The sequence below is a fragment of the Microbacterium ureisolvens genome (assembly GCF_015278315.1).
Classification (GTDB): Bacteria; Actinomycetota; Actinomycetes; order Actinomycetales; family Microbacteriaceae; genus Microbacterium; species Microbacterium ureisolvens.
Map to the genome: position 1 here is coordinate 1 of NZ_JADIJE010000004.1, position 227,582 is coordinate 227,582.

222 protein-coding genes, 1 tRNA gene, 1 rRNA gene and 2 pseudogenes (1 of these 226 running past the window's edge) are annotated in these 227,582 nt (G+C 70.4%); 152 read left to right on the forward strand and 74 right to left on the reverse strand.

The annotated features are described in order from the left end of the window. From rrf to der, 17 genes are all read left to right on the forward strand, one after another. Positions 1-70: ribosomal RNA gene (gene rrf / locus IM767_RS21230) — 5S ribosomal RNA — on the forward strand; the annotation flags it as partial. A gap of 94 nt (positions 71-164) precedes the next feature. Further along, complete coding sequence (locus IM767_RS20755; protein WP_242061457.1) at positions 165-1,985, forward strand: primosomal protein; 1,821 nt, start codon at positions 165-167, stop codon at positions 1,983-1,985. After that, positions 1,985-3,022, forward strand: coding sequence for an HAD-IIA family hydrolase (locus IM767_RS07295; protein ID WP_109209187.1), 1,038 nt, complete (start codon positions 1,985-1,987; stop codon positions 3,020-3,022). Before IM767_RS20755 ends, IM767_RS07295 begins: the two co-directional genes overlap by 1 nt. Before the next feature lie 55 nt (positions 3,023-3,077). Beyond that, on the forward strand, positions 3,078-3,236 hold the full coding sequence (locus tag IM767_RS07300; RefSeq protein WP_194398834.1) for a hypothetical protein: 159 nt from the start codon (positions 3,078-3,080) through the stop codon (positions 3,234-3,236). Then, a complete protein-coding gene (locus tag IM767_RS07305) occupies positions 3,233-4,033 on the forward strand; it encodes a TlyA family RNA methyltransferase (RefSeq protein WP_109209188.1) in 801 nt (266 codons plus the stop codon). Before IM767_RS07300 ends, IM767_RS07305 begins: the two co-directional genes overlap by 4 nt. Continuing rightward, the gene (locus tag IM767_RS07310; protein ID WP_109209189.1) at positions 4,030-5,088 is read left to right on the forward strand and encodes an NAD kinase; all 1,059 of its coding nucleotides are present in this window, start codon (positions 4,030-4,032) and stop codon (positions 5,086-5,088) included. Before IM767_RS07305 ends, IM767_RS07310 begins: the two co-directional genes overlap by 4 nt. Beyond that, positions 5,085-6,776: a DNA repair protein RecN gene (gene recN / locus IM767_RS07315; protein WP_109209190.1), complete on the forward strand. Its 1,692-nt coding sequence runs from the start codon at positions 5,085-5,087 to the stop codon at positions 6,774-6,776. Before IM767_RS07310 ends, recN begins: the two co-directional genes overlap by 4 nt. 17 nt (positions 6,777-6,793) lie before the next feature. Beyond that, a complete protein-coding gene (locus IM767_RS07320; protein ID WP_109209191.1) occupies positions 6,794-8,506 on the forward strand; it encodes a CTP synthase in 1,713 nt (570 codons plus the stop codon). Position 8,507: 1 nt separating this feature from the next. Continuing rightward, positions 8,508-9,140, forward strand: a complete 633-nt coding sequence (locus tag IM767_RS07325) for an NUDIX domain-containing protein (protein ID WP_239453183.1) — start codon at positions 8,508-8,510, stop codon at positions 9,138-9,140. Between the two features lie 55 nt (positions 9,141-9,195). Then, on the forward strand, positions 9,196-10,146 hold the full coding sequence (xerD, locus tag IM767_RS07330; protein ID WP_109209192.1) for a site-specific tyrosine recombinase XerD: 951 nt from the start codon (positions 9,196-9,198) through the stop codon (positions 10,144-10,146). 250 nt (positions 10,147-10,396) lie between these two features. Further along, positions 10,397-11,281 (forward strand): ParA family protein, encoded by an 885-nt coding sequence (locus tag IM767_RS07335; RefSeq protein ID WP_109209193.1) that lies wholly within the window; start codon positions 10,397-10,399, stop codon positions 11,279-11,281. An 88-nt stretch (positions 11,282-11,369) separates the two neighbouring features. Continuing rightward, on the forward strand, positions 11,370-12,173 hold the full coding sequence (locus IM767_RS07340) for a segregation and condensation protein A (protein ID WP_109209493.1): 804 nt from the start codon (positions 11,370-11,372) through the stop codon (positions 12,171-12,173). A gap of 127 nt (positions 12,174-12,300) precedes the next feature. After that, on the forward strand, positions 12,301-12,909 hold the full coding sequence (scpB, locus tag IM767_RS07345; protein WP_109209194.1) for an SMC-Scp complex subunit ScpB: 609 nt from the start codon (positions 12,301-12,303) through the stop codon (positions 12,907-12,909). Then, the gene (locus IM767_RS07350) at positions 12,906-13,757 is read left to right on the forward strand and encodes a pseudouridine synthase (protein ID WP_109209195.1); all 852 of its coding nucleotides are present in this window, start codon (positions 12,906-12,908) and stop codon (positions 13,755-13,757) included. Before scpB ends, IM767_RS07350 begins: the two co-directional genes overlap by 4 nt. Positions 13,758-13,790: 33 nt before the next feature. Next, positions 13,791-14,933, forward strand: a complete 1,143-nt coding sequence (locus IM767_RS07355; protein WP_378768443.1) for a prephenate dehydrogenase — start codon at positions 13,791-13,793, stop codon at positions 14,931-14,933. Further along, a complete protein-coding gene (gene cmk, locus IM767_RS07360) occupies positions 14,926-15,684 on the forward strand; it encodes a (d)CMP kinase (RefSeq protein WP_239453184.1) in 759 nt (252 codons plus the stop codon). The genes IM767_RS07355 and cmk overlap by 8 nt, the downstream gene beginning before the upstream one ends. Continuing rightward, on the forward strand, positions 15,674-17,215 hold the full coding sequence (gene der, locus IM767_RS07365) for a ribosome biogenesis GTPase Der (RefSeq protein ID WP_109209196.1): 1,542 nt from the start codon (positions 15,674-15,676) through the stop codon (positions 17,213-17,215). The genes cmk and der overlap by 11 nt, the downstream gene beginning before the upstream one ends. Positions 17,216-17,255: 40 nt before the next feature. On the opposite strand, the gene IM767_RS07370 is transcribed toward der, so the two are convergent. Next, positions 17,256-17,693: a GNAT family N-acetyltransferase gene (locus tag IM767_RS07370; RefSeq protein ID WP_198425743.1), complete on the reverse strand. Its 438-nt coding sequence runs from the start codon at positions 17,691-17,693 to the stop codon at positions 17,256-17,258. 107 nt (positions 17,694-17,800) lie between these two features. On the opposite strand from IM767_RS07370, the gene IM767_RS07375 reads away from it, so the two are divergent. Then, positions 17,801-18,703, forward strand: coding sequence for an NUDIX domain-containing protein (locus IM767_RS07375; protein WP_109209197.1), 903 nt, complete (start codon positions 17,801-17,803; stop codon positions 18,701-18,703). 3 nt (positions 18,704-18,706) lie between these two features. On the opposite strand, the gene IM767_RS07380 is transcribed toward IM767_RS07375, so the two are convergent. The 3 genes from IM767_RS07380 to IM767_RS07390 form a co-directional block, all read right to left on the reverse strand. Further along, positions 18,707-19,090, reverse strand: a complete 384-nt coding sequence (locus IM767_RS07380) for an RNA-binding S4 domain-containing protein (RefSeq protein ID WP_109209198.1) — start codon at positions 19,088-19,090, stop codon at positions 18,707-18,709. Then, the gene (locus IM767_RS07385; RefSeq protein ID WP_109209199.1) at positions 19,087-19,767 is read right to left on the reverse strand and encodes a lysoplasmalogenase; all 681 of its coding nucleotides are present in this window, start codon (positions 19,765-19,767) and stop codon (positions 19,087-19,089) included. The genes IM767_RS07380 and IM767_RS07385 overlap by 4 nt, the downstream gene beginning before the upstream one ends. A gap of 72 nt (positions 19,768-19,839) precedes the next feature. Further along, the gene (locus tag IM767_RS07390; protein WP_109209200.1) at positions 19,840-20,427 is read right to left on the reverse strand and encodes a GNAT family N-acetyltransferase; all 588 of its coding nucleotides are present in this window, start codon (positions 20,425-20,427) and stop codon (positions 19,840-19,842) included. Between the two features lie 129 nt (positions 20,428-20,556). On the opposite strand from IM767_RS07390, the gene IM767_RS07395 reads away from it, so the two are divergent. From IM767_RS07395 to IM767_RS07410, 4 genes are all read left to right on the forward strand, one after another. Continuing rightward, positions 20,557-20,630, forward strand: a tRNA-Pro gene (locus tag IM767_RS07395). A gap of 111 nt (positions 20,631-20,741) precedes the next feature. Then, the gene (locus IM767_RS07400) at positions 20,742-22,214 is read left to right on the forward strand and encodes a DUF3375 domain-containing protein (protein ID WP_109209201.1); all 1,473 of its coding nucleotides are present in this window, start codon (positions 20,742-20,744) and stop codon (positions 22,212-22,214) included. Continuing rightward, on the forward strand, positions 22,207-22,980 hold the full coding sequence (locus IM767_RS07405) for a DUF4194 domain-containing protein (RefSeq protein ID WP_109209202.1): 774 nt from the start codon (positions 22,207-22,209) through the stop codon (positions 22,978-22,980). The genes IM767_RS07400 and IM767_RS07405 overlap by 8 nt, the downstream gene beginning before the upstream one ends. Then, a complete protein-coding gene (locus IM767_RS07410; RefSeq protein ID WP_109209203.1) occupies positions 22,977-26,330 on the forward strand; it encodes an ATP-binding protein in 3,354 nt (1,117 codons plus the stop codon). Before IM767_RS07405 ends, IM767_RS07410 begins: the two co-directional genes overlap by 4 nt. A gap of 39 nt (positions 26,331-26,369) precedes the next feature. Here the strand turns inward: IM767_RS07410 and IM767_RS07415 are convergent, their stop codons facing one another. Continuing rightward, positions 26,370-27,695 carry a flavin monoamine oxidase family protein gene (locus tag IM767_RS07415; RefSeq protein WP_109209204.1) on the reverse strand — a complete coding sequence of 442 codons (1,326 nt, stop codon included), beginning with the start codon at positions 27,693-27,695 and terminating at the stop codon, positions 26,370-26,372. Between the two features lie 43 nt (positions 27,696-27,738). Continuing rightward, positions 27,739-28,353 carry a helix-turn-helix domain-containing protein gene (locus tag IM767_RS07420; protein WP_162564213.1) on the reverse strand — a complete coding sequence of 205 codons (615 nt, stop codon included), beginning with the start codon at positions 28,351-28,353 and terminating at the stop codon, positions 27,739-27,741. Positions 28,354-28,483: 130 nt separating this feature from the next. Here IM767_RS07420 and IM767_RS07425 point away from each other — a divergent pair, with 130 nt between their 5' ends. After that, entirely contained in the window at positions 28,484-29,704 is a 1,221-nt protein-coding gene (locus IM767_RS07425; protein ID WP_109209205.1) for a globin domain-containing protein, read from the forward strand. 62 nt (positions 29,705-29,766) lie between these two features. Continuing rightward, on the forward strand, positions 29,767-30,471 hold the full coding sequence (locus IM767_RS07430) for a lipoate--protein ligase family protein (RefSeq protein ID WP_109209206.1): 705 nt from the start codon (positions 29,767-29,769) through the stop codon (positions 30,469-30,471). A 181-nt stretch (positions 30,472-30,652) separates the two neighbouring features. On the opposite strand, the gene IM767_RS07435 is transcribed toward IM767_RS07430, so the two are convergent. Next, positions 30,653-30,946, reverse strand: coding sequence for an Lrp/AsnC ligand binding domain-containing protein (locus IM767_RS07435; protein WP_239453186.1), 294 nt, complete (start codon positions 30,944-30,946; stop codon positions 30,653-30,655). A 14-nt stretch (positions 30,947-30,960) separates the two neighbouring features. Here IM767_RS07435 and IM767_RS07440 point away from each other — a divergent pair. From IM767_RS07440 to IM767_RS07455, 4 genes and pseudogenes are all read left to right on the forward strand, one after another. Next, a pseudogene (locus IM767_RS07440) lies at positions 30,961-31,276 on the forward strand (arginase family protein); the annotation flags it as partial. 100 nt (positions 31,277-31,376) lie between these two features. After that, positions 31,377-31,841, forward strand: coding sequence for a hypothetical protein (locus IM767_RS20560; RefSeq protein ID WP_198425744.1), 465 nt, complete (start codon positions 31,377-31,379; stop codon positions 31,839-31,841). 48 nt (positions 31,842-31,889) lie between these two features. Beyond that, positions 31,890-32,459 (forward strand): mismatch-specific DNA-glycosylase, encoded by a 570-nt coding sequence (locus IM767_RS07450; protein WP_109209208.1) that lies wholly within the window; start codon positions 31,890-31,892, stop codon positions 32,457-32,459. Continuing rightward, entirely contained in the window at positions 32,456-32,896 is a 441-nt protein-coding gene (locus IM767_RS07455) for a ribosomal maturation YjgA family protein (RefSeq protein WP_239453188.1), read from the forward strand. The genes IM767_RS07450 and IM767_RS07455 overlap by 4 nt, the downstream gene beginning before the upstream one ends. On the opposite strand, the gene IM767_RS07460 is transcribed toward IM767_RS07455, so the two are convergent. Continuing rightward, the gene (locus IM767_RS07460; protein ID WP_109209209.1) at positions 32,871-33,617 is read right to left on the reverse strand and encodes an NADPH-dependent F420 reductase; all 747 of its coding nucleotides are present in this window, start codon (positions 33,615-33,617) and stop codon (positions 32,871-32,873) included. The two genes, IM767_RS07455 and IM767_RS07460, sit on opposite strands and share 26 nt — an antisense overlap. Positions 33,618-33,679: 62 nt before the next feature. On the opposite strand from IM767_RS07460, the gene IM767_RS07465 reads away from it, so the two are divergent. Further along, the gene (locus tag IM767_RS07465) at positions 33,680-34,636 is read left to right on the forward strand and encodes a L,D-transpeptidase (RefSeq protein ID WP_109209210.1); all 957 of its coding nucleotides are present in this window, start codon (positions 33,680-33,682) and stop codon (positions 34,634-34,636) included. Positions 34,637-34,647: 11 nt separating this feature from the next. On the opposite strand, the gene IM767_RS07470 is transcribed toward IM767_RS07465, so the two are convergent. Next, a complete protein-coding gene (locus IM767_RS07470) occupies positions 34,648-35,763 on the reverse strand; it encodes an FUSC family protein (protein ID WP_239453190.1) in 1,116 nt (371 codons plus the stop codon). A gap of 141 nt (positions 35,764-35,904) precedes the next feature. Here IM767_RS07470 and IM767_RS07475 point away from each other — a divergent pair. Continuing rightward, positions 35,905-36,914: pseudogene (locus tag IM767_RS07475) on the forward strand (aldo/keto reductase). Between the two features lie 61 nt (positions 36,915-36,975). Here the strand turns inward: IM767_RS07475 and IM767_RS07480 are convergent. After that, positions 36,976-38,889 carry an adenylyl cyclase gene (locus IM767_RS07480; RefSeq protein ID WP_198425745.1) on the reverse strand — a complete coding sequence of 638 codons (1,914 nt, stop codon included), beginning with the start codon at positions 38,887-38,889 and terminating at the stop codon, positions 36,976-36,978. Between the two features lie 115 nt (positions 38,890-39,004). Further along, positions 39,005-39,592 carry a GNAT family N-acetyltransferase gene (locus IM767_RS07485; RefSeq protein ID WP_109209211.1) on the reverse strand — a complete coding sequence of 196 codons (588 nt, stop codon included), beginning with the start codon at positions 39,590-39,592 and terminating at the stop codon, positions 39,005-39,007. Between the two features lie 50 nt (positions 39,593-39,642). Between IM767_RS07485 and IM767_RS07490 the strand changes: the two genes are divergently transcribed. Then, a complete protein-coding gene (locus IM767_RS07490; RefSeq protein ID WP_109209212.1) occupies positions 39,643-40,443 on the forward strand; it encodes a glycosyltransferase family 2 protein in 801 nt (266 codons plus the stop codon). A gap of 46 nt (positions 40,444-40,489) precedes the next feature. Here the strand turns inward: IM767_RS07490 and IM767_RS07495 are convergent, their stop codons facing one another. After that, on the reverse strand, positions 40,490-40,921 hold the full coding sequence (locus IM767_RS07495; protein ID WP_239453191.1) for a DUF1294 domain-containing protein: 432 nt from the start codon (positions 40,919-40,921) through the stop codon (positions 40,490-40,492). Positions 40,922-40,962: 41 nt separating this feature from the next. Between IM767_RS07495 and IM767_RS07500 the strand changes: the two genes are divergently transcribed. Together IM767_RS07500 and IM767_RS07505 are read left to right on the forward strand one after the other, a co-directional pair. Further along, positions 40,963-41,391: an SRPBCC family protein gene (locus IM767_RS07500; RefSeq protein WP_109209213.1), complete on the forward strand. Its 429-nt coding sequence runs from the start codon at positions 40,963-40,965 to the stop codon at positions 41,389-41,391. A gap of 44 nt (positions 41,392-41,435) precedes the next feature. Continuing rightward, on the forward strand, positions 41,436-41,735 hold the full coding sequence (locus IM767_RS07505; protein ID WP_109209214.1) for a DUF1905 domain-containing protein: 300 nt from the start codon (positions 41,436-41,438) through the stop codon (positions 41,733-41,735). 173 nt (positions 41,736-41,908) lie between these two features. Here the strand turns inward: IM767_RS07505 and IM767_RS07510 are convergent, their stop codons facing one another. Both IM767_RS07510 and IM767_RS07515 read right to left on the reverse strand, forming a co-directional pair. Continuing rightward, positions 41,909-43,132, reverse strand: a complete 1,224-nt coding sequence (locus IM767_RS07510) for a Fic family protein (protein ID WP_109209215.1) — start codon at positions 43,130-43,132, stop codon at positions 41,909-41,911. A 136-nt stretch (positions 43,133-43,268) separates the two neighbouring features. Further along, positions 43,269-44,651 carry an HNH endonuclease signature motif containing protein gene (locus IM767_RS07515; protein ID WP_109209216.1) on the reverse strand — a complete coding sequence of 461 codons (1,383 nt, stop codon included), beginning with the start codon at positions 44,649-44,651 and terminating at the stop codon, positions 43,269-43,271. Positions 44,652-45,349: 698 nt separating this feature from the next. Here IM767_RS07515 and IM767_RS07520 point away from each other — a divergent pair. From IM767_RS07520 to IM767_RS07565, 10 genes are all read left to right on the forward strand, one after another. Continuing rightward, a complete protein-coding gene (locus IM767_RS07520) occupies positions 45,350-45,793 on the forward strand; it encodes a type II secretion system protein (RefSeq protein WP_109209217.1) in 444 nt (147 codons plus the stop codon). Between the two features lie 90 nt (positions 45,794-45,883). After that, the gene (locus IM767_RS07525; protein WP_109209218.1) at positions 45,884-46,282 is read left to right on the forward strand and encodes a type IV pilus modification PilV family protein; all 399 of its coding nucleotides are present in this window, start codon (positions 45,884-45,886) and stop codon (positions 46,280-46,282) included. A gap of 3 nt (positions 46,283-46,285) precedes the next feature. Beyond that, complete coding sequence (locus IM767_RS07530; RefSeq protein ID WP_109209219.1) at positions 46,286-46,864, forward strand: PilW family protein; 579 nt, start codon at positions 46,286-46,288, stop codon at positions 46,862-46,864. Continuing rightward, positions 46,855-48,483 (forward strand): hypothetical protein, encoded by a 1,629-nt coding sequence (locus IM767_RS07535; RefSeq protein ID WP_109209220.1) that lies wholly within the window; start codon positions 46,855-46,857, stop codon positions 48,481-48,483. Before IM767_RS07530 ends, IM767_RS07535 begins: the two co-directional genes overlap by 10 nt. 3 nt (positions 48,484-48,486) lie before the next feature. Beyond that, positions 48,487-49,371, forward strand: a complete 885-nt coding sequence (locus tag IM767_RS07540) for a prepilin peptidase (protein ID WP_109209221.1) — start codon at positions 48,487-48,489, stop codon at positions 49,369-49,371. Between the two features lie 27 nt (positions 49,372-49,398). Beyond that, positions 49,399-50,439 (forward strand): type IV pilus biogenesis protein PilM, encoded by a 1,041-nt coding sequence (pilM, locus tag IM767_RS07545; RefSeq protein ID WP_109209222.1) that lies wholly within the window; start codon positions 49,399-49,401, stop codon positions 50,437-50,439. After that, positions 50,436-51,083: a hypothetical protein gene (locus tag IM767_RS07550; RefSeq protein ID WP_109209223.1), complete on the forward strand. Its 648-nt coding sequence runs from the start codon at positions 50,436-50,438 to the stop codon at positions 51,081-51,083. Before pilM ends, IM767_RS07550 begins: the two co-directional genes overlap by 4 nt. Further along, positions 51,083-51,769, forward strand: a complete 687-nt coding sequence (locus IM767_RS07555; protein WP_162564216.1) for a hypothetical protein — start codon at positions 51,083-51,085, stop codon at positions 51,767-51,769. The genes IM767_RS07550 and IM767_RS07555 overlap by 1 nt, the downstream gene beginning before the upstream one ends. A gap of 5 nt (positions 51,770-51,774) precedes the next feature. Then, positions 51,775-53,115, forward strand: a complete 1,341-nt coding sequence (locus tag IM767_RS07560; protein ID WP_275426014.1) for a type IV pilus twitching motility protein PilT — start codon at positions 51,775-51,777, stop codon at positions 53,113-53,115. Between the two features lie 3 nt (positions 53,116-53,118). Next, on the forward strand, positions 53,119-54,357 hold the full coding sequence (locus IM767_RS07565) for a type II secretion system F family protein (protein WP_109209225.1): 1,239 nt from the start codon (positions 53,119-53,121) through the stop codon (positions 54,355-54,357). Positions 54,358-54,548: 191 nt separating this feature from the next. Here the strand turns inward: IM767_RS07565 and IM767_RS07570 are convergent, their stop codons facing one another. Continuing rightward, a complete protein-coding gene (locus IM767_RS07570; protein WP_109209226.1) occupies positions 54,549-56,216 on the reverse strand; it encodes a GspE/PulE family protein in 1,668 nt (555 codons plus the stop codon). 85 nt (positions 56,217-56,301) lie between these two features. On the opposite strand from IM767_RS07570, the gene IM767_RS07575 reads away from it, so the two are divergent. Both IM767_RS07575 and IM767_RS07580 read left to right on the forward strand, forming a co-directional pair. Continuing rightward, a complete protein-coding gene (locus tag IM767_RS07575) occupies positions 56,302-57,426 on the forward strand; it encodes a YihY/virulence factor BrkB family protein (RefSeq protein WP_109209227.1) in 1,125 nt (374 codons plus the stop codon). Continuing rightward, positions 57,423-58,190 (forward strand): NAD(P)H-hydrate epimerase, encoded by a 768-nt coding sequence (locus IM767_RS07580; protein ID WP_109209228.1) that lies wholly within the window; start codon positions 57,423-57,425, stop codon positions 58,188-58,190. Before IM767_RS07575 ends, IM767_RS07580 begins: the two co-directional genes overlap by 4 nt. 21 nt (positions 58,191-58,211) lie before the next feature. Here the strand turns inward: IM767_RS07580 and IM767_RS07585 are convergent, their stop codons facing one another. The 4 genes from IM767_RS07585 to glgP all read right to left on the reverse strand — a co-directional run bounded on the left by IM767_RS07585 (position 58,212) and on the right by glgP (position 64,812). After that, positions 58,212-58,571: a hypothetical protein gene (locus tag IM767_RS07585; RefSeq protein ID WP_109209229.1), complete on the reverse strand. Its 360-nt coding sequence runs from the start codon at positions 58,569-58,571 to the stop codon at positions 58,212-58,214. An 82-nt stretch (positions 58,572-58,653) separates the two neighbouring features. Further along, a complete protein-coding gene (locus IM767_RS07590; protein WP_109209230.1) occupies positions 58,654-59,385 on the reverse strand; it encodes a glutamine amidotransferase in 732 nt (243 codons plus the stop codon). A 74-nt stretch (positions 59,386-59,459) separates the two neighbouring features. Then, entirely contained in the window at positions 59,460-62,003 is a 2,544-nt protein-coding gene (locus tag IM767_RS07595) for a rhamnogalacturonan lyase (protein ID WP_109209231.1), read from the reverse strand. Positions 62,004-62,250: 247 nt separating this feature from the next. Then, positions 62,251-64,812, reverse strand: coding sequence for an alpha-glucan family phosphorylase (gene glgP / locus IM767_RS07600; RefSeq protein WP_109209232.1), 2,562 nt, complete (start codon positions 64,810-64,812; stop codon positions 62,251-62,253). Between the two features lie 66 nt (positions 64,813-64,878). Between glgP and IM767_RS07605 the strand changes: the two genes are divergently transcribed. Next, positions 64,879-65,112, forward strand: coding sequence for a response regulator (locus IM767_RS07605; protein WP_109209233.1), 234 nt, complete (start codon positions 64,879-64,881; stop codon positions 65,110-65,112). Further along, the gene (locus IM767_RS07610; RefSeq protein ID WP_109209234.1) at positions 65,099-65,773 is read left to right on the forward strand and encodes a CYTH domain-containing protein; all 675 of its coding nucleotides are present in this window, start codon (positions 65,099-65,101) and stop codon (positions 65,771-65,773) included. The genes IM767_RS07605 and IM767_RS07610 overlap by 14 nt, the downstream gene beginning before the upstream one ends. Positions 65,774-65,830: 57 nt before the next feature. Here the strand turns inward: IM767_RS07610 and lpdA are convergent, their stop codons facing one another. Further along, positions 65,831-67,228: a dihydrolipoyl dehydrogenase gene (lpdA, locus tag IM767_RS07615; RefSeq protein ID WP_109209235.1), complete on the reverse strand. Its 1,398-nt coding sequence runs from the start codon at positions 67,226-67,228 to the stop codon at positions 65,831-65,833. Between the two features lie 9 nt (positions 67,229-67,237). Next, positions 67,238-67,933 (reverse strand): copper resistance CopC family protein, encoded by a 696-nt coding sequence (locus IM767_RS07620; protein WP_109209236.1) that lies wholly within the window; start codon positions 67,931-67,933, stop codon positions 67,238-67,240. Between the two features lie 105 nt (positions 67,934-68,038). On the opposite strand from IM767_RS07620, the gene IM767_RS07625 reads away from it, so the two are divergent. Beyond that, positions 68,039-68,443: a four-helix bundle copper-binding protein gene (locus tag IM767_RS07625; RefSeq protein WP_109209237.1), complete on the forward strand. Its 405-nt coding sequence runs from the start codon at positions 68,039-68,041 to the stop codon at positions 68,441-68,443. Between the two features lie 61 nt (positions 68,444-68,504). Here the strand turns inward: IM767_RS07625 and IM767_RS07630 are convergent, their stop codons facing one another. Continuing rightward, positions 68,505-68,855: a hypothetical protein gene (locus IM767_RS07630; RefSeq protein WP_109209238.1), complete on the reverse strand. Its 351-nt coding sequence runs from the start codon at positions 68,853-68,855 to the stop codon at positions 68,505-68,507. Positions 68,856-69,019: 164 nt separating this feature from the next. On the opposite strand from IM767_RS07630, the gene IM767_RS07635 reads away from it, so the two are divergent. The 4 genes from IM767_RS07635 to IM767_RS07650 all read left to right on the forward strand — a co-directional run bounded on the left by IM767_RS07635 (position 69,020) and on the right by IM767_RS07650 (position 71,553). After that, a complete protein-coding gene (locus IM767_RS07635; protein ID WP_109209239.1) occupies positions 69,020-69,523 on the forward strand; it encodes an FHA domain-containing protein in 504 nt (167 codons plus the stop codon). Next, the gene (gene ftsR, locus IM767_RS07640; protein WP_109209240.1) at positions 69,523-70,215 is read left to right on the forward strand and encodes a transcriptional regulator FtsR; all 693 of its coding nucleotides are present in this window, start codon (positions 69,523-69,525) and stop codon (positions 70,213-70,215) included. The genes IM767_RS07635 and ftsR overlap by 1 nt, the downstream gene beginning before the upstream one ends. 122 nt (positions 70,216-70,337) lie before the next feature. Beyond that, positions 70,338-70,880, forward strand: a complete 543-nt coding sequence (locus IM767_RS07645; RefSeq protein WP_109209241.1) for a MerR family transcriptional regulator — start codon at positions 70,338-70,340, stop codon at positions 70,878-70,880. Positions 70,881-70,980: 100 nt separating this feature from the next. After that, a complete protein-coding gene (locus IM767_RS07650; protein WP_109209242.1) occupies positions 70,981-71,553 on the forward strand; it encodes a hypothetical protein in 573 nt (190 codons plus the stop codon). A 6-nt stretch (positions 71,554-71,559) separates the two neighbouring features. Here the strand turns inward: IM767_RS07650 and IM767_RS07655 are convergent, their stop codons facing one another. Together IM767_RS07655 and IM767_RS07660 are read right to left on the reverse strand one after the other, a co-directional pair. Beyond that, positions 71,560-72,774 (reverse strand): trans-sulfuration enzyme family protein, encoded by a 1,215-nt coding sequence (locus tag IM767_RS07655; protein WP_109209243.1) that lies wholly within the window; start codon positions 72,772-72,774, stop codon positions 71,560-71,562. A gap of 134 nt (positions 72,775-72,908) precedes the next feature. Beyond that, entirely contained in the window at positions 72,909-73,718 is an 810-nt protein-coding gene (locus IM767_RS07660) for a ParA family protein (RefSeq protein ID WP_106813684.1), read from the reverse strand. 72 nt (positions 73,719-73,790) lie between these two features. Here IM767_RS07660 and IM767_RS07665 point away from each other — a divergent pair, with 72 nt between their 5' ends. From IM767_RS07665 to def, 3 genes are read left to right on the forward strand one after another with little or no spacing between them, the layout of a single operon-like run. Beyond that, entirely contained in the window at positions 73,791-77,198 is a 3,408-nt protein-coding gene (locus tag IM767_RS07665; RefSeq protein ID WP_109209244.1) for a pyruvate carboxylase, read from the forward strand. Between the two features lie 55 nt (positions 77,199-77,253). Further along, complete coding sequence (locus IM767_RS20760; protein WP_194398835.1) at positions 77,254-79,404, forward strand: nucleotide-binding protein; 2,151 nt, start codon at positions 77,254-77,256, stop codon at positions 79,402-79,404. A gap of 1 nt (position 79,405) precedes the next feature. Continuing rightward, on the forward strand, positions 79,406-79,897 hold the full coding sequence (def, locus tag IM767_RS07675) for a peptide deformylase (RefSeq protein WP_109209245.1): 492 nt from the start codon (positions 79,406-79,408) through the stop codon (positions 79,895-79,897). Between the two features lie 94 nt (positions 79,898-79,991). Here the strand turns inward: def and IM767_RS07680 are convergent, their stop codons facing one another. Continuing rightward, the gene (locus IM767_RS07680) at positions 79,992-81,818 is read right to left on the reverse strand and encodes an AMP-dependent synthetase/ligase (protein ID WP_109209246.1); all 1,827 of its coding nucleotides are present in this window, start codon (positions 81,816-81,818) and stop codon (positions 79,992-79,994) included. A gap of 152 nt (positions 81,819-81,970) precedes the next feature. Here IM767_RS07680 and IM767_RS07685 point away from each other — a divergent pair, with 152 nt between their 5' ends. From IM767_RS07685 to IM767_RS07700, 4 genes are all read left to right on the forward strand, one after another. Next, on the forward strand, positions 81,971-82,906 hold the full coding sequence (locus tag IM767_RS07685; protein WP_109209502.1) for an ROK family glucokinase: 936 nt from the start codon (positions 81,971-81,973) through the stop codon (positions 82,904-82,906). 4 nt (positions 82,907-82,910) lie between these two features. Beyond that, entirely contained in the window at positions 82,911-83,600 is a 690-nt protein-coding gene (locus IM767_RS07690) for a lysophospholipid acyltransferase family protein (RefSeq protein WP_109209247.1), read from the forward strand. A 66-nt stretch (positions 83,601-83,666) separates the two neighbouring features. Further along, on the forward strand, positions 83,667-85,004 hold the full coding sequence (locus IM767_RS07695; protein WP_109209248.1) for a class II 3-deoxy-7-phosphoheptulonate synthase: 1,338 nt from the start codon (positions 83,667-83,669) through the stop codon (positions 85,002-85,004). Positions 85,005-85,638: 634 nt separating this feature from the next. Next, positions 85,639-86,310 carry a hypothetical protein gene (locus IM767_RS07700; RefSeq protein ID WP_162564217.1) on the forward strand — a complete coding sequence of 224 codons (672 nt, stop codon included), beginning with the start codon at positions 85,639-85,641 and terminating at the stop codon, positions 86,308-86,310. 214 nt (positions 86,311-86,524) lie between these two features. Here the strand turns inward: IM767_RS07700 and pknB are convergent, their stop codons facing one another. After that, the gene (pknB, locus tag IM767_RS07705) at positions 86,525-88,480 is read right to left on the reverse strand and encodes a Stk1 family PASTA domain-containing Ser/Thr kinase (RefSeq protein ID WP_109209250.1); all 1,956 of its coding nucleotides are present in this window, start codon (positions 88,478-88,480) and stop codon (positions 86,525-86,527) included. 96 nt (positions 88,481-88,576) lie between these two features. Next, positions 88,577-89,776: a LysM peptidoglycan-binding domain-containing protein gene (locus IM767_RS07710; protein ID WP_239453194.1), complete on the reverse strand. Its 1,200-nt coding sequence runs from the start codon at positions 89,774-89,776 to the stop codon at positions 88,577-88,579. 215 nt (positions 89,777-89,991) lie between these two features. Between IM767_RS07710 and IM767_RS07715 the strand changes: the two genes are divergently transcribed. After that, on the forward strand, positions 89,992-90,342 hold the full coding sequence (locus IM767_RS07715; RefSeq protein ID WP_109209251.1) for an Rv2175c family DNA-binding protein: 351 nt from the start codon (positions 89,992-89,994) through the stop codon (positions 90,340-90,342). 83 nt (positions 90,343-90,425) lie between these two features. Here IM767_RS07715 and IM767_RS07720 read toward each other — a convergent pair whose 3' ends face one another. Next, positions 90,426-91,520 carry a polyprenyl synthetase family protein gene (locus tag IM767_RS07720; RefSeq protein WP_194398836.1) on the reverse strand — a complete coding sequence of 365 codons (1,095 nt, stop codon included), beginning with the start codon at positions 91,518-91,520 and terminating at the stop codon, positions 90,426-90,428. 63 nt (positions 91,521-91,583) lie between these two features. Between IM767_RS07720 and IM767_RS07725 the strand changes: the two genes are divergently transcribed. From IM767_RS07725 to IM767_RS07770, 10 genes are all read left to right on the forward strand, one after another. Beyond that, positions 91,584-91,949 carry a DUF3040 domain-containing protein gene (locus tag IM767_RS07725; protein WP_109209253.1) on the forward strand — a complete coding sequence of 122 codons (366 nt, stop codon included), beginning with the start codon at positions 91,584-91,586 and terminating at the stop codon, positions 91,947-91,949. 197 nt (positions 91,950-92,146) lie between these two features. Then, positions 92,147-92,578 (forward strand): division/cell wall cluster transcriptional repressor MraZ, encoded by a 432-nt coding sequence (gene mraZ, locus IM767_RS07730; RefSeq protein ID WP_109209254.1) that lies wholly within the window; start codon positions 92,147-92,149, stop codon positions 92,576-92,578. Positions 92,579-92,698: 120 nt separating this feature from the next. Next, positions 92,699-93,652, forward strand: coding sequence for a 16S rRNA (cytosine(1402)-N(4))-methyltransferase RsmH (gene rsmH / locus IM767_RS07735; protein WP_109209255.1), 954 nt, complete (start codon positions 92,699-92,701; stop codon positions 93,650-93,652). Beyond that, positions 93,649-94,251 carry a cell division protein FtsL gene (gene ftsL, locus IM767_RS07740; protein WP_109209256.1) on the forward strand — a complete coding sequence of 201 codons (603 nt, stop codon included), beginning with the start codon at positions 93,649-93,651 and terminating at the stop codon, positions 94,249-94,251. Before rsmH ends, ftsL begins: the two co-directional genes overlap by 4 nt. Positions 94,252-94,297: 46 nt before the next feature. Beyond that, a complete protein-coding gene (locus IM767_RS07745) occupies positions 94,298-96,085 on the forward strand; it encodes a peptidoglycan D,D-transpeptidase FtsI family protein (RefSeq protein ID WP_109209257.1) in 1,788 nt (595 codons plus the stop codon). 26 nt (positions 96,086-96,111) lie between these two features. Continuing rightward, on the forward strand, positions 96,112-97,542 hold the full coding sequence (locus tag IM767_RS07750; protein ID WP_109209258.1) for a UDP-N-acetylmuramoyl-tripeptide--D-alanyl-D-alanine ligase: 1,431 nt from the start codon (positions 96,112-96,114) through the stop codon (positions 97,540-97,542). Next, positions 97,539-98,651: a phospho-N-acetylmuramoyl-pentapeptide-transferase gene (mraY, locus tag IM767_RS07755; RefSeq protein ID WP_109209259.1), complete on the forward strand. Its 1,113-nt coding sequence runs from the start codon at positions 97,539-97,541 to the stop codon at positions 98,649-98,651. Before IM767_RS07750 ends, mraY begins: the two co-directional genes overlap by 4 nt. Next, positions 98,648-100,219, forward strand: a complete 1,572-nt coding sequence (gene murD, locus IM767_RS07760; protein ID WP_109209260.1) for a UDP-N-acetylmuramoyl-L-alanine--D-glutamate ligase — start codon at positions 98,648-98,650, stop codon at positions 100,217-100,219. The genes mraY and murD overlap by 4 nt, the downstream gene beginning before the upstream one ends. Beyond that, complete coding sequence (gene ftsW / locus IM767_RS07765) at positions 100,152-101,441, forward strand: putative lipid II flippase FtsW (RefSeq protein WP_109209261.1); 1,290 nt, start codon at positions 100,152-100,154, stop codon at positions 101,439-101,441. The genes murD and ftsW overlap by 68 nt, the downstream gene beginning before the upstream one ends. A gap of 178 nt (positions 101,442-101,619) precedes the next feature. Next, positions 101,620-102,705, forward strand: a complete 1,086-nt coding sequence (locus IM767_RS07770; RefSeq protein WP_109209262.1) for a UDP-N-acetylglucosamine--N-acetylmuramyl-(pentapeptide) pyrophosphoryl-undecaprenol N-acetylglucosamine transferase — start codon at positions 101,620-101,622, stop codon at positions 102,703-102,705. Positions 102,706-102,800: 95 nt separating this feature from the next. On the opposite strand, the gene IM767_RS07775 is transcribed toward IM767_RS07770, so the two are convergent. Next, positions 102,801-103,181, reverse strand: a complete 381-nt coding sequence (locus IM767_RS07775) for a GntR family transcriptional regulator (RefSeq protein ID WP_109209263.1) — start codon at positions 103,179-103,181, stop codon at positions 102,801-102,803. Continuing rightward, positions 103,178-104,098 (reverse strand): hypothetical protein, encoded by a 921-nt coding sequence (locus tag IM767_RS07780; protein WP_109209264.1) that lies wholly within the window; start codon positions 104,096-104,098, stop codon positions 103,178-103,180. Before IM767_RS07780 ends, IM767_RS07775 begins: the two co-directional genes overlap by 4 nt. 117 nt (positions 104,099-104,215) lie before the next feature. On the opposite strand from IM767_RS07780, the gene murC reads away from it, so the two are divergent. The 9 genes from murC to IM767_RS07825 all read left to right on the forward strand — a co-directional run bounded on the left by murC (position 104,216) and on the right by IM767_RS07825 (position 112,078). Further along, positions 104,216-105,640 (forward strand): UDP-N-acetylmuramate--L-alanine ligase, encoded by a 1,425-nt coding sequence (murC, locus tag IM767_RS07785; RefSeq protein WP_109209265.1) that lies wholly within the window; start codon positions 104,216-104,218, stop codon positions 105,638-105,640. 5 nt (positions 105,641-105,645) lie between these two features. Further along, entirely contained in the window at positions 105,646-106,773 is a 1,128-nt protein-coding gene (locus IM767_RS07790; protein WP_109209266.1) for an FtsQ-type POTRA domain-containing protein, read from the forward strand. A gap of 221 nt (positions 106,774-106,994) precedes the next feature. Further along, positions 106,995-108,146: a cell division protein FtsZ gene (gene ftsZ / locus IM767_RS07795; protein ID WP_109209267.1), complete on the forward strand. Its 1,152-nt coding sequence runs from the start codon at positions 106,995-106,997 to the stop codon at positions 108,144-108,146. Beyond that, complete coding sequence (locus IM767_RS07800; RefSeq protein WP_109209268.1) at positions 108,147-108,827, forward strand: YggS family pyridoxal phosphate-dependent enzyme; 681 nt, start codon at positions 108,147-108,149, stop codon at positions 108,825-108,827. 32 nt (positions 108,828-108,859) lie between these two features. Then, positions 108,860-109,324, forward strand: coding sequence for a cell division protein SepF (locus IM767_RS07805; RefSeq protein ID WP_109209269.1), 465 nt, complete (start codon positions 108,860-108,862; stop codon positions 109,322-109,324). A 9-nt stretch (positions 109,325-109,333) separates the two neighbouring features. Further along, on the forward strand, positions 109,334-109,633 hold the full coding sequence (locus tag IM767_RS07810) for a YggT family protein (RefSeq protein WP_109209270.1): 300 nt from the start codon (positions 109,334-109,336) through the stop codon (positions 109,631-109,633). Positions 109,634-109,770: 137 nt separating this feature from the next. Next, on the forward strand, positions 109,771-110,343 hold the full coding sequence (locus IM767_RS07815) for a DivIVA domain-containing protein (protein ID WP_109209271.1): 573 nt from the start codon (positions 109,771-109,773) through the stop codon (positions 110,341-110,343). A 3-nt stretch (positions 110,344-110,346) separates the two neighbouring features. Beyond that, positions 110,347-111,156, forward strand: coding sequence for a signal peptidase II (gene lspA / locus IM767_RS07820; RefSeq protein ID WP_378767691.1), 810 nt, complete (start codon positions 110,347-110,349; stop codon positions 111,154-111,156). A 1-nt stretch (position 111,157) separates the two neighbouring features. Beyond that, positions 111,158-112,078, forward strand: coding sequence for an RluA family pseudouridine synthase (locus tag IM767_RS07825; RefSeq protein WP_109209272.1), 921 nt, complete (start codon positions 111,158-111,160; stop codon positions 112,076-112,078). 10 nt (positions 112,079-112,088) lie between these two features. Here IM767_RS07825 and IM767_RS07830 read toward each other — a convergent pair whose 3' ends face one another. After that, positions 112,089-112,565 carry an NUDIX hydrolase gene (locus IM767_RS07830; protein WP_109209273.1) on the reverse strand — a complete coding sequence of 159 codons (477 nt, stop codon included), beginning with the start codon at positions 112,563-112,565 and terminating at the stop codon, positions 112,089-112,091. A 142-nt stretch (positions 112,566-112,707) separates the two neighbouring features. Between IM767_RS07830 and IM767_RS07835 the strand changes: the two genes are divergently transcribed. The 7 genes from IM767_RS07835 to IM767_RS07865 all read left to right on the forward strand — a co-directional run bounded on the left by IM767_RS07835 (position 112,708) and on the right by IM767_RS07865 (position 121,564). Continuing rightward, positions 112,708-113,277, forward strand: coding sequence for a GNAT family N-acetyltransferase (locus IM767_RS07835; protein ID WP_109209274.1), 570 nt, complete (start codon positions 112,708-112,710; stop codon positions 113,275-113,277). A gap of 10 nt (positions 113,278-113,287) precedes the next feature. Beyond that, entirely contained in the window at positions 113,288-113,737 is a 450-nt protein-coding gene (locus IM767_RS07840) for a DinB family protein (RefSeq protein ID WP_162564218.1), read from the forward strand. Between the two features lie 203 nt (positions 113,738-113,940). Next, positions 113,941-117,411: a DNA polymerase III subunit alpha gene (gene dnaE, locus IM767_RS07845; RefSeq protein ID WP_239453215.1), complete on the forward strand. Its 3,471-nt coding sequence runs from the start codon at positions 113,941-113,943 to the stop codon at positions 117,409-117,411. 121 nt (positions 117,412-117,532) lie between these two features. Next, a complete protein-coding gene (locus tag IM767_RS20765) occupies positions 117,533-118,648 on the forward strand; it encodes a hypothetical protein (RefSeq protein ID WP_239453196.1) in 1,116 nt (371 codons plus the stop codon). A 30-nt stretch (positions 118,649-118,678) separates the two neighbouring features. Further along, the gene (hisD, locus tag IM767_RS07855; RefSeq protein WP_109209278.1) at positions 118,679-120,016 is read left to right on the forward strand and encodes a histidinol dehydrogenase; all 1,338 of its coding nucleotides are present in this window, start codon (positions 118,679-118,681) and stop codon (positions 120,014-120,016) included. A gap of 12 nt (positions 120,017-120,028) precedes the next feature. Further along, a complete protein-coding gene (gene nrdR, locus IM767_RS07860; protein ID WP_109209279.1) occupies positions 120,029-120,520 on the forward strand; it encodes a transcriptional regulator NrdR in 492 nt (163 codons plus the stop codon). 18 nt (positions 120,521-120,538) lie between these two features. Further along, complete coding sequence (locus tag IM767_RS07865; protein ID WP_109209280.1) at positions 120,539-121,564, forward strand: quinone-dependent dihydroorotate dehydrogenase; 1,026 nt, start codon at positions 120,539-120,541, stop codon at positions 121,562-121,564. A gap of 37 nt (positions 121,565-121,601) precedes the next feature. On the opposite strand, the gene IM767_RS07870 is transcribed toward IM767_RS07865, so the two are convergent. Further along, on the reverse strand, positions 121,602-122,183 hold the full coding sequence (locus tag IM767_RS07870; protein WP_239453198.1) for a DUF3043 domain-containing protein: 582 nt from the start codon (positions 122,181-122,183) through the stop codon (positions 121,602-121,604). A 47-nt stretch (positions 122,184-122,230) separates the two neighbouring features. Between IM767_RS07870 and IM767_RS07875 the strand changes: the two genes are divergently transcribed. From IM767_RS07875 to IM767_RS07900, 6 genes are all read left to right on the forward strand, one after another. After that, a complete protein-coding gene (locus tag IM767_RS07875) occupies positions 122,231-123,631 on the forward strand; it encodes a dipeptidase (protein ID WP_109209281.1) in 1,401 nt (466 codons plus the stop codon). Positions 123,632-123,772: 141 nt separating this feature from the next. Further along, entirely contained in the window at positions 123,773-124,138 is a 366-nt protein-coding gene (erpA, locus tag IM767_RS07880) for an iron-sulfur cluster insertion protein ErpA (RefSeq protein WP_109209282.1), read from the forward strand. 189 nt (positions 124,139-124,327) lie between these two features. Further along, positions 124,328-125,230, forward strand: a complete 903-nt coding sequence (ctaC, locus tag IM767_RS07885) for an aa3-type cytochrome oxidase subunit II (protein WP_109209283.1) — start codon at positions 124,328-124,330, stop codon at positions 125,228-125,230. Further along, the gene (gene ctaD, locus IM767_RS07890) at positions 125,230-126,993 is read left to right on the forward strand and encodes an aa3-type cytochrome oxidase subunit I (protein ID WP_109209284.1); all 1,764 of its coding nucleotides are present in this window, start codon (positions 125,230-125,232) and stop codon (positions 126,991-126,993) included. Before ctaC ends, ctaD begins: the two co-directional genes overlap by 1 nt. Beyond that, a complete protein-coding gene (locus IM767_RS07895) occupies positions 126,994-127,428 on the forward strand; it encodes a cytochrome c oxidase subunit 4 (RefSeq protein WP_109209285.1) in 435 nt (144 codons plus the stop codon). It abuts the gene before it with no gap. A 55-nt stretch (positions 127,429-127,483) separates the two neighbouring features. Continuing rightward, on the forward strand, positions 127,484-128,293 hold the full coding sequence (locus tag IM767_RS07900; protein ID WP_109209286.1) for a PP2C family protein-serine/threonine phosphatase: 810 nt from the start codon (positions 127,484-127,486) through the stop codon (positions 128,291-128,293). Between the two features lie 89 nt (positions 128,294-128,382). Here the strand turns inward: IM767_RS07900 and IM767_RS07905 are convergent, their stop codons facing one another. The 5 genes from IM767_RS07905 to ctaE all read right to left on the reverse strand — a co-directional run bounded on the left by IM767_RS07905 (position 128,383) and on the right by ctaE (position 133,415). Beyond that, positions 128,383-128,802, reverse strand: coding sequence for a rhodanese-like domain-containing protein (locus IM767_RS07905; RefSeq protein ID WP_109209287.1), 420 nt, complete (start codon positions 128,800-128,802; stop codon positions 128,383-128,385). A gap of 176 nt (positions 128,803-128,978) precedes the next feature. Then, positions 128,979-130,832 carry a cytochrome bc1 complex cytochrome b subunit gene (qcrB, locus tag IM767_RS07910; RefSeq protein ID WP_378767707.1) on the reverse strand — a complete coding sequence of 618 codons (1,854 nt, stop codon included), beginning with the start codon at positions 130,830-130,832 and terminating at the stop codon, positions 128,979-128,981. Beyond that, on the reverse strand, positions 130,829-131,908 hold the full coding sequence (qcrA, locus tag IM767_RS07915) for a cytochrome bc1 complex Rieske iron-sulfur subunit (RefSeq protein ID WP_109209288.1): 1,080 nt from the start codon (positions 131,906-131,908) through the stop codon (positions 130,829-130,831). Before qcrA ends, qcrB begins: the two co-directional genes overlap by 4 nt. A 38-nt stretch (positions 131,909-131,946) precedes the next feature. Next, positions 131,947-132,750 (reverse strand): cytochrome bc1 complex diheme cytochrome c subunit, encoded by an 804-nt coding sequence (gene qcrC, locus IM767_RS07920; RefSeq protein WP_109209289.1) that lies wholly within the window; start codon positions 132,748-132,750, stop codon positions 131,947-131,949. A gap of 20 nt (positions 132,751-132,770) precedes the next feature. Continuing rightward, on the reverse strand, positions 132,771-133,415 hold the full coding sequence (gene ctaE / locus IM767_RS07925) for an aa3-type cytochrome oxidase subunit III (RefSeq protein ID WP_109209290.1): 645 nt from the start codon (positions 133,413-133,415) through the stop codon (positions 132,771-132,773). 187 nt (positions 133,416-133,602) lie between these two features. On the opposite strand from ctaE, the gene trpD reads away from it, so the two are divergent. The 3 genes from trpD to IM767_RS07940 all read left to right on the forward strand — a co-directional run bounded on the left by trpD (position 133,603) and on the right by IM767_RS07940 (position 136,269). After that, positions 133,603-134,664 (forward strand): anthranilate phosphoribosyltransferase, encoded by a 1,062-nt coding sequence (trpD, locus tag IM767_RS07930; RefSeq protein WP_109209291.1) that lies wholly within the window; start codon positions 133,603-133,605, stop codon positions 134,662-134,664. A 95-nt stretch (positions 134,665-134,759) separates the two neighbouring features. Next, on the forward strand, positions 134,760-135,248 hold the full coding sequence (locus IM767_RS07935; RefSeq protein WP_109209292.1) for an aromatic ring-opening dioxygenase LigA: 489 nt from the start codon (positions 134,760-134,762) through the stop codon (positions 135,246-135,248). 19 nt (positions 135,249-135,267) lie between these two features. Next, a complete protein-coding gene (locus tag IM767_RS07940) occupies positions 135,268-136,269 on the forward strand; it encodes a PHP domain-containing protein (protein WP_109209293.1) in 1,002 nt (333 codons plus the stop codon). 49 nt (positions 136,270-136,318) lie between these two features. Here the strand turns inward: IM767_RS07940 and IM767_RS07945 are convergent, their stop codons facing one another. Then, positions 136,319-137,242: a 5'-3' exonuclease gene (locus IM767_RS07945; RefSeq protein WP_109209294.1), complete on the reverse strand. Its 924-nt coding sequence runs from the start codon at positions 137,240-137,242 to the stop codon at positions 136,319-136,321. A 180-nt stretch (positions 137,243-137,422) separates the two neighbouring features. Here IM767_RS07945 and IM767_RS07950 point away from each other — a divergent pair, with 180 nt between their 5' ends. Genes IM767_RS07950 through IM767_RS07965 form a run of 4 tightly spaced genes read left to right on the forward strand, consistent with a single transcriptional unit; the run spans position 137,423 to position 141,820 of the window. After that, on the forward strand, positions 137,423-138,334 hold the full coding sequence (locus IM767_RS07950; protein ID WP_109209295.1) for a hypothetical protein: 912 nt from the start codon (positions 137,423-137,425) through the stop codon (positions 138,332-138,334). Next, positions 138,331-139,590: an acylneuraminate cytidylyltransferase gene (locus IM767_RS07955; protein ID WP_109209296.1), complete on the forward strand. Its 1,260-nt coding sequence runs from the start codon at positions 138,331-138,333 to the stop codon at positions 139,588-139,590. The genes IM767_RS07950 and IM767_RS07955 overlap by 4 nt, the downstream gene beginning before the upstream one ends. Continuing rightward, a complete protein-coding gene (locus IM767_RS07960; protein ID WP_109209297.1) occupies positions 139,587-140,459 on the forward strand; it encodes an N-acetylneuraminate synthase family protein in 873 nt (290 codons plus the stop codon). The genes IM767_RS07955 and IM767_RS07960 overlap by 4 nt, the downstream gene beginning before the upstream one ends. Beyond that, positions 140,456-141,820, forward strand: coding sequence for a DUF6716 putative glycosyltransferase (locus IM767_RS07965; protein ID WP_109209298.1), 1,365 nt, complete (start codon positions 140,456-140,458; stop codon positions 141,818-141,820). Before IM767_RS07960 ends, IM767_RS07965 begins: the two co-directional genes overlap by 4 nt. Here the strand turns inward: IM767_RS07965 and IM767_RS07970 are convergent. Both IM767_RS07970 and IM767_RS07975 read right to left on the reverse strand, forming a co-directional pair. Next, positions 141,739-142,422, reverse strand: coding sequence for a hypothetical protein (locus IM767_RS07970; RefSeq protein ID WP_109209299.1), 684 nt, complete (start codon positions 142,420-142,422; stop codon positions 141,739-141,741). The genes IM767_RS07965 and IM767_RS07970 overlap by 82 nt on opposite strands. A gap of 74 nt (positions 142,423-142,496) precedes the next feature. Continuing rightward, complete coding sequence (locus IM767_RS07975; RefSeq protein ID WP_109209300.1) at positions 142,497-143,009, reverse strand: hypothetical protein; 513 nt, start codon at positions 143,007-143,009, stop codon at positions 142,497-142,499. Between the two features lie 333 nt (positions 143,010-143,342). Between IM767_RS07975 and IM767_RS07980 the strand changes: the two genes are divergently transcribed. The 5 genes from IM767_RS07980 to IM767_RS08000 all read left to right on the forward strand — a co-directional run bounded on the left by IM767_RS07980 (position 143,343) and on the right by IM767_RS08000 (position 146,539). Further along, a complete protein-coding gene (locus IM767_RS07980) occupies positions 143,343-143,708 on the forward strand; it encodes a hypothetical protein (protein WP_109209301.1) in 366 nt (121 codons plus the stop codon). Positions 143,709-143,757: 49 nt separating this feature from the next. After that, entirely contained in the window at positions 143,758-144,123 is a 366-nt protein-coding gene (locus tag IM767_RS07985; RefSeq protein WP_109209302.1) for a TraR/DksA family transcriptional regulator, read from the forward strand. Between the two features lie 154 nt (positions 144,124-144,277). After that, complete coding sequence (locus tag IM767_RS07990; protein WP_162564219.1) at positions 144,278-144,565, forward strand: YchJ family protein; 288 nt, start codon at positions 144,278-144,280, stop codon at positions 144,563-144,565. A gap of 39 nt (positions 144,566-144,604) precedes the next feature. Next, on the forward strand, positions 144,605-145,381 hold the full coding sequence (locus IM767_RS07995; RefSeq protein WP_109209304.1) for an isocitrate lyase/PEP mutase family protein: 777 nt from the start codon (positions 144,605-144,607) through the stop codon (positions 145,379-145,381). Between the two features lie 60 nt (positions 145,382-145,441). Continuing rightward, the gene (locus IM767_RS08000) at positions 145,442-146,539 is read left to right on the forward strand and encodes an NAD(P)-binding domain-containing protein (RefSeq protein WP_109209506.1); all 1,098 of its coding nucleotides are present in this window, start codon (positions 145,442-145,444) and stop codon (positions 146,537-146,539) included. A 5-nt stretch (positions 146,540-146,544) separates the two neighbouring features. Here the strand turns inward: IM767_RS08000 and IM767_RS08005 are convergent, their stop codons facing one another. Continuing rightward, positions 146,545-147,126 carry a TetR/AcrR family transcriptional regulator gene (locus IM767_RS08005; protein ID WP_109209305.1) on the reverse strand — a complete coding sequence of 194 codons (582 nt, stop codon included), beginning with the start codon at positions 147,124-147,126 and terminating at the stop codon, positions 146,545-146,547. Between the two features lie 69 nt (positions 147,127-147,195). Here IM767_RS08005 and IM767_RS08010 point away from each other — a divergent pair, with 69 nt between their 5' ends. The 4 genes from IM767_RS08010 to IM767_RS08025 all read left to right on the forward strand — a co-directional run bounded on the left by IM767_RS08010 (position 147,196) and on the right by IM767_RS08025 (position 150,065). Then, the gene (locus IM767_RS08010; RefSeq protein ID WP_109209306.1) at positions 147,196-147,600 is read left to right on the forward strand and encodes a VOC family protein; all 405 of its coding nucleotides are present in this window, start codon (positions 147,196-147,198) and stop codon (positions 147,598-147,600) included. Between the two features lie 69 nt (positions 147,601-147,669). After that, on the forward strand, positions 147,670-149,142 hold the full coding sequence (locus IM767_RS08015) for an APC family permease (protein ID WP_109209307.1): 1,473 nt from the start codon (positions 147,670-147,672) through the stop codon (positions 149,140-149,142). Between the two features lie 10 nt (positions 149,143-149,152). Next, positions 149,153-149,368: an SCO4848 family membrane protein gene (locus tag IM767_RS08020; protein WP_109209308.1), complete on the forward strand. Its 216-nt coding sequence runs from the start codon at positions 149,153-149,155 to the stop codon at positions 149,366-149,368. A 52-nt stretch (positions 149,369-149,420) separates the two neighbouring features. After that, positions 149,421-150,065 carry an NAD(P)H-binding protein gene (locus IM767_RS08025; protein WP_109209309.1) on the forward strand — a complete coding sequence of 215 codons (645 nt, stop codon included), beginning with the start codon at positions 149,421-149,423 and terminating at the stop codon, positions 150,063-150,065. Between the two features lie 73 nt (positions 150,066-150,138). On the opposite strand, the gene IM767_RS08030 is transcribed toward IM767_RS08025, so the two are convergent. Next, positions 150,139-150,432: a DUF503 domain-containing protein gene (locus IM767_RS08030; protein WP_109209310.1), complete on the reverse strand. Its 294-nt coding sequence runs from the start codon at positions 150,430-150,432 to the stop codon at positions 150,139-150,141. A gap of 54 nt (positions 150,433-150,486) precedes the next feature. On the opposite strand from IM767_RS08030, the gene IM767_RS08035 reads away from it, so the two are divergent. From IM767_RS08035 to IM767_RS08070, 8 genes are all read left to right on the forward strand, one after another. Further along, the gene (locus tag IM767_RS08035; protein WP_109209311.1) at positions 150,487-151,545 is read left to right on the forward strand and encodes a zinc-dependent alcohol dehydrogenase family protein; all 1,059 of its coding nucleotides are present in this window, start codon (positions 150,487-150,489) and stop codon (positions 151,543-151,545) included. Positions 151,546-151,640: 95 nt separating this feature from the next. After that, entirely contained in the window at positions 151,641-151,808 is a 168-nt protein-coding gene (locus IM767_RS08040) for a hypothetical protein (protein ID WP_162564212.1), read from the forward strand. Between the two features lie 2 nt (positions 151,809-151,810). Beyond that, positions 151,811-152,614, forward strand: a complete 804-nt coding sequence (locus IM767_RS08045) for a PH domain-containing protein (protein ID WP_109209312.1) — start codon at positions 151,811-151,813, stop codon at positions 152,612-152,614. A 267-nt stretch (positions 152,615-152,881) separates the two neighbouring features. Then, positions 152,882-154,330 (forward strand): 30S ribosomal protein S1, encoded by a 1,449-nt coding sequence (gene rpsA, locus IM767_RS08050; protein ID WP_109209313.1) that lies wholly within the window; start codon positions 152,882-152,884, stop codon positions 154,328-154,330. A gap of 200 nt (positions 154,331-154,530) precedes the next feature. Next, on the forward strand, positions 154,531-155,022 hold the full coding sequence (locus IM767_RS08055; RefSeq protein WP_239453216.1) for a GIY-YIG nuclease family protein: 492 nt from the start codon (positions 154,531-154,533) through the stop codon (positions 155,020-155,022). 99 nt (positions 155,023-155,121) lie between these two features. Next, positions 155,122-155,841, forward strand: coding sequence for a hypothetical protein (locus tag IM767_RS08060; RefSeq protein WP_109209314.1), 720 nt, complete (start codon positions 155,122-155,124; stop codon positions 155,839-155,841). Positions 155,842-155,930: 89 nt separating this feature from the next. Continuing rightward, positions 155,931-157,604: a sensor histidine kinase gene (locus IM767_RS08065; RefSeq protein WP_109209315.1), complete on the forward strand. Its 1,674-nt coding sequence runs from the start codon at positions 155,931-155,933 to the stop codon at positions 157,602-157,604. After that, a complete protein-coding gene (locus IM767_RS08070; RefSeq protein ID WP_109209316.1) occupies positions 157,601-158,764 on the forward strand; it encodes a hypothetical protein in 1,164 nt (387 codons plus the stop codon). Before IM767_RS08065 ends, IM767_RS08070 begins: the two co-directional genes overlap by 4 nt. A gap of 30 nt (positions 158,765-158,794) precedes the next feature. On the opposite strand, the gene IM767_RS08075 is transcribed toward IM767_RS08070, so the two are convergent. Continuing rightward, positions 158,795-159,538: a response regulator transcription factor gene (locus IM767_RS08075; RefSeq protein WP_239453202.1), complete on the reverse strand. Its 744-nt coding sequence runs from the start codon at positions 159,536-159,538 to the stop codon at positions 158,795-158,797. A gap of 544 nt (positions 159,539-160,082) precedes the next feature. On the opposite strand from IM767_RS08075, the gene coaE reads away from it, so the two are divergent. The 3 genes from coaE to uvrB all read left to right on the forward strand — a co-directional run bounded on the left by coaE (position 160,083) and on the right by uvrB (position 163,646). Further along, on the forward strand, positions 160,083-160,727 hold the full coding sequence (gene coaE, locus IM767_RS08080) for a dephospho-CoA kinase (RefSeq protein WP_109209317.1): 645 nt from the start codon (positions 160,083-160,085) through the stop codon (positions 160,725-160,727). A 70-nt stretch (positions 160,728-160,797) separates the two neighbouring features. Next, positions 160,798-161,484, forward strand: a complete 687-nt coding sequence (locus tag IM767_RS08085; protein ID WP_194398838.1) for a hypothetical protein — start codon at positions 160,798-160,800, stop codon at positions 161,482-161,484. 80 nt (positions 161,485-161,564) lie between these two features. Then, on the forward strand, positions 161,565-163,646 hold the full coding sequence (uvrB, locus tag IM767_RS08090; protein WP_109209318.1) for an excinuclease ABC subunit UvrB: 2,082 nt from the start codon (positions 161,565-161,567) through the stop codon (positions 163,644-163,646). 187 nt (positions 163,647-163,833) lie between these two features. On the opposite strand, the gene IM767_RS08095 is transcribed toward uvrB, so the two are convergent. Both IM767_RS08095 and IM767_RS08100 read right to left on the reverse strand, forming a co-directional pair. Then, the gene (locus IM767_RS08095) at positions 163,834-164,079 is read right to left on the reverse strand and encodes a hypothetical protein (RefSeq protein ID WP_109209319.1); all 246 of its coding nucleotides are present in this window, start codon (positions 164,077-164,079) and stop codon (positions 163,834-163,836) included. Between the two features lie 226 nt (positions 164,080-164,305). Continuing rightward, the gene (locus IM767_RS08100) at positions 164,306-164,560 is read right to left on the reverse strand and encodes a hypothetical protein (RefSeq protein WP_109209320.1); all 255 of its coding nucleotides are present in this window, start codon (positions 164,558-164,560) and stop codon (positions 164,306-164,308) included. A 42-nt stretch (positions 164,561-164,602) separates the two neighbouring features. On the opposite strand from IM767_RS08100, the gene IM767_RS08105 reads away from it, so the two are divergent. The 11 genes from IM767_RS08105 to IM767_RS08155 all read left to right on the forward strand — a co-directional run bounded on the left by IM767_RS08105 (position 164,603) and on the right by IM767_RS08155 (position 176,654). Then, positions 164,603-165,046, forward strand: a complete 444-nt coding sequence (locus IM767_RS08105) for a MarR family winged helix-turn-helix transcriptional regulator (RefSeq protein ID WP_109209321.1) — start codon at positions 164,603-164,605, stop codon at positions 165,044-165,046. Between the two features lie 82 nt (positions 165,047-165,128). After that, positions 165,129-168,137: an excinuclease ABC subunit UvrA gene (gene uvrA, locus IM767_RS08110; protein ID WP_422613769.1), complete on the forward strand. Its 3,009-nt coding sequence runs from the start codon at positions 165,129-165,131 to the stop codon at positions 168,135-168,137. Positions 168,138-168,142: 5 nt separating this feature from the next. Then, positions 168,143-170,071: an excinuclease ABC subunit UvrC gene (uvrC, locus tag IM767_RS08115; protein ID WP_109209322.1), complete on the forward strand. Its 1,929-nt coding sequence runs from the start codon at positions 168,143-168,145 to the stop codon at positions 170,069-170,071. A 22-nt stretch (positions 170,072-170,093) separates the two neighbouring features. Beyond that, entirely contained in the window at positions 170,094-170,975 is an 882-nt protein-coding gene (rapZ, locus tag IM767_RS08120; protein ID WP_109209323.1) for an RNase adapter RapZ, read from the forward strand. A 68-nt stretch (positions 170,976-171,043) separates the two neighbouring features. After that, positions 171,044-172,021, forward strand: coding sequence for a DNA-binding protein WhiA (whiA, locus tag IM767_RS08125; protein ID WP_109209324.1), 978 nt, complete (start codon positions 171,044-171,046; stop codon positions 172,019-172,021). A 153-nt stretch (positions 172,022-172,174) separates the two neighbouring features. Beyond that, positions 172,175-172,801 carry a superoxide dismutase gene (locus IM767_RS08130; RefSeq protein WP_109209325.1) on the forward strand — a complete coding sequence of 209 codons (627 nt, stop codon included), beginning with the start codon at positions 172,175-172,177 and terminating at the stop codon, positions 172,799-172,801. A gap of 103 nt (positions 172,802-172,904) precedes the next feature. After that, positions 172,905-173,909, forward strand: coding sequence for a type I glyceraldehyde-3-phosphate dehydrogenase (gene gap, locus IM767_RS08135; RefSeq protein WP_109209326.1), 1,005 nt, complete (start codon positions 172,905-172,907; stop codon positions 173,907-173,909). A 5-nt stretch (positions 173,910-173,914) separates the two neighbouring features. Continuing rightward, positions 173,915-175,129, forward strand: coding sequence for a phosphoglycerate kinase (locus IM767_RS08140; RefSeq protein ID WP_109209327.1), 1,215 nt, complete (start codon positions 173,915-173,917; stop codon positions 175,127-175,129). Continuing rightward, on the forward strand, positions 175,120-175,911 hold the full coding sequence (gene tpiA / locus IM767_RS08145) for a triose-phosphate isomerase (RefSeq protein WP_109209328.1): 792 nt from the start codon (positions 175,120-175,122) through the stop codon (positions 175,909-175,911). Before IM767_RS08140 ends, tpiA begins: the two co-directional genes overlap by 10 nt. Positions 175,912-176,049: 138 nt before the next feature. Continuing rightward, positions 176,050-176,298, forward strand: coding sequence for a preprotein translocase subunit SecG (gene secG, locus IM767_RS08150; protein ID WP_045298839.1), 249 nt, complete (start codon positions 176,050-176,052; stop codon positions 176,296-176,298). Next, positions 176,298-176,654, forward strand: a complete 357-nt coding sequence (locus tag IM767_RS08155; RefSeq protein ID WP_109209329.1) for an RNA polymerase-binding protein RbpA — start codon at positions 176,298-176,300, stop codon at positions 176,652-176,654. Before secG ends, IM767_RS08155 begins: the two co-directional genes overlap by 1 nt. 64 nt (positions 176,655-176,718) lie before the next feature. Here the strand turns inward: IM767_RS08155 and pgl are convergent, their stop codons facing one another. Genes pgl through tkt form a run of 6 tightly spaced genes read right to left on the reverse strand, consistent with a single transcriptional unit; the run spans position 176,719 to position 184,934 of the window. Beyond that, on the reverse strand, positions 176,719-177,498 hold the full coding sequence (pgl, locus tag IM767_RS08160) for a 6-phosphogluconolactonase (protein ID WP_109209330.1): 780 nt from the start codon (positions 177,496-177,498) through the stop codon (positions 176,719-176,721). A gap of 33 nt (positions 177,499-177,531) precedes the next feature. Beyond that, the gene (locus IM767_RS08165) at positions 177,532-178,491 is read right to left on the reverse strand and encodes a glucose-6-phosphate dehydrogenase assembly protein OpcA (protein WP_109209331.1); all 960 of its coding nucleotides are present in this window, start codon (positions 178,489-178,491) and stop codon (positions 177,532-177,534) included. Beyond that, on the reverse strand, positions 178,488-180,038 hold the full coding sequence (gene zwf / locus IM767_RS08170; protein WP_109209332.1) for a glucose-6-phosphate dehydrogenase: 1,551 nt from the start codon (positions 180,036-180,038) through the stop codon (positions 178,488-178,490). The genes IM767_RS08165 and zwf overlap by 4 nt, the downstream gene beginning before the upstream one ends. Positions 180,039-180,054: 16 nt before the next feature. Next, positions 180,055-181,677, reverse strand: a complete 1,623-nt coding sequence (locus IM767_RS08175) for a glucose-6-phosphate isomerase (RefSeq protein ID WP_109209333.1) — start codon at positions 181,675-181,677, stop codon at positions 180,055-180,057. Next, on the reverse strand, positions 181,674-182,795 hold the full coding sequence (gene tal, locus IM767_RS08180) for a transaldolase (protein WP_109209334.1): 1,122 nt from the start codon (positions 182,793-182,795) through the stop codon (positions 181,674-181,676). Before tal ends, IM767_RS08175 begins: the two co-directional genes overlap by 4 nt. 18 nt (positions 182,796-182,813) lie before the next feature. Further along, entirely contained in the window at positions 182,814-184,934 is a 2,121-nt protein-coding gene (tkt, locus tag IM767_RS08185; protein ID WP_109209335.1) for a transketolase, read from the reverse strand. 344 nt (positions 184,935-185,278) lie between these two features. On the opposite strand from tkt, the gene IM767_RS08190 reads away from it, so the two are divergent. The 3 genes from IM767_RS08190 (at position 185,279) to IM767_RS08200 (ending at position 187,950) form a co-directional block, all read left to right on the forward strand. Continuing rightward, entirely contained in the window at positions 185,279-186,220 is a 942-nt protein-coding gene (locus IM767_RS08190; RefSeq protein WP_109209337.1) for a heme o synthase, read from the forward strand. An 83-nt stretch (positions 186,221-186,303) separates the two neighbouring features. Continuing rightward, a complete protein-coding gene (locus IM767_RS08195) occupies positions 186,304-186,657 on the forward strand; it encodes a YciI family protein (RefSeq protein WP_109209338.1) in 354 nt (117 codons plus the stop codon). Positions 186,658-186,660: 3 nt separating this feature from the next. Continuing rightward, on the forward strand, positions 186,661-187,950 hold the full coding sequence (locus tag IM767_RS08200) for an RNA polymerase sigma factor (protein ID WP_109209339.1): 1,290 nt from the start codon (positions 186,661-186,663) through the stop codon (positions 187,948-187,950). Between the two features lie 46 nt (positions 187,951-187,996). On the opposite strand, the gene IM767_RS08205 is transcribed toward IM767_RS08200, so the two are convergent. Both IM767_RS08205 and IM767_RS08210 read right to left on the reverse strand, forming a co-directional pair. Beyond that, the gene (locus IM767_RS08205) at positions 187,997-188,473 is read right to left on the reverse strand and encodes a dinucleotide-utilizing enzyme (RefSeq protein WP_239453204.1); all 477 of its coding nucleotides are present in this window, start codon (positions 188,471-188,473) and stop codon (positions 187,997-187,999) included. Between the two features lie 86 nt (positions 188,474-188,559). Continuing rightward, positions 188,560-189,543, reverse strand: coding sequence for a COX15/CtaA family protein (locus IM767_RS08210; protein ID WP_109209509.1), 984 nt, complete (start codon positions 189,541-189,543; stop codon positions 188,560-188,562). Between the two features lie 294 nt (positions 189,544-189,837). On the opposite strand from IM767_RS08210, the gene sufB reads away from it, so the two are divergent. The 8 genes from sufB (at position 189,838) to IM767_RS08250 (ending at position 198,147) form a co-directional block, all read left to right on the forward strand. Further along, positions 189,838-191,256, forward strand: a complete 1,419-nt coding sequence (gene sufB / locus IM767_RS08215; RefSeq protein WP_109209340.1) for a Fe-S cluster assembly protein SufB — start codon at positions 189,838-189,840, stop codon at positions 191,254-191,256. After that, on the forward strand, positions 191,257-192,444 hold the full coding sequence (sufD, locus tag IM767_RS08220) for a Fe-S cluster assembly protein SufD (RefSeq protein ID WP_109209341.1): 1,188 nt from the start codon (positions 191,257-191,259) through the stop codon (positions 192,442-192,444). It abuts the gene before it with no gap. Next, positions 192,441-192,770 carry a non-heme iron oxygenase ferredoxin subunit gene (locus IM767_RS08225; protein ID WP_109209342.1) on the forward strand — a complete coding sequence of 110 codons (330 nt, stop codon included), beginning with the start codon at positions 192,441-192,443 and terminating at the stop codon, positions 192,768-192,770. Before sufD ends, IM767_RS08225 begins: the two co-directional genes overlap by 4 nt. 15 nt (positions 192,771-192,785) lie before the next feature. Then, positions 192,786-193,580: a Fe-S cluster assembly ATPase SufC gene (gene sufC / locus IM767_RS08230; protein ID WP_109209343.1), complete on the forward strand. Its 795-nt coding sequence runs from the start codon at positions 192,786-192,788 to the stop codon at positions 193,578-193,580. A gap of 9 nt (positions 193,581-193,589) precedes the next feature. After that, entirely contained in the window at positions 193,590-193,919 is a 330-nt protein-coding gene (locus IM767_RS08235; RefSeq protein WP_045298811.1) for a metal-sulfur cluster assembly factor, read from the forward strand. A 61-nt stretch (positions 193,920-193,980) separates the two neighbouring features. Then, the gene (locus IM767_RS08240; RefSeq protein ID WP_198425751.1) at positions 193,981-195,576 is read left to right on the forward strand and encodes a serine hydrolase; all 1,596 of its coding nucleotides are present in this window, start codon (positions 193,981-193,983) and stop codon (positions 195,574-195,576) included. 43 nt (positions 195,577-195,619) lie between these two features. Next, a complete protein-coding gene (locus tag IM767_RS08245) occupies positions 195,620-196,780 on the forward strand; it encodes a MalY/PatB family protein (RefSeq protein ID WP_109209344.1) in 1,161 nt (386 codons plus the stop codon). Then, on the forward strand, positions 196,777-198,147 hold the full coding sequence (locus IM767_RS08250) for an MFS transporter (protein ID WP_109209345.1): 1,371 nt from the start codon (positions 196,777-196,779) through the stop codon (positions 198,145-198,147). The genes IM767_RS08245 and IM767_RS08250 overlap by 4 nt, the downstream gene beginning before the upstream one ends. 19 nt (positions 198,148-198,166) lie before the next feature. On the opposite strand, the gene IM767_RS08255 is transcribed toward IM767_RS08250, so the two are convergent. The 10 genes from IM767_RS08255 to IM767_RS08300 form a co-directional block, all read right to left on the reverse strand. Next, complete coding sequence (locus IM767_RS08255) at positions 198,167-199,075, reverse strand: siderophore-interacting protein (RefSeq protein ID WP_109209346.1); 909 nt, start codon at positions 199,073-199,075, stop codon at positions 198,167-198,169. Next, entirely contained in the window at positions 199,068-199,943 is an 876-nt protein-coding gene (locus IM767_RS08260; protein WP_109209347.1) for an ABC transporter ATP-binding protein, read from the reverse strand. Before IM767_RS08260 ends, IM767_RS08255 begins: the two co-directional genes overlap by 8 nt. Then, positions 199,940-200,989, reverse strand: coding sequence for a FecCD family ABC transporter permease (locus IM767_RS08265; RefSeq protein ID WP_109209348.1), 1,050 nt, complete (start codon positions 200,987-200,989; stop codon positions 199,940-199,942). The genes IM767_RS08260 and IM767_RS08265 overlap by 4 nt, the downstream gene beginning before the upstream one ends. After that, the gene (locus IM767_RS08270; RefSeq protein WP_109209349.1) at positions 200,986-202,032 is read right to left on the reverse strand and encodes a FecCD family ABC transporter permease; all 1,047 of its coding nucleotides are present in this window, start codon (positions 202,030-202,032) and stop codon (positions 200,986-200,988) included. Before IM767_RS08270 ends, IM767_RS08265 begins: the two co-directional genes overlap by 4 nt. Before the next feature lie 34 nt (positions 202,033-202,066). Continuing rightward, positions 202,067-203,095 carry an iron-siderophore ABC transporter substrate-binding protein gene (locus IM767_RS08275; RefSeq protein ID WP_109209350.1) on the reverse strand — a complete coding sequence of 343 codons (1,029 nt, stop codon included), beginning with the start codon at positions 203,093-203,095 and terminating at the stop codon, positions 202,067-202,069. Positions 203,096-203,269: 174 nt separating this feature from the next. Next, positions 203,270-203,917 (reverse strand): biotin transporter BioY, encoded by a 648-nt coding sequence (locus tag IM767_RS08280; RefSeq protein WP_109209351.1) that lies wholly within the window; start codon positions 203,915-203,917, stop codon positions 203,270-203,272. Positions 203,918-204,040: 123 nt separating this feature from the next. Next, the gene (locus IM767_RS08285; protein WP_109209352.1) at positions 204,041-205,342 is read right to left on the reverse strand and encodes an acyltransferase family protein; all 1,302 of its coding nucleotides are present in this window, start codon (positions 205,340-205,342) and stop codon (positions 204,041-204,043) included. 96 nt (positions 205,343-205,438) lie between these two features. Further along, complete coding sequence (locus IM767_RS08290; RefSeq protein WP_109209353.1) at positions 205,439-206,110, reverse strand: response regulator; 672 nt, start codon at positions 206,108-206,110, stop codon at positions 205,439-205,441. After that, positions 206,107-207,372, reverse strand: coding sequence for a sensor histidine kinase (locus IM767_RS21000; RefSeq protein ID WP_109209354.1), 1,266 nt, complete (start codon positions 207,370-207,372; stop codon positions 206,107-206,109). Before IM767_RS21000 ends, IM767_RS08290 begins: the two co-directional genes overlap by 4 nt. Before the next feature lie 4 nt (positions 207,373-207,376). Further along, a complete protein-coding gene (locus IM767_RS08300; protein WP_109209355.1) occupies positions 207,377-208,012 on the reverse strand; it encodes a DedA family protein in 636 nt (211 codons plus the stop codon). Positions 208,013-208,177: 165 nt separating this feature from the next. Here IM767_RS08300 and IM767_RS08305 point away from each other — a divergent pair, with 165 nt between their 5' ends. Next, on the forward strand, positions 208,178-209,776 hold the full coding sequence (locus tag IM767_RS08305; protein ID WP_109209356.1) for an ABC-F family ATP-binding cassette domain-containing protein: 1,599 nt from the start codon (positions 208,178-208,180) through the stop codon (positions 209,774-209,776). Between the two features lie 76 nt (positions 209,777-209,852). Here IM767_RS08305 and IM767_RS08310 read toward each other — a convergent pair whose 3' ends face one another. The 4 genes from IM767_RS08310 to IM767_RS08325 all read right to left on the reverse strand — a co-directional run bounded on the left by IM767_RS08310 (position 209,853) and on the right by IM767_RS08325 (position 211,987). Continuing rightward, positions 209,853-210,755 carry an SURF1 family cytochrome oxidase biogenesis protein gene (locus tag IM767_RS08310; RefSeq protein ID WP_109209357.1) on the reverse strand — a complete coding sequence of 301 codons (903 nt, stop codon included), beginning with the start codon at positions 210,753-210,755 and terminating at the stop codon, positions 209,853-209,855. Further along, positions 210,752-210,982: a hypothetical protein gene (locus IM767_RS08315; protein ID WP_109209358.1), complete on the reverse strand. Its 231-nt coding sequence runs from the start codon at positions 210,980-210,982 to the stop codon at positions 210,752-210,754. The genes IM767_RS08310 and IM767_RS08315 overlap by 4 nt, the downstream gene beginning before the upstream one ends. Beyond that, on the reverse strand, positions 210,979-211,395 hold the full coding sequence (locus tag IM767_RS08320) for a DUF3099 domain-containing protein (RefSeq protein WP_109209359.1): 417 nt from the start codon (positions 211,393-211,395) through the stop codon (positions 210,979-210,981). The genes IM767_RS08315 and IM767_RS08320 overlap by 4 nt, the downstream gene beginning before the upstream one ends. 67 nt (positions 211,396-211,462) lie before the next feature. Then, a complete protein-coding gene (locus IM767_RS08325) occupies positions 211,463-211,987 on the reverse strand; it encodes a DUF4190 domain-containing protein (RefSeq protein ID WP_109209360.1) in 525 nt (174 codons plus the stop codon). A gap of 131 nt (positions 211,988-212,118) precedes the next feature. Here IM767_RS08325 and fabG point away from each other — a divergent pair, with 131 nt between their 5' ends. Continuing rightward, positions 212,119-212,829, forward strand: coding sequence for a 3-oxoacyl-ACP reductase FabG (gene fabG, locus IM767_RS08330; RefSeq protein WP_109209361.1), 711 nt, complete (start codon positions 212,119-212,121; stop codon positions 212,827-212,829). A 15-nt stretch (positions 212,830-212,844) separates the two neighbouring features. On the opposite strand, the gene IM767_RS08335 is transcribed toward fabG, so the two are convergent. The 3 genes from IM767_RS08335 to IM767_RS08345 are packed head-to-tail and all read right to left on the reverse strand — an operon-like array spanning position 212,845 to position 215,526. Continuing rightward, entirely contained in the window at positions 212,845-213,552 is a 708-nt protein-coding gene (locus IM767_RS08335; RefSeq protein ID WP_109209362.1) for an alpha/beta fold hydrolase, read from the reverse strand. Between the two features lie 37 nt (positions 213,553-213,589). Further along, positions 213,590-214,237: a phosphoserine phosphatase SerB gene (gene serB / locus IM767_RS08340; protein WP_109209511.1), complete on the reverse strand. Its 648-nt coding sequence runs from the start codon at positions 214,235-214,237 to the stop codon at positions 213,590-213,592. A 44-nt stretch (positions 214,238-214,281) separates the two neighbouring features. Next, positions 214,282-215,526, reverse strand: a complete 1,245-nt coding sequence (locus tag IM767_RS08345) for a glucose-1-phosphate adenylyltransferase (RefSeq protein WP_109209363.1) — start codon at positions 215,524-215,526, stop codon at positions 214,282-214,284. 76 nt (positions 215,527-215,602) lie between these two features. Between IM767_RS08345 and glgA the strand changes: the two genes are divergently transcribed. From glgA to IM767_RS08360, 3 genes are all read left to right on the forward strand, one after another. Then, positions 215,603-216,796 (forward strand): glycogen synthase, encoded by a 1,194-nt coding sequence (glgA, locus tag IM767_RS08350; RefSeq protein WP_109209364.1) that lies wholly within the window; start codon positions 215,603-215,605, stop codon positions 216,794-216,796. Between the two features lie 9 nt (positions 216,797-216,805). Beyond that, positions 216,806-217,591: an ABC transporter ATP-binding protein gene (locus IM767_RS08355; RefSeq protein WP_109209365.1), complete on the forward strand. Its 786-nt coding sequence runs from the start codon at positions 216,806-216,808 to the stop codon at positions 217,589-217,591. A 137-nt stretch (positions 217,592-217,728) separates the two neighbouring features. Next, on the forward strand, positions 217,729-217,983 hold the full coding sequence (locus IM767_RS08360; RefSeq protein WP_109209366.1) for a type B 50S ribosomal protein L31: 255 nt from the start codon (positions 217,729-217,731) through the stop codon (positions 217,981-217,983). Between the two features lie 58 nt (positions 217,984-218,041). Here IM767_RS08360 and IM767_RS08365 read toward each other — a convergent pair whose 3' ends face one another. Further along, positions 218,042-218,773, reverse strand: a complete 732-nt coding sequence (locus IM767_RS08365) for an exonuclease domain-containing protein (protein WP_239453205.1) — start codon at positions 218,771-218,773, stop codon at positions 218,042-218,044. Between the two features lie 88 nt (positions 218,774-218,861). Between IM767_RS08365 and IM767_RS08370 the strand changes: the two genes are divergently transcribed. Further along, a complete protein-coding gene (locus IM767_RS08370) occupies positions 218,862-219,761 on the forward strand; it encodes an alpha/beta fold hydrolase (protein WP_109209367.1) in 900 nt (299 codons plus the stop codon). Here the strand turns inward: IM767_RS08370 and IM767_RS08375 are convergent. Next, positions 219,721-220,275 (reverse strand): CGNR zinc finger domain-containing protein, encoded by a 555-nt coding sequence (locus IM767_RS08375; protein ID WP_109209368.1) that lies wholly within the window; start codon positions 220,273-220,275, stop codon positions 219,721-219,723. The two genes, IM767_RS08370 and IM767_RS08375, sit on opposite strands and share 41 nt — an antisense overlap. Positions 220,276-220,350: 75 nt before the next feature. Here IM767_RS08375 and IM767_RS08380 point away from each other — a divergent pair, with 75 nt between their 5' ends. Beyond that, on the forward strand, positions 220,351-221,349 hold the full coding sequence (locus IM767_RS08380; RefSeq protein WP_109209369.1) for an EamA family transporter: 999 nt from the start codon (positions 220,351-220,353) through the stop codon (positions 221,347-221,349). Between the two features lie 38 nt (positions 221,350-221,387). On the opposite strand, the gene IM767_RS08385 is transcribed toward IM767_RS08380, so the two are convergent. Further along, positions 221,388-221,858, reverse strand: coding sequence for an Lrp/AsnC family transcriptional regulator (locus IM767_RS08385; RefSeq protein WP_109209370.1), 471 nt, complete (start codon positions 221,856-221,858; stop codon positions 221,388-221,390). Between the two features lie 165 nt (positions 221,859-222,023). Here IM767_RS08385 and pdhA point away from each other — a divergent pair, with 165 nt between their 5' ends. The 3 genes from pdhA to IM767_RS08400 are packed head-to-tail and all read left to right on the forward strand — an operon-like array spanning position 222,024 to position 225,653. After that, positions 222,024-223,154, forward strand: a complete 1,131-nt coding sequence (gene pdhA / locus IM767_RS08390; protein ID WP_109209371.1) for a pyruvate dehydrogenase (acetyl-transferring) E1 component subunit alpha — start codon at positions 222,024-222,026, stop codon at positions 223,152-223,154. Positions 223,155-223,156: 2 nt separating this feature from the next. After that, complete coding sequence (locus IM767_RS08395) at positions 223,157-224,170, forward strand: alpha-ketoacid dehydrogenase subunit beta (RefSeq protein ID WP_109209372.1); 1,014 nt, start codon at positions 223,157-223,159, stop codon at positions 224,168-224,170. Between the two features lie 49 nt (positions 224,171-224,219). After that, positions 224,220-225,653, forward strand: coding sequence for a dihydrolipoamide acetyltransferase family protein (locus IM767_RS08400; protein WP_109209373.1), 1,434 nt, complete (start codon positions 224,220-224,222; stop codon positions 225,651-225,653). 97 nt (positions 225,654-225,750) lie between these two features. On the opposite strand, the gene IM767_RS08405 is transcribed toward IM767_RS08400, so the two are convergent. Next, positions 225,751-226,347, reverse strand: coding sequence for an SACE_7040 family transcriptional regulator (locus IM767_RS08405; protein WP_275426015.1), 597 nt, complete (start codon positions 226,345-226,347; stop codon positions 225,751-225,753). A gap of 134 nt (positions 226,348-226,481) precedes the next feature. On the opposite strand from IM767_RS08405, the gene IM767_RS08410 reads away from it, so the two are divergent. Then, positions 226,482-227,582: the 5' portion of a carboxyl transferase domain-containing protein gene (locus tag IM767_RS08410; RefSeq protein ID WP_109209375.1), read on the forward strand. The gene runs 504 nt beyond the window's last position; 1,101 of the gene's 1,605 nt are visible here — the first part of the coding sequence; its start codon is at positions 226,482-226,484; its stop codon lies beyond the right edge, outside the window.

Below are 227,582 nucleotides of genomic sequence, written 5' to 3' on the forward strand. Positions count from 1 at the left end.
GGAAGCTAAGCCTCTCAGCGCCGATGGTACTGCAGGGGGGACCCTGTGGGAGAGTAGGACACCGCCGGACACCCATTCACGGAATGGCCACCCACACCCTGGGTGGCCATTCCGCGTTAACACGGTGGATTGCCGACGTAGACCGCATCCAGGAGGATCGAACAATGGCAGAGCAGGAGCCGCGCGACGAACGACGCGCGCCGCGCGAGCGATCCAGCAGCCGGAAGCCCTCGTCGGCAGGCGCCGACCGAAAGCCGTACGTCAAGCGCGACGGCGACAAGAAGCCGTATGCCAAGCGTGACGGGGACCGTCCTTACGCGAAGCGTGACGACGACCGTAAGCCGTACGCGAAGCGTGACGACGACCGTAAGCCGTACGCGAAGCGTGACGACGACCGTAAGCCGTACGCCAAGCGCGACGACGACCGTAAGCCGTACCCGAAGCGCGATAGTGACCGCCCGTACGCGAAGCGCGACGGCGACCGCCCGTACGCGAAGCGCGACGATGATCGCAAGCCGTACGCGAAGCGCGATGACGGTCGTAAGCCGTACGCGAAGCGTGACGGCGACCGCCCGTATGCCAAGCGTGATGGCGACCGCCCTTACGCGAAGCGCGACGATGACCGTAAGCCGTACGCCAAGCGCGACGGCGACCGCCCCTACGCCAAGCGCGACGATGACCGTAAGCCGTACGCCAAGCGCGACGGCGACCGCCCCTACGCGAAGCGCGATGACGACCGTAAGCCGTACGCCAAGCGCGACGGCGACCGCCCGTATGCCAAGCGCGACGGCGACCGCCCGTACGCGAAGCGCGATGACGACCGTAAGCCGTACGCGAAGCGCGACGGCGACCGCCCGTACGCGAAGCGTGATGAGCGTGCCCCGCGTCCGACGCGCGGTGGTGCCGACCGGCCCGACCGGGCCGTGCGCGAGGGCGAGATCCGTCCTGTCCGTGCTCGCCACGACGACCCGGTCATCCCCGAGGACATCACCGCACGCGATCTGCCGCCGGCGGCGCGCAACGAGCTCAAGACGCTCAGTAAGGAGAACGCCGACCAGGTCGCGCGTCACCTCGCGATGGCCTCGCAGCTGATCGACGAGGAGCCGGAGCTGGCGCACCAGCACGCCCTCTCGGCCTCCCGCCGCGCCGGTCGCATCGCCGTCGTGCGCGAGACCCTGGCGATCACGGCGTACGCGACGGGCGACTTCGCGCTCGCTCTCCGTGAGCTGCGCACGTACCGGCGAATCTCGGGGCGTGACGACCAGATCGCCCTGATGGTCGACAGCGAACGCGGCGTGGGGCGCGCTGACCGCGCGCTCGAGCTCGGCCGCTCGGTCGACCGCTCCACTCTCGACACTCCCGTGCGGGTCGAACTCGCGATCGCGATGTCGGGCGCGCGCCTCGACCTCGGAGAGCCCGAGCGCGCACTGCAGGAGCTCGACATCCCCGAGCTCGACCCCGACCGCGCCTTCGAGTGGAGCCCCGGGCTCTTCGCCGCGCGTGCCGCGGTGCTCGAGGAGCTCGGCCGCGACGACGAGGCGGCGCAGTGGCGCCGTCGCGCCGTGGTCGCCGGCGAAGCGATCGACGCGGCATCCGGTATCGGTGATCTCGAGACGGTCTTCGTCGAAGAGATCGTCGAGGAGAGCGACGACGAGGACGAGATCGGCGCGGACCTCGACGAGGACGTACTCGAAAACGACCTCGAGGTCGAGACGGAGCCCGAGCTCGAAGCCGGCGTCGAGGCCGAAGCCGGCGTCGAGGCCGAAGCCGGCGTCGAGGCCGAAGCCGGCGTCGAGGCCGAAGCCGGCGTCGAGGCCGAAGCCGGCGTCGAGGCCGAAGCCGGCGTCGAGCCCGTAGGCGAAGTCCAGCCCGACGCCACCGACGACGAGCCGTATTCCGTGGAGGACGAGGTCGCCGACATCCTCATCGAGGCCGGCGTCGACGAGTCGCCGGCAGACGAGTCGACCGACGAGGCCCAGCGCTGATGGCGTTGTTCGGACGGCGGGCGGTGACGCCTGCGCCGCTCGAGGGCGTCGATGTGGTGCTCGCCGACCTCGACGGAGTGGTCTATGCCGGGGCGGGTGCGCTGCCGCACGCCGTCGAGAGCCTCAACCGCGCGCGTGACGGGCGCTCGCTCGCGTACATCACCAACAATGCTTCGCGCACGGATGTCTCGGTCGCGGCGCACCTGGCCGAGCTCGGCCTGCACACGACCGCTCGTGACGTCGTCACCAGTCCGCAGGCCGCGATGCGCCTGCTCGCTCAGAAGATCGCGCCCGGCGCCACGGTGCTCGTGGTGGGCGGCGAGGGACTGGTCGTCGAGGTCGAGAAGGCCGGTTTCGTCGTCACGCGCAGCGCGGACGACGCTCCGGCCGCCGTGGTGCAGGGCTTCGCACCCGAGGTGGGCTGGACGCAACTGGCCGAGGCCGCCTTCGCGCTGAAGACGCCCGAAGAGGACGGCGGCATCCCATGGATCGCCACCAACACCGACTGGACCATCCCGCAGTCACGTGGCATCGCACCCGGCAACGGCACGCTCGTGTCGGCGGTGCACACCGCCGTCGGGCGGCTCGCCACCGTGGCCGGCAAGCCCGAGACGCCGATCTTCGAGGAGGCGGTCGCGCGGTTCGAGGCGCGGCATCCGCTCTTCCTCGGTGACCGGCTCGACACCGACATCCTGGGCGCGAACCGAGCCGGGATCGAATCGGCGCTCGTGCTGACCGGCATCGACCGGCCCAAGCACGTCCTCGCCGCGCCGGAGGGGTCGCGACCGACGTACATCCTCGGCGATCTGCGCGAGCTTCACGAGCCGTACCCCGAGGTGCACGTCAAGGACGAGGTGGCGACGGTCCGCGGGGCGAAGGTGGCCGTCGACGGCGCCGACATCCGCATCCTCAGCGAGGGCGACCGGCCGATCGACCTGGTGCGCGCAGGTGCCGCCGCCATCTGGTCGAGCGGCCGTGCGATCTTCGGCTTCCGCGTGCCGGAGCGGCTGTACGCCGACCCGTTCCACCGGCCCTGACCCGCTGCGCCGCGGCGCAGCGAGGTCTGTCGCATCGCCCCCGTATCCTGGGGGCATGGATCAGGCCAACGAGCAAGAGGACCGGACCGGCGATCTGCTGTCGACCCTCGAGGTGATCGAGGCGCAGCCGTTGGCCACGCGCGCCGCGGCGTACGACACGCTCCACGACGCGCTCGCCCGTCGCCTCGAGGCGACGCCCGGCGCCCCGTCATGACGAGCCGCCTCGACGCCGCTCTCGCAGCACGGGGTCTCGCGCGCTCCCGCACGCACGCGGCGACGCTGATCGCCGAAGGGCTCGTGACCGTCGACGGCCGACCGGTCGTCAAGGCCTCGGCCCCCGTTGGCGATGAGGCGGTGATCGAGGTCGCCCAGAGCGATCACTACGTCAGCCGCGCGGCGCACAAGCTGATCACGGGGCTGGACTCCTTCGGCGTCGACGTCCGCGGCCGGGTCGCCCTCGACATGGGCGCATCGACCGGCGGATTCACGCAGGTGCTGCGTGAACGCGGCGCCGAGCCGGTGATCGCGGTGGATGTCGGCCACGGCCAGCTCGCGGCATCCGTCGCCGGCGACCCCGCCGTCGTCTCGATCGAGGGCTTCAACGTCCGCTACATGACACCCGAATCGCTGGCCGAGGCGAGCGGCATCGCGCAGGCGCCCTCGGTCATCACCGGCGACCTCTCGTTCATCTCGCTCACCCACGTGCTGCCCGCCGCGCGAGCCGTCGCAGCGCCTGACGCAGACCTCGTGCTGCTCGTGAAGCCGCAGTTCGAGGTGGGCCGCACGGCGGTCAAGGGCGGGCTCGTCACCAACCCGGCGCTGCGCGCCGACGCGGTCGCCGGCGTGCTGTGGGCCGCGTGGGACGCCGGCCTCGGAACCTGCGGCATCGTCTCCTCCCCGATCGCGGGCACACACGGCAATTCGGAGTACATCGCACACCTCGCGCCGGGGCGGGGGAGCAATCCGACAGAATGGTTGAGCACCGTGAACCGACTGGCGGGGAGCCGATGAACGACGCCGACACCCGGGCCGACGCAGCGCACCATCCGCACGCCGCAGCGCAGGCCGACCGCAGCATCCTCGTGGTGGCCCACGCGCATCGCTCCGACACGGTCGCGGCGGCCGAGCGGGTCGTCGAGGCCCTGCGCACCGCCGGAGCCCGTCCCGTGCTCGCCCCCGACGACCGCGAAGAGCTGGTCGAGGCGGGGTCGTCGCTCGGCGATGTCGCGCTGCTCGGTGTCGACGTACCGGTGGCGCACATCGAACTCGCGATCGTGCTCGGCGGCGACGGCACGATCCTGCGGGCGGCGGAGCTGGTCCGCGACGGCAGCGCCCCCGTCCTGGGCATCAACATGGGGCACGTCGGCTTCCTCGCCGAGACCGAGCGCGACGACATGGACGAGGCGGTCCGCCGCGTCATCGCCCGCGAGTACGAGGTCGAGGAGCGCATGGCGCTCCAGGTGCGCGTGAAAGACACCGGCGATTCCGTGATCTACGAGACCTGGGCGCTCAACGAGGCGACGGTCGAGAAGGCCAGTCGCGAGCGCATGCTCGAGGTCGTCGTCGAGATCGACGGCCGCCCGTTGTCGACGTTCGGCTGCGACGGCATGGTCGTCTCCACCCCGACCGGATCGACCGCCTACAACTTCTCCGCCGGCGGCCCGGTGATCTGGCCCACCGTCGAGGCGATCGCCGTGGTGCCCCTGTCGGCGCACGCACTGTTCGCGAAGCCGCTCGTCGTCGGCCCCGAGCACGCCGTCGCCATCGAGGTTCTCGAGCGCACCAACGGCACCGGCATCCTGTGGTGCGACGGCCGGCGCTCGCACGACCTCCCTCCCGGCGCGCGCGTCGTCATGCGCCGCTCCGACCGGCCGGTGCGTCTCGCCCGCCTGCACCCGGCCCAGTTCACCGATCGCCTGGTGCGCAAGTTCCGCCTGCCCGTCGAGGGCTGGCGCGGTCCTGCCGCGATCACCGGCGTCCTGCCGGTGCGGCGGACGGAAGGTACGGATGCCGCACCCGCCGCGTCCGCCGACACGCCGGAGGTCGGGACCGAGGTGGCGCCGTGATCGAGGAGATGCGCCTGCGGGATCTGGGCGTGATCGCCGAGGCGACCCTGCCCATCGGGCCCGGGTTCACGGCGATCACCGGCGAGACCGGCGCCGGCAAGACGATGGTCGTGACCGGACTCGGACTGCTGCTCGGTCAGCGCGCGGACTCCGGCGCCGTCCGCGCCGGAGCGCCGCAGGCGACCGTCGACGGCGTCTGGATCGTCCCCGAGGACGGACCGGTGGCGGCGCGCGTGCGCGAGGCAGGCGGCGACGTCGAGCCGATCGGCGGCGGCCGGGCGGAGCTGTACATCGGGCGCTCGATCTCGAGCGAGGGGCGCGGGCGGGCGTCGGTCGGCGGCCGCGCCGCACCCGCCGGAGTACTAGCCGATCTCGCCGACGAACTGGTCGTCGTCCACGGGCAGTCCGACCAGTTGCGCCTGCGGTCGGCGGCGGCACAGCGGGACGCCCTCGACCGGTTCGGCGGCGAGGCCGTCCACACCGCCCGCGACGCCTACCGCCGCGCCTACGAGCACTGGCGCGCCATCGACCGCGAGCTGTCGCAGCTCACCACCGATCGCGACGCGCGCGCCCGCGAGGCCGAGGACCTGCGCGCACAGCTCGCCGAGATCGAGCAGGCCGCGCCGCAGTCCGGCGAGGACGCCGAACTCACCGCCCGCGCCGAGCGGCTCGCCAATGCCGAGGAGCTGCGGCTCGCCGCGGCCACCGCCCACGACGGCCTGTCGGGCGAGGGCGACGTGCCGGACGCCGGTTCGCTGCTCGCCGAAGCCCGTCGCGCCCTCGAGCGCGTGCACGACCCGGTGCTCGAGGAGCTGGCCGGGCAGCTGGCCGACCTCGGCTACCGCGTCGCCGACGTCGCCGCCGCTCTCGCCGGCTACCTCGCCGACCTCGACGAGTCCGGGCCGCACGAGCTCGCCGCGGTCGAGGAGCGGCGCGCGGTGCTGGCGGGCCTCGTGCGTGCTCACGGCACGCTCGACGCCGCGATCGAGCTGCTCGACACCGGCTCGTCGCGCCTGGCCGAACTCGACGACGACTCCGACCGCATCGAGCGGCTGACCGAGGAGCGCGATGCCGCGGCATCCGTCCTCGACGACACCGCCGCCGCGCTGACCGCGGCTCGCGTCGAGGCCGCCGGGCGGCTCGGAGCCGCGGTGACAACCGAGCTGCGTGCGCTGGCGATGCCGGACGCACGCCTGGAGGTCGCCGTCAGCGAGGGCACGGAGTCCGCGTACGGCCGGGACGACGTCGCGATCCTGCTGGCGCCTCATCCCGGTGCCGAGCCCCGCGCCGTTTCACGCGGCGCGAGCGGGGGAGAGCTCAGCCGGGTGATGCTCGCCATCGAGGTCGTCATCGCGGGGGTCGACCCCGTCCCGACCTTCGTCTTCGACGAGGTGGATGCCGGCATCGGCGGCGCCGCGGCGATCGAGGTCGGCCGGCGTCTGGCGCGCCTCTCGGAGTCGTCGCAGGTGATCGCGGTCACCCACCTCGCACAGGTCGCGGCGTTCGCCGCGAACCACCTGACGGTCGTGAAGGCGAACGACGGCTCGGTGACGGCATCCGATGTCCGTCGCCTGGAGGGCGGCGACCGCGAAGCAGAGATGGCGCGCCTGCTCTCGGGCATGCCCGATTCCGACGCCGCGCTCACGCACGCACGTGAGTTGCTCAGCCTTCGCACCGAAGTCGACTGATAGGATAAAAGCCCGTGATGCAGACTTCTGATTCTTCCCGCGGCGACACTTCGAACGACACCACCAAGCACATCTTCGTGACCGGTGGTGTCGTTTCCTCGTTGGGCAAGGGTCTCACCGCTGCGAGCCTCGGAAACCTCCTCACCGCGCGCGGTCTGCGCGTCGTGATGCAGAAGCTCGACCCGTACCTGAACGTCGACCCGGGCACGATGAACCCGTTCCAGCACGGCGAGGTCTTCGTCACCGACGACGGGGCCGAGACCGACCTCGACATCGGCCACTACGAGCGCTTCCTCGACATCGAGCTGAGCCAGGCCGCGAACGTCACGACGGGCCAGATCTACTCGCAGGTGATCGCCAAGGAGCGCCGTGGCGAGTACCTCGGCGACACGGTGCAGGTGATCCCGCACATCACCGACGAGATCAAGCGCCGCATGCGCCTGCAGGCGACCGAGGAGCCGCGTCCCGACGTGATCATCACCGAGATCGGCGGCACCGTCGGCGACATCGAGTCGCAGCCGTTCATCGAGTCGGCCCGCCAGATCCGCCACGAGCTCGGCCGCAGCAACGTCTTCTTCGTGCACGTCTCGCTCGTGCCGTTCATGGGGGCGTCGGGGGAGCAGAAGACCAAGCCCACGCAGCACTCGGTGCAGGCGCTGCGCCAGATCGGCATCCAGCCCGACGCGCTCGTGCTGCGCAGCGACCGCCCCGTCACCGAGTCGAACAAGCGCAAGATCGCGCTCATGTGCGACGTCGACGAGGGCGCCGTCGTGAACGCGGTCGACGTGCCGAGCATCTACGACATCCCCTCGATGCTCAACGAGCAGGGCCTCGACGAGTACATCGTCCGTGCGCTCGGTCTCTCGAAGGCCGCCGACGTCGACTGGTCGCGCTGGCAGCGCGTGCTGAACGCGGTGCACAACCCCAAGCACGAGGTCACGATCGGCCTGGTCGGCAAGTACATCGACCTTCCCGACGCCTACCTGTCGGTGACCGAGGCGCTCAAGGCCGGCGGGTTCGCGCAGGAGACCCACGTCAACATCCGCTGGATCCCCTCCGACGAGTGCGAGACGCCCGAAGGCGCGGCCAAGGCGCTCGGCGCGCTCGACGGCATCGTGATCCCCGGCGGCTTCGGCATCCGCGGCATCGAGGGCAAGATCGGCGCGCTGAAGTTCGCGCGAGAGCAGGGCATCCCCACCCTCGGCATCTGCCTCGGCCTCCAGTGCATCGTGATCGAGTACGCACGCCACGTCGCGGGCATCGCCGACGCCTCGTCGAGCGAGTTCGACCCCGACACCGAGCACCCCGTCATCGCGACCATGGAGGAGCAGGTCGACATCCTCGACCACGGCGACCTGGGCGGCACGATGCGCCTGGGCCTGTACCCGGCCGAGCTCGCCGAGGGCTCGATCGCGGCCGAGGTGTACGGATCCAACCGCGCGTCGGAGCGTCACCGTCACCGCTACGAGGTGAACAACCGCTACCGCAACCAGATCGCCGACGCGGGCCTGCTCTTCTCGGGCATCAACCCCGACCTCGACCTCGTCGAGTACGTGGAGCTGCCGCGCGACGTGCACCCGTACTACATCGCGACGCAGGCGCACCCCGAGCTGCGCTCACGGCCGACGAACGCCAACCCGCTCTTCCGCGGCCTGGTGGGCGCGGCGCTCGAGCGTCACCGCTCGAGCGAGCTGTTCGAGGTCGAGGCCGACGAGCTCACGGTCGCCTGACGTGACGGACGGACGGATGCCGCAGCCCGGCGCGCCCGAGACCGCCGGCGCGGCCGTCCTCCAGGACGAGGTCGTCGACGCCGAGATCCTCGAGAGCGAGCTGGTGTACGAGGGGCGCGTGTGGGACGTCCGCAGCGACACCGTCGCCTACGGCGGCGGGAAGATCGTGCGCCAGTACGTCGACCACCCGGGCGCGGCCGCGGTCGTCGCGGTGGACGAGGAGGAGCGGGTGCTGCTGATCCAGCAGTACCGGCATCCGATCCGCCGCCGCGACTGGGAGATCCCGGCCGGACTGCTCGACATCGCCGGCGAGTCGCCGCTCGAGACGGCGCGCCGGGAGCTCGCGGAGGAGGTCGACCTCGTCGCGTCTTCCTTGGAGCCCCTGGTGAGCATCTTCACGACTCCCGGCGGCAACGACGAGATCGTCCACCTGTTCCTCGCACGCGGGCTCAGCCCGGCCGGCGAGGTGCACGCCCGGGAGGACGAGGAGGCCGACATCCGCGTCGAGTGGGTGCCGATTGCCGACGCTGTCGCGGGGATCTTCGCGGGACGACTGCGCAACGGCATCCTCACGACCGGCGTCCTCGCGGCCGCCGAGCGACTGCGAGCCGCCCGGCGATCCGCCCCGGTCTGAAGCGCACGCGGCGCGATTTCACCCCGCATCGGCCCGGACGTGAGACGCTCCTGAGGTGAGAGTCGATCGCGCGGTGGACGCCTACCTGCGTCACGTGGCGATCGAGCGCGGGCTGTCGGAGAACACCGTCTCGGCGTACCGGCGCGACCTCGCCGGCTACGCCGAGTGGCTCCGCGAGCAGGGGATCGAAGAGACCTCGGCCGTCACCGCGGTGACTCTCGCCAGCTTCGTGGCGGACCGCGCGGCGGCCAAGCCGCCGATGGCGGCGGCGTCGCTCGCGCGGCTGCAGTCGTCGGTTCGGGGTCTGCACCGCTTCCTGGCGCGCGAGGGCATCGAGGCGGCCGATCCGTCGTCGCAGCTGCGTCCGCCCAAGCAGGCACGGCGGCTGCCCAAGGCGCTCACGGTCGAGCAGGTGGAGCAGCTGCTGGACGCCGCCGGGCCGGCGCCGGCGACCGGCGCCGATACCTCGGTCGCTTCCGGGGCGGCACCGGGCGATCTGCTGGGCCTGCGCGATCGGGCGCTCCTCGAGCTGCTGTACGCGACCGGCGCGCGCGTCTCGGAGATCGTGCAGCTCGACGTCGACGACGCGTCGCACGGCGATGTGCTGCGCGTTCGGGGCAAGGGATCGAAGGAGCGCATCGTTCCGGTCGGCTCGTATGCGCGCGCCGCCGTGGACGCGTACGTCACTCGCGCGCGACCCGCACTGTCGCTGCGCGGACGTGCGACGCCCAAGCTCTTCCTCGGCGCGCGCGGAGCACCGCTGTCGCGGCAGAGCGCGTGGCTGATCATCCAGTCGGCGGCCGAGCGCGCGCACCTCACCGCCCACGTCTCACCGCACACACTGCGGCACTCGTTCGCCACCCACCTGCTGCAGGGCGGTGCCGACGTGCGCGTCGTGCAGGAGCTGCTCGGCCACGCCTCCGTCGCGACGACGCAGATCTACACCTACGTGTCCGTCGACGCACTCCGCGATGTGTACGCCACTTCGCACCCGCGGGCCCGGTGACGCGGTTGGGATTTCCGGCCGAACAGTGATTCTGCACGGTCGAGCTGCTGACCTGGGCACCGCTGATCACGGTGCTGGACTACGCGCTCATCGCGATCACCGCGCAGGTGCGGCTCGACGTGCTCGGTTCGCTGTGAACCACTGCTCGCGGCTCCGCGCCGTTCCGGGTGCTGGACGGCCGCGCCGCAGGCGTTCCGGCGCGGGGCGTGACTAGAATCGGGGGACACGAAGCACGTAGGCGGGAGCATTGGTGGCGGGCAAGGCACAGGCGGCGACGAAGGCCGCCACGGGGGACACTCCGATCGGACCCACCGGTCGTCCCTATCAGGGCTTTCCCACCCCGCCCAAGCTCGACGGCCACGGCCCCGCCCGCATCATCGCGCTGTGCAACCAGAAGGGCGGCGTCGGCAAGACGACCACCACCATCAACCTCGCCGCGGCGCTCGCCGGCTACGGCCGCAAGGTGCTGGCGGTCGACTTCGATCCTCAGGGCGCACTGTCGGCGGGTCTCGGAATCCAGACCCACGACATCCCGACGATCTACGACCTGCTGCTGGACGGCAAGCGCGATCCTCGCGAGGTCATCGTCGCGACGAAGGTGCCGAACCTCGACGTGATCCCGGCCAACATCGACCTCTCCGCTGCGGAGGTGCACCTCGTCAACGAGGTCGCTCGCGAGCAGACCCTCTCGCGCACGCTGCGCAAGGTGACCGGCGACTACGACGTGATCCTCATCGACTGCCAGCCGTCGCTGGGCCTGCTGACGGTGAACGCGCTGACGGCGAGCCACGGCGTCGTCATCCCGCTCGAGTGCGAGTTCTTCGCGCTGCGCGGTGTCGCGATGCTCATCGAGACGATCGACAAGGTGCGCGATCGCCTGAACCCGACCATCACGCTCGACGGCGTGCTCGCGACCATGTACGACGCCCGCACCCTCCACTCGCGCGAGGTGCTGGAGCGCGTGGTCGACGCGTTCGGCGACGACGTGCTCGAGACCGTGATCGGCCGCACCGTCAAGTTCCCGGATGCCTCGGTCTCGGGCATGCCGATCACCGAGTTCGCGCCCGAGCACGCCGCCGCACAGGCATACCTGCGACTGGCGCGGGAGCTGGTCGCCCGTGGCGCTGTCGCCTGACGCTTCGACAGGCTCAGCGACCGGGGCGGACTCGGCGACCGCGACAGGCTCAGCGACCTCGGCAGACGCGCCGACCGCGGGGGAGGACCTGACCTCTGCGGAGGCTCCCGCTCCCGGGTTCCGGGTCGCCCTCTCGAACTTCGACGGACCGTTCGACCTGCTCCTGACGCTCATCTCGAAGCACGAGCTCGACATCACCGAGGTGTCGCTCTCGCTCGTGACCAACGAGTTCATCGCGTACCTTCGCGACCTGGGTCCGGACGAAGAGCTCGACGAGGCATCCGAGTTCCTCGTCGTCGCCGCCACTCTGCTCGACATGAAGGTCGCCGGGCTGCTCCCGCAGGGCGAGCTCGTCGACGCCGAGGCGGTCGCGCTGCTCGAGGCGCGCGATCTGCTCTTCGCGCGGCTGCTGCAGTACCGGGCGTTCAAAGAGGTCTCGGCATGGTTCGAGCGGTGCCTGCGTCGCGAGGGTGTGCGGCACACCCGGTCGGTGCGCCTGGACGAGAAGTACCGCAACGCCGTTCCCGAGCTCGTCTGGTCGCTGAGCGCCGACGACTTCGCCGCCCTGGCGATCCTGGCGATGACGCCCAAGGAGATCCCGCGGGTGGGCCTGGACCACCTGCACGCGCCCCTGATCAGCATCCGCGAGCAGGCGGCGATCGTCGTGACGCTCCTGCGAGATGCCGGGTCGCTCAGCTTCCGCGAGCTCATCGCGGGGGTGTCGCAGCCGGGCGTCGTGGTGGCACGCTTCCTCTCGGTGCTCGAGTTGTACCGTCACGCCGCCCTGTCCTTCGAACAGCTCGAGCCGCTCGGCGAGCTGACCCTCCGCTGGAGCGCGCAGCGCTGGAGCGACGAGAATCTCGCCACCCTGGGAGCCGACTATGACCGATGACGCTTCGACAAGCTCAGCGACCGAGCAGGGGAGCTCAGCGACCGGGCAGGGGGGCTCAGCAACCGTGGGCGCGGGCTCCGCAGGCGGGGGTGCGAGCTCCGGAGCCGCGGGCGCGAGCTCAGCGGCAATGGAAGCCACACCTGCCGTCGACACGACCGACGTCGCACGACGGCTGGAGGCGATCCTGCTGATCGTCGAGGAGCCGCAGAGCCTCGTCAGCCTCGCGGCGGCCGTCGGCGCGCCGGTGCCGGCGGTGCGCCAGGCCGTCGAGGCTCTCGTCGACGACTACGACGGACGTGCGGGCGGGCCGGTGCGCGGTTTCGAGCTGCGCGAGGTCGGCGGCGGCTGGCGGCTGTACGTGCGGGAGGAGCTCGACGACCTCGTGAGCGAGTTCGTGGGCGGGCAGGCGCCGGCACGGCTCTCGCAGGCCGCGCTCGAGACGCTCGCGGTGATCGCCTACAAGCAGCCCGTCACCCGGAGCCAGGTGGCGTCGATCCGCGCGGTCAACGTGGACTCGGTCGTGCGCACGCTCCTCGCGCGCGGACTCATCACGGAGCTGTTCGCCGACGCCGAGACCGGAGCCATCAACTACGGGACCACCGACGCGCTGCTCGTGCACCTGGGGATCAACTCGCTTGACGAGCTCCCGCACATCTCGCCGCTGCTGGACGGCGCCGATGAGGTGTCGGGTGCGAACGGGGTCGGAGACGGCCTGGACGAAGGAGTGCGACGATGACCGGCGGATCCGAATCCACCGAGGGCGTACGGCTGCAGAAGGTGCTCGCGAACGCCGGAGTCGCGTCGCGGCGCGTGGCCGAGAACCTCATCGTCGAAGGCCGCGTGCGTGTGAACGGCCAGGTCGTGACCGAGCTGGGATCCCGCATCGACCCCGAGAAGGACCTCGTCGACGTGGACGGCACGGCGGTCCAGCTCGACCAGTCCAAGCGCTACGTCATGCTCAACAAGCCGACCGGAGTCGTGAGCTCCATGAAGGACGACCGGGGTCGCCCCGACCTGCGCCGGTTCACGAAGGAGTGGCCGGAGCGGCTGTACAACGTCGGCCGGCTGGATGCCGAGACCAGCGGCCTGCTCGTGCTCACGAACGACGGCGAGCTCGCCCACGTCCTCGCGCACCCCTCGTTCGGCGTGACGAAGGTGTACATCGCCAAGGTCGAGGGTCGTGTCACTCCGCAGACCATCCAGCGGCTGACGCGCGGAGTCGAGCTCGAGGACGGACCCATCGCCGCCGACAAGGCGCGGCTGCTCTCCACGTCCACGGGCTCGGCGACCGAGGTCCGTTCGACGAGCTCAGGCACCGGCGGCGAGTCGCTCGTCGAGCTCACCCTGCACTCCGGCCGCAACCGCATCGTGCGGCGCATGCTGGCAGAGGTGGGGCATCCCGTCGTCGAACTGGTCCGTCGTCAGTTCGGTCCCCTCCACCTGGGAACACTGCCAGCGGGGCGTGCCCGCGAGTTGACTAAAGTGGAGCGGGGCGCTCTGCTGACTCTCTCGCGCCAGGCGACCTCTTCCACGCCGGAGGAGGGCGCACCCGACACCCGCGACGGCGATACGCCCGCGGACTGAGATTTCCGCCGTGCAGGCGAACAGGAGACGCAAGTGACCGACACGAGGCCGCCCTCTGCGCGCGACCGTGCCGCCGAGCCGGCGCTGGCGCCGCGCGTGCGGGGCACCGTGCGCATCGTCGGCGCCGGACTCCTCGGTGCGAGCATCGGTCACGCGCTGACCGCGCGCGGCATCGACGTCGCCCTCGATGACACGTCGCCGTCGCAGCTGCGGCTCGCGGTTGACTACGGCGCCGGGCGCCATGCCGCGGCGGGAGACGAGCCGTCGCTGGTCGTCGTCGCCGTCCCGCCGGACGTGACCGCCGACGTGATCGAGCGTGAGCTCGCCGCTCACCCGGGTGCGGTCGTGACCGATGTCGCGAGCGTCAAGCTCGAGCCGCTCCGCGTGCTCCGCGAGCGCGGCGTCGACCTCACGCACTACATCGGCTCGCACCCGCTCGCCGGGCGCGAGCGCGGCGGGGCCATCTCGGCCCGCGCCGACATCTTCGTCGGCCGGCCGTGGGTCGTGTGCCGCGACGAGGAGACGCCGTCGGCCGATCTCGCGATCGTGGAGGCGCTCGCCCTCGATCTCGGTGCGACGCCGATCGAGATGACCCCCGAAGACCACGACCGCGGCGTCGCGCTCGTCTCGCACGTGCCCCAGCTCGTCGCGAGCCTGCTGGCCGGCCGCTTCGTGGACGCCCCCGACGGCTCGCTGCGGCTCGCCGGGCAGGGGGTGCGCGACACGACGCGGATCGCGGCATCCGCCCCCGAGCTGTGGGTTCAGATCCTCGGCGCCAACTCCGCCCCTGTGGTCGACGTGCTCGATCTGATCGCCGCCGACCTCACCGCCGTCGCCGATGCACTGCGGGATCCCGACGCGCCCGGTGCCCGTCGCGCCGTGGCCGACACCATCCGCCGCGGCAACGACGGCGTCGAGCGCCTGCCGGGCAAGCACGGTCAGAACCGCCGCTTCGAGCAGGTCGTCGTGATGGTCGACGACACCCCCGGTCAGCTCGGGCGCCTGTTCGGCGAGCTCGGCGATCTGGATGTGAACGTGGAAGACCTGCGCCTGGAGCACTCGCCCGGCGCCCAGTTCGGCCTCGCCGAGATCAGCGTCGTCCCCAGCGCAGTGCGCCGGGCGATCGACGGCCTCGAATCGCGCGGCTGGAAGATTGCGAGCACCACCAATGACTGATCGGGCGATCACCAAGCCCGGCCCCGACCCCGTCGTGGTCGCGATCGACGGCCCCGCCGGCAGCGGCAAGTCCAGCGTCTCGAAGCAGGTCGCGCGCCGGCTCGGCTACGGCTACCTCGATACGGGTGCGGCATACCGCGCGCTGGCGTGGCACGCGCTGGAGCGCGGCATCGACACGTCGGACGCGGCATCCGTCCTCGACGTCTCGGGCGATTTCGTCTACGCGATCTCGCTCGACCCCGACGCCTACTGGGTGCGCGTGGCGCAGACCGACGTCACCGACGCCATCCGCGAGCCCCGCGTGTCGGAGGCGGTCAGCGGTGTGGCCCGCGTGCCCGCCGTGCGCGAGTCGGTCAACGCGCTGTTCCGCGCGCTGGTGGCGGGCTCGGGCCGGCCCGGAGTCGTCGTCGAAGGTCGTGACATCACGACGGTCGTCGCGCCCGACGCGCCGGTGCGCATCCTGCTGACCGCCGCGCCCGAGGTGCGCGCCGCGCGTCGCAGCGCGGAAGTGACGACGCAGGATGCCGCGGCCGTCGCGGCCGCCCTCCACCAGCGCGACGCCTCAGACTCGGCCGTCGTCGACTTCCTCACCGCCGCGCCCGGCGTCGAGGTCGTCGACTCGACCCACCTCGATTTCGACCAGACCGTGGACGCCGTGCTCGGCGTGATCCAGGCCGTGCAGCACCCTTCTGCTGCCCAGGGGGAGCCCGCGGTCGACTCTCTGCAGACAGGAGCCCGAAATGGCCACTGACACCTCCGCGGACTTCGACGAGTTCGAAGACACCGGCGACGACCACCTGGCCGAGAACCTCGCAGCCCTCGACGACGACCTCGCCGAGCAGCGGGCTGCCGCTCTGCGCGTCGGCCTCGAGGACTACGACCTCGACGACGAGGACGCCGCGCTCCTTGAGGGCATCGTCCGCGGCGAGGACGGCATCGAGTTCCTCCCCGCGCTGCCCGTCGTGGCGATCGTCGGGCGCCCGAACGTCGGCAAGTCAGCTCTCGTCAACCGCATCCTCGGTCGCCGTGAGGCCGTCGTGGAGGACACCCCGGGTGTCACCCGCGACCGCGTGACGTACAAGGCCGAGTGGATGGACCGTCGCTTCACCGTCGTCGACACCGGCGGCTGGGAGCCCGACGCTCGTGGCATCGACCGCTCGGTCGCCGCGCAGGCCGAGGTCGCGATCGACCTGTCGGACGTGGTGCTGTTCGTCGTCGACGCCATGGTCGGCGCCACCTCCACCGACGAGCACGTCGTGCGGCTGCTGCGCAAGGCGAAGAAGCCGGTCTTCCTCGTCGCCAACAAGGTCGACGACGCGCGCCAGGAGCCCGAGGCCGCGGCGCTGTGGAACCTCGGCCTCGGCGAGCCGCACCCCGTCTCGGCCATCCACGGACGCGGTGTCGCCGACCTCCTGGACGAGGTCGTCAAGGTGATGCCCGACGTGTCGGCGGTCGCCAAGCACGAGATCGGCGGCCCGCGCCGCGTCGCGATCCTCGGCAGGCCCAACGTCGGCAAGTCGTCGCTGCTCAACAAGGCCGCCGGAGAGGAGCGCGTGGTCGTCAACGAGCTCGCCGGCACCACCCGCGACCCGGTCGACGAGATCGTCGAGGTCGGCGGAAAGATGTGGCGTTTCGTCGACACCGCCGGCATCCGTCGCCGCGTGCACCTGCAGCAGGGCGCCGACTTCTACGCGTCGCTTCGCACCTCGGCCGCGCTCGAGAAGGCGGAGGTCGCCGTCGTCGTGCTCGACGTGACGCAGCCGCTCAGCGAGCAGGATGTGCGCATCATCGACCTCGTGCTCGAGTCGGGCCGCGCTCTGGTGCTGGCGTTCAACAAGTGGGATCGCCTCAACGACGACGACATGGACGGCCAGGACCGCCGCCGCTACCTCGAGCGCGAGATCGAGCAAGACCTCGCGCACGTGGCGTGGGCGCCCCGCGTGAACATCTCGGCGCGCACCGGACGCCACCTCGACAAGCTCGTGCCGGCGCTCGAGACCGCCCTCGAGTCGTGGGATCAGCGCATCCCGACCGGCAAGTTCAACGCCTTCCTCACCGAGCTCATCGCCGAGCACCCGCACCCGGTGCGGGGCGGCAAGCAGCCGCGCATCCTGTTCGGCACGCAGGCGTCGACGCGTCCGCCGACCTTCGTGCTGTTCACGACCGGCTTCCTCGACCCGGGCTACCGCCGGTTCATCCAGCGGCGCCTCCGCGAGCTGTACGGCTTCGAGGGCACGCCCATCGTGATCAACATGCGCGTGCGGGAGCGCCGCCAGCGCTGACGCGCTCGAGGATGACGGATGCCTCGGGCCGAGGCATCCGTCATTCCTCCGCGCTGCCGCGGTAGAGCGCCGGCCGCACCATGGCTGTCGCATCGGGCTCGGTGAAGCCGAAGTGCCGGTACAGGCCGTGCGCGTCGCCGGTGAAGAGCACCCAGCGCATATCGGCGCCCGGACCTTCGTCGATCATCCGGCGGACCAGGCGCTTGCCGAGTCCGTGCCCGCGATGGGCGTCGAGCAGGAAGACGTCGGCGAGGTAGGCGAACCCGACGCCGTCCGACACCGCGCGGGCGAACCCGACCTGCTCGCCCGTGTCGCGCCGATAGGCGCCGACGACGCGCCACGCGCGGTCGAGCTGCGTGTCGACGTCTTCGCGGGTGCGCCACCGGCCCCAGTAGGCCTCGGTCGACAGCCAGCCCCACACGACGTCGCGCTGGATGCGGGCGGGGTCGTCGTCGAGGTCGTAGTGCATGTGGTCCATTGTGGCGAGTCCTCCGGTGACGGCGGCCGGTCCGCCCGGCCGCGGGTGGACCGCCGGTGTGCGAGGCTGGCGGTGGGCGAAACCGGCCCCGAGTGAAAGGCGGCCCCGTGACGATCGAGCCTCCCGTCCCCGGTGAGCCGCGGCGTCCGCACGGACCGCGTGATCCCGGCGACGCATGGGTGGTCGCGCCGACGGGGGAGCGGTACTGGGGCAGGTTCGGTGCGGCAGGCCTCCTCGCCGTCGATCCGCGACGGGGCGTGCTGCTCCAGCACCGCGTCTCGTGGAGCCACTTCGGCGACACCTGGGCGCTGCCCGGCGGGGCCCGTCACGAAGGGGAGTCGGCGTGCGACGGGGCGCTGCGCGAGGCCGCGGAGGAGGCGGGCGTACCGGAGGCGTCGGTCCGTCCGCGTGTGCTGAGTGTGCTCGACCTCGGCTACTGGAGCTACACGACGGTCGTCGGCGACGTCGTCGTGCCGTTCGAGCCGACCATCAGCGACCCCGAGAGCCGGGAGCTCGCCTGGGTGCCCGGAGAGGATGTGGCGGAGTACCCGCTTCATCCCGGCTTCGCCGACTCGTGGGAGCGCCTGCGCGCGCTGCTCGGGGTGCGCCCGGCGGTGATCGTCGACATCGCGAACGTGATGGGTGCGGTGCCCGACGGGTGGTGGCGCGACCGGCCGGCGGCGGCCACGCGGCTGATCTCGCGGCTGTCGGACCTCGGTGCGGACGGCCTGCCGGCGTCGGCGCTCGATCTGCCCGAGCGCACCTGGTACCCGGAGTGGACCGCGGTGGTCGAAGGGCAGGCGCGCACGGTCGACGACGCTGCGGGCGTCGAAGTGGTGCGGGCTGAGGCATCCGGCGACGATGCGATCGTCGAGGCCGCGGACCGCGCGGTGGCGGGCGGCAGACGTGTCACGGTCGTGACGAGCGATCGCGGACTCGCCGAGAGGGTGACGGATGCCGGAGCCGCCGTCCGCGGCGCGCGCTGGCTGCTCGACCTGCTCGAGGGCTGAGCTTCAGTCGTCGACACGGCCGCGCAAGCGGTCGATCTCGCGCCGCTCGCGCTTGGTCGGGCGTCCGGCGCCGCGATCACGCTGTGCGATGACCGGGGTGGGGTCGCGCGGGGGCGTGCGGTCCTCCATCGCGGCGGCCACCAGCGGCGCGCCGACGCGCTTGGAAATCGTGTCGCGGACCGTCAGCATGCGGTCGAACCCGTCGATGCGCACCCGCACCTCGTCACCCGCCCTGATCGGCTGCGCCGCCTTCGCCCGCTCGCCGTTGACACGCACGTGGCCCGCGCGGCACGCGGTCGTCGCCGCGGACCGGGTCTTGTAGATCCGCACGGCCCAGAGCCAGGCGTCGACGCGCACCGACTTGCCCCGGGCCGACGCATCCGTCATGCCGGCACCTCCGCCCGCACCGCAGCGACTTGCCTCGCTCGCACGCTGACGAGGACGCCGGCCGCGATGAGGCCCTGACCGAGGCAGTAGGTGAGCATGACGAGCGGGCTCGTCCAGTCCGGCATCGCGTCGGGGAGGAACAGCCGGAACGCGAGGATCGAGTCGGAGGCGAGGAAGAAGACGCCTCCCCACACGATGAGCGGATGGCAGCGGGACGCCGCGACCGCCGTGCCGCCGAGGACCAGACCGTACGCGGCGACCGCCACGGCGAGGCCACCGAGGTGGGGCCAGAGCACGGCGAGGAGCACGACCCACCAGACGGCGTATACGGCCGCCCACAGTGGGACGCGTCGCAGCGCGACCCTGCGCCAGAACAGCCAGATGTAGCAGAGGTGGGCGAGCCCGAAGAAGAGCAGCATCATCGGCACGGTCGGCAGCCACGGCACGAACGTGCCGGCGCCGTCGCCGAGCCACGACAGCCCGATCGCGACGACGAGCAGCGTGTGGTCGCGCGTCCAGCCTGCGCCCCGGGCGCCCCAGACGACCGCGAGGGCCAGCAGCGGCATGAGCGTCAGCTTGGTCGGGGCCGCGACGGCATCGGCACCGACTGCGAGCGCCCACACGTGAACGGCCGACGCCGCGATGTACGGCACGAACCCGATCCAGAGCCGATGCATGATCCTCCTCGACGCGCAGGGCTCCACCATCGTCGCACGGCCGAGGCACGGGTCTGTGCTCGCGCTCGCCCGTCAGCTCGCCAGGTCGAGCGAGACGATCGCGAGGTGCGGCTTGGGCCTTGCGACCTCTCGGAAACCCGCTTCTCGGAAGGTCGACAGCACGCCGTGGAACAGCTCGTTGGAAGCCATCTTGCGCCCCGCGTCGGGGTCGAGGGGGTAGGCCTCGATCACCCGCGCTCTGCCGCGGCGGGCGAAGTCGATCGCTGCGTCGAGCAACCGGGCGTTGAGCCCCTCGTTGCGATGCTCTTTGCGGACGACGAAGCAGCTCACCGCCCAGACCGAGTCGTCGTCCCACGGCTCTTGCGAGTTCGCCGTGAAGTTCTTCGTGCGCCCGATGCGCACCTGACGGATGCGCGGCCCCACGCGCACCCAGCCGGCGGCCTCGTCGTCGACGTATGCGATCAGTGCCGGCGGCGGACCCGCGGTGATCTCGTCGCGGAGCATGCCCTCGCGCTCTTGCAGGCTGGTCTTCTGCCACTCGGAGTTCGGCATCATCCACCACTGGCATTGGCAGCCGTAGCCGTCGCCTCCACCGCTCAGGGCGTGCTGGGCGTCGTCGAAGCGGTCGGCGGTGGCCGGTTCGATGGTGATATTCGGCATGCCGCGACGCTAATGCGCCCCACCGACATGGGCAAGGACGACGGATGCCACGCCCGGGCGCGGCCCGGTTCGCGACGCCTCCGCGGACCGGGTAGGATGGGGGAGTTGTCCGCGCGCAAGCGGGGGCATCGGGATGTGGCGCAGCTTGGTAGCGCACTTGACTGGGGGTCAAGGGGTCGCAGGTTCAAATCCTGTCATCCCGACAGACAGGCCCGGAACTTCGGAAGAGGTTCCGGGCCTTCTTCGTGCTTCGGCGGCACGCCCGAGGGCAGGCGCGCACGGCGGGGCCGCTCCCGCCGACTACGCTGGATCTGATGGGGAACACTCGTGCCGAGGCGGCATATCTGCGCTCGCTGGCGGCATTCCGAACCCCCACCCTCGACCTGCTGCACGGGCGCTATGCGCCCTTCGTGGTCGCGACGCTCTCGATCGTGTTCACGGTCGATCGCCCGTCGGTCGAGATCTCCGATGCGCACGCCGAGGTCGCTGAGATCCTCGATGAGCTGCGCGCGGCGGGGTACGACGAGGGCGACCGCACGCTGCCCGTCGGCACCGCCCGCGAGATCTGCCGCTACTGGGTCCGCGTCGGCTGGCTCGTCCCGCAGATCGACGGCGACACCGAGGTGTACCGCCTGACCGCGCACGCGGTGGGAGCGCTCGAGATCACCGGACGCACAGCCGGCGGCCGCACGCGCGTATCGAACTCGCGCGTCCGCACGCTGCTGGAGGCGGTCGAGCGTCTGTCCGATCACGCCGAGACCGACCCCGCGGTGCGGATGGCCCGGCTCATCCAGGAGCGCGACGCGCTCGACGCCGAGATCGCGCGGCTCGAACTCGGGCAGTCCGAACCGGTCGACGACGAGCAGCTCCTCGAAGAGGCCGAGAACATCCTGCACCTGGCGCGCGAGCTGCCGGCGGACTTCACCCGGGTTGCCGAATCGATCAAGGCGATGCAGCGAGACGTCGTCGCCGACCTGCGTCGTGACGTCCGACCGACCGGCGAGGTGCTGCGCGAGTACCTCCAGCGTGGGCAGCACGTCATGCAGTCCACCGTGGAAGGCCGGGCGTTCGCCGGCGCGCTGCGACTGATCGGCGATCCCGAGCGCATCGACAGCCTCACCGAGCAGCTGCACACCCTCCTGGCGCAGCCGTTCGCGCGCCTCATGGACGGCGAGCAGCGCAAGGAGCTGGACGCGATCGGCCGGCGGGTCGAGCTCGGCGTCGAGGAGGTGCTCACCGCGCAGCGCCGTGCCTCGCGCGTCATCACCGGGCAGGTGCGCACCCATGATCCGATCCGGGACCGCCAGGTCGACGATCTGCTGCGCGATGTCATGTCGGGGCTGCAGGCGTGGACCCGCAGCTCGTCGTCCGACGCGCCGGTCGAGCCGCTGCGCAGCCTGCCGATGGCCGACATCGGCCATCTGCGGCAGTCGGTGAGCGACATCCGCCCTCCCGGAGCGCCCGCCCCGCTCACCGCCTCTGACGAGGACGCGGAATTCACGGATGCCGACACCCGCGCGTGGGGCGGACCCCGGTACGCCAAGCTCGAGGCGTACGTCGCCGGTCTCGGCGGCGAATTCGACCTGGGGGACGCCTTCCAGAGGGCGGACGAGGAAGCCCGGCGCCCCGTGGACCTCGTGGGCCTCCTCGAGATCGCGCACCGCAACGGCATGACCGAGGGGGATGAGGTCTCGGTCGTCGAGGCCGTCCGCCCCGACGGCACGACGCGACGCTTCGCGTTCGGAGCCGTCACCGCCCGCACCGCGAAGGAGCCCGACGATGACTGACACCGCCGTGCAGAACGAGCCCGACGCCACCGGCGTCGCCGTGGAGGACGCCGCCGCGAGCGAGGCGTTCATCGCGCCGGCCGCGATGGAGGACGACCTCGACGAGCTCTTCCCCGGCGACCGCGGGGTCCTCGACCCCGCGGTTCGGCGCGTCTTCGTGCATGTCCTGCAGCGCCGGTTCCTGTTCGCGGACCGCAACCGCGACGAGTGGATGGTGCTGCTCGACAACCAGCAGCTCATCGAGTCGCGCCTGAACGACCTCTTCGTGCGCCTCGTCGTCGATCACGACCGCGGCGTCGCGTACAAGCAGCAGGTGCGCTCCGACGAGCTCGAAATGCCCATCCTGCTCCGGGATGCGGCGTACACGCGATCCGAGACGCTCGTGCTGGTGCACCTGCGCACCGTCTACCAGCGCGAATCCGCGGCGGGGGAGCCGGCAGCGCGCGTCGACATCGAGGATGTCGAGCAGACGGTCATGAGCTACTTCGTCGATGCCGACGGCGATACGGCCCGCCGCCAGCGTTCGATCCGCAAGGCGATGGACCGGCTGGCGCGTGACGGCATCGTCGATGAGGAGACCACGGGAAGGTTCCGCATCAGCCCCCTCGTCGAGATCGTGCTGAGCGCCGAGAAGCTGCGAGAGCTGCGCGACTGGCTGCGCTCGCAGTCTGATCCGTCACACACGGGGGGCGCGGCATCCGTCGCCTCAGCCGACGTGTTCGACGAGGCCGAAGACGACGAAGACGAAGAGGAGGCCGCGCTGTGACGATGCTCGACACGCTGTTCGGGCTCATCCCGGCGGCATCGCGGGGGCAGCAGTGGCTCGCCGAGGATCTGCAGCTCGTCAACTGGGGCGGCTACGACGGGGCTCACCGCGTGCGGTTCTCGCCCGAGGCCACACTCCTGTGCGGTGGGTCGGGATCGGGCAAGTCCACGCTGATGGACGCGTACATCGCGTTGATGATGCCCCACACGACGCCGTTCAACGGCGCGTCGAACGGGGGCGTGACCGGTCGCCCGCGCGGCGACGAGCAGCGCAACATCCTGTCGTACGGGCGAGGCAAGCTCGATGAGTCGCGCACGGAGGACGGCACGAAGATGCGCGTGCTCCGCGGCGACGGCGAAGACACGTGGACCGCGGTGGCGATGACGTGGATCGACCACGACGGGTCCCGCTTCACCGCAGTACGCGCGTGGTACCTCCCGGCCGGTGCGCGCGTGCTCGAAGACACCGTGCGCGTGCGTGCCACGACGGACCGTGCGTTCGACCTTGGCTCGCTCGAGCAGGCGGCGGGGCTGCGCCTCTCCGACCTCTCGATCAGGAACGCCGGGCTCGACCCCGTGGCAACCGATCGCGAGTTCTCGGCTCGCCTGCACGCCGTGCTGGGGATCGGGGCGGCCGGCGCGGGGGCCAAGGCGATCAGCCTGCTCGCCCGCATCCAGGCCGGTCAGCAGATCACCACGGTCGACGACCTGTACAAGCGTCTGGTGCTCGAGGAGCCCGAGACGATGACGACGGCCGACGCCGTCGTGGCCCACTTCGACGGCCTAGAGAGCACGCGCACGAGGATGCTGACGGCTCGTCAGCAGGTGGGAGCCCTCGAGCCGATCGGCGAGCTGCGCGAGAAGATCGCGGCGGCAGCGGAGCGCGTGCAGCTGATCGACGAGGTCGGCGAGTTCTCCGACCCCGCGTCGCTCGCGACGCTGTGGCGCGCCGACCGCCGATTGGGGCTCCTCCGCGAGGTCGAGACGGAGCTTCGCGATCGGAAGAACGCCGCGGAGGTCTCGCTGCGCGAGACCCGCGCGCTCGCCGATGCTGCCGAGACGGAGCGCGACGGCCTCGTCGAGGTGCTGCGGCTGTCGGGCGGGGATCGCCTCGAGACCGCCCAGCGGGAGCTGCGCGAGGTCGAGCGGCGGCTGACCGCGACGCAGAGCCGGCGGACGGCGCTCGAAGCGGACCTGCGCGCGATCGGCGAGGAGGCGGGCACGCACGCGGAGTTCGCCGCGCTCGTGGACCGCGCCCGTGAGAGCCTGGCCGACCGCGATGCCAAGGGCGGCGCCCGCGCCGAATACGCCGAGGCGATCTCGGCGGAGAAGTCCACCGCGCGCGAGATCGCCGAGCTCGAAGCGGAGGTTCGCCGCGCGTCCGGGTTGCAGGGCAACATTCCGCGGGCGCTGCACGAGTCGCGCGAGCTCGTCGCGCAAGCGGCCGGGATCGATGTCGAGGACCTGCCGTTCGTCGGCGAGCTGATCGAGGTGCGCACGGAGTTCGAGCCGTGGCGGGAGGCCTTCAACCTCGCGCTGGGGGGTTTCGCGACGACGCTCCTCATCGACGTGGAGCAGCTCGGGCGGTTCCGCACCGCGATCGATTCGGTGCGCACGCCGGTGCGGCTGCGCTACGAGGGGGTTCACACCGGCCTCGACGAGGGGGACCGCCGCGACACGACCACGCTGCCGGGGCGTCTCGATTACCAGAGCACGCCTTTCACGGGCTGGCTGCAGGAGCGCCTCGGCGACCGCTTCGGCTTCGTGTGCGTCGATTCCGCGATCGACCTGTCGCGCCACCGCATGGCGCTGACGCTCACCGGCCAGGTCTCGCAGGGCAGCCGTGGCGCCCACGGCGGCCACGGCCGTGAGAACGTGCTCGGGTTCTCGAACGACCGGCGGCTCGCCGATCTCGGGCGCCAGCTCGACGAGGCCCGCGCCCGGCTGGCACGCGCTGCGGACGCGCGCAAGCGGGCGGACGCCGCGCTGGATGCCGTCGACGCCCGCTTCGCGGTGTATGCAAAGCTCCGCGATCTCGCCTGGGAGCAGGTCGACGTCGCCTCCGTCACGGCCGAGCGCGACCGATGGCTCGCCGTGCACGACGACGTGACGGCATCCAATCCCGAGATCGCCCGCGTGCAGGGGCAGATCGCCGCCGCGAAGGGCAAAGCGGCGCGCCTGCGCGAGGAGATCGCGCGCACCACGGTCGAGCGTGAGCAGATCGAGTCGCAGTGGAGCGACGTCATCGACGACGTCGACGCGGATCAGACGGTGGTCGACGCTGCCGAGGACGCGGGGCGGATGCTGCGCCCCGACCAGATCGCGTTCCTCGACGACCGATTCAGCCTGGCGAAGACCTCGCGGCCGGAGAGCGCGTCCGATGCGCTGGCCGGTTTCGTCGCCGCGCTCACGACCGCCGCCCAGCGCCTCACCGAGGATCGGCGGGCGGCGGCCGACGTCCTGGAGCAGCAGCGCGACAGCGTGCGGCGCATCATGGTGAGCTTCCTGGAGCGCTGGCCCAACCCGAACCTGCTGCCGGACCCCGACGAGTCGATCGACGACTTCGAGCGCATCCTCGAGGCGCTGCGGACGAGCGGGCTGCACGAGCTCCAGGCCGAGTGGCGCGACAGCCTGCTGAAGCTGTCGGGAAACGACCTCACCAACCTCGACTCGACGCTGAGCCGGTCGATCCGCGAGATCCGCGATCGCATCGCGCCGATCAACGAAATCATGCAGGACCTGCCGTTCTACGACGACGACCACCGCCTGCAGATCACGACGCGCGAGAACCAGTCCGAGGCGCGCCGTCGCTTCCGCCGCGAGCTGCGCGAGGTGCGCGCGCTCATCGAGGCGGCGTCGACGGACGACGAGCGCGAGCAGGTGTACCGCCGCATGTCGAGGCTGATCGGTCACATGCGGCGCTCGGCACCCGACTTCGGCGACCTCATCGACGTCCGCAACCACGTGCGGGTGAGCGCCGAGCGCGTCGACGCCACGACGAAGCAGCACGTCGCGCTGTACGACCACATCGGCGAGAAGTCGGGCGGCGAATCGCAGGAGCTCATCGCCTTCATCGTGGGCGCGGCGCTGCGCTATCAGCTCGGGGACGCCGGTGCCGAGCGTCCGCGCTACGCGCCCGTCTTCATGGACGAAGCGCTCATCAAGGCCGACGCGCACTTCACCAAGCGCGCGATCGGCGCGTGGCGTGGCCTCGGCTTCCAGCTCGTGATCGGCGCGCCCAACGACAAGTACAGCGCGATCGAGCCGCACGTCGACGTCGAGTACGACATCCTCAAGGACACCCGCGGCCGCTCGTGGGCCAAGCTCAAGGTCGGCCTGCCGGAGAGCTGACGGCGGGGCCGAGTCGGATCGCGCGGGTCGATCCGGGGGTCAGTGCTCCCAGACGTGCTCGATCGGGATCTCCTGACCGAGCACCCGCTCGGCGGCGCGGTGCCCCGAGAACATGGCGGCGGGCACCGTCGCCGGATCGTCGGTCCAGGTCGCCTCGCCGGCGAGATGCAGGACCCCGGCGACCGGCGTCGCGAGGTCGTCGTGGTCGGCGGTGGTGGAGCCCACCGTCATGTAGGCGTACGAGCCGTGCGACCACGGGTCGTCCTGCCAGTCGGTGATGTGCACGGACGTCGGCTGCGGCACCCGATCGCCGTACAGGCGGCGCAGCTGCACGAGGATCGACTCGACGATCTCGTCCTCGGTCCAGTCCCAGGTCTCGACAGCGGCGGGTCCGGCGGCGAACGTCAGCAGCGTCGGGGCGTCGTGCAGCGCGGTGAGGTCGTACCACGAGTGCCACCAGCGGGACTCGGGGCCCTGCTGCCGGATCGCGTACACGCCGTCATCCCAGAACTTCGTGGGGAACCGGAGGAACACCTTCTCGAACGAGTTCATCTTCAGGCGGCTCAGCGCACCGGCGACGGGCTCGGGCAGCGCCGGCTCGATGACGAAGTCCTCCGACTGCAGCACGCCGACGGGCACCGTCACCACGATGCTGTCGGCCGAGAACAGGCCGTGGTCGGTCGTGACGACCACGCCACCCGGCGACCACTGCACGAGAGACACGACGTGGATGAGGCGGATGTCGAGGCCCTCGGCCAGTCGCCTCGGGAGGCGGTCGTAGCCGTCGGGGAAGACGACCTCGTCGCCGTCGATCGAGTCGTCGTCGAGGCCGTGCGCGGCGAGGTCCTCGATCCACGCCCCGTACTGCTCCTCCGACCGGTGCTCCATGTACTCGCGCACGCGCTGCGTGCGCTCCTCGTCCCAGCCCTGGGCGGCCAGGACCGCCTCGGTGACGTCGCGGTAGGAGGCGTCGGGAGCGGATGCCGCGACCACGCCCTCCAGGGCGGCATCGGCGGCGTGGATGTCGGCGATGTACGCGCGGGTCGCGGCATCCGTCAATCTCGTCCCATCCGGCCCGTAGTACGCGATGGGGCGGCTGTCGGCCTGGTAGCCGCCGACCGTGAACTCGACCATGGGCATGCCGAAGGCGTCCGCCGCGGCCGCCACGGGGGAGCCGGTGACACCGTGGATCCACGACGCGCCCATGTCGGTGGTGAGTCCGAAGCGGCGGTCGGTAGACACCCGCCCGCCGACGCGGTCCCGCGCTTCGAGCACGACCACGTCACGCCCCGCCTCGACCAGGAGGTGCGCGGCGGTCAGGCCCGCGACGCCGGCGCCGACCACGATCGTGTCGAAGTGATCCATGGTGTCCGTCCTCCCGCGCGGCGCGGCGCCACGCGATCCGACGCTATCGTCCCGCGGCGTGCGTCAGCATCAGCCGGCACCGGTGCGCGGTCACGAAGGGTTCGAGGCGCTCCATCTCGAGCGGCCCTTCGGTGTGGCGCAGGACGTCCTGCACGAGGCGGGCGTGCACACCGCAGACGAGGGCGCGGTCCTCGTCGATCATGTCGTGGTACCGGCACGGTGCGAGGTCGAACGAGAGCGACCCCTCATCGACGGCGGGATCCAGCCCCGCGTCGTCGAGGTGCTCGTACAGCACGTCGAGCTGCCGCACGGCTCCGGGATCGAGCACCGGCGCGGCGGCACCTGTCACGGCGCGCAGCATCCGTCCCCGCTCCGCAGCACCCGCGACGCGCGCGCTCGCCGCCTCGCTGGTCGCCGACTCCCGCACGGGGTGGAACACCACGGGCGGGCGGCCCCGCACGCCGACCTGCACGGTCTCGCTGCGGATCAGGCCTTCGTCCTCGAGCACGCGCAGATGGTCGCGGACGGTGTTCAGCGGGATGCCGCATTCCGATGCGAGCTCGCCGGCTCGCCGCCCGGGGACCCGCTGGATGGCCTGAAGCAGCTGCAGGCGACGGGGCTGGGTCAGCCCGCGGAAGTCGTGGGCGCGGCGCGGCATGGTCCCAGGGTAGGCGGCGAACACGGACACCGCCTGGGCGGAGACCGGATAAAACCGGTGGAACGCCGGACGCGCGATGGCCGCGACGCGAGAGGGTCGGACTCGCGACTCGAAAGAGAAAGGGAACCACATGCAGCTCTCACCGGAGTCCGAAGCCATCGTCCGCGCCACGGCGGGTGTCGTCGCCGAACACGCCGAGGAGATCACGAAGGTCTTCTATCCGGCGATGTTCGCCGCCCACCCCGAGCTGCTGGGGGTCTTCAACCGCGCGAACCAGGCGATCGGCGAGCAGCCCAAGGCACTCGCCGCGTCGGTGGTCGCCTTCGCGGTGCAGCTCATCGACCCGGACGCGCCCGACTTCACCCCGGTGATGCGCCGGATCGCCCACAAGCACGTCTCGCTCGGCATCCAGGCCCGCCAGTACACGATCGTCGGCCACCACCTGCTGGACGCCGTCGGCACCGTGCTGGGCGACGCCGTGACGCCCGAGGTGCGCGCAGCGTGGGACGAGGTGTACTGGCTGTTCGGCGTCTCGCTCATCGCCGAGGAGGCGAAGCTCTACGCGCAGGGCGGCACCGACCCCGAGCACCCGTGGCGGCCGTACCGGGTGGTCGAGCGCTTCGAAGAGTCCGACGAGGTGTTCTCGCTGCTGCTCGCGCCGGTCGAGGGCGAGACGCCCTCGCACCACACGGGCCAGTACATCGCCATCGCCGTCGACCTTCCCGACGGCTCGCGCCAGCCCCGCCAGTACACCATCTCTTCCGGTCCGCGCGGCGACTCGCTCCGCGTCACGATCAAGCGGGTGCGCGGTGCCGACGGAGCGCCCGACGGGCAGGTCTCGACGTGGCTGCACGAGAACGCGCAGCCGGGGACGGTGCTCGACGTGTCGCAGCCGGCCGGCGACGTGGTGCTCGATGACTCCGAGCAGCCCCTCGTGCTGGTCTCGGCGGGCATCGGCATCACGCCGGTGGCGGCCATCCTCGAGGACCTCTCGCGGCGCCAGCCGCAGCGCACGGTGCGGCTCTTCCACGCCGATCGGGCGCACGACACCCACGCGCTGTACTCATCGCTGCGCCGTCAGGTGCTGGCGATGGGCGATGCGAAGGCGCAGAACTGGTACGAGACGGATGCCGAGACCGCGCCCACACTCCACCCGGCGCTGCCGGGGTTCATGGATCTCTCCACTGTCGAGCTGCCCGACGACGCCGCCGTGTTCATGTGCGGCCCGCTGCCGTTCATGCGGATCTCGCGGGCGACGCTGATGGCGCGCGGCATCCCGAGCGAGCGGATCCACTACGAGGTCTTCGGACCCGATCTGTGGGCGCAGAACCCGGAGTCCGCCGCAGCCTGAAAACGGCGCCGCTGCCAGGCGCGTGCCCACCACCTCTTCCGGTCCCGTGAGAGTGTGGGCGCGTGACCTCGCACCACCCATCGTCGTCGCACCGCCCCGCACTCGTCATCCGGCAGGAGGAGCGGGCGGATGCCGCGACCGACCTCGAGCGATCCGTCGAACTCCTGCGCGCGGTCGCCGATGGCACCGTCGTCCAGCCCCGGGTGGTGCGGGTGTACACGCCCGAGCCGACCGTTGCGATGAGCCGCCGCGAGAGCCGGCTGCCGGGATTCGAGACGGCTCGACGGGCATCGTCGGATCGGGGCTTCGCGCCGGTCATCCGACCGACCGGCGGTCGCGCGGTCGCCTACGACGAGACGTGCATCGTGTTCGACGTGATCGTCCGCGAGGATGCGGGAGCGATCGACCAGGCGCTGTTCTTCCGCGAGGTCGGCGGCGCGCTCGCCGCGGCGATGCGCGGTCTCGGTGTCGACGCGCGGGTCGGCGACGTGCCGGGGGAGTACTGCCCTGGTGAGTTCAGCGTCAACGCGCGCGGTGCGGTCAAGCTCATCGGCACGTCACAGCGCGCGGTGCGCGGTGCCCGGCTGCTGAGCGGGATGCTGCCGCTCGAAGGCGTCGATCGATTCACGGATGTGCTCCTGGTCGTGAACGCCGCGCTCGAGCTCGACTGGGACCCATCGACGTTCGGCACACTGGCCACCGAGGTGCCGCGCATGCCGCGGGAGGTGGTCGAGCGCGCCCTTATCGCCGCGCTCGCCGGAGGCTGACCCATCAGCGCAGCGGGCCGAAGGCGCGGAGGTCGGCGGCCAGCACGTCGGGCAGTCGGGGGACCGACGGTCGGGACCGCACCGCCCTGCACACAATCGGAGGTTCTGACCGACACGCCGGAAGAGGGATGCTGCGACCCGGCGTGTCGCGCAGACCTTCCGATTCTGTGCTCCGCATCGCCTACCCGGTGATCGAGCCGAGCGGCTGCGGGATGCCGCCGCCCGCGGGCCGGAGCGTGCGGGCGTAGTCCTCCTTGAGCACCGCGAGGTGGAACCACGCCTCGACGCCCGAGACGCCGGGGATCTCGCGGATCCGCTCGAGACTCGCGTACAGCGCGCCCGCCGACGGTTCCACGAGCGTCGTGACGACGTCGAATCGGCCGAGAGTGCGCGCGGCGAAGTCCACGCCCCGCCAGGTGCGCAGCGCCTCCGTCACGCGGTCGTCCGCGTCGGCGAGGTTGAGGCCGACGCCCATCGACAGCTGACGTCCGCCGCGCGAGCGAGGGAGGCCTCATCGACCCTCACCGCGAGCTGCCATGTCGGCACCCGCGGACCGCTCTATTCGAAGCAGGACCTCGACGACGACGAGCGCCTCGGCTTCTCGATCGTGTCGAGCGTCGACATCGAGGAACGCGGCATCGAGGCCGCGATCGAACGCGTGCGCCGCCGCGTGGGCGACAAGCCGCTGTACATCTCGATCGACATCGACGTGCTCGACCCTGCTCACGCACCCGGCACCGGAACCCCCGAGGCCGGCGGCATGACGAGCAGGGAACTGCTCCGGATGCTGCGTGCCCTGAGCGACCGGAGCCGCCCGCACGTAGCGCCGTCGCCTCGCCCTGACAAGCCCCTCCCCGCGGTGGCGCGCCCGCCGCAGGCTGGAAGGATCCAGAAGGAGGACGATCATGAGCGACCACGCAAACGACATCCCCGAGCAGCGCACGAGCGCAGAGGACCCGATCGCAGCCACGGGCCGCGAACAGCGCGACTACGCGGCGGCGAGCCCGACCGCAGGCACCCCGGCGGACGTTCGGCAGGAATACGCACAGCCGGACCTCTCAGATGCGGCCGCGCAGGGAGCCGCCCCGCACACCTCGACGACGGATCACGACGTGATCCGTCAGTGGGCGGAGGACCGCCACGCGGCGCCGGCGACCGTCGAGGGCACCGAGCACGGCGGCAACGTCGGTGAGCTGCGGCTCGACTTCGACTTCGGCAACGACCTCGAGGACCTCCGCCAGGTGAGCTGGGACGAGTGGTTCGCCGCCTTCGACGAGCGCGGTCTCGAGTTCGTCTACCAGGAGACTGCTCGCGCGGACGGTTCGCCGTCCAACGACTTCCGCCTGGAGACGCGGGGCGCGACGCGCTGACGGCATCCGCGGAACGGCGCCGGCGTCGGCGTGCGCGAGACTGAAGGCATGGGTTTCACGCGCGCCGAGCTGGAGTCGTTCCGCGGGCGCACGATCCACGACCTGATGCCCGAGCACCCCAAGCTGGTGCTCGTGGGCATCAACCCGGGGATGTACACCGCCGCGACGGGGGTGCCGTTCGCGCACCCCGGGAACCGGTTCTACCCCGCCCTCCTCGCGGCGGGGATCATCCCGCGGCTTCCGCGCATCGACGACGGCGGGATGGATGACGCCGACCGCCGCATGCTGCTGGAGGCGGGCGTCGGCATCTCGAGCATCGTCCGGCGGGCGACCGCGCGCGCCGACGAGCTGGAGCGCAGCGAACTGCGGGAGGGCGCCGAGCGGCTCGAGCGCGACGCCGCCGGGTGGGGCGCGAGGGTGGTGGCAGTCCTCGGCCTGACCGCTTACCGTCACGGATTCGCCCGGCCACGGGCGCGGGCGGGCCGTCAGCCGGAACGCCTCGCCGACGCCGAGCTGTGGGTGCTTCCGAATCCGAGCGGATTGAACGCGCATGTCACCGTGGCCACGCTCGCCGAGGCGTACGCGGAGCCGGCTCGCGCGGCGGGCGTGATCTCGTGACGGACGACCGCACCGTCGGGGTGGTGGGGGCTTCGGCAGCCGCCAGGCCGCGGCTGCTCGCCCGGCGCCTCATCGCCGGCGTTCTCCTGCTGGGCACGATCGCCGCGGGGCTCGTCGTCCACACGACGCTCCCCGATACGCCGGCGAGCGACATCGCGGGGGATGCCCTGTACGCCATCGCGGTTTATCTCGCCGTGGTGATCATCGCGCCGAGGGCGCCGGCGCTCGCCGCGGGCGGGATCGCGGCCGCGTGGTGCGTGGCCGTGGAGCTGTTCCAGCTCACCGGACTCCCGCTCGAGTGGGGCGCCGTCTTCTCGCCGGTGATGCTCGTGCTCGGAACGGTGTTCGACCCGCGCGACCTCGTGGTCTACGTCGCGACCATCGCGGTCGCAACCGGCGTGGATGCCGCTCTCACCGCGGTGCTGCGTCGCCGCTAGCGCTGCCGTCGGCACGGGCGCGGGTGCGAGCGCGGGCGACCTGGATCCCGCGCTGCGACGTCGGGAACCGGTCCAGCATCGCCCGCAGCTCCTGCGCGTCGACGTCGGCCCCGAACGCGTCGGCACCCGGTTCGAGCATGATGCCCGCGGCCAGGTCTCCCGCGATCACCGGGTCGAAGCCGAGGTCGTCGACCAGCCGCATCACCGCGGCGACCGCGTCCTGGTCGTCGCCCGCGACGGCGATCGCCTTGCGGTTCGGCGCGCCGGGAGGCCGCGCCTCATCGGCCAGGTCCTGATAGCCCATGTGGTTGAACGCCTTCACGACCCTGGCGCCGGGCAGTGCGCGCTGGACCGTCTCGCTGGTCGTCGTGCGCAGATCGGCGAAATCGGCGTGCAGGCCGTCCACCTCCCACCAGTAGTTCATGGCGTCGATCACGACCTTGTCGCGGAACGCCTCGGCGGGGAGTGTCCGGTGCTGCGGAAGGGGAAGGGCGAGGATCACCACGTCGGCGTCGCGCGCGACCGTGAGCGCGTCGACAGGAACCGCGCCTGGTGCGACGGCGGCGACCGTCGCGGCGATCCGCCCCGGGTCGCTCGACCCGGCGATGAGCACCTCGTGTCCCGCGGAGCGCGCCAGCCGGGCCAGCACCCGCCCGACGCGCCCGGCGCCGATGATTCCGACGACCTCGAGCCCGCGCTCCTCGCCGCCCTCGGTCTCCACCGGCCCAGGCTAACGACAGACCGGCGGTTGCGGCATCCGTCGTCCCACCCGACGATGGGGGAATGGGGGATCCCGATACAGACGGCCCGGAGCCCGACGAGCCCGTTCCGCCGCCCCCGCCGGACCGCCGGCGGGCGTGGCTGCTCATCGTCCTGGCCGCGGTGCTCTTGGCCGGCGTGATCGCCGCGGTGTGGCTGCTTCGGCCTTCCGAGGCCGAATCCTCCGCACCTCCCGCAGCGACGGCGACCTCCACGCCGACGCCCGCGCGCACCCCGACGCCGACCCCCACGCCGACGCCGCCGGGCTTCGCGGCGAACACGAGCGCGTACGACGTGGCCGCCCTGCCGCAGGTGAACGTGTTCGCTGTCATCCCGGCGCTGCCGGTGGATGACGCCGCGTTCACGAACGCGCTCCCGTTGCACGCGGTCGCGAAGGGGATCGGCGCGCCGGTATGGGCCGATCCGACGGCCGCGCCCGTCGCGTATCTGCCCCGCGAGTACCCGTACGACGGCACGTCGGTGCCGGTCGTCGAGCAGCAGGAGCATTGGGTCAAGGTGCTGCTGACCGGCAGGCAGGCCGTGCCGTCGCAGGGGAACCCGGCACAGGTGACCGGGTGGGTGCGCCTGACGGACGTGGATCTCGCCGCCGACGACACCAGCGTGGTCGTGAGCATCTCGGGGCGCAGCATCGACATCGTGCGCGGCGGCGTCTCCGAGCGCATCGCCACCGACTTCGCGTGGGGCACCGAGAGCACGCCGACCCCGGTCGGCCGCACCTTCATCATGACCACCCGGACCGTGCCGGAGTACGGCTACACGCGGGGCCACCCGATCGTGTACTGGGCGGTGCAGTCTCCGACGCTCGACGGCTTCGGGGGAGCGGATGTCGCGGTCGCGGCCTTCCACTATCACGACGCCCGCTCAGGGTCGATCTCGAACGGCTGCATCCGTGTCGACGAGGCAGCGATCACGCGGCTGGCCGAGCTTCCGCTCGGCACGCCGGTGATCGTCAATCCCTGAGCGGCGCCCGATCAGACGAACGGGCGGGTCACATCGATGATGCGCCGCAGGCAGAGCTCGACGGCGGCGCCCGTGGCGATCTCGGCACGCGTGCCCGGCACGGGAGCGCCGAGCGCACGCTGGTAGTCGGCCAGCGCGTCGGTCGCGGCGCGCAGCCGGTCGGGAGCGTCCGGATCGCCGAGGGGCGTGGCGACGAGCTCGGCCGCGGTGCGGATGGCGTGAGCGAGGTCGTGGCGGACGGCGGCCGTCAGCTCGGCGTGGCCGGATGCCTGAAGTTCGAGCAGGAGGTCGATGAGGTCGCGCGTGAGGAACGCGGTGCGCTCGAGCGCCTCCATGCGGCGGGTGTTCTCCTCGCGCTCGTCGCCGTGGCGACGCCGGCGGGGGTTGGCGCGGACGCTCTCCTCCGCCTCGTCGACGTCGTCTGCGACCGCGGCCTCCGTCTGCGACAGGGCGTCGAGACTTTCGCGGAAGCGGTCGGGGTTGACCTGATCGTCGGCGACGGCGGTCGAGGCATCCGTCAGCAGATCGGTGACCGTATCGCGCAGCGCCGACAGCCGCTCGCTCGCCCGTCGGAGGTAGAGCGGCGGCACCACGATGAGGTTGACCGCGATCCCGACGACGACCCCGAACGCGACGGTCCCGAGGTACGAGATCGAGAATTCCTCGGGATCGGTGGCGCCTCCGATCAGCAGCACGAACAGGGCGGCGAGCGGTGCCCAGTCACCTCCGTCGCCGAGAAGTCGGAGTCCGCCCAGCAGCACGCCGACCGCGATCACCGCCCCCAGCACGACGCCGCCCGGCACACCGAGACGGAGCGCCGCCACCCCGGAGAGACCCAGTCCGATGCCGACAGCGAGGCCCATCAGCACCTGGAGGCCGACTCTGGCCGAGCGGGCGACCGTCGGGTACATCGTGACGAGGGCGCCGAGCGGCGCGTAGTACGAGTACTGGTCGTCGAGGAGCGGGATGAGCGGCGCGAGGTACCACGCCAGCACAGCCGCGAGCGAGGTCTTGATCGCCAGCAGCAGGCGGGGCTGCTGGGCGAGCCGCGCCGTGTACGAGACCGCCCGTCGCAGGGGTTCAGTGCGCTCGGAAATACCCGCCTCCTCCCGTAAGCCGATGGCCACGATAGCCAGCGCGCCCGCACGGACCACCGGGATTGCGCTCGCGGCGCTTTCGGGTTATCCGCATGCCGATGGACGCGGCCGCGGCGGGGCAGGGGCGTCGGATGCTGGAACCTCACCCCTGTTCGTCCCCGAAGGATCCTCATGCAACAGCGCGCACTCGGACGCACCGGACGCTCGGTCTCGGCCGTCGGACTCGGCACCTGGCAGCTCGGCGCCGACTGGGGCGCCGTCTCGGGGGAGGAGGCCGAGCGCGTGCTGGCGGCATCCGTCGACCGCGGCGTCACCCTCTTCGACACCGCCGATGTGTACGGCGACGGGCGGAGCGAGTCGCTGATCGGCCGGTTCCTCGCTCAGCGCCCGGGCCACGGCATCACCGTGGCGACGAAGATGGGCCGTCGGCTGGCGCAGGAGCCCGAGAACTACACCCCGGAGAACATCCGCGCCTGGACCGATCGCTCCCGTGCCAACCTCGGCGTCGACACGCTGGACCTCGTGCAGCTCCACTGCCCGCCGACCGCGGTGATCGAGGACGACGCTGTCTACGACGCCCTCGACCGGCTCTCGTGGCCGACGGCGCGATCGCGGCGTACGGCGTCTCGGTCGAGACCTGCGCGCAGGCGCTCGCCGCCATCGCGCGCCCGAACGTCACGAACGTGCAGATCATCTTCAACCCGTTCCGGCTCAAGCCGCTCGACGAGGTGCTGCCCGCCGCCGAAGCCGCCGGGGTCGCGATCCTCGCGCGCGTTCCGCTGGCGTCGGGTCTGCTGTCGGGCCGGTACACCGCTGAGACCACGTTCGCCGCCGACGACCACCGCACCTACAACCGCCACGGCGAGTCGTTCGACCGCGGCGAGACCTTCTCGGGCGTCGACTTCGAGACCGGCGTCGCCGCAGCCGCCGAGCTGGCGGGCGCGCTTGCCGACGGGGTGTCGCTGCCCGCGGCGACGCTGGCGTGGATCGCGGCGCAGCCGGGGGTCACGAGTGTCATCCCGGGTGCGAGCAACGTCGGGCAGGCGGAGTCCAACGCCGCGGCGGGCGACGTGCTCGACGGTGCCTCCGAGGGTGGCGGCTTCGACCTCGAGGCCTTCGACCGCGTGGTCCGCGACGTGTACGACCGCGATCTGCGCGCGTCGATCCACCCGCTCTGGTGACGAGCGGATGCCTCGACCCAGCGTTGTCGCCGGGTCGAGGCATCCGTTTCCGGGGAGGGCCTTACGGCGCCGGGTAGTCCACCACGAACTGCGGGGTGCCCGTGTTGGTGTTGTCGGCCTGGCCGCCGACGCCGTTCACGACGTGCTGGACCGTTCCGGCCGAGAGGTTCACCGTCATGATGTGGTGCAGCTGAACCCCCGGGGTCTCAGGCACCTCGAACCCGTTCGCCGTGATGATCGACGGGTTGTTCTGGTTGAACACGTACACGCCCGCGCCGTCGAGGCGGTGCGTCGTGACGTCGTCGGCGACCTTGTAGCCCGGGTACCCGAGCGTGCCGTCGGGCTGCGTCCAGTCCGCCTGCGTCGGCGGGTCGTACGGCAGCTCGTTCTGGTAGAGGATGACCCGGCCGTTCTCGCCGTTCCAGAGCGTGTTGTACGTCTGGAAGTGCTCGACGAACAGGCCCGTCGCGGTCACATCGTCGCCGTTCACGATGACGCCGACCGTGCCGGTGTTCGTGTTCCAGCGCTCTGTGTCGCCGTTGACGCCGTTGCTCGGGTCGAAGCCTTCGACGCCGTGATCGCCGCGCCACACCCAGGTGTGGTCGATGAGCACGTCGTCGGCGTTGATCTCGAGCGCCGTCGTCGCCTTGCCGGTGTGCGGTCCGCCGACGCGGAAGTACACGTCGCTCAGCGTGATCGGGTTGGCCGGGTCGAGCTTCTTGCCGCCGTGGGCGTTGCCGACGCGCAGCAGCACGGGCGAGAGCTCGGTGCCTGCGTCGATCGTGACCCCGGCGACGACGATGCCCTCGGCGTCCTTGACCTCGAGCGGGACCGCACCGTTCACCGCGGTGAGCGTCGCGTGCCCGAGGCCGAGCACCACGGTGTTCGCGCGCTTGACCTGGATCGTCCGGTCGATGTCGTAGACGCCGGGGGTGAGGATCAGGTGCTGTCCGCGGGCGAGGGCGTTGTTGATGTCCTTGACCGAGTCGGAGGGCGTCGCGATGTAGAAGTCGGTGATCGGGATGCTGCGGCCCGCGGTCTCGCCGTCGGCCCAGCTGATCCCGCGCGATTCCTGCTGCGCGGCGGGCACCCGGACGTTGTAGCGACCGGCGTCGTCGACGTACAGGTACGGCTTCTCACGGCTGAGCGGCGTCTCGTCGATGGTCGTGTAGGGCGGGTTCGGGAAGGCGGCGTCGTCCGGCGCGCCCTCGACGCCGGAGAAGACCTGGTTCCACACCGCGTTCGACCAGCCGGCGACCTCGCTGTTGCGGATCAGCCACTGCTGCTGGGAGCCGTTGATGACGGATGGCAGCCGTGAGTCGGCGATGAAGCCACCGCTGGCGTACTGCGGGCCGGCGGTGCAGTAGTCCATGAGCGACAGGTTGCCGCCCGAGACATCGAGGCGGCGCATCGACACCGCCTGCGATACCGCCCAGAAATCGGCGCCGCTGCGGCAGCCGCGTTCGGGCGTCTGGATGTCGATCGACAGGTTCGCGATGGTGCGCCAGAAGTTCACGAGAGCGAGGCAGTTGCTCGTGCCGCCGTCGGCGAGGCACCGGTTGTAGACCTCCACGGCGCCGTGGACGGTGACGTCCTCGGGCGATGCGCCGAGCCCGGCGATCTCGGTGTAGTAGCCGACCTTCACCTGGAGCGGATCGGCAGCCGAGCCGTACTCGCCGGGCAGGAAGTACACCGCCTGCCGCGCGGTGCCCATCTCGGCGTCGACCTGCTGGGCGTGCAGCGCATCCAGTTCGGCGCGGATCTCTGCGACCGGCGTGTCGGGGGAGTAGACGGTGACGTTCGGCCCGAAGTCGGGGTCGAAGGGGTCGACGGCGCGCGGCGGGGCTGCGACGGCCGGGGTGACCAGCAGCGCGCTCGCGATGAGCGCGGCGCCGGTGGCCACGGCGGCGATGCGCGCGGGCGCTGCCGTGCGACGCGCCGTTCTGGCCGTGGGGTGGGGAACGGGGGCGGGCATGGGAAGTCCTCTCCGTTGAGGTGACGAACCGGCGGAGATGCCGATTACTTACCGGACTGTAACCAACCGTGGGAGCGGTCTCAAGCCCCAGTTTCGGGAGAGCGTTTGCTCCCGCTCAGAAGTCGATGCGCATGACGAGCCGGCGCTTGGTGGGGTGCGTGACCTCCCGGTAGCCGGCAGCCAGGAAGGGCCCGACGGCGCCGACACTGAGCTCGTCCCAGATGACCTTGCTGCCGCCCGTCACCATCGGATACCCCTCCACCGCGGCCGCGCCGCGTGCGCGGGCGTGTTCGGTCGCGGCCGCGACGAGCGGGTAGGTGAGCCCCTCGCCGCGGTGCCCTTTGCGCACGACCATGCACGGGATCGCCCACACGGAGTCGTCGTCGGGATCCTCGGTGCGCCCCTGCCAGGGGACGGGCGATCCGCGCACGCGCCCGTAGACGCCGCGACGGTCGACCGCACACCACGCCACGGGCTCATCGCCGTCGTACGCCACGATGCCGATGGTCTCGGTGGCGCGCGGGTCGTCGCAGTGGGTCTCGGAACGGAGGATGGCGGCGCGCTCCGATTCCGGCATGTACCACCAGTCGCGGTCGCCGAGCCGCTGGCGCTGGCATTGGCACCGACAGGCAGCGCCCGTGAGGATGGCCTGCAGGTCGTCCCACGACGCCTCGTTGGCGGGGACGAAACGCAGTGCGGTCATGGGGGCAGAGTAACCAGGTGCGCCGACATGCCGGGAGTATGGTGGCGCTTGTGCCCCTCGCCCCACACGTGGCCGTGGTCATTCCGTGCCGGAACGACGCGGCGTACCTCGACGCGTGTCTGGCTGCGCTGGCTGCGCAGACCCGCCGCGCAGACACGGTGATCGTGGTCGACAACGACAGCACGGATGCCTCGGCCGCCGTCGCTCGCCGCCACGGGGCGACCGTGCTGCACGAGCCGACGATCGGCATCTGGCCGGCGGCCGCGCGGGGATACGACGCCGCCCTCGAGTCGGCCGACCTCATCGCGCGGCTCGACGCCGACTCCCGGCCGCACCCGGACTGGGTCGCCCAGCTGGTGCGTGCGTTCGACTCCGATCCGACGCTCGGGGTGCTGACCGGCGGAGCGGAGTTCTACGGCGGCACGCCCCTGCAGAACCGTCTGGGCGAGCGCTGGTACGTCGGCGGCGGTCACTTCTGGATCAAGAAGTGGCTCGGCATCCCGCTCGTCTTCGGCTCGAACTTCGCGATGCGGGCCGAGATCTGGGAGCGCCTGCGCGACCGGGTCGACCGCGGCAACGCCCGGATCCACGACGACCTCGACCTCACGATCCGGCTCCGCGCGTCGGACGGCGTGCGGTACGACCCGCAGCTGCGCATGCCGGTCTCGGCGCGTCCGGTGCAGACGGTGTCGGGCCTGTCGCGGCGCGTCCTGCGCGTGGTGACGACGTTCGCGGCCAGCTGGCCCGAGGGCGCCGCGTGGCGCCGGGAAGTGCCGTCGAGGAGCGAGGCCACGGTCGCGGCGGACTGGGGGCGCGATGGCGACGACTGGACGCCGGAGTACGGCAGCTGAAGAGCGCGGTCTCCCCGCCGGGCGCGGTCAGAGGCTGAAGGGGCGGTCAGAGGCTGAACGGCGGCGCGACGACGTACAGGTACGCGCCGAGCGCGAGGATGTTGACGCCGACGGTGCCCCAGAACGCCCGCCGGAAGCTGCGCTTGCGCGTCTTGTGGCGGAAGAGCTGCTGCGCGATCAGGGCGCCCGGCCAGCCTCCGATGAGACCGAGGATCAGCAGCGTCTGCTCCGAGATCCGCCCCGCCCCGCGCCGTGCCGCCGACTTGTCGAGGCCGTACGCCGCGAACGCGACGACGCTGGCGCCCCCGTACAGGGCGAGAATCCACCACGGCAGGTCGAAGCCGAGGTAGGCGATCGCGAAGGCGCCGGCGAACACGATCAGCACCGTCCAACTGAGCGCAGCCGGCAGCGGCCGGGACAGATCGCGTCCGGGCCGTTCGGGCGCGGCGACGGGATTGCGCGGGCGAGGGTGCGACATGTGCTTGATCCTATGGGGGTGCCCCGGCGTAGGTTGTCGGCATGCACGAGCTCACCGAAGAAGCGCTGGTCGCGGCATCCGTCGACGTCACCTGGCGCGAGTTCACGAACGCCGACCTGCTCGCCCAGTGGTACTGGCCGCCGCGGTTCGAGACGACGGCCGTCGTCGAGCTGCGGGAACTCGGGCGATGGGAGGTGCGTTCCGTGCCCGTCGACATGGCCGTCGAAGGCACCGTGCTCACCTTCCAGGCGCCTCGCGATCTGCGGCTCGCCTGGCGCTGGGCGGGTGAGGATCATTCGACGGACGTCGAGCTCGAGCTGCAGCCTGCAGCGGATGCCGCCACCCGCGTGATCGTGCGGCACTCCGGCTTCGCGACCCAGGAGGAGCGCGACCAGCACATCGAGGGGTGGTCGTCATGTCTCCAGCGTCTGATCGACCGGCACGGCGGTGCTCCGGGCGAGCATCTCTGACCCGCCAGCGGCACGGTGTCGTGGACCGGCGGTAGCGTCGGAACGTGATCATCGAGTTCGACGGGGAGGTGTTCCGCTGGGATGCGCGGGAGGATTCGGCCTGGTTCTTCACCTCCGTTCCGCCTGAGCTGAGCGAGGAGATCCGCGAGATCCCGCGGCCGTATCGCGGATTCGGGTCGGTGCGGGTACGGGCGCGCATCGGCGTCAGCGAGTGGACGACGTCGATCTTCCCGTCGTCGGGCTCCGGGTCCTACGTCCTCCCGCTGAAGAAGGCGGTGCGCACCGCGGAGGAGCTGGTTGACGGGGGACCGGTGACCGTGCGGCTCGAGGTGCTCGACGGCTGAACCCCGTCGCGGTTGGAGCATCCATGTACTCGTCGTGAGCGGCGTGGCCGCCCGAGACGCCGATGGTTCCACGCGGCGCCCCAGGCTGGCCGTTCGCGGTCGCGTATCCGATCGCCCGCTGCCGGCAGCGTGGCAGCGGTGTCACCGTTGCGCCAATGGTTGCGCGCGCCGCGTCAGGCCACCGTGTCGAGCATCCGGCGCTGAATGCGGCGGTCGAGGTCGTCGAGCTCGCCGATCACGTCGTTCGCGGCCCACACGCGGTCTCGCTTGCGTCCGGTGATCTCGGCGATCACGCCGGCATCGGTGAGCCGGTCGAGCGCCGCGTAGGCGGTCGCCGCGGTGCTGCCGATCGCAGTGAGAGCGTCCTCCGCCGACATGACCGGGTCGTCGAGCAGGGCGGTGAGAAGGCGGTCGGTGGCTGATCCCGGCGATGCGTCGACGAGCGCTCGCCATTCCGCCGGCAGCTCCCGCAGCGCCTCGATTGACGCGCGCGATTCGATCGCCGCCGCGACGGCCGCGCGCACCATGATCTCGACGACCGGAGTCGGGTCGCCGTCGCGGTACTCGCCGAGCGCGGCGAAGTAGTCGTCGCGCACCGCGAGGATGCCGCTGGCCAGCGGCACCACCGCCGTCCTCGTGACTCCGCGTCGGCGCAGGATGGCGCTGACGAGCGCGCGCCCGATGCGGCCGTTGCCGTCGGTGAACGGGTGGATGGACTCGAACTGCGCGTGGGCGATCGCCGCCTGCACGAACACGGGAACGTCGTTGCGCGCCGTCCAATCGATCAGATCGTCGAGGAGCGGGGCCACGAGGTCGGGCGGCGGCGGCACGTACAGGGCGTCTCGCGGACTGTGGTCGCTTCCGCCGATCCAGTTCTGCACGTCGCGGAGGCGGCCGGCATAGTGCGCTTCAGCGCTGTCGTCAGCCATGAGCGTGCGGTGTGCGGCGAGCAGGTCTTCGGCACTGATGCGTCCGGTCTCGCCGGCACGGTCGACGAGGCGATGGAGTGCAGCGGATGCCGCCACCATGCTCGTCGCGCTGCTGTTCGCCCGGCTGCCCGCAAGGGCGCGGGCGTAGTCAGCCGCACTCGCCGAGATCCGTTCGATCTTGGAGGAGGCGACCGACTCCGTGCGGAGCATGAACCGTCCGAGCGCGCGCGACTGCGAGCGCGCCTCGCCGTCGGTCGTCATCACCTCGATGAGAGCCCGCTCCGACGCCGCGATGAGGCGGGCGCTCGGAATGAAGGTCAGGGACGCGATGCGCGGTGGGAGCGCGACGGAGACGGAGCGCAGCGTCCGGTCGTCGCGACTGCCGCCGCGCACCGACTGGCGCCATTCGCGCTCCTCGCGCGTGTGCGCGGGCCAGTTGCGATTCCGGAGTGAATCAGCGGCATCCACTGTTTCATTCTAGTCGGCTCGATTGAAATAAGCCCAACGTTGTCCTCACGCCGCCCCTGCCAATGACTTCGGGGCGATCCACGTTCTGCTTCGACCGCCACGGTGGTGGATCGAGTCAGCGCCCGCGTTCTGTTGATCACCACGGCGGCGGGTCGGCGTCGATGGTCACTGCGGTGGGGGAGACCCACCACGTCGCTCCGGTGACCTCGTCGCGATAGAGCTGCCACGTGCTCTTGCTCTTCAGGGTGTGGTGGTGCTCGCAGAGCGGCGCGAGGTTCGTGTCGGCGGTCGTGCCGCCGTACTGCCAGTCGAGGCGGTGGTCGATGTCGCAATCTCGGGCTGAGCGGACGCAACCGGGCCCGATGCAGACTGGATCCCGGACGCCGAGCCAGCGTCTCAATGCCTTCGGAACGCGGTAGGTGGCGCGGTCGACGTCGAGAACCGTTCCGGTCACGGGGTGGGTAAGGATGCGCACCCAGCTGGACGCCTCGCCGGCGAGCCGCCGGGCCGTCTCGGCGTCGATCGGACCGTAGCCGTCGAGTGTCGCGACCTCATCACCGTGCCCCAGCACCGTCATGACCGGCACGGTGACGGCAACCGAGGGTCGCGACCGGCGGGCGTCCTGCGCTGGCGTCGTGGTGGTCGTCATGAGATCGAGCAGCGTGTCGGCTCGAAGCTGGGCGAGAGTGCGCTCTTCCTCCGGCTGACTGCGGAGGCTGCGAGCCCGCCCGTCGGCATTTCGAAAGGCGGTCAGCACGCGATCGGCCGGGCCGAAGACGGTGATCGATGCCATACCGTCGTGCTCGGCCTGGAACCAGGCGTTGCGATCAGCGGCTGCGCGCTTGTGTCGCACATCGAGCGGCTCGGGGTGAAGCCTCTCGCGTGCGACCCGAGCGCGGATACGGAACTTGCCCGGTTGAAGCGTCTGGGCCGCATTCTCCATCGCCTCGTCGAACCGCGCCCATGCCTCAGCGGCATCGACGGGGAGGGTCGCGGCGTGCTGGGCGGTGGTCGCGGCATTCTGTGCGGGGACTTTTCCGGAGCGGAATGCCTCCCACACTCGCGGGCAGCGCTCGCGCAGGATGTCGGCGTGCGCAGCTCTCGTGCGGACAGTCGCCTCCGACATCCCCAGACGCGTGGCGAGCTCCATCGCCGCCGCGCGCACCGCGATGCTCCGTCGTTCAGCGCGCACAGCAGAGACCGGACGTCCTTGCGGATCCCGCCATGCCGGGTCCCGTGTCGGATCGGGCCCGACCCAGGGATCAGGGCAGGACGCGGCATCCGTCAGCACACTGGCGATGCCCGCATACTCATCGGCGATGAGGAGCCTCTGACGGAAGACCACGTACTCCAGGTCGTTCATCGCCGCCGCGTGGTTCGCTCCCGACCTTTCCAGGTCGGCGAGATCGACGTCCGGAGGCAACTCGCCTGGTTCGAGCACATCACGGGCGTCCACGAAGCGGTCCGGATCGCCCTCGACCCGGCGATTGGCGTCCCATGCGCTCGCTGAAAGACTCACATGTCCATACTATGAGCGGCCTCCGACATTCGAATAAAAAGACGACGGCGGCAGGGTATATCCGGCGTCGCGAGCGGGTCACCCTCAGTATTCCGATCCCGGATCTGTGCGTCCGACCCCTGCTGAGCAGCGATCACTGGGCGGACCGGCATGGTCCGACGACGAAGCTTTCGGGGTTCGCCGTGGGTGACATTCGGGCCAGCGTGATCAACCCACACCGCCAGTCCGAGTTCGGCATCGCGCTCGACCCGCCGTGCACGGATTCGACACGACGATCTTCCGGTTGCGGTACCGGATCGATGTCGTCGGCGAGTACGTCGGCGACCTCTCTTTGCCGATTTGACGCGGGGTCCGGCGCCGGCAGACGACGTGGAGGGGGACGGATGCCGTCGCTTCGCGCCGCGCGATCAGGCGGTGGGAGGCGGCCTTCGTGGCGGGCGGAGATCCAGGTCCCGAGCTCTGGTTGTCACAGTCGAGCCTGAGGCGTTCTTGAGGAAACGCTGCATACGTCTGCATTGACATCTGCTGGCGGAATTTCGGATGCTCTATGGCGGGAGGGGATTCACGCTTTGCGCGTGTGTCTCAAACCCAGCTCTAACAGAGTCTGGGACGTGTTACTGGGGTGTTTGAGACCGGGCGCTTTCGCGCGCCGGTCGGTTAGAGCTGACCTATCAACTCACACTGGGGAGAGACGCGCCATGCGTGCAACTATCAAGAACTACATCGAGGCGGCGAACCGCCGTCGCGAGGAAGAGGGCGAAGAAGGCTTCTCCCTCATCGAGCTCATCATCGTCGTCGTGATCCTCGGCATCCTCGTCGCGATCGCCGTTCCGATTTTCGCGAACATCCAGCAAAATGCCGAGCGCAATGCTGTGTCTGCCGCCGCAGCAAACGCGGCAACGGCTGCCGCCGCATCCATCGCGAACTCGGAAGCCACCGCCGCCGTCACCGCCGCGGCGGCCTCGGGCGGGAGCAACGGCATCACCACGGGCTTCACGACAGCGGGATCTGGCACCGTTTCGACGACCGTGCCCACCACGGTCGGCGCGGTCTGCACCGTCGCCAGCAAATCGGTCAGTGGCACGACCATCTGGGCTGAGGCTGGGCCAGGCTGCGGTAGCGGGGACCACAACAGCTGGTGACTGAATCCCAATCGCTAGGGCCGGGCTTCATTTCCCGGCCCTAGTAGCAATATTGAGTATTGGGGTTCTGCCACTTGGGGAGGTGGGCGGATGAGGGGTCGTAGCGCTGACGCTGCGGGATTCAGCCTTATCGAAGTCGTGATCGCGATGGTGATTCTTGGATTCATCGCAATCGCGCTCCTTCCCGTCCTCATCAGCGGAATCCGGTATTCCGCCGAGCAAGCGGATGTTGCATCCGCGACGCGGGAGCTCAACGCACTCATCGAGAGGGCGCGCTCGACTCCAACCTGCGCCACCCTCACCTCGGTCGCCGCTCCGACGAAGTTCCGGGATGGGGCTGTCGTCACCACCGGGACGTACGACTACGAGTCCGAAGGAGCCGGGTTCGTGTGTATGTCGAGTGGCCTGAATCACCTGGAACTCACCGCGACCACTCCGTCGGGCAGTGTGCTGATGACGGTGACCGCCGAGATCAACGTGGGCGGCTGACTCATGCACGAACCCGTTCCGACGCACCGTGACGCGGGCATGACGCTCATCGAGCTCATCGTCGGGATCATCGTGTCCATGCTCGTGCTCGGCGGCATCGCGACGGTCCTCATCAACTCTTTCATCACGCAGAACTCGGTCCTGTCGACCTCCGAGGCGACCAACCGTGGCCAACTGGTCGGGTCCGCAGTCGAAAAGGCGATGCGCAATGCCGTGTACTCGACGGTGACAAGCGGAGGGACGGTGCTGCTCGTGGAGACCACGTTCGACGCTCCCGGCGACACCCGACACTGTCAGGCGTTCCGGCTCGCTGACAAGACCGCGCAGACCGCTTCTTCTGCCACCGACATCACCGTGCCGGCTTGGGGCACCTGGCTCGAAGATGATGCCGCCCGCCAGTGGACCGTGCTGGTCCGCCAGAACGGCAGCACGCCGTTCTTCGCCCAGACCGACCCGACGCAACCCAATGGAGGGGTGCGCTACGTGTTCGATATCGAGACCGATTCGGCGCCTGTCGTCTTTCGCGGCGAGGTTCGCCCCGAGTGGCAGCCCGCAGCAGGAGGGGATGCGACATGCTGGTGACAAAGATGCGCGCGCTGGTTCATCGCCGCGACGACGACGGCGCAGTGCTCGTCACGGTCGTCGTCGTCATGCTGGTGGGGTTCGTCATCGCCACGATGATCGCGGCATCGGTCCTGTTCACCATTCAGTCGAACGTCGGGAACAAGGATCGAACTCAGGCATTCATCGCCGCTGAGTCCGGCCGCGACGTCGCCGTGAACTCGATCCGATCGAAGATCGGCGAGGACGGCGTCGATTGCGCCTTGAACCCGTTCGCGCTCACGGGGTCGGGCAGCAGCCCCAATTTCGACTACGAGATCCACATCTCGCAAGACGTCGTTCGCCCGGCGATCGACGCGCCCGGTTCGTGGGCGAGTGGCTGCCCCACCGACCTCACGAAGTGGGTCAAGATCACGTCGACCGGCTGGCAGGTGGCTTCGGCCAAGACGACGGTGGACTCGATCTATCCGTGGTTCCACGGGCCGGCAACGACACCATCCGGCACGGTCGCGTTCTTCGAGGGCCAGTTCACGGCGACGAAGTCTACGTACACCGGCGACCTCGTGATTCGCGACGGTGACTATTCGTGCAACAACGGTGCATCCGGCGGCATCCAGGGCGACTTGTGGGTCCTTCGCGGCAAGATGACGATCACCGACACCTGCATTGTCACAGGCAGTGTGTACGTTCGCGACAGCATCAGCGTGGCCAACAAGCAGCTTCGCGTGGGCGGTGATCTGATCTCCGCTACCGGAACCATCAATCTGAACGCCAATGGTGCCGAAGTCGGCGGGGACGTCTACGCCGCCGGCAATATCAACACCAAGACCGGTTCCGGGGTCGTGAAGGGAGCATTCAAGACGCCCGCCAGCATGGTCGACCACGATCCTACGAAGTGGACCAACGGGGCAACGCCTCCCCAACCAGTGCCGGTGGACGACAATGCGCCGGCACCGGTGATCAGTCCGACCCTGGAGCAGGTGTACGACGCCACCAGCTGGATCGAACTCACGCAGGATACGACGTGGGGCAACGCCGGCATGCCGGTGTACGCGTCGACCCCGGGCACGGTGTGCACGACCACGCAGATCCAGTCGGTGATGAGCGTCGCCGGGGTCCGTGCCGTGATCGACTTGACGGGCTGCCCCTTGAAGGGAAGCGCGATCGAGGTGAAGCCCGACAATGTCACCCTGATGCGGGACGTCATGATCCTCGTGCCCGCGAACGAGAAGATGGATCTTGTGCTCGACGGCACGATCTCGCGGCCTTCCGGCACGACGCTCGACAACAGCCCTCAGCTGTTCGTCGTCCACCTCGACCCCAACGGCAGCGATGGGCGGCCGCCGGCCTGCTCCAGCTCTCAACTCGATTCGTTCAGTGCCAAGGGTGTCAACAACGTCCGGATCCTGATCTACAGCGCCTGCGGTATCGGAAGCACGATGGCGCTCACGATGTCGGGTCAGCTCTATATGGGAAGCGATGGCCTCCATCTGAACGGTGGAACGTTCACCTGCAAGCCGATGTCGTGGAAGCCGACGCTGCCGACCATCAGTTGCGGCGTCAAGGGCGAAGGCAGCATCTTCGATCCGGGCAACACGGTGACTCGACTCGACAGCCTGACCTACCAAGCCGAGCGGTAGCACGTGACTTCTTTCATCATCTTCCTCGTCGTCATCGCGGGGCTCCTCGGCCTCCTGATCGGGTCGTTCCTCAACGTCGTCGCCTACCGCGTGCCGGCGAAGATCTCGCTGATGCGCGAGAGCCGGTGCCCGCACTGCGACGCGAAGATCAAGCCGTGGCACAACGTGCCGGTCATCGGGTGGATCGCGCTGCGCGGCAAGTGCGCCAACTGCAAGGCGTCGATCTCGGCGCGGTATCCGATCGTCGAGGCCGTCACCGGGCTCGCCTTCGCCCTCGTCACGTGGTGGGGCCTCGCCGTCTACGACGGCCTGCTCGGATCGACGCTGCCGAGGTACCTGGAGTCGCCGGCGTGGGACGGCATCGTCTATCCGGCCGACGTCTGGGCTGCCGCCCTCGTCGTCGTCGCGTTCCTGTACTTCGCGGCGATCTCGATTGTGCTGACGCTCATCGACCTCGACACGCATCGGCTGCCGAACAGCATCGTGCTTCCTAGCTACCTCGTGGCCGGCATCCTGTTCACCATCGCCGCATGGCTGACGGGCGAGTGGGGTCTCCTGCTCGGTGCGGGCGTCGGGATGGCTGCGCTGTACCTCTTCTACTTCGTGCTGCGCTTGGTCCGCCCGGCCGGCATGGGCGGGGGAGACGTGAAACTCGCCGGGGTGATCGGCATCTACCTCGGCTGGCTGGGATGGGGTGCGCTCGCTGTGGGGGCGTTCGCGGCCTTCCTGTACGGAGGAGTGTTCGGCATCGCGCTCATGCTGCTGCGCCGTGCCGGACGCAAGACCGCCATCCCGTTCGGACCGTGGATGATCCTCGGCGCCTGGACGGGAGTGTTCGCCGGCGAGGCCGTCGGCAAGTGGTACGTGAATCTGTTCGTCGGAACCTAGACCGGCGAATCCTGGGGAGGAAACAACATGGCCAAGACGATCGTGGGGCTGGAGGTGACCGAAGAGAGCGTCCGCGCAGCGGAGATCTCACTCGGTCGCCGACCACAGCTGATCGCGTACGGCGAAGTGCCGCTGCCGCCCGAGGCAGCGCGCGACTCGGAGGTGCTCGATTCCGGCGCCGTCGCCGTCGCGCTCCGGCAGCTGTGGACCGGAGCGAGATTCAAGAGCCGGGATGCCGTACTCGGCGTCGCGAGCCGGCGCATCCTGGTGCGCGAATACACGACGCAGGCGATGCGACCCGACCTGCTGCGCGAGGCTCTGCCGTATCAGGTGCAGGACCTCCTGCCGGTGCCCGCAAGTCAAGCGGTACTGGACTTTTTCCCCCTCACGCAGGAGGGCGACCAGGTCTCGGGCCTTCTCGTCGCGGCCGTGTCGGAGAACATCGAGCAGATCATCTCGACGCTCGGTAAGGTCAAGGTGCGCGCACAGGCCGTCGACCTCGCCGCCTTCGGGCTCGCCCGCGTGACCGCGCCGCTCGTCTCGCCCGACGAGGCCGTCGCCACAGTCAGCATCGGCGATCACACCACGCAGGTCGTGATCGCACGCGGCGGCGTTCCCCTGTTCGTCCGTCTGCTCCCCATCGATGTCGCCACCGCCGCCAGCCGTCGCCACAGTGCAGAGCTGGTCGAACCCGAGCTCGCGCTCGCCGCCGTCGGCGCGGGCAACGGCAATGGCAACGGCGCCGGGCTCGCCGTGGCCGGCCGCACCCGCGGGGCGATCCGCGCCGCGACCCCGCCCGGTGCGTCCGACCTCGCCGCGCGCCTGCGGAGCACCCTCGCCTTCTTCGGCAGCCGCGCCAACGCGCTGCCGATCACGCGCGTCTTCATCACCGGCGCCGGCGCCGCGGTGGAGGGCGTCGTGCCGACCATCGGCACCGCGATCGACATCCCGGTGACCGTCATCACGGTCGGCGACATCGTCTCGATGTCGGCTCCGCCGCCCGCCGGAGAGGTCGCCTTCAACCTCGTCGGCACGGTCGGCGTCGCACTGGGGGAGGCAGGCAAATGACCGCCATTCCCGTCCCGTTCTCGGGAGTTCCCCGCGTCAACCTCATGCCGCGCAGCGAGGTTGCGCGGCGCGAGCGCGACTCCCTCGTGCGCACCTGGGTGTGGATCGTGCTCGGCGCGATCGTCGTCGCGGTGCTCATCATCGCCGGCGCGTTCGCATTCAAGTTCTTCGCCGACCAGCGTCTCGTCGCCGAACAGGCGCAGACGAACACGCTCCTCACCGAGATCGCGGGGCTCTCCGAAGTCAGCCAGGCGATCGCCACGGAGTCGGAGCTGACGGACTTCCGCACCGACGCCATGGCCACCGACCTCGCCTGGACGCCCGTCATGGCCAAGATCACCGGCATCCTTCCCGGCGACACGACCCTGACCGGCGTGGACTTCACCGTCGGCGGAGTACCGCAGGGTGAAGACGCCACGCTGGAGCAGGGGATCGTGGGCACGGTCACGTTCGACAGCCCGACGCCGCTCGACATCGTCGCGCTGATCCGCTCGCTGCGCGCGGTCGAGGGCGTTCTGTATGCCGACGGCCAGTCCGTGACGGGCAGCCAGGTGTCGGAGGGCCGGTTCGCCTACGTGCTGAACGTCGAGTTCGACCAGACCGTCTACTCGAACCAATTCGCTGCCGAAGAAGGGAGCGAGTGATGCCCAAGCACCTCGTCACAGCGATCGGCCTCGTGATCTCGCTCGGCGTGATCGCGCTCGGCGTGTTCCTCGTCGCCTTGCCGCTGTACTTCCAGGCGGTCTCCGTCGACGCGCAGACCGCGACCGTCGCGAACACCAACGCGGTCTATCAGGCGCAGGTCGACAGCCTCACGGCCGAGCAGGAGAACCTCGACACGATCAACGCCAACGTCGCCCAGCTGCGCTCGCAGATCCCGCCGACCGCCCAGTTCGACGACGTCTTCGAGGTCGTCGGACGCGCGGCTCAGGGATCCGGCGTGGCCATCACCGCCGTCACCGCGGGGGAGCAGGTCGCGTACGCGACCCGCACCAGCGCGGCCGACGATGACGCCGCGGCGGCCGCGGCGCCGGCACCGGAGGCGACCGAAGGCGCGACGGACCCCGCGACCGAGACCGCGACGGATCCGGCCGCGGGAACCTCTCCGGCGGCCACCGCGCCCGACGCCACCGCGGGCACCGCTCGTCAGCAGGCCGACTTCGTGATCAGCGCGACGGCGGCCGACATGGACCAGGCGACCGCGTTCGTCGAGGCCCTCCGCGCGGGGCCGCGCCTGCTCAACAGCATGTCCGTGACGATGACGGAGAGCGGCGAAGGCACGGTCGACATCCAGATCGCCGCGCTCACCTACATCGACGAGGAAGGGTGACGGCGATGGAAGAGCTCGACTTCGAAACGCTCCTCGCCCGCGGCGCGCGCCACCGCGCGTCAGACGTGCACATCACCGCAGGCTCGCCGCCGCTGCTGCGCGTCGACGGCGACCTCGTGCCGGTGCCCGGTTACCCGGAGCCGCTCTCCGACGAATGGGTCGAGCGCACGGCCTTCGACCTCATGGGCGAAGGCCAGCGGCAGGAGTTCCTCGAGCACGGCGAGGTGGACCTCGCCCACGCCACTCCGGGCATCGGCCGGTTCCGCACCAACGTGTACCGGCAGCTCGGCGCGATCGCGATCGCGCTGCGCTACATCCCCGACCGCGTGTACTCGCTCGAGGAGCTCGGCGCACCGCCGATCGCCCGCGATCTCGCGCTGCGTCCCCGCGGACTCGTGCTGCTCACGGGCCCGACAGGTTCGGGCAAGTCGACCACGCTCACCGCGATGGTCGACATCATCAACCAGCTGGTGCCGGCGCACATCATCACGATCGAAGACCCGATCGAGTTCCACCACCAGTCCAAGCGCGCGCTCATCCATCAGCGCGAGGTCGGGCGCGACACGAACTCGTTCGCCGAGGCCCTGCGTCGCGTCCTCCGCCAGGACCCCGACGTGATCCTCATCGGCGAGCTTCGCGACCCGGAGTCCATCTCGACGGCCCTGTCGGCCGCTGAGACCGGCCACCTCGTCCTGTCCACTCTGCACACCCAGGGCGCGGCGAAGAGCATCAACCGCATCATCGACGTGTTCCCCGCCGACCAGCAGCACCAGATCCGCACGCAGCTCGGCGACACGCTACAGGGCATCATCAGCCAGACGCTGCTGCCGCTCGCGCAGGTCAACGGCCGCACGATCGCGACCGAGGTGCTCATCAACACCCCGGCCGTGGCGAACATGATCCGCGAGGGTCAGGTCGCGCAGATCTACTCGGCGATGCAGGCAGGCTCCGAGATCGGCATGCACACGCTCGACCAGGATCTGCGCCGTCTCGTCGGAGAAGGCACCATCGCGCGCAACGTCGCGGCGGACTTCGCGGTCGACCCGAAGAGCCTCGACGGCGTCTACATCAAGCCGCGCGATCTCGACGCGGAGGAGTGGGCGCACCACGCCGGCGAATGGCGGCAGGCGGATGCCGCGGCATCCGTCCCCGCCAACGCCGCGGCCGGAACCGGCATCGGCATGGGATCGCGCTTCGGCACGCCCACCGTCGGCGGCCGCGTCGACCCGACCGCGCGCGACATCGGCTGGACGGACGACGCGGAAGCCGCGGTGACGGAAGACGCGGTGTACGACCCGGGCGGGTTCGGCTACGGCTGGGCCACGATGCCGCGCAAGGAGGGCTGACGCATGGCCGTCGTTCAGGAATTCATCTACCGTGCCGTCGACCCCCGCGCGGGCTCGGTCGTCAAGGGCACCATCGAGGCGGCCAGCGAGTCGGCTGTCACGGGCAAGCTCAAGGCCCAGGGGCTCACGCCCCTCGAGGTGAACCTCAAGTCGAACACCGGGCTCAGCCGCGACATCAAGCTGCCCGGGGCGACCAAGACCGTCTCGGCGCGCACGCTCGCGGTGTTCTCGCGGCAGATGGCGGGGCTCATCAACGCCGGTCTGCCGCTCATGCGGACGCTCGCGATCCTCATCGAGCAGGCCGACGACAAGAAGCTGCAGCCCGCGCTCGTGCAGGTGCAGGCCGATGTCGAGTCGGGGTCGTCGTTCTCGGCGGCGCTGGCGCGGCATCCGCAGACCTTCCCGCCGCTGATGCTGTCGATCGTCAAGGTCGGCGAGGCGGGCGGCTTCCTCGGGAGCGCCCTCGGGTCGATCGCCGACAACTATCAGCGAGAAGCAGAGCTCCACAACAAGATCCGCGCGGCCGTCACCTACCCGGCGATCGTGCTCGTGATCGCGATCATCGGCGTGCTCGTGATGGTGACCTTCGTGGTGCCGATCTTCGAGGGCATGTTCAGGGGCCTCGGTTCGGCGCTGCCGCTGCCGACCCAGATCCTCGTGACGATCTCGCAGAACATGTGGTGGATCATCCCGGCGATCATCCTGGTGGTCGTCGTGGCCCTGATCTGGTGGCGCGCCAACCGCCACACCGAGCAGTACCGGCGGTTCGTCGACCCGATCAAGCTGAAGATGCCGGTCTTCGGCAAACTCACGACGAAGATCGCCGTCGCCCGATTCGCGCGCAACCTCTCGATGATGCTGAACGCCGGCGTGCCGATCATCCAGGCGCTCGCGATCGTCGGCCAGGCCTCGAACAACTGGAAGATCGAGCAGGCCGTGCGCGACGTGCAGGAGTCGATCCGGCAAGGACGCTCGTTCGCCGCGCCGCTGGCGAAGGCCGACGTCTTCCCGGCGATGGTGCCGCAGATGGTGTCGGTCGGCGAGGAGTCCGGCACGCTCGTCGACATGCTCGCCTCGATCGCCGACTTCTACGAGGACGAGGTCGAGACCGCGACGTCGCAGCTGTCGTCGACGATCGAGCCGATCCTCATCGTCGGACTCGGCATCGTCATCGGCGGCATGGTGATCTCGCTGTACCTGCCGATCTTCACGCTGTACGGGGAACTCGCACAGCAGGGATAGGGAGGGCTCGCTTGACGGCCGGTGCGGCAGGGCGCCGGCCGTCGGGCGTGCGCCGGGTGCGGGGCGTTTCGTTTCGCTCGTTCCTCGCTCGCTCAACGACCGGGGTTGGGTTGCGGGGACGTCCGGGGCGTTTCGTCTCGCTCGTTCCCCGCTCGCTCAACGACCGGGGGTCGGAGCGCCCGCGCGCGACGTCACACGGTGACGCGCAGCACTTCCTCGATCGTCGTCAGGCCCTGGGCGACCTTGGAGAAGCCGTCCTCGCGCAGCGAGATCATGCCCTGCTGGAGAGCGACCTGACGGATCTCCGTGCCAGTCGCGCGGGTCACGACGAGAGACTCGAGCTCGTCGCTCAGGGTCATCACCTCGTGGAGCGCAACACGCCCGCGGTATCCGGTGGAGCTGCAGGCCTGGCATCCGACCGCCTTGTAGAGCTCGGGCACGTCCGCCGGGTCATGCGGGAAGCCCAGCGACGTGAGCACGTCGCTCGTCTCGACGAGCGGCTCGCGGCACCGCATGCACAGCCGGCGCGCGAGGCGCTGGGCGATCACGGCCGACAGCGCCGTCGCCACGAGGAACGGCTCGCAGCCGATCTCGGTCAGACGCGTCAGGGCCGAGGGGGCATCGTTCGTGTGCAGCGTCGAGAGCACGAGGTGACCGGTGAGGGCGGCCTCGATGGAGATGTTCGCCGTCTCCTGGTCGCGGATCTCACCGACGAGCACGACGTCGGGGTCGGAGCGCAGGATCGAGCGGAGTGCGGTGGAGAAGGTGAGGCCGGCGCGGTTGTTCACCTGCACCTGGTTGATGCCGGCAATGCGGTACTCGACCGGGTCTTCCACGGTGATGACGTTGATCTTGGGGTTCGCGATGGCGCGCAGCGCGGTATAGAGGCTCGTCGACTTGCCGGAGCCGGTCGGGCCGGTCGCGAGGATCATGCCGTGCGGCTTGATGATCGCCTCGCGGAACCGCTTCTCGTTGGTCGGCGAGAACAGCAGGTCGCGCATGGTCATGACCTGGCCGGTGTTGTCGAGGATGCGCATGACGATCTTCTCGCCCCACACGGTCGGCAGCGTCGCCACGCGCAGGTCGACGGTGCGGTTCTCGTGAGTGACCGACAGGCGTCCGTCCTGCGGTTTGCGCTTCTCGGCGATGTCGATAGACGACATGATCTTCAGGCGCGAGATGATGCCGTCCTGGATCGCCCGGTCGGCCTTCTGCATCTCGTGCAGCACGCCGTCGATGCGGAACCGGACGGTCAGCTGCTTCTCGCCCGGTTCGACGTGGATGTCGCTCGCGCGGTCGTTGATCGCCTGGGCGATCAGGAGGTTCACGAACCGGACGATGGGAGCCTCGTTGTCCTGCTCCTCGAGGTTCTCGGTGAACGCGGCCTGGTTCGCCTCGGTCTGATCCTCGATCGTCATCGAGAGTTCGCTGAGCTCTTCGTCGGAGCGCAGGAACCGCTCGAACATCTGCGTCAGCGCGTCTTCGGCGACGACGACGGGCTCCACGAACAGGTCGGTGATCGAGGCGACGTCGTCGAGGGCGACGATGTCGGTCGGGTCGAGCACGCCGACGGTCAGGCGATCGCCGCGACGATCCACCGGGATCAGGCCGTACTTGCGGCAGAGGTTGCCCGGCACCAGCGCGACCACGTTCGGGTCGAGCGGCATGTTCGCCAGGTCGATGTAGCGGTGGCCGGTGTGCAGCGCGATCGCCTCGGCGACCTGCCCCTCGCTCACGAGCTTCGAGCTCACCAGCAGGCGCTGAAGCTCCGGCCCGTCGCCCACTTGAGCGAGGGCCGCTGACATGTCGGCTGCTCGTACGGCTCCAGTGAGCACGAGCGTCTGTGCAAGACCTCTCACGGCAATTCCCCAATCCCCAGGGCCATACTAAGCGCCGCGCGTCAACCCTGGGCAGTGGTCTTCGGTGCGCGGCTAAGGTGGCGCCATGGCCGCTTCGACGAGCTCCGCTGCTTCGACAAGCCCCGCGACCGGGTGGGTCGCGAAAGCGACGACGTGGGCGCTGTCCCTCCGGCCGGTGCGCGTGTGGCTGCACTATGCCGAACGCCGGGGGCCGATGCTGTCCGACAGCGTGACGTACCGGGCGCTGTTCTCGGTGTTCGCCGGCGTGCTGCTGGGATTCTCGTTCGCCGCGATCTGGCTGGCCGACAACCCCGATGCGTGGCGGTCGCTGATCGCCGCAGTGGATGCCGCGATCCCGGGTCTCGTCGGAGAGGACGGGCTCGTCGACCCCTCCGACATCAAGGCGCCGGCCGGTCTGACCATCGCGGGCATCATCGCCCTCGTCGGTCTCCTCGGTGCGGCGATCGGTGCGATCGGATCGCTCCGGGTGGCCATCCGCACCCTCGCCGACAAGGTGCACGACGACGTCCTCTTCGTCTGGGTGCTGCTGCGCAACCTGCTCCTCGCCATCGCGATCGGCGGCGGCTTCGTGCTGTCGGCCGGCGCGACGTTCGTGGGCACGTCGTTCATCGGCGGCGTGCTGGACTGGCTGGGGATCAGCGAGAGCCCGCTCGCGCAGGTCGCGACGCGCAGCGTCTCGATCGTCGTCGTCTTCCTCCTCGATATGGCGGTCGTCGCGCTCGCCTTCGTGTCCCTCAGCGGCGTGAAGGCGCACCCGCGTTCGCTGTGGTCGGGGGCGTTCATCGGGGCACTGGGTCTCACCGTGCTTCAGCAGCTGTCGGGTCTCTTCGTGAGCGGCGCCGGCTCGAACCCGCTGCTGGCCTCGTTCGCGGCGCTCATCGCGCTGCTGCTCTGGCTCAACCTCTCGGCCCAGGTGATCCTCCTCGCCTCGACGTGGATCATCGTGTCGGAGCGCGAGCGGGTCGACCGTGTGCGCGAGCGCTTCGGTTCGCCGACGTTCGTGCTCCGGCGGGTGCGGCAGGCGGAGGATGCCGTGCGCGTGGCCACCGAGGAGCTCCAGCACGCCCGCGCCGACGCCGACAAGGAGCGGAACGACCAGGAGAAGAAGAAGGACCAGGAGAAGAAGAACGACCCGGAGAAGAAGAACGGCCCGGAGAAGAACGCCGCCGAGCAGCCGGTGCCGTCATGAGCGAGAGCGTTGCCACCTACACCGCCGAGCAGGTCCGAGCCGCCGAGCGGCCGCTGCTCGACGACGGCGTGCCGCTCATGCAGCGGGCCGCCTCCGCACTCGCCGACGTCGTGCGCGCCGAGCTCGGCCGTCTGGATCTTCGCACCGCCACCCGGCGTCCCCTCGAACCCATGCCGCAGGACTCGCCCGGTACCGTGCGGCCGCGCGTGCTCGTGCTCGCCGGCAGCGGCGACAACGGCGGCGACGCGCTCTATGCGGCCTCGCGACTCGGCGGCGTCGCCGACGTCGACGTGCTGCTCGTGGCCGACCGCTTCCACCAGGCGGCGTTCGCCGCCGCGATCGGAGCGGGCGCCCGTCGCATCGACCTCGTCGAGGTCAGCGACGTCGGCGCGAACTACGCGGTCGTCGTGGACGGCATCCTCGGCATCGGCGCCTCGCGTGAGCCGGCCCTCCGCGGCACCGCGCGTGAGGCTGTCACGACCCTGCTCGCGCTCGGCGACGAGCGGGGACGGATGCCGCGCGTCATCGCCGTCGACATCCCCAGCGGCCTGCACCCCGACACCGGCGACGCCGACGAGGCCGTGCTGCCGGCATCCGTCACGGTCACGTTCGGCGGTGTCAAGGCGGGCCTCGTCACCGGCCGGGGACCGGAGCTCGCGGGCGACGTCGTCCTCGTCGACATCGGGCTCGGCGAGGCGCTGAGCGGCGTTCAGCCGGCGGGGGAGGCATCCGTCTCCCGCGTCGTCTCCGCCGCGAAGGACTAGGGACGGCGTCCGGGCTACTCGTTATCGCCGCTGTTGCCCGGGAAGTCGGGCGAGTCCTTGTCGTGGCCGAAGGCGTTGCCGCGACCGTTGTTCCCCGGGTCCGTCGGCGTGCTTGTCGGCGTTCGGCCCGTTGCCGCCCTTCGGCCCGTCGCCGCCCTTCTCGCCCTTGCCGGCCTTGTTGCCGGGGAAGTCGGGGGAGTCCTTGTCGTGTCCGAAGGCGTTGCCGCGGCCGTTGTTCCCAGGGCCATCGTCGGGCGCGACGACCGACGCGGGAACCAGGGGCGCGGGCGCGATGCCCGAGGCGACGCTCGGCACGAGGATCGCGGCGGCGGCGACTCCGGCGATCACGGCTCCGGTGACGAGCAGCTTGGTCGACGGCATGTGGGCACCTCTCTCTCGGGCGGGGGAGGCAACCGGTGAGCGGAGCGTACCACCGCGCCGCTCCCGTGCGAAGAGGCGCGGCTCAGCGCGCGTAGCGCGTGACGAAGGTCCGCAGCATGCGACTCGGGTGCGACACCGCCGCACGCCGCACGGCCGCGAGCGTGAGCTCCAGGTCGTCGGCCGCGAAGTACCCGTAGCCGGCGTACGCGTGGATGCGCGTCGTGATGCCCTCGACGTCGAGCTCGGGGTGGAACTGCGTCGCGTACACGTTCTCGCCGACGCGGAACATCTGCACCGGGCAGCCCGGCGACGACGCCAGCAGTGTCGCCGAAGCGGGCAGTCGCGTGATCGCCTCCTTGTGCCCGACGAAAGCGTCGAACGTCTCGGGCATGCCGGCGAGAAGGGGATCGGATGCCCCGGCCCCGGTCATCGACACGGGCACCACGCTGATCGGCTCGGAGTGGGTGCGGTCGATCACGGCGCCCTGGTGCGCCCCCAGCGTACCGATGCCGTAGCAGGCGCCGAGGAACGGGAAGTCGCGCGCGACGACCTCGTCGAGGAGCGTCGAGAACTCCGCCTCGACCCGGCGCTGCACGGCCGACTTCTTCTCCAGAGGGTCGGACGCGTTGAACGGTCCGCCGCCCACGAAGATGCCCGACAGCTCCTCGAGGTCCAGGCGCGGCATCGGTTCGGCCTCGAGTCGCACCCGGATGAGCTCGTCGGGGGAGAGGCCCGAGTACCGCAGGAACAGCGCGTACTCCTCGTCGGCCGGCACGTCCTCGGCACGGGTCGCGAGGAGGACGAACGGCTTCACCGCACCAGCCTACGTGGGAAGACGGATGCCTCGTCCCGGCGCGAGCGCCGGGACGAGGCATCCGTCATCCGAACTCAGCGGTCGGTGCTGAACGCGTGGGTCCAGGTCGACACCGCACCCGCGTCCACCGCGAAGCCGGCCTTCGGCACGGCCGTCACGCGGACCTCGGAGCCGGCGGGCACCTTGACCAGCGGCTTATAGGCCTTGACGCCGTTCACGTAGTAGTCGAACGCCGGGTCGGGCGTTACGACCACGTGGTCGGACTGCGAACCGCGCGGGTTGACGAACTTCGGCTCGCGCGGGGTGGCTGCCGTCGTGAGCACGGGCACGTTCGCGAAGTCCATGTCGCTCGCGAAGTAGTAGCTCGTGTACGAGGGCTGGTTGTAGGTGGTGTTCTGGCGGGCCACCTCGGCGCGGTACTGCACGTCGTGCAGGAGCGTCGGCAGCTTGTGCGTCGTCACCTCGGTGCTCGTGAAGATGCGCAGTGCGGTCGAGTCCGCGGTGCGTACGAGCAGCTCCTCGCGCCAGTCGCCGAGCACGTCCGCGACGAGCGAGGGGTTGCCCTTCGTGCCGTTGTTCGTGCGCGTGCCCGTCGCGGTCAGCAGCCGGCCGCGCGTCCAGTCGTCGATGGTGACGTCCTGTTCGCCGCTTCCGTTGACGATCTGCGTCGTGAGGTCGGCCGCCCAGCGGATGGACTGGTTCGTGCCGGGGATCGTCGAGCCGAGGACGGTTCCCGTCGCGCTCAGCAGACCCGATGCCTCGGTGCCGCCCGGCATGCTCGCCCACGTCTCGATGCCCGGGACGTCGGGGCGGACGTCGCCGATCATGCTGCGGCCGGTGTCGCGTCCCGAGTAGGCGCCGAAGATGACCTCGCCGGTCGCCGCGTCGCGCATCGCCGAACCGTACGGCGCGTAGGCGCCGCCCTCGTGCGCCGTCCAGATCTCGAGTCCGGGACGGTTCGGGTCGATGTCGGTGACGTGCATCGCGTCGCCGTGGCCGAGGCGGACGTTGTCGCCGGGCGCGGCGCTGCCCGCGGGCAGCACGTCGAACGAGCTGTACAGCAGGCCGCCGTCGTCGTCGATGGTCGCCGCGCCGTAGACGATCTCGTGCTTGCCGTCGCCGTCGACGTCGGCCGCGCTCAGCGAGTGGAAGCCCTGCGTGGTGATCTTGCCGTAGACGGGGTCGGTGCCGTCGCGGCCGTGCGGGCCGTCGTTGAACGGGTTGGTCATCGGCACGTGGCCGCTGTCGACGAACCAGCGCGTGCTGAGGTGCTCGCCGTCCCAGTCGTACGCGGCGATGGTCGAACGCGTGTAGTAGCCGCGCGCGAAGATCGCCGACGGGTGCGAGCCGTCGAGGTAGGCGACGCCCGCCAGGAAGCGGTCGACGCGGTTGCCCGGCTCGATCCGCGACATGGCGTAGTCGCCCCAGAGCAGGCCGTCGTCACCGCGGCCCGGCTCGTAGCGGACGGTCTCGAGCTCCTCGCCGGTCGCCGAGTCGAACACGGTCAGGTACTCCGGTCCGTCGACGATGAAGCCCTCGAAGTTGCGGAGCACGTTGCGCGCGCTTCGCGACGGGGCGTAGGTGTCGATGAAGTAGTCGACCAGCTCCTCGGCATCCGCCTGCGACAGCGGGTACTCATGAGTGACCGGGATGCCGAACGCCTGCTCGAGCGTCGCCGGCCAGTTGCCCGCGACCACCTCGGGGTGCTCGGTCCAGCCCTGGAACATCTTCACGAGGTGGGCCTCGTAGTCGGCCGCGCTCATGCGGTAGTCGTCGGTGTGCGCGACACCGGCTTCGACGTCTTCGGGCAGCAGCGAGATGTACTCGGATGCCGCGGCCGAGCCGTTGGCGTCGTACTGCGTGGACTTCGTGCCCGGTGCGGTCTTGAGCATCGTCTCGGACCGGCCATCGCCGTCGAAGTCGTAGACCATGAACTGCGTGTAGTGCGCACCGGCGCGGATGTTGACGCCGAGGTCGATGCGGTTGAGCAGCGTGCCGTCGAGCTCGTAGGTGTCGACGTAGACCGGGCCGGTGTAGCCGACCTGGGAGACGTCCTTGGCGTTGGACGGATCCCACTTGACGATGAACTCGAGAGCGCCGTCGCCGTCGACATCGGCGACCGAGGCGTCGTTCGCCGAGTACGTGTACTTCTCGCCGTTCGGGTGGATCTGACCCGGCGGCGTGGTGCCGTCGGCGGGCTTCTGCAGCGGCAGGTCGTAGAAGCCGCCGCTCCAGACCGATACCGGTGCGGACTGCTCGCCGATGACGTCGTGCCACGCCGGCGCGACGGTGTAGACGGATGCCGCCGACCCGTCCGTGTCGGCGTAGTTCGTGCTGTCGTCGACCGTGGCGATCCGCTCGCCGTCGCGGAAGACCGCGAACGACGGGCCGCTCACGCCGGTCTCGGTGGCGGGGCCGGCCTCGGTGGCGAGGAGTCGCCAGCTGAGGAACACGCCCTCGCCGGTCGACACCGCGACCAGGCCGCGGTCGAGCGCTTCCAGCTGTGCGCCGGCTGGGGCGGCGTCCTCGGCCAGCGCGGGCTGCGCCAGGCCGAGGGTCAGGGCGCAGGCGGCCGTGCCGGCCACCAGCGCGCGGACAGAAGTTCTGCCGAGATTCATCTTCGAATCGCTCTCCCGGGTCGAGGTCCGCGTGGGGATGCAGACCGTTCATCGTTGTAAACGTACGGAATACGTTTTCCCGAGCGACGATAGACGACTGGTTCTCGCGGGTCAATGGATCGGGCGAGGTTATTGGAACGATTTAATGTGCCGCGGACGCGGAACTTTCGATTCTGTGCTCGGGATGAAGAAGACGGATGCCCCGCCCCGGCGCAGTGCGCCGGGCGAGGCATCCGTCGTCCAGAACTCAGGAGGCGTAGGTGACGAGCCCGAGCTCCACTGGTGACACGAGCTGCGGGTGGTCGGGGCGCACGCGCACGGTGTAGCCGAACGTGCCGGTGACCGTGAGGGGCAGCGTGCCCGTGAACCTGCGCACGCCGTCGGGACCGTCGCCCGCGAGCGACAGGCGGTACACCGAGTGATCGCGTGCGAGCGCGTCGTCTTCATCGGTGCGGCCGTAGAGCAGCTCGACCGCGACGTCGTCCGACGAGAGGCCGTCGAGGCGGACGTCGGCGCGCACCTCGAGCACGTCGCCCGCCTGCGCCTGCTGCGGGATCCCGGAGCTGTCGACGCTGGCGATCGACACGCGGCTCCACGCGCCCGTGACCCGGCTGACGAACGCCGCGACCGCGCGAGCCTGCGCGAACCCGTCGGCGCGCAGCGCGACATCGTGCGCGGCGGCCGGCACGTAAAGCCGCTCGACGTAGTCGCGCACCATGCGGTCGCTCGTGGCCTTCTTGCCGAGGTCGGTCATGGTGTGGCGAACCATGCCGAGCCACGCGGTCGGGATGCCGCCCTCGCGGTCGTAGAACTTCGGCACGAGCTGGTGCTCGATGAGGTCGTAGAGCGCCGCGGCCTCGGCGTCGTCGCGCTCCTCGTCGTTGGACGCGGTGTCGGCCGTCGGGATCGCCCAGCCGTTCTGGCCGTCGAACCACTCGTCCCACCAGCCGTCGAGGATCGACAGGTTGAGCGCGCCGTTGAGCGCCGCCTTCATGCCGCTCGTGCCGCACGCCTCGAGCGGACGCAGCGGGTTGTTGAGCCACACGTCGCAGCCGGGGTACAGGTCCTTCGCGAGCGTGATGTCGTAGTCGGGCAGGAACACGATGCGCCCGCGCACCTTCGGGTCGCGGCTGAACCGCACGAGCTGCTGGATCAGGATCTTGCCCGAGTCGTCGGCCGGGTGCGACTTGCCGCCGATCACGATCTGCACGGGGCGCTCGGGGTCGGTGAGCAGGCGCGTGAGCCGCTCGGGATCGCGCAGCATGAGCGTCAGGCGCTTGTACGTCGGCACGCGACGAGCGAAGCCGATCGTGAGCACCTCCGGGTCGAGCAGATCCTCCACCCACGAGGGGGTGCGGCCGCTGCCGTTTCCGGTGACGGATGCCGCGACCCGCCGTCGCGCTTCGGCGACGAGCTCGCTCTTCATCTGCTGGCGGACGCCCCAGAGCTCGGCATCCGTCACGATCGCGCGGTCGGTCCAGTCGTGCGTGTCGGTGTGGGCGTCGCCCCACGCGCGCTCACTCACGGCCTTCAGCGCCGGGTGCACCCACGTGGGTGCGTGGACGCCGTTGGTGATCGACGTGATCGGCACCTCGTCGGTGTCGACGCCGGGCCACAGCATGCCGAACATGCCGCGGCTCACCTCGCCGTGGAGCACCGAGACGCCGTTCGCGTGCTGGCCGAGGTGCAGGCCGAGCACCGCCATGTTGAAGACGCCCTGGTCGCCGCCCGGGAAGGTCTCGAGGCCGAGGCTGATCGCCCGGCCCGCGTCGAGGCCCTGGAACAGGCCGCTGGTCAGCACGTCGGCGATGAGGTCGCGCGAGAAGCGGTCGATCCCGGCCGGGACCGGCGTGTGCGTCGTGAACACGGTGCCCGCCCGCACCTGGGCGAGGGCCTCGTCGAAGCTCAGGTGATCCTGCGTGATGAGCTCCGACATCCGCTCGAGGCCCTGGAAGCCCGCGTGGCCTTCGTTGGTGTGGTACACGTCGGGGGCCGGGCGACCCGACAGCTCCGACCACGCGCGCACCGCGCGCACACCGCCGACACCGAGGAGCAGCTCCTGCAGGAGGCGGTGCTCACCACCGCCGCCGTACAGGCGGTCGGTCACGCGACGCATGTCGTCGGAGTTCGACGGCGTCTCGGAGTCCAGGAGCAGGAGGGGGATGCGGCCGATGTCGGCGACCCAGACCCGGGCGTGAAGGCGACGGTCGCCCGGCAGGTCGAGCGCGATCTCGACGGGCGCGCCCTCGCGGTCGCGCAGCAGGGTCAGGCCGAGGCCATAAGGGTCGAGCAGCGGGTAGCTCTCACGCTGCCAGCCGTCGTCGCCGATCGACTGGCGGAAGTAGCCGGCGCGGTAGAAGAGCCCCACGCCGGTGAGCGGAACGCCCAGATCCGACGCACTCTTGAGGTGATCGCCGGCCAGGATGCCGAGGCCGCCCGAATACTGCGGCAACGAGCCGTCCACGCCGAACTCGGGGGAGAAGTACGCGATGTGGACCGGCTTGTCGCCCTCGAGCCGCTGGAACCAGCGGTCGCCCTCGAGGTACGCGGTGAGGCGCTCGTCCTCCTCGCGGACGCGGGCGACGAACTCGTCGTCGCCAGCGAGCTCGTCGAGGCGCTCCTGGCCGAGCGCGCCGAGCATGCGGGCGGGGTTGGCGCCGATCTCGTCCCACAGCGCGGGATCCATCGAGGCGAAGAGGGAGTGCGTCGCGCGGCTCCACGACCAGCGCCAGTTGGAGGCGAGGCGGTCGAGCGGTGCGAGGGATTCGGCGAGGACGGGGCGGACGGTGAATGTGCGGATGGCCTTCACGCACGCGATTCTAGGGGGAGAAGCTGGAAGCGCTTGCACGCGGGAATCTGGGTCTACGCTGGCGTCATGGCCATCGCACGACTGCACGGGGGTCCGCTCGACGGACAGCTGCTGCCCCTCGAAGACCCGAACCTCGACCGCATGATCGTCCCCTACAGCGAGACGCAGGTGGTCTACGAACGTCGCGGCGCACCCGGCCGCACCGGCGAGAACGACGGACCGACCGAGGCCGAGTTCTGGTTCGTCGAAGCCGAGGACGAGATCGACCCCGACAGCGACCAGCCCCGTGAGCGCCGCTGACGAGTCCCCGACGAAGGCCGCCGGCGGGGGAACCGCGGACGGCGAGGCGTCGCACAGCGTCGAGATCGAGCTGAAATTCGACGTCGACGACCCCACGCCGCTGCCCGACTGGTCGACCTTGCCCGGTGTCGCCCGCGTGGGCGAACCGGAACCGCGCGACCTCGACGCGCAGTACTTCGACACCGACGACCTCTCGCTGGCCCACGCCGGGTACGCGGTGCGCCGCCGCACCGGCGGACCCGACGAGGGCTGGCACATCAAGGGACCCCGCCGCGCCGACGGCGGCCGGGTGGAGCTGCACTGGCCGCTCGGACCCGCGGGTGAGATCCCGCAGGGGATCGCCGACGCGATCTCGTCCCTCGCATCCGTGACCTCGCTCACGCCGATCGCGCGCATCCGGAACAGCCGGACGGCCTACGCCCTGCAGGACGCGGCGGGTGGCGTGGTCGCCGAGTTCGTCGACGACCGCGTCAGCGCGAACGACGAGCGCGCGGGCGTCGAGCGTGCCTGGCGGGAATGGGAGTTCGAGCTCGGCCCCGCGGCGCCTGCCTGGCTGGAGGAGCGGCAGGCGCTCTTCGCCGCCGCCGAGAAGGCGGTGCACGCGGTCGGCGGCCGGCCCGCGGCATCCGATTCCAAGCTCGCCCGCACTCTCGGGCACTGAGCACGTCGAACGCCCCGGACCCTCCGAGAAGGTCCGGGGCGTTCGTGCGCGTGCTGATCAGAGGTTGATCATGTGACCTGCGAGGCCGTGGAAGGCCTCCTGCACAGCCTCCGACAGCGTCGGGTGCGTGTGGACGTTGCGCGCGGCCTCGAGAGCGGTGAGGTCCCACTTCTGCGCGAGCGTGAGCTCGGGGAGCAGCTCCGAGACGTCGGGGCCGATGAGGTGGCCGCCGAGCAGTTCGAGGTGCTCGCCGTCGGCGATGAGCTTGACGAAGCCGATGGGCTCGCCCAAGCCGTTCGCCTTGCCGTTCGCCGAGAACGGGAACTTGGCGACCTTGACGTCGTAGCCGGCGTCGCGCGCCTGCTGCTCGGTCAGGCCGAACGAGGCCACCTGCGGCGAGCAGAAGGTCGCGCGCGGCATCATGCGGTAGTCGCCGAGGGTCATGGTCTCGGTCTTGCCGATGGTCTCGGCGGCCACGACGCCCTGCGCCTCGGCCACGTGGGCCAGCTGCAGCTTCGCGGTGACGTCGCCGATCGCATAGATGTGCGGCACGTTGGTGCGCATGTGGTCGTCGATGTCGATGGCACCACGGTCGGTCAGCTTCACGCCGGTGTTCTCGAGCCCGAAGCCCTCGACGTTGGCCGCGAAGCCGATCGACATCATGACCTTGTCGGCGTCGATGGAGCCCTGGCTGCCGTCCTTGGCGGTGTAGGTCACGGTGACCTTGTCGCCCTGGTCGGTCACCGTCTCGACCTTGGTCGAGGTGAGGATGTCGACGCCGTAGTTCTTGTACTGGCGGGCGATCTCCTTCGAGACGTCCGCGTCCTCGTTCGGCAGCGCACGGTCGAGGAACTCGATGATCGTGACCTTCACGCCGTAGTTCACCATCACGAAGGCGAACTCCATGCCGATGGCGCCGGCGCCGACGATGACGATCGACTGGGGCAGGTCGCGGGCGAGGATCTGCTCCTCGTACGTCACGACGTTGCCGCCGATCTGCACGCCCGGGAGCAGACGCACCTTCGAGCCGGTCGAGATGATGGCGTTGTCGAAGGTGACGCGCTCGGTCGTGCCGTCGGACTTCGCGACGTCGATCGTGTTCGCGTCGACGAACGAGCCACGGCCCTCGTACTCGTCGACCTTGTTCTTCTTCATCAGGTAGTGGATGCCCTTGACGTGGGTCTCGGCCACCTTGCGGCTGCGGTCCCACGCGACGCCGAAGTCGAAGTGCACGTCACCCGAGATGCCGAACAGATCGGCCTTGTGGTGGAACTGGTGGGCGAGGTCGGCGTTCTTGAGCAGAGCCTTCGAGGGGATGCAGCCGACGTTGAGGCAGACACCGCCCCAGTACTTCTCTTCGATGATCGCGACCTTGAGGCCGAGCTGAGAAGCACGGACGGCCGCGACGTACCCGCCGGGCCCCGCGCCGAGGATGGCGACGTCGTAGTGAGGCATGCTTCCAGCCTAGTGGTCGGCCGGGGGCTCGGAGCCGGGCCCCGAGGCCCCTCCGGACGCCTGCTCGCGGGCCGCGTCGAGGTCCTTCTCGCGCCGTGCGCGCGAGAGCAGGAGGTAGGCGACGGCGCCCAGCACGCCGAGCGCGATGATGCCGAAGATCACCCAGGGCCAGGCGTCGGCGGAGGAGGAACCGGCGTCCTCCGGCTCGAGCGCGGTGGCAGTGGGGGTCGGCGTCGCGGTCTCGACGGGAGCAGTCGTCTCGGTGGGCGCCGGCGACGCCGTCTCGGTCGGGGTCGGCGCGGGTGCGCCCTCGACGGTGAACGAGAACTCGCCCGAGATGGGGTGCCCGTCGCTCGAGACGACCTTCCACAGCACGGTGACGGCACCGGATGCCTCGCCCGTGAGCGGCTGCGTCAGCACGTTGTCGCGGACGGTCGGCGTGCCGCCGGCGAGCGAGGTGCCCGCGGCATCCGTCACCTCCACGACCGAGGCGCCCTCGTCGTCGGCGATCTCGGCGCTGAAGGTGAGCGCGAGCTCGGTGGGAAGCGCCGCCACCGTGCTGCCGGCGGCGGGATCGCTGCCCAGCAGCTCGTCGTGGGCGCTGGCGGGGGAGGCCGTCGCGAGCACGACGCCGAAGGCGGTGAGAACGGCGGCGACGAGCACTCCGAGCCGGGCTGCGAGGGGCTTGTGAAGAGTTTGTGACATCACGCGATCGAGCCTATCCGGCTCTTTGATCCGGACCCTGGGAGGTCTAGCCTGGCGACAGGCGGGCCCCCTGCCCGTCGTCCCCGACGCGGAAGGATCCGGCAGATGGACCAGATGATGATGGGCGCCATGTCCAAGGACATGATGTCGATGCCCGGCATGGAGAAGACCATGGACATGTCGGTCATGCAGGCCTGTATGGATGCCTGCTCGGCCTGCGAGCAGGCGTGCACGGTGTGCTCCACGCAGATGATGTCGTGCGCCCCCGCGTGCATGAACTGCGCGGACATGTGCAACACGATGATGCGCGCCATGATGCGCATGCAGGGCATGAACCAGGCGACGATGATGTCGATGCTCGACGCGTGCATCGCGATGTGCCAGCTGTGCATGGACGAGTGCATGGAGCACGCCGACCACAGCGAGGTCTGCAAGATGTGCGCTCAGGCGTGCAAGGCGTGCATGGACGCGTGCATGGCCATGAAGGACATGATGATGGCGATGAGCTGAGGCTCGTCGCTGCTTCTTCGATACGCGGCGGCGCCGGACCGGCGCACCACCGGCCGAAGCGTCAGCCGCGCAGGACGTTGAACCGCGCGCCGCCGACGGCGAGCACGTGGTAGCGCTCGTGCAGCGCAACCGGCGTGCCGGGCGTCGCGGCCGCGGCCGCCCCCGTGCCGTTCCACAGCGCGACGGCCGACCAGTCCGCAAGGGTGCGGACGATCACGAAGCCCGAGCGCGGGTCGGATGCCTCGACGATCGCGTCCGCCCAGTCCGACGGCGTCGCCGCGGCCAGGCGCGCCTGGATGAGGTGCAGCGCGTGGCCCGGCGCGAACGAGGAGCAGGTGTCACCGTGGTCGCACATGCACGCCGCACGCTCACGCACCTCGAGGGGCGGGATGTGGCTGTGCGGGCTGGACACGGTGGGCTCCTTCGATGACGACGGATCGGTTGCGTCCTGCCAGGCTAGGTGCCCGCGCCGAACGGGGCATCTCAGGCGACATGCGGCGAAACATTGCGCAAATGGAATCTGTCTCGTCGGAGCCGTGAGCGATCAGATAGTCTGAACAGACAGAGGAGGAAACCGTGGAGCACGACCGCCGACCCGATCAGGGCGACATCCGCCGGGCAGCCGGGGCCGACGCACACGAGTCCGATCGCGGGGCCGACACGACACAGACGTTCGGCCACGATTCCGACCTGTCGTTCGTGCCTTTCGGCAGCGAGCTCGGCGACGCCGAGCTCGACGCCATCGAGGCTCTCCCGTCCGGTGCCGCGCTCCTTCTCGTCCGCTCCGGCCCCACCGCCGGCGCCCGCTACCTGCTGGACTCCGACGTGACGACGGTCGGTCGCCACCCGGAGGCCGACATCTTCTTCGACGACGTGACCGTCTCGCGTCGTCACGCCGAGATCACCCGCACCGGCACGACCTTCGAGCTCGTCGACCAGCGGTCGCTCAACGGCACCTACGTCAACGGCGAGCGGGTCGACCGGGCCACGCTCACCAACGGCGCCGAGGTGCGCATCGGCAAGTTCCGACTCAACTTCTTCGTCTCTCCCGCCGACCTTTCGCGAGCGGCGGAGGCCTGATGCCCGCGGCATCCGCCCAGGAAAGGGCGTCGTCCGCGGGTCTTCTCAGCATCGGGCAGGTTCTGGCTCGGCTTTCGCCGGAGTTCCCGTCCCTCACCTCCAGCAAGCTGCGCTTCCTCGAGGTGCAGGGCATCGTGACGCCGCTGCGCACCGAGTCGGGCTACCGCAAGTTCTCGCAGGACGACCTGGAGCGGCTGCGGCTCGCGCTCACCCTGCAGCGCGACCACTACCTGCCGCTGTCGGTCATCCGCGAGTACCTGGAAGACGTCGACGCGGGGCGCGACCCCGCGACGCCGACCGCGGTGCCGCCGCCGTCGATCGTGCCGGCGCCGCGGCGCTACCGTCGCGACGAGCTGCTCGCCGCCGCCGGGGCGGCTCCGCAGCTGCTCAACGACGCGATCAGCACCGGCATCATGGCGGGGGCGGAGTCGTACACCGAGCAGTCGGTCACGCTCCTGCGGGCGCTCGTCGCACTCGATCGCCACGGCATCGAGCCGCGTCACGTCCGCGCGCTGCGGCAGAGTGCGGAGCGGGATGTCGCGCTCGTCGAGTCGGCGCTGGCGCCATTGCTGCGGCGGACGGATGCCTCGTCCCGCGGCCGTGCCGGTGAACTCGCACCGGAGCTGACCCGGCGTCTGGACGATGTGCGCGCGATCTTCGTGCGCTCGGCGCTCGACCGCATGCTGTCCTGACGGACGCAGCACCGCTGAGCCTGACGAAGCGCGCGACACGCCGACCCCCGATGGGCGGATGTCATTGCCGCGAGGGGGAGCCTGATCTAGCGTGGAAGTATTCGATCCGGAGGGGGAACGACATGTCCGGAGACGTAGCTCCTGGCGAGCCGTTCGGTGCTGAACTCCTCTTCACCGACGGGCTCCCCGCGATGGACGACGAGGTCGGCTACCGCGGTGCCGCCGCGGCCAAGGCGGCCGGCATCACCTACCGTCAGCTCGACTACTGGGCGCGCACCGAGCTCGTCGAGCCCACGGTCCGCGGCGCGAGCGGTTCGGGCTCGCAGCGCCTGTACGGATTCCGCGACATCCTCGTGCTCAAGCTCGTCAAGCGCCTCCTCGACACCGGGATCTCGCTGCAGCAGATCCGCACGGCAGTCGACCAGCTCCGCGCCGCCGGAATCCGCGACCTCGCCGGAACGACCCTCATGAGCGACGGCGCCTCCGTCTACCTGTGCACCTCCAACGACGAGGTCATCGACCTCGTCAGCCGCGGCCAGGGCGTCTTCGGCATCGCCGTCGGCAAGGTGCTCCGCGAGGTCGAGTCCGAGCTCCTGGAGTTCGAGGTCGAGAAGCCCGACCCGATGGATGAGCTCGCCGTTCGCCGCGCAGCCCGCTCGGCCTGACCCCCTTCCCGCAACGGGGGACCTTTTCGCGCAACCGGCGGGGGAGTACGCTCGGCGCCGGCCGCTCATCGCGGCTCCTCGCCGAGTGAGCGGAGAGACCATGTTCCGCAGATCCGCCATCGCAGCCGCGGCGATCGCCGCACTGACTCTCGCCGGAGCAGCTGCACCCGCCGCAGCCGGCGGCCCGCCGTACGTCGAGAACTGGGTCGACGAGGGCGGTGGCATCGCGCAGGAGGCCTACGCTCCGTTGTGTGAGGGGACCGTCGATTTCGAGGTGCATTTCTCCTACCGCGACGAAGGTCGCTTCCAGCTCATGGAGCGGCGCGGAGAGTTGTACGGTCAGAGCACCCACCACGGTGAGTGGACCTGGTGGAACCCCGCCAACGGTGAGTCGCTCGTGGTCCAGGTCAACGGACTCGACCGCGACCAGGCCGTGGCGACCAACGAGGACGGCACGGTGAGCCTCATCGCGAAGAGCACGTCGAGCTTCGTCGCGCACACCGCGCACGGCGCCCGGCTCATCGGATCCGGGGCGATCTGGGTCGAACTGCACATCGACCTCGGTCCGACCGAGAGTCCCGATGACGACGTCGTGACGGTCGTCGACGTACCGAAGGGAGTCGGTCCGGAGGGGCAGTCGTTCTGCGAGCTCGTCGCCGACGAGCTCGGCTGAGCCGCGTCATCGCACCGCGGCGGCCGCCTCCTCTGGTCGCCCGGTCTTCGCAGTGAGCGCCTGACGAAGGTCGGCGATGAGATCGGCGGGATCCTCGAGGCCGATCGACAGGCGCACGAGCGCCTCGGAGGGCTTCGCCTCGGAGGCGACCGGGCGATGCGTCAGCGCGGCCGGGTGCTGGATCAGGGAGTCGACGCTGCCGAGCGAGACCGCGTGCGTGAAGAGCTGGACCGACGCGGTGAGCGCGGCCGCGGCGTCGAACCCGCCCGCCAGTTCGATCGCGATCATGGCGCCCGGACCCGTCTGCTGCGTCCCGACGAGGCCGAGCGGATCGCTCTCGGAGAACCCCGGGAAGTGGACTCGCGCCACTTCGGGGCGGGTGAGCAGCCAGTCGGCGACGACGCGCGCGCCTTCCTGCTGTGCGCGCATGCGCACCGGCAGCGTCGCCAGCCCGCGATGCAGGAGATAGGCGGCGAGCGGATGCATGATGGCGCCGGTGATCGCGCGGGTGCGGCGCAGCGCCGCGGCCAGTTGCGCGTCGCACGCGACGACCCCGCCCACGACGTCGCCGTGGCCGCCGAGATACTTCGTCGCGCTGTGGAGCGAGAGTGCCGCGCCGAGATCGAGCGGATGCTGCAGCACTGGGGTCGCGAACGTGTTGTCGACGAGCACGGGCACGTCGCCCGCTGCCGCGACGACGGCCGCGATGTCGACGAGCTCGAGCGTCGGATTGGCGGGGGATTCGAGCACGACCAGTGCCGTGTCGTCGCGCAGGGCCGCGGCGACGCCGTCCGGCGCGCAGAACGTGGTCTCCAGCGCCAGCAGGCCCGAGGCGAGCAGATGATCGGTACCGCCGTACAGCGGGCGCACGGCGACGATGTGGCGCTTCGCGGACTCGTGCGTCAAGGCCAGCATGACCGCGGTGACTGCGGCCATGCCCGACGAGAACGCCACGGCCTCCTCGGCGTGCTCCAGACGCGCGAGCGCCTCTTCGAACCGGGCGACGGTGGGGTTCCACAGGCGCGCGTAGACGTGGGATCCCCCTTCGAACGGGTGGCCGCCGGTCGCGAGGACCTCGTACGACAGGCCGCCGAGCTCGATGCCGGGCAGCGGATTGGTCGACGAGAGGTCGAGGGGAAGAGCGTGGACGCCGAGGCTCGCGAGATCGTCGCGGCCGGCGTGCACGGCAAGGCTGTCAGGGTGCAGCGTCATCGATGCCATGGCGATATGGTCAGTGACAACGGCGCGAAACTCAAATCACGCTCACGGAGCCGAGCATAAAGTGCGCAATGTGATCATCGAGTGAGCAGAGTGGTCACCCGCGCGGATGCCGCCGGGCGCGGCATCCGTCATCGTCAGGAACGCGTGTCTTCGGGGACCGGGATGCGGCCGGTGCGCATGATGCGGTCCAGCAGCGAGTCGAAGTCGGCCGCGAGCTCCTGTGCCGAGTCGCCGGGCCAGATGTGCAGCGGCTTCGCGGCGCCCTGCGCCTGCTGGAGCGACGTGCGCTCGGGAAGCTGGGGCGAGAGCACGAGCGGGCCGAACATGTCGCGCAGCTCCTTGATGCGGAACTGGTGCTCGATCGACTGCGGGCGGACGCGGTTGACCACGATCCCGAGTGGCTGGAGGCGGGGCGAGAGGCCGCGGCGGATCTCTTCGATCGCGCGCAGCGCGCGGTCGGCGGCGGCCACGGAGAAGAGCCCGGGCTCGGTCACGACGATGACGCGGTCGGAGGCTGCCCAGGCAGTGCGCGTGAGCGCGTTGAGCGAGGGGGCGCAGTCGATGAGGACGAGGTCGTAGTCGGCCTCGATGGTGGCCAGTGCCTCCTCGAGCTTCCAGACGTCGCGCACGCTCGGGTGGGGGCCGTCGAAGTTGATGGCCGACGGGCTGCCGATCATGACGTCGATCGTGCCCGGGTGCACCTTCGCCCAGCCGCTGGAGGTGATGGCCTGACGGACCGTCTTCTCCTTCGGATTGGCCAGGACATCGGCGACATTGAGCCTGCCGGCCACTTGGATGTCCATGCCCGTCGAGACGTCGGACTGCGGGTCGAGGTCGACGACGAGCGTGCGAACACCGCGGGCGAAGGCCGCCGACGCGAGTCCGAGAGTCACGGTCGTCTTGCCGACGCCACCCTTGAGCGAGCTGACGGATAGGACGTGCACAAGCCACCACGTTACCGTCCCCTAGGCTGAGAGCACACTCAGCCCCGTCCGCACCGCCGCCCCGGAGGTCGTATGTTTACGAAGATTCTCGTTGCAAACCGTGGTGAGATCGCCATCCGAGCCTTCCGGGCCGCATACGAACTCGGGGCGCGCACCGTCGCGGTGTTCCCGTTCGAGGACCGTGGCTCCCTGCACCGCCAGAAGGCTGACGAGTCCTACGAGATCGGCGAGAAGGGGCATCCCGTCCGCGCCTACCTCGACGTCGACGAGATCATCCGCGTCGCCAAGGAAGCGGGCGCCGACGCGATCTACCCGGGCTACGGCTTCCTCTCGGAGAACCCCGAGCTCGCAGAGAAGGCCGCGGCGAACGGCATCGCCTTCATCGGACCGCCGGCGAAGGTGCTCGAGATGGCCGGCAACAAGGTCACCGCCAAGCAGCACGCGGTCGCCGCAGGCGTGCCGGTGCTGCGCTCGACCGAAGCGTCCGACGACGTCGACGAGCTGCTCGGCCAGGCCGACGAGATCGGCTTCCCGATCTTCGTGAAGGCCGTCGCCGGCGGAGGCGGACGAGGGATGCGGCGCGTCGAGCGCCGTGAGGAGCTCGCGCCCGCGCTGTCCGAGGCCATGCGAGAGGCGGGCAGCGCCTTCGGCGATGCGCGCGTGTTCCTGGAGCAGGCGGTGCAGCGTCCACGCCACGTCGAGGTGCAGATCCTCGCCGACGGCACGGGAGAGACCGTTCACCTCTTCGAGCGCGACTGCTCGGTGCAGCGCCGTCACCAGAAGGTGATCGAGATCGCCCCGGCCCCCAACCTCGACCCGGAGGTGCGGGACGCCCTGCACGGCTACGCCGTCGCCTTCGCGCGCTCCATCGGCTACGAGAACGCCGGGACTGTTGAGTTCCTGCTCGAGACCGCCGGCCCGCGCACCGGCGAGGTCGTGTTCATCGAGATGAACCCGCGCATCCAGGTCGAGCACACCGTCACCGAGGAGGTGACGGACGTCGACCTCGTGCAGTCGCAGATGCGCATCGCCGCGGGGCAGACGCTCGCCGATCTCGGCCTCACCCAGGACCAGATCCAGCTGCGGGGTGCCGCGCTGCAGTGCCGCATCACGACGGAGGATCCGTCGCAGGGGTTCCGTCCCGACACCGGGCGCATCACGACCTACCGCTCGCCGGGCGGTGCCGGCATCCGCCTGGACGGCGGCACGACCGCGGCAGGCTCGCAGATCAGTCCGCACTTCGACTCGATGCTCGCGAAGCTCACGTGCCGAGGTCGCGACTTCCCGGCCGCCGTCGCCCGTGCGCGGCGCGCGCTGGCGGAGTTCCGCATCCGCGGCGTCGCCACCAACATCCCGTTCCTGCGCGCGGTGCTCGACGACCCGGCATTCGTCGCGGGCGACGTGAGCACGTCGTTCATCGACGAGCGCCCGCAGCTGCTCACGAGCAATCCCTCGCGCGACCGCGCGACGAAGCTGCTCGCCTGGCTCGGCGACGTCACGGTCAACCGTCCCTACGGCGAGAAGCCGCTGGCCGTCTCGCCGGGCAGCAAGCTGCCCGAGATCGACCTGGCGGTCGCGCCGCCGGCGGGCACGCTCGACCGGCTGCGCGAGCTGGGCCCCGAGGGCTTCGCCCGCGCGCTGCGCGAGCAGAGCGCCCTGGCCGTCACCGAGACCACCTTCCGCGACGCCCACCAGTCGCTCCTGGCGACGCGCGTCCGCACGCGCGACCTCGTGCGGGTCGGTCCGCACGTGTCGCGCATGACGCCGCAGCTGCTCTCGGTGGAGGCCTGGGGCGGCGCCACCTACGACGTGGCCCTCCGCTTCCTCGCCGAAGACCCGTGGGAGCGGCTCGAAGCGCTGCGCGAGGCGATGCCGAATATCCCGATCCAGATGCTCCTGCGCGGTCGCAACACCGTCGGCTACACGCCGCGTCCCGTCGAGGTGACCGACGCGTTCGTGCGCGAGGCCGCCGCGACCGGCGTCGACATCTTCCGGATCTTCGACGCGCTGAACGACGTCTCGCAGATGCGACCGGCGATCGACGCGGTGCGCTCCACCGGCACGGCGATCGCCGAGGTGGCGCTCTGCTACACCTCCGACCTCCTCGACCCGTCGGAGCGGCTGTACACGCTCGACTACTACCTGCGCTTCGCGGAGCAGATCGTCGAGTCGGGGGCGCACATCCTCGCCATCAAAGACATGGCGGGCCTCGTGCGCCCGGCGGCCGCGGCCAAGCTCGTCACGGCGCTGCGCGAGAACTTCGACCTGCCGGTGCACCTGCACACGCACGACACCGCGGGCGGCCAGCTCGCCACGCTCCTGGCGGCCAGTGCCGCAGGAGTGGATGCGGTGGATGCCGCGGCCGCACCCATGTCGGGAACCACGAGCCAGCCGTCGCTCTCGGCGCTCGTGGCCGCGCTCGCGCACACCGACCGCGACACGGGCCTGAGCCTCCAGGCCGTGAGCGACCTCGAGCCGTACTGGGAGGGCGTGCGCCACCTGTACCGCCCGTTCGAGTCCGGTCTGGACTCGCCGACCGGGCGCGTGTACCACCACGAGATCCCGGGCGGCCAGCTCTCCAACCTGCGCCAGCAGGCGATCGCGCTGGGTCTGGCCGACGACTTCGAGCTGATCGAGGACATGTACGCCGCGGCGGACCGCATCCTCGGCCGCATCCCCAAGGTCACGCCGTCGTCCAAGGTCGTCGGCGACCTCGCGCTCGCGCTCGTGGCGGTGCGCGCCGATCCGGCCGACTTCGAGGCCAACCCGCAGAACTACGACATCCCCGACTCGGTCGTCGGCTTCATGGCGGGCGAGCTCGGTGACCTGCCGGGCGGATGGCCCGAGCCCTTCCGCACGAAGGTGCTGGCGGGCCGCACGATCTCGATCGACATCCCGCCCCTCACCGCCGACGAGCAGGAGGGCCTCGCCGGCGACGCCGCGACGCGCCGACGCACCCTGAACCGCCTGCTCTTCCCCGGTCCCGCCCGCGAGTTCGAGAAGAACCGCGAGACGTACGGCGACCTGGCCGCCCTCGGCACGCCGGACTACCTCTACGGCCTCAAGCCGGGGGAGGAGCACGTCGCCGAGATCGACCCGGGCGTACAACTGTATGTGGGACTCGAGGCGATCGGCGAGGCCGACGCCAAGGGCATCCGCACCGTGATGACGACCTTGAACGGCCAGCTCCGGCCGGTCTTCGTGCGTGACCGCAGCATCAAGGTCGAGACGCGCCAGGCCGAGAAGGCCGACACGTCCAAGCCGGGTCAGGTGGCCGCGCCGTTCTCGGGAGTGGTCACCCTCAAGGCGAACGTGGGCGACACCGTCGCGGCGGGCCAGCCGGTCGCGTCGATAGAGGCCATGAAGATGGAGGCGGCGATCACCGCTCCCGTGGACGGCGTCGTCGAGCGGCTCGCGATCGCCGAGACCGCCCAGGTCGACGCCGGCGACCTTTTGGTCGTCATCCGTCCCGCCCAGTAGCCTGGAGGGTGGCAACCGCCCGAACACGCCGCCTTCTGCCCAGGAGAACTCCGTAGTGACGCCCGATCGCAACGAACACACGCCCGACGAGCCCGAGAACGGCGTGCTCTCCGAGACGGGGAGCATCGACACGACCGGCTTCGGACTTCTGGGCGGTGCGACGGCGCAGGTGAACGTCGAGCTGCCGACCGAATCCGAGGACGACCTCGCCGACGACGACGTGATCGACGACGAGGTTCCGTTCATCGTCGAGATCCCGGCCGACGCGGACCTGCCGGTCATCGAGGCCGGCAGGGTGTCGGAGTTCGCGGAGTTCAGCACCGAGACGACCGAGGCCGAGATCATCGACCCGTCCGGCGAGCTCGAGGAGTGGACGGTCGAGGGTGAGGGCTTCGCGCCGGCGCCCGCGATCGAGGACATCGCCGATGCGGAGGTCGTGGCCGACGACACGTCGGCCGACGACACGTCGGCGCACGACGTGGTGGACGACGTCGTCGTCATGGAGTCCGCGGTCCCTGCTGACGTGGCGGACGCCGGCGTCGACGACGCGGCGGCCGCTGAGGCCGACGAGGTCGCGCACGATGCGGAAGCCGATGCGCCGGGAGCCGTCGAATCCGAGCCCGCACTCGAGGATGTCGAATCAGAGGCCGCGTGGGAGGCCGAGTCCGACTCGCGCGCCCAACCGGCGTCCGAGCAGGAGTTCGTCGCCCCGGACCAGCCCGGGTTCGCCGAAGAGCCCATGGAGAGCGCCGACGCTGTGCTTCCGGCCGCGGAGGAGCCCGTCGACGAGTTCGCCGTCGTCGACTTCGATGCGGAGGAGTTCGAGGACGCCGACTTCGACGCCGAATTCGATCCGGCCGAGTTCGACCTCGTCCTCGAGGAGGACGGCGTCGAGGCCGCCCTGGCGGAGAACGCCGCGACAAGAGACGATGTCATCGCGAACGACGACACCGCGGAGGAGCCCATGAGCGCGAAGACCCCGGCCCCTGAGGGGAGCGAGGCGAAGGGGAAGGATGCCGCCGCCGCGGCTCCCTCCGCGCCGAAGACTCCGCCCGCAGCCCCGGCGATGCCGGCCGCAGCGGCCGCCGCGGCGAAGGCGACGACCGGCTCGACGCCCACCACGCGCCGCGAGGCGAACCACACCGGCGCGCACCCGGTCGCCGACCGTCCGGTTGAGCGCACCGCGGTGGAGCGCACCTCGTTCCCGCGCGGCGACGTGGCACTCGCTTCGAAGCGGCTCGGAGAGTTCGAAGCCGACCGCGAGACGGCCGATCTGCTGACGGCCGATCGCCTGCTGGACCCGCACCAGGTCGTGCGGCCCGAGCCCGAGGGCGCGTGGCAGCACTTCGTGTACTCCATCTCGGGCCGGCGCATCAACCTCGGCGACAGCAAGCGTGCGAAGGCCCGCAAGGAGCTCGATCGCCGGATCGCCGCTCCGCTCGTCGGCGGAGCCCGCTTCGTGCCGGTGCTCTCGCGCAAGGGCGGCGTGGGCAAGACGACCGTGACGACGCTGCTCGGCATGGCTCTGGCCGACGCGCGCGACGACCGCGTCATCGCCGTCGACGCCAACCCCGACCGGGGCACGCTGGCCGAGCGCATCTCCCGCGAGAGCGCGCGCACCGTGCGGGATCTCGTGCGCATCAGCGGCGACGTCGTCGGGTTCAACGACCTGTCGAACATCGTCGCGCGTGACGAGACGCGCCTGGACGTCGTCGCGTCCGACTCCGACCCGCGTGTCTCGGAGGCGTTCAACGACGCGGACTACCGCGATGTCGCCGCGCTGGCGGCCCACTACTACTCGATCGTGCTCACCGACACGGGCACGGGCATCGTCCACTCGGTCATGGAGGCGACGCTCGATCTCGCCGACCAGCTGGTCGTCGTCGCGGGCCTGAGCGTCGATGAGGCGCGCCTCGCGTCCGAGACGCTGACGTGGCTCGAGACCAACGGCTACGCCGAGAAGGTGCGCAACGCCGTCGTGGTGCTCAACAACGCGCGGCCGGGGCATCCGCTCGTCCAGCTCGACGAGCTCGAATCGCACTTCCGCACCCGCGTGCGCGCCGTCGTGCGCGTGCCGTACGACCCGCACATCGCGGCGGGCAGCGCGATCGCGTTCCGCGAGCTGCAGCCGGCGACCCGCCAGGCCGCGCGGGAGCTTGCGGCGATCGTGGTCGAGGGCCTGCGTTCGCTGGCTTCGGCGGCCTGAGGTGGCCGTCCGTCCCATCCGTGTCTTCGGCGACCCCGTCCTGAAGTCCGTCAGCGCCCCTGTCGAGCAGGTCGACGACGGCGTCCGCGCCCTCGTCCGCGACCTGCTCGACACCGTCGAGCTGCCCGGCCGCGCCGGAGTCGCCGCGCCCCAGATCGGCGTGGGCCTGCGGGCGTTCAGCTACAACATCGACGGCGACATCGGGTACGTCCTCAACCCCGTCCTGGTGGAGGTGTCGGGCGAGCCCGAGCCCATCGGCGAGGGCTGCCTCTCGGTGCCCGGACTGTGGCACGACACGGTGCGCTACCCGTGGGCCAAGGTCACGGGGACCGACCTCGACGGCAACGAAATCGTGCTCGAGGGGGAGGGGCTCCTCGCACAGGCCCTCCAGCACGAGACCGACCACCTCGACGGCAAGCTGTATCTCGAGCGGCTCACGCCCGAGGCGCGCCGTGTGGCGATGCGCGAGATCCGCGAGTCCGACTGGTTCTGACGACGCCGGTCGTCGACCGGGCGAAGCGAGATCTCCCCACGAGACGCAGAAAGCGGATGCCGGAACCCCCGGCATCCGCTCTCTGCTGTGCGGGTCAGCTCAGCGAGACGTTCGTCGTGCTCACCGGCACGGTGTAGATCTCTTCGATGTCGCCGGCGAAGTCGGCGAGGATCACATTGCGCTTGATGCTCATCTTCGGCGTCAGGTGACCGCTGGCCTCGGTCCACTCGCTCGCCAGGATGGTGAACTTGCGGATCGACTCGGCGCGCGAGACGTTCTTGTTCGCGTGGTCGATCGCGCGCTGCACCTCGGCACGCACGGAGTCGTGCTTGGCGGCTTCGGCGAGGGGCATGTCGGCCGGGAGGTTGTTGTTCGCGAGCCACGCCGGCAGCATCTCGGGGTCGAGCGTGACGAGCGCCGCGATGAACGGCTTCTGGTCGCCGACGACCACGACCTGCCCGACGATCGGGTTCGCGCGGATCGGGTCTTCGAGGGCCGCGGGCGAGACGTTCTTGCCGCCGGCGGTGACGATGATCTCCTTCTTGCGACCGGTGATCGTGAGGAAGCCCTCGTCGTCGAACGATCCGATGTCGCCGGTCCTGAACCAGTCGCCGTCGAACGCCTCCGCGGTCGCCTCGGCGTTGCGCCAGTACTCCTTGAACACGTTGATACCGCGCACCTGGATCTCGTTGTCGTCGCCGAGACGGATGCCGACGCCGGGGAGCACCGGACCGACCGTGCCGATCTTCGACTTGGTCGCGAGGTTGACCGTCGCGGGCGCGGTGGTCTCGGTGAGGCCGTAGCCCTCGAGGATCGTGACGCCGAGGCTGTGGAAGAAGTGGCCTAGGCGGGGTCCGAGCGGAGCCGAGCCCGACACCGCGTACACCACGCGACCGCCCATCGCCGTGCGCAGCTTGCTGTAGACGAGCTTGTCGAACAGGCCGAACTTGATCTTCGTCAGCAGCGGGACCTTCTTGCCGTCCTGCAGGAGCTTGGAGTGCTCGACCGCAGTGTGCGCCGCGGCGCGGAAGATCTTGCCCTTGCCGCCCGCCTCGGCCTTCTGCTCGGCCGAGTTGTAGACCTTCTCGAACACGCGGGGGACCGCGAGGAGGAACGTGGGCTTGAAGGAGCCGAGCGCCGGCAGCAGCTGCTTGGTGTCGGGCTGGTGGCCGGTCTTCACGCCCGCGTGGATGTCGAGGATCGAGATGAAGCGGGCGAAGACGTGCGCGGTCGTGATGAACAGCAGGGTCGATGCGCCGGGCGTCTCGACCACCTCGTGGAGCGACTTCGCGGAGTTGCGGGCCAGCTCGACGAAGTTGCTGTGGGTGAGGACGCACCCCTTGGGCCGTCCGGTCGAGCCGGACGTGTAGATGAGCGTCGCGATGTCGGCGCCGTTGGCGATGTTGCGCCGGCGCTCGATCTCGTCGTCGGAGACGCTCGCGCCCTCGGTGACCAGCCGGTCGAGGTCGCCGCCGTGCATCTCCCACGCGGAGCGGATGAGCGGAAGCTCGGGGCGTGCCTCGGTGAAGCGGGCCGTGTGGTCGGGCAGCTCGGTGATGATGGCGACGGCGCCCGAGTCGGTCAGGTTCCACGCGATCTGCGCGCTGGAGCTCGTCTCGTAGATCGGAACCATCACGGCGCCGGCGTAGAAGAGGGCGAAGTCGACGAGCGTCCACTCGTAGGTGGTGCGCGCGATGAAGCCGACCTTGTCGCCCGGCTCGATGCCGCCGGCGACGAAGCCCTTGGCCAGGGCGATGACCTGCTTCTGGAACTCGGCCGCCGTGATGTCGCGCCACCCGTCGCCCTCAGGCACGGCGAACAGCGGACGATCGGGTGTCTCTTTCACGCGCTCGACCAGCAGGTCGGTGATGTTGGCCTGCGGATCGGCGGGGACGATGGCGGGGACTTCGAACTGGACCACGGCAGCTCCTTCGGTACCGGACGTATGTAATCTCGGGTGGATCTCATCCGAGTCTAATCCGCCGTCACATCCGGCCGAGAGCGGGTGTGGACGACGGCGCCTGGATAGACTTCATGGCGCTGTCGCGCGTGCGGCGGCCGGAGAGGGAGACTGTGCTCAAGGTCGGCATCGACATCGGCGGAACGAAGATCGCGGGAGGCGTCGTCGACTCCGATGGCGGCATCGTCGAGCAGCTCCGCGTCGACACCCCGACCGACACCGCCGCCCTCGCGCAGGCCGTCGTCGACATGGCCCGCTACTTCCGCGCCGCGCACGAGATCGCGGCCGTCGGGGTCGCGGCGGCCGGCTTCATCGATCGCGACCGCGCCACCGTCATCCACGCCCCCAACATCGCGTGGCACAACGAGCCGCTGAAGGCGACCCTCGAGGAGGGGATCGGCCTTCCGGTCACCGTCGAGAACGACGCCAACGCGGCCGGCTGGGCCGAGTACCGCTTCGGGGCCGGGCGCGGCGTCGACCACATGGTGATGCTCACGATGGGCACCGGGGTCGGCGGAGCGATCGTGCTGGACGGCAAGCTCTTCCGCGGCGGCCACGGCATCGCCGCCGAGCTCGGCCACATCCGCTTCATCCGCGACGGCCTCCTGTGCGGCTGCGGACAGCACGGATGCCTCGAGCAGTACGCCTCCGGCCGCGCCCTCCAGCGGGAGGCCAATGAGATTGCCGACGGCGGCGGCATCGGCGGGGCGCTGGCGGCTCACCGTGCCGAGCACGGCAAGATCAGCGGTCCGGCGGTGTCGCGACTCGTCCTCGCCGGCGACCCGGGCGCGGCCGAGGCGCTGCGGCGCGTCGCCACCGCGCTCGGCGAGGCGTGCGGCGGCTTCCAGGCCGTGCTCGATCCCGAGCTGTTCGTCATCGGCGGCGGCGTCGCCCAGCTCGGCGACGCGCTGCTCGAGCCGATGCGCGTCGCCTACGAGCGGTCGCTGCCGGGGTATGGCGACCGCCCCGTCGCGACCTTCAAGATCGCGCGGCTCGTCAACGACGCGGGGCTCATCGGCGCCGCCGATCTGGCGGGGACAGAGGCGTAGCAGCATGTTCTACTGGCTGATGAAGTACGTGGTGATCGGACCGATCGTCAAGGCGATCTGGCGCCCGTGGATCGTCGGCCGTCGCAACGTCCCGGCCGAGGGCGCCGCCATCCTGGCGAGCAATCACCTCTCGTTCGTGGACTCGATCTTCCTTCCGCTCATGCTCGACCGGCCGGTGGTCTTCCTCGCCAAGAGCGACTACTTCACGGGCAAGGGGCTCAAGGGCTGGGCCACCCGCATGTTCTTCAAGGGCACGGGCCAGCTGCCTATCGACCGCTCGGGCGGCAAGGCGTCGGAGGCATCGCTGAACACGGGCCTGCAGGTGCTCGGCAACGACGACCTGCTCGGCATCTACCCCGAGGGGACGCGCAGCCCTGACGGCAAGCTGTACCGCGGCCGCACCGGCATCGCCCGCATGGCGCTGGAGGCACACGTGCCGGTGGTGCCCGTCGTCATGGTCGACACCGACACGATGATGCCCATCGGCACCAGGCTGCCGCGGATCGTGCGCGTGGGCATCGTGGTCGGCGAGCCGCTCGACTTCTCACGCTTCGAGGGCATGGAGGGCGACCGGTACATCCTCCGCTCCATCACGGACGAGATCATGGTCGCGCTGCAGCGCCTGGGGGAGCAGGAGTACGAGGACGTCTACGCCTCGACCGTGAAGGATCGGCTGAAGCCCAAGGCTCGCTGACGCGGACGCTGTCACGTGAGCGTCACGCGGCGGCTGCGGCATCCGTCCCACGGCTAGAATCGGGGGATGCTCCAGCACCTCGACGCACTCGACCACTGGCGGACCCTGCCGATCAAGCAGCAGCCGCAGTGGTATGACGTCGAGTCGGTGGCGGCGGCATCCGCAGAGCTCGCGACGCTGCCCCCGCTCGTCTTCGCCGGTGAGGTCGACAACCTGCGCGACCGCCTCGCGCGCGCCGCGTCGGGCAATGCGTTCCTGCTGCAGGGCGGCGACTGCGCCGAGACCTTCGCGGGAGCCACCGCAGAGCAGATCCGCAACCGCATCAAGACGGTGCTGCAGATGGCGGTCGTCCTCACGTACGGCGCATCCATGCCCGTCGTGAAGATGGGCCGCATGGCGGGTCAGTTCGCCAAGCCCCGCTCCAGCGACACCGAGACGCGCGGCGACGTGACGCTGCCCGCCTACCGCGGCGACATCGTCAACGGCTACGACTTCACCGAGAACTCGCGCAAGGCCGACCCCGACCGGCTGCTCAAGGGCTACCACACGGCGGCATCGACGATCAATCTCATCCGCGCGTTCACGACCGGTGGCTTCGCCGACCTCCGCGAGGTGCACTCGTGGAACAAGGGCTTCGCGCAGAACCCGGCCAACCAGCAGTACGAGCGCCTGGCGACCGAGATCGACCGCGCCATCAAGTTCATGGAGGCCGCCGGCGCCGACTTCGACGAGCTGAAGCGCGTCGAGTTCTACACCGGCCACGAGGGCCTGCTCATGGACTACGAGCGGCCGCTGACCCGCATCGACTCACGCACGAACACGCCGTACAACACGTCGGCCCACTTCCTGTGGATCGGCGAGCGCACGCGCGACCTCGACGGCGCGCACGTCGACTACTTCTCGAAGATCCGCAACCCGATCGGCGTGAAGCTCGGCCCGACCACGTCCCCCGAGACGGCGCTCGCGCTGATCGACAAGCTCGACCCGAACCGCGAGCCCGGCCGCCTCACGTTCATCACGCGCATGGGTGCCGGCAAGATCCGCGACGCGCTGCCGCCGCTGCTGGAGGCCGTGAAGGACTCGGGCGCCACGCCGCTGTGGGTCACCGACCCGATGCACGGCAACGGCATCACGACGCCCACCGGATACAAGACGCGTCGGTTCGACGACGTCGTCGACGAGGTGCGCGGCTTCTTCGAGGCGCACCGCGCGGTCGGCACTTTCCCCGGCGGCATCCACGTCGAGCTCACGGGCGACGACGTCACGGAGTGCCTGGGCGGTTCGGAGCAGATCGACGAGGCCACCCTCGCGACGCGCTACGAGTCGCTGTGCGACCCGCGGCTGAATCACATGCAGTCGCTCGAGCTGGCGTTTCTCGTGGCCGAGGAGCTCGAGAAGCGCTGACCCTGCGCCCCTGACGACGAGAAGATCCCGGATGCCTCGCCTCGAGGCATCCGGGATCTTCTCGTCAGCGGCGGTCGATTCGCTCGTGAGAACGCGCGAAAGCACCGTGGGGGGAAGTCCCGGGTGCTGTCGTGACGTCTCATCAGGATCGGCGGATCGGCGGATCCGGCGGATGCCGATGCCGGCCCGTGGGCTTATTCGACCTGAGGCGGCGCAGGCACTCCCGACCCTCGGCGTGAGAATGCGCAATTGCACGCCGCCGGGCAGCCGAGCGGTGCAGTTGTGAGGTCTCGCCAGTGGGTGTGGACAGTTTTCGATGCCGGCGCCTCGGCAGCGGCAGGATGCAGGGATGCCGCGCCGGATACTTCCCGCCGACCTCGACGGAATCGCCTTCACGACCGCTGCCGCTCGCGAGCGAGGTGTCGGCCGCGGGCGCCTGCGCGGATCCGACCTCATGCATCCGCACCATGGGATCCACGTCGCCGCCGCATGTGCGAGCGACGACGGGATCATGGCGCGATGCGAGCGACTCCTCCCTGCGCTGGGAGTGGACCACTGGTTCAGTCATCGGACTGCCGCCCGAATCTGGGGAATCCCGCTGCGACCCGCCTACTCGCCCGTCGAGGGTCTGCATGTGCTGGCGGTGAACAGTCGCGTCGCGTTGCGTCACACGGGAGTCGTCGGTTGGGTGACATCCGACGACGGGGTTGGACGGCAGATGTTCGATCTGCTGCCGGTCGTGGCGCCGGCCGACGTGTGGTGCCAGCTGGCACAACGAGGCGCCGTCGTAGGAGGAGAGCAGATCGAGCACGAGTGGTTGGTGGCCGCTGCCGACTATCTGCTCACCGGCGCACGATCAGCGGATGGAACCCGTGGCGCCCCCCTTTGCACGGTCGACGACCTGCGCGCGGCACTCACTCGACGCGGCCGGGGGCGAGGCACCGCGATGCTGCGGCGGGCGCTCGACCATGCGCGGTACCCGGTGGATTCCCCCTACGAGACGTTCACCCGGCTCGGACTGCTGACGCACGGACTGCCCGAGCCGGTCGTGCAGCTGAGAGTCGAAACCGCAGAGGGTCCGCGCCACGCCGACCTGGGATATCCGCGGCATAAGCTGCTGATCGAGTATCAGGGCGATGAGCACCGCCGCTCGCGCAAGCGATGGCTGAGTGACCTGCGGCGCGTTCAGCTCTTCCAAGACGCCGGCTACGAAGTCTTCCTGATCGGCGCCGATGACGTCGTCCCCGACTGCTCGGCCCTCGCCGTTCGCGTGCGGCGCTTCCTGAGCCGTGAGACCGCACGATAACAGCGCGGCTCGCCGCGAGACGGTGCTGTCGTGAGGTCTGGCAGCGGTTGCGAGAGGAGGGATGCCTGGGCTGCCGGCATCCCTCATTGATTACGGTCCTGTATCTACGACGCCCGCTGGACGAGACCGCGTGATAGCAGCGCGGCTCGCCGCGAGAGGGTGCTGTCGTGATGTCTCGCAGTGGTTGCGAGAGGAGGGATGCCTCGGCTGAGGGTCAGAGGGCGGCGGCGATGCGCAGCGAGATGACGGTGCCGCGGGGCTCCATGTCGCCCGGGTCGGGCTTCTGCGACTCGACCCGGGTGAAGGGGTCGGGGAAGGCGTCCCAGCGGTCGTCGTAATCGATGGTGAACCCGGCATCGGAGGCCGCCTGGCGCGCTTCGGCCAGCGTCATGTCGACGAGGTCGGGCACCTCGAACAGCGGGGGACCGGTCGAGACGACAAGAGTGACGGTGTCGCCCGGGGCGAGGGCGCTGCCGTCGTCCTTGCCGAGCACGCGGATCACCCGGCCCTCGTCCACGGCATCGCTGGGCTCGGTCTGGCTCGGGTCGGCGACGGTCAGTCCCAGGCCTTCCAGTGTGCTGCGGGCCTTGCCCTCGCTCTCGCCGGTGACATCGGGGAGCGGGCCGAGCGACACCTGCAGGCGCGCGGTGTCGCCCTGGTGCACGGTGCACCCGTCGATGCAGGCGACGTCCTGCGAGCCGTCGTCCGGGGCGCCCGCCGGGCGCACCGCGACGGCGATCACGGTTCCGGACGCCGCGTCGGTGAAGAAGGTGGAGCTCTCGTCGGGCACGCTGACGGACTGCGCCTCCAGCGCGGCGCGCACGTCGGCCTCGGGCATACCGGCGAACGAGGTGAAGGTCGCCTCGGCGGGTCCTGTCGAGACGTACACGTTCACCTCGACGGAGCGGTCGACGCGCGAGCCGCTCGGAGGGTCTGTGCGGATCACCTGGCCGAAAGCGACCTCGAGGCTGCTCTCGCCCTGCTCCACGGCGACGAGCGAGTCCTGCTCGAGTCGGGCAGCGGCATCCGCGAAGGTCATGCCGCTAACGTCGGCCACGGAGACCTGGGAGCCGGGGCCCGAGCCGAACCACCAGCCGAGTCCGCCGGCGATGGCGGCCAGCAGCAGCACGAGCACGATGAGCCAGGCGCCACGCGAGCTGCGGCGCTGCGTGGCGCGGCGCAGACGCGAGGCGTTGTCGACCTCGTCCATCGTGGCGGTCGGGCCCGTCGGCGTGCCGGGAAGGACGGCGGTCAGCTCGCCGGTGGGCGAGACGTCGTCGCGGACGACGCCGATCGGACCGGTGCGGGCGATCACGGGGGAGATGCCGAGCTCACGCTCGATGTCGCGGAGCCGCTGGAGCATCTCGCGGGCGTCGATCGGGCGCTCGTCGGGCGACTTCTCCGTCGCCCACAGGACGAGCTCGTCGAGGGGCTCGGGCACTCCCGGGTTCTTCACGCTCGGGCGCGGCACGGAGTCGGTGGCGTGCTGGAAGGCGATCTGCATCGGCTGCTCGCCCTTGTAGGGCTGCTCGCCGGTGAGCATCTCGTAGAGCATGATGCCGATCGCGTAGATGTCGCTGCGCGCGTCGGCGGTGCCACGGGTGACAAGCTCGGGCGCGAGGTAGGCGATGGTGCCGAGCAGCTGCGCACCGGAGGCGGTGTTCGCCGTCGTCGCGCGAGCCAGGCCGAAGTCGCCGATCTTGATCCGGCCGTCCTCGGCGAGCAGCACGTTCTCCGGCTTGACGTCACGGTGCACGATCCCCGCCTTGTGGGCGGCTGCGAGCCCGGACAGCACGGCGTCGAGGATCGACACCGCCTGCGGCACGGTGAGGCGGCGCTGCTCGCGCAGCAGCTCGCGCAGCGTGATGCCCGGCAGGTACTCCATGACCAGGTACGCCATGTCGCCGTCCTGGCCCTGGTCGAACACGTTGACGACGTGGGGATCGGCCAGTCGCGCGGCCGCGCGGGCCTCCTGGATGAACCGGCTCTGGAACACGGTGTCGTCGCTCAGATGGCCGTGCATCACCTTCAGTGCGACGCGGCGCTCCAGGCGCAGGTCGGTGGCGACGTAGACGGTGGCCATGCCGCCGCGGGCGATGCGAGCACGCACCCGGTACCGGCCGTCGACGAGACGGCCGATCAGCGGGTCCGTCTGCTGACTCGTGCTCACGCTGAGAGTCTACGGATGCGCACCTGCGAGCCGGCGGAGCGCCTCACCACGCGAGATCGTAATGTGACGCATCCGATCCGGCCGGGATCCGGCTTCTCAGCCGATCGCGGCCAGCCAGCCATGAGCGGATGCCTCCCATTTGGCGTACGCATCGGGATAGGCCGAGATCTGCACGGCTTGGGCGGCCTGCGTGAAGCTCATGCCCTCCCAGCCGGGGATGTCGAGGAGTCCCCGCGTGCGCGACCCGTTCGGGTCGCCGGGACCGCCGTAGAAGACGCGGGTGGAGCGCGCCGCGTCCTGCACCTCCGCCTCGGTGCCCCAGCCGTGGCTGGGGCGCTGCTGGAACAGGCCGAGCGAGTCGCGATCGCCCCACGAGAGGTTGCGGAGCGAGGACTCCTGCATCGCGGTGCCGAGCGCGATCGCGATGCCGTGGTTCGACACGCCGAGCTCCCGCCCGATGCGCACGATCAGCTGCGCGTTCGCCGCCTGCTCCGACGTCAGCCCGGGGATCGCCGAGCCCGCGGCCGGGATCTTGAGTGTCTGGCCGGGGTAGATGATCGACGACCAGCCGAGCCCGTTGGCCGAGAGCACCGCGTTGGTGGTGACGCCGTATCGCTTGGCGATGCCGCTGACGGTGTCGCCGGCGCCGACAGTGTGCGTGCCGGCTGAGGCGTTCGGCGCGGGAGCGGGTGCCGGCGCCGGGGCGGGTGCTGGCGCCGGAGCTGCCGCCGCGGGGGCCGCCGCTCCCGGAATCCTGATGGTCTGGCCGGGGTAGATGATCGACGACCAGCCGAGCCCGTTGGCGGAGAGCACGGCGTTGGTCGTCACACCGTGACGCTTCGCGATCGCGCTGACCGTGTCGCCACGCTGGACGGTGTAGGTGCCGGTGGCCGGCGCGGGGGCGGGCGCTGCGGGAGCGGGAGCGGCCGCGCCAGCGGCCGCCAGCTTCAGCACCTGGCCCGGATAGATCGTCGATGACCACCCGAGTCCGTTGAGCGCCAGCACGTCGGCGGTGCGCAGTCCGAAGCGCGCGGCGATGCGGCTCACGGTGTCGCCCCGCTGCACCGTATACGTGGCGGGCGCGGTGGACGTCATCACCCGCGAAACAGCCGGTGCCGCGCCGACCGGTGCCGCGGGGACGGATGCCGCGGCCGCGGGCGCCGCCGTCACCGAAGGCGTTGCGGCGGCCAGGCGGAGCGCGCTCGGCATCTGTCGCGTGGTGGCCTCGCCGGGCGCCGCTTGCGCGGGAACCGCAGTGAGACTCAGCGCGATGGATCCCACGAGGGCTGCGGGCACCCCCGCGCGGAGCGTCCGCGACGGCAAGATGCCCTGGTCGGCGTGATCACCGGTACTCCGAAGTGGTCGCACGAGTTTCCCCCCTCAGTCGACTCCGAAAACCGTGTCACGGATGTCTATTGGTGTCAACGGGTGTAAAAGGACGTGCATCCTGTGACTGATGTGGCTGGAGTCGGGTGGACTCGCGATGGGTGGGATCTGAGATAGTTGCTTTCGTGACCTCTGACGACGCTTCGCGCTTCGAGACCGATTGGCTCACTCTCCCCGATCTGGTGGAGGTGCTCGGCGAGCCGCTCGGCCGCGTGCGACGGCTTCTGGACGACTTCCACCTCGTCGGTTCGCGCCGCGACGGCGCCCTGAAGGTGCCGTCGGTGTTCATCGTCGACGGACACCCGCTGCCCTCGCTGCGGGGCACCGTGTTCGCGCTCCACGACGCCGGCTTCTCCGACGACGAGGCGATCGATTGGCTCCTGGCCCCGGACGACACCATCGGCGTCTCGCCGATCGAGGCACTACTCGCCGGGCGCAAGAGCGAGGTGCGCCGGGTCGCTCGTACGCTCGCCTGACCCTTCGGCAGTCTCAGGGGCCGGGGCGGGCTCAGGGACCGGGCGGGCTAAGGGCTCGAAACGGGTTCCGGAGCGGGGCCGCGTCAGGTGGTGCGCACGGTCGCGGCGCGCGCGAGATCGCGCAACTCGCTCACCGCGGCATTGCCCAGTCGCGCGCCCGAGAGCGCGCGATCGGCCTCCCGCGCGTAGTCGGCGATGAGGCGCTCCACGCGCTCGAGGGCGCCGGAGTCGACGATCGTCTGCTGCAGCGACGCGATCTGCGCGGCATCGAGCGTCGGATCCCCGACGAGCTCGTCGACGATCCGGCGCGCGTTCGGCGCCAGCGCCTCGCGCGCGTACGCGATGAGCACCGTGCGCTTGCCTTCGCGCAGGTCGTCGCCCGACGGCTTGCCGGTCGCCGCCTCGTCGCCGAACACGCCCAGCACGTCGTCGCGCAGCTGGAACGCCATGCCGACCGGGTGACCGAACGCGGCCAGCGCGGCCGCCTGCGCGGCATCCGCTCCCGCCAGCGCCGCACCGATCGCGAGCGGCTGCTGGATGCTGTAGCGCGCCGACTTGAACGACGCCACGCGCAGCGCCCGCTCGGCGTGACGGTCGTCGGGCTCGGTGACGAACGCGGACTCCTCGGCGACGTCGAGGAACTGCCCGAGCGTCACCTCGCGACGCATCAGTGCGTACTGCCGGCGCGCCGCAGCCGCCCGCTCAGGGGATGTCTCGGCGAGGCCCTCTTCGAGGAGGTCGTCGCTCCACGCCACGAGGAGGTCGCCCAGCAGGATCGCGCTCGATCTGCCGAAGGCGTCGGCGTCGCCGAACCAGCCCGCCCCACGGTGCTCCGCCTCGAGCGCCCGATGGGCGGCCGGCCGGCCGCGACGGGTGTCGGAATTGTCGATGAGATCGTCGTGGACGAGCGCGGCCGCGTGGAAGACCTCGAGCGCGGCGGCGGCGGCGATGACCGGAGCGGGCGGCGAGCCGGCAGGCCCCGCGGCTTCCTCCACAGCCCTCCACCCCGCGATGCAGAAGCGGCCCCGAAGGCGCTTTCCGCCGGTGACGGCATCCGCCGCGGCCGAGATGAAGCGGGCGGCCTCGGGGCCGGCATCCGTCACCGTCTCCTGCTGAGCCGAGACGAACATGTCCACTCGCTGGGAAATGGCTTCGATCGGCTCTGCGGCGGGTGACACGGGCCTAGCCTAGTGAGGAACGGCACGCGTACAATCGAGCCACCGAAGTACAGAGGGGGATGCATGCCACTCTCCGAACAGGAGCAGCGCCTGCTGGACGAGATGGAGCGCCATCTCATGCGCAACGACGCGGATGTCGTCAGCGCGCCCCGCGATGGACGCACTCTGAGTTATCGCAACATCGTCTACGGCACGATCCTCGTGCTGCTGGGTCTGGGCGGCCTCATCGTGGGCGTCTCGATCCCGCAGGTGATCATCGGCGTGATCGGGTTCGTGGTGATGCTCGGCGGGGTGCTCCTCGCCGTCACACCGGGACGCGGACCGGGCAAGGTGCGCGTCGAACCGGATCGCCCCTCGAAACAGACCAACGGCTCGTCGTTCATGGATCGCATGAACGACCGCTGGGACAAGCGGCAGGAGGAGCGCTGAGCGTCCCCGCCGACTGAACCGGCACGAGAAGCACCGACCTTCGGGTCGGTGCTTTTTTGTTGCCCGCGCAACGTCTGTACCAGGCCTGAAAGGGGGTGCGGGGGAGAGACAGATCACGAATTGATAGCGAAGTGGAGGGAAGTGGAGTAAAGTGGCGTGCAACCCGGGGGGCCGGACGAAGGGGGTGTGATGTACCGATGCTTTTGGGCACGCACACACCCAAGCTCGATGACAAAGGACGCGTCATCCTCCCGGCGAAGTTCCGCGACGACCTGGGTGGGGGTGTCGTCGTGACGCGCGGACAGGACCGCTGCCTGTACGTGTTCAGCGAGAAGGAGTTCGAACGGGTGCACGACCGCATCCGAGAGGCGCCGCTGGCGAACAAGCAGGCGCGCGACTTCCTGCGCATGTTCCTCTCGGGTGCCAGTGCCGAGAAACCCGACAGTCAGAACCGCATCACGATCCCCCCTCCGCTGCGCGCATACGCCGGCCTGGAGCGAGACCTCGTCGTCACCGGCGTGGGCGCTCATGCCGAGATCTGGGACGCCGCTGCGTGGAACGCCTACGCAGAGGCCAACGAAGAGACTTACGCCGAGCTGGAGCAGGAGGTGATTCCGGGCCTGTTCTGAGGCTCGTCGCCTGGATCCCGACTCCCAGCCGCTCCCGCCCTGTCGCCACTTCCCCGGTGACAGGTCAGAGCGGATGGGGATCAGGGTCCAGGGGCCGAGGCCACAGCGGCCCCGTCGACCATGAACCTGCGCGACATCCACACCCCGGTCATGCTGGAGCGCTGCATCCAGCTGCTCGCACCCGCCCTCGAGGGCGACGGCGCCGTCTTCGTCGACGCCACCCTCGGCATGGGCGGACACTCCGAGGCGTTCCTCGAGCGCTTCCCCAAGCTGAACCTGGTCGGCCTCGACCGCGACACCGACGCGCTGCGCATCGCGGGGGAGCGGCTGGCCCGCTTCGGCCACCGCGTGCACCTCGTGCACACCGTCTACGACGGCATCGCCGACGCCGTCGCCTCCGCGGGCTTCGCCGCGGCGGACGGCATCCTCTTCGATCTCGGCGTCTCGTCGCTGCAGCTCGACGTCGCCGATCGCGGTTTCGCCTACGCGCAGGATGCGCCGCTCGACATGCGGATGGACCAGTCCGCCGGCACGACCGCGGCCGAGATCCTCGCGACGTACGGGGAAGGCGATCTGCGCCGCATCTTCGAACGCTACGGCGAGGAGAAGCTCGCCGGCCGCTACGCCCGCGCGATCATCGCCGCACGCGCCAAAGCGCCCATCGAGCGGTCCGGTCGTCTGGTCGAGATCCTGCAGGCCGCGACGCCGGCGGCGGTGCAGCGCACGGGGCATCCCGCCAAGCGGGTGTTCCAGGCGCTGCGGATCGAGGTCAACCGCGAGCTGTCGGTGCTGGAGCGCGCGGTGCCGTCGGCCCTCGGCATCCTGCCCGTCGGCGGCCGCATCGTCGTCCTCTCCTACCAGTCCCTCGAGGACCGCCTGATCAAGCGCGCCTTCGCGGAGGCCTCCACCTCGACGGCGCCTCCCGGGCTGCCGGTGGAGCTGCCCGAGCACGCCCCGAAGTTCAGACTGCTCGTCAAAGGTGCCGAGCTCGCCACCGAAGAGGAGCGCGCGGTCAACCCGCGTGCCACGCCGGTCCGCCTCCGGGCGGCTGAGCGAGTGAAGGACGACGCATGAGCACCATCGCCCACCCCACGACAGCCGCTCGACTCTCGGGAGCAGCCGCGCCGTATCGATCGGATGCCGCACGCCGGCGCCTGCGGGTCGTCGAGGCCCCCGCCCGCCGACGCCGGCCGAAGCTGTTCTACGGCGTGGTCGCGGTGCTCGGCGCCTTCCTCATCGCGGCGGCCCAGATGTCGCTGTCGATCATGACCACGCAGGGCACGTACGAGCTCGCAGCGCTGACGAAGGAGCAGCGCGATCTCACCTACGAGAAGCAGATCCTGTACGACGATGTCGCGGGCCTCAGCTCGCCGCAGTACCTCGCGGCGAACGCCGCCGCGCTCGGCATGGTCATCAACGAGGCGCCGAGCTACCTGCGCCTCAGCGACGGCGCGATCCTCGGTCCGTCGGAGGTGGCGATGGGATCGTCGTCAGTCGACGCGATCGGCCGCGGCGCCGTGCCCAACGCACTCATCACGGACACGCCGCTGGTGACCGCGCCCGACGCGACGATCGACGGCGTGCCCGTCGACGTCGCCGCTCCGGGCGACGCCGGGGTCGGCAACACTCCGCCGCCGATCACCGACGGACTGCCCACGCCGAGCACACACTGAGACGACACCGACGACGACGCCGAGCCGAGACGACACGAGACGCGAGATGACGACACGAAGCACGAGAAGCCCCCGCCGCCGCACCGTCGTGGCCCTCGCCGTCGTCCTCGCCGTGCTCGCCGGCTTCATCGTGAGGCTCGTCGACATCCAGGTGGTCAACGCCGACGACCACATCCAGGACTCCCTCAACACGGCCTTCGCCGGCAAGCAGACGCTCTATGGCACGCGCGGGGCGATCGTCGACGAGAACGGGCAGACGCTGGCGGGCAGCATCCTTCGCTACGACTGCCAGCTCTCGCCCCTGCTCATCACGCAGATCGACGCGCAGGTGCTGGAGGGCGAATCCGACGACCCCCTCTGGGCGGACGTATCGGACGATGTCGCCGCGATCACCGGACAGACGCCGGAGGAGGTGCGTGCCATCGTCGGCGACGCCCTCGCCGAGAACCCGGACTCGGAGTACGCCAAGCTCAAGAACGGCGTCTCGACGGAGCAGTTCCGCGCGCTGGCGGACCTCGGCGTGCCCTACATCACCTGCATCTCGCACCCCGCCCGCGCCTACCCGGACGGCGCGGTCGCGGGCAATCTCGTCGGCTTCCTCGGCAGTGACGGCACGCCGCAGGAGAGCCTCGAGCGGTCTCAGAACGACTGCCTCGCGGCCACGAACGGTTCGCGCACCTACGAGAAGGGCAAAGACGGCGTCGTGATCCCGGGCACCGAGGTCGAGACCCCCGCCACGGACGGCGGCACGCTGCAGCTGACGATCAACCGCGACCTGCAGTGGTACCTGCAGCAGCTCATCGCCGAGCAGACGCAGAACATGGCCGCGCAGCACGGCGCGGTCCTCGTATACGAGGTGAAGACGGGCAAGGTGCGTGCCGCCGCCGAATACCCGACGGTGGACCCGAACAACGTCGACGCCACCGAGGTGGGGGATCGCACCAGTGAGATCTTCCTCGGCACGTTCGAGCCCGGATCGACCTTCAAGGGCCTCACGGCCGCGACGGTGATCGACGCGGGCTGGCAGACGCCCGCCTCCACGGTCGTCGCCTCCAGCGAGGAGCACTTCGCCGACGGCGCCCGCGTGCGGGACTCGTTCAAGCACCCCGCGTACACCTATACGCTCACCGGCGTCCTCATCGATTCCTCGAACGCCGGCATCTCGAAGTTCAGCGAGAAGGTCGACAAGCAGACGCGCTACGACTACTTCCAGAAGTTCGGCATCGGGCAGGGCACCGGCTCGGGCTACCCCGGTGAGGAGACGGGCCTCATCCACCCCGTCCAGGACTGGGGTGCGCAGACGACCCTCAACACGTCGTTCGGCCAGGGCGTCACCACGACGATGCCGGAGCTCGCGCGGGCGTACGCCACGATCGTCAACGGCGGAGTGCGGATGCCGCTGCAGATCATCGAATCCTGCACGAAGTCCGACGGCACCGTCGTCGAGCCCGAGCTCGCCGAACCCGAGCGCGTCCTCAGCGAGAGCACGTCGGCCGACATGCGCGAGATGCTCGAGAACGTCTTCCTCCAGGCGCCCTACGCCAAGACCGTCGCGATCCCGGGCTACCGCATCGGCGGCAAGACGGGAACCGGTGAGAAGGCGGACCTGGTGAACGGCGGCTACAAGGCCGGCGTCTACTACACGACGATGGTCGGCTTCGCCCCGGCCGAGGACCCCGAGTACGTGGTGGTCGTCACCCTCGACGAGCCGACGAAGGTAACATCGTCTGCGGCCAACGCGACCGCGTTCCAGAAGGCCATGACCCAAGTCCTCAAGACGTATCGCGTCATGCCTTCCACGACGTCGCCGGAGCTGCTGCCCAAGTTCGGGTAGTGTCCCGAGCTTCCGGAGTTCCCCACATGATCGCGCTCAGTATCGCCCAGATCGCCCGTGCCGTCGGGGGCGAGGTGCACCTCGCCGACGGCGACACGCCCGACACCCTCATCGACGGGACGGTCGACACCGACTCCCGTCTCATCGAGCCGGGCGGCGTCTTCGTCGCCAAGCCAGGCGAGGAGACCGACGGGCACCTCTTCGTCGACGCCGCCGTCGAGAAGGGCGCGGCTCTGGCGCTCGTCGAGCACGTGGTCGACACGCCGCGTGCGGCATCCGTCACCCAGATCGTCGTGCCCGATGTCGTGACGGCCATCGCGGACCTCGCGCGCGAGGTCGTCGGCCGCGTGCGCGACGAGAGCGGCGACCTGCGCGTGGTCGGCATCACGGGATCGAACGGCAAGACGACCACGAAGAATCTGCTGGCGCGGATCCTCGAGGGTGAGGGTGAGACAGTCTCGCCGAAGGCGTCGTTCAACAACGAAGTCGGCGCACCGCTGACGATGCTGCGCGTCACCGGGTCTACACGGTTCCTCGTGAGCGAGTTCGGCGCCAGCGCGCCGGGTGAGATCGCGCGCCTGGCGGGACTCGTCGACCCCGATGTCGGCGTCGTGCTGATGGTCGGCATGGCGCACGCCGGCGGTTTCGGCGGCATCGAGGCGACGTTCCACGCCAAGTCCGAGCTCGTGAAGGCACTGCACGAGGGCGGCGTCGCCGTCCTCAACGCCGACGACGCGCGCGTCGCCGCGATGGCGCCGATCGCCGCCGAGCGCGGCGCGAGCGTGCGATGGTTCGGCCGCGGCCCCGGCGCGACGGATGTGCGCGCCGACGATGTCGTGGTGACGGCATCCGGCACGTCCTTCCGCGTCACGGCCGACGGGGTGTCGCTGCCGCTGCGCCTGCGGGTGCTGGGCGAGCACCACGTGATGAACGCACTGGCGGCGATCACGGCCGCCACGACGCTCGGGGTCTCGCTCGCCGACGCCGTCGCCCGCCTGGAGACCGTCGAGATCGCCGAGCGCTGGCGCATGCAGCCCCTGGGATCGGACCGGGTGCGCATCATCAACGACGCGTACAACGCCAGCCCCGACTCCATGGCCGCGGCGCTGCGCACGCTGGCGCAGATCACCGGACCCGAGGAGCGCACCGTCGCGGTGCTCGGCGCGATGAGCGAGCTCGGAGAGCACGCCGAGGAGGAGCACGACCGCGTCGGCCTGCTCGCAGTGCGTCTGGGCATCCAGCGGATCGTCGTGGTCGGCGACGCCGCGCGGCGGATGTACCTCGAGGCGGTCGCACAGGGATCGTGGGACAACGAGGCCGTCTTCTTCTCGACCGCCGATGAGGCCTTCGACTACCTGCAGGGCGAGCTGCGCGACGGAGACCGAGTTCTGGTCAAGTCGTCGAACTCCGCGGGACTCCGGTTCCTCGGCGATCGTCTGGGAGAATCGTTCTCGTGAGATCTCTCCTTACCGCGGCGGCGATCTCGCTGGCCTTCACGCTCTTCCTCACTCCGGTCTTCCTGAGGCTCTTCCGCAAGTGGGGCTGGGGACAGGTGATCCGCACCCCGGAAGACATCCGCAACCCCAACCACCAGACCAAGCGCGGCACGCCCACGATGGGCGGCACGATCTTCATCGTCGGCACGATCGTGGGCTACCTGGTCGGCTGCTTCGCCGGCAACAACCCACCGACGATCTCGGGCATCCTCGTGATCTGGATGATGGTGGGCCTCGGCGCGGTGGGCTTCATCGACGACTACATGAAGGTCCGCCAGCAGAAGTTCATGGGCCTGAGCGGCTGGCGCAAGATCGTGGGGCAGATCATCGTCACGGTGCCGTTCGGCATCGCCGCGCTGAACTTCCCCAACGAGTTCGACCAGACCCCTGCATCGCCTTTCATCTCGGTCTTCCGCGACGTCCCGGTGCTGGGCTTCATGACGCTGGGTCTCGTCATCGGCTGGATCCTGTACCTCGCGTGGGTGACGTTCATCGGGGTCGCCTTCTCGAACAGCGTCAATGTCACCGACGGGCTGGACGGCCTCGCGGCGGGCGCGGCCATCTTCGTCACCGGCGCGTACAGCCTCATCGCGTTCTGGCAGTTCAACCAGGCCTGCTGGGGCGGCGAAGGGCTGTCGGCGGCCGCCAAGGCCGCGTGCTACCCGACACGTGATCCGTTCGACCTCGCGATCATCTCGGCATCGTTCGTCGGCGCGCTCGTCGGCTTCCTGTGGTGGAACGCCCCCAAGGCGAAGGTGTTCATGGGCGACGTGGGGTCGATGGCGATCGGCGGCGTCATCGCCGCGATGGCGATCCTCACCCGCACCGAGCTGCTCGCCGTGCTCGTCGCCGGCGTCTTCATCATCGGGCCCGGCTCGGTGATCCTGCAGCGCCTCTACTTCAAGGTCACCCGCGGCAAGCGCCTGTTCCTCATGAGCCCGTTCCATCATCACCTCGAGATGCGCGGCTGGTCGGAAGTCACCATCGTCGTGCGCATGTGGATCATCGCGGGACTTCTCGCCGTATCGGGTGTCGGATTCTTCTACGTCGAATGGCTTTCTCAAACATGAGCTCTGACCGCCTCTCCGCACTCATCAGCTGGCACGCCGACTGGAAGGGGCTGCGGGTCGCCGTCCTCGGGCTCTCGGTCACCGGCTTCTCCGTCGCCGACACGCTCGCAGAGCTGGGCGCCGACGTGCTGGTGGTGACCGAGCGGGCCGACGAGGAGTACGAGCGACTGCTCCCGGTCATCGGCGCACGGCTGTGGACCGGCCCGCTGGATGAGGTCCCGGCCGAGCTCGTCGGGTTCTCGCCCGAGGTCGTCATCGCCTCGCCGGGCTTCTCGCCGCGGCATCCTGTCGTCTCCTGGGCACGCGACAACGACATCGCACTGTGGGGCGACATCGAGCTCGCGTGGCGCGTGCGCGACAAGGTGCTGCGCGCCGACGGCACTCCCGCCGACTGGATCCTCATCACCGGCACGAACGGCAAGACCACGACCACCCGGCTGACCGCGACGATGCTCGTGGCCGGCGGCCTGCGCGCGGCACCGGTCGGCAACATCGGCACGCCGGTCCTCGATGCGGTGCGCGACCCGTCGGGCTTCGACGCGCTGGTCGTGGAGGTGTCGAGCCACCAGCTCTGGTACCTCGGGCTGCAGAGCTCTACCGACCCGGTCTCGCCGTACGCCGCGGTGTGCCTCAATCTCGCCGACGACCACCTCGAGTGGCACGGATCGTTCGAGGACTACCGCGCCGCGAAGGCGCACGTGTACGACAACACGCGCGTCGCCTGCGTCTACAACAAGGCGGATGCCGCGACCCAGGCCATGGTCGAGGACGCCGAGGTGGTCGAGGGTGCCAGGGCGATCGGGTTCGATCTCGGCGTCCCCGGTCCGAGCGACCTCGGCGTGGTCGAGGGGATCCTCGTGGACCGGGCGTTCCTGGAGGACCGGCACAAGAGCGCGCTCGAGCTCACGACGGTCGACGAGCTCGTCTCCCTCGGGCTCGCTGCCCCGCACATCGTCGCGAACATCCTGGCCGCCGCGGCGCTCGCCCGTTCGCTCGACGTGGCGCCCGCGGCCATCCGCGACGCTCTGCGCGGCTTCCGCCTGGACCCGCACCGCATCGAGGTCGTCGCGCGGCACGCCGGGATCACCTGGGTCGACGACTCCAAGGCGACCAACCCGCACGCCGCAGCGTCGTCGCTGGCCGCCTACCCCGGCGCGGTCTGGGTGGTGGGAGGCCTCCTCAAGGGCGTCGACATCTCCGGGCTCGTGGCCGGGCGCGGCGGCGCCGCGAAGGCGGCGATCGTGATCGGACTCGACCGCGCCGAGGTCGTCGCCGCGTTCGAGCGACACGCGCCGGCGGTGCCCGTGTTCGAGGTCGACGCCGATGAGACTGAAGGGGTCATGGCGCAGGTCGTCGAATTGGCGGCAGGGGTGGCGCGTGACGGGGACGTGGTTCTGCTCGCTCCCGCTGCGGCATCCTTCGACCAATTCGCGTCGTACGCCGACCGCGGTCGCCGCTTCGCGGCAGCCGTGAGAGAACGCTTCGGAACGGGGGACCCGGGTGACCACGACGCAGCCACCACGGCCCCGGACGACCAGGCCGACGCAGGCTCAGACGACCGAGGCTGACAAGCCGCGGCGCGGGCTCGCCGCCCGCGTCTCGCTCGGACGCGTGTTCGCGCCGGTGCCGAGCGAGTTCCTGCTGATCGCGTCGACCGCGCTGCTGCTGACGGTCTTCGGGCTGGTCATGGTGCTGTCGGCGACCTCGGCTACGGCGACGGCCGCCGGCGAGGCGCCGTGGGAGACGGTCATCAAACAGGCCGTCTTCGCCCTGATCGGTGTGCCGCTGATGTTCATCGCGAGCCGCCTGCCGGTCGCGTTCTGGAAGAAGATCGCGTGGCCCGCCCTCATCTTCGGCGTCGCCTTCCAGCTGCTGGTGTTCACGCCGCTCGGGCACGGCGCGGACGGCAACCGCAACTGGATCATCATCGGCGGCTTCCAGGCCCAGCCGTCGGAGTTCCTCAAGCTCGGGCTCGCGCTGTGGGTGGCCTTCGTCCTGTTCCGCAAACGCACGCTGCTGACCAAGTGGCAGCACGTGTTCATCCCGCTGGTGCCTGTCGCCGGGCTCGCGATCGCATCGGTGCTCGCCGGCGACGACCTCGGCACGGCGATGATCCTCGTCCTGATCGTGCTCGGCGCGCTCTTCTTCTCGGGCGTCAAGCTGCGCATCTTCGTGCTGCCTGCGATCGGGGCCGCGGCCGCCGTGGCGTTCCTCGCGGTCACGAGCCCCGACCGCATGCGGCGGTTCATGAGCTTCCTCAACCCGAACTGCCTCGACGACTACTTCAACGACTGCTACCAGCCCCTCCACGGCATCTGGGGACTGGCCAGCGGTGGCATCTTCGGGCTGGGGCTCGGCAACTCGCGCGAGAAGTACGACTGGCTGCCCGCCGCGGCGAACGACTACATCTTCGCGATCGTCGGCGAAGAGCTGGGCCTCATCGGCTGCGCCGTCGTCCTCACCCTCTTCGCCCTGTTCGCGGTCGGCGCCTTCCATGTCATCCGCAAGACCGACGACCCCTTTGTGCGTATCGCCGCCGGCGGCATCACGGTGTGGATCGTCGGGCAGGCGCTCATCAACATCGGCGTCGTCCTGCGGGTGTTCCCCGTGCTGGGCGTCCCGCTGCCGTTCATGTCGCAGGGTGGAACGTCACTGCTCTCGGTGCTCATCGCATCGGGGGTGCTGCTGGCGTTCGCCCGGTCGCTGCCCGCATCGATCGCTCGGCGCGAGGCCAGGATCGCCGAGGCGCGCGCCGCGCGCGAGCGCGCGAAGCTGCACGCCCTGCGCTGAGCGCGCAGGCGCGCGCCCGGCCCTAGCGTTCGGGTTCGGCGCGTTCGGGGAGCGTTCGGCGCGTTCGGGCGCGTGCGGCGCGTTCGGGCGCGTGCGGCGCGTTCGGGCGCGTGCGGCGCGCATGGAGGGGCCGCGGTGCGCCCCGAACCCAGAGAGCCCGGCCGGGTAGGCTCGGGGAGTGACGACGTACCTCCTTGCCGGCGGCGGCACCGCCGGGCACGTCAACCCGCTCCTGGCTGTCGCCGATGCGCTGCGGTCCCGCGATCCCGAGGCCGAGGTGCTCGTGCTCGGAACGCGTGAGGGACTCGAAGCCCGGCTCGTCCCGGAGCGCGGCTACGAGCTTCTGATCGTCGACAAGGTGCCCTTCCCGCGACGGCCGAATGCCGCGGCAGCCGCCTTCCCCGCGCAGTTCCGTCGCGCGATCGCCCAGGTGCGTTCGCACATCGCCCAGCGCGGCGTCGACGTCGTCGTCGGCTTCGGCGGCTACGCCTCGGCCCCCGCCTACGTCGCCGCGCGCCGCGAGCGGGTGCCGTTCGTGGTGCATGAGGCGAACGCCCGGCCGGGACTCGCCAACCGCCTCGGTGCACCCCGCGCCGCCGGGGTGGGGGTCGCGTTCGAGGGCACGCCGCTCAAGGGCTCGCGCGTCGTCGGCATGCCCCTGCGCCGTGAGATCGTCACGCTCGACCGCGACGCACGGCGCGCAGACGCCGCCGCGCACTTCGGCCTCGACCCGGAGAAGCCCGTGCTGCTGGTGTTCGGCGGCTCGCTGGGCGCGCAGCGCCTGAATGCCGCCTTCGGCGAGGGGCACGGGGCGGCCTGGCGCGACGTGATCGACGCGGGGTGGCAGCTGCTGCACGTCACCGGTGAGCGGTCCGAACTCGCCGACCCGGGTGTGCCCGGCTACGCCGTCCTGCGCTACGTCGACCGCATGGACCTCGCGTTCGCCCTCGCCGACTTCATCGTGTCGCGCGCCGGCGCCGCGACGGTCAGCGAGATCAGCGCGCTCGGCATCCCGACGGCGTACGTCCCGTACGCGGTCGGCAACGGTGAGCAGGCGCTCAACGCCTCGTCCGCGGTGCGCGCGGGAGCGGCGGTGCTGATCCCGGATGCCGAGTTCACGGGTGACCGCGTGCGCTCCGAGGTGCTCCCGCTCCTGGCTGACGAGGCGCGGCGCGCCGCGATGACGCGGGCTGCGGCATCCGTCGGCACACGCAACGGCACCGAGAACGTGGTCGCGATGATCGACGAGGCACTCGCGCGCTGACCAGCGGGTACGAGAACAGGAGATCTCGCGCACGCAGGATGATCTGCGCGAAATCCTCCTGTCCTCGACAGATGTCCTGATCTCGGCACCGAGCGTCAGGCGAGGGCGGAGGCTGTGGGCTCAGTACCGCGGAGCGCCGCAGTGACCATCGCCAGCGCCTCGTCGGCGTCGAGCCGCAGCTCGCGCACCTGCGCCGCGAAGGCCGCCGCCGCTCGCTGCAGCTGCTGACGCGCGGGGTCGGCGTCGAAGGCGACGAATGTTCCGTTGCGGCCGCGGGTCTCGATGATCCCGGATGCCTCGAGCTCGCGGTACGCGCGAGCGACCGTGCCCGGCGCGATGCCGAGGTCGTCGGCGAGGCGCCGCACCGTGGGCAGCCGCGCGCCCGGCGCGAGCTCGCCCGACGCGACGGCGTCCACGAGCCCGGCGCGCAGCTGCTCGAAGGGCGGAACGGGGGAGGACGGGTCGATGACGATCACAGTGCACCTTCCGCTGAAGTCGGAGCAGGCCGGCCGAGCCAGTCTGGATAGAGATCACCGCGCAGGCGTCGGCCGTTGCTCGGGTATACGAAGGTCAGGGCGATCACTCCCCAGGTGGGCAGCTGCTGCGCGAACGAGCTGAAGAGCGCGTCCGAACCGATCCACACCGCGCCGAGCGCGAGCGCGAGCGCCATCCACGCGGTGAGCGCCGCCGAGAGCCGCACCGATCCGAGCGCGGTCGTGCGCAGCGCGTCATCCCAGGCGAGCTCGAGAGTGTCGCTGGCAGGCTGCGGCTGTGCAAGCACCCGGCGCTCGATGAACGGCATCGCCACGAACACAGCCACCGCCCCGATCGTGGCGAAGACGGCGGTCGCGGCGAACGCCGGCTCCACATCCTCGGGTCGCGCCGCACGTCGGACGACCATGAGTCCCACCGCCGCCGTCGCGATTCCGCCGAGGATCCACGGCAGCAGGCGGGGGAAGGGGCCGAGGTAGTCGGCAGTGCGCAACGCGCGTGGCCGAGCGATGCGCGGTGCCGCGGGCGCCGGATGGAACAGTCGCTCGCGGATGCTCACGACCGCCGAGACCAGACCGGTCGCCACCAGTATCACCATGACGACGATGAACATGAACGTGACGGTGGTCGCCACCGGCGTGAGAAGGAGCGGGGAGAGAGCAAAGGTCGTCACGACCATCGTGAGGGAGGTCGCGATGCTCCCGGTGCGCAGGCGTCGCGCCACCGATTCACGAGTCGCCTCGGTGCCGTAGGGCAGGCGCACCCGCATCGAGAAACGGTCTGCCGCGGCGTAGGCCGCGCGACGAGCTGAGACCGAGATCGCGATGATCGTCAAGACGACGAGCAGGATGGCCAGAAAGGCGGCGTTGAAGGCGAGGGCGAAGGGCGGGTCGACGTCCATAGCTCGATTGTGCCGGGTTCTGTATCAATGTGTCAATACAAAGTGTGCGGTCGAGCCCCGAGCGGCCCAGCGCGCCGGGGCCGCGGCATCCGTCGCCCAACTTAGACTTGACCGGTCATGATCAGACCCGATCTCAGTCTCCCCATTCCCGACGACATCACCGCCGCCCACTTCATCGGAATCGGCGGATCCGGCATGTCGGGACTCGCTCGTATGTTCCTCGCGCGCGGCATCCGCGTGTCGGGCTCCGACCGCGCCGACAGCACGGCGCTGCGGGAGCTCGCCGCCCTCGGTGCGACGGTGCATGTCGGGCACGACGCCGCGAATCTGGGCGACGACGTCGACACCGTCGTGCACACCGGGGCGATCTGGCCGGAGAACCCTGAGTTGGTGCTCGCCAAGGAGCGCGGGCTGCACGTGATCCACCGCTCGCAGGCGCTGTACTGGCTCATCGGCGGTCGCCGTCTGGTGTCCGTCGCCGGCGCGCACGGCAAGACCACGTCGACCGGCATGATCGTGACGGCGCTGCGCGACCTCGGAGTCGACCCCACGTTCGTCAACGGCGGGGTCATCGCGCAGCTCGGCGTCTCGAGCGGCAGCGGTCAGGACGAGCTCTTCATCATCGAGGCCGACGAGTCGGACGGCACCTTCCTCCTCTACGACACCTCCATCGCGCTCATCACGAACGTCGACCCCGACCACCTCGACCACTGGGGCACCCGCGAGGCGTTCTACGCCGCATTCGCGCGCTTCGCGAACGAAGCCCGCGAGGCGGTCGTGATCTCGGCCGACGACTCCGGGGCGAAGCTCGTGACCGAACAGCTCACGCACCGTCGTGTCGTGACCTTCGGCGAGGCGCCCGACGCGACCGTGCGCGTGAGCGACATCGTGACCGACGGCCCGGTGGCGTTCCGCATCACCCACGATGGCAGCACGGTCGAAGCGCGCCTGCCTGTGCCCGGCGCCCACAACGCGATCAACGCCGCCGGCGCGGTGGCGGTGCTCCTCACGCTGGGCCACGAGCTCGAGCCCGCTGTGCGTGCGGTCGAGGGCTTCGCGGGCACGGTCCGCCGCTTCGAGCTGCACGGCGTCGAGCGCGGGGTGAGCGTCTTCGACGACTACGCGCACCACCCGACCGAGGTGGCCGCCGCCCTGTCGGCGGCGCGCACGGTCGTCGGCGACGGGCGCATCATCGCGATCCAGCAGCCCCACACCTACTCCCGCACGCAGGAGATGTACCGCGAGTTCGCACAGGTGCTCGAGGAGTACGCCGACCACACGGTCATGCTCGACGTCTACGGCGCGCGCGAAGACCCGGTTCCGGGCGTCACGGGTGAACTGGTCAGCGGCGCGTTCGACGATCCGTCTCACGTGCACTTCGTGCCGGACTGGCAGGAGGCGGCGGACTACACCGCGTCGGTCGCGCGCGACGGCGACTACGTGATCACCCTCGGCTGCGGCAACGTGTACCTCATCATCCCGCAGGTGCTCGACGCGCTCGGCCGCTCGGGCGCCGCACCGGCGAAGAGCGGCGCGGAGTAGCCCGCATGCGTCGTCCCTCGCCGTTGCCGCAGCCGCCGGTCGCCTCGCGCGGCACGGCGGAGGTGGGCGCGTCGAAGCGGGCGACTCGCAACCAAGGCGACGCCGAAGACCTCACGGGCGCGCGCGGGGAGCTGACGCCGGATCCGCTCGAGAGCGCCGGCCGTCCGCGCGGGGCGAGTCCCGACGCCGCGGAGACGGATGCCGCAGCACTCGCCTCCGGGCCGGGCTCCGACGACACGGACCCGGCGCCGGTCATCCCGCTCACCCCGGGGCTCGCCGGTGCGCCGAAGCCGCTGCCCGGAAACACCTCGTCCGAGAGCGCGGAACCGGTGGAGGCGGCGGATGACGCCGACGGATCACCTGCCGGTGAGGTCGGGTTCCGCGAGGTGTGGAAGGCCGCCCGCGCCCGGCGCAAGGCGCTGCGCGCCGAGGTCCGCCGCTTCACCGTGCGACAGCGACGCCGGCGAGCGGTCTGGGTCGGGGCTGCGGCATCCGTCCTCTTCCTCGCCCTGGGCACGGTCGGCGCGGCGTACAGCCCCCTGTTCGGGGTCGAGAAGATCTCGGTCGTCGGCGCGCAGCAGCTCGCCGAGGACGACGTCGCTGCGGCGCTGTCGGGGCAGCTCGGCACGCCGCTGCCGCTCGTCGATGAGAGCGCCGTCAAGGCGGAGCTGATCGCCTTCCCGCTGATCGAGACGTACGCGCTGGAGGCCCGGCCGCCGCACGAGCTGGTGGTGCGGATCGTCGAGCGCACGCCCGTCGGCCTCGTCGAGACCCGCGCCGGGTACACCCTCGTCGATGCGGCAGGCGTCGCGCTGTCGACCACGGCCACGCCGAGCGCCGGCACGCCGCTGCTGACGATCACGGGCGGCGTCGACTCCGACGCCTTCACCGCGGCGGGCCAGGTGATGCGGTCGCTCCCGGCCGACATCCGCGCGCAGGTCACCGAGGTCACCGCCTCGACGCCCGACGACGTTACCCTCTCCCTCGGCGGCACCAACACGCAGGTCGTGTGGGGGAGTGCCGAGAACTCCGCCGACAAGGCCGTGGCGCTGCAGGCCACCATGGCCGCGCGCCCGCCGTCGGACGTCTACTCCTACGACGTCTCCTCGCCCCAGGCGGTCGTCGTCCGCTGACCTCGCGCGCGCTCGGCACGCGCTCGGCGCCCGCTCAGCGCGCGCTCGGCGCGTGCACCGCAGAGGCCGACTTGGCGACCGGATGCCGCGACACGCCGATGCGGTCCGGGTCTCGGCGCGCTGTCCGCTTACTTTCGAGTCGAGGAATTGCATACCGGGCAATTCTTTATACCTCTACTAGAGGTTGAAGGTTTAGAAGGTCCAGGGCTACGGAGGCCGGCATGAGCCAGAACCAGAACTACCTCGCCGTGATCAAGGTCGTCGGCGTCGGCGGCGGCGGCGTCAACGCGGTCAACCGCATGATCGAGCTCGGTCTGCGGGGCGTCGAGTTCATCGCCATCAACACCGACGCCCAGGCGCTGCTGATGAGCGACGCCGACGTCAAGCTCGACGTCGGGCGCGAACTGACCCGAGGGCTCGGCGCAGGTGCCGACCCCGAAGTGGGTCGCCGCGCCGCGGAAGACCACGCCGAGGAGATCGAAGAGGCGCTGCGCGGCGCCGACATGGTCTTCGTGACGGCGGGCGAGGGCGGTGGCACCGGCACCGGCGGCGCCCCGGTGGTCGCGAAGATCGCCAAGTCGATCGGCGCCCTGACCATCGGTGTCGTGACCAAGCCCTTCTCGTTCGAGGGCCGCCGGCGCCAGCAGCAGGCCGAGTCGGGCGTCGCTCGACTGAAGGAAGAGGTCGACACCCTCATCGTGGTGCCGAACGACCGGCTCCTCGAGATCAGCGACCGCGGCATCTCGATGATCGAGGCGTTCGCCACCGCCGACCAGGTGCTCCTGGCCGGTGTGCAGGGCATCACGGACCTCATCACGACGCCGGGTCTCATCAACCTCGACTTCGCCGATGTGAAGTCGGTCATGCAGGGGGCGGGGTCGGCCCTCATGGGCATCGGCTCGGCGAGAGGGGCGGACAGGGCGATCAAGGCCGCCGAGCTCGCCGTCGAGTCGCCGCTGCTGGAGGCCTCGATCGAGGGCGCGCACGGCGTGCTGCTGTCGATCCAGGGCGGTTCCAACCTCGGCATCTTCGAGATCAACGACGCCGCCCAGCTGGTCAAGGAGGCGGCGCACCCCGAGGCCAACATCATCTTCGGAACGGTGATCGACGACACGCTCGGCGACGAGGTGCGCGTCACGGTCATCGCGGCCGGCTTCGACGGCGGCGAGCCGCAGGCGCGCATCGAGCCGATCGCGGCCGCCCGCGTGGTCTCGACTCCGGCCCTGCCGGTCACGCCGGCCGACGAGGCGGCCAAGGACCGCGACGTCGTCGAGCAGCCCGCGGTGCCGGTCACGGTCGGCGCGGTGACGGAGTCGTCGTACGACACCGCCTTCAGCGACGACGACCTCGACATCCCCGACTTCCTCAAGTAAGTGCTCGCGGAGCGCCTCGCGGCGATCGATGAGCGGATAGCGGATGCCGCACGCGCGGCGGGCCGCGATCCGTCCGAGCTCACCCGCATCGTGGTGACGAAGTTCCATCCCGCCGCGCTCGTCGAGGAGCTGTACGCCCTCGGTGTGCGCGACGTGGGGGAGAACCGGCAGCAGGAGTTCAGCCGCAAGGTCGGCGAGGTCGGACCCCTCGCCGGCCTGCGCTGGCACTTCATCGGACAGGCGCAGACGAACAAGGCGCGGGCGATCCGGGGCGCGGCATCCGTCGTCCACTCGCTCGACCGCGCGCGCCTCGCCGACGCGCTGCACGCGGCCGCCGAGCCAGGGGAGGCCCCGCTCGACGTGCTGCTGCAGGTGAACCTGACGGACGACCCCGGCCGCGGCGGTGTCGCTCCCGACGAGCTCGAAAGCCTCGCGACGCACGCCGCAGGGCTCGCTTCTCTCCGCGTCCGCGGAGTCATGGCGGTCGCCCCGCTCGACGAACCGCCGGCCCCCGCCTTCGAGCGGCTCGCCCGGCTGGCGGGCGTCGTGCGCGGCGTCGTGCCCGACGCCGACTGGATCTCCGCGGGCATGACCGCGGACTTCGCCGAGGCGATCGCCGCGGGCGCGACACACCTGCGGATCGGATCGGCAATCACCGGCCCCAGACCAGAACGCGGTTAACCTCGGAACAGATGAGCACTACGGAGGATCAGATGTCGAACCCGCTCAAGAAGACCATGGTGTACCTCGGACTCGCGGACGAGGAAGAGGTCTACGAAGAGCCGGCGCCGCAGCCGCGTGCTCGCAAGACCGAACAGGTCGTCGAGAAGCCCGCCGCTCCCGTGACGCCCATCCACCGGCCGGCGGTCGTGCGCCAGCCCGCGCCCACGGCCATCAACGAGATCCTCACGGTGCACCCCAAGCAGTACCGGGACGCCCAGATCATCGCGGAGAACTTCCGTGACGGCATCCCCGTCATCATCAACCTGTCGCAGATGAGCGACGCCGACGCGCGCCGCCTCATCGACTTCGCGAGCGGGCTGTCGCTGGGGCTCTACGGACGCATCGAGCGTGTCACGAGCAAGGTGTTCCTGCTGTCGCCCGAGAACGTCGCCGTGTCGGGCGACGGGGCGGTCGCACAGGCGGATCCGGAGTCGGTTCCGTTCGCGCAGCCGTAATCTGGCTACGTGGCAGTCGTCCAACTCATCGCAGCGATCCTCAATCTCGCGCTGCTGCTCTATGTCTTCGTGTTGCTCACCCGGCTGATCCTCGACTGGATCCCGTTCTTCAACCGCGAATGGCGCCCGCGCGGTGCCGGGCTGGTCGCCGCGGAGATCGTCTACACGGTCACCGACCCGCCGATCAAGCTGTTCCGCCGCTTCATCCCGCCCCTGCGGGTCGGCGCGATCGCGATCGACTTCGGCTTCGCGCTGACCATGCTGCTGTGCTTCATCCTGCTCAGCGTCACCCGCACGCTCGCGGGCTGAAGGCGCTCCCGACCCGACCCGCCGGTCGTCTTCGACACTCTCAGAACCGATGACTATGCTTTGCTGATACGAACGGCCGCCAGCCGGCGGCCGCCCCGACATCGGCCAGCGACCAGACGCTCGAAAGAGGAATCACCATGGCATTGTCCCCCGATGACGTCGTCACCAAGCAGTTCCAGCACGTCCGCTTCAAGGAGGGTTTCGACCCGGATGAGGTGGACGACTTCCTCGACGAGATCGTCGTGGAGTGGCGCAAGGCCCTCGCCGAGAACGAGGAGCTGAAGGCCAAGCTGGCGGCGTACGAGTCGGGTGGTGCTCCCGCGCGTGCCGCCGAGCCGGCTCCCGCCCCCGTCGCCGAGGCCGCCCCGGCCACCGGCGCCGCCCCCGCCGCGAGCGCCGGCATCATCGAGCTGGCTCAGCGTCTGCACGACGAGCACGTCGCCGAGGGCATCGCCCAGCGCGACCAGCTCATCTCCGACGCCAAGTCGCAGGCCGCGTCGATCGTGTCCGAGGCCGAGACCCGCGGTCGCGAGGAGCTCGCGAAGCTCGACCGCGAGCGCACCGTGCTCGAGGGCCGCATCTCCGAGCTGCGCAACTTCGAGCGCGACTACCGCGCCCAGCTACGCAGCTACATCGAGGGCAAGCTGCGCGACCTCGAGACCTCGGCGACGACGTCCGGCGCACAGCCGGTCTCGGCGCTGGGCCTCTAGGCCTTGACGCGCCGACCTCCCCTTCGTCAGGCGGCGGCCGGCACCATCATCGCGATCCTCGCGGTGCTGGTGCTGGCCGCCGACCAGTTGGCGAAGTACCTCGCCCTCGAGAACCTTCCCTACCAGGAGCCGGTCGAGGTCCTCGGGGACTTCCTGAGCTTCTATCTCACGCGCAACCCCGGCGCCGCCTTCTCACTCGGCGAGGAGGTCACCTGGATCTTCACGATCGCGCTGGCCGTGGTCGCGGTGGTCATCGGCTGGCTCGCCGCCACCCGGGTGCGCTCGCGGCTGTGGGCCGTCACGCTCGGGCTTCTGCTCGGCGGCGTGCTGGGCAATCTCACCGACCGGCTGTTCCGTGATCCCGGCTTCGGCGTCGGCCACGTGGTCGACTTCATCAACACGCCGTGGATGTGGTTCTTCCCCGGCATGTCACCGGCGATCTACAACGTCGCCGACATCTTCATCGTGTGCGACATGATCGCGATCGCACTGCTGGTACTCGTGGGGGTTCACATGGACGGTACGCGCGACAACGACCGCAAGGAAGAGAACGAGAGCGCCGGCGACGAGACGCTCCTCGGCGCCGAGGGCGACCAGTTCGCGTCGGGCGGCACGGTGGAGGGATTCGGCGACGAGTTCCCCGTGGCCGACCCCGACGCCGGCATCCCCGCCGCCGAGCGCGGGCTGCCTCCCCTCAGCGAGGGCGAGCAGCGCGCGGTGGAGGCGGAGGCGGAGCGCGAGGCCGAGGAGTACGAGGCCGGTCGCGAGCCCGGCCACGACAACGGACGCTCCGGCTCCGGCGCCCAGCTCTGACGTGGAATCGCGGAGCCTGCCCGTTCCCGACGGCCTCGACGGCGCGCGCGTCGACGCGGCGCTGGCGAAGATGCTCGGCTTCTCGCGCACCTTCGCGGCAGAGATGGCCGAGGCCGGCGGCGTGACCATGGACGGACGCACCCTCGCCAAGTCCGACAAGCTCCGCGGGGGCGCGTGGCTGGAGGTCTCGTGGGCGCCGAAGGAGGAGCCCCGGGTCATCCCGGTCGACGTGCCCGAACTGGGTATCGCGTACGACGACGACGACATCGTCGTCGTGGACAAGCCTTCCGGCGTCGCCGCCCACCCCTCGCTCGGCTGGGAGGGTCCCACGGTGCTGGGCGCCCTCGCGGCCGGCGGGTTCCGCATCGCGACGACGGGCGCCGCCGAGCGTCAGGGCGTGGTGCACCGCCTCGACGTCGGCACCAGCGGACTGATGGTGGTCGCCAAGACCGAGCGCGCCTACGTCGCGCTCAAACGCGCCTTCAAAGAGCGCGAGGTCGAGAAGATCTACCACGCCGTCGTGCAAGGACACCCCGACCCGCTCGTCGGCACGATCGACGCGCCCATCGGCCGCCATCCGTCGCACTCCTGGAAGTTCGCCGTCACCCACGACGGCAAGGACTCCGTCACCCACTATGAGACGCTCGAGGCGTTCCCCGGCGCCTCCCTGCTGGAGATCCACCTCGAGACCGGGCGCACGCACCAGATCCGCGTGCACATGGCCGCGCACCGGCATCCGTGCGTCGGCGACCCCCTTTACGGCGCCGACCCGACGCTGTCAGCGCGCCTCGGCCTCACCCGGCAGTGGCTCCACGCGCGCGAGCTGTCGTTCGAGCACCCGACCACGGGGGAGTGGGTCACGTTCACCTCGGACTACCCGGCCGACCTCGCCCACGCGCTCGACGTGCTGCGCGGCGACTGAGTCCGCGGGCTCAGCGACCGCCCTCGAAGCGGGCGAGAGCGTCGTCGGCCACGGCGGCCTCGATGCGGCGGCGCATGTCGGGCAGCACGAGCTCGCCGAGCGCCGCGACGTCGTACCAGCCCACCTCGGTCATCTCCCCGTCGGCCGGATACGGCTCGCCCGACACCCAGCTGCAGCGGAACGTGATGTCGAGGTAGTCGCTCTGGTCGCCGTTGTCGTAGGTGACGCGGGGGATCTGATGTACCCACGCCAGGCGCTCGACGCGGCACACCACGTCGGCCTCCTCGAGGGTCTCGCGCACCGCCGCGTCGGCGGGCTCCTCCCCGGGATCGACGATGCCCGTGACGGGGGTGAGGTGCCCGTTGTCGCTGCGCCGGCCGAGCAGCACCTTGCCGTCGCGCAGCACGACGGCGGTCACTCCGACGAGCGGCAGGGGATGGGTGCCGACCTTGCTGCGCAGCTCCAGCACGAAGTCAGGGGTGGGCATGCGTCAACCCTACGGGCGGTCGGCCCGGCACCGGCGCGGGTCACCGAGGTGCCGACACGTGATGCCGACCGTGTTGCGGACACGGGACGCCGACGTGCCGACGCCGATGCGGGATGTCGGATGCCTCGGGCAGAGTGTCGTCATGGCGATCGAAGTGCGTCCGGCCACGGTGTTCGAAGACGTCGCGACGATGGTCGGGCCGAAGAAGCCCACGTCGAACGTGTGCTTCTGCCTGAGCTACCGCATCCCCAGCAAGGAGAACCTCGCGCTCAAGGGTCCCGAGCGCGCTGAGCGGGTGCGCAGGCTCATCGACGAGGAGGGCCCGATCGGCGTGCTCGCGTACGACGGAGACGAGGTCGTCGGCTGGGCGGCCGTCGCGCCCCGGTCGCGCACCCATTTCGCGACGTTCCGCAAGATCCCCCACGTCGACGAACAGGACGCCTGGTCGCTGTGGTGCTTCCGTGTCCGGCCGGGCCATCGCAAGAAGGGCGTCATGCACGCGCTCATCGACGGCGCCGTCGAGTTCGCGCGCGATCAGGGAGCGCCGGTGCTCGAGGGGTACCCGGTCGACAACGGCGGTGAGAAGGTCGATCTCACGATGGCGTACGTCGGCACCCGTCGCCTGTTCGAGCAGGCCGGATTCGTCAAGGCCGCCGACACCGAGTCGGTGCTGTCGGGGTTTCCGCGCGTGTTGATGCGACGCGACCTCTAGCTTGGGACGCGTGAACGAACTCCTCCGTCGCCGCCTCGCGCGCGCCAACACCCTCTACCTCGACGTCGTCGACGCGGTCACCGCCGACCAGCTCGGCTCGCGCCTGGCAGACCTTCCGTCCGACACGTTCGGCCATCAGCTGTGGTGCGTGCTCGGCGCGCGCGAGAGCTACCCGCGTGCCGCCCGGGCGGGGGAGTGGCAGGGGTTCACGAGTCCCGTCACTGCGGAGGAGACGACGGATGCCGCAGCCCTGCGCGCCGCCTTCACGCAGACCGCGTCGGACGTGGACGCGTGGATCGCGGGGCTCGACGCCGAGGACGAGACGTCCTTCACCTACGCCCTCGCGCTCCTGGAGCACGAGACGCAGCACCACGGTCAGCTGATCCGCTTCCTGTACGGACTGGGCATCGAGCGGCCGGAGTCGTGGCAGCGGCAGTACGCCCTCGACGAGGAGTTCTGAGTCGCGCCAGGTCTATCTTCGACATGAAGATGAACGCCGGCGCCGAGGGGTAACCTTCACCCTCGACTCGAGGGTGAAGCGACCTTCCCGCCAGAGTCGGCGGACACCCGGCGAGGCCGGCGGGAGTGTCTCCGGCCGTTCGTAGACTCGAAGACGTGGCATCCGACTCCTTCGTCCATCTGCACGTTCACAGCGAGTACTCGATGCTCGACGGGGCGGCCAAGATCGGCGCCATGACGCAGGCCGCTGCCGAGTACGGGATGCCGGCGATCGCGGTCACCGACCACGGCAACACCTTCGCCGCATTCGAGTTCTACCGGGCCGCGCAGGCCGCCGGCGTGAATCCGATCATCGGGCTCGAGGCCTACGTGACCCCGGGCACGCATCGCAGCGACAAGTCGCGTGTGGCGTGGGGCACGCCCGAGCAGAAGAGCGACGACGTCTCGGGCTCGGGCGCGTACACCCACATGACCCTGTGGAGCGAGAGCACCGCGGGCATGCACAACCTCTTCCGGCTGAGCTCGCTGTCGAGCATGGAGGGGTATTACTTCAAGCCGCGCATGGACCGTGAGCTGCTGCAGACGTACGGCAAGGGGCTGATCGCCACCACCGGCTGCCCCTCCGGCGAGGTGCAGACCCGCCTGCGGCTCGGGCAGTACGACGCCGCGCGCGCGGCGGCGGCGGAGTTCCAGGACATCTTCGGCAAGGAGAACTACTTCGCCGAGATCATGGACCACGGGCTGCCGATCGAGCGGCGGATCATGTCCGACCTGCTTCGGCTCGCGAAGGATCTCGAGATCCCGCTCGTCGCGACCAACGACTCCCACTACACGCACCAGCACGAAGCCGACGCGCACGCCGCGCTGCTGTGCGTGCAGTCCGGCTCGACGCTCGACGACCCCAACCGGTTCAAGTTCGACGGTGACGGCTACTACATCAAGACCGCGCAGGAGATGCGTCAGCTGTTCCGCGACCATCCCGAGGCGTGCGACAACACGCTCCTCATCGCCGAGCGGTGCAAGGTCGAGTTCAACACGTCGGCGAACTACATGCCGCGCTTCCCGGTGCCCGACGGCGAGACCGAAGACAGCTGGCTCATCAAAGAGGTCGAGCGCGGCCTGCACTACCGGTACCCCGGCGGCATTCCCGACAAGGTCCGCAAGCAGGCCGAGTACGAGACCGGGATCATCCTGCAGATGGGCTTCCCCGGGTACTTCCTGGTGGTCGCCGACTTCATCAACTGGGCGAAGGACCACGGCATCCGCGTGGGGCCGGGACGCGGTTCGGGTGCGGGATCGATGGTCGCCTACGCGATGAAGATCACCGACCTCGACCCCCTCGAGCACGGCCTGATCTTCGAGCGGTTCCTCAACCCCGACCGCGTCTCGATGCCCGACTTCGACGTCGACTTCGACGACCGTCGCCGCGGCGAGGTGATCGATTACGTCACCGAGAAGTACGGCTCCGAGCGCGTCGCGCAGATCGTGACGTACGGCACCATCAAGTCGAAGCAGGCGCTGAAGGACGCCGGCCGCGTCCTCGGCTTCCCCTTCAGCATGGGGGAGCGCCTGACCAAGGCGATGCCGCCGCCCGTGATGGGCAAGGACATGCCGCTGGACGGCATGTTCGACCCGCAGCACCCGCGCTTCAAAGAGGCGGTGGAGTTCCGCACGCTCATCGAGACCGACCCCGAGGCGAAGACGGTGTTCGACCGGGCCCTCGGACTCGAGGGCCTCAAGCGCCAGTGGGGCGTCCACGCGGCTGGCGTGATCATGTCGTCGGAGCCGCTGCTCGACATCATCCCGATCATGCGGCGCGAGCAGGACGGCCAGATCGTCACGCAGTTCGACTACCCGTCGTGCGAGACCCTCGGGCTCATCAAGATGGACTTCCTGGGGCTGCGCAACCTCACGATCATCTCGGACGCGCTCGACAACATCCGGCTCAACCGCGGTGAGGAGCTCGACCTCGAACACCTCGCCCTCGAAGACCGTCCCGCGTACGACCTCCTCACCCGTGGCGACACGCTCGGCGTGTTCCAGCTCGACGGCGGGCCCATGCGGTCGCTCCTGCGCCTCATGAAGCCCGACAACTTCGAAGACATCTCCGCCGTCATCGCCCTGTACCGGCCCGGACCCATGGGTGCGAACTCGCACACCAACTACGCGCTGCGCAAGAACGGGCTGCAGGAGATCACGCCGATCCACCCCGAGCTCGAGGAGCCGCTGAAGGACATCCTCGACACGACCTACGGCCTGATCATCTACCAGGAGCAGGTCATGGCCATCGCGCAGAAGGTCGCCGGCTTCTCGCTCGGACAGGCCGACATCCTCCGCCGCGCCATGGGCAAGAAGAAGAAGTCCGAGCTCGACAAGCAGTACGAGGGCTTCTCAGGAGGAATGAAGGAGCGCGGGTTCGGCGATGCGGCGATCCAGGCGCTGTGGGACATCCTCCTGCCGTTCTCCGACTACGCCTTCAACAAGGCGCACTCGGCGGCCTACGGCCTCGTCTCCTACTGGACCGCGTACCTGAAGGCGCACTATCCCGCCGAGTACATGGCCGCCCTGCTCACGAGCGTCGGCGACTCCAAGGACAAGATGGCGGTCTACCTGAACGAGTGCCGCCGCATGGGCATCAAGGTCCTGCCGCCCGATGTCGGGCAGTCGATCCGCTACTTCGCGGCCGTCGATGAAGACATCCGCTTCGGCCTCGGCGCCGTGCGCAACGTGGGCGCCAACGTCGTCGACGCGATCGTCGAGGCGCGCACCGACACCACCTTCACGTCCTTCCACGACTTCCTCTCCAAGGTTCCAGTCCACGTCGCCAACAAGCGCACGGTCGAGTCGCTCATCAAGGCGGGGGCGTTCGACTCCCTCGGCTCGACCCGGCGCGCGCTCATGGAGGTCCACGAGGACGCGACAGAGGCTGCCGTGCTCGACAAGCGCCGCGAGGCCAACGGCGAGGTCGGCTTCGACTTCGACTCGCTGTGGGGCGACGACGAGCCGCAGCAGGCGGCGAAGGTGCCCGAGCGGCCCGAGTGGACGAAGAAGGACAAGCTCGCGTTCGAGCGCGAGATGCTGGGCCTGTACGTGTCGGATCACCCGCTCGCCGGCCTCGAGATCCCTCTGGCCAAGCACGCGTCCACCACGATCCACGACCTGCTCGCCTCGGAAGACGTCGGCGACGGCGACCAGGTCACCATCGCCGGGCTCGTCACGAGCGTGCAGCATCGGGTCGCGAAGCAGAGCGGCAATCCCTACGGCATGATCACCGTCGAGGACTTCGACGGCGAGATCACGGTCATGTTCATGGGCAAGACGTACACCGAGTTCCAGCACATGCTCCAACCCGATTCGATCCTCGTGGTGCGGGGCCGGGTGTCGCGGCGCGACGACGGCATGAACCTCCACGCGCAGTCGGCGTTCACCCCCGACCTCGGGGCGATGGACGAGTCGAGCTCGCTCGTTCTGCTCATGCCCGAGCGTCGCGCGAGCGAGGCGCTCATCGGCGAGCTGCTGCAGACGCTCAACCGGCACGCGGGCGACACCGAGGTGTCGCTCAAGCTCCACAGCGGCGCCGTCGCGAAGGTCTTCGAGGTGCCGCACACCGTGCGGATCACGCCGGATCTGTACGGCGAGCTGAAGGGTCTGCTGGGGCCGCAGTGCCTCGGCTGACGGACAGGTGCGGTCGCGGCGGCGGATGTCGCCGCGTCTCGCGTGGTCTCATCGGCGTCTCATGCGCCGTGGGTAATATCAGGTCGACGCGGGCCTCGGGAGCCCGCCGGAAGGGAAGATCGTGACGGACGAGCAGCAGAGCGGGCCCACCGACGAAGCGCCGGCGGCCGACGAGGCGCCGCAGTACGGGGTCGGGCCGTTCTCCATCCGCGAGGTCGCCCTCGCGGGAACCTGGATCGTCGCGTTCGTCGTGTCGTTCTTCCCGATCTACGGCGAGGTCGGAAGCGGGCCCTCGGTCTGGAGCAGCGGCATCGACTGGGTGCTCACCATCGGTGTGCCGACGGTGGCCGTCTTCCTCGTCGTGCTCCGCCGTCTTTCGCCCCAGGGCATCCGTCGCGTCGGATCGCTCGGCATCGACCAGTTCGCATCCGTCGCCTTCTCGGTCGCCACCGTCCTGTGGCTCACCATCATCTGGAACTCGTTCATCACGCTGGCCAACCACCGTGAGTTCCTCGCGACCTGGGTCGTGTGGGTCGAGTTCTTCCTCATGCTGGCGGGCGTGCTGCTGACCGCCTTCGCCCCGTTCATCGCTCCGTTCGCGCAGGACTTCCGCGACCGGCCGGAGGTGCCCGCACACCGCAACGCGCGCCCCGTCCGTCCGGTTTCGCCGCGGCCCGCGCCGGTGCGTCCTGAGCCCGCCGAAGAAGCCGAGCCCGCGCCGTACGCCGAGGCCGCCCCCTACGCCGCCGGCGCCCCGTACACGGAGGGCGTCTTCGACGGCGCTCCGGCCGGGGCTTACGGCGCTCCCGGAGAGACCCGCGTCGATGAGCGGCCCGCCGAGGCTCGGGCATCCGACGACTTCACCACCACGGTGCTCCCCGTCGACCGCCAGGAGACCGACGTCGTCGCGCCGGACGAGATCATCGCCGCCGACCGCGACGTCGTCGAGGAGCCCCGCGCCACGGAGCCCGCACACGCACGCGAGTCGTTCGAGCACGTGGAGAACCCGTCATCGACCGTCGAGCCCGCTGCGGCGACCGCTCCGCAGCACCAGGCATTCTGGGCGCTCGTGCCCGAGGAGCGCGACGTCGTCGACGAGATCGGCATCCCCGTGTTCCGCATCGGCCCGACCGCGTGGGCGCTCGTGATCGAGGACCGCGGCGACGCGTTCGTCGTCCGTCACGAAGACGGTCGCATCGGCTACCTGCACGACGTCTCCGGCGTCACGCGCGGCTGATGGCGCGCGCCCGCGCGGTACCGTAGACGGATGCTCCGGACGATCGACCTGCGCGGGCGCACGCTCTCTCCCGCCGAACTCCTCGCGACCGTTCCCCGTGCCGCAGCGGCACGCGAAGAGGCACTCACGACGGCCGCCCACATCGTCGACGACGTCGCCGCGCGCGGCGAGGCCGCCCTGCGCGAGCAGGCCGAGCGATTCGACCGCGTGACGGAGCACGACATCCGCGTCCCCGCGGCGCACCTCGACGAAGCGCTCGCGGAGCTCGATCCGGATGTGCGCGCGGCACTCGAAGAGGCGATCCAGCGTGTGCGCGAGGCGTCCGCGGCTCAGGTGCCGGCGCCGACCGTGACCGAACTCGGACCGGGTGCCCGCGTCACGCAGCGGTGGCAGCCGGTGCGCCGCGTCGGGCTCTATGTGCCCGGCGGCAAGGCGGTCTATCCCTCGAGCGTCGTCATGAACGTCGTGCCGGCTCAGGTCGCCGGAGTCTCCGAGATCGCGCTCGCATCACCGCCGCAGAGCGAGTTCGGCGGACGGGTGCACCCGGTGATCCTCGGGGCGGCGAAGCTCCTCGGCGTCACGGAGGTGTATGCGATGGGAGGGGCCGGAGCCATCGGCGCCCTCGCGCACGGTGTTCCCGCGCTCGGGCTCGAACCCGTCGACGTCGTGACCGGGCCGGGCAACAACTTCGTCGCGGCCGCCAAGCGTGCGGTGGCGGGAATCGTCGGGACGGATGCCGAGGCCGGCGCCACCGAGATCCTCGTGGTCGCCGACGAGACCGCCGATGCCCGCCTGGTCGCAGCCGACCTCATCAGTCAGGCCGAGCACGACGAGCAGGCCTCCGCGGTGCTCGTGACGACGTCGGAGCGCCTCGCGGACGACGTCCTCGCGGACATCGGCCCACGAGCCGCGGCGACCCGGCACGCCGATCGCGTCGCCGCGGCGCTGGCCGGCCCGCAGTCGGCCGTGGTGCTCGTCGACGACCTGGCCGCCGCCACAGCGTTCAGCAACGCCTACGCCCCGGAGCACCTCGAGCTGCACCTCGCCGATCCGCGCCCCGCCGACTTCGTCCACGCGGGTGCCGTCTTCGTGGGCCCCGACTCCCCGGTGAGCCTCGGCGACTACCTCGCGGGCAGCAACCACGTGCTGCCGACGGGCGGTCAGGCGCGCTACTCGTCCGGCCTCTCGGCCGCCACGTTCCTCCGGCCGCAGCAGGTCATCGAATACGACCGCGCGGCCCTCGCCGTCGTCCGCGACGCGATCGTCACGCTCGCCGAGGCCGAGGCGCTGCCTGCCCACGGCGAGGCCATCACGGTGCGGTTCACCGGTCGCCCTGCGCACGAGCCGGGCGCGGAGAACCCGGCGTAGGCTGTCTCTGCCATGCACTGCCCGTTCTGCCGTCACGCCGATTCGCGCGTCATCGATTCGCGCACGAGCGACGACGGTCTCAGCATCCGTCGCCGTCGTCAGTGTCCGCAGTGCGGCGGCCGCTTCACGACGATCGAGACCGCCAGCCTCAACGTCATCAAGCGCTCCGGGGTCATCGAGCCGTTCAGTCGCGAGAAGGTGATGTCGGGCGTGCGCAAAGCCTGCCAGGGGCGGCCGGTGACCGACGCCGACCTCGCGGTGCTGGCTCAGACGGTGGAGGAGAGCGTGCGCCAGACTGGCGCTTCGCAACTCGACGCGAATGAGATCGGACTGGCGATCCTCGGCCCGCTGCGTGAACTCGACGAGGTCGCGTACCTCCGCTTCGCCAGCGTCTACCAGGCGTTCGACTCGCTCGAGGACTTCGAAGCGGCGATCGAGCAGCTGCGCGTCGACCACGGCCGCGCGCCTTCGCGCGACGCGGGCGCCGCGGCCGCGACCGAGTGACCGGATAGCCTAAGAGGGATGTATCCCCTCCTCTTCCGCACCGTGCTGTCGCGCATGGATCCCGAGTCCGCCCACCACGCCGCGATGGCCGTGATCCGGGTGCTGGGAGTCCCGCCCTTCTCGTGGGCGGCTCGCGCCGTCACGCGGCCGGCCCCCGAGCTCGCGACCACGGCCCTGGGCCTGACGTTCGCCTCTCCCTTCGGCGTCGCTGCCGGCTTCGACAAGGATGTGAAGGGCGCCTCGGGCCTGTACGCTCTGGGGTTCGGCCACGTCGAGGTCGGGACGGTGACGGCGATCCCGCAGGACGGCAACCCGCGTCCGCGGCTGTTCCGCCTCATCCCCGACCGCGCCGTCGTCAACCGCATGGGCTTCAACAACCACGGTGCCGAGGCCGCCGCCGCGCGCCTGCGCTCGTTGCGCAAGCGCTCGCGCCGGGCCGTGCTGGGCGTGAACATCGGCAAGAGCCGCGTGGTCGACGTCGCCGACGCGACCACCGACTACGTGCGCAGTGCCACCCTTCTCGCCCCGCTCGCCGACTACCTCGTCGTGAACGTCTCGTCGCCCAACACTCCGGGTCTGCGCGGGCTTCAGGCGGTCGAGACGCTGCGCCCGCTTCTGGAAGCGGTGCGCGATGCTGCCGGCTCCACCCCCCTGCTGGTGAAGATCGCCCCCGACCTGCCGGACGACGAGGTCGTCGCGGTCGCACGCCTGGCCGTCGATGCGGGCCTGGCCGGCATCATCGGGACGAACACGACGATCTCGCGCGAGGGACTCCAGACGGATGCCGCGACCGTCGCCGCCGCGGGGGAGGGCGGCCTCTCCGGCGCGCCGCTGCGGCAGCGCGCGCTGGAGGTGCTTCGGATCCTTCGCCAGACGGTGCCTGCCGACTTCTGCGTGATCTCCGTCGGTGGCGTGGAGACCGCCGCCCACGTGCAGGAGCGGTTGGATGCCGGAGCCACCCTCGTGCAGGGCTACACGGCCTTCCTGTACCGCGGGCCGCTCTGGGCGCGCCAGATCAACCGGGGTCTGGCCAAGCCGAGCTGAGCAGCGCCCTGCCCACGCCCGGCCTCTGTCGGGCGGCTCAGGCCGGCTTCTGGCCGCGCTTGACCTGCGGCTTGGGCAGACGGAGGAAACGCATCTGCACGGTGCGCATGGCCGCGTACCAGCCGAGGCCCTTCTCCATCTTGTCGGCGCCGAACTTCCGCTTCACGGCGCGCTTGACGGTGATCGACGTCAGCACCATGTCGCCGATGACGAAGAAGATGAAGATCCACAGACCCACGAACGCGTAGTACTGCAGTGCGGCGATCGGCAGGAACGTCGCGAGGATCACGAGCACCATCGCGGGCATGACGGCCTCGCCGAGGTGCCAGCCGGCGTCCACCCAGTCGCGCACGAACTTGCGCTGCGCCCCCTGGTCGCGGGCCGGCAGATAGCGCGGGTCGCCGTTGGCCATGCCGACGCGTGCCTTCTCGCGCTGCGCAGCCAGGTCCGCCTTGGCACGGGCCTTCGCCTCCTTGGTGTCGGCGACGAGCGGGCGCTTGCGCGCGGCCTCCTGCTCGGCGCGCGACGGGGTGGCACGCCCCTTGCCGACGGGTGCGCCGTTCAGGACGGTGCCCTCGGAGGGAACGTCGTTCGGCACGGATTCGGAGTTCTTGGCCACGGGTGATCCTCGATGTGCAGAGAAGGGGTGCACTTAAGATTACCCGCATGACCTCAGAGCTCACTCGCCAGGATGCCGTGCGCGATGCCGCGGCCACCGGCATCCCGTCCGCCCTCGCCGATCTCGGCAATCTCGTGCGCATCCCCTCGGTCGCCTTCCCCGGATTCGACGTCGCGCACGTGCAGCGCAGCGCGGAGGCGGTGGCGGAGCTGGTGCGGGAGACCGGCCTGTTCGAGAACGTCGAGATCCTGACGGCGGTCGTGCCCGAGACGGGGGAGCAGGGCAAGCCCGCCGTGCTCGCCACCCGAGCCGCGCGCAACGGGCGCCCCACGATCCTGCTGTACGCCCATCACGATGTGCAGCCGGTCGGCGACGAGTCGCTGTGGGAGTCGTCGCCGTTCGAGCCGACCGTTCGCGGCGGGCGCCTGTACGGCCGCGGCGCCGCGGACGACAAGGCCGGCGTCATGGCGCACCTGGCCGCGCTGCGCGCACTCAAGGAAGGAGTCGGCGAGGACTTCGACCTCGGCGTCGTCCTCTTCTTCGAGGGCGAGGAGGAGGCGGGCTCGCGCTCGTTCGCGCGGTTCCTGTCCGACAACGCCGACGCTCTGCGCTCCGATGTGATCGTCGTCGCCGACTCCGGCAACTGGGACGACAAGACCCCGGCGCTGACGGTGTCCCTCCGCGGCAACACGCGATTCACGATGCGCGTGCGCACCCTCGAGCACGCCTCGCACTCGGGCATGTTCGGCGGAGCGGTGCCCGACGCCATGATGGCGACCATCAAGCTGCTGGCCACGCTGTGGGACGAGGACGGCGTCGTGGCGGTGGAGGGCCTGATGGAGCGGGAAGCCGACACGCCGCCGTACAGCGAAGAGACGCTGCGCGACGAAGCCGGGCTCCCCGAGGGCGTCTCGCCGATCGGCCGCGGCACGATCCTGAGCCGCATCTGGAACAAGCCGTCGATCACCGTGACGGGCATCGATGCGCCGAGCGTCGTCAACGCGTCGAACACGCTGAGCCCCGAGATCGCGGTGGTGATCAGCACGCGCATCGCGCCCGGCCAGACCGCCCGGGACGCCTACGCGGCGATCGAGGCGCACCTGCGCGCCCTCGCGCCGTTCGGCGCGCAGCTCGAGTTCAGCGACCACGACTTCGGCGACGGGTTCCTCGTCGACACGTCCGGCTGGGCGGTGGCGGCCGCTCGCGAGGCCCTGCATGAGGGATACGGCGTCGAGTCCGTCGACATCGGCGTCGGAGGGTCCATCCCCTTCATCGCCGACCTCGTGCGCGAGTTCCCGGGCGCCCAGATCCTCGTGACCGGCGTCGAGGACCCGCACGCGAAGGCCCACAGCCCCAACGAGTCGCTGCATCTGGAGACGTTCCGCAACGCGGTCGCGGCCGAGGCGCTGCTCCTCGAGAAGCTGGACCGGCGCGCCGGGCAGGCCTAGGCAGGCACGAGCCCGGCGAGGACACGCCGGGCTCGGAGCCTCCTCCCGGCGGGCGCGCGTAGAATCGAGGCATCCCGCCGCCGGCAGTGGACGATCGACCGATCGGTCGATGCAACCGGGCGGCCCGTCCGGAGGAGTGCCATGACCGACACCGCACTGACGACCGAGCCGACCGCGCGCGACCACGGTGTGCTGCTGACCGACGCCGCCGCCGGCAAGGTCAAGAACCTGCTGGAGCAGGAGGGCCGCGACGACCTGCGGCTGCGCGTCGCCGTGCAGCCCGGTGGCTGCAGCGGCCTGATCTACCAGCTCTACTTCGACGAGCGATACCTCGACGGCGACAAGACCGTCGACTTCGACGGCGTCGAGGTGATCGTCGACGACATGAGCGTCCCGTACCTCGACGGCGCCACGATCGACTTCAAGGACACGATCTCCGAGCAGGGCTTCACGATCGACAACCCCAACGCGGCGGGTTCGTGCGCGTGCGGCGACAGCTTCCACTGACAACGCGTCGCCGCCCGATCCGCTAACGATCGGGCCACTTTTCCGGCGGGTCCGGTGCGCTTCGAATGGCGCCCGGGCCCGCCGTTTTCCGTCTGCGCGACACGATCCAACCTGGGGGGATGGCCTGAATCCCCTGGGCGCTTGCCCTAGACTGGCGAGAGTCCTGATTCGTGATCGGAAAGGTGCACCGTGCCTTCGAAACGCCGTATCCGCTGGGCCGTTCTCCCCATCGGGATCGCAACGGCAGCAGTCCTCGCCGGATGCACCCCGACCGAGCTGCACGGCTTCCTCCCCGGGTTCACCGAAGACGGCCAGCCGGCCACCAACCACACCGACATGGTCGCCGGCCTGTGGGTCAACTCGTGGATCGTGCTGCTCGTGGTCGGTGTCATCACGTGGGGTCTCATGGGATGGGCGGCGATCGCCTACCGGCGTCGCAAGGGCCAGATGGGCCTGCCGGTGCAGCTGCGCTACAACATGCCGATCGAGATCTTCTACACGATCGTGCCGCTGATCCTCGTGATCGGCTTCTTCGCCTTCACGGCGCGCGACCAGACGATCCTCGAGACCCAGTACGGCGACGAGGCGGATGTCGAGATCACCGCCATCGGCAAGCAGTGGTCGTGGGACTTCCAGTACGACGGCGAGACCGACGACGACACTGTCTGGTCCATGGGCGTCCAGGCGCAGACCGACGAGCGCGGCGACATCATCAGCGAGTTGCCCACGCTGGTCCTTCCGGTCGACCAGAAGGTGCAGATCAAGCTGCAGTCGCGCGACGTGATCCACTCGTTCTGGATCATCGACTTCCTCTACAAGAAGGACATGTACATCGGCAAGGACAACTTCTGGTCCTTCACGCCGACGCGAGAGGGCACCTACGCCGGCAAGTGCGCCGAGCTGTGCGGTGAGTACCACTCGATGATGCTCTTCAACGTCGAGGTCGTGAGCGAAGCCGAGTACGAGGACTATCTCGCCTCGCTCCGCGACGCCGGCCAGACCGGTGACATCAACGACGAATACGATCGACTGCAGAACCTTCCCGGCACGGGCGGTTCGGCCAATGAGAACGTGGAAGAGGTGGACCACTGATGGCGACGACGCTCCCTCTCCAGGAGACGTCCCAGGGGCGTCCGACGACCCTGCCGCCGCGGCAGGCGGCTCTGCTCAGCGCTTCGCGCGTCGAGCAGAAGGGCAACATCATCGTCAAGTGGATCACCTCCACCGACCACAAGACGATCGGCTACCTGTACCTGATCTCCTCCGTCATCTTCTTCCTCCTCGGGGGAGTGATGGCGCTGATCATCCGTGCTGAACTCTTCGAGCCCGGGATGCAGATCATCCCGACGAAGGAGCAGTACAACCAGCTCTTCACGATGCACGGCACGATCATGCTGCTGATGTTCGCGACCCCGCTGTTCGCGGGCTTCGCGAACGCGATCCTGCCGCTGCAGATCGGAGCACCCGACGTCGCCTTCCCGCGTCTGAACGCGTTCGCCTTCTGGCTGTTCCTGTTCGGGTCGACCATCGCGGTCGCCGGCTTCCTCACCCCGCAGGGTGCGGCGTCGTTCGGCTGGTTCGCGTATCAGCCGCTCGCGAACGCCTCGTTCTCTCCGGGTGCGGGCGGCAACCTCTGGATGCTCGGCCTCGGCATGAGCGGTTTCGGCACGATCCTCGGCGCCGTGAACTTCATCACGACGATCATCACGATGCGCGCGCCGGGCATGACCATGTGGCGCATGCCGATCTTCTCGTGGAACACGCTGGTCACGAGCATCCTGATCCTCATGGCCTTCCCGGTGCTGGCCGCCGCGATCCTGGCCGCCGCGGCCGACCGCGTGCTCGGCGCCCACATCTACGACCCCGCCAACGGCGGCGTGCTCCTGTGGCAGCACCTGTTCTGGTTCTTCGGGCACCCCGAGGTCTACATCATCGCGCTGCCGTTCTTCGGAATCGTGTCGGAGATCTTCCCGGTGTTCAGCCGCAAGCCGATCTTCGGGTACAAGACGCTCGTCTACGCGACGATCGCGATCGCAGCCCTGTCGGTGGCGGTGTGGGCCCACCACATGTACGTGACGGGCGCCGTCCTGCTGCCGTTCTTCGCCCTGATGACGATGCTCATCGCGGTTCCCACGGGCGTGAAGATCTTCAACTGGATCGGCACGATGTGGCGAGGCTCGGTGACCTTCGAGACGCCGATGGTGTTCGCGCTCGGCTTCCTCGTGTCGTTCGTGTTCGGTGGCCTGACCGGCGTCATCCTCGCGTCGCCGCCCCTGGACTTCGCGCTCTCTGACTCGTACTTCGTCGTGGCCCACTTCCACTACGTGGTCTTCGGCACGGTCGTGTTCGCGATGTTCGCCGGCTTCTACTTCTGGTGGCCCAAGTGGACCGGGCGCATGCTCAACGAGCGCCTCGGCTACGTGCACTTCTGGATGCTGTTCATCGGCTTCCACATGACGTTCCTCATCCAGCACTGGCTGGGCGTCGACGGCATGGTGCGCCGCTACGCCGACTACTCGGAGGCGGACGGCTGGACCTGGCAGAACCAGGTGTCGACGATCGGTGCCATCATCCTGGGCGCCTCGATGATCCCGTTCCTGTTCAACGTCTGGATCACCTCGCGCAAGGCGCCCAAGGTGACCGTCAACGACCCGTGGGGCTACGGCGCCTCCCTCGAGTGGGCGACCTCCTGCCCGCCGCCGCGGCACAACTTCACGTCGATCCCGCGCATCCGCAGCGAGCGGCCCGCATTCGACCTGAACCACCCCGAGGCGGGCATCCCGGTGGGCGTCGGCCCGGCGAAGGACGCACCCGAAGCCCCGGTTGCCGACCTCGCCGACGGAGAGGTGAAGTAAGTGCGCACGAACACCGGACTCTGGTGGCTGCTGGCCGTCTTCTTCCTGGTGGTGGCCGCTGCCTACACCGTGTGGAACATCATCGCCCACCCCAACCTGCCGTGGTACAACGCCATCGAGTGGGTCGGCAGCGTGGCGCTGCTGTTCACCGCCCTTATGGGTGCGCTGATCGCGTTCTACATCGGTCGCGTGCACAGGGCGCAGGGCGGCGAGCTGCCTGAAGACATCCTCACCTCGGACATCGACGACGGAGACCCTGAGCTCGGCGAGTTCAGCCCGTGGTCGTGGTGGCCGATCGTGCTGGCCTTCTCGGCGGCACTCGGCATGATCGGCCTGGCCGTGGGCACGTGGCTCATGCCGATCGGAATCGGCGTCTTCGTGGTCGCGATCGTCGGCTGGGTGTACGAGTACTACCGCGGCTACTTCGCCCGCTGAGACGGCTTCTTCTCAGCCGAATGGCCTGTTGCGTGACGCGCACGGGGATCCGTCGATGACGGAACCCCGTGCGCGTCTGCGTGCGGTGGCCTGCTCCGACATCGGGCCGCATCGCGCGACGAACCAGGATGCGGCCTTCACGGCACCGTGGGGCGCCGCGGTCGCCGACGGCGTCGGCGGCGGACCGGCGGGCGATCTCGCCTCTGCAGCATTCATCCACCGGCTCGCGGCGGGCCGCCTAGACGGCCTCGAGCCCGTGCAGCTGGCCGACACCGTGCGCTCGGCGAACTGGGATCTTCGCGCGCACGTGGAGCGGGATCCGTCGCTGAGCGGCATGGCCACCACCTTCACCGGGCTGTTCGCATCACGCGACGGCGGTCTGCTCCTCGCGCACACGGGCGACTCGCGCGCCTACCGGCTGCGGGATGGTCACCTCGTCCAGCAGAGCAGAGACGATTCGCTTGTGCAGGCCCTCGTCGACCAGGGTCTCGTGTCGATGGCGGATGCCGCTTCCCACCCGCGTCGGAACATCATCACCGCCTCGCTCAGCGGCGCGGAGCGCGACGCGGCGACGGTCACGACCCACGACGCGCTCCCCGGCGACCGGTGGCTGCTGTGCAGCGACGGACTCACGGATTACGTGCCGGACGAGGAGATCCGCGTGCTGATGGTGCAGAACCGCGACGCGGCCGCGGCCGCGGAGGCCTGCGTCTCGCTCGCGCTGCTGGCAGGTTCGCGTGACAACATCACCGTCGTGGTGTGCGACGTCGTCGACACCCTGGCCGCGGACTGGTCGGCGCCGGCGGCGACGACGTTCCACGGCGCCGCCGCCGAGCGGTTCATGGAGGGACTGGAGTCGGCCTGAGAGCCTTCCTGGAGCTGCACAGCGCGGCCTAAGGCGACCCGCTGCGCGGGAACCTGCTCAGCCCCGCCAGACGCCTGCCGGAAAGCCTCTCAGCCGGCCACGGGGGCGCGGACGACCATCACCTGCGCGTCGAACACACGGGGAAGGTCGCCCTCGTCGTTCTCGGTGGGCTGTCCCTCGCGCACCCAGTACTCGTAACCACCGATCATCTCCCTGACGGCGTACCCGAGCTTCGCGAACTCGAGGGCGCCCTTGGCGCCCGCGTTGCACCCCGGGCTCCAGCAGTAGACGACGACCGGCGTCGACGGGTCGATCTCTCGCGGAGCACGCTCGGCGATCTCGCGGTACGGCATGTGGATGGCGCCCCGAATGCGTCCCTGTGCCCATGCCTCGTCGCCACGCACGTCGACGAGGACGAACTGGTCGTCGGCCTTCTGAGCGGCGTAGACGTCGGACGCATCGGTCTCGAGGGAGAGCTTGGCGGAGAAGTAGGAGAGCGCATCAGTCATGCGTCCACGCTAAGCGCGGCGACTCCAGCCCTACGCCGGATGCGCGGTCAGAAGGCGTCGGATTCCTGCCGAAGCGGCGGGGGAGCGCGGTGCTGCGATGTCGGAGTGGAAATGACGGATGCCCCGGCACGATCGGAGAGATCGTGCCGGGGCACCCGTCGGCGAGGAGCTGCGACCTACTGGTCGGTCTCCTTCTCACGGTTCCTGGGAGCCTTGGTTCCGGCCTCCGGCTCGGGGACGATCACGTTCGAGGGCCGTACGGGCACCTCGCCGTGCTTCCCGTCGTCGATCGGCTTGTGCGGAGCGTCCGGCACGCCGGCGCGCTCGTGCGCAGCCTGGATCTCGGCATCCTCCTCGGCCGCGATGTGGTCGAGATCGTGGTGCTGGTGTGCCAGTGCCGCGTCGAGTTCCGCCTGCGAGACCGGCGTGAGGCGGTCCTCGAAGAACCAGCGCGAGATCGATGCGCGGAGGTTCTCGTGCCAGGGGATCTGACCCTTGGCGTTCGGACGCACAACGAGCGGCTCGTAGGAGTCGAAAGCGGCGAGCTTGTAGCGCTCGTACTCGTCGACAGGCTGGTGGACCTCGATGTACTCGCCGCCCGGGAGGCGGACGATGCGGCCCGACTCGTAGCCGTGCAGCGCGATCTCTCGGTCCTTCTTCTGGAGCGCGATGCAGATGCGCTTCGTCACGAAGTAGGCGATCACCGGACCCAGGATCAGCAGCACCTGGAGCGCGTGGATGACGCCCTCCATCGTCAGCCAGAAGTGGGTGGCGATGATGTCCGACGACGCCGCAGCCCACATCACCGCGTAGAACGTGACACCGGCCGCCCCGATCGCGGTGCGGGTCGCCGCGTTGCGCGGACGCTGCGCGATGTGGTGCTCGCGCTTGTCGCCGGTCACCCACGCCTCGATGAAGGGGTAGATGATGACCAGCACAATGAAGATGCCGATGATGACCAGGGGCACGAGGATGTTGAACGACCACGTCCGGTCGAGGAACACGATCTCCCAGCCCGGCGGGATGAGTCGCAGCATGCCGTCGGCGAAGCCGATGTACCAGTCCGGCTGCGTGCCTGCAGACACCGGCGACGGGTCGTACGGGCCGTAGTTCCAGATCGGGTTGATCGTGAACAGCGACGCGATGAGCACGATCACGCCGAACGTGATGAACAGGAAGCCGCCCATCTTCGACATGTAGACCGGCATCATCGGGTAGCCGACCACCACGCTGTTGGTGCGGCCCGCACCCGCGAACTGCGTGTGCTTGTTGATCACCATGAGCATCAGGTGGACCACGAGCAGGCCGACGAGGATCGCGGGCAGCAGCAGGATGTGCAGCGTGTAGAGGCGTCCGACGATCGCGGTGCCCGGGAACTCCCCGCCGAAGAACAGGAACGACGTCCACGTTCCGATGAGCGGGATGCCCTTCATGATGCCGTCGATGATGCGAAGGCCGTTGCCCGACAGGACGTCGTCGGGGAGCGAGTAGCCGGTGAATCCCTCCGCCATCGCGAGGATGAAGAGGACGAAGCCGATGACCCAGTTGAGCTCGCGCGGCTTGCGGAACGCGCCGGTGAAGAAGACGCGCAGCATGTGCACGCCGATGCCGGCGACGAACACCAGGGCCGCCCAGTGGTGGATCTGACGGACCAGCAGTCCGCCGCGGAGGTCGAAGGAGATCTCGAGCGTCGAGGCCATGGCGGCCGACATCTCGATGCCGCGCATCGGCAGGAAGGCGCCGTTGTAGTGCGTCTCGACCATCGACGCCTGGAAGAAGAACGTCAGGAACGTGCCCGACAGGAGCACGACGACGAACGCCCACATCGCGATCTCGCCCAGCATGAACGACCAGTGGTCGGGGAAGATCTTGCGTCCGAGCTCCTTCACGAAGCCGGAGAGGCTCGTGCGCTCGTCGATGTAGTTGGCGGTGGCGCCGATGAAGCGCCCGCCCAGAGGCTTGTCGCGCCCGTTCGGTGAGACGGGGGACGCAGGAGCCTCAGGCTGCGGAGGGACGGTTGCGGTGCTCAATGACGCTCCCAGAAGCTCGGGCCGACGGGTTCGTTGAAGTCGCTCCTCGCAATGAGGTAGCCCTCGTCGTCGACGGTGATGGGCAGCTGCGGCAGCGGGCGGGCAGCCGGCCCGAAGATGACCTTGGCCTGGTCGGTCACATCGAACTGCGACTGGTGGCAGGGGCACAGCAGGTGGTGCGTCTGCTGCTCGTAGAGAGCGACCGGGCAGCCGACGTGGGTGCAGACCTTGGAGTACGCGACGATGCCGTTGTACGACCAGTCCTTGCGGTCGTCGGGCTCGTTGATCTGCTCGGGGAGCATGCGGATGAGGAGCACGATGGCCTTGGCCTTCTCCTCGAGGTATCCGTCGCTGTGCGAGACCTCGGCCAGCGCCTCGGGGATCACGTGCACGGCGGAGCCGAGCGTGAGGTCGGCCGCGCGGATGGGCTCGCCCGACGGGTCGTGCGCGAGGCGCATGCCCTCCTTCCACATGGTGTGCTCGAGGAGGTAGACCGGGTCGCCGGCGTGCGGCTTCTCGGCCGAGTTGAAGGGCGCGAGGCCGCGGAACAGCACCACGCCGGGAACCACCGAGGCCACGAGCGCGGCGATCAGCGAGTTGCGGATCATCACGCGGCGACCGAAGCCCGAGTCGGCGTCGGCGTCGGCGAACGCCTGGATGGCGGCCTGACGCGTGGTGTCGCGTCCGCGCGTCGCGTGACGCGGCTCGACGAACTCCTTGTCGGACATGACGGCCTTCGACCAGTGGATCGCGCCGATGCCGATCGCCAGCAGGGCGAACGCGATGCCCAGGCCGATGAACATGTTGTTGTTCCGGATGTCGATGATCCGGCCGCTCTCGATCGGGAACAGCATGTAGGCGGCGATGGCCCAGATGCTGCCGGCGATCGACAGGTAGAACAGCGTGTAGACCGTGCGCACCGCGCGCCGCATCGCGGCGGGGTCCTTGTCGGTGATCCGCTCGCGGTGCGGGGGGAGCCCAGGGTTGTGCACCGGGTCGGGGACCGCGACGGCGAGCCCGGTGGAGGGCTTCCATGAAGCCCTCTCGTGCTCGAGCGGGTCGTCCTCGTGGGCCATGCTGCTCCTCGTCAGTGTTGCTTGTGTCTTTGGGTAGATCAGTTGGACTTCGCCGTGATCCACACGGTGATGGCGATCAGCGAGCCGATGCCGAAGATCCAGATGAAGAGGCCCTCGGAGACGGGGCCGAGCGAGCCGAGCGAGAATCCGCCCGCGGACTCGTTGTCCTGCAGGTAGAGCAGGTACGTGATGACGTCGCGCTTCTCTTCGGTGGTCAGCGTCATGTCGTTGAACACCGGCATGTTCTGCGGACCGGTCACCATGGCCGCGTACATGTTGAGCGGGGAAGTGGTGTGCAGCGCCGGGGCGTACTTGCCCTCGGTCAGCGCACCGCCGGCGCCGGCGACGTTGTGGCACATCGCGCAGTTGATGCGGAAGAGCTCGCCGCCCTCGGCGGCGCTGCCCTCACCGTCGAGCACTTCCTCGTCGGGGAAGGTCGGGCCGGGCGCGATCGACTGGATGTACTCGCCGATCGCTGCGATCTGCTCGTCGGTGAACTGCACCGGCTTCTGCGGCGCCTGGGGGCCCTGCATCTGCAGCGGCATGCGACCCGTGCTCATCTGGAAGTGGACCGCGAGCTCGCCGACGCCGTAGAGCGACGGGCCGTCGTTGGTGCCCTGGACGTCCAGGCCGTGACAGGTCGCGCAGTTCGCCTGGAACAGCTTCTCGCCGTCCTCGACCGTGAGGGTGGAGTTCGTGACGGTCTCGGTGGTGGTCGCCGCCATCGCCGCGGAGGCGCCGGCGTAGACACCGCCCGTGATGAGCAGGCCGATGCCGATCAGTGCCGCTGCGGCCCAGGGGCTCCGGCGGCCTTTCGAGCGGCGCGTGGTCTCTCGTGCCATGTCGGGTTTCAGCTCCGCTCTCACTTGAGGAAGTAGATGACGAGGAAGAGGGCGATCCAGACCACGTCGACGAAGTGCCAGTAGTACGACACGACGATCGAGGAGGTCATCTCCTTGCGCCCGAAGTTCTTGACGGCGTACGCACGGCCGATCACCAGGAGGAAGGCGATGAGGCCGCCGGTGACGTGGAGCGCGTGGAAGCCGGTGGTGAGGTAGAAGGCCGACGCGTACGAGTTGGCCGAGATCGGCATGCCCTCGGCGACCAACTGCGCGTACTCCCACACCTGACCCGACACGAAGATCGCGCCGAGAGCGAAGGTGAGCCAGAACCACTCCACCATGCCCCAGCGCTGCCAGAACGAGTTCGACTTCACCGTGTACGGCTGGAAGCGCTCGGCAGCGAACACGCCCATCTGGCACGTGACCGACGACAGCACGAGGATGATCGTGTTGACGGTCGCGTAGGGGATGTTCAGCAGCTGCGTCTCTTGCGCCCACAGTTCGGGGGAGCTGTTGCGCAGGGTGAAGTAGATCGCGAACAGGCCCGCGAAGAACATCACCTCGCTGCCGAGCCATACGATCGTGCCGACAGCGACCGGATCCGGCCGCTTGACGGACCGCATGGCCTGGGAGTAGGTGGCTGTGGAGGTCGTCACGCTCCCCATTATGGCCGATCCGGGGCGCCCACATTCGCATCGGAGGGCATCTGTTTGACCCCATCCCGACTTAGGACAACCTAAGAGGACCCTGCGACTCTGCCGTGAACACGTGGTGAAGACGCAGAATCGCCCCGCGTGCGACGCCGTGTCACGAAACGGTTCCGATTCACGTGCGGGGCTAGGCTTCTGCGTTATGGCGGAGCTCTACACCTGGCCGGGAATCCTCACGACGCTGCTCGAGCGGCGCGACCTCAGTGTCTCGGAGTCGACGTGGGCGATGCGGCAGATCATGTCGGGGAGCGCCACGCCGTCCCAGCTCGCAGGGTTCCTCGTCGCGCTGCGTGGCAAGGGCGAGACCGTCGACGAGATCGTGGGCTTCCGCGACGCGATCCTCGAGGCGGCGCTGCCGCTTCCCGTGGACGCCGCCGTGCTCGACATCGTGGGCACCGGAGGCGATCGGTTCGGCACGGTGAACGTGTCCACGATGTCGGCGCTCGTGGCCGCGGCATCCGGTATCCCCGTCGTCAAGCACGGCAACAAGGCCGCCAGCTCATCGTCGGGATCTTCGGATGTGCTGGCGGCGCTGGGTGTCGACCTCACGCTGTCGCCAGAGGCCGTCGCCGAGACGCTGTCCCGCGCGGGCATCACGTTCGCCTTCGCCGCCGCGTTCCACCCCGGCTTCAAGCACGCCGGCGCGACTCGCAGCGAGCTGGGCGTTCCGACGGTGTTCAACTTCCTGGGCCCGCTGTGCAATCCGGCGCGTGCCGAGGCCAACGCCGTGGGCGTGGCTCACCTGGACCGTGTGCCCCTCATCACCGGCGTCTTCCGCACCCGCGGCGCGACGGCGCTGGTCTTCCGCGGCGACGACGGGCTCGACGAGCTCACCACGACCGGTCACAGCCGGCTGTGGGAGGTCAGCCGCGGCGACATCCACGAGCACGACCTCGATCCGCGTGATCTCGGCATCCCGCTCGCTGACATCGACGACCTGCTGGGCGGTGACCCGGCCCACAACGCCGCCGTGGTGCGCCGCGTGCTCGGCGGTGACCAGGGACCGGTGCGCGACATCGTGCTGCTCAACGCCGCGGCGGGCATCGTCGCATACCGGCTGTTCCGCGATGCGACCCAGGTGCAGCGCCCCATCCTGGAGCGTCTGGCCGAGGCTCGCGACGACGCCGCAGCGGCGATCGACAGCGGAGCGGCGTCGGCGACGCTGGACCGCTGGGTCGACACCACGCAGGCTCTCGCTTCCTGAGCCGGCCGAGGCGCGGTTTTCCACGGCGCGGCACTCTTCCGCGCGGGTGCGCGGCGCCGCTAGCGTGTGGCGTGAAACCGATCCGAGGAGGACGCATGAGCCAGGAAGAGCCCCGCACCGCCGACGTCATCGAACCGCCCGAGAAGAAGGTGGGCCTGGTCAAGGCCGTCGGGATCCTCGGGATCATCGGAGGAATCCTGCTGATCGTCGTGGGCGTCATCGCGTGGATCGGTGTGACCAACCAGCTCACCGCGGAGAACATCACCATCCCGGACGACGCCGCGGCGTTCCAGGGGCAGCAGGTGACCGGCCCCTTCACCGCCTGGGTGCAGGCCGACATCATCAACACCCACGCCCTCGCCGCCTCCGACGGCAAGACCTACGCCGAGCTCGACCAGGACGACCCGGTGCGCACCACCGTGATGCAGGCGTCGTTCCTGCGCTCGTCGCTGTTCACCTCGATCGTGGCGTACGGCGTCGCGCTGTTCGCCGCCGGCATGGGCGTGCTGGCGATCCTGTTCGGGTGGGCGCTGCACCGCCTGGCCAGCGTGCCGGTGGTGATCAAGCGCTCCACCGTCGTCTGACCCGCCGACCACGCTCCACGTGAATCCCCACGACGCGCTCACCGAGATCGCGACGCTCCTCGAGCGGGAGCGGTCGTCGCGCTACAAGTCGAAGGCGTTCCGCGCGGCCGCCGACGCGATCGTGGGGCTCAGCGACGCAGAGCTGCGGGACACCGCGGCTCTGCGTCGCCGCAAGGGCATCGGCGATTCGACCCTCGCGGTGATCCAGCAGGCACTGGCGGGGGAGGTGCCCGGCTACCTGGAGGATCTTCGCGAGCGCGCCGGTGTTCAGCGGACCTCGACGCTCCGGCCTCTGCTGCGCGGCGACCTGCACTCCCACAGCGACTGGTCGGACGGCCTGACCTCGATCGACCTGATGGTGGCGGCCGGCAAGGCGCTCGGCCACGAGTACCTCGCACTCACCGATCACTCACCGCGACTGCGGGTGGCGAACGGGCTCTCGCCCGAGCGCCTGCGCGAACAGCTCGAGGTGGTCGCGGGCATGAGCGGCGACGGCTTCACGCTGCTGTCGGGCATCGAGGTCGACATCCTCGAGGACGGCGCGCTCGATCAGGAGCCCGAGCTGCTCGGCGCGCTCGATGTCGTGGTGGCCTCAGCCCACTCGAAGCTGCGGATGGAGCGCGGCCCGATGACCCGGCGCCTCGTCGCCGCCGTGTCGAATCCTCACACCGACGTGCTCGGCCACGTCACGGGCCGGCTCGTCGAGGGCTCGCGCGGCACGCGCCCGCCGTCGACGTTCGACGCGCGGGCGGTGTTCGAGGCGTGCGAGGCGCACGGCGTGGCGGTGGAGATCAACTCGCGCCCCGAGCGGCAGGACCCTCCCGACGAGCTGATGTCGCTCGCGCTGGAGATCGGATGCCTGTTCTCCATCGATTCGGATGCGCACGCGCCCGGTCAGCTCTCGCTGCTGGACTACGGCGCCGAGCGGGCTGAGCGTCTCGGTGTGCCCGCCGACCGCATCGTGACCACGTGGCCGCTCGCGCGGCTCCAGGAGTGGACCGGGCGCGACCGCGGCGTGTAGCGGCGGCGTGTGAGCCGCCTCACCGCTCCGAAGAGGTGACGGGGCCGGGTCAGACCGTGTCGAGCGCGTCCATGATCCGTGTCATCGCGGCGCCCAGCGCCCACCGCTCGGCCAAGGCCGCGGCATCCGTCTTCTGCTGTTCATCCAGCGGTCGCAGGCGCGGGTCGGGCACCTCCAGCGAGAGGTCGCGCACGACGGCCACCACCTGCGGGGCGACCGCGAGATAGGGGAGGCCTGCGAGCACCTTCGCGCGGACGCCGGCGGCCATGCCCTCGCCGCGCTCGGCCGCCGCGACGATGCCGTCGAGGTCGCCGTGGGTCGCGAGCAGCCCCGCGGCCGTCTTCTCGCCGATCCCGGCGACGCCGGGGAGGCCGTCCGAGGAGTCGCCGCGGAGCGTCGCGAAGTCCGCGTACTGCGACGGCAGGATGCCGTACTTGGCCACGACCTCGGCGTCGGTGAGCACCTCGAGGTTGCTCATGCCCCGCGCCGTGTACACGACCCGCACCTCTCGCGCGTCGTCGACCAGCTGGAACAGGTCGCGATCTCCGGTCACGATGTCGACGGGCATCGTCGCCGTCGTGGCGAGCGTGCCGATGACGTCGTCGGCCTCGTGCGCGGCCGCGCCGACGATGCGGATGCCGAGGGTGTCGAGCACCTCCCGGATCACCGGCACCTGCACCTCGAGGGGGTCGGGCACCTCTTCGATGTCGGGGCCGCTCGCGACGACCTCCGCCACCCGGTGGGTCTTGTAAGTGGGGATGAGGTCGACGCGCCACTGGGGGCGCCAGTCGTCGTCCCAACACGCGACGAGGTGGGTGGGCCGGTAGGTCGTGACGAGCTTCGTGATGATGTCGAGGAAGCCCCGGACCGCGTTGACCGGTGTGCCGTCGGGCGCGCGCACCGTGTCGGGGACGCCGTAGAACGCGCGGAAGTACAGGGACGCGGAGTCGAGCAGCATGAGGCGGTCGGTCACGCGTTCATCCTGGCACGCGGCGCCGACGCCCGTGGGGCGAGGGCGCTGCCCGAGTCACCGGTCGTTCACCTGCCGGACCGACCCCGGTCGCCCGTCGGCACCCGGGGCGTTCACGTCGCGCGCCCACCGTGGGGAGACAGTCCTGAGCCCCGCCGGGGCGCTGTCGCGAGAGGAGGCGCCATGGGCCGCGAAAGCGCGCTGGCGTGGGTCGAATCGCCGCTGCAGCTCCTCGGCGCCGCCGAGTGGTCGGCGGCGCACGGCACCACTGTGCCGGTGGCGGGCCGGCTCACGCCGCAGATCTCTGCGACGGCCGACGAGCTGCTGGCCCGCGGTGCGCGCTTCGGGGAGCTGGCGCCGTACCTCGGGATCCCGTGGAGCCTGCTGTCGCGGCACGGCCACTGGCTCGTGGGCGACGGGTTCTCGGGGCAGTTCCGGCTGGCCGCGGCCGTGCTGAGGCCGCACCGCCTCACGTTCCTCGACGACGGCGCCCAGGCCGTCGCCTACGCCGACACGCTCCTCGGACGCCGCCCGTACGCGCGGCCGGGCATCGAGGAGCGCGGGCTCACCACCGCGGTCGCGCCGTTCGCCGGGGAGCTGGTGCACCGTCGTGCCGCGTCACGACGCGCCGCGATCTTCACGGCGTTCGACCTCGGGACCGACCGCGTCGACGCCCTCGCGGACCACGGGTTCGGCATCCGTCGTCACGACTTCTCGTGGACACGTGCGACCGCGCCCGCGGCGCCCGAGCTGGGGCGGAGGATCGTCCTGGGCAGCGCGCTGCCCGTCGACGGTCGCATGATGCTGGTCGACTACCTGCGATGGGTGCGGGATGCCGCGGCCGGCGGCGCGGTCTATCTCCCGCATCGTCGTGAGACGGCCGAGCAGCTGGACGCCGTCGCCACGGTGCCCGGCCTCCGCATCCACGCCACCGGGCTGCCGGTCGAGCTCGTGCTCGCCGGTGCCGCGGGGCCGCTGGATGTGCACACGCTGCCGTCGAGCACGACCACGACGCTGCCGCTCGTGCTGTCGGGGTCCGAGGTGCTCGTGCACACGGGGCGTCCTCGCAGCGCGGCGCGGAGGACCGCGGCATGAGCGAGGTCGTGGCCATCATCCCCGCGCGCGGCGGCTCCAAGGGGGTCGTGCGCAAGAACCTGCAGCGCGTCGGCGGCGTGCCGCTCGTGGCGCGCGCCGTCTCGGCCGCGCGGCGCTGCCCCGCGATCGACCGCGTCGTGGTCACCACCGACGACGGCGACATCGCCGCCGTCGCCGCCGAGTGGGGCGCCGAGGTCGTCGAGCGACCCGCCGAGCTCGCCGGCGACGAGGCGAGCTCCGAGAGCGCGCTGCTGCACGCCCTCGCGGTGCTCGAAGAGCGCGAGGTCGAGGTGGGGGTCGTCGTGTTCCTGCAGGCGACCTCGCCCTTCATCGACGTCGACGCGCTCCGCGGCGCGGTGCAGCTCGTCCGTTCGCGCCGGCGCGACAGCGTCTTCTCCGCGGTCGAGACCTACGGCTTTCTGTGGGAGAAGGGCGCCGGCGGCGCCGCCGACGCCGTCAACCACGACGTCGCGGTGCGCCCACGTCGCCAGGATCGCGAGCCGCACTACCTCGAGACCGGCGCCTTCTACGTCATGCGCACCGCCGGCTTCCGCGCGACCCGGCACCGCTTCTTCGGCAGCATCGGCATCGCGGAGGTCGACCCGCGGACGGCGATGGAGATCGACACCCCTGACGAGCTCGAGCTCGCCCGCCGGATCGCGACGCTCGCCGAATCCCACGGCGTGCGCGCGTCGTCCGTCCCGGTCGATGCGGTCGTCACCGACTTCGACGGGGTCCACACCGACGACACCGTGCGCGTCGACCAGGACGGCGTCGAATCCGTCACCGTGAGCCGCGCCGACGGCATGGGGGTCTCACTGCTGCGGGCCGCCGGCATCCCGTTCCTCATCCTCTCCACCGAGGCGAACCCGGTGGTCGCCGCGCGCGCCCGCAAGCTCGGCGTCGAGGTGCGCCAGTCCGCCTCTGACAAGGCCGCCGTGCTGCGGGACTGGGCCGCCGAGCGCGGCATCCCGCTGTCGCGGATCGCGTATCTCGGCAACGACGTCAACGACCTCGGCTGCCTCGACCTCGTCGGCTGGCCGGTCGCCGTTCCCGGCTCCCATCCTCTCGTCCTCTCCGCCGCCCGCGTCGTGCTCGACCGCCCCGGGGGCGCGGGCGCCGTGCGCGACCTCGCCGAGCGCGTGCTGGCGGCGCGCGACGCCACAGCCTCGACCGAAGGCTCCCGCAAGGGGCGCGGTCGGCCCGCCCGGGACGAAGCATCCGATCACCCCACCGCACCACTGGAGGCCTCATGACCGTCACCATCGGATCCCGCGTCGTCGGGGGCGGACGCCCCGCGTACGTCATCGCCGAGATCGGGCTGAACCACAACGGCGACGTCGACATCGCCAAGCGGCTCATCGACGTCGCCGCCGATGCCGGCGCGGACGCGGTGAAGTTCCAGAAGCGGACCCCCGAGATCGCCACCCCCGAGCACATGCGCGACATGCCGCGTGACACCCCGTGGGGACGGATGTCGTACCTCGACTACCGCCGCCGCGTCGAGTTCGACCGCGAGCAGTACATCGAGATCTCGGACCACGCCCTGCTGCGCGGCCTCGAGTGGTTCGCGTCGCCGTGGGACGTGCCGAGCGTCGCCTTCCTCGAGGACCTCGGTGTGGCCGCGCACAAGGTCGCGTCGGCCTCGCTCACCGACGTCGAGCTGCTCGAGGCGCTCCGCGACACCGGCAAGCCCGTCATCCTCTCCACCGGCATGTCGACGATCGAGCAGATCGACGCCGCCATCCAGATCCTCGGCACCGACCGGCTCGTGCTCATGCACGCGACCTCGACGTATCCGATGGAGCCGGAGGAGGCGAACCTCCGCATGATCCCCGCGCTGCGTGAGCGGTTCCCGGGCGTGCCCGTCGGATACTCGGGGCACGAGCGCGGTCTGCAGATCTCGCTCGCCGCGGTCGCCCTCGGCGCGGTCGCCGTCGAGCGGCACATCACCCTGGACCGAACGATGTGGGGCTCCGACCACGCGGCCTCGCTCGAGCCCGCGGGCCTGCAGCACCTCGTGCGCGACATCCGCGTGATCGAGGCCGCTCTCGGCGACGGTGTCAAGCGCGTGTACCCCGGGGAGCTCGCGCCGATGGCGAAGCTCCGCCGCGTCCCCGCGTGAGGCCCGCGCCGCAGGAGGGTGCGCGCCCGCGGGTCGTCGCGATCGCCGACACGGACTCCTACGTGAAGTGGGCGGCGGCGCTCGTCGGCGGGGTGGGGGAGCGATGGGATGCCTCGCTCCTGGTGCTCGAGACCCCGCTCGTGGTCAGCGACGCCCAGTTGGCCGCGGCGCTCAGCGGCAGCGGCCTTCCCCGCGATCGGGTGGCGCGCGTGAGCTACGGCGGACTCGCCGCGCAGCTCGCCGACCTGCGACCCGACGCCGTCGTCATCGGCGCGCGCGGACCGCTCGTGCGGGTGCTGGCGCGCGACCTCGCCGCGCTCGAGCGGCGGCCCGTCGTCGTCACCGGGCTGCCGGGCATCTCGATCCCGGCGACGCGCAAGGCCGTGGTCTACCGGCTGCAGTCCGACCTCTTCGTCGTGCACTCGCGGCGGGAGGTGCGCGAGTTCGGCGCGCTGTCGGCGCGCACGGGCTACGCCCACCGGTACGCGCTCGCGACGCTGCCGTTCGCGCGCGGCGCGAGGGTCGCCGGCGGGGTCTCGGCCGAGGTTCGCGAGGACGGGCCTGCTCGGAGCGATCTGGTCTTCGCGACCCAGGCGAAGGTGCCCGCCGAGCGCGAGGACCGGCTGCGCGTCGCACAGCTCCTCGTCCGTGCCGCCCAGGCCGACCCGTCCCGGCGGGTCGTCGTCAAGCTGCGAGCTGCGTCGGGGGAGCACCAGACCCACGCCGAGGAGGACGGATACCCCGAGCTGCTCGCCTCGCTCGGCCCGCTGCCGCCGAATCTCGTCACCTCGGCGGGCTCCATGCGGGCCGCGCTCGCGGGCGCGGAAGGCCTCGTCACCGTGAGCTCCACCGCGGCGATCGAGGCGATCGCGGCGGGCATCCCGGTCATCGCTCTGGACACCTTCGGGGTGTCGCCGCAGCTCATCAACGAGACCCTCGCCGACGCCGACCTCCTCGCCGGCGAAGACGACGTCGTGGCGCGGCGGTTCCGGCATCCGGATCCGGAGTGGCTCGACGACAACTACTTCCACGCTCCGGAGGCCGATGACTGGGTCGAAGCGGTGGAGGAGCTCCTGGCGCAGCGATCAGCGGGCGAACTGCCCGCGCGCGCGGCCTTCCCCCGTCGCGGCGGCGCCCTGCGGGACGCGTGGGAGCGCAGGATCGCGCTGGGACGCAGCGACACGTCCGCCGCGGGCACGGCCGCCTACATCGTCGGGCTGCCGCTGCGCACCGGCGTGCGACTGATCCACCGCGTGCGCCGGGCCGTGATGGGGCCCGCTCAGCAGCCGGGGCCCGCGGGATCCTCGACGCAGGTGCGGTCCACGAGCGCCGTGCGCACCTCGACCACGCGCACGTCGTAGCCGCCGCCCTGAGCGCGGACCACGCCGGGGACGGTGCGCCACGTGCCGCTTCCGAAGTCGACGGATGCCGCGTACTCGACGGTGACCCCGACGGCATACGTTCCGCGCGCCTGGTAGACGTGGCTCGTGGCGGTCGGCGTGAACTGCCCCTGACCGAGGCTCGCCCAGGATGCTCCGCCGGAGGCCGCGCGCGTCGTGGTGCCGTCACCGTTGTCGAAGACGAAGGCGGTCGGCACGAAGCGCACGGTGAGGTCCCAGCCGAGCACCGTGCCCGGCATGCGCTGCTCGGATGCCGTCGCCAAGAGGTTAGTCGGCATGCCCACGACGCCGAAGCCCGCCGGCTCGCCGCCGAGCGTCGGCGGCGCCGGCCGGAAGGACGCGAGGTCTTCGAGGGTCAGATCCGGCGGCAGGGCGACGGCGTAGTCGTTGCAGCGGTTCAGGATGCCGCAGTCGCGGGGCGGGGAAGGCTGGGCGGGTGCGGATGCGCTGGGGCTGGTGTTGGGCTGGCGCAGAGAAGCTCCGCCCTTCTGCGTGTCGGTGGCTGAAACTTCGACATGGGTGCCTTCGTTGACGGTGGTAGGGCAGCGCCCCAGTTCCTGCAACTCAAATGAGCACTCCCGTGAAGTGGCTCCAATCTGGGGTGGCGCCAAGAGCGTCGCCGCGATCACGATCGCGGCTAGCACGATGTGTCCGCGGCCTGTTGGGTCGACGCGATTAGAAGCGCATCACCGACAACTTCGAGCTCGACCGTCAATGCGTAGTTCTCCTGGCGGTCCGCCGGAGTCACGTCAGCGCCGGTGTTGTCGAGGACTCTTGTACCACTGGAATCCATGCACACCGCGAGCTTCGCCTCGCCGTCGTCAGCTGCCCAACTTATGCGCTCGATCGCTGTCACCACGCTGGCACCCACGATCGTCAGGCCTTCCGCAGCCTTCAGATTCTCAGTCTCGATGTCCGTCTCGAGGGCATCGCCGATCAGGAAGTCGGTCGGCGTCGGCGAGGACCTCGAGTCCTCTCGGCGTGCATTCACCGCATCGACATAAGCGCGGTACGTCTCCTCAGCCGCCGCGAACGCCTCTTCCTCCGTCGCGAACGCCGACGTCGGTGTCGGGGTCGGGTCGACGGGGGCGGGAGGAGTGCAGCCCACCAGGACGAGGAGCATCGCGGCGCTGAGCGTCGCGGCGGCCACCCGAGTCCTCACGCGCCCACGCTAACCGGTGTCGGTCGCCGGCTGACGGACTTATCCACAGCGCCGACACGGAAGAAGCCGGCGATCACGTCCGGGGGGTTTCGGATCGCCGGCTCCGGGCGGGTCGTTGAGACCGCCCCTCGTGCCCTCCGGGTCGGGCACGAGGGGTGGTCCCGGGCGACGCGTCGCCGCTTCGAGATTCGCGGTACCGGGCTCGGGTTCCCGGTGGTGCGATGAATCCAGGTTCCCAACGCGACCTGGGAGATCCTTATGGTCTGACCACATGTCCGCCGCATGCTGGCCGTGCGATCGCTGTGGTGCCATCATGGCGGCATGATCCTCGTCAGACCGGCCGCCGCGCTCCTCGTCGTCGCGTGCCTCGCCGCGCTCACGGCCTGCGCGTCCAGCGACCCGGTCGTCGCGCCCGTCGTCCGCGACGTCGGCGACCTGCAGGGCGCCACGGTCGAGCTGCAGGTCGGGCAGGTGCTCGACATCGACACGGGCGATCTCGCCCCGAGCAGCTACAGCGGTGTCGTCGAGGACCCCGCAGTCGCGTCCTTCACCCCGGGCCGTGAAGAAGGCGGCACCACTTACAATCCCGGTGTCGAGGGGCTCGCCGCGGGCACGACGACGGTGGTGCTGTCGAAAGAGGACGGTGGCATCCAGGACGTCACCTTCACCGTGGAGGTCTCGGACTGATGCGGCACGGCTGCGGCCGCGGCGCGGCATCCGGGCGTAGTCTCGTGCGATGACCTCCGCCGCGAGCCGGATCGAGCTTCGAGCGCTCCTTGACGAGCTGCACGACGCCGCCACGGCGCGAATCGCCGCGATGGACGAGACGCTCGCCGAACTGCGTGCCGACCGTGGATCCGACGTCGCCGACGACGAGCACGACCCCGAGGGCGTCACGCTGTCGGGGGAGTGGGCGCGCGCCGTCGGGCTCGAGGAGGCGGCGCGCCGCGAGATCGCCGAGATCGACGAGGCGGTCAAGCGCTGGGAGGCGGGCACCTACGGGGTGTGCGTCGACTGCGGCCGCGGCATCCCCATCGCGCGCCTGCGCGTGCGCCCGTTCGCGACCCGCTGCGTGTCATGCGCCGAGAAGGCCGGCGCCTGACGTGTCGTTCGGGGCTGCGGCGTCCCGTGCCGTCCCGGAGGGTTTCACACGCGTGGGCGACGGCGATCCGTGTCCGTGCGGGAGCGGGGATCGCTTCGACGGATGCTGCGCCCCCGCGCTGCGGGGAACGCCGGCGCCGACCGCCGAGAAGCTGATGCGCTCCCGCTACGCGGCGTTCGTGGTGGGCGACGCGCACTATCTTGCGGAGACCTGGCATCCCGGGACCCGCCCCGAGGAGCTGACGCTGGATCCCGCGCAGCGCTGGACCGGACTCGAGATCTCCGGCGTCGAGGCCGGCGGCGTCGACGACTCGCGCGGGATCGTCGAGTTCCAGGCCTCCTGGCGCGAGGGAGCGCATCGCGGCGTCCTGCGCGAGCGCAGCCGCTTCGTGCGGCAGGGCGGGCGCTGGTGGTATCTCGACGGCGAGATCGATCCGTCGTGACCGGCCCGCGGCACCCGTGGCGCCGCTAGCGTGACATCCATGACCACTCAGGCTGAGAAAGCACAGACCCTCGCCCGCCTGCACGCCGCGCCCGAGATCCTCCGCGTCGTCAACGTGTGGGACGCGGTGTCGGCCCGGGCCGTCGCGGCGCTCCCCGAGACGCGCGCCATCGCGACCGCGGGGCACTCGATCGCGGCGACCTTCGGATACCCCGACGGCGAGATCCCCCTCGAGACCACCCTCGACATGGTGGGCCGCATCGTCGAGGCGGCGGGCGACCTGCCCGTGACGACCGATCTCGACGACGGCTACGGCGATGCCGGCGAGACCACGCGTCGGGCGATCGGCAAGGGCGTGGTCGGCGCCAACGTCGAGGACAGGCTGCGCCCGCTCGACGAGGCCGTGGCCGCCGTCGAGGCGATCGTCGCCGCCGGCCAGGCCGAGGGCGTGCCGTTCGTGCTCAACGCCCGCACCGACGCCTTCGTGCGCGGCGGAGGCCGCCCTGTCGAGGAGTCCGTCGCCGATGCGATCGAGCGCGGCCGCGCCTTCCTCGACGCCGGCGCCGACCTGGTGTTCGTGCCGGGCATCCTGGACGCCGACGTGACCCGGCAACTGGTCGAGGGGATCGGCGAGCGCAAGGTCAGCGTCATCGGCTTGCCGGGCGCGCTCTCGGCCGCCGAGTACGAGGCGCTCGGTGTGGCCCGGATCTCGTACGGTCCGATGACCCAGCGAGTCGCGCTCACCGCGTTGCAGGATCTCGCCGGGGACCTGTACGGCGACGGCGTCATCCCGCCGAGCACGCGCGCGCTCAACTGACTCCACCGGCGCCCTCCGGTTTGCGGGAATCACCGCGGGCCGGAGGGCGTTGTGGCGGACATGGATCCCGCACCCGTCGACGTCGTCGTGATCGGCGCGGGACAGGCCGGGCTCTCCGCCGCGTACCACCTGCAGCGGCGCGGCTTCGTGCCGCTGGATCGCGCCGACGGCGCCGAGCAGACGTTCGTGGTGCTGGATGCCAACGCCCGGCCCGGCGGCGCGTGGCAGCATCGCTGGGCGTCGCTGCGCATGGCCACGGTCAACGGCATCCACGAGCTGCCCGGGTTCGCGGTACCCCCGGCCGACCCTGCCGCCGCGAGCCGCGACGTCCTGCCGGCGTACTTCGCCGAATACGAGGAGCGCTTCGCCCTCGACGTCGTGCGCCCCGTGAGCGTCAGGTCCGTGCGCCGCGCCGACGACGACCCCGCCGGCCGTCTGCTCGTCGAGACCGACCGCGGAACATGGGCGGCGCGGTTCGTGATCAACGCCACCGGCACGTGGACGCGCCCGTTCTGGCCGCGCTATCCGGGGCAGGAGCGCTTCGGCGGACGACAGCTGCACGTCGGCGACTACACCTCTGCCGACGAATTCCGCGGCGAGCGCGTCGTCATCGTCGGGGCCGGGGTCTCGGGGGTCCAGCTGCTCGACGAGATCTCGCACGTCGCCGACACGTTCTGGGTCACCCGGCGGGAGCCGGAGTGGATCGAGGACGACTTCGACATCCCGGCCCGGGTCGCCGCGATCGCCGGGGTGGAAGACCGCGTCCGCCGCGGCCTGCCGCCGGGCAGCGTGATCTCGGTCACGGGCATGCACTGGACGCCGTGGGCGCGGGCTGCGCAGGCGCGCGGCGTCCTGGTGCGGCATCCGATGTTCTCCGCCATCGAGGAGGACGGCGTCCGGATGCCCGACGGCACGTTCGAGCCCGCCGACGCGATCCTGTGGGCCACGGGGTTCCGCCCGGCGCTCGACCATCTCGCGCCGCTGCACCTGCGCACGCCCGAGGGCGGCTTCCGTGTCGCCAACGGGCGGTCGCTGGACGAGCCGCGACTCTTCCTCATCGGCTACGGCCCGTCGCAGTCGACCGTCGGCGCCAACCGCGCCGGGCGCGACGCCGTGCGGGCGATCGTCGGCGAGGGGAAGGTCCTCGAAGCGGCCTGAGCCCGTCAGCGCTGCGCGATCGGGTCGAGCACCAGATCGAGTGCGGCGTGGGCCGCCGCGCGCGCCCGCTCATCTCCCGGACGGTCGGCCAGCCACAGCGCCGCCTCGTTCATCGCGCCGCTGAGCTGGGCGGTCAGCGCATCGACGAGCTCCGGCGCCACGGTGCCCAGCGCGACGATCGCCTCTCGCAGCTCGCGCCCCGACGCCGCCGCATCGAGTTCACGCCACTGCGGCCAGCCCAGTGCCGCGGGAGCGTCGACGAGCAGCACCCGTGCGGCGCGGTCGTCGGTGATCGCGTCGAGGAACGCGTGGCTGCCGGCGCGAAGCTGGGCGGCGGCATCCGTCTGCTTCTCCGCCTCGGCGACGACCCGCGCCGCGATCTCGGACTGGAGGCTCTCGACGACGGCGCGGAAGAGCCCGAGCTTGCCGTCGTAGTGGTGGTACACCGCCCCCCGCGTCACGCCGGCGCGGCGGGCGATGTCGTCGACGGACGCGGTGCCGAAGCCCTCGGCCGCGAAGCGTTCGCCGGCTACTTCGCGCACGCGGCGCGCGGTCTCGGCGGCATCGGCGGCGCTGGCTCGGGGCATCGCTCTTCCTTTACGTACGTCGTGTATGTATCGTGACTTACGAACACAGTGTACGTAAAGGAGCAGGCGATGGAGACCATGACGAGCTTCTACCCGGTCGTGATGACGACGGATGCCGCAGCCGCCGCGCGATTCTTCCGCGACCATCTCGGCTTCGACGAGACGTTCGCGGCGGATTGGTACGTCAGTCTCGTGCGCGACGGCGCGGAGCTGGCCTTCCTCGCCCATGACCACGAGACGATCCCCGACGGATTCGGCCGATCAGCCGGCGGGATCCTCCTCAACGTGGAGGTCGACGACGCGCGCGCCGCGTACCGTCGGCTCGTCGAAGAGGCCGGCCTCGAGTGCGCCCTGGCGCTGCGCGACGAGCCCTTCGGGCAGCGCCACTTCATCCTCGTCGCGCCGGGCGGCATCCTCGTCGACGTGATCGAGCCGATCGAGCCGTCGGAGGAGTACGCCGCCGCGTTCTCCTGAGCCCCAGCCGAGCCCGCGCCGGCGCGCCGCCTAGACTCTTCCCGTCGCCGTCGCGGAGGAGGACGAGGGATGAGCGCAGCCAGCGAGCTGTTCCGGCGGAAGCCGGTGACCCCGCCGGCCGCCTCGCCCGGCGGGCTGACCCGCGGCATCGGCACGTTCCAGCTCGCGATGCTGGGCGTCGGCGCCACCGTCGGCACCGGGGTCTTCTTCGTGATGCACGAGGCGGTGCCGCTGGCGGGACCGGCGGTGCTCCTGTCGTTCCTCATCGCCGCGATCGCGGCGGGCCTGTCGGCGGTCTGCTACGCCGAGATGGCGTCCGCGGTCCCGGTGTCGGGATCGACCTACTCCTATGCCTACGTGACGCTCGGCGAGATCGTCGCGATGGGCGTCGCCGCGTGCCTCATGCTCGAGTACGGCGTGTCGACTGCCGCCGTCGCGTCGGGCTGGAGCGGGTACCTCGACCGGCTCGTCGGCGATCTGTTCGGGTGGGACATCCCCGATGCCCTGTCTGCCGGACCGCTGGAGGGCGGCATCGTCAACCTCCCCGCCGTGGTGCTGGTGGGCATGTGCGCCCTGCTCCTCATCCGCGGCACGCGCGAGTCGGCGACCGTCAACACCGTGATGGTCATCATCAAGCTGGGCGTGCTCCTGATGTTCGGCGCCATCGCCATCACCGCCTTCCATGCCGACAACTTCGCCGAGTTCGCACCCCACGGCGCCGCGGGCATCACCGCCGCCGCAGGCACGATCTTCTTCACGTTCATCGGACTCGATGCCGTCTCCACGGCCGGCGACGAGGTGCGCGACCCGCAGCGATCGCTGCCGCGGGCCATCCTCATCGCCCTCGCCACGGTTGTCGCGGTGTACCTGTTCGTCGCGCTCGCGGCTGTCGGTGCCCAGCCGTGGACCGACTTCGAGGACCCCGAGCAGCAGAGCGCGGGCCTGTCGGTGATCCTCGGCGACGTCCTGGGAGCGCAATGGCCGGCGACGGTGCTCGCGGCGGGAGCGGTCATCTCTATCTTCTCGGTGACGCTGGTGACGCTGTTCGGCCAGACGCGCATCCTCTATTCGATCGGGCGCGACGGTCTGCTCCCGAGCGCCTTCGCCCGCGTCGACCCGCGCACCCACACCCCCGTGTTCTCGACCGTGGTCGTCGCGATCGCGGTCGCGCTGCTGGCAGGCTTCATCCCGCTGTCGAGCCTGTGGGACCTCGTGTCCATGGGAACACTCGTCGCGTTCATCGTGGTCTCGGTAGGTGTCATGGTGCTGCGCCGCACGCGTCCCGACCTGCCGCGCGCCTTCCGCGTGCCGGGCTACCCGGTGACGCCGATCCTCTCGATCCTCGCCTGCATGTACCTCATCACCGGCCTCGGCTGGTCGACCTACGCGTGGTTCGCGGTGTGGGTCGCCGTCGTGCTGGCGTTCTACCTCCTGTGGGGCCGGCGGCACAGCCTGCTCGCCCGTGCGGAGCGGGAGACGGATGCCGCGCCCGCCGCGTCGCCGCAACCGCCGGGCGCGGGCGGTCCGGAGGCGGGCGCATAGGCTCGGACGCGTGACGACGCTGCTCGCCGTGCTGCTCTTCCTCAACGCCGCCTTCAACATCCTGGTGTGGCCGACGTTCTATCGCCGCGTGGCGAAGGACCCGCGAGCGCGGGACGCGCAGGGTCGGCCCACCCGCTTCCTCGTCGTGCACGGCGTGCTCATCGGCATCGCGCTCGCGCTGGCTGCAGCATCCGTCGTCGCCGGCATCGTCGCGCTCGTCGCGTGATGCGCCGCGCACTGAGCCCGCGTAGCGTGGAGGGTCCGACGGAAGGAGCCCCATGGCCCGCATCCTGATCTTCGGCGGACACGGCAAGGTCGCGCTGCTGCTCGAGCCGCTGCTGGCGGCCCACGGGCACACCGTGACCGCGGTGATCCGCAACGCGGCGCACGAGGCGGAGGTCGCCGCCACCGGCGCCCAGCCGGTGGTCGCGGACGTCGAGATCCTCGATCTCGACCAGCTGACCAACCTCGTCGCCGGCAACGACGTCGTCGTGTGGTCGGCGGGCGCGGGAGGAGGCGACCCTTCGCGCACGTACGCCGTCGATCGCGACGCCGCGGTGCGCTCTATGGACGCCGCAGCCGCGGCGGGCGTCCTGCGCTACGTCATGGTCTCGTGGATCGGATCTCGCGCCGACCACGGGATCGACCCCGGGAACTCGTTCTTCCCGTACGCCGACGCCAAATGGGCGGCCGACGCGCACCTGGCCGCGAGTGCGCTGGACTGGACGATCCTGGGTCCGGGAACGCTCTCGCTCGACCCGCCCACCGGGCGCATCGAGATCGACCCCGACGGTCGGGGCGAGATCTCTCGCGCCGATGTCGCCGCGGTGATCGCGGCGACCATCGCCGACGACACCACGATCGGGCGCACGATCCGCTTCGGCGGCGGCGACGAGGTCATCGGGCACGCCGTCGCCGGCTGAGCCCGGCCGCCGCCGGGTCTGGCCGGCCGTGCCCCGGCGCGCCGGTCGGGCAGGTCATACGCCGACTCGCGGCTCAGTCCTCGCTCGAGTGCAGCCCGCGGCGGGTGGAGAGGATGGTGACCTCGGGGTGATCCCCGACGAGTCGCTCGGCGTTGTCGAGCACATCCCGCACGTGCGACGATCCCGACGCGACGATCGACACGCCGATCCGAGCGCGACGGTGCAGGTCGTGCTCGCCCACCTCGGCCGCCGCGGCCTCGGTCCGGCGGCTCAGATCGGCGATGAGCGGTCGCAGCACGCTGCGCTTCTCCTTGAGCGAGCGGATGTCGCCCAGGAGCAGGTCGAACTCGATCCAGCCGATCCACATGGGTCAATGGTGGCAGGACGGCCCGGCCGACGCGCACGGCCCTAGGCTCGAGTCATGCTCGCCACCGTGATCCACGCCGCCCGCGACATCCGCGTCGAGACCGTTCCCGATCCCGTGCTGTCCACCGGCGGCGACGCGATCGTGCGCGTCGTCGCCGCCTGCGTGTGCGGCTCCGACCTCTGGCCGTACCGCGGCGTGACCCCCACGAACGAGCCGCACCGCATCGGCCACGAGTTCGTCGGCGTCGTCGAGGAGGCCGGCGCCGAGGTGCACGACGTGAAGCCCGGCGACTTCGTCATCGCCCCCTTCTACGTGTGCGACGGGACGTGCGCCAACTGCCGGAACGGCGTCAGCACCTCGTGTCTGAACGGCGGCTGGTGGGGGAGCGACGACCGCTTCGGCGGCTTCGCCGACGGCGGGCAGGGTGAGCGCGTGCGCGTGCCGCTCGCCGACGGCACGCTGGCGGTCGTGCCGGGGCCGGTGACGGATGCCGAGATCCCGGGCCTGCTGACCCTCAGCGACGTGATGGGCACCGGCCACCACGCGGCGCTCTCGGCGGGCGTGGGCCCCGGCGACGCGGTCGCGGTCGTCGGCGACGGGGCGGTCGGCCTGTGCGCGATCATCGCCGCCAAGCGACTGGGCGCCGCCACGATCATCGCGATGTCGCGTCACCCGCAGCGGCAGGCGCTCGCGCGCGACTTCGGTGCGACGCACATCGTCGAGGAGCGCGGCGACGCCGGCGTCGAGGCGGTGCGCGCTCTCACCGGAGGGATCGGAGCCGACCGCGTGCTCGAGTGCGTCGGCACGAAGGAGTCGATGGACCAGGCGCTGCGCTCCACGCGTCCCGGAGGCATGGTCGGCTACGTCGGCGTCCCCAACGGCGGACCCGAGCTGCCGGTGCGCCAGATGTTCAACCGCAACGTGGGTGTCAACGGGGGAGTGGCGCCCGTGCGCGGCTACATCGAGGAGCTGCTTCCCGACGTGCGATCGGGAAAGATCCAGCCGGGCCGCGTGTTCGACCTCGAGCTGCCGCTGCAGGAGACCCCCGAGGCGTACGCTGCGATGGACGAGCGTCGCGCCACCAAGGTGCTGCTGCGGCCCTCGGCCGTCTGAGTCGCACGGCGACCCGATCTGCGACGCGCCCGCGAGCCTGCGCCCGTTCGCGCGATCGTGCGGTAGAACATCAGAAGTCGAAGGGACCCCCGACCGTGAAGATCGTCAAGCGCATCGTGCTGGTGCTCGTCATCGCGTTCGCGGCGTTCTACCTCATCACGAGGCCCCAGGACGCGGCCAACGCGGTGCAGGGCGCGGTCGGCGCCGTCTGGGGCGCCGGGGCCGCCGTGGTCGACTTCTTCATGGCTCTCGCCGCGGGCTGAGCATGCTCGATCCGCGGATCGACAAGCACCTGATCGCCGACCAGGGCGAGCGGATCGTCGACGAGGTCCGCAAGCACTGGGCGGCGACGGTATCGGCCGTCCTCGAGCTGTTCGGCGGCGTCGTCGTGCTGCTCCTGGTCTTCTTCGTGCCGGCGCAGGCGTGGTGGGTGCCCGTCCTCATCGGCGCGGCGATCGTGGCCCACGCGACCTGGCGGTTCTTCGAGCAGCACCTCGATCGCTTCGTGATCACCAACATGCGCGTGTTCCGGGTGCACGGCATCCTGTCGCAGCGCATCGCGACCATGCCCCTCACGCGCATCCTCGACATCTCCGTCCACAAGCCCGTAGTCGGCCGGATCTTCGGCTACGGCCACTTCGTCTTCGAGTCGGCCGCGCAGGAGCAGGGGCTCCGCGACATCCGCTACGTCGGCGAACCCGACCAGCGCGGTCTCACCATCCAGCGGGTCATCCAGCAGGCGGGCCTGCGCGGCGCGGCCGGCCGGGCCGAGCAGTTCGGCGGAGCGCCGGTGGTCGTGCCGCAACGTGAGGAGGCGGCATCCGTCACCGTCGCCGATCCCGGGTACGAGAGCCGGCCGACCGCGCCCGTGCCAGAGGTGCGCGCGATGACGGCCCCCGTTCCCGAGGTGCGCGCAGCGACCGCGCCGGCGTCCGGCTGGGACTGGCTCGCCGACGCGCAGCGCCGAGAGGACGAGCGCATCGCCCAGCTGCGCGGGGAGGCCGCGCCGGCGCGGACGCCGTTCGATCCGGATCGCACCAGCACGGCGCCGATCGACCTTCCCCGCTGAGCGGGCCGCCGGCTTCCGGGCGCGATTCCCGGCGCTCGGGAAGATCGCGGCGGACCCCGGCGTTCTGTTACCCTGGAGTGTCACTCGTGTGGCTGTTTCGCCACGCCTGAGTACCGGTTCGCGCCGGTGACCGGATGCGAGAGGGTCCGAGTGGCATCGCAAGAAATCCGCTTCGCCTCGGCTGGAGGCATCCGCTCGCGCTCGCGCGGCCGGCTGCCGATGAGAGCTGGGGCCCGAGTACCCAACCCAACAAGGACAACCCACTACATGACTACCGCAACGACCGCCCCGGCCACCAAGCAGGTCGCGATCAACGACATCGGATCTGCTGAGGACTTCCTGGCCGCGGTCGAGAAGACTCTGAAGTTCTTCAACGACGGCGACCTGATCGAGGGCACCGTGGTGAAGATCGACCGCGACGAGGTCCTCCTCGACGTCGGCTACAAGACCGAGGGTGTCATCCCCTCGCGCGAGCTTTCCATCAAGCACGACGTCGACCCCAACGAGGTCGTCAAGGTCGGCGACGAGGTCGAAGCCCTCGTTCTCCAGAAGGAGGACAAGGAAGGCCGCCTCATCCTCTCCAAGAAGCGCGCCCAGTACGAGCGCGCGTGGGGAGACGTCGAGAAGATCAAGGAGAACGACGGTGTCGTGACCGGTCAGGTCATCGAGGTCGTCAAGGGTGGTCTCATCGTCGACATCGGCCTCCGCGGCTTCCTCCCGGCGTCGCTCATCGAGCTCCGCCGCGTCCGCGACCTGACGCCGTACCTCGGCCAGGAGATCGAGGCGAAGATCCTCGAGCTCGACAAGAACCGCAACAACGTCGTGCTCTCGCGCCGCGCCCTGCTCGAGCAGACGCAGTCCGAGTCGCGCACCACGTTCCTCAACAACCTCCACAAGGGCCAGGTCCGCAAGGGCACGGTCTCGTCGATCGTCAACTTCGGTGCGTTCGTCGACCTCGGTGGCGTCGACGGTCTCGTCCACGTCTCGGAGCTCTCGTGGAAGCACATCGAGCACGCGTCCGAGGTCGTCGAGGTCGGCCAGGAGGTCACCGTCGAGATCCTCGAGGTCGACCTCGACCGCGAGCGCGTCTCGCTGTCGCTCAAGGCGACGCAGGAGGACCCGTGGCAGGTCTTCGCCCGCACGCACGCGATCGGACAGGTCGCGCCGGGCAAGGTCACCAAGCTCGTTCCGTTCGGTGCGTTCGTGCGCGTCGCGGACGGCATCGAGGGCCTCGTGCACATCTCGGAGCTGTCGGGCAAGCACGTCGAGCTCGCCGAGCAGGTCGTCTCGGTCGGCGAAGAGGTCTTCGTCAAGATCATCGACATCGACCTCGAGCGTCGCCGCATCTCGCTCTCGCTCAAGCAGGCCAACGAGTCGGTCGACCCCAACGGCACCGAGTTCGACCCGGCCCTGTACGGCATGGTCACGGAGTACGACGAGAACGGCGAGTACAAGTACCCCGAGGGCTTCGACCCCGAGACCAACGCCTGGCTCGAGGGCTTCGACGAGCAGCGCGAGAAGTGGGAGCAGGAGTACGCGGCTGCCCACGCTCGCTGGGAGGCCCACAAGGCTGCCGTCGCCAAGGCGCTCGAGGCCGAGGCGAACGCCCCGGTCGAGACCGGCGCCTCGTCCTACTCGTCCGACAGCGGCCCCGCGGGCACGCTGGCCGACGACGAGGCCCTCGCGGCTCTCCGCGAGAAGCTCTCGGGTCGCTGATCCTGAGCTGAGCCGCTCCGGTTCGCCTGAACCTGGTTCCGAAAGGGCCGTCACCTCACGGTGGCGGCCCTTTCGCGTACCCGCCACGACCCCGCGTCGGTGGTGCCGGGTACTCTCCCGATGTGCCCGAGAACGCCCCTGCCGTCCGCTGCCTGCTGGACGATGACGGATGCCGCGGCACGGTGCCCGCCGACGCGCCGATGCCGCTCTGCGAGGGGCACCTCACCGCGGCGGCCGAGTGGGCCGCCGCCGAGCACGGCGTCACGGACGTGCTGCCCGCGCCGTGCCGCCTGTGCGGCTCGCGACTCGGCGTCCGCTACCCGTCCGGCTGGCTGTGCGCGGTGTGCGAGTGGCGGCACGGTGAGGTGCCCGACGCCGACATCGCGCCGCCGCGGGTCGACGTGGTCTACTACCTGCGATACGCCGACCGCATCAAGATCGGCACCAGCGGCAATCCCAAGCAGCGGTTCGGCGCGATCTGGCACGACGAGCTGCTGGCGTTCGAGCGGGGAGGACGCGCCCTCGAGCAGCGCCGGCACGTCCAGTTCGCGGCCGATCGCTACCCCGGCACCGAATGGTTCCGCGCGTCCGAGGCGCTGGTGGCGCACATCGCGGTGCTCGCCGCCGGGATCGACGATCCGTGGGAGCTGCACGCACGCTGGCTCAGCGAGGCACTCGCGGCGCAGGGCTGACCGCGTACGCCCTCGGTGAACGCGGGTCAAGCCTCAGCGCGTTCAGAGGAACAGCCCCTACCGTGTGATCCACCCGCACCCCCACACGATGGAGCAGACATGGGATTCCTCGACCGACTCTTCGGCGGACAGGACGACACGCGCCAGACGCCACCCGTGCCACAGAACCCCTACGGCGCGCCGACCCCCGGCGCGCAGCCTCAGGGGGCGCAGACCCCCGGGATGCAGCCGCCGCGCAGCGAGGACGAGATCGCGATCGAGCGCTACCGCTACCTGCTGCGCACGGCGCCCCCCGAGACCATCGAGCAGGTGCACGCCGAGGCGTTCGCCAAGCTGACCGAGCCGCAGCGTCAGCAGGTGCTCGCCGACCTCTCGGCGGGCCTCCCTCCGTACGAGCAGCCCCGCTCGAGCGACCCGCAGACCATGGCCCGCGCGGCCACGCGCGCCGAGTACCAGAACCCCGGGTTCATGGAGCGCACACTCGGACCCCAGCGCCAGGGCGGCGGACCCTCGTTCGGCTCGATGCTCGGCTCCTCGATCCTCGGCACCGTGGTCGGCTACGTGATCGGCTCGGCGCTGGTGAGCTCGTTCCTGGCGCCGAGCTTCGCGTACGACCAGGGCTACCAGGACGGCTCGGCGGGCGAGGAGGGCTCCGGCGGCGAGGAAGGCGGAGCGGATGCCGGCTCCGACGCGGGCGCAGACGCCGGCGCCGACTCGGGGGCGGGCTGGGGCGGCGATCCCGGCTCCGGCTGGGGCGGCGACGCCGCAGCCGGCGACATGGGCGGCTTCGGGGACTTCGGCGGCGACTTCGGGTTCTGACCCGGTCTCGGCGCTCCGCCGTCGGCGCCGGGCCGCCTCGGCGAGCGCGCCGAGTCGCACCGGACCCCGGCATCCGTTACCGTCACGGTATGACCGCCGCGACGCCGGGCCGACCGCGCCGGGCCACGGTGCGCTCGCGCCTGACAGGAGCGGTGCCGGAGGGCGCCGATCGGACGCGGGATCGCACCGCCATGCTCAACCAGCTGCTGCTGGCCGCGGTCGTCTTCGTGCTCGGCGTGCTGGTGGCGGTCGGACCGTTCGGCGGCGAGTCGGTGCTGTTCTTCATCGGCGTCGTCGTGGTGGTGGCGGTGACCGCCGCGACGCTGGTCGTGCCGTGGAACAGCCTTCCGTTCGGCTGGGTCGCCGTCGTGCCCGCCATCGACATCCTCGCCATCACGCTGATGCAGATCGCGGCGCCCGACACGGTCCTCGGCCTGCTGTGGATCTTCCCCACGACGTGGCTCGCCACGGGCTTCGGCCTGCTGGGCCTGTTCGGCGTGATCGTGGCGATCGCCGGCATCGTCAGCGTGCTCACCGCGGTCAGCACCACGGAGGTCACCTACCGCACGTTCCTCCTGCCTCTGGTGCTGGTCGCGGTCGCGGCCACGAGTCATCTCAACGCACGCCGCTCCGACGCGCAGCGGATGCTGCTGGCGAAGCAGTCAGAGCTGCTGCGCAGCATCCTCGCGCGCACGCGGCGTCAGGAGCAGGTGGTGACCGAGGTGCTCGACGCGGTGGACTTCGGAGTCGTGCGCATCGGCGCCGACGGCCGCGTCTCGATCACGAACGACGCCCACGGGAGGCTCCAGCAGGGACTCGAGCCCGACGACGACGGGGCGGTGGTGCCGGCGTTCCGCGACGACGGGAGCGCGCCCCTGCCGCCCGACGAACTGCCGCTCGAGCGGGCGCGGCGCGGAGAGTCGTTCGACGACCAGGTGGTGTGGTTCGGTGTGGAGCCGGGGCCGCGCCGGGCGCTCACCATCACCGCACGGCGGATCACCGACCCCGACGGCCGCGACGCCGGTGCCGTCGTGATCTCGCGGGATGTCACCGCCGAGCTCAGCGCACTGCGTGCGCGCGACGAGCTGGTCGCCTCGGTCTCGCATGAGCTGCGCACTCCGCTGACCTCGATCCTCGGCTATCTCGACCTCGCCATCGAGGATCCCGGCACTCCCGACGACGTCCGGGCGGGCCTGGACATCGCCGAGCGCAACGCCGAACGGCTGCTGCGCATCGTCGCCGACATCCTCGCCGCCTCCAGCTCCTCACCGTCGTCGGTCGAGGCATCACTCACGCCGCAGCTGGTGGATGCGCGTGAACTGGTGCGGGCGGCCGCCGCCGATGCGCTGCCGCGCGCCGCCGCCCGGGCGATCAGCATCGACTCGACCGGCCTGGAGCCGGCGAAGGCGTGGGCCGACCCGCTGCGCCTGCGGCAGGTGCTCGACAATCTCATCTCGAACGCGATCGCGTACAACAAGGACGGCGGCACGGTGTTCGTGGGCACCACGAGCGACGGCGTCGCGAGCTGGATCCTGGTGCGCGACACCGGCGTCGGCATCTCGGATGCCGACCGGTCGCGGCTCTTCCAGCGCTTCTACAAGGCGGGCGGCGAGCGCCGCGCGGGCACGGGCCTGGGCCTGGCGATCACCCGCGACATCGTCCGTGCCCACGGCGGCGATCTCGCCCTTCACAGCGCGCCCGGCGTCGGGTCGACCTTCATCGTCAAGCTGCCGGCGATCGCTCCGGAAGGAGATGTGGAATGACCCTCGACCTGGCCTCCGTCCTGGTCTTCACCGCGCTGGTCGTCAATGTGAGCGGGGTGCTGTTCATCCTCGAGACGCTGCTGCGCCGCGACGAGGGTGCCGGGCGCATCTGGTCGGTCGCGTTCCTGGCCGGGATGCTGACCACGCTCGCCTACACGGTGTGGACGCAGACGGACGGCGCGTGGTGGGCGATCGCGGTCGGCAACGCCGCCTTCGTCGCCGGTACGGGCTGCATGTGGCTCGGCTGCCGCCGCTTCAACGGGCGGCGGATGCGCTGGGCCTCGATCCTCGTGGCCGCGGCCGTGCTCGGCGCCGGCGTCGCTGTGGCCGTCGAGGGTCCGGCCGGCGGCGACTGGGCCGGGGCGATGTGGATGTTCGTGCCGCTGCTCGTGTTCGCCGGCGCCGGTTCCGTCGAGTGCCTCCGCGGCGAGATGCGCGAGTCCCGCACCGCGTGGGTCCTCGGCGCCGTGCTCGGATTCCAGTCGCTGTACTACGTGTCGCGCACGACCGCGTTCGTCACCTCCGGTCCCGACAGCGCGCTGTTCGAGGCGGCGTTCGGCACCATCAGCACGAGCTTCCTGACGGTGACGCTGACCATCGTCGCGGTGGTCGTCACCTCGGTGCTCCGCGCGAGCCGCGCACCGATGCGCGGCTATCTGCGGCACCCCGTCGCCGGCGACGTGGAGCAGGGCATCGTCGGCGATCAGTCGTTCGCGCTCGTTCTCGACGGACTGTGCCGCCGGGCGGCCCAGTCCGGTGAGGCGGTGGCGGTCACCGCCGTGCGCCTGGACGACCTCGACCAGATCTCGACGGCCTTCGGCAGCGACGTCGCCGGGTCGGTGGCCGCGACCTGGCGCACGGGTGTGCGCCGCTACGCGCCGACCAACGCCGTGGTCGCCGAAGACGGGCCGACCGGTCTCATCCTCGGTCTCGCCGTCGCGTCGGCGCAGGAGGCGCGGCGCCAGGCCGCGGCGATCTATCGCGGCCTGTTCGACGAACTGGGCAAGGTCGGCGGGGGAGTGATCCCGGTCGTGGGCGTCGGCGTGGCGCTCAGCGACACCGTCGGGCACGACCCCGCGGAGCTCGTTCGCGCGGCGCGCGAAGCGGCCAGCCGTGCCGCCGCCAATGTGGAGACGTCCGTGCTCGTCGACGAAGGGTAGCGACGGCATCCGTCCCGTCGCGCTCCGTGATCAGGCCGTGAGGCGGTAACCCACCCCGCGGACCGTCTCGATCCACCGCGGCTGCGAGGGCGACTCGCCGAGCTTGCGGCGCAGGTTCGCCATGTGCACCTCGATTGCGCGCGCATCGCTGTCGGAGACGAAGTCGCTGACGGCGTACTGATCGCCGCGCAGCATGAGGGCGAGATCGGACTTCGCGCGCACGCGCCTGCCCGCGACCAGCAGGTCGGCGAGGATGTCGAACTCGCTGCGCGTCAGCTCGACGTCCTCGTCGTCGACGGTGACGAGATGGGTCTGGGCGTTGAGGCGCAGCCCGTGGTGCTCCAGCCACACCCCACCGGATGCGGCGCCGGCGGCCGGCTCGGCGGTCTCGACGGGGGCGACGTGGCGTGGCCGCCGCAGCATCGCGTCGATGCGCGCACGCAGCTCGCGCGGGCGGAACGGCTTGGCGACGTAGTCGTCGGCGCCGGCCTCCAGGCCCTGCAGGGCGTCGATCTCCTCGGTGCGTGCGCTCAGCATCACGATGTACGTCGAGCTGATCGCCCGGATGCGCTTCGCGGTCTCGAAGCCGTCCATCCCCGGCATGTTGACGTCGAGCGTGGTCACCAGAGGCCGGTGCTCGCGGACGAGCTCCACGCCGTCGGCGCCGTTGGCTGCGCCGTGCACGTCGAAACCCGCCTGTGCGAGGACCGTGGACAGCAGCGAGCGGATGTCGGCCTCGTCCTCGATGACGACGGCGACGCGCGTTTCTTCCACCGATCCACCCCCCGGATCCGCTGTTGCGGGCGACGGATCCTGGACGTCGGTCATGATATCCCAGAACGCGGTGCGGAACGGATGTGCCGGCGCGGCGTCCATCAGCGGGACGATCCGGACCGGCGGCGGGCGTGGAGGCCCGTCTCGCGTCGCACCGGCGTCACGCCGGAGAGACAGGCCGCGCGGAGGGCGGGAGATCTCCCCACATCCCGCCCCGCGCGCGTCCTCGGTGCACGGACCTGAGCTGCAGTCGTCCCCACGCGCGCAACTCGTCCGCACCTCTGGACGATCCCACCGCACCAGCCGTCGCTCGGACGCTCGGCGCGATGTGTGCGGCGGGGCGGTCGGTCGTCGTACGCCACGATGTCGCGTCCGCCTTCCATCTCCGCCCCTCCCCAGTTCCGCACGATGTGGATCCGTCCTTCGGGTGCCCCCGACGCTACCGCCGCCGGCTCAACGCCCGCTCAAGTGCTCCTCAGGAACCGCGCAGGCTTGCCGAGCCGGTCCGGCGCGCGTGGCGGGGCAGGCATGGCATGCTCGATCCATGCCGCTCGTCGCCCTCACCGGAGGCATCGCCTCGGGAAAGTCCACGATCGCCCGCCGCCTGGCCGAACACGGCGCCGTCGTCGTCGACGCGGATCAGCTCGTGCGCGAGGTGCAGCAGCCCGGGTCGCCGGTGCTCGCCGCCATCGCGGACGCCTTCGGCGACGGGATGCTCCGCCCCGACGGATCGCTGGACCGCGCCGCGCTCGGCAGCCGGGTGTTCGGTGACGAGGCGGCGATCGCGCGGCTGAACGCCATCGTCCATCCCGCGGTGCGCGCGGAGTCCGCGCGGCGCTTCGCCGAGGCTTTCGCGGCCGATCCGGACGCGGTGGTCGTCTACGACGTGCCGCTGCTCGTCGAAGCCCGCGTCGGAGATCCCTGGCAGCTCATCGTCGTGGCGCACGCCCCGGCCGCGGTGCGCGTCCGGCGTCTGGTCGAGCTCCGCGGGATGACCGAGACGGATGCCGCGGCCCGCATCGCCTCGCAGGTCTCGGACGAGGCTCGGCTGAAGGTCGCCGACGTGGTGATCGACACGTCCGGCGCCCTCGCCGACACCGAGCAGCAGACGGACGAGCTGTGGAACCGCCTGGCGGAGCATCTCTCGCGGCGCGCGTCCCGCGCCGACGAGCCCGCTTCCGGCAGCTGATCCGGAGCGTTTCGACGTACCGCGTGTCCGCGGCCCGGCGTACGCTGGGAACAAGCCGAGGAGGTGTCCCATGGGTGTTCTCTCGAGATTCCGGCGGCGCAAGACGCCCTACCGCGCGGCGACCGAAGAGGAGCAGATCGCGCGGTACGTCTACCTGCTCGGCTCGTTGCCCGCCTCGGTGATCGAGAGCGCGCACGCCTCGGCCTTCGCGGACGTGCCGCCCGAGCGGCGGCGGCAGATGTTCGAGCAGCTGCGTCCGTTCCTCGCCGAGTCCGAGCGCGACGCGGCGGCCGAAGACCCGACGGTGATCGCGCGGCTCGTGCGGCGTGCCGAGGAGCACCGCGCGCAACGGGCCGCGCAGGCGGAGGCCGCCCGGCAGGCCTCGGCCGACCCGGCGCGCACGGCGGTCGCGGTCGACGACGGCGACCCGCGTGACCGCGTCGACGGCGATCCCCGCGATCGGGTGGACGTCCAGTCGATGCTCCTCCACGTCGGCGTGATGACGATCGTCGCCAACCAGTTCCTGCTGTCGAGCTCGGTGGCGGCCTACTTCACCGTCGGGGCGGGTTCCCTCCAGCTCGGCTCGGAGCCCGGGTGGGTCGGCGAGACCTACGATCCCGGCTTCGGCGTCGACGGCGGAGGTGGCGCGGGCGGTTTCGACGGCGGTGGCGGCGCGTTCGACACCGGCGGCTTCGGAGGTTTCGACGCGGGAGGCTTCGGCGGCGGTTTCGACGGCGGGGGCGGCTTCGGCGGCTGAGCCATCATCTGCGCGGGCCGCGGCATCCGCCCGTCGCGAACGCGGCCCCGATGTCGGGGGTGCCGCCTACGCTTGGTTCAGTGCAGACCACTCGATCCGTGCGACCGTTCGAGGTCGTGAGCGAATACGCGCCGTCCGGCGATCAGCCGCAGGCGATCGCCGAGCTGGCGGCCCGCATCAACGCCGGTGAGACCGACGTCGTGCTGCTCGGCGCCACCGGTACGGGCAAGTCGGCGACGACGGCCTGGCTCGTCGAGGCCGTCCAGCGTCCGACGCTCGTGCTGGCGCACAACAAGACGCTCGCCGCTCAGCTGGCGAACGAGTTCCGCGAGCTGATGCCGCACAACGCCGTCGAGTACTTCGTCAGCTACTACGACTACTACCAGCCCGAGGCGTACGTCCCGCAGACCGACACCTTCATCGAGAAGGACTCGTCGATCAACGCCGAGGTCGAGCGGCTGCGCCACTCGACGACCAACTCCCTGCTGAGCCGGCGCGACGTCGTCGTGGTCAGCACCGTGTCGTGCATCTACGGCCTCGGCTCGCCCGAGGAGTACCTGCGCGCGATGGTGGCGCTGCAGGTGGGGGAGCGGTACGACCGCGACGCGCTCATCCGCAAGTTCATCGCGATGCAGTACAACCGCAACGACGTCGACTTCTCGCGCGGCAACTTCCGCGTCCGCGGCGACACCATCGAGATCATCCCGGTGTACGAGGAGTACGCCATCCGCGTCGAGATGTTCGGCGACGAGATCGAGGCGCTCTTCATGCTCCACCCGCTCACCGGCGACGTGGTGCAGCGTCTGGACGCGGTGCCGATCTTCCCCGCCACCCACTATGCGGCCGGCACCGAGACGGTGCAGCGCGCGATCGGCACCATCGAGCACGAGCTCGAGGAGCGCCTGAAGGAGCTCGAGTCGCAGAACAAGCTGCTCGAAGCGCAGCGCCTGCGAATGCGCACGACGTTCGACCTCGAGATGCTGCAGCAGCTCGGGTTCTGCTCGGGCATCGAGAACTACTCGCGGCACCTCGACGGTCGCATGCCGGGCGAGCCGCCGCACACGCTGCTGGACTTCTTCCCCGACGACTTCCTCATGGTGATCGACGAGTCGCACGTCACCGTGCCTCAGATCGGCGCGATGTACGAGGGCGACGCATCCCGCAAGCGCACGCTCGTCGAGCACGGCTTCCGGCTGCCGAGCGCCCTCGACAACCGTCCGCTGCGGTGGGACGAGTTCAAGAACCGCATCGGGCAGACCGTGTACCTCTCGGCGACGCCGGGCCGGTACGAGATGGGGATCGCCGACGGCGTGGTCGAGCAGATCATCCGCCCCACGGGGCTGGTCGACCCCGAGATCGTGGTCAAGCCCTCGAAGGGGCAGATCGACGACCTGCTGGAAGAGATCCGCATCCGCGTCGAGCGCGATGAGCGCGTGCTGGTGACCACCCTCACCAAGAAGATGGCAGAAGAGCTCACCGACTTCCTCGGCGAGCACGGCGTGCGCGTGCGCTACCTGCACTCCGACGTCGACACCCTGCGGCGCGTGGAGCTGCTGAGCGAGCTGCGCGCGGGCGTCTACGACGTGCTCGTGGGCATCAACCTGCTGCGCGAGGGCCTCGACCTGCCCGAGGTGTCGCTGGTGTCGATCCTCGACGCCGACAAGGAGGGGTTCCTCCGCAGCGGCACCTCGCTCATCCAGACGATCGGCCGCGCGGCCCGGAACGTCTCGGGCCAGGTGCACATGTACGCCGACACCGTGACCGACTCGATGGCCAAGGCGATCGAGGAGACCGACCGGCGGCGTGAGAAGCAGATCGCCTACAACACCGCCAACGGCATCGAACCCCAGGCGCTGCGCAAGCGCATCGCCGACATCACCGAGGTGCTCGCGCGAGAGGCCTCCGACACGGACCGGATGCTGCGGGGCAAGGCGGCGGCCAAGACCAAGTCCGGTGTCGGCAAGAGCCCCACGCCGCAGCTGCGTCGCGAAGGGCTGGCGGCCGAAGGCGCCGAGCAGCTCGAGGCGACCATCGCCGACCTCAGCCAGCAGATGCTCGCGGCGGCGGGTGAGCTGAAGTTCGAGCTCGCGGCGCGTCTGCGCGACGAGGTTCAAGACCTGAAGAAAGAGCTGCGCGCCATGGAGCGCGCGGGCCACGCCTGACGCCGATCGCCGGATCAATCGAGCCGCCGCCCGCTCGTCGTGGCGAGCGGCGTCGATCGACGCGAGGCAGCTCGCGGTCGGGTCCGCCGAAGGTCAGTCCGCCCCCGGGCCAGTGCGGCTCAGGTCGGCCCCGTGGTCAGTCCTCGGGGCGCGGTCGGAGCCGTCTGGGGCGCTGGGGCCGCCGTGGTCAGTCCTCGGTGCCCGGGCGGCCGGCCTTGCGACGCTCGAGGCGCCAGTGCACTTCGTGCGTCGTGGGATGACGCCACTCGTGGATGCGGTACTCGAAGCCCGGCAGCAGCACGATCGGGATGGGGTCCGGGGACGCGGGTGCGACGGCGCCGACGACGATCTTCGCGTCGGTGGGAATGAACGGTGATTGTGCGGGAACCGGTGCGGTGATGATCTCTACCGGATCGCTGTAGGGTCGCGCCATGACCGCACCTTAGCATGCGCAGTGAGGTGTCTGTATAACTGCTTTATGCATCTATACCTCCAGTATAGAAGCGCGTTAGAGTCGCAGTAGAGATCAGCGAAGCATCGCCAACGATGTCGGTGCGGAGCGATCTCATGCCCGGCACGACCGTGCGGGACGCGCCCTGTCTGGGGGACCTGGGGAGGGCAGGGCGCGCCTCGGGCTGGTCGGACCGGGCGATCGGCCGTCAGGGGCAGTGCATGAGAGGCTTCGGGCCGGAACGGTCGAAGGTGTGCGCCGAGATCGGCGCGCCGCACAGCGGGCACGCGCGCTCCGCGCGCTCGGCCGCGCTGGGCGGGGGGGTCGTCTCGTACGGGCCGACGGCCGCGGGTCCGGCAGCGCGGATCAACGTCGCGTTGAGGTAGGCGTACCACCCGCCGGCCTCGCGCACCCGTTCCCGGAGGGGGCGACGGTCGCGGGCTGCGGCATCCGTTTCAGGCATGTCATTAGTGTACTAATGATTTGCGCACGATAGGATCATCGCGTGACGGATGCCGCACTCAGCCCCGACGACCTGCTCAAGCTCGACAACCAGGTGTGCTTCGCGCTGGTGACCGCGGCGCGCAACGTCGTCGGGATGTATCGGCCGATCCTGGAGCCGCTGGGGCTCACGCATCCGCAGTACCTCGTGATGCTGGCGCTGTGGGAGCGGTCGCCGCGCTCGCTGCGCGAGCTCGCGGCGGAGCTGGCGCTCGAACCCGCCACGCTCTCGCCGCTGGTCAAGCGGCTCGAGGCGCAGGACCTCGTGACCCGCTCGCGGCGCGGCGACGACGAGCGGGTGCTCGACGTGAACCTCACCGACGCCGGCCGCCGGCTCCGGGAGCGAGCCCTCGAGGTGCCGGGCCGTGTGATGGAAAGTGTGGGGACCGACGCCGAGGCCCTGGTCGCGCTTCGCGACGCGCTGCGGCCGTTCGCGGGAGCGCGCTGACGTTCCGCCTCGCCACCTGCGCCGAACCTGTGAACGAAGCCTCCCCGGCGCCCATGTCGGAGGCCCCGCCTACACTTGTCTGGTGCCCATCGTCCCTGTCGCCCTGCCTGGAAACATGCCCGGAAACGCCGTCGGCGGCACCAGCGGAAAGCTCAGCGTCCGCGGTGCCCGCGTCCACAATCTGAAGGACGTCGACCTCGACATCCCGCGCGATTCGCTGGTCGTCTTCACGGGGCTCTCGGGCTCGGGCAAGTCGAGCCTCGCGTTCGACACGATCTTCGCCGAGGGCCAGCGCCGGTACGTCGAGTCCCTGAGCGCGTACGCGCGGCAGTTCCTCGGTCAGGTCGACCGACCCGACGTGGACTTCATCGAAGGACTCAGCCCAGCGGTCTCGATCGATCAGAAGTCGACGAACCGCAACCCGCGCTCGACCGTGGGCACGATCACCGAGATCCACGACTACATGCGTCTGCTGTGGGCGCGCATCGGCATCCCGCACTGTCCCGAGTGCGGCGCGGTGATCCAGCGGCAGACGGTGCAGCAGATCGCCGACCAGCTCATGGAGCTGCCGGAGCGCACGCGATACCAGATCGTCGCTCCCGTCGTCACCCAGAAGAAGGGCGAGTTCGTCGACCTCTTCAAGGAGCTGGGTGCCAAGGGCTACGCCCGCGCCATCGTCGACGGCGACATGATCCAGCTGGCTGAGCCGCCGGCCCTCAAGAAGAGCTACAAGCACGACATCGCCGTCGTGATCGACCGGCTGGTCGCCGCGCCCGGCATCCTCGACCGCGTTACCGACTCCGTCGAGACGGCGCTGTCGCTGGCAGGCGGAGTGGTGCAGGTCAACTTCGTCGACGAGGAGGGCGACGCCGCGTGGCAGTCGTTCTCCGAGAAGCTCGCGTGCCCCAACGGGCACCCGCTGCAGCTCACCGAGATCGAGCCGCGCACGTTCTCGTTCAACGCGCCGTTCGGCGCCTGCCCCGCGTGCTCGGGCCTCGGCACCCGCATGTCGGTCGACGTCGAGCTGATGCTGGGCGACGAGGACCTGTCGATCCGCGAGGGCGTCCTCATCCCGTGGACCACGCAGGGCAAGGGACTCTTCCAGTACTACGAACGGCTGCTCGAAGGACTGGCCAGCGATCTCGGCTTCTCCCTCGACACCCCCTGGAAGAGGCTGCCCGCCGCGGTGCGCGAAGCCGTGCTGCGGGGCGAGAACTACAAGGTGACCGTGCGGTGGAAGAACCGCTACGGGCGTGAGATGCGCTACTCGTCGGGCTTCGAGGGCGTCGTGCCCTACATCGAGCGGCAGTACACGCAGGCCGAGTCCGACACGCAGCGCCAGCGCTGGGCCGAGTACCTGCGCGAGGTGCCGTGCCCGGTGTGCGACGGTGCGCGCCTGAAGCCCGAGGTGCTGGCGGTCCAGGTGCACGGGCACTCGATCGCGGACGCCTCGCGCCTGAGCCTCGGCGAGGCGCGCGAGTACTTCGCGCGTCTGACCCTCACCGAGCGCGAGGCGACGATCGCCGCGGCGGTGCTGCGCGAGATCCGGCTGCGCCTGGACTTCCTCATCCGCGTCGGCCTCGACTACCTCAGCCTCAGCCGCGCCGCCGCGACCCTCTCCGGCGGCGAAGCGCAGCGCATCCGCCTCGCCACCCAGATCGGGTCGGGGCTGACCGGTGTGCTGTACGTGCTGGACGAGCCGTCCATCGGCCTGCACCAGCGCGACAACCGCCGGCTCATCGAGACGCTCGTCGCCCTGCGCGACCTCGGGAACACCCTCATCGTGGTCGAGCACGACGAGGAGACCATCCACGCCGCCGACTGGGTCGTCGACATCGGGCCGGGCGCCGGCGTGAACGGCGGCGAGGTCGTCCACTCCGGTCCCATTGAGGAGCTCCTCGCCGACGCCGACTCGATCACCGGCGACTACCTCTCCGGCCGGCGCGCGATCCCCACGCCGAAGAAGCGCCGCAAGATCGACCGCAAGCGCCAGGTGACCGTCGTCGGCGCGCGCGAGAACAACCTGAAGAACGTGACGGTCGACTTCCCGCTCGGCGTGCTCACCTCGGTCACCGGCGTGAGCGGATCGGGCAAATCCTCTCTGGTCAACGGCATCCTGTACCAGGTCCTCGCGACGCGCCTGAACGGCGCGCGCCGGGTAGCCGGCAAGCACACGCGCGTGACGGGCCTCGAGAACCTCGACAAGGTCGTGCACGTCGATCAGGCGCCGATCGGCCGGACACCGCGGTCGAACCCGGCGACGTACACGGGCGTGTTCGATCGCATCCGGACGCTGTTCAGCGAGACGACCGAGGCGAAGGTGCGCGGCTATCAGCCCGGGCGTTTCAGCTTCAACGTCAAGGGCGGCCGGTGCGAGGCGTGCTCGGGCGACGGCACGATCAAGATCGAGATGAACTTCCTGCCCGACGTCTACGTCGACTGCGAGGTGTGCCACGGCAAGCGGTACAACCGCGACACGCTCGCCGTGCACTACAAGGGCAAGAACATCGCCGAGGTGCTCGAGATGCCGATCGCCGAGGCGGCGGAGTTCTTCGAGCCGATCCAGGCGATCCACCGCTACCTCAAGACGCTCGTCGACGTCGGCCTCGGCTACGTGCGGCTCGGCCAGTCCGCCACCACGCTCTCGGGCGGCGAGGCGCAGCGCGTCAAGCTCGCCACCGAGCTGCAGCGGCGCACGAACGGCCGGTCGATCTACGTCCTCGACGAGCCGACGACCGGCCTTCACTTCGAGGACGTGCGCAAGCTCCTCGAGGTGCTGAACGGCCTCGTCGACAAGGGCAACACCGTCATCGTCATCGAGCACAACCTCGACGTCATCAAGTCCTCCGACTGGGTGATCGACCTCGGTCCCGAGGGCGGCTCCGGCGGCGGTCAGGTCATCGCGACGGGCACGCCCGAGCAGGTCGCACGCGTCGAGGGCAGCCACACCGGCGCGTTCCTGGCCGAGGTGCTGGGCCTGCGCGCGCCCACGCACGCGGTGGCCGGTCACGGCAAGCCGGAGAACGACGGCGCCGACATCGACGCCGCCCGCGCCGACGCCGAGCGGGTCGAAGTGCGCAAGGCCGGCTGAGCGGGATGGCGCGCACCGCACCCACCGTTCCGTACAAGCCGAAGCCCGGCGAGATCCCCACCAATCCCGGGGTGTACCGCTTCCGCGACGCGGACGGGCGCGTGCTGTACGTCGGCAAGGCCAAGAACCTGCGCGCCCGGCTGTCGAACTACTTCGCACCGCTGCACACGCTGCACGAGCGGACGAGACGCATGGTCACCACCGCCGCGTCGGTCGAGTGGACGGTCGTCGCGACCGACGTCGACTCGCTGCAGCTGGAGTACCAGTGGATCAAGGAGTTCGACCCGCCGTTCAACGTCCGCTACAAGGACGACAAGTCGTACCCGTTCATGGCGGTCACGCTCGGCGACGAGGCGCCGCGCGTCATCGTGACCCGCAATCGCCGGATCCCGGGCGCGAAGTACTTCGGCCCGTACCCGAAGGTGTGGGCGGTGCACGACACGATCGACCTGATGATCAAGGTGTTCCCGATCCGCACCTGCAGCGACTCGTCGTACAAGAAGGCCATGGCCACCGGACGGCCTTGCTTCCCCGGGCAGATCGGCCGATGCGGCGGGCCCTGCTCGATGAAGGTGACGATCGAGGAGCACCGGGCGATCGTCGACGACTTCATCGCCTTCATGGCCGGCGGCGACCAGCGGTTCACGAAAGAACTCACTGCGCGGATGCGCGAGGCCTCCGCCGCGATGGATTATGAGGCGGCCGCCCGGTACCGTGATCGCCTTCAGGCGATCGACGCCGTCCTCAATCGCAGCGCCCTCGTCCTCGCCACCGACACCGACGCCGACCTGTTCGGCATCGCCGAGGACGAACTGGCCGCCACCGTTCAGCACTTCGTCATCCGCGGCGGCCGCGTACGCGGCGTGCGGGCCACGACGATCGAGAAGGAGATCGACATCTCGGGGGGCGACCTTGTCGATCAGGTCCTGCAGCGCACGTACGGCAACGCGGCGGGCGCCGACATCCCGCGCCAGGTGCTGGTGCCCGCGATGCCCGACGACGCCGCCGACCTCGAGGAGTGGCTGCGCGGACGCCGCGGCAAGGGCGTGACGATCCAGGTGGCCCAGCGCGGCCGCAAGGCCGACCTCATGCGCACCGCCAGCCTCAACGCCCAGCAGGCGCTCATGCTCCACAAGACGCGTCGCACCAGCGACTACGTCGCACGGACGCAGGCGCTCACCGACCTGCAGGAGGCCCTCGACCTCGCCGAGGCGCCGCTGCGCATCGAGTGCTTCGACGTGTCGCACCTGAGCGGCACCAACGTGGTCGCCTCGATGGTGGTCTTCGAGGACGGACTGCCCCGCAAGGACCAGTACCGGTCCTTCGGCGTGGCCGAGACGACCGACGACACCGACTCTCTCTACCAGGTGCTCCGGCGCCGGCTGGCCTACCTCGACCGGCCGGAGGAGGGCGAGACGGATGCCGCGGCCGACGCCACCGCCGACGGCACGGTCGTGACGGAGCGGCGTCGCGCGCGCTTCGCCTACCGTCCCCAGCTGCTCGTGGTCGACGGCGGCAAACCGCAGGTCGAAGCGGCCGCCCGTGCCCTCCGCGACGCCGGGCACGAGGAGGTCGCGCTGTGCGGCATCGCGAAGCGGCTCGAGGAGGTGTGGCTGCCGGGGGAGGAGTACCCCGTGATCCTGCCGCGCACCTCGGAGGCGCTCTACCTGCTGCAGCGCCTCCGCGACGAGGCGCACCGCTTCGCGATCACCCATCAGCGCAAGCGCCGTCGCCGTGACATCCAGAGCGTGCTGGCGGAGGTCCCCGGCCTCGGCGAGGCGCGCATCAAGGCGCTGCTGCGGCATTTCGGATCCGTCTCGGCGCTGCGCAAGGCGACGCCCGACGAGATCGCCGAGCTCCCGGGTGTCGGCCCGAAGCTGGCCTCCGCGATCCACGCGCACCTGGCGGAGCCCGCGGCCGCCGCCAGTGGGTAGGCTGTTCGGGACGGGGGTGGTCATGGGCGAGGCGACGCGTCAGGACGTCGGAGAAGTGCTGATCGTCACGGGGATGTCGGGCGCCGGACGATCGACGGCGGCGAACGCCCTCGAAGACCTCGACTGGTACGTCGTCGACAATCTGCCGCCGCAGATGCTCAAGCCGCTGCTGGATCTCACCGAGATCGCCGGGGGAGTGCTGCCGCGCGTGGCGGTCGTGGTCGACGTGCGCGGGCGCGACCTCTTCTTCGACCTGCCGAACGCCATGCGCTCGCTCCGGGAACGGCGCCAGATCCGGGTGATGTTCCTGGATGCCTCCGACGACGTGCTCGTCCGCCGATTCGAGGCGGTGCGGCGGCCGCACCCGCTGCAGGACGAGGGGACCATCCTCGACGGCATCCGCCGCGAACGCGCTCGGCTGGCGGCGGTGCGCGAGAGCGCCGACATCATCATCGACACGTCGGCGTACAACATCCACCAGCTGGCCACGAAGGTCGCGGACCTCTTCACCGAGGAGGGTCAGGCGCGGCACACCGTCACGCTTCAGAGCTTCGGGTTCAAGTACGGGCTGCCGCCGGACGCCGACCTCGTGGCCGACATGCGGTTCCTCCCGAACCCGTTCTGGGACGAGCAGCTGCGGCCCTTCACCGGCGAGGACGCCGAGGTGCGGGACTACGTCCTGGCGCAGGAGGGCGCGAGCGAGTTCCTCGAGGCCTACAGCCGGGCACTGGTTCCGGTGCTGGAGGGCTACCAGCGCGAGAACAAGAGCCACTCGGTCGTCGCCGTCGGCTGCACGGGCGGAAAGCACCGCTCGGTCGTGATGATCCGCGAGCTCGCCGACCGGCTTGCGAAGGTGCCAGGCGTGGCCGTGCGCGTCAGCCATCGCGACCTCGGACGCGAGTGAGCGCTTCACCGGCCGGAGCGGCCGGGTAGGCTTGACGGTCGTTCCCGAAAGACCTCGTAAGGAGACCCGTGTCGCTGACCGCTGACGTGAAGGCCGAGCTGATCACCGTGCGAGACCCGCGCCCCACCGCGCGGGTGGCCGAGCTCACGTCGCTGCTGCGATTCTCGGGCGGCCTGCACTCGATCGCGAACCGCGTCGCGGTCGAGGCGGAGCTCGATTCCGACATCCTCGCCCGGCGCACCGCGCGCGACCTCGTGGAGCTCTACGGCGTGCGCCCCGAGCTGGTCCACGTGCAGGGCTCCGGTGCCCGCACCGGCAGCCACTACGCGGTGCGCGTCATCGAGGGCGGCGAGACGCTCGCCCGCCAGACCGGTCTGCTCGACCAGCGCCGCCGCCCGGTCCGCGGGCTCCCCAACAAGCTCACGACCGGCTCGCGCGGCGACCTCGCGGCGATCTGGCGCGGTGCCTTCCTCGCCGCCGGCTCACTGAGCGACCCGGGGCGCTCGGCCGCGCTGGAGATCACGTGCCCCTCGTCCGAGGCGGCGATGGCGCTCGTGGGCGCCGCGCACCGGCTCGGGATCGCGGGCAAGGCCCGCGAGGTCCGGGGGATCCCACGTGTCGTGGTGCGCGAGGGCGAGGCCATCCGCGCCGCGCTGGCCGCCATGGGCGCCGTCCGCGCCGCGGCTGAGTGGGACCAGATGCGCCAGCGCCGCGAGGTGCGGGCCGGCGTCAACCGCCTCGTCAACTTCGACGACGCCAATCTGCGCCGCTCGGCACAGGCTGCCGTCGCAGCGTGCGCGCGCGTCGAGCGCGCGCTCGAGATCCTGGGCGACGAGGTGCCCGACCACCTGCGTCAGGCCGGCGACCTGCGCCTCGCGCACCGTGACGCGAGCCTCGACGAGCTCGGGCACCACGCCGACCCGCCGCTGACGAAGGACGCCGTCGCCGGCCGCATCCGTCGCCTGCTCGCCATGGCGGACAAGAAGGCCGAGGCCGAGGGCCTGCCGGGCACCGAGTCCGCCGTTCCCGCCGGTATCGAGGACTGATTCTGAAAGACGGATGCCGCGGCCGCGGCATCCGTCTTCCCACACGTCACAGTGGGAAGCAACCCCGGCGCGAGCGCGTTGCCGCTCAGTAGGATGAATCCGTCACCCTCGCTGCGCCGGGGATTCGGCGCGCGCCGACAGGAAGAAGAGAACATGGCGAAGTACACCTTGCCCGACCTCCCCTACGACTACGCCGCGCTCGAACCGCACATCAGCGGCAAGATCATGGAGCTTCATCACAGCAAGCACCACCAGGCGTACGTCACCGGCGCGAACACCGCGCTGGAGCAGCTCGCCGAGGCGCGCGAGACCGGCAACCTGGCGAACGTCAACAAGCTCGAGAAGGACCTCGCGTTCAACCTCGGCGGTCACGTCAACCACTCGATCTTCTGGACCAACCTGTCGCCCGAGGGCGGCGGCGAGCCCGAGGGCGAGCTGCGCGCCGCCATCGACGAGTTCTTCGGCGGCTTCGACAAGTTCCAGGCGCACTTCACCGCCGCGGCGACCGGCATCCAGGGCTCGGGCTGGGCGGTCCTCAGCTGGGACCCGATCGGCGAGCAGCTCATCATCCAGCAGCTCTTCGATCAGCAGAGCAACACCGCGCAGGGCACGGTGCCGATCTTCCAGCTCGACATGTGGGAGCACGCCTTCTACCTCGACTACCTCAACGTGAAGGCCGACTACGTCAAGGCGGTGTGGAACATCGCCAACTGGCAGAACGTCGCACAGCGCCTCGACGCAGCCCGCCAGAAGACCTCGGGCCTGCTGGTACTGTCCTAATAGGCGCGGCCGTCCCGGCGGGACAGCCCGCCGGGACGCCGTTGTCCTCGTTCGCATCGCACCAACCGCGCACTCGCGCACGACACATCTCAGGAGAAATTCCGTGACTGTCAAGATCGGCATCAACGGCTTCGGCCGAATCGGACGCAACTACCTCCGCGCGGCTCTCGCGCAGGGTGCGGACCTCGACATCGTGGCGGTGAACGACCTCACCGACAACAAGACGCTCGCGCACCTTCTCAAGTACGACTCGATCCTCGGTCGCCTCGACCAGGAGGTCTCGTACACCGAGGACTCGATCACCGTCGGCGACAAGACCATCAAGGTCTTCGAGGAGCGCGACCCCGCGAACCTGCCCTGGGGCGAGCTCGGCGTCGACATCGTCATCGAGTCGACCGGCCGTTTCACCAAGGCCGCCGACGCTGGCAAGCACATCGCCGGCGGAGCGAAGAAGGTCCTCATCTCGGCCCCGGCCAGCGGCGAGGACGGCACGTTCGTCATCGGCGCGAACGCCGACTCCTACGACCCCGAGACGCAGCACATCATCTCGAACGCTTCGTGCACGACGAACTGTCTCGCGCCGCTCGCGAAGGTCCTGAACGACGAGTTCGGAATCGTCAAGGGCCTCATGACGACGGTGCACGCCTACACCGCCGACCAGAACCTCCAGGACGGCCCGCACAGCGACCTGCGTCGCGCGCGCGCCGCCGCCCTCAACATCGTCCCGACCTCGACCGGTGCGGCCAAGGCCATCGGCCTGGTGCTGCCGGAGCTCAAGGGCAAGCTCGACGGCTTCGCGCTGCGCGTGCCGGTTCCCACCGGCTCGGCCACCGACCTCACGGTCGAGCTCGAGCGCGAGGTCACCGTCGACGAGATCAAGGCCGCCTACAAGGCCGCAGCCGAGGGGCCGCTCAAGGGCATCCTCAAGTACACCGAGGACGAGATCGTCTCGAGCGACATCGTCACCGACGACCACTCCTGCATCTTCGACGCCGGCCTGACCCGTGTCATCGGCAACCAGGTCAAGGTCGTCGGCTGGTACGACAACGAGTGGGGCTACTCCAACCGCCTCGTCGACCTCACCGAGATCGTCGCCTCGAAGCTCTGATCCCCATGGCTCTGCGCACCCTCAGCACGCTGGGTTCGCTGGCCGGCAAGCGTGTCATCGTCCGTGCTGACCTCAACGTCCCCCTCAAGGACGCGGTCATCACGGACGATGGCCGTGTACGGGCCACGCTCCCCACGCTCAACGCCCTGATCAACCAGGGCGCCCGCGTCATCGTCTGCTCCCACCTCGGTCGTCCCGACGGGGCACCCGACCCGAAGTACAGCCTCGAGCCGGTCGCACAGCGACTCTCGGAGCTCCTCGGCAAGCCGGTCGCGTTCGCGCGCGACACGGTGGGGGAGTCCGCCCAGGAGGCCGTCGCCGCACTCGAGGACGGCGACGTCGCGGTCATCGAGAACCTGCGGTTCAACCCCGGTGAGACCGCGAAGGACGAGGCGCAGCGCCGCGCCTTCGCGGAGGAGCTGGCCGCCCTCGGCGACGTGCTCGTGTCGGACGGCTTCGGCGTCGTCCACCGCAAGCAGGCGTCCGTCTACGACCTCGCCGAGATCCTGCCGTCGGCTGCGGGCTTCCTCATCGAGAAGGAGGTCGACGTGCTCGACCGCCTGACCGAGAACCCGGAGCGGCCCTACACGGTCGTGCTCGGCGGCTCCAAGGTCAGCGACAAGCTCGGCGTCATCGCGCACCTGCTTCCGCGCGCCGACAAGATCCTCGTGGGCGGCGGCATGCTGTTCACGTTCCTCGCCGCGCAGGGCTACAAGGTGGGCAAGAGCCTTCTCGAGGTCGACCAGATCGACACCGTCAAGGGGTACATCGCGGATGCCGCCGATCGCGGCGTCGAGCTGATCCTTCCCGTCGACGCGGTCATGGCCTCGGCGTTCGCCGCCGACGCCGACCACGTCGTCGCCCCGGCGGACGCGCTCGAGGACACCGCGTTCGGTGCCGAAGGCCTCGGCCTCGACATCGGGCCCCAGACGGCGGAGCTGTTCGCCGCCGCGATCCGCTCGTCGACCACCGTCTTCTGGAACGGCCCGATGGGCGTGTTCGAGATGCCGGCGTTCGCGGCGGGCACCAAGGCGGTCGCGAAGGCGCTCACGGCGGTCGACGGCCTGTCGGTCGTCGGCGGCGGCGACTCGGCGGCCGCGGTGCGTCAGCTCGGATTCGCCGACGACCAGTTCGGTCACATCTCGACGGGCGGCGGCGCGAGCCTGGAGTTCCTCGAGGGCAAGAAGCTCCCCGGACTGGAGGTCCTCGGATGGCAGTGAGCAGCCGCACCCCGCTGATCGCGGGCAACTGGAAGATGAACCTCGACCACCTGCAGGCGGTCGCGTTCGTGCAGAAGCTGCACTGGACCCTCAAGGATGCCAAGCACGAGGACGGCTCGGTCGAGGTCGCGGTCTTCCCGCCCTTCACCGACCTGCGCACCGTGCAGACGCTGCTGGACGCCGACAAGATCCCGTTCGCCCTGGGCGCGCAGGACGTGTCGGCGCACGACTCTGGTGCGTACACGGGCGAGGTGTCGGGCGCGTTCCTGGCGAAGCTCGACGCGCGCTACGCCATCATCGGCCACTCCGAGCGCCGGCAGTACCACGCCGAGACCGATGAGGTCGTGGCGTCGAAGGTCAAGGCGGCGATCAAGCACGGGCTGGTCCCGGTGATCTGCGTCGGCGAGACGCTGGAGCAGCGTGAGGAGTCCGGCCCCACCGCCGTGTCGGTCGGTCAGCTCGAGGTGGCCCTCGAGGGCGTACCCGCAGATGCCGACTTCGTCGTGGCCTACGAGCCGGTCTGGGCGATCGGCACCGGTGAGGTGGCGTCGCCCGAGCAGGCACAGGAGGTCTGTGCGAAGCTCCGCGAGGTGATCGCCGACAAGCTCGGCGCCGACGCCGCGGCACGTACCCGCATCCTGTACGGGGGATCGGTGAAGGCCGCGAACATCGCGAGCTTCATGCGCGAACCCGACGTGGACGGCGCGCTGGTCGGCGGTGCGAGCCTCGTCGTCGACGAGTTCGCGGCGATCATCCGCTACCAGAAGCACGTCGGCGTCTGACGGCGCTTCGTCTTGCTTCGCCCGCTCGACGACCGGACACTCCGGTCGTCGAGCGGGGGACGAGACGAAACGACTTCGCCCCGTATACTTGACCGTTGTGCGATCGGCGAATGATCGCAGCGAAAGGCTTCAACGACTGTGCAGATCCTCGAGTTCGTCCTGCAGGTGCTTCTCGGCATCACGAGTCTCCTGCTGACCCTCCTCATCCTGCTCCACAAGGGGCGCGGTGGCGGCCTGTCCGACATGTTCGGCGGCGGCATGACCTCCGCCCTCGGCTCCTCCGGGCTCGCCGAGCGCAACCTCAACCGCTTCACCGTGGTGCTCGCGCTGGTGTGGTTCGCGTCCATCGTGGCCCTCGGCCTGATCACGAAGTTCCAGGCTCTCTGATGGCCACCGGAGGCAACGCGATCCGCGGCACCCGCGTCGGTGCCGGTCCGATGGGCGAGCAGGACCACGGGTTCCACGCCGAGCGCATCGCGATCTCGTACTGGGACGCCCTGGGCAACGAGACGGTGCGCTACTTCGCGGCGGGAATCCCCGAGGAGGAGATCCCCGACACGATCGACTCGCCGCACTCCGGCCTGCCGGCCGGCCGCGACAAGGAGAACCCGCCGGCCGTCGCCAAGACCGAGCCGTACAAGACGCACCTCGCGTACGTGAAGGAGCGCCGCACCGAGGAAGAGGCGGAGACCCTCCTCGACGACGCGCTCAAGCAGCTGCGGGAGCGCCGCGGTCAGGAGTGACGCGGCCCTGAACATACGAGAAGAGCGGATGCCTCGGCATCCGCTCTTCTCGTATGTTCAGGCGTCAATACTCCCGGTCGATGAGCTCGGGGGGAACCTGGGCCGCGGCGGCCCTGTCGACGAAGAACGTCGTCCGCTTGCGGCCCTTCGCACCGGCGGCAGGCACGCTGTCGTAGCTCGCGCCCGCCAGGGCGAGGCCCAGGGCGGCGGCCTTGTCGGTGCCCGCGAGCACGAGCCACACGCGCTTGGAGCTGTTGATCACCGGTCGGGTCATCGTGATGCGCTCCGGCGGCGGCTTGGGGGAGTCGCGGACGGCCACGACGGAGCGGTCCGTGACCTGGATCTCGGCGCGGTCGGGGAACAGCGATGCGATATGGCCGTCAGGCCCCACGCCGAGGAAGCAGACGTCGAACGACGGCCAGGCGCCCTCGCGGCTGGGGAATCGAGCCAGCTCCGCGGCGTACGCGGCGGCCGCGGCATCCAGGTCCGTGCCGCTGTCGCTGCCGAGCGTCGAGTGGATGTTCTCGGCCGGGATGTCGAGCCGGTCCAGCAGCGCCTCGCGCGCCTGGGCGTCGTTGCGGTCGCCATGACCCAGCGGCACCCAGCGCTCGTCGCTCCACCAGAAGTGGACGCGTGACCAGTCGATCTGCTCGGCGCGCGGGTTGCGCGCCGCTGCGGCGAGCACGGCCGACCCCATCGACCCGCCGGTGAGCGAGATGTGGGCGAGCTTGCCCTCGTCGACGCGCTTGGCGACTCGGCTCAGGAACCGGGGCGCGACCGATGCGGCGAGCTCGGCGGGATCGGGACTGATGACGACGCGTTTCTCGGCCCAGCCTTCAGGCATCCGCTCGAACCCCGTCCGTCACCCGCGTCACGCTCATCTGGCCTGCGTCTCCTTCGTCGCCGGAGGATCGAGCAGCTCCCAACCCTCGGTGATCACTCGACCATACAGGACGTCCGGGTCGAGGCGACGAAGCTCCTCGGCGAGGCACTCGCGCAGCGTGCGGCGCGGGAACGCGAGGTCGTGCGTGGGCTGGCCGGGCTGGGTGAGGATCGCCACGCCGGGGGTGGGACGCTCCAGGAGCACCTCTCCGCTCGCGCGGACGAGCGCCACCGACTTGATCCCGTGCGGCCACTCCTCGGCGTCCAGGTAGGCCCAGTCGACCGGCACATCGAGCGTGAGGCGCAGCCATGCGGCGAGCAGGGCCGTGGACGGCGAGTCCGACGCGCCGCGCACGCGCACGCCGATGACGGGCTCGAACGGCGGCTGGTCGAGGATCGCGGCCAGCTGCTCGCGCCAGCGCGTCAGACGCGTCCAGGCGAGGTCGGTGTCACCCGGCGCGTACTGGTCGCCGAGCCCCGCGACGAAGCCCGACGGGTCGGACTTGGTCGCGGCATCCGTGATCCGACGCTGGGCGATGCGGCCGATCGACGTCTTCGAGATGTTCTCGGGCGTCCGATTGGGCCACCAGACCACCACCGGGGCATCGGGCAGCAGCAGGCCGGTCACCAGGCTCTCGAGGTTCGAACGGCCGGCGTCGCCGAAGGCGCGCAGCGTCACGACCTCGCTCGCCCCGGCGTCGCCGCCGACCCGGATCTGGGCGTCGAGACGCGACTCGCCGTCGTCGCCGTCAGGGATCATCAGCACGATGACCCGCATCGGGTGCTCGCGCGACGCGTCGTTCGCGGCCTCGATCACCTCTTCGACGGCCGCCTCACGCGTGAGGATGACGAGTGTCAGCACGCGGCCGAGTGCGACCGCGCCGCCCTCCTCGCGCACGTTGACCAGCGCGCGGGAGATCTTGCTGACGGTGGTGTCGGGAAGGTCGACGATCACGGGCGCCTCCAGGTGCGACCATCGCGGGCGAGCATCTCGTCCGCGGAATCCGGGCCCCACGACCCGGGCGAATACTGTTCGAGGGGTCCGCCCTGGGCGTCCCAGAACTTCTCGATCGGGTCGAGGATCTTCCACGACAGCTCGACCTCTTCGTGGCGCGGGAACAGCGGCGGGTCGCCGAGGAGCACGTCGAGGATGAGTCGCTCGTAGGCCTCGGGGCTCGCCTCGGTGAAGGCGTGGCCGTAGCCGAAGTCCATCGTGACGTCGCGCACCTGCGCGCCGGCGCCCGGCACCTTCGAGCCGAAGCGGATCGTCACGCCCTCGTCCGGCTGGACGCGGATGACGAGCGCGTTCTGCCCCTGGCCCGACGTCTGGCTGCGCGAGAACAGGAGCTCGGGCGCGCGCTTGAACACGACGGCGATCTCGGTGACGCGGCGGCCGAGGCGCTTGCCGGTGCGGAGGTAGAACGGCACGCCGGCCCAGCGGCGGGTGTTCACCTCGAGAGTGACGGCCGCGTAGGTCTCGGTCGTCGAGCGGGGGTTCATGCCGTCCTCTTCGAGGAAGCCGAGCACCTTCTCGCCGCCCTGCCAGCCGCCCGCGTACTGACCGCGCGCGGTCGAGCGCTCGAGGTCGTCCGGGACCGTGACCGCCGCGAGCACCTTCTCCTTCTCGGCGCGCAGGTCTGCGGCGTCGAACGAGATGGGCTCCTCCATGGCGGTGAGCGCCATGAGCTGCAGCAGGTGGTTCTGGATCACGTCGCGCGCTGCGCCGACACCGTCGTAGTAGCCTGCGCGGCCGCCGACGCCGATGTCCTCGGCCATCGTGATCTGCACGTGGTCGACGTAGTTGCGGTTCCAGATCGGCTCGTACAGCTCGTTCGCGAAGCGCAGCGCCAGGATGTTCTGGACCGTCTCCTTGCCGAGGTAGTGATCGATGCGGAAGATCGAGTCCGTCGGGAACGCCGAGCGCAGCACGTCGTTGAGGGCGCGCGCCGACTCCTGGTCGTGACCGAACGGCTTCTCGATGACGACGCGTCGCCAGCGGTCGGGCTGGTCGGCGGTGTCGTCGACGAGACCCGACGCCTTCAGCTGCTCCGCCACGAGGGGGAACGCCTTGGGCGGGATCGACAGGTAGTACGCGTGGTTCCCCATCGTGCCGCGCTCGGTGTCGAGCTTGTCGACCGTCTCCTTGAGGCGGCGGAACGCGTCCGGGTCGTCGAACTCGCCCGAGACGAAGCGGATGCCCTGGAGCAGCTGCTGCCACGTCTCGTCGCGGAACTCGGTGCGGGCGTGCTGGCGCACCGCGTCGTAAACCACCTTCGCGAAGTCCTGGTCCTCCCAGTCACGGCGCGCGAAGCCGACGAGCGCGAAGCCGGGAGGCAGCAGGCCGCGGTTGGCGAGGTCGTAGACGGCGGGCATGAGCTTCTTGCGGGAGAGGTCTCCTGTGACGCCGAAGATGACGAGCGCGCTCGGACCGGCGATGCGGTTGAGGCGGCGATCTTCGGGGTCGCGCAGCGGGTTGTGCCCGCGCGAAATCTCGACGGTCATGTGGGGGCTCGAACTCCTACTGGGCCGCTTCGAAGAGCGAGAGCACTTCGATCTGGGGGTCGGTGAGGGTCAGGGTCACGACGGGACGGCCGTGGCCCTCGGCGAGCACGGCCGCGTCGCCCGCGGCCTGCGCCTGGATGAGCTGGCCGAACGTGAACGGCCGGCCGGGGATCTCGAGGTCGACGTCGGTGCGCTCGAGGATCTGCAGGAACACGCCGTTGGCGGGGCCGCCCTTGTGGTACTGACCGGTCGAGTGCAGGAACCGGGGTCCCCATCCGAACGTCGCCGGCCGGCCGGCGTCGGCGGCGACGAGTTCGCGCAGGCCCGCGAGCTGCGACAGCTCGAGTCGGTTGACGTACGCCTGGATCGCGACGTAGCCGTCCTCCGGCAGGCGTGCCCACAGCGCGTCCAGGACGCCGGCGACGGTTCCGGATGCCGCGAGCGCGGGGTCCGACACGCGCACCTCGACGCCCTCCACGGCGAACGCGGGTGCCGTCGCCTCGGGGCGCGCATCCAGCAGACCGCGAGCGGCCACCTTGGCGGACTCGACGTCCGGCTGATCGAACGGGTTGATGCCCAGCATCCGTCCGGCGATCGCCGTGGCGTACTCCCACACGACGAACTGTGCACCGAGCGAGCCGCTGACGAGGATCTCGCCCTCGTGGTGCTCGAACAGGTGGAACTGCTTCGCCTCGTCGACGAACCGCACGATCTGCAGGTCGGCGGGCGGGGCGTCGATCTCCGGAGAGACGGGGAGGAGGACGACGGGCAGGATGCCGGTGGCGTCCTTGCCGGTCGACTCGGCGACGAGCTGCTCGATCCAGTCCGGCAGTCCCACGATGTGGGTGCCGTCCGTCACGAGGCCGAGCTTGTCCTTGCGCGGCTCGCCGCCCGCGATGGCGGCGGCGAGCACGAGCGCGGGATTGTCGGGGCTGTCGATGGACACCTCGAGCAGCGACGCCTCCGCCTCGTCGAGCAGCTCGGAGATGTCGGCACCCGCCAGGCCCGCCGGCACGAGCCCGAACGCGGTGAGCGCCGAGTACCGGCCCCCCACGGTCGGGTCGGCGTTGAACACCGTGTAGCCGTCGGCGCGCGCCTGCTCGTCCAGCGGTGAGCCGGGGTCGGTCACCACCACGATGCGCTCGGTGGGGTCGATGCCGATGTCTCGGAAGGCGGCCTCGAAGGCCCGCTTGGCCGAATCGGTCTCGACGGTGGAGCCCGACTTCGACGAGACCACGAGCGCGGTGCGCGTCAGATCGCCCGCCTGGGCGTCGCCGTCGATGGCGGCGAGCACCTGCCCCGGAGCCGTCGAGTCGAGGATCACCAGCGGCACACCGGCGGTCTGCGTGATCACCTCCGGCGCGAGCGACGAGCCGCCCATGCCCGCGAGCACGATCCGCGTCACGCCGCGCGAGCGCAGGCGCTCGCGCAACGCGAGGATCTCGGCCACGAGCGGGCGCGAGACGCTGACCGCCTCCACCCAGCCGAGGCGCTGAGACGCCTCGGCCTCGGCGGCGGTACCCCACAGCGACGAGTCGCCGGCCGTGATGCCGGAGGCGACGAGGCTCGCGGTGAGTTCGGGCAGAGTCGCCTCGACGACGGTCTTGACGCGTCCCGACAGGTGGATGTCGAAGCTCATCGGGTCGCCTGGAGGGCGTCCTCGAGCGCCGTCTTCACGGTGCCCTGGAGGTCGTGCCAGGAGGCGATGAACTTGTCGACGCCCTCGTCCTCGAGCACCTGCGTGACGTCGTCGAAGTCGACGCCCACCGCCGCGAGGTCGGCGAACACCTTGTGCGCGGCCTCGTAGGTGCCGGTGACGGTGTCGCCGGCGATCTGGCCGTGGTCGAAGGTGGCCTCGAGCGTCTTCTCGGGCATCGTGTTGACGGTGCCGGGTGCGACGAGCTCGGTGACGTACAGCGTGTCGGGCAGCGACGGGTCCTTGACGCCGGTCGAGGCCCACAGCGGACGCTGCACGTTGCCGCCCGCGTCCTTCAGCGCCTTCGCGCGGTCGGTGGCGAACTCCTTCTCGAACAGCTCGTACGCCAGGCGCGCGTTGGCGACGCCCGCGAGCGACTTCAGACCGGCGGCCTCGTCGGTGCCGACAGCCGTGAGGCGCTTGTCGACCTCGGTGTCCACCCGCGAGACGAAGAACGACGCGACCGAGTGGATCTGCGAGAGGTCGTGGCCGTTCGCCTTGGCCTGCTCGAGGCCGGCGAGGTAGGCGTCGATGACAGCCGCGTAGCGCTCGAGGCTGAAGATCAGCGTCACGTTGACCGAGATGCCCTCGGCGAGCACCGCGGTGATGGCGGGGAGACCCGCCTTCGTGGCGGGGATCTTGATGTGGACGTTGGGGCGGTCGACCTTGGCCCACAGCTCCTTGGCCTGCGCGATCGTGGCGTCGGTGTCGTGGGCGAGGTCGGGGGACACCTCGATCGACACGCGGCCGTCCACACCGTTCGTCGCGTCGTAGACGGGACGGAAGATGTCGGCGGCGTCGCGCACGTCGTCGGTCGTGGCGGCGAAGATCGCGTCGTCGACCGACGCGCCCGCGGCGGCGAGCTCGGTGATCTGCGCGGCGTACGAGTGTCCGCCGCCGCCGATGGCGCCCTGGAAGATCGTCGGGTTCGTCGTGACGCCTGAGACGTTGCGCGTCGAGATGAGCTCTGTCAGGTTGCCCGACGTGATCCGCTCGCGCGACAGGTCGTCGAGCCAGATGCTCACGCCCTCGGCGACCAGCTTCTCGGTGGGGGTGCTCATGCTGCCTTCTCCTCGTGCTTACTTCGCCGCGGCGAGTTCGAGTGCTGCCGTGGCCGCGAGGGACTCGCGGGCGGCCTCGACGACGGCGTCGGCGGTGATGCCGAACTTCTGGAACAGGGTCTTGTAGTCGGCCGACGCGCCGAAGTGGTCGATCGCGACCGAGCGGCCCGCGTCGCCGACGATGCCGCGCCAGGTGAGCGCCGAGCCGGCCTCGACCGACACGCGCGCCCTGACGGCGGCGGGCAGGACCTTCTCGCGATACGCCGCGTCCTGCTCGTCGAACCACTCCAGCGACGGCGCCGACACCACGCGGGCGTTGACGCCCTCGGAGGCGAGAGTCTCGCGGGCGGCGACCGCCAGCTGCACTTCGGAGCCGGTCGCGATGAGGATCACGTCGGGGGTGCCGTTCGGAGCCTCGGCGAGGATGTACGCGCCCTTGGCGACGCCGTCGGTCGACGCGAACACGTCGCCTTCCGCCTCGCCGGTGCCGCGAGCGAACACCGGGATGTTCTGGCGGGTCAGCGCGATGCCCGACGGGCCGCCCTGACGGCGGACGATCTCGAGCCACGCGGCCGAGGTCTCGTTCGCGTCAGCGGGGCGCACCACCGTGAAGTTCGGGATGGCGCGCAGCGTCGCGAGCTGCTCGACAGGCTGGTGGGTCGGGCCGTCCTCGCCGAGCGCGACGGAGTCGTGCGTCCACACGAAGATCGACGGGATGTCCATCAGCGCGGCCAGACGCACCGACGGGCGCATGTAGTCGCTGAAGATCAGGAACGTTCCGCCGAACGGACGCGTCGGGCCGTGCAGCTTGATGCCGTTGACGATCGCGCCCATCGCGTGCTCGCGGATGCCGAAGTGCAGCACGCGGCCGTAGGGGTCGCCCGACCACTCGTGGGTCGACCACTCGGCCGGGATGAACGACTTCGCGTCCTTGATGGTGGTGAGGTTCGACTCGGCGAGGTCGGCCGAGCCGCCCCACAGCTCGGGCAGCACCGCGGCCAGCGCGTTGATGACGGTGCCCGACGCGGCACGCGTGGAGACGTCCTTGCCGGCCTCGAACGAGGGGAGAGCGGATGCCACGTCCTCGGGCAGCTCGCCGGCCTCGAGGCGGTCGAACAGCGCCTTGCGCTCCGGGTTGGCGGCGGCCCAGGCGTCGAAGGACTCCTGCCATTCGGCGCGCGCGGTGGCGGCGCGGTCTGCCAGCGCACGGGTGTGGGCGATGACGTCGTCGGCGACGACGAAAGACTGCTCGGGGTCGAAGCCGAGGACCTTCTTCGTCGCGGCGAGCTCGTCGGCGCCGAGCGCGGAGCCGTGGATCTTGCCGGTGTTCTGCTTGCCGGGCGACGGCCAGCCGATGATGGTGCGGAGGATGATGAGCGACGGCTTGGCCGTCTCGCCCTTCGCGGCCTCGATCGCGGCGTACAGCTCGGCGACGTCTTCGACGTACTCGCCGGTCTTCTTCCAGTCCACGACCTGCACGTGCCAGCCGTAGGACTCGTAGCGCTTGGCGACATCCTCCGTGAAGGCGACGTTGGTGTCGTCCTCGATGGAGATCTGGTTCGAGTCGTAGATGGCGATGAGGTTGCCCAGCGCCTGGTGGCCTGCGAGCGACGACGCTTCGGAGGTGACGCCCTCCTGCAGGTCGCCGTCACCGGCGATCACGTAGATGTGGTGGTCGAACGGCGACTCACCGGCCGGGGCCTCCGGGTCGAACAGGCCCCGCTCGTAGCGAGCCGCGTACGCGAAGCCCACCGACGACGCCAGCCCCTGGCCCAGCGGGCCGGTGGTGATCTCGACGCCCTTGGTGTGGCCGTACTCGGGGTGACCCGGGGTGAGCGAGCCCCAGGTGCGCAGCGCCTTCAGGTCGTCGAGCTCCAGCCCGAATCCGCCGAGGTACAGCTGCACGTACTGGGTGAGCGACGAGTGGCCGGCCGACAGGATGAACCGGTCGCGTCCGACCCAGTGGGTGTCCGTGGGATCGTGGCGCAGCACGCGCTGGTAGAGCAGGTACGCCGCCGGCGCCAGGCTCATCGCGGTGCCGGGGTGGCCGTTGCCGACCTTCTCCACCGCGTCCGCCGCCAGGACGCGGGCGGTGTCCACCGCGCGCCGATCGATCTCATCCCAAGCCAGTTCCGACACCGGGCCGCCTTTCTCTGGAGGTGCGCCCAAGAACGTGGCCGGCTCGCGGCCCTTGTCCGGATGGAGAAGGGGGAATCGGCGACGGGCGCGCGTGTTTCTCAGCATAGCGAAGGGGTATGCCACCCAGGCCATGCGAGCCGTCAATGTGACAGAGTCTTGCGAAGCCCGGGTCGCCGTCGGTGACATCCCGGTGTCGCAGGAGTCACGTTCTGCTCACGCCGAGGTCGTCGTCGATGTGATCCCCCTCCGGTCGGCGCCGGAGTCCCCGTCGCTCCCGCGGGCGGGGCGCGACACGCCGATGCCCTAGACTTGGGGGGATTCTGCAGGCGGCGATTGCGGGGGCCATGGACAGCACGAAGACGGCCGGGGCCGAGGCATCCGTCGACGGAACCCGCCGGTCTCGGCAGACCTTCGGCCGCACCGTCCGCGCGTACATCGCGCTGATGAAGCCCCGCGTGCTCGAACTGCTGCTGGTGACGACCGTGCCGGTCATGATCCTCGCTCAGGGCGGCTTCCCGAGCCTGTGGCTCATCATCGCGACCGTCATCGGCGGCACCGCGAGCGCCGGCTCCGCCGCGGCGTTCAACATGTACCTCGACCGCGACATCGACGCGCACATGCAGCGTACGGTGAACCGTCCGCTCGTCACCGGCGAGGTCTCGCCTCGCGGCGCGCTGATCTTCGCCTGGTCGCTGGCGGTCTTCTCGACGGTGTGGCTGTGGCTGACCACCAACTGGCTGGCCGCCACGCTGTCGGCCGTCGCCATCTTCTTCTACGTGGTCATATACACGATGATCCTCAAGCGCCGCACCGAGCAGAACATCGTGTGGGGCGGCATCGCGGGCTGCTTCCCGGTGCTGATCGGCTGGACGGCGGTGACCGGGTCGCTCGCGTGGCCGCCGGTCATCCTCTTCGCCCTCGTCTTCCTGTGGACCCCGCCGCACTACTGGCCGCTGTCGATGAAGTACAAGGACCAGTACGAAGAGGTCGACGTCCCCATGCTCGGCGCGACCCGTGAGGGCTCGCAGGTCGGGCTCCAGGTCATCCTCTACGCCTGGGCCACCGTCGTCTGCTCGCTGCTGCTGATCCCCGTCGCCGACATGGGCCTGGTCTACACGGTGTCCTCGCTCGTCTTCGGCGGGTGGTTCATCTACGAGTCCCACGTGCTCTACAACCGCGCGGTCCGCGGGACCGAGCCGCGGCCGATGCGCGTGTTCCACGCGTCGATCACGTACCTCACGCTGCTGTTCGTCGCGATCGCTGTCGACCCGCTGCTGCCCTTCTGACCACTCCGTCTGTCGAATCGGGCGGCTCTCGTTCGTCGGTGGAATGAGGGGCACAATGCCTCTCGACGACCGAGGAGGCGCACATGGCGCAGTACCTGATCCTGATCTACGGCGACGAGGCCCGCTGGGACGCCGTCACGGACGACGAACGGCAGCGTGTCGACGAGGGCCATCGCGCCTTCCGCGAGCGCGCGGCGGCGTCGATCCGCGCCTCCGGAGAGCTCGAGCCGACACGCATGGCCACCACGCTGCGATCCGGCGGTGAGCAGCCCCTCATCACCGACGGGCCCTTCCTCGAGACGAAGGAGGTGCTCGGCGGCTTCTACGTCGTCGACGTGCCCGACCTCGATGCCGCGCTCGACCTCGCCGGCCTGCTCGCAGAGGTGCGACAGGGACACGGCGGCGTGCAGGTGCACCCGCTCGTGGATCATTCGTAGACGATGGATGCCGCAGCCGGCCCCGTGCCGACCGCCGTGGTCTCGGCCGCCATCGCCGAGGCGCACCGCGCCGGATGGGGTGCGGTCGTCGGCACCACCGCGCGCCTCACGGGCGACCTCGACCTCGCAGAGGAATGCGCCCAGGAGGCGTTCGCGCGCGCTGTCGAGGTCTGGCCGGATCGCGGTATTCCGGACCGCCCGGGAGCGTGGCTGACCACCGTGGCCGCCAACCACGGGCGCGACCAACTGCGTCGCCGGGCGGCGCTGCGGCAGAGACTGCCGCTGCTCGTCCGCGAGGAGCAGCTCGACGACGAGGCGCCGCTGCCCTCCGACGATCGGCTGCGACTGATCTTCATGTGCTGTCATCCCGCGCTCGGGCGTGAGTCCCAGGTCGCGCTCACCCTTCGGCTGGTGTGCGGCATCACGACCTCCGATATCGCGACCGCTTTCCTGGTGAGCGAGTCGGCCATGGCGGCGCGGATCACGCGGGCCAAGCGCAAGATCACCGCCGCGCGCATCCCGTTCGGCGTCCCCGACGTGCGCGAGCTGCCGCGACGGGTGTCGGCGGTGTGCGACGTGCTCTACCTCGCCTTCACGGTCGGTCATGCCCCGCCCTCGGGAGACGAGGTCGTCCATGACGAACTCACGGCTGCGACGATCGCCCTCACGCGGAACCTGCGCGCCCAGCTGCCCCGCGATCGCTCGGTCGCGGGCCTGCTCGCCCTCATGCTGCTGATCGACGCGCGCCGTGCGACACGCGGCCGGCTGCTCCCGGAGCAGGACCGGTCCCGGTGGGATCGCGCCAGGATCGGCGAGGGGCTGGCTCTGCTCGAGGCGGCGGCAGCCGGTCCCGTCGACCGCTTCGCGATCTCGGCCGCGATCGCGGCCGTGCACGCTCAGGCGCCGACCTGGGCCGCGACCGACTGGACGCGGATCGCCGAGCTGTACGAGGTTCTCGAGGCCCAGTGGCCGAGCCCGGTCGTCGCCCTCAACCGCGCTGTCGCCGTGGGGATGCGCGACGGCCCGGCGGCGGGGCTCACGGCGGTCGAGGCGGCCGGGGTGGCGCCGGAGCTCGGGCGCTACGCCTACCTTCCCGCCGCCCGCGCCGCGTTCCTGGCCGAACTGGGCAGGTGGGGCGAGGCCGCGGCGGCCTATGCCGAAGCGGCGGAGCTTGCCGGCGGCACCCGTGAGCGGGAACGGCTCGCGGACGAGGCGCTGCGGGCCCAGTCGCAGTCGGCGGGGCGGCGGCGAGCCGCGGACGGCGTCGACGTGCGCGCAACCGGCGGGGAATGAGAAGGGGCCGCCCGGCATGCCGGGCGGCCCCTACTCATGTCGCTGCTCAGCGCGTGCGGTCCGACTCGTCGCCCGCAGCGACGGCGGCCGGCGTCTGCACGCCCTCGGCGGCCGGCTTCGTGATGGCGGGCTCCGCGGCGGGTGCCGGGACGGAGGACGCCGTGGCGGCCGTTGCCGGCGCGACGGCAACGGGGGCGGCCTCGGCGGCCGTCTCTGCCTCGGAGTTCCAGTCGATGGGCTCGACGACCTCGACCGGCGGGTGCGGGCGCAGCGTCGACAGTGCGGCGACGGCCAGGGTCAGCAGGACGCCGATGATGCCGGCGCCGATGAGGATGGAGCCGAGCTGCGCGATCGACTGGCCGACGTATACGTCGACACCGGTCGCGCTGCCGTCGGTCAGCGTCGTCGTCATGGAGCCGAGCTTGTCGGTGGTGATGTACCAGCCGCCGGCGATCGTCGCGAGCGAGACGACGAGGAGACCCCAGAACGGGATGCTGCTGATGAGACGGGGACGGGTGGGCATGTGTCGATCACTCCTCGAGATGCGCGACCCGTGTGGCCGCGGCATCCCACCCTCCCAAACCAGGCCGTGCGGCGCCAATCCGGTTGCTATGGATCAGCTGTGTGCGACACCTTGTCGGCCATCGCTGCGACGGGCGCCTTCAGCTGCAGCACGACCGTGGTCATGGTCGCCGCCGCCAGTGCGGCGAGCACCATGTGCACGCCGACCGCGAGCTCGGGCAGACCGTTGCGCGCCTGGTACAGGCCGACGGCGATCTGCACGAACTCGACGGCCAGCAGGATGAAGGTCCACCGCAGCAGCGCGGGCGCGGCCGCGCGCGCCCGCCAGCCGGCGACGACCAGCGCGATCGTGAGCGCGAACAGGGCGTAGCCCGGCCAGGCGTGGACGTGCTCCAGCACCTCGGCGTTGAAGCCGTTGCGCCCGGCGTCGGCGTCGCCCGAGTGGGGGCCCGCGCCGGTCGTCAGCACGCCGAAGGCGATCGTGAGCGCCATCGCGAGGCTCGTCACGTGGACGAGCACCGCGTGCCACCGGGGGACCAGCAGCGCGCGCGGACCGGCCGGCTGCGACATCCGCACGAGGAAGGCCGCCGTCACGCACACGAGCGCCAGCGACGAGACGTAGTGGAACCCGACGATGAAGGGGTTGAGGCCGGTGAGCACCGTGATGCCGCCGACGATGGCCTGGGCGGCGACGCCGCCCACGACGACCACGGACAGCACGTACAGGTCGCGCCGCTCGCGACGGATCTTCAGGACGAGGATCCAGACGGCCAGCGCGATCAGTCCGACCACGCCGGTCATCAGCCGGTTGCCGAACTCGATGAGCGAGTGGATGCCCTCGTCGATGCCCGGTGTCGGCACGAGCGATTCCGCCGTGCACAGGGGCCAGGTGGGGCAGCCGAGGCCCGAGCCGGTCAGGCGCACCGCGCCGCCGGTGCCGATGATCGTCACCTCGGCGATGAACGACAGCCACGCGAACACGCGGATCCGCTTGTCGACGTGGTCGGGGAGCCACTGCCAGAAGCGCTGCCCGATTCCGGGTGCGGTGGTCGTGGTCTGCTGCGCGGACATGCTGCTCGTCGCTTCCTGGGAGAGGTTCCCCGGCACCACGCCGGCGGACGCGTCGCGGCCCTGGCGGGATGTCACGGCGCGGCCGGGTGGGGGTGGAACCTGTAGAATCGAGGGGTCGGAGCGCGTGCACTGAGCGAGTGGCTACAGAGCGCCGCGCACCACTGACAGTCTAGGCGCGAAGGTCGGCGCCGCTTGAGAGGGCCCGAGAAGCGGCATCCCCCCTCCGGTATCTCCACCGGAGAGAACGGATGCCGGGACGGATGACACCGCCAGGGCCCGGAGGAGAACGTGACGATGTCTGATGTGCTGATCGATCGCCCGGAGCTGGATGGCCTGGGCGTCTACGAGTTCGGCTGGCACGACGCCGACGCCGCCGGCGCGAGTGCGCGACGGGGACTGAGTGACGCGGTCGTCCGCGACATCTCGGCGCTCAAGGCCGAGCCGGAGTGGATGCTCAAAACCCGTCTGAAGGGCCTGCAGCTGTTCGAGCGCAAGCCGATGCCCACGTGGGGAGCCGATCTCAGCGACATCGACTTCGACAACATCAAGTACTTCGTCCGCTCCACCGAGAAGCAGGCGCAGTCGTGGGAGGACCTCCCCGAAGACATCCGCAACACGTACGAGAAGCTCGGCATCCCCGAGGCCGAGCGCCAGCGCCTGGTCGCGGGCGTCGCCGCGCAGTACGAGTCCGAGGTCGTCTACCACCAGATCCGCGAGGACCTCGAGGCGCAGGGCGTCATCTTCATGGACACCGACACGGCGCTGCGTGAGCACCCCGAGTTCTTCGAGGAGTACTTCGGCACGGTCATCCCGGCCGGCGACAACAAGTTCGCGGCGCTCAACACCGCGGTGTGGTCGGGAGGCTCGTTCGTCTACGTGCCGAAGGGCGTGCACGTCGAGATCCCGCTGCAGGCGTACTTCCGCATCAACACCGAGAACATGGGCCAGTTCGAGCGGACGCTCATCATCGCCGACGAGGACTCGTACGTCCACTACATCGAGGGGTGCACCGCCCCCATCTACAAGAGCGACTCGCTGCACTCGGCCGTCGTCGAGATCATCGTGAAGAAGAACGCCCGCGTGCGCTACACGACGATCCAGAACTGGTCGAACAACGTCTACAACCTGGTCACCAAGCGGGCCGTCGCCCACGAGGGCGCGACGATGGAGTGGATCGACGGCAACATCGGGTCGAAGGTCACGATGAAGTACCCGTCGATCTTCCTGATGGGCGAGCGCGCCAAGGGCGAGACCCTGTCGGTCGCCTTCGCAGGCCCGGGTCAGCACCAGGACGCCGGCGCGAAGATGATCCACATGGCGCCGTACACGCAGTCGTCGATCGTCTCGAAGTCGATCGCACGCGGCGGCGGTCGCGCCGGCTACCGCGGCGAGGTCCGCGTCGACGCCAACGCGCACCACTCGGCCAACACCGTCCGCTGCGACGCCCTGCTGGTCGACACGATCTCGCGCTCCGACACCTATCCCGCGATCGACATCCGGGTGGACGACGTCCAGCTCGGCCACGAGGCCACGGTCTCGAAGGTCAGCGAGGAGCAGCTGTTCTACCTGATGAGCCGGGGCATGCCCGAAGACGAAGCCATGGCCATGATCGTGCGCGGGTTCATCGAGCCCATCGCGCGCGAGCTGCCCATGGAGTACGCGCTCGAACTCAACAAGCTCATCGAGATGGGCATGGAAGGATCCGTCGGCTAGATGAGCCCCACCACCGAGGCCCCCACCGTTCCCGGCGCGAAGGGCCACTCCGATGGCGCCGGTGCGTTCGTGCCCGTGCAGACCCGCTCCGAGCGACCCTGGTCGTTCGACCCCGCCGCCTTCGAGGCGCCGACGGGCCGCGAGGTCAACTGGAAGCACACGCCGACGCCCAAGCTCCAGCCGCTCTTCGTCGACGAGGCCGGCCCCCACGGCGTGATCGAGGTCGACGTCCACGCGCCCGACAGCCTCGTGCAGGAGCGCCTCCGCGCCGGCACCGCGCCGCGCGGCGAGGTGTTCCGCCCCGAGGATCTGCCGAGCGCCATCGCGTGGAAGCAGGAGGCCGAGGCGCCCTTGCTGCGCATCCCGGCCGGCGCCGAGTACCGTGAGCCGATCCTGGTGTCGCTGAAGGGAACCGGCGGTCTCGCCCACGCGCACGTGGTCGTCGAGGCGCAGGCCAACTCGCACGCGACGGTCGTCCTCCGTCACACCGGAACGGCGACCCACGCGCAGAACGTCGAGATCATCGTGCGCGACGGCGCCCACCTCACCCTCGTCTCGGTGCAGGAATGGGACGACGATGCAGTGCACGCGTCCTCGCACCAGGCTCGTGTCGAGCGCGACGCGACGCTGCGCCACGTGGTCGTCAGTTTCGGCGGCGGCGTGGTGCGGGTGAACCCCAGCGTCGAGCTCGCGGGCACCGGCTCTCGCGCCGAGCTGTACGGCCTCAGCTACTCCGACTCGGGCCAGCACCTCGAGAGCCAGGTGTACCTGCACCACAAGGGTGCCGAGACCTCGGGCGACGTGCTCTACAAGGGCGCGCTGCAGGGCGAGTCGGCGCGCAGCGTCTGGATCGGCGACGTGCTCATCGGACCGGATGCCGTGGGCACCGACTCGTACGAGGCCAACCGCAACCTCGTTCTCACCGACGGGGCTCGTGCCGAGTCGATCCCGAACCTCGAGATCGAGACGGGCGACATCCGCGGTGCCGGCCACGCGAGCGCGACCGGCCGCTTCGACGACGAGCAGCTCTTCTACCTGCAGGCGCGCGGCATCCCCGAGGACGAGGCGCGTCGCCTGGTCGTGCTGGGATTCCTCGCCGAGATCGTGCAGAAGATCGGTGTCGACGACCTCGAGGCGGACCTGTTCGCCACGATCGAGGAAGAGCTCGCCAGGGAGGCCGGCCGATGACCGCGCAGCGCGTGTGCGCCCTCAGCGACCTCGTCCAGGACGAGGCCCGCCGGGTGGAGGTGGACGGCGTCGCGATCGCCGTCGTGCTCGACTCCAACGGCGACGTCCACGCCATCGGCGACGTCTGCACGCACGGCGACATCTCGCTGTCGGAAGGATTCGTCGACGGCGACACGCTCGAGTGCTGGGCCCACGGGTCGGCGTTCTCGCTGCGCACCGGCAAGCCCCTCAATCTCCCCGCGTACGAGCCGGTCCCGGTCTTCGCGGTCACCGTCGACGGCGATGACGTGCTCATCGACGCGACAGTCAAGCTCGAAGTGAACTGAAGAAGGTACTGAAGAATGTCTGTCCTCGAGATCCGCGACCTCCACGTGACGGTCGAGACGGATGCTGGAACCACCCCCATCCTCAACGGCCTGACCCTGACGATCCGCACGGGCGAGACCCACGCGATCATGGGCCCCAACGGCTCCGGCAAGTCGACGCTCGCCTACACGATCGCCGGTCACCCCAAGTACAACGTCACGAGCGGCTCCATCAGCCTCGACGGCGAGGACGTCCTCGAGATGTCGGTCGACGAGCGTGCGCGCGCCGGTCTGTTCCTCGCGATGCAGTACCCCGTCGAGATCCCCGGCGTGACCGTGACCAACTTCCTGCGCACCGCGAAGACGGCGATCGACGGCGAGGCGCCGTCCATCCGCACGTGGACGAAGGACGTCAAGGCGTCGATGAAGAACCTGCGCATGGACCCCAAGTTCGCGCAGCGAAACGTCAACGAGGGCTTCTCCGGCGGAGAGAAGAAGCGCCACGAGATCCTGCAGCTGGAGCTGCTGAAGCCGCAGATCGCCGTGCTCGACGAGACGGACTCCGGCCTGGACGTCGACGCGCTGAAGATCGTGTCGGAGGGTGTGAACCGCGCCAAGTCCGAGACCGACCTGGGCGTGCTCCTCATCACCCACTACACCCGCATCCTGCGCTACATCCACCCCGACTACGTGCACGTCATGGTGAACGGGCGCATCGTCGAGGAAGGCGGCCCCGAGCTGGCCGACCGCCTCGAGGACGAGGGCTACGACCGGTTCCTGCCCGCGGGCGAAGAGGAGTCGGCCGAAGCCCCCGTCGGAACCGAAGCGTAGGATCGGCATATGACCGCGACGCTCACGCCCGAGAAGTACGACGAGGTCACCGAAGCTCTCAAAGACGTCATGGACCCGGAGCTCGGGATCAACGTCGTCGACCTCGGCCTCATCTACGACCTCGCCTGGGACGACGAGAACGACGCGCTGGTCATCCACATGACGCTCACGTCGGCGGGCTGCCCGCTCACCGACGTGCTCGAGGAGCAGACGGCGCAGGCGCTCGACGACATCGTCGAGCGGTTCCGCATCAACTGGGTGTGGATGCCGCCGTGGGGACCCGAGCGCATCACCGACGACGGGCGTGACATGATGCGCGCGCTCGGCTTCGCGATCTGACCAACGCCTGACACCTCGCGTCCGTTGACGCGGCCCCGGAGGCGTGTGCCACACTCGGCACATGTCGGGGAACAAGCTGCGTGTCGTGTCCGCCGTCGGCGGCGCCGTCCTGGTCCTGTCCGGGCTGACCGCCTGCACTTTCGCGGACGCCTCCACCGAGCCGACGCCGAGCGCGACGGCGACGATGAATCCGGATCCCGGCGCGGACGCGTTGGCCACCGTCACGCGGGCTCAGGTCGACGCGGCGGTGGACGACCTCGAAGCGTCCGTCGAGTCGGCGATGGAGGCCTCGGGCACGCCGGGCATCGCCGTAGGCGTGGTCTACGAGGGCGAGGTGCTGTACGCCGAGGGCTTCGGCGTGCGAGACCTCGACAGCGGCGAGCCCGTCGACGCCGACACGGTGTTCGCGCTGGCGTCGGTGTCGAAGTCGATCGGCGCGAGCGTCGTCGCCCGTGCCATCGACGAGGGCTACGTGTCTTGGGACACGCCGGTGGCGGAGCACCTGGACGGGTTCACGCTCTCCGACCCGTATGTCGGCTCGCACGTGACGATCGCCGACATGTACGCGCACCGGTCGGGGCTCTTCAAGCACGCCGGAGACGAGCTCGAGGAGATCGGCTACGACCGTGCCACGATCCTCGAGCGGCTCAGCCTGATCCCGCTCGCGCCGTGGCGGTCGACCTACGCGTACGGCAACTTCGACATCACGGCTGCCGGTGAGTCCGTCGCGCGAGCCGCGGGGGAGGAGTGGCCCGATCTGTCCGAGCGACTCCTCTACGAACCGCTGGGAATGACGTCGACGAGTTCGCGCTACGAAGACCTCGAATCACGAGAGAACCGCGCGCTCGGGCACCTGCCGCTGAACGGCGAGTGGGTCGTCACGCCGGATCAGCGGCAGCCGGACGAGCAGTCGCCCGCGGGAGGGGTGAGCTCGAACATCACCGACCTGATGACGTGGCTGTCGATGCTGCTCGCGGGCGGCGAGCACGACGGCGAGGCCTTCGTCGAGGCATCCTCTCTCGTTCCCGCGATGTCACCGCAGATCGTGGGCTCGCCGCCGAGCTCGTTCGGATCACGGGCCGGCTACTACGGCTACGGGTTCAACGTCGGCACGACGCCCGGCGGGCTGGTCGACGTGAACCACTCCGGTGCCTTCCTGCTGGGCACGGGCACGGTGTTCAAGCTGCTGCCGGGCGCGGGGCTCGGCATCGTCGTGCTCTCCAACGCCTCGGCCAACGGCGTGCCGGAGGGCATCGCGGCGCGGTTCCTCGACATCGCCCAGTACGGCCACGAACGCCGCGACTGGCTGCCGCTGTTCATGGGCGTCTTCGAAGGGGAGTCCGAGCCCTTCGGGGAGCTGGTCGGTGAGACGGCACCGTCGGACGCGGCTGCCGCGCAGGATCTCGAGGCCTACACGGGGGAGTACGCCAACGAGTACTTCGGTGCCGCGACGGTGCAGCTCGTCGGCGACGAGCTGGAGCTCGCGCTCGGTCCGACCGGCCGCTGGGCACTCGAGCACTGGTCGGGCGACGAATTCGTCTTCCGCCCGTTCAGTGAGAACGCCCCACCGGGCTCGGTCTCGAAGGCGACGTTCGACGGCGACAACCTGGTTCTCGAGTACTTCGACCAGCACGGGCTCGGCACCTTCACACGGTGACTCACTCGGCGGCGCGCGCCCGGGGGCTCGATAGGGTCGAGGGGTGAGCGTCACCCCCCTGCAAGCCCTGCCCATCGCCGAACTGCGACAGCGCTCGAGCACCAAGTGGCGCAAGTACGGGGAGGATGTCCTGCCGTTCTTCGTGGCGGAGACGGACTACGCGCTCGCTCCCGCGATCACCCGGGTGCTCACGCGTGCGGTCGAGCTCGGCGACACGGGGTACACCCCGCCCGACCCCGGAGTGCGCGAGGCCTTCGTCGACTTCGCGCTGCGCCGGTGGGACTGGGCCGTCGAGCCGTCGCACGTCTTCTGGACGGGCGACGTGATGATGGGGGTCGTCGAGATCCTCCGGAGGGTCATCGCGCCCGGTGACCGCGTCGTCGTGATGCCGCCGGTGTATCCGCCCTTCTACGACACGGTGGAGGAGGCCGGCGGCGTGGTCGAGCGCGTGCCCCTTCTCGCGAACAGCGGCGGATGGGAGATCGACCTCCGTGGCGTCGAGGCCGCGCTGGCGGGTGGCGCGCGCGCCGTGCTGCTGTGCAACCCGCACAACCCGACGGGCACGGTGCACAGCCGCCAGACGCTCGCCGCCCTGGCCGACATCGCAGACCGCTTCGGCGCGACTGTCGTCAGCGACGAGATCCACGCGCCCCTGACGCACCCCGGAAAGGCCTTCACCCCGTTCCTCGCCGCCTCCGATTCGGCGCGCCGCGTGGGCTACGCCGTCACCAGCGCGAGCAAGACCTACAACCTGGCAGGGCTGAAGTGCGCCGTGATGATCGCGGGCGCCGAGCCCCAGGTGAAGGAGCTGCGCGCCCTGCCGTGGGAGGTGGAATGGCGGACCGGGCTCTTCGGGGCGCTGTCGAACGTCGCGGCCTACTCGGCGGACAGCGATGAGTGGCTGGCAAGCCTGCTCGCCGCTCTCGACAGCAACCGCGTCCTCCTCGGCGAGCTGCTCGCCGAGCACCTGCCGCACGCGCGCTACCTGCCACCCGACGCCGGATTCCTCGCGTGGGTGGATGTGTCGGCCTACGGCTGGGGCGACAACCCGGCGGTGCGCATCCTCCGCGAGGCGAAGGTGGCGCTGCATCACGGGCCGCTCTTCGGCACCGAGGGCAAGGGACACGTCCGCATCAACTTCGGCTGCGCTCCGGAACTCCTCCGCGAGGCGGTGGAGCGCATCGGCGCCCTGGCGCGATCGTGACCGGGGCTGCCGCTCCCACGACCGGGATCTGGAACGCCCGCTACGTCTGGGTGACGGTGGGCGCCGTCGCGCTCATCTTCCTCGCCGCGATGCAGTCGCTCGCCGTCACGACCGTGATGCCGGTCGTCAGCGCCGACCTCGACGGGGAGCGCCTGTACGCCGTGGCGTTCGCCGGCACGCTGGCGACGAGCGTCATCGGCATGGTTGCGGTCGGCGCATGGTGCGACCGCGGCGGGGTGCTCGCCCCGCTCAGCACCGCGGTCGGCCTCTTCGTCGTCGGTCTGCTGATCGCGGGCTTCGCGCTCACGATGCCGGTACTCGTGGCGGGGCGGTTGGTCCAGGGACTCGGCACCGGCGGGCAGACTGTCGCGCTGTACGTCGTGGTCGCCCGCGTCTACCCCGGCACGATGCACGGCCGCGTGTTCGCCGCGTTCTCTGCCGCGTGGGTCGTGCCCTCGCTCATCGGTCCGTTCCTCGCGGGAGCTGTCGCCGAGTTCCTGCACTGGCGCTGGGTGTTCCTGGGCGTCGCCGCTCTGACCGTGGTCGCCTTCGCGATGGTCGCGGCGCGCCTGCACGGCCTCCCGCTGCACACCGACGAGCCCGCCACCTCCCGCATCGCGCCGCGACTGGCGTGCGCGGTGGCGTGCGCGGTGGGTGCGCTGGGGCTCAGCCTCGCCGGCGAGCTCGGCGGATGGGCGTGGGCGGCGGTGGCGGCATCCGTCCTCGTCATCGGCCTCGCCTCGCGGCCGCTGCTGCCGCGCGGCACGCTGCTGGCGGCGCGGGGTCTTCCGAGCGTCGTGCTGATGCGCGGCCTCATCGCCGGTGCGCTGTTCGGCGCCGAGATCTACATCCCGTATCTGCTGATCGACGACTACGGCTTCTCGCCGACCTGGGCGGGCCTCGGCCTCACCGCGGCGGCGCTCGCGTGGGCGGCCGCCGCCGACGTCCAGGGCCGGTTCGGCGACCGGCTCGGCAACACCCGGATCACGCTGATCGGCACCGCGCTGCTGGTGGCGGCCCTTCTGGTCGCGGTGGTGACCGCCCTGCTGACACTCCACCCCGCGGTGCTCATCGTCGGCTGGTCCCTCGCGGGCGGCGGCATGGGCCTGATGTACCCGCGGCTCACCGTGCTGACGCTCGCGTACTCGACGGCGCAGAACCAGGGGTTTAACTCGTCGGCGCTGTCGATCTCGGACTCGGTCGGCTCGGCGTCCTCGATCGCCGTGATGGGTCTCGTGTTCACGGCGCTGGTGGGGACGGATGCCGGATTCCCGGCCGTGTTCGCCATCGCCGTGGTGCTCGCACTCGCTGCGCTCATCCCCGGGCTGCGGCTCGGGCACGCGCACGAGACCGCGGCGCCGAAGTGAGCCCTGGACGGGCGCGGGGTCAGTTCTCCGCGCGCCCGAGGCGCCAGTAGCCCATGAAGGCGACGGCACGGCGGTCGACGCCGCGCTCGGCGACGAGGTGGCGGCGCAGCGCCTTGATCGCTCCCGCCTCGCCCGCGAGCCACGCGTAGAGGCGGGCGCTCTTGAGCGCCGCTCCGCCCTTCGCCGTGCGCGGGACCTCCCAGAGGATGTCGGTGTCGATGTCGACCTCCTCGACGTCTGCACCGGCTCCCGCCGGCGCGAGGACGGCCGCGGCATCCGTCACCGACTCGACGAGGTGCGCGTGACGCTCGCCGTCGCCGCGTGACCCGATGCGGTACTCGAAGCCGGGGTGACGGGGGAGGTACTCCGCGTCCTCGGCGTGCGGCAGCTCGACCGCGACCACGCCGCGCGCCTCTCGCGGGAGCTGCTCGAGGATGGCCGCGATCGCCGGGGCGGCGGTCTCGTCGCCGGCGAGGAGGATCGCGTCGACGCGCGCCGGAGGCACGAAGTCGATCCCGAAGCTCACGCCGCTGTGCGCGACGGTGGGAGCGAAGATCAGCACCTCGTCGCCGACGGCCGCACGCGCGATCCAGTCCGACGCCGGACCGATCACATCGTGCGACACCATGTCGACGTCGACCTCGCTCAGATGGTTGCGCACATACCGCGTCGTGTACGTGCGGAACGGCAGGCGTCGCTCCTCGGGCAGCTCGCGCCACTGCGCGTACCAGTCGTCACCGGTCGGCATGGCGTCCAGGCCCAGCGTGCGCGTGGGGAACACGATCTTGATGCGCTGGTCGAGGCCGGGGTCGCCGTACTCGCCGAGGTCGTCGCCTCCGAAGGTGAAGCGGCGGAAGCTCGGCGTCACGTCGGCGATCGCGGTCACGCGGGCGCGGAAGAAGCGGTAGGGCACGTCGGCGTCAGACATCGGAGGCTCCTGTCGGAAGAGGTGAGGCCGCCACGGCGCCGAGGGCGGCCGCGGTGGCGGGAGTCGAGGGCGACACGTGGTGGCGGCCGCGGGGGAGGACGATGGGCGAACCCGACACGGGGTCGGGGACGACGAGCGCGTCGAGGTCGAACACGTTGCGGACGAGCTCACCCGTCACGACGTCGTCCGGCGCGCCGCTCGCGATCAGGCGGCCGGCGCGCAGCGCGAAGAGGTGATCGGAGTATCGCGCGGCGAGGTTGATGTCGTGCAGGACCATCACGATCGTCGTGCCGTGCTCGCGGTTGAGATCGGTGAGGAGGTCGAGCACCTCGACCTGGTGCGCGACGTCGAGGAAGGTGGTGGGCTCGTCGAGCAGCAGGATGTCGGTCTCCTGGGCGAGAGCCATGGCGATCCACGCCCGCTGACGCTGTCCGCCGGACAGTTCGTCGACAGAGCGATCCGCAAGGTCCTCGATGCCGGTGGAGGCGAGCGCACGCGCGACCACCTCGTAGTCGTGGGCGCTCCAGCGCGCCAGAAGCTTCTGATGCGGGTGGCGTCCGCGTCCGACGAGGTCGGCCACCGCGATGCCCTCCGGGGCGACCGGGCTCTGCGGCAACAGGCCGAGGGTGCGCGCGATCTCTTTCGTCGGGCGTCCGTGGAGCGCCTTGCCGTCGAGGACCACCTGTCCCTCGCGGGGTGAGAGCAGACGCGCGAGCGCCCGCAGGAGCGTCGACTTGCCGCAGCCGTTGGCTCCGACGATCGCGGTGATGCGCCCGGGCGGCACGTCGAGATCGAGGCGCTCGACGATTGTGCGATCGCCGTACGAGAGCGTCAGACCTTCAGCCGACAGTCGGTGGGATTCGGTCATAGCGAGCCTCCGGCTCGGTTCGTCCTGATGAGGAGATAGATGAGGAACGGAGCGCCGAGCACGCCCGTGACGACGCCGACGGGGTAGCGGCTGTCGAACGCGAACTGCCCCAGGAGGTCCGCGAGCTGCACCAGCAGTGAGCCGACGAGCCCCGACGGCAGCAGCAGAGAGCCGCCAGGACCCACGATCCGCGCTGCGATCGGGCCGGCCATGAAAGCGACGAAGGCGATGGGGCCGGTGGCGGCGGTCGCGAACGCCAGCAGCGCGACCGCCGCGACGATCGCGAGCACGCGGCTGCCCTGCAGGCGCACACCGAGGGCGGCGGCCGCGTCGTCGCCGAGGCGCATGGTGTCGAGGTCGCGGCCCCGCGACAGCAGGGCCGGAACCAGCACCGCGCTCGCGATCGCCAGCGGCAGCACCGCCGACCAGGTCGCACCATTGAGGCTGCCGGTCAGCCAGCGCATCGCCGCCTGCAGATCGTAGGCGGGCGCCTTCGACAGGACGTAGGTGATGACCGCGTCGAGCATCGCCGCGACGCCGATGCCGATGAGGATCAGGCGGGTACCGGCGAAGCCGCCTTTGTTCGACAGCAGGTAGATCGCGAGGGCCGTGAGCAGTCCGCCGGCGACGGCGAGCACCGAGACCGCGGTGTCGTTCAGCGACAGGATCACGATGCCGAACACGGCCGACGCGCTGGCGCCCGCCGTGATGCCGATGATGTCGGGGGAGGCGAGCGGATTGCGCAGCATCGTCTGGAACGTCACGCCGGCGATGCCGAACGCGAATCCCGCCACCACGGCGAGGACGGCTCGCGGCAGGCGCAGTTCGCCGACCGTGAACGAGGCGCCGGGCACCGTCTCGCCGAGGATCACCCGAATCACCTCATCGGGACCGTAGAAGGTCTGGCCGATCATGAGCGATGCGGCGAAGACGAGAACGACGCCGACGGCGAGCGCGCCGGTGACGAGCACGCGACGACGGGAGCGGCGTCGGCGCCCCGTGACGACGGTCTGCACGGTGACGGGGGAGAGGGTGCCGGTGATCATAGTTCCCGCACCTTCTGCCGGCGCACGATCCAGATGAAGAACGGGGCGCCGATGAGCGCGGTGAGGATGCCGACCTCGATCTCGTCCGGTCGCGCGACGACGCGCCCCACCACGTCGGCCGCGACGAGGAGCGCGGCGCCCGCGATCGCCGAGAAGGGCAGCAGCCAGCGATGGTCGGTGCCGACCAGCAGCCGGCACAGGTGCGGGATGATGAGCCCGACGAAGGCGATGGGCCCGGCGATGGCGGTCGCCGCGCCGCAGAGGACCACGGCTCCGGCGGATGCGATCAGGCGCGTGCGCAGCACATGCTCGCCGAGGCCGGTGGCCACGTCGTCGCCCAGGGCGAGAGAGTTCATCCCGCGGGCGCAGGCGATCGTGACGATGGCGCCGACGGCCAGCACCGGCGCGATGGTGGCGATGCGGTCCCACGTCGCGCCGCCGACGCCGCCGATCTGCCAGAACCGGAACGTCTCGAGGAGGTCGACGCGGGGCAGCAGCACGGCGCTCACGAGCGACATGAAGGCGGCGGAGGATGCTGCACCCGCCAGAGCGAGCTTGAGCGGCGTGGCACCGCCGCGGCCGAGCGACCCCACCGTGTAGACGAACACGGCCGCCGCGCCGGCGCCGATGATCGACGCCGCGATGAAGGCGTAGGGATCCGACATGCCGAAGAAGGCGATGCCGATCACGACGGCGAGCGCGGCGCCGCCCGAGACGCCGAGGATGCCCGGATCGGCGAGGGGGTTGCGGGTCACGGCCTGCATGGCGGCACCCGACATCGCCAGGGCGGCGCCCACCAGAACAGCGAGCACGGTCCGAGGCAGCCGTGCGACGACCGCCGCCTGGGCGACGCCGCCGGTGTCGCCGGCGAGCCCCGCGAAGATGTCTCCGAGGCCGACGTCGCGCACGCCGAACGCGACCGAGGCCACGCACAGCGCCGCGAGCGCGAGCGATGCGACGCCGAGCCAGCCCAGTCGCACCGCCGCCGGACGCCGCAGGTTCGCGGCATCCGGCGACGGCGATCGGACCTCGGTCGAAGTCACTCGATCACACCCCGAAGGATCATGCGGGGATCGTTCAGCCCAGCGCGCCGGCGAGCAGGGCGAAGTACTCGTCGATGCCCCAGCTGATCGACAGCGGAGACGGGTTCGCGGACGCGGCCAGCGGCGTGGACTCCTCGAGGATCGCGATGCGGCCCTCGGCGATGGCGGGGATCTGCGACAGCAGCGGGTCGGCCTGCAGCTGCGCGACGATCGAGCCGCCGGCGTCACCGTAGGTGACGAAGACGTCGACGTCGGCGAAGCGGTCGGCCTGCTCGGCGCTGACGGTCGTGTAGAAGGCCTCTCCGTCGGACTCCTCGGCGACAACCGTCGGCTCCGGCAGGCCGAGGCTCGCCAGGAAGCCGGGTCGCGTGTCGAGATTCGTGTAGAAGCCGATCTGGCTGAAGTCCGAAGGGTCGATGTACGAGAAGAGCACGGCCGAATCGGCGAGCTCGGGGTGGGCGGCCAGCGCCGTGTCGACCTCGCCGTGGAGCTCGTCGATGAGGGCGTCGCCCTCCTCCGAGAGCCCGAGGGCGGCCGAGTTCAGACGGATCATGTCCTCGTAGGACGTGCCCCAGGCGACCTCCGGGTACGCCACGACGGGCGCGATCTTCGAAAGCGTGTCGTAGTCCTCCTGCGTGAGGCCGGAGTACGCGGCCAGGATGACGTCGGGCTGGGTGTCGGCCACGGCCTCGAAGTCGATGCCGTCAGCCTCGTCGAAGAGCACCGGGGTCTCGGCGTCGAGCTCCGCCAGCTTGTCCTCCACCCACGGGAGCACCCCGTCGCCGTCGTCGTCGCCCCACGTGACCTCGGCCATGCCGACCGGCACCACACCGAGCGCCAGCGGCACCTCCTGGTTGGACCACGACACCGTCGCCACCCGCTCGGGCTGCGACTCGATGACCGTCTCGCCGAAGGCGTGCTCGATCGTGACGGGGAAGGCGTCCCCCGACGAGGCGGTCGTGGCCTCGTCGGCGTTGTCGGCCGCGGGGGTGGCGCAGCCGGCGAGAGCGATGGCTGCGGCGGCCAGCATCGCGGCGGCGGTGACAGGGCGGGACAGGCGCACGGATTCCTCCGGAAAGTTTAGGTAAGGATGCCCTTATTCGGGCGCAGTAAGGCCAACCTTACCCAGCCGTTTCCTCGAGCGCCAATCCGTTTCGTCATGCCCGCGTCACGAACGAAAGCCCCGGCCGGGTGGCCGGGGCTTTCGGCGACGGATGCCTCGGCACGAGGCATCCGTTCAGTCCTTGGTCTGGTCCACCTTGCGGACGAGTGCCCATGCGCCCGGGATGATCGCAGCTGCCAGCGCGGCCTTGATCAGTCCGCCGACGATGAACGGGAAGAGGCCGGCCTGCAGGACGGCGAGGAACGAGTAGTCCAGGCCCATCACGACGTTGAGGATGAACGCCATGTAGGGGATGCCGAAGAGGAACGGCACGACGCTCGCGGCGGCGAAGCCGAGGAATGCGAGCGCAGGACGGCGGTCCCATGCGCGCTCGGCGAACCAGCCTGCCACGAAGGCGGAGAAGATGAAGCCGATCACGAAGCCGAAGCTCGGCTTGGCGACCGCGGCGAGCGTTCCGGTGAAGCCTGCGAAGACCGGGAGGCCGGCGAGCCCGACGAGCATGTAGGTCGTCAGGGCGGCGGCGCCACGCCATGCGCCGAGCGCTGCGCCGACGACGATCACGCCGAGCGTCTGACCGGTGATGGGGACGGGCCACAGCGGAATCTCGACCTGCGCGAGCAGGGCGACGATCGCGGCGCCCGCCACGACCAGACCGGCGTCGAGGGCGAAGGCGCGGGCGCGCGAGGACGGGCGGGCGATGACGTCGGCGAGCACGCGACGGTTTCCGGCGGAAGCGGTCGGAGCGGCGGCGATGGATGACATGGCACTCAGCCTAGGGGGAGGACCGTCGGCATACTTGGACGCCGTCCACGAATGATCGGGCGAAGCGCTGTCCGCGGTCGCCAAAGCGGAGGCGCCCCGGCCCTGGAGCGGGGCGCCTCCGTCTCATGCGAGCGCAGGCCGTGCCGCGGCGCGGACACGCCGCGCAGGCTGCCGCGCCAGGCGCAGCGCCCCCGCGAGAAGCGCGACGGCCACGAGCGCCGTGCCTGTGTCGGTGCCCGCGATCAACAGCAGTGCGATAGCCGTCGTTCCCGCGAGCACGGCGCCACCGACGCGCCACGCGGAGCGGGAGGAGGCCGGGGCCGCGGCGGACTCGACGCGACCGAGCCACCACGCGACCACCGCCGTCGCGGCCAGGGCGATCGCAAGCCATGCCGGCCGCGTGAGCCACCACCAGCCGCCGTCGATGGCGGGGAGCGGGATGCCGGTCAGCATGGCACCCGCGGCACTGAGGCCAGCGAGGCAGAGGAGCACGGGCATGTGCCACAGGTAGATGGTCATCGCCCTCGGGGTGACGAACCGCGTGACGGCGGCGGAGCCCCGGCGGACGGCGACCTCCGCCAGCGGACCACGGAAAAGGGAGAACAGCGCGGTGTGCACGACGCCGACCAGCAGCAGCGCCGTCGTCGGCGGGTTGATATTCGCCACGAGGTCGGGGGAGTGGATGCCGCTCGCGAACGACACCGCGAGCCCGGCGACGGCGGCGGCCGCCGCCGTCCAGCGCGTGCGGCGGGACAGGGCGTCGATGCTTCCGTCGGCCAGGAAGAAGCCGACCTGCTGCAGGGTCAGCCAGACGAAGGCCAGGTTGAGGAACCCGAGGCCCTCCACGCCGCTCGCGATGCGCACGACGTCGACGGCCACGGCCGCCGAAGCGAGGACGCCGATCGTCGGCACTGCCGCTCTCTCGTGCAGGCGCAGGAGGCTCGGCAGCAGCGCCTGGCAGACCAGGAACACCCCGAGGAACCACAGCGGCTGGGCGAAGCGGAAGCCGGCGAGCGCGACGAGGTCGGGCGCCACGCCGGCCGCGGCGAGACCTGCCAGGAGTGCCCCGGCGGTGGCGATCGTCACGATCGCGGGGAGCAGCAGGCGGTGGACGCGGCCGGCCACGAAGGCCACGCCGTCTCGGCCGCGTGCGCGGGCGCGCCGGAACGCGGTTGCACCCGAGAACCCGCCGATCACGAAGAACAGGGGCATCACCTGCAGCACCCAGCTCAGCGGCACGATCCACCACGTCCCATCGCTGGCGTTGACGAAGGACGGCCCGGCATCCCCGACTCCGACGCCGACCATCATGGCATGGAGCACGACGACGCCGATGATGCACAGCGCCCGCACGAAGTCGATCGCGCGGTCCCTGCCGGAAGCGGCGGATGGGAGTGCCGCGGTGGCGGCGAGGGTGGTGGTCATGGCTCCTCCTCGGGGTGCGTCCCGGGAAGGCTATGAACGCGGTGGATCGCGCGGCATCGCCCCGTGGTGGGGTTTGCTCCTCACCCCGCAGAGGGATCAGCCGGCGGGCTCGACCAGGCCCGCGTCGTAGGCGAAGATGACCGCCTGCACGCGGTCGCGGGCACCGAGCTTGGCGAGCACCTTGCCCACGTGCGTCTTCACGGTCTGCTCGGAGATGAAGAGGTCAGCGGCGATCTCGGCGTTGGAACGGCCCCGGCCGATGAGCGTGAGGACTTCGCGCTCGCGCTCGGTGAGCTCGCCCAGCACGGCGGTGGCGCGCCCCGGGCGGGGCCGCCGTGCCGCGAAGTGCTCGATCATGCGCCGGGTCACGCTCGGTGCCAGCAGCGCGTCGCCGGCCGCGACGACACGGACGGCGTGGACGAGGTCCTCGGGGAGCGCGTCCTTCAGGAGGAAGCCGCTGGCGCCTGCCTCGAGCGCGTCGTAGACGTAGTCGTCGATGTCGAACGTCGTGAGCATGAGGATCCGGGGGACGTGCGCGGCGGGGTAGGCGGGTCCGAGGATGCGGCGCGTCGCGGCGATGCCGTCGAGCTCCGGCATGCGGACGTCCATGAGCACGACGTCCGGGTTCAGCCGCGCCGACAGGGTGACCGCCTCGGCGCCGTCCGCGGCCTGTCCGACGACCCGGACATCCTCCTGCGCGTCCAGCAGCGCGGCGAAGCCCGCGCGCACCATGGCCTGGTCGTCTGCGATGAGGACGCTGATGGTCACTGTGAGCCTCCGTCGATCCGGGCGGGGGGAGCATCGGGCGCCGGGCCGGCGAGAGGGAGGACCGCCCGCACTGTCCAGCCGCCGTCCGCGTCGGGTGCGGCGCTCACCGTGCCGCCGACGAGTGCGGCGCGCTCTCGCATGCCCAGAAGTCCGTGGCCCCGTTCCGGCTCACCCTGCTCGCCCGAGGCACCGCCTGGCAGGCCGTTGCGGACGAGCAGGCGCACGGCCGCGGCATCCGTCTCCACCGTGAGCTCGATGCGGGACTGCGGTGCGTGGCGGACCGCGTTGCTCAGCGCCTCCTGCGCGATGCGGAAGGCGGCGACGTCGACCGCGGCGGGCACGGCGTCCGGCGCGGGTGCGAGGGAGGAGTCGATGTCGGCGCCCGCGCGCCGCACCGCTTGAACGAGCTCCGGGATGTCGGCGATCCCCTGCTGCGGTGCCAGCTCCTGCCGCTGATCGTCGGTGCGCAGCACCCCGAGGAGGCGACGCATCTCGGTGAGGCCCTCGCGGGCGGTGCGGGCGATCTCATCGAACTCGTGCACCGCCTCGTCGGACAGCCCGGGCACGCGGTACCGCGCCGTGGACGCCTGCACCTGGATGAGCGACATCCCGTGCGCGACCACGTCGTGCAGCTCCCGCGCGATGCGGGTGCGCTCCTCGACGAGCACCCGCCGTGACTGCTCGAGCGCGGTCAGCTCGCGCTCCCGCGTGAGCTCGGCGCCCACGCGCAGCCGGCTGGCCACGAGCACCGCTACCAGCAGCGCCGCACCCGACACCGAGGTCACGATGACGAGGTTGACGATCGCCGCGACGACGGGGTACGAACCCGACAGCCCGAACGCGACCGCGAGCGTCCCCGCGATCGAGAGGACCCACGCGATGACGGCGAGGCGCCACCCGTGGACGATCGCCAGCACCCCGACGAACAGGATGAGCACGAGCATGGCGGGGACCGACCACGGCCAGGGCCATTGTGCGCCCTCCAGCTCGGCGACCGGAAGCGGCAGCACGATCGCCGAGACGACGAAGAGCGCGGTCGCCCAGCGGGGGAACCGCACGGCCAGCACCGGTGCGGCGCAGGCGAGCGCGCCGAAGAGGAAGGCGAAGGCCGCCGGCTGGCGATAGAGCGTGATCAGCACGGGGACGAGCACCGAGAACAGGGCGACCGCCGTGAGGGTGAGCGCGCCGAACGCCGCCGTCCGGACGTTCAGGCGGCGGCGCGGGCGAGGCGGGGCGCCTGCGGGCGAGGAGGTGTCGCGCACGATGTCATCCTGTCAGTCGCGAGGCGGCCGCACCGGGGGAGAGGGCGGCGCGGCGGGAGCGCAGGGCGACGAGCCGGTCGATGAGGAGCCCGAGCGCGAGCGCCAGCACGACCCCGAACCCTGCGCTCAGCAGCGGCTGGTCCTTCAGCCATGCGCCGGCCAGCAGTCCGATCGCGATGCTGTACGCCGCCCAGCCCACGCCTGCCGCCAACGTGAGCGCGGCGAACCGCCGCCACGGGTACGCCAGCGCGCCGGCCGAGACGTTGACCGCCACCCGTCCGACCGGGATGAAGCGGGCGCCGAGGATGAGGGCGGCTCCGCGTCGGTCGAGTGCGCCCCCTGCCCGCGCGAACGCGCCCGCCACCCGCGGGCGCCGCATCCACGCGAATCTCGTGGTGCCTGTGCGCCGGCCGATGGCGAAGGCGATGTTGTCGCCGATCACGGCTCCTGCTGCCGCCGCCGCGCCCAGCGTCAGCAGCTGAGGATCGCCGGTGGATGCCGCGACCGCCGCCGCGGCGACCAGCAGCGTCTCGCTCGGGATCGGCGGGAAGAAGCCGTCCACGAGCGCCACCGCGAACATCGTGACATAGAGCCAGGGCGACGCGACGGCCTGGAGGATCAGGTCGGTGAAGAGGTCCACCCGGGAACGGTATGCGGGCGGCGCAGGCAGAGGCATCCCTCTGCGGTATCGACCGGGTCACCCCGCGGAGGTATTCCGGAGACAGGCCGGGAGGGCCGCCCCGTATACTGGGAGGCTGGCCGTTCGGCCACCTCCCCATCTCCATCGACGGATCGGACTTCCGCTGTGCTCGCCGTGCACGACCTCGAGATCCGCGTGGGCGCTCGCGTGCTCATGTCGGACGTCTCCTTCCGCGTCTCGGACGGCGACAAGATCGGACTCGTCGGCCGCAACGGCGCCGGCAAGACCACGCTGACCAAGGTGCTCGCGGGCGATCTCATCCCCGCCGATGGAAAGGTCGAGCGCTCCGGCGAGCTCGGCTACCTGCCGCAGGACCCGCGCTCGGGCGATCCCGAGATGCTCGCCCGCACGCGCATCCTCGACGCCCGCGGACTCGGCACGCTCGCGATCGGCATGCACGAGGCATCCCTCGCGATGGGAGACGAGGACGAGGCGGTCGCTGCCCGGGCGATGCGCAAGTACGCCAACCTCACGGAGCGGTTCGAAGCCCTGGGCGGGTACGCGGCCGAAGCGGAGGCGGCGTCGATCGCGCACAACCTGTCGCTGCCGGACCGCATCCTCGACCAGCCGCTGAAGACCCTCTCGGGCGGTCAGCGCCGGCGCATCGAGCTCGCGCGCATCCTGTTTTCGGACGCGCAGACCATGATCCTCGACGAGCCGACCAACCACCTCGACGCCGACAGCGTCGTCTGGCTGCGCGAATTCCTCAAGGGGTACAAGGGCGGCCTCATCGTCATCAGCCACGATGTGGAGCTCGTCGGCGAGACGGTGAACCGCGTGTTCTACCTCGACGCGAACCGCCAGGTGATCGACGTCTACAACATGAACTGGAAGAACTACCTGCGACAGCGGGTCGCCGACGAGGAGCGCCGCAAGAAGGAGCGCGCCAACGTCGAGAAGAAGGCCACCGTGCTCCAGCAGCAGGCGGCCCGGTTCGGCGCGAAGGCCTCCAAGGCGGCGGCCGCCCACCAGATGGTGGCGCGCGCCGAGAAGATGCTGTCGGGTCTCGAAGATGTCCGTCAGGAGGAGCGCGTGGCGAAGCTGCGCTTCCCCAAGCCCGCGCCCTGCGGCAAGACGCCCCTGATGGCGTCGGGCCTGTCGAAGTCCTACGGCTCGCTCGAGATCTTCACCGACGTCGACCTCGCGATCGACCGCGGCTCGAAGGTCGTGATCCTGGGCCTCAACGGCGCGGGCAAGACGACGCTGCTGCGCATCCTCGCCGGCGTCGACCAGCCCGACACCGGCCAGCTCGAGCCCGGTCACGGGCTCAAGATCGGCTACTACGCGCAGGAGCACGAGAACCTCGACGTCTCGCGCTCGGTGCTCGACAACATGATGTCGGCCGCGCCCGACATCACCGCGACCGAGGCGCGCAAGGTGCTCGGCTCGTTCCTGTTCACCGGCGACGATGTGCTCAAGCCCGCGGGCGTGCTGTCGGGCGGCGAGAAGACGCGCCTGTCGCTGGCGACGCTCGTCGTGTCGTCGGCGAACATGCTGCTCCTGGACGAGCCCACGAACAACCTGGATCCCGCCTCGCGCGAGGAGATCCTCGGCGCGCTCGCGCACTACGAGGGTGCGGTGGTGCTCGTCTCGCACGACGAGGGCGCGGTCGAGGCGCTGAACCCCGAGCGCGTGCTCATCCTGCCGGACGGCGTCGAGGACATCTGGGGCCGCGACTACGCGGATCTCGTCGCGCTTGCATGACGAGAACTCCGTGATCGGCTGACCGCGGCCTGCACGGCGTCCGAAACCCTGCCCGCTCGCGCTCGCGCGACCGGGTTCAGCGGCCGGCGGCGTCGAGCAGGGCGTCCTCATCCTCGGCGTCGCGATCGCGGCGTCGGCGGGGTGCCGGTGGAGCGGCCTCGCCGGTCTCCGCGGCGGCTTCTGACGATCCGGCAGCTTCGGCGTCTTCGGCGTCCTCGCGGCGGTGCCGGCGCTCCGTGCGGATGACGTAGCCGATGAAGACGAAGCCCATGATCGCGAAGAGAATCCACTGGATCGCATACGAGAGGTGCGGGCCGGGGTCTTCGGACGGGGCCTCCAGTGCGCTCGGCGCAGTGACCGGAGCCGGATCCTCCGAGACCATCACGCCGTACGCGCTCTGTTCCAGCGCGCCACCGGCCGCGGGGGAGACGGTGTCGGCGACGAGCCCCAGATTGATGGTCGGCACCTGGCCCTCCGGCGCGGAACGGCCCGAGCTCGGCAGCGGCTCGCCGGGGCGAAGCCGTACGACGACCGTGGCATCGCCCGTCGGCGGCGCGGGCACGGCATCCGGCACCGGCTGGTCCTGACCCGGGGGCACCCAACCGCGGTCGACGAGCAGCACCCGGCCGTCATCGAGCTGGAACGGCACCAGCACCTCGAATGCCGACGTGCCGCCGTGGGGTCGATTGCGGACCAGCAGCTCGTCGTCGGCGAGGTAGGTGCCGGTGAGGATCACCGGGCGCCACTCGTCCTGCGGGTCGAGCTCGCCGTCGGCGGGGATGACGTCGGCGAGCGGCACGGGCACCGCGTCGTAGTTCTGCGCGACGAGCGCGAGCTGGGCCGACCGCTCCTCATTGCGAGTGAACTGCCAGTTCGACAGGAACGCGCAGGCGATGGCGAAGACGACTGCCAGAGCGATGTAGATCGCCCAGCGACCGGCGCGCGGCAGGTTCTGCATGCTGACGGAGCGGCCGCTCATCGCGTCGCCTCCGCCGCGTCGAGGGGCGCGACGGCGACCGGGAAGTCGCGTGCCGCCAGGAACTCGCGGAGATAGCCCACGTGCTCGTCGCACGCCACCCACGTCTTGCGTCGGTCGGCGGTATGGATGCGCGGGTTGCGCCAGTCGATCCGCCAGTTCGCCGCGGCGCGGCATCCTGCGCGCGAGCAGACCGCCTCGGCGACCTGGTCGGGTCCGCCGTCGCTCATGCGGTCCGGTCCGGCGTCTCGTCGTCAGTGGGGGCCGTGCTCTCCGAGCGGGCCGGCGCATCGCTCGGGAGGGCCGGCGACTCCTGGATGCGGATCACGCGGGTCTCGGGAGCCGGAGGCGTCGCGGACGACGGCGACGGTGCGGAGGGAAGTGCGGGCTCGGGGTCCTCGCGACGGTTGCGGCGGCCCTCCTGGCCGACGTTCGCGGATACGACGGCGATGTAGGGGAGGAAGATCGCCGCGGCGCCGAAGACCCACGTGTACCACCCGTACGGCGTGATGACGACCATCAGGATGAAGCACAGGATGCGGATGCTCATCGTGATGAGGTACCGCGTCGACCGCGCGTCGACATCGTCGCGCGGTGCGCGCGGCAGCGACGTTGCCGAAGGGGCGTGGCTCGAGTTCTTCACGGTACTTCCAGGGTACGCCGGTTGCACCGCTCGATCGCCCCGGGAACGGATCCCGGGGCGATCGGATTCAGGAGCTGTAGGGGTACGACTGGTAGGCGGCCACGAAGAACGAGAAGAACAGGATGGCGGCCACGATGCCGAGGATCGCGAGGCCCAGTCCGACCCAGCCGACGATGGTGCCCGCCAGCGCCATGCCGCGTCCCTGCTCGCCGCTCGTCTTGAGCTGGTTGAGCGACATGTGTCCTGTGATGACGCCGACGATCGACCCGATGAAGGGGAGGATGACGAAGCTCGCGATCGACGCGACCAGCGACACGATGGCCAGGGTGTTGGTCTTCGCCGGCGCGCCGTAGCCGTAGCCGTAGCCGTAGGCGGGGGCGGCACCGTAGGCGCCCTGGTTGCCGTATGCCGGCGCTGCGCCGTAGGCGCTCCCGCTCGCGGGAGCCGAGCCGTACGCAGGCGGTGCGTAGGCGCCCTGTGCGGGCGGGGGATAGGCGCCGGGAGCGGTGGGCTGCGAGGCACCGGGCGCCGGCGGAACCGGCGGGTGGGCACCCGGCTCGGGCGAGGGGTTCTGAGGGGTGCTGTCACTCACGGCGCGCGCCTTTCGTCGATGTATGCCCCCAGCGTTCCAGCGCCGCACCGGGGGTGTCAAACGGGTCCGTGGACGCCGTCCGGGCGCCGATAGGCTGGTCCGGATCCGCCACAACCCCCGGGAGTGCCAGCATGTCCACCGATCGCGTCGTCCTCGTCACCGGCGGAAACCGCGGCATCGGCCGCGCCATCGCAGAGCGCTTCGTCGCCGAGGGCTACAAGGTCGCCGTCACCGCCCGCTCCGGCGAGGGACCCGAGGGCACGCTCACCGTACGCGCGGACGTGACGGATGCCGCAGCCGTCGACGCCGCCTTCACCGAGGTCGAGAACACCCTGGGTCCGGTCGAGATCGTCGTGGCGAACGCCGGCATCACCAAGGACACACTGCTGCTGCGGATGACGGAGGACGACTTCGACAGTGTCGTGGCCACGAACCTCGGTGGTGCCTTCCGGGTGGTCAAGCGTGCCTCGAAGGGGATGCTGCGTGCCCGGTGGGGACGCGTCGTGCTCATCTCCAGTGTCGTCGGACTGTACGGCTCGGCCGGCCAGATCAACTACTCCGCCTCGAAGAGCGCGCTCGTCGGATTCGCGCGCTCCCTCACGCGCGAGCTCGGCGCCCGCGGGATCACCGCCAACGTCGTGGCGCCCGGGTTCATCGAGACCGACATGACGGCGGAGCTGCCGGAAGACACGCAGGCCGAGTACAAGAAGAACATCCCGGCCGGACGCTTCGCCTCGGCCGACGAGGTCGCGGGCGTCGTGACGTGGATCGCCTCGGACGATGCCGCATACATCTCGGGCGCCGTGATCCCCGTCGACGGCGGCCTCGGCATGGGGCACTGACCCCAGGCACTCCGCTCAGCCGATCGCGCGCAGGATCGCCTCCGCGACGGCGCCCGGCTGCGAGAACTGCGGCCAGTGCCCCGTGGGCTCACCCTCGTCATTGAGCTGGATGATCCGAAGGTCTTCGACGGCCACGAGCTCCGCCGCCCAGTCGGGAGCAGCCGCGATGATCTGGCGGATCTGCGCCTCGGGCATGGTGCCGGTGATCATCGTCATCGGCACGGAGCGCCGCCGTTCGTTCGTCAGCCGCAGCGGGTCGACGGGGATGCGCTCGGGCACCGAGGCTGTGCGGGCGGCCGCGTCGGCTCGCGTCTGCTCGTCGAGGTCGCCGACTTCTTCGTCGTCGAAGAAGACCCACCCGGGGAACGGGACCACTCCGTCGACGACGGGGAGCTCGGAGATCGTGCCCCCGTCGCCCTGCGGGAAGGAGTCGAGGAAGACGATGTGCGCGATGCGGTCGGGCCGCGCATCGAGAGCGCCGTACACGACGTTGCCGCCGCCGGAGTGGCCGACCAGCGCGATATCGCCGTCGAGTCGGTCGATGACCGCCACCGTCGCATCGACCCAGTCCGCCATTCCGATGTCGCGACTCTCGGCGGCCGGTGCGCCGACCCCCGGCATGGTGAGCGGGTGCGTCCGGTGACCGGCCGCCTCGAGGGCGGGAGTCACCTCGCCCCACGAGGATGCGTCGAGCCACAGACCGGGAACGAGAACGATGTGCATGACCCCGACGCTAGCCAGGGGGTCCGACATCCGGAAGTCAGGGCAGCAGGGGGATGACCTCTGCGAGGTCGACGGGACCCACGACGACGTCCGCGCGCTCGCGGACGGCCGGCTTGGCGTTGAACGCGACGCCCAATCCGGCGGCGGCCATCATGTCGAGGTCGTTCGCGCCGTCGCCGATCGCGATGGTGCGCGACAGCGGCACCCCGCGCTCGGCGGCCCACTCGCCCAGCGCTGCGGCCTTGCCCGCGGCATCCACGATCTCACCGTCCACGGTGCCGTCCAGTGCGCCGTCCCGGGTCGCCAGGCGGTTCGCCCGCCAGACGTCGACGCCCAGGTCGGGTGCGACGGTGTCGAGGATCTCGTGGAACCCGCCCGACACCACGCCGACGGCTCCGCCGCGCTCGTGGACCGCGTCGATGAGGTCGCGCACGCCGGGGGTGGGCTCGATCCGTGCCAGCACCCGCGAGAACGACGTCAGCGGCACGCCTTCGAGCGCCTCGACCCGCGAGCGGAGGCTCGTCGCGAAGTCCACCTCGCCGCGCATCGCCGCCTCGGTCGCCGCCGCGACCTCGCCGCCACGGCCGGCCTCGTCGGCGATCAGCTCGATGACCTCGTTGCGGATCAGGGTGGAGTCGGCGTCGAGGACGACCAGGAATCGGGCGGGGGAGTGCTCGGCGGGCATGCCCACCACGCTAGCCGCAAGCCGATGCCGCTCGCGGCCATGCGTCACCGCTCGACGCGGAAGCCCTTCCCGACGACCGTGATGCCGCTGTCGGTGATGGTGAAGCCGCGCGCCAGGTCTTTGTCTCGGTCGACGCCGACGGTCGCGCCGTCCTCGAGCACCACGTTCTTGTCGAGGATCGCACGGTGCACCCGCGCTCCAGCCCCGACGTGCACGTGGTCGAAGAGCACCGAGTCGGTGATCGTCGACCCGCCCCCCGCCAAGGTCCACGGCCCGACGACGCTGCGTTCGAGGTGCGTTCCCGACAGCACCGAGCCGAGCGACACGATCGAGTCGATCGCGTTGCCGATGCGGCCGACCGAGTCGCGCACGAACTTCGCCGGCGGCGAGTTGACGGCCTGCGAGTGGATCGGCCAGTCGGTGTTGTAGAGGTTGAACACCGGCAGCGTCGAGATGAGGTCGCGGTGCGCGTCGAAGAACGAGTCGATCGTCCCGACGTCGCGCCAGTAGTAGCGGTCGCGGTCGGTCGACCCCGGCACGTCGTTGCGGTTCATGTCGTACACGCCGGCCTCACCGCGGCCGACGAAGTAGGGGATGATGTCGCCGCCCATGTCGTGGTTCGACGTCGGCAGCTCGCCGTCCGACTCGACCGCCTCGATCAGGGCGTCGGTGTCGAAGATGTAGTTGCCCATCGAGGCGAGCACCTGGTTGGGTGCATCGGCGAGGCCGACCGCGTTCTGCGGCTTCTCGAGGAACTCGCGGATGCGCACCGGGTCTTCGGGGTCGACGTCGATGACGCCGAACTGGTTGGCGAGCGCGATCGGCTGACGGATGCCGGCGACCGTCGCCCGTGCGCCGGATTCGATGTGCGCGGCGAGCATCTGCCGGAAGTCCATGCGGTAGACGTGATCGGCGCCGATGACGACGACGATGTCCGGCTGCTCGTCGTTGATCAGGTTGAGGCTCTGCAGGATCGCGTCGGCGGAACCCGAGAACCAGCGCTTGCCGAGGCGCTGCTGCGCCGGCACCGAGGTGACGTAGGAGTCGAGGAGAGCCGACATGCGCCAGGTCTGCGAGATGTGGCGGTCGAGGCTGTGCGACTTGTACTGCGTGAGGACGACGATCTGGCGCAGGCCCGAGTTGATGAGGTTCGAGATCGCGAAGTCGATCAGCCGGTACTGGCCGCCGAACGGCACGGCCGGCTTCGCCCGATCCGCCGTCAACGGCATCAGCCGCTTCCCTTCGCCGCCGGCGAGGATGATTCCGAAGACCTTGGGGGCTGCTGGCATGACCCCACCCTAGGGCCGGTGGGAGTTTCGGGGTACCCGTTACACGCGGACCCTCAGGTGTATTAGGTTTCGTGCCATGCGCGTCGACATCGTGACCAAGGAGTACCCACCCGAGATCTACGGCGGCGCAGGTGTGCACGTGACGGAGCTCGTCAAGGCGCTCCGCTCGAGCATCGATGTGCGGGTTCGTGCCTTCGGAGCCGACCGCGACGAGGAGGGGACCACCTCGTACGGGGTGCCGGCAGAGCTGTCCGCGGCCAACGCGGCGGTCCAGACCCTCGGGACCGACCTCGAGATCGTCTCGGACGTCTCCGGGGCCGACGTCGTGCACAGCCACACCTGGTACGCGAACTTCGCGGGGCACCTCGCCTCGCTGCTGCACGGCATCCCTCACATCGTCACGGCGCACAGCCTGGAGCCGCTGCGGCCGTGGAAGGCCGAGCAGCTGGGCGGCGGCTACGCGGTGTCGAGCTGGATCGAGCGAACCGCCTACGAGAGCGCCGCGGCGATCGTCGCGGTGAGCAACGGCATGCGCGAGGACATCCTGCGCAGCTACCCGTCGCTGGACCCTGAGCGCGTGCGCGTCATCTACAACGGCATCGACGTCGAAGCCTGGCATCCCGTCGAGGATCCGGAGCTCCTGTCGGAGCTCGGCATCGACCCTGCCAAGCCGTCCGTCGTGTTCGTCGGCCGTATCACGCGCCAGAAGGGCCTTCCCTACTTCCTGCGGGCGGCGGAGCGCCTCCCCGCCGACGTGCAGGTGATCCTGGCCGCCGGCGCACCCGACACCCCGCAGATCATGGCCGAGGTCGAGGGCCTCGTCCGCGGCCTGCAGGAGACGCGCGAGGGCGTGGTGTGGCTGGACCGCATGCTGTCGCGCCACGAGCTGTGCACGATCCTCAGCGCGGCGACGACGTTCGTCTGCCCGTCGGTCTACGAGCCGCTCGGCATCGTGAACCTCGAGGCCATGGCCTGTGGTGCCGCCGTGGTGGGCACGGCGACCGGCGGGATCCCCGAGGTCGTGGTCGACGGCGTCACCGGCCGGCTGGTGCCGATCGAGCAGGTGCAGGACGGCACCGGCACGCCGACCGATCCGGAGCGCTTCGTGTCGGATCTCGCGCGCGTTCTCACCGAGGTCGTGACCGATCCGGCGCGGGCTCGCGAGTTCGGAGCGGCCGGCCGACGACGGGCCACGGAGGACTTCAGCTGGCAGCGGATCGCCGACCAGACGGCCGCCCTGTACGCGGAGGTCGCCGCGAGCGGCCGATAGGCTGTCAGCATGCCCCAGGTGCTCGAGTTCTCCGACGTCGTCGTCCGCCGAAACGCCCGGAACATCGTCGACCACCTGGACTGGACCATCAGCGATGACGAGCGCTGGGTCGTCCTCGGGCCCAACGGCGCCGGCAAGACGACGGTGCTGCAGATGGCCGACACGCTGCTGCACCCGACCTCGGGCACCGTCACGATCCTCGGCGAGCGGCTCGGCCGCACCGACGTCTTCGAGCTGCGGCCGCGCATCGGCTTCGCATCGTCCGCGATGGCGCGCCGCGTGCCGCCGGAGGAGACGGTGATCAACGTCGTCCTCACGGCGGCGTACTCGGTGCTCGGACGCTGGCGCGAGGACTACGAAGACATCGACGAGCGCCGCGCGCTGCGCGTGCTCGCCGAGTGGAAGCTCGACCATCTGGCCGACCGCACGTTCGGAACGCTCAGCGACGGCGAGCAGAAGCGCGTGCAGATCGCCCGCGCCGTCATGACCGACCCCGAGCTCCTGCTGCTCGACGAGCCCACGGCCAGCCTCGACCTCGGCGCGCGCGAGGAGCTCCTGCTCCTGCTGGGCGGCTACGCCCAGGCGCCGACGACGCCCGCGATGATCATGGTCACGCACCACGTCGAGGAGATCCCGATCGGCTTCACGCACGTGCTGCTGCTGCGGGACGGTCAGGCCGTCGCGGCCGGTCCGATCCGCGAGACGCTCACGGCCGAGGCGCTGACCGACACCTTCGGCGTCCCGATCCGCCTCACCGAGGACGGCGGCCGGTTCGCCGCCCGCGCCGAGCACTGATCGCCCTGCCGGCCGGGGCTGCCGACGGTCGGTTCGGCGGCTGCGCCCGGGACTGATAGAATCTCTCTTTGGTGCGCTCGCACCCCAGACTTTGACCGCCCTGGCAAAATCCAGGGCACCATCCTCAAAGGACCATCATGAAGACTGAAATCCACCCGGACTACCAGGCCGTCGTGTTCCGTGACCTCGGCTCGGGCGAGACGTTCCTCACCCGCTCGACGGTGACCAGCGACAAGACGATCGAGCTCGACGGCGTCGAGTACCCCGTCATCGACGTCGAGATCTCGTCCGCTTCGCACCCGTTCTACACGGGCAAGCAGCGCATCATGGACTCGGCCGGTCGCGTCGAGAAGTTCAACCAGCGCTTCAAGAACTTCGGCGGCTCCAAGTAAGCAGCCACTCGGAAGGCCCCGCCTCGGCGGGGCCTTCCGCATTTCCGGCGACGGCAGCTCAGCGGATCGGCCAGCGGCCGTCGAGGCGGTCGTCAGGGTCGAGTCGCCCGATCCGGATGAAGTACTCGGTGAGACTCTCGGCTTGAGCCCGGGCCCAGCCGATCTGCCGGGTGTGCAGCTCGTGCACCGTGCCGGGCAGCCACGGCGCGAAGCGCTCGGCGAGAGCCTGCGCGACGCGCCCCGCGGCCACCGCGTCGGCGGATGCCTCGTGCGCCGCCTCGAGCCTGACCGCATAGTGGGCGGCCACCACCGACAGCGTGCGCTTGCCACGCCGCCAGCGGTCGTATGCCTTGTCGACCACGAGCGGGTCGATGACGGGCGAGGGGTTCTCGATCGGCGCGACGCCGTGCCGCAGGGACTCGTACTTCAGCAGCGAGAAATCGTACGGGGCGTTGTACGCGACGACCGGGATGCCGGCATCCAGCAGTCCGCTCACCGCGGCGACCACCTCGCCGACCACCTCCGCGGCCGGACGCCCGTGCGTGCGCGCGTGGGTCGTCGAGATGCCGTGGATCGCGCTCGCGCCCTCGGGGATCTCGACGCCGGGATCGGTGAGCCAGTCGCGCGCACGGATGACATGGCCCGCGGCATCCAGCAGTCCGACGTGCGCCGTGACGATGCGGTCTTCGGTGACATCGACGCCGGTCGTCTCGAGGTCGAACACGCCCACCATGCGCACCCAGTCCGGAACGTCCCACAGCGGCAGCTGTTCGGGGCGGGGACGGCTCATGCCGATCACGGTATGCGTCGCCTCCGACATCACGTCGGAGGCGCTCCGCGCCCAGGCAGCTCCGGCTGCGGCCTCGTAGACTCGACGGGTGACCGTGCCGAACCCGTATGCGCCGCTGCTGGACGAGATCCCCGTCGAGCGGCGCGAGGCCGACGTGCTCGGCGGCCGCACGGCGTACTGGGTCTACGGCCCCGCGGACGCCGAGACCACCATCGTCGCCGTGCACGGCTTCCGCGGCGAGCACCACGGCCTCGAGCCCGTCGTGGCGCACCTGCCCGGGGTGCGGGTCGTCTCGCCCGATCTGCCCGGCTTCGGCGAGACGGCGCCGGTTCCCGGTCGCCGGCACGACCTCGACCTCTACGCACAGTGGCTCCGCGAGTTCGCAGCCGCCGTCGCCCCGGGAGCGGTGATCCTCGGCCACTCGTTCGGCTCGATCGTGGTGGCCGCGGCGGTGGCCGGAGGCCTGGAGACACCGCGGGTCATCCTCGTCAACCCGATCGGCGCTCCGGCGCTGGAGGGCCCGAGGGGCGTGCTGACGCGCCTCGCCGTCTTCTACTACTGGGCGGGTGCCCGCCTCCCGAAGCGGCTGGGCGAGGGGCTGCTGCGCAACGGTCTCATCGTGCGCGTGATGAGCGTGTCGATGGCCAAGACCAAGGACTCCGGCATCCGTCGATTCGTCCACGATCAGCACGACACCTACTTCTCGCGCTTCGCGGACCGCGACGTGCTGCACGACGCCTTCGTGGCGTCGGTGTCGCACGACGTGCGCGCCTTCGCGCCGCGGATCGCGCAGCCCACCCTGCTGGTGGCCGCGCAGCGCGACGACATCACGCCGATCGAGGCGGAGCGCGAGCTCGCGAAGATGTTCCCGTCAGCCGAGCTCGTCGAGATCCCCGACGTCGGGCACCTGATCCACTACGAGACGCCGGCGACGGCCGCCGGCGCCATCACGCGGTTTCTCGCGCCTTCCGACGCCGGTACGCGTTGACGTTCATCCGGTTGCCGCAGTTGCCGGTGTCGCAATAGCGCTTGGAGCCGTTCTTCGAGTAGTCGATGTAGACCGCGTCGCAGTCGTCGGCCGAGCAGATGCGGACGCGGTCGTACTCGTCGGAGCGGATGACGTCGACGAACGCCATGGCGGCCTCGACGAGGATGCGGGTGGCCAGGGCGTCGTCGTCGTTCGTGGCGTGGATGTGCCAGTCGAAACCGTCGTGCCGCACCAGGCGGGGGAGAGCGCTGCCGTCGGCGAGCATCTCGTTGACCAGCGGCACCGCGCCGTCGCGGTCGACCTCCCACAGTTGACGCAGACGCGGGCGGATCGCCCGGATCGCTGCCAGCTCGTCCTGGTCCCGGCGGATGAGGCCGGTGTAGGGGTTCACCACGAGGTACTCGTCGAACTCCTCGAGCGTCGTGAGCGTGTCCTCGTCGTCGTAGCCCGGCAGCGTGTTGACGAGGAAGGCGGCCGCGCGCAGGCTCAGCTCCGTGTCACGAATGAAAACCATGTTGACTCCTGACAACCCGATCCGCTACCGTCACCAGTGTAAGCACTCTTCACTCCTGACAGTCGGATGCCGCCCATGACCGCCTCGACCGCGTCCATTCCCATCATCGCCCCGGGCGCCGGGTTCGGCAGTACCGCGCGGATGCGAACGACCGGGCTCGTCATGGGGGTGGTCTCGGCGCTGGCGTTCTCGTCGAGCGGGCCGTTCGTGAAGCCGCTGCTGGAGGCCGGGTGGTCGCTCGGCGCCGCGCTCCTCGTGCGCATGGGCGTCGCGGGCCTCGTGCTCTCGCCGGCGCTGTTCCTCGCGATCAGGCGGCAGCGCGGGTTCCTCACGCGGCACTGGCGGCTCATCGTCGGCTTCGGGCTGATGCCGGTGCTCGGCTGTCAGCTCTTCTTCTTCTCCGCGATGCAGCGGATGCCGGTGGCCGTGGCGCTGCTGATCCAGTACCTGGCCCCGGTCATGCTGGTCGCGGCGGTGTGGGTGCGCACGCGCAGAGCGCCGTCGGCGCTGGTGCTGTGGGGCTCCGCGGTCGCCGTGGCAGGCCTCGTGCTCGTGGTCGACATCTCGGGCGCCTCGTTCGACCTCATCGGCACGCTGCTGGCCCTCGCGGCCGCGGTCTGCGTCTGCGCCTACTTCGTCATCTCGGAGCGCGCGGGCGACGACCTGCCGCCGCTCGCCCTGGCCGCGAGTGGCCTGCTGACCGGTGCCCTCGTCATGGGGCTGCTGTGCCTCACCGGCATCCTGCCGTTCCAGGCGCCGGCGGTGTCGGTCGTGCTGGCGGGCGTGGAAGTGCCGTGGTGGATGCCGCTCCTGTGGGTCGCCGCCATCGCGACGACGCTCGGCTACGCGTTCGGCGTCATGGCGGTGCCGCGCATCGGCGCACGGGTCGCGTCCTTCGTGGGACTGTCGGAGGTGCTGTTCGCCCTCATGTTCGCGTGGATCTTCCTCAGCGAGGTTCCCGCGCCCATCCAGTTCGTGGGCGGCGCGCTGATCCTCGTAGGAGTGGTGCTGGTGCGCGCTGATGCGTCGTCCACCGGCACCGCGAAGGGCGACCCGGCCCTCCCTGCTCCCTGAGCCTCGACGGCGATCGCGAGGGAGGCCGGGCGCCGGACTCACTCCTGACGCGCGAGCTCCATGAGCGGCGTGACGCGATGGGGGATGACCTCGCCCATCACGAGCGACGTCTCGGTGCGCTCGACGCCTTCGATGGCGAGGATGCGGGCGTCGGTGTCGAAGAGGTGCTGCGTGTCGCGGCAGGCGACGCGCACCAGGAGATCCACCTGACCCGACAGGCCGTGCGCCTGCACGACCTCGGGCACGCGGGCCAGTTCGATCGCGATCCGCGGCAGATCCGCCTGGCGCACGATCACGCTGATGAAGGCCTCGATCGGGAAGCCGAGCGACGCCGACGAGATCGCCCGCTCGTACGAGAGGAACACCCCGGCCTTCTCCAGTCGCGCCATGCGCGCCTGGACGGTGTTGCGCGAGAGTCCGAGCCGTTCGGCGAGCGCGACGACGGTCGCGCGCGGGTCGGCCGAGAGGGCGGCGAGAAGCTCGAGGTCGACGTGGTCCAGGGCACTCATAGTGCGAAACGTTAGCACGCCTTTTGCCCACCTGATTTGTCAACATGCTCAAGCAAGCCGTGAATGCTTGAGCGAGGTGCGATGCGGACGTAGCCTCGAAGCAGTCGGCGACGAAGCCGGCGCACGCGAAGCGGCTCCTCACGAGGGGGCCCGCAACGAGGAGTGATGACGATGACGCACACCCTGACACCCACAGCGGATCTCGCCACCGACATCGAGGATGTCGCGCGACTGCTGACCCCCGACGGCGAGCGCATCGCCGACCCCGAGCTCGACCGCTGGGTGACCGACGTCGATGCCGCGACACTGCGCGGCCTATACCGCGACATGGTGCTGCTGCGACGCATCGACACAGAGGGCGTGGCCCTGCAGCGCCAGGGGCAGCTCGGCCTGTGGCCGCCGTGCCAGGGTCAGGAGGCCACCCAGATCGGCACCGCGCGCGCTCTCCGCGCCGACGACTTCGCGTTCCCGAGCTACCGCGAGACCGGCGTCGTCTACGCCCGTGGAGGCAAGCCCTCGGACTTCGTCCTCGCCTGGCGCGGTGAGGAGCACTCGACCTACAACCCGTACGACATCAACACCGCGACGCAGCAGATCATCATCGGCGCGCAGGCGCTGCACGCCGTGGGCTACGCGATGGGCGTCCAGCGCGACGGCACCGACCAGGTCTCCGTGGCGTACTTCGGCGACGGCGCCTCCAGCCAGGGCGATGTCAACGAGGCGATGGTGTTCGCCTCATCGTTCCGGGCACCCGTCGTGTTCGTGTGCACCAACAACCAGTGGGCGATCTCCGAGCCCGTCACGGTGCAGGCCAAGTTCCCGATCGCCGGCCGGGCGCCGGGCTTCGGCATCCCGAGCATGCGCGTCGACGGCAACGACGTGCTCGCGTGCTTCGCGGCGATGCGGTGGGCGCTCGACAACGCCCGCCGCGGCAACGGCCCCGCCTTCATCGAGGCAGTCACCTACCGCATGGGTCCGCACACGACCTCGGACGACCCCACCCGCTACCGCGATAAGGAGGAGGTCGAGAAGTGGCGTCGCCGCGACCCGATCGCCCGCGTCGAGGCGCTGCTGCGCTCGCGCGGCGAGTTCGACGACGCGTTCGTGGCGAGCGTCGCGGCGGACGCCGACGCCCTCGCGGCGGGCGTGCGCGAGGCGGCGATGACGGCGAAGACCCGCGAGCCCCTCACCGTTCTCGACAACGTCTACGCCGAGGCCCACTCGGGCATCGACGAGCAGCGCGAGTGGTTCGGCGCCTACCTCGACGGGTTCGCGCCCGCGGCCGAGGGGGTGTGACGATGGCGCAGCTCACGATGGCGAAGGCCATCAACGAAGGACTCCGCCGCGCGATGGCCGACGACGACAAGGTGCTCGTCATGGGCGAGGACATCGGAAAGCTCGGGGGCGTCTTCCGCATCACCGACGGCCTGCTCGACCAGTTCGGCGCGCAGCGCGTGGTGGACACGCCGCTGGCTGAGGCGGGCATCATGGGCACCGCCGTGGGCCTGGCGTTCCGCGGCTACCGGCCCGTGGTCGAGATCCAGTTCGACGGCTTCGTGTACCCGGCGTTCGACCAGATCGTCTGCCAGGTGGCGAAGCTGCACTACCGCACCCGCGGCAACGTGAAGATGCCGATCACGATCCGCATCCCGTGGGCGGGCGGCGTCGGGGCCGCCGAGCACCACTCCGAGTCGCCCGAGGCCTACTTCGTGCACACGTCGGGGCTCCGCGTCATCGCGGTCTCGAACCCGCAGGACGCCTACGTCATGCTGCGCCAGGCGATCGCCTCGAACGACCCGGTGGTCTACTTCGAGCCGAAGCGGCTGTACCACACCAAGGGCGAGGTCGATCTCGACGTGCAGCTGGCCGACGCGCCCCCGATGGGCCTCGCGCGGGTGGCCCGGGAGGGCAGCGACGTCACGCTCCTCACCTACGGCTCGCAGGTCGCCGTCGCGCTGGACGCCGCCACCGCGGCCGAGGACGACGGGGTGTCGATCGAGGTCATCGATCTGCGATCGATCTCGCCGGTCGACTACCGCACCGTGACGGCATCCGTCCGCAAGACCGGTCGGGTCGTCGTCACGCACGAAGCCGCCCGTGAGGCCGGCGTCGGCGCCGAGCTCATCGCGAGCGTCACCGAGCGCTGCTTCAACTACCTCGAGGCTGCGCCGCAGCGGGTCACCGGGCACGACATCCCGTATCCGCCGGCGAAGCTCGAGAAGCACCACCTGCCCGACCTCGACCGCATCCTCGATGCCGTCGACCGGGTGATGGACAGGCCGAACAGCCTGACGGGGGTGCGCGAGCAATGACGCGTGACAGTGATCCGGGTGCGGAGCGTGCGATGAAGGGGGCCCTCTGATGGCGCAGGACTTCCGCCTGCCCGACCTCGGTGAAGGCCTTCCCGAGGCGGAGCTCGTGCAGTGGCTGGTCGGCGTGGGCGACACCGTGGCGCTCAATCAGACGATCGCCGAGGTCGAGACCGCGAAGGCGGTCGTCGAGCTTCCGTCGCCGCATGCCGGCACCGTGACCGCGCTGCACGCGGAGCCCGGCGATGTCGTCGCCGTCGGCTCCGTGCTGATCTCGTTCGACGTGGGCGGGCAGGAGCCCGCCGGGCCGGCGCCCGTCGCGGAGGCCGCCGCGGCGCCGGTGGCGCAGGCTGCCGCGTCCGCTGAACCGCCCACTGCCGCGCCCGCCGAGAGCGCGTCCGATGCGGCGAAGTCCGAGCCCAACCTCGTCGGCTACGGCGCCGCCCCGCGGACCGGAGCCCGGCCGCAGCGGCGAGCGCGTGTCGCCGGCACCGCGGTCGCGGCATCCGACACCGCCGTCCTCGAGGCCGCACCTCACGACGCCATCCAGCTCGGCGACGTCGTCGAGCGACCCGTCGAGCGGCCGCGATCGACGCCGCCGGTGCGCAAGTTCGCGAAGCAGCTCGGCATCGACCTCGCGCTGGTCGAGGCCGGCGGTGCGTCGGGCGTCATCACGCGTGCCGACGTGGAGGCCTACGCCCAGCGCGTGGGTGCCGCCGTCGCGGTACCGGCCGCGGCCGAGCCTGTGGAGACCTTCGAGATGCCGCAGGCCGGAGCCGGCGGCGAGCGGACCACGCGCACGCCCATCCGCGGCGTGCGCCGCATGACCGCCGACGCGATGGTGCGCAGCGCCTTCACGGCTCCGCACGTCACGACCTTCCTCACGGTGGACGTGACCGCGACGAACGAGCTCATCGCCTCGCTGAAGGCCGATCGGGCGCTCCAGGAGCATCGCATCGGGATCATGGCCGTCGCCGCCAAGGCGGTGTGCCTCGCGCTGGCGCGGCACCCGGGGCTCAACTCGAAGTGGGACGACGAGGCGGGCGAGATCGTCGAGCACCACTACGTGAACCTCGGCATCGCCGCCGCGACGGGGCGCGGCCTCGTCGTGCCCAACATCCGCGACGCTCACGAGCTCACACTCGTGGAGCTCGCCGACGCGATCCGGAGCCTGGCCGAGACTGCGCGGGCCGGCAAGACGCCGCCCGCCGACATGATGGGCGGCACCTTCTCGATCACGAACGTCGGAGTCTTCGGCGTCGACGCCGGCACACCGATCATCAACCCCGGTGAGGCGGGCATCCTGGCGCTCGGCGCCGTGCGGCGCCAGCCGTGGGAGCATCGCGGCGAGATCGCGCTGCGCGACGTGATGACGCTCGCCCTGTCGTTCGACCACCGGCTCGTGGACGGCGAGCAGGGATCCCGGTTCCTCGTGGAGGTCGCCGACATCCTGCGCGAGCCCGGGCGCGCGATGCTGCTACGCTGACGGGCTGCTGACCGGCCGGCACCTTGGGGGCCGGCCGGTCGGTGCTACCCGCCTCGGGCGGCCGTGCGCGGCGAGGTCCCGGCGTGCCCGGATGGGCTCACGCGGTGAGCGAAGCGCGCGCCATGGAGCGCAGGATGCCGCGCACGTCTCGCTCGCCGGGTCGCGAGCGGGAAGCACGCACCGTGTGCGGTGTCGAGTTGATGAGGCCGAAGCACGCGTGAGCCCGCACGCGGAGGTCGTCCTCGTGACGGTCGGGATGCACCGCGGAGAGGATGCCGATCCAGACCTCGACGTACTCGCGCTGCAGGCGGCGCACGGTGTGGCGGTCCTCATCGCTGAGGCTGGCGAGGTCCCGGTCCTGCACGCGGATCACGTCGGCGTCGCGGAGCGCGAACTCGACGTGGAAGGCGATGATCGCGTCTAGCTGGTCGTCGGCGTGCTCGTGGTCGTCGAGGACGGCGCGGCCGCCCGCGAGCAGGCGCTCGCTCACCTCGACGAGGATCGCGCCGAGCAGGGCCTGCTTGTTGGCGAAGTGCCGGTACAGCGCCGGACCGCTCACGCCGACGGCGCCGCCGATGTCCTCCAGGCTGACACCGCTGAAGCCGCGTTCGGCGAACAGCGCGGCCGCCTCGTGCAGGATCGCCGCATGGCGATCGGCCTTGGCGCGCTCGCGATCGGTCACACCGCTCATCACCGTCCTCCGCTTGTCATTTCAGTTAAGGGTCGCTAACCTAAAGCTCAGTTAGTGAACACTAACCAATCCGATCCCGTCCCGACAACGGACGTGATCCGATCGTGACGTCGACGAGGATGCGCGGGGAGAACCGGATGAGCGTGCTGAGCACGGCCGCGGTGCACGACGATGCCTTCGCGCGCACGCGCGACGCCCAGCAGGAGCTGGCCGACCGGCTCCGGGAGCGGCTGGCCGCGGCATCCCTCGGCGGGCCCGCCGCCTCGCGCGAACGGCACGTCTCCCGCGGCAAGCTGCTGCCGCGGGACCGGGTCACCCGCCTGCTCGACGAGGGGAGCCCGTTCGTCGAGATCGCGCCGCTGGCGGCCGAGGGGCTGTACGGCGGCGACGCGCCCGCCGCCGGCGTCATCGCGGGGATCGGGCTCGTCCACGGCCGGCACGTGATGGTCGTCTGCAACGACGCCACGGTCAAGGGCGGCACCTACTACCCGATGACGGTGAAGAAGCACCTCCGCGCACAGGAGATCGCGCTGGAGAACCGCCTGCCGTGCGTGTATCTCGTCGATTCGGGCGGGGCCTTCCTGCCCATGCAGGACGAGGTCTTCCCCGACCGCGATCACTTCGGCCGGATCTTCTTCAACCAGGCACGGCTGTCGGCCGCCGGCATCCCGCAGATCGCCGCGGTGCTCGGATCCTGCACGGCGGGCGGCGCGTACGTGCCGGCGATGAGCGACGAGACCGTGATCGTCCGCGACCAGGGCACGATCTTCCTCGGCGGCCCGCCGCTGGTGAAGGCCGCGATCGGCGAGGTCGTGACCGCCGAGGAGCTCGGCGGGGGAGAGCTCCACGCCCGGCGGTCGGGTGTGGTGGACCATCTCGCGGAGGACGACGAGCACGCGCTCGAGATCGTGCGCGACATCGTCGCCACCCTGCCCGCCCCGGCCGCACCGGCATGGGACGTCCAGCCCTCGGCCGCGCCGGCGGTCGACCCCTCGGAGCTGTACGGCGTGGTGCCGGTCGACGTGAATCAGCCGTACGACGTGCGTGAAGTGATCGCGCGGCTCGTCGACGGCAGCGAGCTGCACGAGTTCAAGCGCGAGTACGGCGACACTCTGGTGACCGGCTTCGCGCGGATCCATGGGCACCCCGTGGGCATCGTGGCCAACAACGGCGTGCTGTTCAGCGAGTCCGCGCTAAAGGGCGCGCACTTCATCGAGCTGTGCGACCAGCGGGGGATC

Excerpts from the sequence above, each read along its gene's own strand:
- IM767_RS08095 (WP_109209319.1), bottom strand. The coding sequence starts at position 164,079 with ATGGCGCGACCCTACAGCGATCCGGTAGAGATCATCACCGCACCGGTT.
- IM767_RS07525 (WP_109209218.1), top strand. The coding sequence starts at position 45,884 with ATGAGGGGTCGTAGCGCTGACGCTGCGGGATTCAGCCTTATCGAAGTC.
- IM767_RS07390 (WP_109209200.1), bottom strand. The coding sequence starts at position 20,427 with ATGCCGAATATCACCATCGAACCGGCCACCGCCGACCGCTTCGACGAC.
- IM767_RS08055 (WP_239453216.1), top strand. The coding sequence starts at position 154,531 with ATGCCGCTCTGCGAGGGGCACCTCACCGCGGCGGCCGAGTGGGCCGCC.
- sufC (WP_109209343.1), top strand. The coding sequence starts at position 192,786 with ATGTCTGTCCTCGAGATCCGCGACCTCCACGTGACGGTCGAGACGGAT.
- IM767_RS07875 (WP_109209281.1), top strand. The coding sequence starts at position 122,231 with ATGACCTCAGAGCTCACTCGCCAGGATGCCGTGCGCGATGCCGCGGCC.
- tal (WP_109209334.1), bottom strand. The coding sequence starts at position 182,795 with ATGAGCACCCCCACCGAGAAGCTGGTCGCCGAGGGCGTGAGCATCTGG.
- IM767_RS07300 (WP_194398834.1), top strand. The coding sequence starts at position 3,078 with ATGGATCAGGCCAACGAGCAAGAGGACCGGACCGGCGATCTGCTGTCG.
- IM767_RS07905 (WP_109209287.1), bottom strand. The coding sequence starts at position 128,802 with ATGACTGATGCGCTCTCCTACTTCTCCGCCAAGCTCTCCCTCGAGACC.
- IM767_RS08010 (WP_109209306.1), top strand. The coding sequence starts at position 147,196 with ATGGAGACCATGACGAGCTTCTACCCGGTCGTGATGACGACGGATGCC.
- pdhA (WP_109209371.1), top strand. The coding sequence starts at position 222,024 with ATGACGATGACGCACACCCTGACACCCACAGCGGATCTCGCCACCGAC.
- IM767_RS07650 (WP_109209242.1), top strand. The coding sequence starts at position 70,981 with ATGTTCCGCAGATCCGCCATCGCAGCCGCGGCGATCGCCGCACTGACT.
- IM767_RS08400 (WP_109209373.1), top strand. The coding sequence starts at position 224,220 with ATGGCGCAGGACTTCCGCCTGCCCGACCTCGGTGAAGGCCTTCCCGAG.
- dnaE (WP_239453215.1), top strand. The coding sequence starts at position 113,941 with ATGCTCGACGGGGCGGCCAAGATCGGCGCCATGACGCAGGCCGCTGCC.
- IM767_RS08025 (WP_109209309.1), top strand. The coding sequence starts at position 149,421 with ATGGCCCGCATCCTGATCTTCGGCGGACACGGCAAGGTCGCGCTGCTG.
- IM767_RS07695 (WP_109209248.1), top strand. The coding sequence starts at position 83,667 with ATGCTCCAGCACCTCGACGCACTCGACCACTGGCGGACCCTGCCGATC.
- hisD (WP_109209278.1), top strand. The coding sequence starts at position 118,679 with ATGCTCCGGACGATCGACCTGCGCGGGCGCACGCTCTCTCCCGCCGAA.
- rapZ (WP_109209323.1), top strand. The coding sequence starts at position 170,094 with ATGGGCGAGGCGACGCGTCAGGACGTCGGAGAAGTGCTGATCGTCACG.
- IM767_RS07690 (WP_109209247.1), top strand. The coding sequence starts at position 82,911 with ATGTTCTACTGGCTGATGAAGTACGTGGTGATCGGACCGATCGTCAAG.
- lpdA (WP_109209235.1), bottom strand. The coding sequence starts at position 67,228 with ATGCCTCACTACGACGTCGCCATCCTCGGCGCGGGGCCCGGCGGGTAC.
- IM767_RS20755 (WP_242061457.1), top strand. The coding sequence starts at position 165 with ATGGCAGAGCAGGAGCCGCGCGACGAACGACGCGCGCCGCGCGAGCGA.
- ftsZ (WP_109209267.1), top strand. The coding sequence starts at position 106,995 with ATGAGCCAGAACCAGAACTACCTCGCCGTGATCAAGGTCGTCGGCGTC.
- IM767_RS08045 (WP_109209312.1), top strand. The coding sequence starts at position 151,811 with ATGCTCGATCCGCGGATCGACAAGCACCTGATCGCCGACCAGGGCGAG.
- ftsL (WP_109209256.1), top strand. The coding sequence starts at position 93,649 with ATGAGCACCATCGCCCACCCCACGACAGCCGCTCGACTCTCGGGAGCA.
- IM767_RS07665 (WP_109209244.1), top strand. The coding sequence starts at position 73,791 with ATGTTTACGAAGATTCTCGTTGCAAACCGTGGTGAGATCGCCATCCGA.
- IM767_RS07900 (WP_109209286.1), top strand. The coding sequence starts at position 127,484 with ATGACGGAACCCCGTGCGCGTCTGCGTGCGGTGGCCTGCTCCGACATC.
- IM767_RS08155 (WP_109209329.1), top strand. The coding sequence starts at position 176,298 with ATGGCCACCGGAGGCAACGCGATCCGCGGCACCCGCGTCGGTGCCGGT.
- IM767_RS08260 (WP_109209347.1), bottom strand. The coding sequence starts at position 199,943 with ATGACCGAATCCCACCGACTGTCGGCTGAAGGTCTGACGCTCTCGTAC.
- IM767_RS07425 (WP_109209205.1), top strand. The coding sequence starts at position 28,484 with ATGCAGCTCTCACCGGAGTCCGAAGCCATCGTCCGCGCCACGGCGGGT.
- IM767_RS07420 (WP_162564213.1), bottom strand. The coding sequence starts at position 28,353 with ATGCCGCGCCGCGCCCACGACTTCCGCGGGCTGACCCAGCCCCGTCGC.
- glgA (WP_109209364.1), top strand. The coding sequence starts at position 215,603 with ATGCGCGTCGACATCGTGACCAAGGAGTACCCACCCGAGATCTACGGC.
- IM767_RS07805 (WP_109209269.1), top strand. The coding sequence starts at position 108,860 with ATGTCGAACCCGCTCAAGAAGACCATGGTGTACCTCGGACTCGCGGAC.
- IM767_RS07480 (WP_198425745.1), bottom strand. The coding sequence starts at position 38,889 with ATGCCCGCCCCCGTTCCCCACCCCACGGCCAGAACGGCGCGTCGCACG.
- IM767_RS08015 (WP_109209307.1), top strand. The coding sequence starts at position 147,670 with ATGAGCGCAGCCAGCGAGCTGTTCCGGCGGAAGCCGGTGACCCCGCCG.
- IM767_RS08210 (WP_109209509.1), bottom strand. The coding sequence starts at position 189,543 with ATGTCCGCGCAGCAGACCACGACCACCGCACCCGGAATCGGGCAGCGC.
- IM767_RS07865 (WP_109209280.1), top strand. The coding sequence starts at position 120,539 with ATGTATCCCCTCCTCTTCCGCACCGTGCTGTCGCGCATGGATCCCGAG.
- IM767_RS07960 (WP_109209297.1), top strand. The coding sequence starts at position 139,587 with ATGACCGTCACCATCGGATCCCGCGTCGTCGGGGGCGGACGCCCCGCG.
- IM767_RS08225 (WP_109209342.1), top strand. The coding sequence starts at position 192,441 with ATGACCGCGCAGCGCGTGTGCGCCCTCAGCGACCTCGTCCAGGACGAG.
- IM767_RS08380 (WP_109209369.1), top strand. The coding sequence starts at position 220,351 with ATGACCGCCTCGACCGCGTCCATTCCCATCATCGCCCCGGGCGCCGGG.
- cmk (WP_239453184.1), top strand. The coding sequence starts at position 14,926 with ATGACTGATCGGGCGATCACCAAGCCCGGCCCCGACCCCGTCGTGGTC.
- IM767_RS07530 (WP_109209219.1), top strand. The coding sequence starts at position 46,286 with ATGCACGAACCCGTTCCGACGCACCGTGACGCGGGCATGACGCTCATC.
- IM767_RS07555 (WP_162564216.1), top strand. The coding sequence starts at position 51,083 with ATGCCCAAGCACCTCGTCACAGCGATCGGCCTCGTGATCTCGCTCGGC.
- IM767_RS07400 (WP_109209201.1), top strand. The coding sequence starts at position 20,742 with ATGGGGAACACTCGTGCCGAGGCGGCATATCTGCGCTCGCTGGCGGCA.
- IM767_RS07415 (WP_109209204.1), bottom strand. The coding sequence starts at position 27,695 with ATGGATCACTTCGACACGATCGTGGTCGGCGCCGGCGTCGCGGGCCTG.
- IM767_RS07595 (WP_109209231.1), bottom strand. The coding sequence starts at position 62,003 with ATGAATCTCGGCAGAACTTCTGTCCGCGCGCTGGTGGCCGGCACGGCC.
- IM767_RS08315 (WP_109209358.1), bottom strand. The coding sequence starts at position 210,982 with ATGAGCGACGGCGGACCCGACCAGGTCGCCGAGGCGGTCTGCTCGCGC.
- IM767_RS07385 (WP_109209199.1), bottom strand. The coding sequence starts at position 19,767 with ATGCATCGGCTCTGGATCGGGTTCGTGCCGTACATCGCGGCGTCGGCC.
- sufB (WP_109209340.1), top strand. The coding sequence starts at position 189,838 with ATGTCTGATGTGCTGATCGATCGCCCGGAGCTGGATGGCCTGGGCGTC.
- IM767_RS07580 (WP_109209228.1), top strand. The coding sequence starts at position 57,423 with ATGAGCGAGAGCGTTGCCACCTACACCGCCGAGCAGGTCCGAGCCGCC.
- IM767_RS08255 (WP_109209346.1), bottom strand. The coding sequence starts at position 199,075 with ATGTCTGACGCCGACGTGCCCTACCGCTTCTTCCGCGCCCGCGTGACC.
- IM767_RS07750 (WP_109209258.1), top strand. The coding sequence starts at position 96,112 with ATGATCGCGCTCAGTATCGCCCAGATCGCCCGTGCCGTCGGGGGCGAG.
- IM767_RS07980 (WP_109209301.1), top strand. The coding sequence starts at position 143,343 with ATGATCCTCGTCAGACCGGCCGCCGCGCTCCTCGTCGTCGCGTGCCTC.
- ftsR (WP_109209240.1), top strand. The coding sequence starts at position 69,523 with ATGCCCGCGGCATCCGCCCAGGAAAGGGCGTCGTCCGCGGGTCTTCTC.
- IM767_RS07585 (WP_109209229.1), bottom strand. The coding sequence starts at position 58,571 with ATGCCGTCGACCAAGCTGCTCGTCACCGGAGCCGTGATCGCCGGAGTC.
- IM767_RS08360 (WP_109209366.1), top strand. The coding sequence starts at position 217,729 with ATGAAGACTGAAATCCACCCGGACTACCAGGCCGTCGTGTTCCGTGAC.
- IM767_RS07985 (WP_109209302.1), top strand. The coding sequence starts at position 143,758 with ATGACCTCCGCCGCGAGCCGGATCGAGCTTCGAGCGCTCCTTGACGAG.
- IM767_RS07550 (WP_109209223.1), top strand. The coding sequence starts at position 50,436 with ATGACCGCCATTCCCGTCCCGTTCTCGGGAGTTCCCCGCGTCAACCTC.
- IM767_RS07830 (WP_109209273.1), bottom strand. The coding sequence starts at position 112,565 with ATGCCCACCCCTGACTTCGTGCTGGAGCTGCGCAGCAAGGTCGGCACC.
- IM767_RS07995 (WP_109209304.1), top strand. The coding sequence starts at position 144,605 with ATGACCACTCAGGCTGAGAAAGCACAGACCCTCGCCCGCCTGCACGCC.
- IM767_RS07520 (WP_109209217.1), top strand. The coding sequence starts at position 45,350 with ATGCGTGCAACTATCAAGAACTACATCGAGGCGGCGAACCGCCGTCGC.
- IM767_RS08235 (WP_045298811.1), top strand. The coding sequence starts at position 193,590 with ATGACCGCGACGCTCACGCCCGAGAAGTACGACGAGGTCACCGAAGCT.
- uvrC (WP_109209322.1), top strand. The coding sequence starts at position 168,143 with ATGGCGCGCACCGCACCCACCGTTCCGTACAAGCCGAAGCCCGGCGAG.
- IM767_RS07370 (WP_198425743.1), bottom strand. The coding sequence starts at position 17,693 with ATGGACCACATGCACTACGACCTCGACGACGACCCCGCCCGCATCCAG.
- IM767_RS07320 (WP_109209191.1), top strand. The coding sequence starts at position 6,794 with ATGCAGACTTCTGATTCTTCCCGCGGCGACACTTCGAACGACACCACC.
- IM767_RS08000 (WP_109209506.1), top strand. The coding sequence starts at position 145,442 with ATGGATCCCGCACCCGTCGACGTCGTCGTGATCGGCGCGGGACAGGCC.
- IM767_RS08085 (WP_194398838.1), top strand. The coding sequence starts at position 160,798 with ATGGGTGTTCTCTCGAGATTCCGGCGGCGCAAGACGCCCTACCGCGCG.
- trpD (WP_109209291.1), top strand. The coding sequence starts at position 133,603 with ATGGCGGAGCTCTACACCTGGCCGGGAATCCTCACGACGCTGCTCGAG.
- IM767_RS07645 (WP_109209241.1), top strand. The coding sequence starts at position 70,338 with ATGTCCGGAGACGTAGCTCCTGGCGAGCCGTTCGGTGCTGAACTCCTC.
- IM767_RS07565 (WP_109209225.1), top strand. The coding sequence starts at position 53,119 with ATGGCCGTCGTTCAGGAATTCATCTACCGTGCCGTCGACCCCCGCGCG.
- IM767_RS08335 (WP_109209362.1), bottom strand. The coding sequence starts at position 213,552 with ATGCACATCGTTCTCGTTCCCGGTCTGTGGCTCGACGCATCCTCGTGG.
- IM767_RS07305 (WP_109209188.1), top strand. The coding sequence starts at position 3,233 with ATGACGAGCCGCCTCGACGCCGCTCTCGCAGCACGGGGTCTCGCGCGC.
- der (WP_109209196.1), top strand. The coding sequence starts at position 15,674 with ATGGCCACTGACACCTCCGCGGACTTCGACGAGTTCGAAGACACCGGC.
- IM767_RS07465 (WP_109209210.1), top strand. The coding sequence starts at position 33,680 with ATGGGGGATCCCGATACAGACGGCCCGGAGCCCGACGAGCCCGTTCCG.
- IM767_RS08365 (WP_239453205.1), bottom strand. The coding sequence starts at position 218,773 with ATGAGCCGTCCCCGCCCCGAACAGCTGCCGCTGTGGGACGTTCCGGAC.
- IM767_RS08345 (WP_109209363.1), bottom strand. The coding sequence starts at position 215,526 with ATGCCAGCAGCCCCCAAGGTCTTCGGAATCATCCTCGCCGGCGGCGAA.
- IM767_RS07310 (WP_109209189.1), top strand. The coding sequence starts at position 4,030 with ATGAACGACGCCGACACCCGGGCCGACGCAGCGCACCATCCGCACGCC.
- rpsA (WP_109209313.1), top strand. The coding sequence starts at position 152,882 with ATGACTACCGCAACGACCGCCCCGGCCACCAAGCAGGTCGCGATCAAC.
- IM767_RS07380 (WP_109209198.1), bottom strand. The coding sequence starts at position 19,090 with ATGACGGATGCGTCGGCCCGGGGCAAGTCGGTGCGCGTCGACGCCTGG.
- IM767_RS08205 (WP_239453204.1), bottom strand. The coding sequence starts at position 188,473 with ATGCCCACCCGTCCCCGTCTCATCAGCAGCATCCCGTTCTGGGGTCTC.
- fabG (WP_109209361.1), top strand. The coding sequence starts at position 212,119 with ATGTCCACCGATCGCGTCGTCCTCGTCACCGGCGGAAACCGCGGCATC.
- IM767_RS07625 (WP_109209237.1), top strand. The coding sequence starts at position 68,039 with ATGGACCAGATGATGATGGGCGCCATGTCCAAGGACATGATGTCGATG.
- IM767_RS08130 (WP_109209325.1), top strand. The coding sequence starts at position 172,175 with ATGGCGAAGTACACCTTGCCCGACCTCCCCTACGACTACGCCGCGCTC.
- IM767_RS08065 (WP_109209315.1), top strand. The coding sequence starts at position 155,931 with ATGACCGCCGCGACGCCGGGCCGACCGCGCCGGGCCACGGTGCGCTCG.
- ctaD (WP_109209284.1), top strand. The coding sequence starts at position 125,230 with ATGGCGACGACGCTCCCTCTCCAGGAGACGTCCCAGGGGCGTCCGACG.
- IM767_RS08265 (WP_109209348.1), bottom strand. The coding sequence starts at position 200,989 with ATGATCACCGGCACCCTCTCCCCCGTCACCGTGCAGACCGTCGTCACG.
- IM767_RS08195 (WP_109209338.1), top strand. The coding sequence starts at position 186,304 with ATGGCGCAGTACCTGATCCTGATCTACGGCGACGAGGCCCGCTGGGAC.
- rsmH (WP_109209255.1), top strand. The coding sequence starts at position 92,699 with ATGAACCTGCGCGACATCCACACCCCGGTCATGCTGGAGCGCTGCATC.
- IM767_RS07485 (WP_109209211.1), bottom strand. The coding sequence starts at position 39,592 with ATGACCGCACTGCGTTTCGTCCCCGCCAACGAGGCGTCGTGGGACGAC.
- IM767_RS08100 (WP_109209320.1), bottom strand. The coding sequence starts at position 164,560 with ATGCCTGAAACGGATGCCGCAGCCCGCGACCGTCGCCCCCTCCGGGAA.
- IM767_RS08285 (WP_109209352.1), bottom strand. The coding sequence starts at position 205,342 with ATGACCACCACCCTCGCCGCCACCGCGGCACTCCCATCCGCCGCTTCC.
- IM767_RS08280 (WP_109209351.1), bottom strand. The coding sequence starts at position 203,917 with ATGTCATCCATCGCCGCCGCTCCGACCGCTTCCGCCGGAAACCGTCGC.
- qcrC (WP_109209289.1), bottom strand. The coding sequence starts at position 132,750 with ATGGCACGAGAGACCACGCGCCGCTCGAAAGGCCGCCGGAGCCCCTGG.
- IM767_RS07950 (WP_109209295.1), top strand. The coding sequence starts at position 137,423 with ATGGGCCGCGAAAGCGCGCTGGCGTGGGTCGAATCGCCGCTGCAGCTC.
- IM767_RS07500 (WP_109209213.1), top strand. The coding sequence starts at position 40,963 with ATGCACGAGCTCACCGAAGAAGCGCTGGTCGCGGCATCCGTCGACGTC.
- IM767_RS08375 (WP_109209368.1), bottom strand. The coding sequence starts at position 220,275 with ATGGTTTTCATTCGTGACACGGAGCTGAGCCTGCGCGCGGCCGCCTTC.
- IM767_RS08395 (WP_109209372.1), top strand. The coding sequence starts at position 223,157 with ATGGCGCAGCTCACGATGGCGAAGGCCATCAACGAAGGACTCCGCCGC.
- nrdR (WP_109209279.1), top strand. The coding sequence starts at position 120,029 with ATGCACTGCCCGTTCTGCCGTCACGCCGATTCGCGCGTCATCGATTCG.
- serB (WP_109209511.1), bottom strand. The coding sequence starts at position 214,237 with ATGCCCGCCGAGCACTCCCCCGCCCGATTCCTGGTCGTCCTCGACGCC.
- IM767_RS07435 (WP_239453186.1), bottom strand. The coding sequence starts at position 30,946 with ATGGGCGTCGGCCTCAACCTCGCCGACGCGGACGACCGCGTGACGGAG.
- IM767_RS08240 (WP_198425751.1), top strand. The coding sequence starts at position 193,981 with ATGTCGGGGAACAAGCTGCGTGTCGTGTCCGCCGTCGGCGGCGCCGTC.
- IM767_RS08140 (WP_109209327.1), top strand. The coding sequence starts at position 173,915 with ATGGCTCTGCGCACCCTCAGCACGCTGGGTTCGCTGGCCGGCAAGCGT.
- pgl (WP_109209330.1), bottom strand. The coding sequence starts at position 177,498 with ATGCCTGAAGGCTGGGCCGAGAAACGCGTCGTCATCAGTCCCGATCCC.
- IM767_RS07790 (WP_109209266.1), top strand. The coding sequence starts at position 105,646 with ATGCGTCGTCCCTCGCCGTTGCCGCAGCCGCCGGTCGCCTCGCGCGGC.
- qcrA (WP_109209288.1), bottom strand. The coding sequence starts at position 131,908 with ATGGCCCACGAGGACGACCCGCTCGAGCACGAGAGGGCTTCATGGAAG.
- ctaE (WP_109209290.1), bottom strand. The coding sequence starts at position 133,415 with ATGGGGAGCGTGACGACCTCCACAGCCACCTACTCCCAGGCCATGCGG.
- mraZ (WP_109209254.1), top strand. The coding sequence starts at position 92,147 with ATGCTTTTGGGCACGCACACACCCAAGCTCGATGACAAAGGACGCGTC.
- erpA (WP_109209282.1), top strand. The coding sequence starts at position 123,773 with ATGACCGACACCGCACTGACGACCGAGCCGACCGCGCGCGACCACGGT.
- IM767_RS07495 (WP_239453191.1), bottom strand. The coding sequence starts at position 40,921 with ATGTCGCACCCTCGCCCGCGCAATCCCGTCGCCGCGCCCGAACGGCCC.
- IM767_RS07295 (WP_109209187.1), top strand. The coding sequence starts at position 1,985 with ATGGCGTTGTTCGGACGGCGGGCGGTGACGCCTGCGCCGCTCGAGGGC.
- tpiA (WP_109209328.1), top strand. The coding sequence starts at position 175,120 with ATGGCAGTGAGCAGCCGCACCCCGCTGATCGCGGGCAACTGGAAGATG.
- IM767_RS08190 (WP_109209337.1), top strand. The coding sequence starts at position 185,279 with ATGGACAGCACGAAGACGGCCGGGGCCGAGGCATCCGTCGACGGAACC.
- IM767_RS08060 (WP_109209314.1), top strand. The coding sequence starts at position 155,122 with ATGGGATTCCTCGACCGACTCTTCGGCGGACAGGACGACACGCGCCAG.
- IM767_RS07745 (WP_109209257.1), top strand. The coding sequence starts at position 94,298 with ATGACGACACGAAGCACGAGAAGCCCCCGCCGCCGCACCGTCGTGGCC.
- murD (WP_109209260.1), top strand. The coding sequence starts at position 98,648 with ATGAGCTCTGACCGCCTCTCCGCACTCATCAGCTGGCACGCCGACTGG.
- IM767_RS08200 (WP_109209339.1), top strand. The coding sequence starts at position 186,661 with ATGGATGCCGCAGCCGGCCCCGTGCCGACCGCCGTGGTCTCGGCCGCC.
- sufD (WP_109209341.1), top strand. The coding sequence starts at position 191,257 with ATGAGCCCCACCACCGAGGCCCCCACCGTTCCCGGCGCGAAGGGCCAC.
- IM767_RS08355 (WP_109209365.1), top strand. The coding sequence starts at position 216,806 with ATGCCCCAGGTGCTCGAGTTCTCCGACGTCGTCGTCCGCCGAAACGCC.
- IM767_RS07605 (WP_109209233.1), top strand. The coding sequence starts at position 64,879 with ATGGCCATCGCACGACTGCACGGGGGTCCGCTCGACGGACAGCTGCTG.
- IM767_RS08310 (WP_109209357.1), bottom strand. The coding sequence starts at position 210,755 with ATGAGCGGCCGCTCCGTCAGCATGCAGAACCTGCCGCGCGCCGGTCGC.
- IM767_RS08035 (WP_109209311.1), top strand. The coding sequence starts at position 150,487 with ATGCTCGCCACCGTGATCCACGCCGCCCGCGACATCCGCGTCGAGACC.
- IM767_RS08005 (WP_109209305.1), bottom strand. The coding sequence starts at position 147,126 with ATGCCCCGAGCCAGCGCCGCCGATGCCGCCGAGACCGCGCGCCGCGTG.
- pilM (WP_109209222.1), top strand. The coding sequence starts at position 49,399 with ATGGCCAAGACGATCGTGGGGCTGGAGGTGACCGAAGAGAGCGTCCGC.
- IM767_RS07780 (WP_109209264.1), bottom strand. The coding sequence starts at position 104,098 with ATGGACGTCGACCCGCCCTTCGCCCTCGCCTTCAACGCCGCCTTTCTG.
- IM767_RS07655 (WP_109209243.1), bottom strand. The coding sequence starts at position 72,774 with ATGGCATCGATGACGCTGCACCCTGACAGCCTTGCCGTGCACGCCGGC.
- IM767_RS08070 (WP_109209316.1), top strand. The coding sequence starts at position 157,601 with ATGACCCTCGACCTGGCCTCCGTCCTGGTCTTCACCGCGCTGGTCGTC.
- zwf (WP_109209332.1), bottom strand. The coding sequence starts at position 180,038 with ATGACCGTCGAGATTTCGCGCGGGCACAACCCGCTGCGCGACCCCGAA.
- coaE (WP_109209317.1), top strand. The coding sequence starts at position 160,083 with ATGCCGCTCGTCGCCCTCACCGGAGGCATCGCCTCGGGAAAGTCCACG.
- IM767_RS07350 (WP_109209195.1), top strand. The coding sequence starts at position 12,906 with ATGACCGGCGGATCCGAATCCACCGAGGGCGTACGGCTGCAGAAGGTG.
- IM767_RS07620 (WP_109209236.1), bottom strand. The coding sequence starts at position 67,933 with ATGTCACAAACTCTTCACAAGCCCCTCGCAGCCCGGCTCGGAGTGCTC.
- IM767_RS07835 (WP_109209274.1), top strand. The coding sequence starts at position 112,708 with ATGGCGATCGAAGTGCGTCCGGCCACGGTGTTCGAAGACGTCGCGACG.
- IM767_RS07535 (WP_109209220.1), top strand. The coding sequence starts at position 46,855 with ATGCTGGTGACAAAGATGCGCGCGCTGGTTCATCGCCGCGACGACGAC.
- IM767_RS07955 (WP_109209296.1), top strand. The coding sequence starts at position 138,331 with ATGAGCGAGGTCGTGGCCATCATCCCCGCGCGCGGCGGCTCCAAGGGG.
- IM767_RS07935 (WP_109209292.1), top strand. The coding sequence starts at position 134,760 with ATGAGCCAGGAAGAGCCCCGCACCGCCGACGTCATCGAACCGCCCGAG.
- murC (WP_109209265.1), top strand. The coding sequence starts at position 104,216 with ATGATCAGACCCGATCTCAGTCTCCCCATTCCCGACGACATCACCGCC.
- IM767_RS07575 (WP_109209227.1), top strand. The coding sequence starts at position 56,302 with ATGGCCGCTTCGACGAGCTCCGCTGCTTCGACAAGCCCCGCGACCGGG.
- IM767_RS08030 (WP_109209310.1), bottom strand. The coding sequence starts at position 150,432 with ATGTGGATCGGCTGGATCGAGTTCGACCTGCTCCTGGGCGACATCCGC.
- IM767_RS07725 (WP_109209253.1), top strand. The coding sequence starts at position 91,584 with ATGCCACTCTCCGAACAGGAGCAGCGCCTGCTGGACGAGATGGAGCGC.
- IM767_RS20560 (WP_198425744.1), top strand. The coding sequence starts at position 31,377 with ATGAGCGACCACGCAAACGACATCCCCGAGCAGCGCACGAGCGCAGAG.
- scpB (WP_109209194.1), top strand. The coding sequence starts at position 12,301 with ATGGAAGCCACACCTGCCGTCGACACGACCGACGTCGCACGACGGCTG.
- IM767_RS08175 (WP_109209333.1), bottom strand. The coding sequence starts at position 181,677 with ATGAGCTTCGACATCCACCTGTCGGGACGCGTCAAGACCGTCGTCGAG.
- IM767_RS07405 (WP_109209202.1), top strand. The coding sequence starts at position 22,207 with ATGACTGACACCGCCGTGCAGAACGAGCCCGACGCCACCGGCGTCGCC.
- IM767_RS07560 (WP_275426014.1), top strand. The coding sequence starts at position 51,775 with ATGGAAGAGCTCGACTTCGAAACGCTCCTCGCCCGCGGCGCGCGCCAC.
- IM767_RS07990 (WP_162564219.1), top strand. The coding sequence starts at position 144,278 with ATGCGCTCCCGCTACGCGGCGTTCGTGGTGGGCGACGCGCACTATCTT.
- IM767_RS08385 (WP_109209370.1), bottom strand. The coding sequence starts at position 221,858 with ATGAGTGCCCTGGACCACGTCGACCTCGAGCTTCTCGCCGCCCTCTCG.
- IM767_RS07450 (WP_109209208.1), top strand. The coding sequence starts at position 31,890 with ATGGGTTTCACGCGCGCCGAGCTGGAGTCGTTCCGCGGGCGCACGATC.
- IM767_RS07815 (WP_109209271.1), top strand. The coding sequence starts at position 109,771 with ATGGCATTGTCCCCCGATGACGTCGTCACCAAGCAGTTCCAGCACGTC.